Origin of the sequence: Variovorax sp. (genome assembly GCF_965279555.1) — a bacterium.
GTDB lineage: Bacteria > Pseudomonadota > Gammaproteobacteria > Burkholderiales > Burkholderiaceae_C > Variovorax.
On record NZ_OZ257247.1, the window covers coordinates 4,995,001 to 5,216,348 of the forward strand.

Here is a 221,348-nt window from a genome sequence, read left to right on the forward strand (position 1 = left end):
AAGCGCATCGGTCACCACCAGCACGGCGGCGGCGATGGCAACGATCAACAGCGCGATGAGCGGACGGGCGCCGTTGGCGCCGGCGCGTGCGGCCTGGATCTGGCCGAAAAGAACCTCGGCGCGACGCACGCCGGGATGGACAGTGGGTTGGTCAACGTGAACGAAGCTGGTCATGATCTCCTCCTGGGACGTTGGTAATCAGTGGTGGCGAACAAGGCCTATGCCGTGATATTAGGGCTTACCCTAGTACGATTCCACTTTATATTTCTGATGTTTATCATTCACAAGGCTGATGGACGTCAACTTTCGCACGCTCGACCTCAACCTGCTCCGCGTCTTCGACGAGGTAATGGCAGAGCGCAACCTCACGCGCGCTGCCCGCAATCTGTCGATCACCCAGCCCGCGGTGAGCAATGCGCTACGGCGCCTGCGCGATGTACTGGGAGACGAACTGGTGCGCCGCTCCGGTGCCGGCGTCGAGCCCACGCCCCGGGCGCTGGCGCTCTGGCCGACGGTGCGCGACGCGCTACGCCAGCTGCAACACACGCTGGCGCCCGGCGAGTTCGATGCCGCCACGGCCGACACAACCTTCCTGCTGGCCATGGCCGACGCAACGGCAGCCGAGCTCATTCCAGGCCTCGTGCAGATCGCCGAAAAAGAAGCGCCCGCCATCTCGCTGCGCGTGCTGCCGCTGACCACGCGCGACCCGCGTCGCATGCTCGAGCTCGAAGAAGTCGACATGGCCGTCGGCTACTTTCCGGCCGTGATCGCCAGCCTCGCGGCGCGAGGCCAGTCGGGCGTGGGCGTTGCGTTCGAGACCCAGCGGCTCTACCTGGGCCAATACGTATGCGTGATGCGCCGTGGCCATCCGCTGGCGGATGCGCCCCTCACGCTAGACGACTACTGCGCGGCGCGGCACCTGCTCGTGAGTTTTTCAGGGCGGCCTTACGGCTTCATCGACCAGACACTGGGAGCCATGGGGCGCGAGCGGCGCATCGTGGTGACGGTGAACCAGTTCTTCACCGCGGGCCGGGTGGTGGCCAATTCAGACCTGTTGACCGTGCTGCCGCGTCACTTCGTGACAGTCACCGGCATCGACGATCAACTGGTGCTGCGCGACCTGCCCTTCGACCAGCCGCCGGTGCACGTGGATGCCATCTGGCACCGGCGCGCCCAGCATGGGCATTCGCACGAGTGGCTGCGCACGGCGCTGTTGCGCTCGGCAGCCGCGGCTTTCGCCGGATCGGTCCTCGGGCAGAGGGTGCCCGACTGACCTGCTAACTCGTCGGCCGCTCAGCGGACGACGCTGAGCCAGGCCGAGGCGGCGGCGCGCAGTTCCTGCGCGTGGTGAGCTCCGCGACCGGCGCGCATGTCGGCGCTTTCCATCAGTGCTGCGGCGTGGCTGGCCGGGGCGTTGACAGTCGAGGAACGGAAGAAACGTGCCACTTGGGCGATGAGGCTGAACATGGTGTTGCGCGGCTTGTGGCCGTGCTCTGAGTGGTTGATGTACCAAGAATAAGGGTTATCCCTAACACTACAACCTCAACCTTATGCGCTTCATGCATGGGTCAATTCCCCTAGACTGGTCCGACGATGAAGTTGCAACTGCTGTCCGACCTTCACCTGGAGTCCCACCCCCGCTTCCATGCCGAACCCGTGCCGGGCGCCGACATGCTGATCCTGGCGGGCGACATCGGCTCCTACCAGCAAGGCTCCCGCCTGACCGGCACCGACTTCGGCCTGGGCCGCTTCTCTCCCCGTAACGGCTGGCCGACGCCCGTGATCTACGTGCCGGGCAACCACGAGTACGACAACGTCGACTTCGACGAAACCCACGACCGCCTGCGCACCCTGTGCGACGAGCTCGGCATCCTCTGGCTAGAACGCGAAACCCGCGTCATCGACGGCATCCGCTTCATCGGCACCACGCTCTGGGCCGACTTCGACGCGCTGGCCACTCCCACAGACAGCCTCGCCGAAGCACTCAAGAAACGGGGCAAGGCGATGCGCGCGGCCGATTTCTACCTTGAAAAAGCAGCCACCATGCGTAACGGCCAGCTGTTCCTCGCCGCCCAGTTGCGGGAGCAGGCGCTCGCCTGCCAGGCCTGGCTCGAGCAGGCCCTGGCCGAGCCCTTCGAGGGCACCACGGTCGCCATCACGCATTTCGCGCCCAGCCTCGACAGCGGCGATCCGCGCTACGGACTGACTCCCGGCACGGCTGGTTTCTGCAATGCGCTCGACGCGCTGCTCCCCCACGCCAGGCTGTGGCTGCACGGCCATCTGCACTGCCCGTCCGATTACGTGAAGAACGGCTGCCGCGTCGTAGCCAACCCGCTGGGCTACGCACGCAACGGCGAACAGGAAGGCTTCAAGCCCCACCTGCTGATCGACATCCGCTGAAAAGGCGCACGGCACGTCCGCGTGCGCTGTAACGGCCGGCAACGCACTGGCCGTGCCCGCTGTGTAGACTGCAAGAGGCCCACCCATCCACCCGGAGGAGAGCGCCATGACGCAACAGCAACAACAACGTCGGACTTTCCTCCAACAGTCGGCCGGCCTCGCAGCCGCCACCGGCATGCTCTCCTTCTGGCCCAAGGCATCGGCCCAGGCGCCCGAGACGGGCGCCAAGGCGATGGGCCAGTCGTCGATCACCGAGTTGTCGCGCCGCCTCGCAACCGGCTCTGCCAGCAGCAGCCAGCTGGTGGAAGAAGCACTCTCAGCCATCCAGAATCCTGCCGGCGAAGGCGCGCGCGCCTTCATCCGCGTGCACGCCGATTCGGCTCGTGCCGCCGCAGCCCGGCTCGACGCCGACCGCAAGGCGGGCCGCCCCGCGGCTTCGCAGGTCTCCGGCATCCCGATCTCGCTCAAGGATCTGTTCGACGAAGCCGGCGTCACCACGCTCGGCGGCTCGACCGTGCTGGCCGGCCAGCCACCGGCAGCGCGCGACGCCATCGTGGTCGAGCGGCTGCGGCGCGCCGGCGCGATCATCATCGGGCGCACCAACACGGTCGAGTTCGCCTACACCGGCCTCGGCATCAATCCGCACTACGGCACGCCGAAGAACGTCTACGACCGCGCGACCGGCCGCATCCCGGGCGGCTCGACCTCGGGCGGCGCGATCTCGGTGGCCGACGGCATGGCAGCCGGCGCCATCGGCACCGACACCGGCGGCTCGCTGCGCATTCCTTCGGCGCTCAACGGGCTCGTGGGCTTCAAGCCGACGCAGCGGCGCATTCCGCTCGATGGCGTGCTGCCGCTGTCGACCTCCTTCGATTCGGCCGGGCCGATCGCGTGGACGGTGGAAGACTGCGCCCTGCTCGACGCCGTGATGGCCGGCGAACTGCCGCGCCCGATCCGCGTGCCGCCGCTGCGAGGCCTGCGCTTCGCGGTGCCCAGGACCTTCTTCCAGGATGACCTGTCGCCGGCCGTGGCCGCGGCGTTCGCGGCGGCGCTGTCGAAGCTCTCCGCCGCCGGCGCCACGGTCACCGAACTGCCGATGGCCGAGTTCGCGAAGGCGCCCACCATCAATCCGCGCGGCATGATCACCGCCGCCGAGGCCTTCACCTGGCATCGCGAATTCATCAAGACCGGCGCCGCCAAGTACGACCCGCGCGTGCTGGCACGCATCAAGACCGGCGAGACCATCACCGCGCCCGACTACCTGCAGCTGCAGGCGCTGCGGCGCCAGTTCATCCGCTCGATCAACACCGCGGCCGCCGGCTACGACGCGATGCTGATGCCGACCACGCCCGATACCGCACCGACCATTGCCGAGGTGCTGAAGGACGACGACACCTACTACCGCATCAACGGCCGGATGCTGCGCAACCCGTCGGTGGTGAACCTGTTCGACGGCTGCGCGCTTTCCGTGCCTTGCCACGAGGCGGGCAGCGCGCCGGTCGGGCTGATGATCGCCGGCATCGGCAACACGGACCACCGGTTGCTGGCGGTCGGCTGGGCCGTCGAGGCCGCGGTGACGCCGCGGCGCGTGCTCAGCAGCTGAGCCGGGCCTTCAGCGGGAAGCCAGGCCCTCGAAGCAGGTCGCGAGCACCAGTTCGACGATCTGCTCGTCGGTCTGCAGCCCGCCGGCCTTGAGGAAGCCCAGCACCGGATCGCAGGCACGCGCGAACAGCGTGTAGAGCACGGCAATGGCCGGCAGCTTAGGGTTCAGCGAACCGTCGGCCTGCGCTGCCTGGATCCAGCCGCCGAGCTGATCGCTGATCGTCACCAGGCGGTCGAGGTAGGCGCGGTTGTTCATCAGCGCGGCGCGCAGGGTCGAGTTCTGGTGCGGCAGCGACGGCATCTCGCCGGCCAGCTGCACCTGCATCGACCACCGCACCACTGCGCGCAGCTTGGCGATCGGCTGGTCTTCGGGCGGCACGGTGGCCAGGAACTCGAGGGTGCGCTGCATGATGCGCACCATGGCCGCGGCGGCCAGATCTTCCTTGCTGGGAAAGTGCTTGTAGAGACTGGCCTTGGCGATGCCGACCGCGGCAGCCACCTCGTCGACCGTCATCGATTCGAAGCCTTTTTCGGCCAGCAGCCGGTTCGCGGTCTGCACGATGGCCTCCTCGCGGGCCTGCAGCATCTGTTCCTTGAACGAGGTCTTGGCGGGGGAAACGGCATTCATGCCGGAAATTCTAGTCTCGCGCGTCGCCAACCAGACGACGTGCCCGCCGAAATACTGATCAGTCTTTTACAGACCCATCAGTACGTTCAAGTGTTGCGGCCCTTGGAGACAAGGCGGATGCCCGGCATCAGCTCGGCCGCGAGTTCGGGCCGTTCCAGGGCGTAGTCGAGGTTCATGCGCGCGATCTCGACATGCTCCTCGCCCAGCGCCTGGGCGCGCGAGCCCTGTCCGCGCTCGATGGCCTGCACCATCGCGTGGTGCGTGCGGTGCGCCTGGCGCATCCACTGCTGGCCCTCTTCCATCGACGACTGCATCGGCAGCATCGCGCTGGGCGCGGCGAAGGGCTGGCCGCCGAGCATGTCCATCACCCGCTTGAGCGCGAGGTTGCCGCAGCCTTCAAGGATCAGCTTGTGGAAGCGGTCGTTCATCTCGACGTAGGCCGCGTAGTCGTCCAGATCCATGCTGGGCTTGTTGACAGCGCGGTCGCCGGCGTCCAGGCAATCCTTCAGGTCGCGCAGCAGCTGGCGCGGCGCGCCGTCCTCGGCCAGCAGGCGGGCGGCAAAGCCTTCGATCACGCCGCGCACGCGAATGGCATCGGCCACTTCCTGCGAGGTGAAGCGGCGCATCTGGTAGCCGCCGGAGGGCGATTGCTCGATCAGCCCTTCGTGCTCCAGGCTGGCCAGCGCCAGCCGCACCGGGGTGCGCGAAGCCTCGAGCTTCTCGGCCAGCGGGATCTCGGCCAGCCGCTCTCCGGGCACGAATTCGCCCTTGAGAATCATGTCGCGCAGCTGCACGAGCACGCGGGATTGTTGGGAGTCCATCGACGAATTCTAGGAGACGCGCCCCGCACTGCACGCAGCATATTTGCGCTGGCTCGGTTGTTGCATGCACTCCATGTAAACAAGTGTCAAAAACCGACGTTACGCTCAGCGTTAACCCTGATTTTTGGCGTTTCATGCCCCATTCGAGGGCAAAACCGCAGATACAAGTTTGACCGGAATCAGAGATCACCAAGACAATGCATACAGTTGCATGCAATGCCTGCAGATCCCTTTCCACAGACCCAAAGATGGAGCCCGCACGATGATCAGCGCCGAGCAGAACGTTTTTCTCACCCGCGTCGGACCCGGCGCGCCCGCCGGCAAGCTGCTGCGCCGCTACTGGCAGCCGGTGGCCTTGGCCGACGAGCTCGCCGGCCCGCGCCCGGTCAAGCCGGTGAAGCTCATGGGGCAGGACTTCGTCCTGTTCCGTGACGAGAGCGGCCAACTCGGCATGCTGGACCGCGACTGCCCGCACCGCGGCGCCGACCTCGCCTTCGGCCGGCTAGAAAACGGCGGCATCCGCTGCGCCTTCCACGGCTGGCTCTTCGATGCCAAGGGCAACTGCCTCGAGACCCCGGCCGAGCCCGCCACCAGCAAGCTGTGCAGCCGCATCAAACAGTCGGCCTATCCGGTGGTCGAGAAGGCCGGGACGATCTTCGCGTACATCGGCGAGGGCGAGCCCCCGGCGTTCCCCGACTTCGACTGTTTCGTCGCGCCCGACAGCCACACCTTCGCGTTCAAGGGCCTGTTCGAGTGCAACTGGCTGCAGGCGCTCGAAGTGGGCATCGACCCCGCGCACGCCTCTTACCTGCACCGCTTCTTCGAGGACGAAGACACCTCCGGGAGCTACGGCAAGCAGTTCCGCGGCGCCTCGGCCGACTCCGACATGCCCATCACCAAGGTGCTGCGCGAGTACGACCGCCCCGACATCAGCGTCGAATCGACCGACTACGGCTTCCGCCTGAAAGCGCTGCGCAAGCTGTCGGAAGACACCACCCACGTGCGCGTGACCAACGTGGTGTTCCCGCAGGCCTTCGTGATCCCGATGAGCGCCGAGATGACCATCTCGCAATGGCATGTGCCCGTGGACGACACGCACTGCTACTGGTACGCCATCTTCACCAGCTTCACCGGCCCGGTCGACAAGCAGCAGATGCGCGACCAGCGCCTGAAGCTCTACGAGCTGCCCGACTACACCTCGCGCAAGAACAAGCGCAACAACTACGGCTACAGCATCGAAGAGCAGCTCACCGAAACCTACACCGGCATGGGCGACGACATCAACGTGCATGACCAATGGGCGGTGGAGTCGCAAGGCGCCATCCAGGACCGCACGCGCGAGCACCTGGGCAGCACCGACAAGGGCATCGTCGCCTACCGCCGCCTTCTGGTGAAGGCCATCGAGGCCACGCTGGCCGGCGAAAGCGCACCGATGCTCATCGACGCCGCGCAGGCCAGCGCCATGACCGGCCCGCCCTCCATCGACGGCATCGGCCGCAACGTCAGCGACGAAGCCGCCACCGAGGCCTACTGGCAGGAAGCCGACCGCGCACGCCGGCTGAAGTCCGACTGGGCCTCGGCACGGCTCGCCGCCTGAAGCCCACGCCATGAGCAGCAGCAACAAATTCGTCGACCGCTTCGGTCTGTGGTCCGACGACCAGCACGCGCAGGCCAGGGAACTGGTGCGCCGCATCGACAGCGGCGAGGTCGACCTCGTGCGCTTCGCCTGGCCCGACCAGCACGGCATTCTGCGCGGCAAGACGCTGGTCGCCAGCGAGGCGCGCTCGGCCCTGTGGGAAGGCGTGAACCTCACTTCCACCCTGCTGGCCAAGGACACCTCGCACAAGACCGTGTTCCCGGTGTTCACCCAGGGCGGCGGCTTCGCCATCGAGGGCCTGCAGGGCGGCGCCGACTTCACCATCGTGGCCGACCCCGCCACGTTCAAGGTGCTGCCGTGGTCGCCGCGCACCGGCTGGGTGATGTGCGACGCCTACATGGCCGACGGCAAGCCCTGCCCCTTTGCCACGCGGCAGATCCTGCAGCGCGCGGTGCGCCAGCTCGACGAGCTGGGGCTGGACTTCATCGCCGGCCTCGAAGTGGAGTTCCACGTCTTCAAGCTCGACGACGCGCGCATGGGCCTGGCCGACTCGGGCCAGCCCGGCGAACCGCCGCGCGTGTCGCTGCTGTCGCACGGCCACCAGTACCTGACCGAGCTGCGCTACGACCGCGTCGACACGCTGATGGAGCTGCTGCGCTCTCAGCTCATGGCGCTCGGCCTGCCGCTGCGCTCGCTCGAGATCGAATTCGGCCCGAGCCAGTTCGAGCTGACTTTCGGCCCCACCGCCGGCGTGATGCCCGCCGACACCATGGTGCTGCTTCGCAGCGCCATCAAGCAGATCTGCCAGCGCAACGGCCTGCACGCCACCTTCATGTGCCGCCCGAAGATCCCGAACGTGATGTCCAGCGGCTGGCACCTGCACCAGTCGCTGCGCCGCAAGAGCGACGGCGTGAATGCGTTCATGCCGGAGACCGAGGGCCAGACCCTCAGCGAGATCGGCATGCACTACCTCGGCGGCCTCAAGGCGCACGCCTGCGGCGCGGCCGCGCTCGCGAGCCCCACCATCAACGGCTACCGGCGCTACCGCCCCTTCTCGCTGGCACCCGACCGCGCGATCTGGGCAAGAGACAACCGCGGCGCGATGCTGCGCGTGCTCGGCGGCGTGGGCCAGAGTGCCTCGCGCATCGAGAACCGCGTGGGCGAGCCGACGGCCAACCCGTACCTGTACCTGGCGTCGCAGCTCTTCTCGGGACTGGATGGCATCCGCCACAAGACCGACCCCGGGCCCTCGGCCGATGCGCCGTACGAAACGCCGGCGGAACAACTGCCGCGTTCGCTGGGCGACGCCCTCGCCTGCCTGCGCCGCGACGAGATGCTCAACGCGCAGATGGGCAAGACCTTCGTCGACTACCTCTGCCACATCAAGGAAGCGGAAATCGCCCGCTTCAATCTCGAAGTCAGCGAGTGGGAACACCGCGAGTATTTCGACATGTTCTAGAACCATGAGCCCCCCGGCTTTTCACTCCGCTTCGCTGCGTGTAACTCCACCCCCCAAGGGGGAGGCGCGGCCCGCCTTGGGGCGGCCCGGCGGCGGCCGCCATTTCTGTTGAGAACCCATGCCCACGATCCACTACATCCTCAAGGACGGCACCACGCGCGACGTCGACGCCAAGGTCGGCGCCAGCGTGATGGAAACCGCCATTCGCGGCAACGTGCGCGGCATCGATGCCGAATGCGGCGGCTGCTGCTCCTGCGCCACCTGCCACGTCTACGTGGACGACGCCTTCATCGACCTGCTGCCGCCGCCCGACGACATGGAAAGCGCACTGCTCGACGCCGTCGCATCGGAGCGCAGGCCCGGCTCGCGCCTGAGCTGTCAGCTCAGCATCACCGCGGCCTTCGATGGCCTCACGGTGCGCGTGCCCGATACCCAGGTCTGACGCTCCACTCGGGCATCATCGCCCGCTTTGCACATCCGGTTACACGACAGCGGCGCCCGAGGGGCGCATCCATTCCACCTGAAAGGCCTTTTCAAATGACGGCAATGACGATGACCAAGAGAACCCTCCTCTCGACCCTGCTGCTGGCGAGCTTCGGCGTGCTGGGCACGACCGCCGCGCAGGCGGCCGACGAGCCCCTGCGCATCGGCCTGATCGCGACCTACTCCGGCCCCTACGCCGACTACGGGCGCCAGTTCGACGCCGGCATCGCGCTCTACCTGAAGGAGCATGGCGGCAAGGTGGGCGGCCGCACGGTCGAGATCATCAAGAAGGACACCGCAGGCCCCGCGCCTGACGCCGCCAAGCGCATCGCGCAGGAACTGATCGTGCGCGACAAGGTGAGCGTGCTCACCGGCCTGGACTTCAGCCCCAACGCCTACGCCGTGGGCGCAATCGCCACGCAGGCCAAGATCCCGACCATCGTGATGAACGCCGCCTCCTCGGCCATCACCACCAGCTCGCCCTACGTGGCGCGCCTGTCGTTCACCGTGCAGCAGGTCACCGACCCGATGGCGCGCTACATGCTCAAGGAAGGCATCAAGGACGCCTACACCGTGGTCGCCGACTACGCCTCGGGCGTCGATGCGGAAACCGCCTTCAAGAAGACCTTCACCGCCGGCGGCGGCAAGGTGTCGGGCGAAGTGCGCACGCCGATGAACAACCCCGACTTCTCGGCCTACGTGCAGCGCATCAAGGACGCCAAGCCGCAGGCCGTGTTCTTCTTCTTCCCCTCGGGCGTGATGCCCCCGGCCTTCCTGAAGGTCTGGAAGGAACGCGGCATGGAGCAGGCCGGCATCAAGCTCTTCGCCACTGGCGAGGCCACCGACGACAGCTACCTCGACGCCACCGGCGACGTGGCGCTGGGCCTGGTCACCAGCCATCACTACTCGTTCGCGCATCCCTCGCCCAAGAACCAGAAGTTCGTGAAGGACTTTGCCGCCGACAACGGCACCAAGCTGCGCCCCAGCTACTTCGCCGTGACCGCCTACGACGCGATGGCCGCCATCGACCTCGCGCTCGCCAAGACCAAGGGCGACACCGGCGGCGACAAGTTCATGGAGGCGCTGAAGGGCCTGAGCTTCGAGAGCCCGCGCGGCCCGATCGAGATCGACCCGGCCACGCGCGACATCGTGCAGACCGTCTACATCCGCAAGACCGAGCGCGTGAACGGCCAGCTGGTGAACGTCGAGTTCGACAAGTTCGACCGCGTGAAGGACCCGGCGAAGGAAGCCGCGGCCAAGTAAGCGCAAAGAACAGAAGCCAGCAGTCAGCCAGCGAGCGGGAAATTCATGGGCATCGTGATCTTCGATGGAGTGGCCTACGGCATGCTCCTGTTCCTCATCGGCGTGGGCCTGTCCATCACGATGGGGCTCATGAATTTCGTCAACCTCGCGCACGGCAGCTTCGCGATGGTCGGCGGCTACGTGGCCGCCGTGCTGATGAACCACTTCGGGCTCGGCTTCGGCCTCTCGCTGGCGGCGGCCTTCGTGGCGGCGGCGCTGGTGGGCGCTGTGCTGGAGTTCGTGTTCTACCGCCGGCTGTACCGCGCGCATCCGCTCGACCAGGTACTGCTGTCGATCGGCGTGGTGTTCGTGTCGATCGCCGCCTTCACCTATTTCTTCGGCCCGACGATGCAGCCCTTCACGCTGCCGCCGGCGCTCGACGGGCAGGTGTCGCTGCTGGGCCTGGAAGTGGGCCGCTACCGGCTGTTCCTGATCGTCTGCGGCGTGGCCGTGCTGGCCGCGCTGCTGCTGGGCCTGGGCAAGACCCGCTACGGCGCGATGGTGCGCGCGGCGGTGGACAACCAGCGCGTGGCCGGCGGCACCGGCATCCACGTGCAGCGCCTGTTCTTCCTGACCTTCTCGCTGGGCTGCGGCCTCGCCGGCCTGGGCGGCGCGCTGAGCCTGGGCATGCTGGGGCTGGAGCCGTCGTTCCCGCTCAAGTACCTCGTGTACTTCCTGATGGTGGTGTGCGTGGGCGGTGCGGGCACCGTCACCGGGCCGTTCGTCGCGGCGCTGCTTGTCGGCATCGTCGACGTGGCGGGCAAGTACTACCTGCCCGAAGCCGGCGCCTTTCTCATCTACGTCTTCATGATCGTCATGCTGCTGGTGCGGCCCAACGGCATCGTCGCCAAGAAGGGGCTTGCATGAAAGCCCTCACCGTCTCTCCCGCGCAGCTGCGCGCCGCGGAAGCCGTCTTCTGGATCGCGCTTGCGTCGAGCTTCTTCCTGCTGCCCGACAAGCTCACGCTGATGAGCCAGATCATGATCTTCGGCCTGTTCGCGGTGTCGCTCGACATGGCGCTGGGCTACGCGGGCATCCTCACCGTCGGCCATGCCGCGTTCTTCGGCGCCGGCGCCTACGCGGCCGGGCTGCTCGCCAAGTACGGCTGGAGCGAGCCCTTCACTGGCCTCGCGTTCGCGCTGGTCGTCAGCGGCCTGCTGGGCTACGCACTGAGCTACCTCGTGGTGCGCGGGGCCGACCTCACGCGGCTGATGATCACCATCGGCGTGTGCGTGCTGCTGTTCGAGGTGGCCAACCGGCTCTCGGGCATCACCGGCGGCACCGACGGGCTGCAGGGCGTGGTCATCGCGCCGGTGCTCGGCCTGTTCGACTTCGACCTCTACGGCAAGACCGCCTTCTGCTATGCCTTCGGCGTGGTGCTCGCGATGTTCCTGCTGGTGCGGCTGGTGCTGCGCTCGCCCTTCGGGCTGGCGCTGCGCGGCATCCACGACAGCCGCAAGCGCATGCTGGCCATCGGCTCGCCGGTGGAAGCGCGGCTGCGCATGGCCTACGCCTTCTCGGCCGCGGTGGCCGGCGTGGCGGGCGCGCTGCTGGCGCAGACCACGCAGTTCGTCGGCATCGAGTCGATCGGCTTCAACCGCTCGGCCGAGGTGCTCATCATCCTGGTGCTGGGCGGCACCGGCCGGCTGTACGGCGGCATGATCGGCGCCATCGTCTACATGCTGGTGCACGACTGGTTCGCGGACATGAATCCGCAGTACTGGATGTTCTGGCTCGGCATCTTCCTGATCGCGGCGGTCATGCTGGGGCGCGGCGGCATCATGGGCGCGCTGTCGCGCTTCGTTCGCACGGGGAAGGCGCGATGAGTTCCACCACAACGCACACCCTGCGCACCCAGGGCCTGGGCATCCGCTTCGGCGCGTTCCAGGCGGTGAGCGACGTGAATCTTTCGCTCGAGCCCGGCGCGCGCCAGGCGCTTATAGGTCCCAACGGCGCGGGCAAGACCACGCTCATCAACCTGCTCACCGGCGTGTTCAAGCCCACCAGCGGATCGATCCACATGGGCGACCGCGACCTCACCCGCCTGTCCGCCGACAAGCGCGCGCGCATGGGCCTGGCGCGCACCTTCCAGATCAACACGCTGTTCCCCAGCCTCACGCCGCTGCTGTCGGTGGTGCTGGCGATCAGCGAGCGCGAAGGGCTGGGCGCCACATGGTGGCGGCCGCTGAAGGGCTGCACCGCCGTGTTCGACGAGGCGCATGCGCTGCTGGGCACGCTCAGGCTCGACAGCCTGGCCGACGTGCCCGTGTCCGAGCTGGCCTACGGCAAGCAGCGGCTGCTCGAGATCGCGCTGGCGCTGGCCGCCAAACCCCGCATCCTGCTGCTCGACGAGCCCGCCGCCGGCGTGCCGCAGGACGAGAGCGGCGAGCTGTTCGAGGTCATCGCGGCACTGCCGCAAGACATCAGCGTGCTGTTCATCGAGCACGACATGAAGCTCGTCTTCCGCTTCTCGCGCCGCATCTCGGTGCTGGTCGGCGGACGCATCCTCACAGAGGGAACGCCCTCGGAAATCAGCGCCGACCCGCGCGTTCGCGAGGTCTACCTGGGAACATCGCATCACCATGCCTGAAGCACTCGCCTTCGACCGCGTCACCGCCGGCTACGGCAATGCGGTCGTGCTCGACCGACTCGACTTTTCGCTGCAGCAGGGCGAAAGCCTCGCCATCCTCGGGCGCAACGGCGTGGGCAAGACAACGCTGCTCGAAACGCTGATGGGCAACACCCGCGTGATGCAGGGCGCGATCCGCTGGCAGGGCGCGGACATCACGCGCTGGCCGTCGCACCAGCGCGTGCGCGCCGGGCTGGGCTGGGTGCCGCAGGAGCGCGAGGTGTTCCCCTCGCTCACGGTGGAAGAAAACCTCACGGTGATCTCGCGGCTCGGCGGCTGGAACCTGAAGCGCGTCTACGACTTCTTCCCGCGCCTGCGCGAGCGGCGCGGCAACTACGGCAACCAGCTCTCGGGCGGCGAACAGCAGATGCTCGCCATCGGCCGCGCACTGATGACCAACCCCAGGCTGCTGCTGCTCGACGAGCCGATGGAAGGCCTCGCGCCGATCATCGTGGAAGAGCTGGCGGCCGCCATCCGCCGGCTGTGCGAGGCCGAAGGGCTGGCCTCGATCGTGGTCGAGCAGCACCCGGTGCTGGCGCTGGAGATGACGCACAAGGCCATCGTGCTGGAGCGCGGCACCGTGGTGCATGCCGGGCTCAGCAGCGAGCTGGCGGCAGACCAGGAACTGCTCGAGGGCTTGTTGGGCGTGGGGGTCTGATCGGGGAGATCAGCTGAGCATCTGGCCGCGGCTGCCGATCACCGCAACATCGACGAACTGGCCGCCTTCGCGGTTGCTGCGGCCGTAGTTGATCTTCACCCCGCCCAGGTCGAAGCTCTCGATGCTGGCCAGCCCCGACATCACCGACGCGCGCGTCAGCGAACCACCGGCGCGGCGCATGCCCTCGGCCAGCACGGCGGCGTTGATGTAGCCCTCGAGGCTGGTGAGCGAGAACTCCTTGATGCCGCTGGCCACCATGTCGGCCTGGTAGCGGCGCACGATCTCGAACTTGGTCGAATACGGCGAAGGCACCACGATCACGAAGCCCAGGCCCCTGGCCAGGTCGCCCATGGCCGACAGCGCACTGGCCGTGATCGAAAGGCCGTAGGCCGAGCTGCTGTTGCCCGCCTCGCGCAGCGCCTTCAGGAACACCGGCGCGGTACCGGCCAGCCCGACCACCACCACCTGCGGCTTGGCCTTGGCGATGGCTTCGGCGGCGGGCCCCACTTCCATGCTGGTGGTGTTGGGCGTGGTCGCGATTACCGCCGGCTCCAGCTTGGCCTTGGCCAGCGCAGCCTTGAAGGCCGCCAGCACCGACTGCCCCAGCGGATCGTTCGAATGCACGAGGCCGATGCGGCTCTGGCCCAGCACGGCGGCGGTGCTCACGAGCTTGTCGACTTCCTGGTCGTAGTTGGCACGCACCCAGAAGGTGTTGGGCGAGTTCTTCTTGCGCAGCGCGATGGTGCCGGTGATGGGGCCCACCACGGCCATGCCGGGCACCGCGTCCATCACCTCGGCGGTCTGGCGCGTGCCCAACGGGTGCACCAGCGCGAGCACGGAGCTGTCTTTCTCGAAGGCCAGCGCGTTGGCCTTGGCCACTTCAGGCTTGAAGGTGTCGTCGGCCATCACGAGTTCGACCTTGGTGCCGTTGATGCCCCCTGCCTTGTTCAGCGCCGCGAAGAAAGCGCTCGAACCCTGGTAGAGCCCCTGGCCGTTGGCCTTCTCGACACTGCTGTTGTCGAAGGTGGTCCCGACGCGAACCGGCCTGTTTTGCGCCAGCGCCGGAAATCCCAGCCCTGCGGCGGCGGTTGCTGCCAGTCCGGTCAGCGCACGCCGACGGCTGGTGGAAAGCGGCGCAATCGACTCGCGCGGCACGGGAACGGTCATGATCGAAGTCTCCAGATGGGGATGTTTTGGTGACAAAAACTCACATTCTTTCAAGGAATGTAACGCACCTTCCCTCCACCTGGAATGACAACCACGGCTGCTTCGCTACAGCAGTTCCTCGCCCACGATGGGCAGCAGCAGCCAGTTCTTGAAGCGCAGCCAGAGGAATTCGCCGGGCTCGTCCTCGTGCACGATGTCGCCGCCGGCGTCGTCGTACTCCAGCCACTGCACGCGCCGGCCGTCGGGCCCCAGGCGCAGCCGGTAGCCGAGGTTGACGCGCTCGCCGCCCATGAGCCTGTCGTAGTCCTTCACCAGCTCGGGACTGTCGATGACCAGCCCCATCTCGGTGTTGACCGCGGCCGAGCGGTGGTCGAGGTTCATCGAGCCGACGAAGAAGCGCTCGTCGTCCACCACCGCGAGCTTGGCATGCAGCCGGCTGATCGACTTGCCGAAGTCGCCGAAGCGCCCCGAACGCCCGGTGAGCGTGGGCGCGATCTCGTAGATGGTGACGCCGATCTTGAGCATGTCGGCGCGGTAGCGTTCGTAGCCGGCGTAGGCCAGCGGTTCGTCGGTGGCGCCCAGCGAGTTCGTGACCACCGTGATGCGCCCGCCGCGCTCGATGGCCGCCTTCATCATCGCCATGCCGTGCGCGCCCGGAATGAAATACGGCGAGCCGATCTTCACCTCGCGCTTCGCCGAATTGATGACGCCCAGCGCGCCCTCGGTCACGCTGCCGGCGTAGGCGGCGTCGGGCTTGCGCGTGATCTTCTCGGGGTCGTCCACGAACAACGTGGACGGCGCCCAGTAGCGCTCCACATTGCCGGCAATCAGCTGCTGCCCCACCGGCGACTTGTCGAGCACGTCGCGCTGGTGCATGGCCACGTCGGGCACCGCCGTGCGCGCGATGGCGTCGAAGCGCTTCTGCGCCTCTTCCACCGGCATGCGCAGCGGCGCGATCTGCTCGATGGGGCGTACGTGCTCGCTGTTCCAGTAGCGGTCGAAGCCGGCGGACATCTGGCGCACCACCGGGCCGCTGGACAGCACGTCCATGTCGATGAAATTGGCGGCCGTGCTGCGCATGAAGTACTCGTTGGCGATGTTGCGGCCGCCCGACACCGCGAAGCTGTTGTCGGCCACCAGCAGCTTGTTGTGCATGCGGTGGTTGATGCGGCCGAAGTCGGTCAGCGAGAACAGCAGCCGCGTGGCCAGCGAATCGGCGCGCGATGGCAGCGGGTTGAACAGCCGCACCTCGATGTTCGGGAACGCCGACAGCGTGCTGAACACCTCGTCCTCGCCCGCCGTGTAGAGGTCGTCCACCAGCAGGCGCACGCGCACGCCGCGCGCGGCGGCCTCGCGCAGCTCCTTGAGGAAAAGCAGGCCGACGTCGTCTTTCTGGATCAGGTAGTACTGCACGTCGAGCGACTTCTCGGCGTGCCGCGCGAGCGAGATGCGCGCGTCGAACGCGAAGGCCGCCTCCGGCAGCAGCCGGAAGCCCGACAGCGACGTGGATCCGCCCGGCGTTCCCTGGGCCGCGAGTTGCGCCAGTTCGGTCTGCGACACGTCCGCGGCCGTGAAGGCGGTGGCCACGGGCATCGGCTTGCCCGGCGGCAGGCTCACGCAGCCGGAGAGCCAGAGGGAGGCCGCGCCCAGTGCCAGGGCGGCAAGTCGGCGGAGGTTGGCAGCACGCATGGGCCGAACTTTAGCTCGCCGCGGCCCGGCGCGTTCAGCGCCCTATGATCGGCCCGCACAAAAGGGAAAAGAAACGTGCTCAACGGCTTGTGGCTGGGTTTCTTCGGGGTGGCGGCGCTGGCCGCGCTGGGGCGTTGGCTCGTCGGCGGCGACCCGACGGTGTTCGCGGCGCTGGTCGAAAGCCTGTTCGCGATGGCGCGGCTCGCGGTCGAGGTGATGGTGCTGCTGTTCGGCACGCTCACGCTGTGGCTGGGCTTCCTGCGCATCGCCGAGGCGGCGGGGCTGGTCGGCTGGCTGGCGCGGCTTTTGGGGCCGCTTTTCCGGCGCCTGATGCCGGGCGTGCCGCCCGGGCACCCGGCGCTCGGCCTCATCACCATGAACTTCGCCGCCAACGCGCTCGGGCTGGACAACGCCGCCACGCCCATCGGCCTGAAGGCCATGCGCGAACTGCAGCGGCTCAACCCCGACCCGGTGACGGCCACCAACGCGCAGATCCTGTTCCTGGTGCTGAACGCCTCGTCGCTCACGCTGCTGCCCGTGACCATCTTCATGTACCGCGCGCAGCAGGGCGCCGGCGACCCGACGCTGGTGTTCCTGCCGATATTGCTGGCCACCAGCGCCTCGACGCTGGTCGGGCTGCTCACGGTGGCGGTGGCGCAGCGCCTGCGCCTGTGGGACCCGGTGGTGCTGGCCTACCTGTTGCCCGGCGCGCTGCTGCTGGGCGGCTTCATGGCGCTGCTGGGCACGCTGTCGGCGGCGGCCATCGCGTCGCTGTCGTCGCTGCTGGGCAATCTCACGCTGTTCGGCGTGATCGTGGTGTTCCTGCTGGCCGGGGCCATCAGGCGCATCAAGGTGTACGAGTGCTTCATCGAAGGCGCCAAGGAAGGCTTCGACATCGCGAAGAACCTGCTGCCGTACCTGGTCGCGATGCTGTGCGCGGTCGGCGTGCTGCGCGCCTCGGGTGCGCTCGACTTCGCGTTGAACGGCCTGCGCTGGCTGGTGACCGCGGGCGGCTTCGACGCCCGCTTCGTCGACGCCATGCCCACGGCGCTGGTCAAGCCCTTCTCGGGCAGCGCGGCGCGAGCGATGCTGATCGAGACCATGAAGAGCCAGGGCGTCGACAGCTTCCCGGCGCTGGTGGCCGCCACCCTCCAGGGCAGCACCGAGACCACTTTCTACGTGCTGGCGGTGTACTTCGGTGCGGTCGGCATTCAGCGCACGCGGCATGCGGTGTCTTGCGCGTTGCTTGCCGAGCTGGCCGGGGTGGTTGCTGCGGTCGCAGTCTGCTACTGGTTCTTCGGCTGAGCCCTCGGCTCCACCACAGGAAACATCGGCTCGAAGGTATCGAGCATCGACATCAGCTCGGCCAGCTTGGACCGGTCCCCTTCAATCTTCACCTTCCCGGTCAGCACTGCAGCCGGAAAGCTCGTCTCCTTCAGCGTCACCGCATCGAGCGTGGCCCGGCTCAACGTCACCGTCGCGTCCGCCCCCGACTGTTGGCCTGCTATGTGCGTCAAGGCAGAGTTTTCCAGCGTCAACACGAACTGCTGGTTCGAATCGGTGAAGTTCCAGTTGATGACCAGCTTCTTGCCCTCCGCCTTGGCCGCGTCGAGCCGCACGCCCAGGAAGTCGAAGAACAGGTCGTTGCTCACCGCCTTGAGCGTGTCAGCGTTCGCGCTGCTGCCTCCCGGAATCTTCGGCACGCCGTTGCGCAGCTCCATCGCGCCCACCAAATAGGCGCTGCGCCATGTGCCGGCCTCCGACTGATAGCCCAGCTGCTCCAGCGCATCGGCGCCCAGCTCGCGGGCCGCGCGGTTCGACGGGTCGGCGTACACCACCTGGTTCATCGCGCTGGCCACCCAGCGGAACTCGCCCTTCCTGAAATCCTCGCGCGCACGGGCAATCACCGCGTCGGCGCCGCCCATGTACTCGACCGTCTTCTTCGCATACGCCACCGGCGGCAAAGGGTCCAGGTTGGCGGGGTTGGCGTCATACCAGCCCAGGTACTTCTGGTAGACCGCCTTGGCGTTGTGGCGCAGCGTGCCGTAGTAGCCGCGCGCCGACCACTCCTGCGACAGGCTCGCGGGCATGTGCAGCGTCTCGGCGATGTCGGCCGCGGTGTAGCCCTGGTTCAGCAGGCGCAGCGACTGGTCGTTGATGAACTTGTACATGTCGCGCTGCTTCTTCAGCAGGTCGACGATGCGGTCCTGCCCGAAGGTGGGCCAGTGGTGCTGCGCGATCAGCACGTCGGCCTTGCCGCCGAAGGCCACGCGCGCCTCGTCGATGTACTTCGACCACAGGTTGCCGTCGCGCACCTCGGCGCCGCGGATCGTGTACAGGTTGTGCATGTTGTGCGTCACGTCTTCCGCCATGTTCAGCACGCGGAACTGCGGCAGGTACATGAGCATTTCGGACGGCGCCTCGGAGCCCGGCACCAGGTGGAACACGAACTGCACGCCGTCGATGGTGCGCGCCTCGGTCGGCTTGTCGATGCTGGCGGTGGGCGCGATCAGCGTGACCGTGCCGCGCGCCAGCGCCTTGCCCAGGCCCGTGTCGACCTGCCCGCGCACGCCCGGCGGCAGCAGCGAGCCGAACTGGTACTGCGAGCGCCGGCTCATCGCGTTGCCCGCGAGGATGTTCTCGGCCACCGCGGTTTCCATGAACCCGGCGGGCGCCAGCACCTGCACCTTGCCTGCGGCCACGTCGGCCTCGGTGGTCACGCCCTTCACGCCGCCGAAGTGGTCGGCATGGCCGTGCGAATAGATCACCGTGCCGACCGGCTTCCTCGGCCGGTGCTGGTAGTACAGGTCGAGCGCGGCGCGCGCGGTCTCGGCGGTGAGCAGCGGGTCGATGACGATCAGCGAGCTGTCGCCTTCGACGATGGTCATGTTCGCCAGGTCGAAGCCGCGCACCTGGTAGACCCGGTCCGTCACCTGGAACAGCCCGTGTATCGCGTTCAACTGCGCCTGCCGCCACAGGCTGGGGTTTACGGTGTCCGCAGGCGCGTCGGCCTTGAGGAAGTCGTAGGGCTTCATGCTCCACGCCGGGCGCGGGCCGGCGCCCGGCACCAGCGCGTCGGGCACGGTGGCGATGAAGCCGCGCATGGCGTCGTCGAAGTCGCCGCGGTCGGCGAAGGGCAGCGTCTTCGCCATGTCGGCGTTGGCCTGCAGCGTCGAAGGCTCGGGCGGCTTGGACGCCACCTGCGCCATGGCCGAAGCGGCGGCGAATGCACAGGCCAGTGCGACGAGTGCGCGGGGGAAGCGGGAGTGCGTCATGAGGTGTCTCGGTCTTCCGTGAAGGGTGCGGGCCGATTCTCGGAAGCCCCGGATGCATTGGCAAATGCAAAATATGCGCTTGCTTTTTAAGTGAAACGCAAAATGCAGCTACGCCAGCTCCAGCATCTCGTCGCCCTCGCGGACCAGGGCAGCTTCGGCCGTGCGGCCCAGGCCGTGCACCTGTCGCAGCCCGCGCTTTCGCGCAGCATCGACAACCTCGAAGAAGGCCTGCAGGCCCGCCTTATCGACCGCGCCTACGGCACCGTGCGCTTCACCCAGGCCGGCGAGCTGGTGCTGGCCCGCGCCCGCGAGCTGCTAGCCGACGCAGCGCAGATCGAGCGCGACGTGCTGCAGCTCGAAGGCCTGGCCATCGGCAGCCTCGCGGTGGGCCTCGGGCCCTTCGCGGCCGGCACGCTGGGGCGCATGGCCCTGTCGCTCATGGCCCAGCGCCATCCGCAACTGCTGATGCGCATGGAAGTGGCCGACACGGCCAGCCTGTGCGAGCGCCTGCACCGCCGCCAGCTCGACCTGTTCATCGCCGACACCCGCGACCTGAAGAAGCAGCCGGGCCTGAAGCTGACGCGGCTGCCCAATGTGCCGGTGTCGTTCTTCGTGCGGCCGAAGCACCCACTGCTCAGGCTGAAGCAGGTCACGCCCGAGAACCTCATGGGCTACCCCGTGGCAGGCCCGCAGTTGCCGGCCGAGGTGGCGGCGCAGTTCGACCGGCAGGCCAGGCGCGGCAAGGGCGTCAAGAACGGCAAGGACGCCGACCGCAGCCTGTTCAACGTGAGCTGCGACGACGCGGGCACGCTGCGGCACCTGGCGCTCACGGCCAACGCAGCCATCCTGGCGCCGCTGGCGCCCGCGCCGGGGCACGAAACCGGCGCGCTGGTGCCGCTGCCGGTGGCCGGCCTCACGGGCATGCAAACGCATTACAGCCTGGTGACGCTCGCAGGGCGTACCCTCTCGGCTGCGGCCACCGCCTATTCCCGGTTGGTGACCGAGTTGATGAGCCCTGCCAAGCAGCCCCCCGGTCGCTGAGCCAAAATGGCCTTCTGCCCTCCAAGCCCTTGCAGCCTTTTTCAGTGACCACTCTCCGCCGGGCCCAGCCGCCCTCCTTTTCGCCCGACGAGTTTCGTGAAGCGCTCGGCATGTTCGCCACCGGCGTCACCATCGTCACCGCGCGGGCGGCCGACGGCACGCTGGTCGGCCTCACGGCCAACTCCTTCAATTCCGTATCGCTCGCGCCGCCGCTGGTGCTTTGGAGCCTGGCGCGCGCGGCCGGCTCGATGCCCGCGCTCAGCGCCGGTTCGCACTACACCGTGAACATCCTGGCGGCCAGCCAGAAGGCGCTGGCCGAGCGCTTCGCCACCAAGAACATCGACCGCTGGGCCGACGTGGCCTTCACCGAAGGCCTGGGCGGCGCGCCCGTGCTGGCCGGCGCCGCCGCGAGTTTCGAGTGCTTCAACCGCAGCCGCTACGACGAAGGCGACCATGTGATCTTCGTGGGCGAAGTGGAGCGCTGCACGCACGACACCGGCGCCTCGCCGCTGCTGTTCCACGGCGGGCGCTTCTACACGGAACACCCCTTGTGACCCTCCGCCCTGCGCTCATCTGCGTCCTGCTGCTCGCAGCGCGGGCCGGCATGGCGCAGGAAGCGGGCGGGCCGCTCAAGCAGAACTGGTTCGACGACCCTTTCTTCCAGGTGTCGGCGGGCCAGCCGGCCTGCCCGATGCCGGAGGGCCCCTTCTATACCGCCGAGGAGCGCCGCGTGCAGACCCATTCGCGGCTGGAGCGCGGCACCAGCTGCTGGCTGGCCGGCAAGTGCACCGACAGCAACGCATACCGCTACGACAAGCCGCTGGCGCCCAAGGTGCGTGCCGCGCTGCTGGCGGTGCCCGGAGTGAACAAGGGCAGCGTGTGGGTGATGATCCAGCGGCGCTGGGTGTACCTGCAGGGCTGCGTGCCCAGCGCCGCGCTGGCAAAAAGGCTGGAGCGCACCGCCCGCGCCCTGCCCGACGTCGAGGCCGTGGTGCCCGACCTGATGGTGGGCACGCGGGGCAAGCCGCCTTACCCGCTGGCTGACCGCTAGGCCATCGAGATACCTGACCCGGACGGGTAGCCTGCTGATCAATGACCGTCACGGTGACCCCTAGAAAAAACGCTGGCCCGTAACACGGGCGCAGCGACTGATCTTCGATACGCCAGACTGACGCAACGGAACAGTTTTCCTTCGGGGCAGATCCCGATGCTCTTTCGCTTCTGGGGGTGTTCATGTCCCCGTACAGTCGAAGCAGCGCAATGGGCGAGACTTCCACCGCCCCCGCGAGGCGCAGCAGAGTCTGAACGGACGGATCACGCGTCGTGCCGTTTATCAGCTTGTAGAGGCAGGATCGCGCAAGGCCCGCTTCTACTGCTACGGTCTTGAGCGTCTTTCCAAGTTCGCGGGCTCTGCGTATCAAAAGCCCGCGCATCCTCGCCTCGGCTTGGGGTTTCATTGCGGCGCAGGCGTACTGCTTCGCATGCATCGAGCTAGTGCGTATCGAGGTTGAGTACCACAACTCCGATCACGATCATGACGACACCGAGCACACGCAAGAGCGTCATCGATTCACCAAACCAAGCGACGCCGAGCGCTGCCGTCAATGCGGTACCACTACCTGCCCACACCGCGTATGCCAGCCCCACTTCCAAGTGTCTGACCGAGATCGACATCAGCCAGATTGCCGCCGCATAGGAAGCGCCAACCACCAGCGACGGAACAAGGCGCGTGAATCCATCTGCATAGCGGAGGGCGATCGTCCCTGCAACTTCTGCGGCGACGCTGGCCGCGAGCAACAGCCAGGAGAACGTTTGCGGGCACATTCAATACCTCTGTGCTCTGCATCTATACCGGATGCAGAGTTGTGCAAGGGGAAGCGGTACCCGAAACGAATGACCGAATGCTAGCGGAAGCGGCGCGCAAGCCGGCGAGGAAACCTAGAGGCGTCCCAGCCTATCGCGCAGGAAGCCATGGAAGTGCTCCATGCCTGCTTCAAGTTTCGCCTGGTATGGGCCGTACTCCGACGCAGCCCGTCTGGTTGTCTTCGATGGCTGTTCGAGATACGCACTCGAGGTTCGCACCGCCTGGTGCCATGCTCTGTAGATCGCACTGTTCCCGGGCTGCTCCAGATAGAACTCCAGAAAGGTCTTCCAGTTGTACTTGCAGTCATGCACTTGCATATGCCCGAATTAGCAGGAATCGAATTCGAGCAGCGATTTGATGGAAAGCGGCACATCGTCCAATTCGGCAATGGCATTTGTTTCACCCATGAAATGAAGGCCATTCCACGCTCTGGTTGGAAACCGCTCGAGCTGCAGACATGGCAACTCCGAGAATTTCGGCGCCGTCACGAGGACGCCAGAACTGTCATATGTCCATCTGTGCATCGGGCACGAGAGCCGTTTCGAATTGCCCCTGCCTTGAAGGATCGTCGCTTGGCGATGGCGGCAGACATTGGACTCCAGTCTGGAATTGCGATTGCCCTCCGAATGACGGAGTGTCCACCGGAGAGGACACGGCGCTCAAATCAAACCGTCCGGATTCCAGGCGGCGCTCAGCTTCCCAATGCCGACTCGTGCCAGTGCCGCAGCAGCAGCCGGCCGATAGCGCTCACCGCCAGGAAGAACACGAAGCCCAGCAACGTCGCCGCGATCACCTCGGCGAACAGCAGCGCGGTGTACATGCGCCCCTGCGCGAACACGATCTGCACGCCCAGGCCGCCTTCGGCATTGCCCGAGCCGATGATGAACTCGCCCACGATGGCGCCGATCACCGACAGCCCCGCCGAGATGCGCAGCCCCGCGAAGATGTGCGGCAGCGCGCCCGGCAGCCGCAGTTTCCAGAACGACACCAGCCCGCCCGCGCGGTGCAGCGCGAACAGCTCCGCCAGGTTGCGCGAGGTCGAGCGCAGGCCCAGCATCGTGTTGTTGATGATCGGGAAGAGCGACATGATGAAGCTCACGATCACCACCGACAGTTCGTTGTAGCCAAACCAGAGCACGATCAGCGGCGCGATCGCCACCACCGGCACGGTCTGCAGCAGCACCGCGTACGGATACAGGCTGCGCTCCAGCAGCCGCGACTGCGCCAGCACGGCAGCCCCCGCGATGCCGAGCACGATGGCCATTGCGTAGCCCAGCAGCGCCTCCTTCAGCGTCGACAGCGTCGCGCCCAGCAGCACGCCCGCGTTCTCCGCCGTGGCGGCCGCCACTTCCTGCGGCGACGGCAGCAGGTAGCCCTTGCCCTGGTAGACGGTGGCGCTCAGCAGCCACCAGAGGCCGATGGCGAGCAGCGCGACCACCAGCACGGGGGCGGCGTTGCGCGCCACGGCCACGGCGGGGGAAGAAACGGATCTTCGTGTCATCGCCGCCTCCTCACGCCGCGGCCTGCGCGTGATGCTGCGCGCGCAGCACCGCCGTCACCTGCCCGGTCAGCGCGGCGAAGCCGGCGCTGGCCCGCAGCTCGGGGGCGCGGGGGAATTCGAAAGGCACGTCGATCACTTCGAGGATGCGCCCCGGCCGCGGCGACATCACCACCACCCGGTTAGACAGGTACACCGCCTCGTGCACGTTGTGGGTCACCAACACGCCGGTGAAGCCCGCCTGCCGCCACAGCGACGACAGCTCTTCCTGCAGCACGTCGCGCGTGAGTTCGTCGACCGCGGCCAGCGGCTCGTCGAGCAGCAGCAGCCCGGGCCGCAACGCCAGCGCGCGCGCCAGCGACAGCCGCATGCGCATGCCGCCCGAAAGCTGGTGCGGATACGACTTCTCGAAGCCGGCGAGCCCCACCAGCTTCAGCGCCTCGGCCGCGCGCGGGCGGTAGCTGGCCGGCGCATGGCCTTCGAGCTCCATCAGCAGTTGCGCGTTGCGCTCCACCGTGCGCCAGGGCAGCAGCGCGGCTTCTTGGAACACGAAGGCGGTCTCTATTCCTTCAGGCCGCGTGCAGCGCCCCGTGCTCGGCGCAACGAGCCCCGCCATGATGCGCAGCAGGGTCGACTTGCCGCAGCCCGAAGGCCCGACGATGGAGACGAACTCGCCCGGGCGCAGCGCGAAGTCGACCGTGTCCAGCGCCTGCAGCCCCTCGTCCCTGCCCGTGCCGAAGCGCTTGGAAACCCCGTCCAGCCCGACGGCGGCGCCCTTGCCGCTCATGGGGCGCAGCCCGGCACCAACGTGCGGTCGTAGCCCTGCCTGGCGTCGAAGTTCGCCGGCAGGAAATTGACGCTGCGCAGCTGGCCCGCCAGCTCGTTCCAGCGTGCGTCGCTCATGCAGCCGATGCGGCCCAGGTCGTGCGAGATCAGCGTCTCGATCATTTCCTTGTTGGCCGCGTCGTAGATCTCGGGGGTGATCTGCTTGTTCATGCCGGTGATCAGCGGCTTGAGCCCCTGCGGGTTGCGCACGTAGTTGGCCCAGCCCTTCTGCACCGCCGCGATGGTGGCCTTCACCAGCGCGGGGTTCTTGCGGATCATGTCGTCGGTGGTGAACAGCACGTCGTACGGCCGGTAGCCCAGCGACGCCAGCGTGATCTGCTGCACCTGCACGCCGGCCGCGGCCATGCGCGCGGGCAGGAACAGCGAGTAACCCTGCTGCACCATCTTCGGGTCGTTGCGGAACAGGCTGAGGTCGCCGCTCACCGGGATCTCGCGGGTGCCGGCGAGCTTGTACTGCTTCTTCGTCCACTCCCAGTAGGCGTTGCCTAGGTTCACCGCGAAGGTGCGGCCCTGCAGGTCGGTGATGGACTTCACCGCCGGGTCGGCGTGATAGACCAGCGTGTAGGGCACGTAGTCCAAATGCGCGAACACCGCGCGCACCGGCGCGCCGCGCAGGCGGGCCAGCAGCACGTCGTCGGCATTGCCGATGCCGAACTCGGCCTGGCCCGAGGCCACCTGCGGAATGGTCTGGATCTTCGGGCCGCCCTGCAGCACGCTGATCTCGATGCCGGCCTCCTTGCCGAGCTTGTCCTGCTGGGCCTGCCAGTAGCCGGCCTGGTCGGGCTGGGCGAACCAGTTGCTGAGGATGCGCACTGGCTTGGGCGCGTCGGCGGCCTGTGCGGAAAGAGGCAGCACCGCCGCCAGCGCCAGCGGGATTGCAATACGAAGGGCGGAAGAAATCATGATGCGGAAGCCTCGAGCCAGGGAAGTTGCGCCGCCGTGTAGCGGAAGGTCTGGAACACGCTGTTCTGCCGGCCGGGCACGTATTTGCGCGCGGCTTCGTCTGGGTATTCGGCGAACCAGGGAATCACGTACTCCCACACCACCTCGCCGGCCGGCGTGACCTCGAACAGGCGCCCGGTGGCCGACTCGGTGACGTGCGTGTTGCCGTTGGGCAGGCGCTGGGCGCTGCCCATGTAGGCGGTGTAGAACGCGTTGACCAGTTCGTCCGCGTACTGCCACACGACCTCGTTGGAGGCCGGGTCGATTTCGAGGACGCGAGAGAACGCCACATGCTTGCCGGTGCGGAAGTTGCCGTTGTCGAAAGCAAGAATGTTGCCGTTCTCCAGCGCGACCGGCGCATGCTGGTGCGACAGCACCGACGGCGGAATGTGTAGCTTCACGGCGCCCGTGGCGCGGTCCACGCCCACGATGCCCGAGGTGGTGCGCAGGCTCATGAGCACCAACCCCTCGCGCGTCACGTCCAGGCCGTTCACCAGCGGCCAGTGGGTGCGGCCGAAGCCGGGGTGGATGGGGAAGTCTTCCGGGTCCAGGTGCTCCCAGGCCTTCCATTCCCACACCAGCTTGCCGTCGCGGTCGACCTCGCGGATCACGTCTGCGTACATCGTCTCGTCGGGGCCGTGCGCCGTGCCGCCGGGCACGCGTTCGGCAAAGCCGGGCGGCACCGGCGCGCAGCCGGCGTACAGCAGGTGGCCGTTGGCCAGCCAGCGGGCGTCGTGGTGGTGCGTCGGGTCCTGGTAGCGCCAGACGATCTCGCCCGCGGGCGTTGCCTCGTAGAAATCGCCGCCGTGCCACAGCGACCAGGCGCCGTAGATCTCGGGCGAATCGGCGTGGTTGCCGTTGTAGCCGAGGTTGCCGTTGGGCAGGATCACGGCCGCGCGGCCGGGGCGCACCGGCATCTTCCACCGGTGCGCGACGCGGCCCTCGATGTCGATCAGGTAGACGTTGCCGTCGTCGGTCTGCGGCGCGATCAGGGTGTAGCCGCCGGCGCTGAGCGCCGGGTCATGGGCGATCAGGCCGACGCCGCGGCGGCGCTGGGTGATCTGGTCTACGGTGGTGGTGGGCACGGAACGAACCTCGGGGAGATTGAAGAATGGCGCGAATGTAGGCCGCATCGCCCGTCAGGAAAATCTGTTTGTTTTGTACGGTGCGTATAGAAATTCCATACACTCCCCGGCCATGCGCGCCATCTCCCAGACCTTCCGCTGTTTCGACGAAGTGGCCCGCCGCGGCTCGGTGCGCAAGGCCGCCGAGGCGCTGCACCTCACGGCGGCCGCCGTGCACCAGCAGGTGCTCAACCTCGAGGAACAGGTAGGCACGCCGCTGTTCGACCGGCTGCCGCGCGGCATGCAGCTCACCACGGCCGGCGAGATCATGGTGGCCGCCGTGCGGCGCGGCCAGCGCGACTTCGACAACGCCCTGGCCCAGGTCGAAGACCTGCGCTCGCTGCGGCGCGGGCACATCAACCTGGCGGTGTCGCATTCGTCGGCCGAGCAGCTGGTGCCCGAGGTCATCGAGGCGGCCATGAAGCACTACCCCGGCGTGACCTACAGCGTGCGCTCCGGCAGCGGCGAGAACATCCTGAAATGGGTGGCAAACGGCGAATCGGACATCGGCTTCTGCCTGCGCCGCAAGCCGCCGCCCGGCGTGGAAGAGATCCGCGCCTTTCCCCAGCACCTGGGCCTGGTCACGCCGCCGGGCCATCCGCTCACGGCGGCCAGCAAGCTGCCGCGCCTGCGCGACTGCCTGGACCACCCGCTGATCCTCATGACGCCCGACACCGAGCTGCGCGCCATGGTCGACCAGATCGACCACCGTGAGCACCGCAAGGTGCGCCCGCTGGTGGAGACCAGCTCGGTCGCGATGGTGCGGCGCCTGGTGGCCGGCGGCACCGGCATCGGCTTTCTCATTCCCGAGAACGTGGCCGAGGACGTGGAGCGCGGCACGCTGGTGTGGACTGGCCTGGCCGACGCGGGCGCGCGCTCGTTCAGCTGCCTCTACCAGCGCGCCGGCCAGACCACGGCGGTGGCCATGGGCATGTTCCTGCAGTTCCTGGAAGCCGCGCTGCTGGCCATCGAGAAGCGCTTCGAGCGGCAGGCGCCGCTGCCGTCGCTGAACGCCTTCGCGCAATAAACGCGCCGGCGCGATACGATCATCGGATGAATTACGCGGCTTTTTTCCGCCACGACCGACTGACCGACAGCAGCGAATGATCCAGCGCAAGACCCACCTCGACTCCCTCGCCATCGGCCTCCTGATCGCCTGCTGCGCGTTCTGGGGGCTCCAGCAGATCCTCATCAAGACCACCGTGGCCGAGGTGCCGCCGATGTGGCAGGCCTCGATCCGCATGGTGGGCGCCACCGCGCTGCTGTGGCTTTGGTGCGTTTGGCGGCGGGTGCCGCTGTTCGAGCGCGACGGCACGCTGTGGCCGGGGCTCCTGGCCGGGCTGCTGTTCTCGGGCGAGTTCGCGGGCATCTACCTGGGGCTGCAGAACACCAGCGCGTCGCGGCTCACGGTGTTCCTCTACACCGCGCCCTTCTGGGTGTCGCTATTGCTGCCGCGCTGGGTGCCGGCCGAGCGGCTGCGCGGCTTCCAGTGGCTGGGCCTCTTCATCGCGTTTTCGGGCGTGGTGCTGGCCTTCAGCGAAGGCTTCGGCCACATGAGTTCGTCTCAGCTGGTGGGCGACGCCATGGGCCTGGCGGCCGGCGCGCTGTGGGGCCTGACCACGCTCACGCTGCGCACCACCAGGCTGGCCACGGCCAGCGCCGAGAAAACGCTGTTCTACCAAGTGGCGGTCACCGCGGCGATGTGCCCGCTGCTGTCGCTGGCGCTCGGCGAGCATTGGGGCTTCGCCTATTCAGCCGGGGCCTGGACCTCCATCGGGCTGCAGACCGTGATCGGCGCCTTCGCGAGCTACCTCACCTGGATGTGGCTGCTGCGGCACTACCCGGCCACGCAGATGTCGTCCTTCACCTTCCTCACGCCGCTGTTCGCGCTGGTGTTCGGCGTGGTGGTGCTCAAGGAGCCGCTCACGGCGCAGCTGATCGTGGCGCTGATCGGCGTGGCGCTGGGCATCGTGCTGGTGAACCGGCGGCCTGCGGTACAACGCAACGCATGAACGGCAAGACCATGAACTTCCAGCCGGTGCTCGACGAGATCGTCGCCACCCTGCGCCCGCAGATCGACCAGGGCTGCCCCGGCGGCACCGTGGCCAGCTACATCCCGGCGCTGGCGCGCATCGACGCGCGGCAGTTCGGCATCGCGCTGCGCACCTGCGACGGCACGGAAGCCGGCGCGGGCGACTTCGAGACGCCCTTCTCCATCCAGAGCGTGTCCAAGCTCTTCACGCTCACGCTGGCCATGCAGCGCATGGGCGACGCGCTGTGGGAGCGCATCGGCCGCGAGCCCTCGGGCAATCCGTTCAACTCGCTGGTGCAGCTGGAAAACGAACAGGGCAAGCCGCGCAACCCGTTCATCAATGCCGGCGCCATCGCGGTGGCCGACCGGCTGGTGAGCCAGGCCAAAGCCAAGGGCGGCAGCGCCAAGGCCGACATCCTCGCGCTCATGGCCAGCCTGTGCGGCGAGCCCATCGCCTTCGACGACGAGGTGGCGCAGTCGGAAGCCGACACGGGCTTTCGCAACATCGCGCTGGCCAATTTCATGAAGAGCTTCGGCAAGATCGACAACGACGTCGCCACCGTGCTCGACACCTACTTCCACCAGTGCGCGCTGCGCATGAGCTGCCGCCAGCTGGCGCGCGCCGCCGCTTTCCTGTGCCGCGACGGCGCGCACCCGGTCGACGGCCAGCCCGAGATCACCGGCGAGCGGCAGACCCGCCGCATCAACTCGCTGATGCTCACCTGCGGCACCTACGACGCGGCCGGCGACGTGGCCTTCTCGATCGGCCTGCCCTGCAAGAGCGGCGTGGGCGGCGGCATCGTGGCCGTGGTGCCCGACAAGCTCACGCTGTGCGTCTGGTCGCCGGCGCTCGATGCCACCGGCAACTCGCTGCTGGGCATGAAGGCGCTCGAATTGTTCGTGGCGCGCACGGGTCTGTCGGTGTTCTGAGCGACGTTGCGCCTCAGGCCGCGGCCGCCACCGGCGCCGTGGCCAGGCAGCCCATGCCTTCGAGCGATGCCTCGACCGCCTCGTCGAGCGGCGTGTGCGGCTCGCGGCCCAGCAAGGCCACCAGCTTGGCGTTGTCCATGCCCACGGGCGTCTGCCACAGGTAGCGCATCTCGCGCATTTCACGGAAGGTCGCGACGAAGGGCGAGGCCAGCGTCAGCAGCCACCACGGGAAGGCAGACACCCGCGCCTCGGCGCCGGTGCGGCGCGTCACCGCCTTGCGGATGGCGCCGCTCATGCGCGTGCCGTCGGCATCCCAATGGCCGGCCATGTGAAAGCGCGCGAAGGGCTCGAGCCGGTCGCGCCGGGCCAGCAGTTCGACCATGGTGCGCGCCACGTCCGGCAGGTACGACCACTGGTGGCCGATGCCGGCGCGGCCGGGGTAGCTCACCGCCTTGACCGGCTGCCCCGCCTTCACCAGCCCCTGCGAGAACCAGTTGTTGCCCGCCCTGGGACCGAAGAAGTCGCCGGCGCGCACGATCAGCACGCGGGCACCTTCGCGGCTCGCGTCCTCGAGGCGCTTTTCCATCTCGACGCGGATCGCGCCCTTGCGGGTGACCGGATGCTGCGGCGACGTTTCGGCCAGCAGCGGAAAGGCGTCGGGGCCGAAGTTGTAGACCGTGCCGGGCAGCACGATGGTCGCGCCCTCGGCCTTGGCGGCGGCGACGGTGTTGTCGAGCATCGGCAGCACCAGCCGCGACCAGTTGCGGTAGCCCGGCGGGTTGACCGCATGCACGATGACCGCACAGCCCCTGGCGGCCTGCCGCACGGCTTGGGCGTCCATCGCGTCGCCGGCCAGCCAGGTGATGCCATCGCGCTTTCCTTCGGTCGCGCCGCGCTTCAGTGCGCGCACCTCCCAGCCCGCGTCGCGCAGCTGTCGGGCCACCTCGCCGCCGATGCCGCCCGTTGCGCCAAGAACCAGAACCGTGTTGTCGTTGCCGTGTGCCATGAATGCTCCAGAACAGTTGTCGATGGATGAATTCTGGAACCGGGATGGTTCAATTGGAATTGCCTAACATGAGTCACCAGCTATACATTTATGTATGACTTCGAACATCGGCTGGGAGCTCTATCGCTCCTTCCTAGGCGTGCTGCGCGAGGGCTCTCTCTCGGGCGCGGCGCGCGCGCTGGGCATCACCCAACCCACGGCCGGGCGCCACGTGGCGGCGCTTGAAGAAGCGCTGGGCGTGGTGCTCTTCACCCGCTCGCAGGTCGGGCTGCTGCCCACCGAGGTGGCGCTGGCGCTGCGCACGCACGCCGAGGCCATGGAAAGCACCGCCGCATCGCTTCAGCGCGCCGCCAGCAGCCAGGGCGAAGGCGTGCGCGGCGTGGTGCGGGTGTCGGCCAGCGAGGTGATCGGCGTCGAGGTGCTGCCGCCCATCGTGGCGCGGCTGCGCGAGGAGCACCCGGCGCTGAAGGTCGAGCTGGTGCTGACCAACCGCTTACAAGACCTGCTGCGGCGCGAGGCCGACATCGCCGTGCGAATGGTGCGCCCCCGCCAGGAACAGCTGGTGGCGCGCCGCATCGGGAACATCGAGCTTGGCTTTCATGCGCATCGCGACTACCTCGCGCGCCACGGCACGCCGCGCCGGCTCGATGAACTGGCCGGCCACGCGGTGATCGGCTACGACCAGCCCTCGGCCTTCGTGCGCAACGCGGGCAAGTCGCTGCCGGGCTACAGCCGCGACAGCTTCTCGCTGCGCACCGACAGCGACCTGGGACAGATGGCGCTCATTCGCGCCGGCGCGGGCATCGGCGTGTGCCAGGTCGGCCTGGCCCGGCGCACCGAGGCGCTGGTGCGGCTGATGCCGCGCGCCCTGGCGCTCAAGCTCGACACCTGGGTCACCATGCACGAAGACCTGCGCAACAGCCCGCGCTGCCGCGCCGCCTTCGACGCATTGGCCGAGGGACTGCAACAGTACGTTGACGGCCAGGAAGACGCCGGCGCGCGGGGGACAATGGCCCGCGCAAGCAAACAGGCCTCCGAATGACAGAACCGAACGAATCCGACACCCTCCCCCTGCAGGAAGCCCGCCTCTGGCGCGACGACACCTGGACCGCCCGCGTCATCAAGAACGAGGAAGACGACGGCTGGGCCGTCGAGATGACCCGCCACGGCGACCCCGAACCGGCCCTGGTCGGCCCCTGGACCATGGGCCGCGACAAGAAGAACCCCAAGCCGCTGGACGGCCCCGCCTTCTCCACGCTGGTGAAGACCGCCGCCGAGGTGATCCGCCGCCACGAGCAGCAACTGCACGCCACGCTCAACAAGAGCGTGACCGTCACCGCGCGCAACGACCAGCGCGTGCGCGTGGCGCTGGCCATCGTGCCCGACGAGGACAACCCCTCGGCCACGCTCAGCGCCTACGACGATGCCGACGACTCCGAGCTCGCCAGCGTGAGCGTGTCGCCCGCCTTCAGGCTCACGGCCGCAAGCGCCAGCGCATGGATCGAATCGGGCTACGCGCGCCCGCGCTGAGCGCGGATAACACATGAAACGCGATCTCGCCAATTAGCGAAACAGCGTATGTTCATGCCGGGGTGAGTTGAGAAGAATCCGCCCCAACGAGCAATCGTTACCAGTCATACGACACCCGCTGCCAGTGCTGCCAGCGAGGCGTCGGGCAATAAAGCCCGAATCGGTTTCACCACCGGTTCGGGCTTTTTTGTTTTCTCGGCCGCAAGGAAGCTTTTTCGAAACGGATGCGCGTCATCCGGTGGCGAAGCCTTGCCCGGAGAAAACGCACTGGCAGCCGAACGCCCGTTTGCAGGGCCGCGCCGCGGGAGGAGACACCCAACGCGCGGTTCCGAAGGTCGGATCTTCCTGATGACTCGCACAAACACAAAGGAATTTGACATGACGAACGCTTTCAACCGCCGCCAGATCGTGAAGACCGGCGGCTCGATGATCGTGCTGGGCGCCGCGGGCGGCGTGGCCGGCATCGCGTCGGCGCAGGACGGCGGCACCGTGAAACTCGGCCTGCTGCATTCGCTCTCGGGCACCATCGCCATTGCCGAGGCCTCGCTGGTCGATGCCGAGAAGCTCGCCATCGAGGAGATCAACGCGGCCGGCGGCGTGATGGGCAAGAAGATCGAGGCCGTGGTGGAGGACGGCGCGAGCGAGAACCCGGTGTTCGCCGAGAAGGCGCGCAAGCTGCTCGAGCGCGACAAGGTGGCGGCCATCATCGGCTGCTACACATCGGCCTCGCGCAAGGCGCTGCTGCCGGTGCTCGCCCAGGCCAAGGGCCTGCTGTTCTACCCGACCTACTACGAAGGCCAGGAGCAGGACAAGCGCGTGTTCTATCCCTCGCAGGAAGCCACGCAATCGGTGATCGCGGCAGTGGAGTGGATGGCGCGCGAGAAGGGCAAGAGCTTCTTCCTGGTGGGCTCCGACTACATCTACCCGCGCACCTGCAACAAGATCGCCAAGCCCGCCATCGCCAAGGCCGGCGGCAAGGTGCTGGGCGAAGAGTACGCGCCGCTGGGCCACACCGAGTTCTCGTCGATCATCAACAAGATCAAGGCCGCCAAGCCCGACTGCATCTACAGCACCGTGGTGGGCGGCTCCAACGTGGCCTTCTACAAGCAACTGCGCGCGGCGGGCCTGGACGGCGCCAGGCAGGTGCTGCTGTCCACCGTGGTGTCGGAAAACGAGATCGACGGCATCGGCAAGGACAACGCCGCCGGCTACTACGCCTGCATGGGCTACTTCCAGAGCATCAAGTCGCCGGCCAACGAGAAGTTCGTGAAGGCCTTCAAGGCCAGGTACGGGCAGGACCGCGTGATCGGCGACCCGATGGAGGTGGCCTACAACAGCGTGTACCTGTGGAAGCTGGCGGTGGAGAAAGCCAAGTCCTTCGACGTCGACAAGGTCACGGCGGCAGCGGCGGGCGTGGAAATAGAAGCGCCCGAAGGCACGGTGCGCGTGCACGCCACCAACCACCATGTGTGGAAGAAGGTGCGCGTGGGCCGCGCCCGGCCCGACGGGCAGTTCGACATCGTGTGGGAATCGCCCCAGCTCGTCGAGCCCAACCCCTTCCCGAAGGTCTGAACGCGATGAACTTCGACATCGCGGTGATGCAGGTGTTCAACGGCGTGAGCCTGTTCACCATCCTGCTGCTGATGGCGATCGGGCTGGCCATCGTGTTCGGCCTGATGGGCGTCATCAACATGGCGCACGGCGAGCTGATGGCCCTGGGCGCCTACATGACCTACCTGGCCGCGCGCTTCTTCGAGCACTTCGCGCCGGGCTTCATGGACCTGTACCTGTTCGCCGCGATTCCGTTCGCGTTTGCCGTGACCTTCGCGTTCGGCTATGTGCTGGAGCGCGGCTTCATCCGCTTCTTCTACGACCGGCCGCTGGACACCCTGCTCGCGACCTGGGGCCTGAGCCTGATGCTGCAGCAGGCCTACCGCTCGATCTTCGGCGCGCAGGAGGTGAGCGTGCCGCTGGCCTCGTGGCTCGCGGGGGCGTGGGAGCCGACGCCGGGCATCCAGCTGCCGCTCACGCGAATCTTCATCGTGGGGCTCACGGCCCTGGTCGCGACAGGCGTGTACCTGCTGCTGTACCGCACGCCGTGGGGGCTGAAGGTGCGCGCGGTGACGCAGAACCGCGCCATCGCCGGCGCGGTGGGCATCGACACGCACCGGGTGGACGCCATGACCTTCGCGCTGGGCTCGGGCCTGGCGGGCATCGCGGGCGCGGTGTTCACCATGATCGGCTCGACCAACCCGGGCACGGGGCAGCTCTACATCGTCGACTCGTTCATCGTGGTGGTGTTCGGCGGCGTGCAGAGCCTGGTGGGCACCGCCCTCTCGGGCTTCTCCATCGCGCAGTCGCAGACCTGGCTGGAGTACCTGATGAGCGGCTCCATGGCCAAGGCGACCATCCTGCTGCTGGTGATCGTGGTGCTGTACTTCCGGCCCAACGGGCTGTTCGCCACGCGGTCGAGGAGCTGACGGCATGTTGTGGAAACTCTCCCCCCAACGCAGGCGCGACATCGGCGCGATGGCCGCGGTGCTCCTGCTGCTGGCCGTGGTGCTGCCGGCCACGCTCGATCCGTTCCGGCTCAACCTGGTGAGCAAGTACCTGGCCTTCGCCTTCGTCGCGGTCGGCGTGGTGCTCACCTGGGGCTACGGCGGCGTGCTGAGCCTGGGCCAGGGCATGTTCTTCGGCCTGGGCGGCTACATGATGGCGATGTTCCTCAAGCTCGAAGCCTCGGCGCCGGAGCTGCCGGACTTCATGGTGTGGAGCAGCGTGGACCAGCTGCCTTCGTGGTGGATTCCCTTCCACTCGCTGGGCTGGACCATCGTGGGCATCCTCGCCGTTCCCGCGGTGCTGGCGTATGTGTTCTCCTACGCCATCTTCAAGCGGCGGGTGAGCGGCGTGTACTTCGCGATCGTCACGCTCTCGCTGGCGCTCACGCTCACCGTGGTGGTCGTCGGCCAGCAGGGCGACACCGGCGGCGCCAACGGCATCACCGATTTCCGCACGCTGCTGGGCCTGGACATCGCGGGCGACGACGCCAAGCGCACGATGTATTTCGTCGAGGTGCTGGCGATCGCGCTGGTGATGGCGGTGTCGCTCGTCATCGTGCGCAGCCGCTTCGGCAAGATCCTCATCGCCATCCGCGACCGGGAAGACCGCGTGCGCTTCAGCGGCTACAACACGGCGCACATGAAGGCCTTCGTGTTCGCGGTGGCCGCGGTGCTGTCTTCCATCGGCGGGGCGTTCTACAGCCTGCAGGTGGGGCTGATCGCGCCGGGCGTGATCGGCGTGGTGGCCTCGGTGGAGATGGTGATCTATGCGGCGGTCGGCGGCCGGCTGTCGATTCCGGGTGCTGTCGTCGGCGCGCTGCTGATCGGCTTTCTCAAGTCGTACCTGTCGGAGACCTTTCCCGAAGGCTGGCTGTACTTCCTGGGTGCCGTGTTCATCCTCGTGGTGTGGGCCATGCCCGACGGACTCGCGGGCCTGGGCGCGAGGCTGCTGCGCCGGCGCGGCGCGGAGGCTGCGCCATGAACGCGACCATGACCATGCCCAACGGGGGCCTGCCGCGGGCCGCCTCGGCCGTGCCGCCCTCTAACGAGCAGATCCTGCGCGTCGAAGACCTCACCGTGTCCTTCGACGGCTTCAAGGCGGTGGACGGCCTGAGCCTTGCGGTCGAGCGCAACGAGCTGCGCGTGATCATCGGCCCGAACGGCGCGGGCAAGACCACGCTGCTGGACATGATCTGCGGCAAGACCCGTCCGAGCGCGGGCCGCGTGCTGTTCAACGGCCAGGACCTCGGCCGACTGAACGAGTACGAGATCGTGCGCGCCGGCGTGGGCCGCAAGTTCCAGACGCCCTCGGTCTACGAAGACCTGACGGTGCTGGAGAACTTCGAGATCTCGCTGCCGCGCATGCACGGCCTGCTGCAGTCGCTGGCCTTTCGGCGCACGGCGGCGCTGCGCGAGCGCATCGACGCGATGGCGGCCGACGTGTTCCTGCTCGACCAGCTCGAGCGCCGCGCGGGCCAGCTCAGCCACGGCCAGAAGCAGTGGCTGGAGATCGGCATGCTGCTGATGCAGGAGCCCGAGTTGCTGCTGCTCGACGAGCCCGTGGCCGGCATGAGCCCGCGCGAGCGCGAGCAGACCGGCGACCTGCTGCGGCGCATCTCGGTGGGCAAGTCGGTGGTGGTGATCGAGCACGACATGGACTTCGTCAAGCGCATCGCCCACCGCGTGACCGTGCTGCACCAGGGCCGGCTGCTGAGCGAGGGGACGGCCGCCGAAGTGCAGTCCGACCCGCGCGTGATCGACGTCTACCTCGGCCATTGAGCACAAGGAGAAGCACAAATGCTCGAAGTCTCCGAACTCGACGTCGCCTATGGCGAGTCGCACGTCATCCGCGATGTGTCCCTTCGCGTCGCACCCGACGAGGCGGTGGCCATCATGGGCCGCAACGGCATGGGCAAGACCACGCTGCTGAAATCGCTCATCGGCCTCCTGCCCGCGCGCGGCGGCAGCATCCGCCTGGGCGGCGCCGACATCACGAAGCTGCCGAGCTACCAGCGCGTGGCGCAGGGCCTGGCCTTCGTGCCGCAGGGGCGCATGGTGTTCCCGTTCCTCACGGTGGAGCAGAACATCCTCTCGGGCGCCGCGAAGTCCGGCCACCGCACGGTGCCCGACTACCTCTACCGCTTCTTCCCCGTGCTGAAGGACATGAAGCAGCGCAAGGCCGGCAACCTATCGGGCGGCCAGCAGCAGATGCTGGCGATTGCGCGCGCGCTCATCTCCGAGCCGAAGCTGCTGATCCTCGACGAACCGACCGAAGGCATCCAGCCTTCGATCATCAAGGAGATCGCCCAGACGCTGAACGTGCTGCGCGCCGAGCGCGGCTTCGCCATCGTGGTGTCGGAGCAGGTGCTGAGCTTCGCGCTCGACCTGGCCGACCGCTTTCTCGTCATCGACCGCGGGCGCCTCGTGCACGACGAGGCGCGCGCGACGCTCGACCAGGACAAGGTCAGGTCCTTCCTGACCGTGTGAGAGCACTTCCCTTCTTTCTTCAACCCCTCTTTCAGGAGCAGCGTCATGAGACATGGTGATATTTCGAGCAGCAACGATTGCGTGGGCGTCGCGGTCGTCAACTACAAGATGCCCCGCCTTCATACCAAGGCCGAGGTGCTGGACAACGCCCGCAAGATCGGCGAGATGCTGGTCGGCATGAAGAAGGGCCTGCCGGGCATGGACCTGGTGGTGTTCCCCGAATACTCCACGCACGGGATCATGTACGACGCCAAGGAGATGTACGACACCGCCGCCACCGTGCCCGGCGAGGAAACCGCCATCTTCGCGGACGCCTGCCGCCGCGCCAACGTGTGGGGTGTGTTCTCGCTGACCGGCGAGCGCCACGAGGAGCATCCGAACAAGGCGCCCTACAACACGCTGATCCTCATGAACAACAAGGGCGAGATCGTCCAGAAGTACCGCAAGATCATGCCTTGGGTGCCCATCGAGGGCTGGTATCCGGGCGACTGCACCTACGTGAGCGAAGGCCCCAAGGGCATGAAGATCAGCCTGATCATCTGCGACGACGGCAACTACCCCGAAATCTGGCGCGACTGCGCGATGCGCGGCGCCGAACTCATCATCCGCTGCCAGGGCTACATGTATCCGGCCAAGGAGCAGCAGATCCTGGTGTCGAAGGCCATGGCCTTCATGAACAACACCTACGTGGCGGTGGCCAACGCAGCGGGCTTCGACGGCGTGTACTCGTACTTCGGCCACTCCGCGCTCATCGGCTTCGACGGCCGCACGCTCGGCGAATGCGGCGAGGAAGAGATGGGCATCAACTACGCCGAACTCTCCATGAGCCTGATCCGCGACGCGCGCAAGAACGGCCAGTCGCAGAACCACCTGTTCAAGCTGGTGCACCGCGGCTACACCGGCACCATCAACTCCGGCGACGGCGACAAGGGCGTGGCGGCCTGCCCGTACAACTTCTACACCCAGTGGATCAACGACCCCGAGGGCACGCGCGAGATGGTGGAGTCGTTCACCCGCAGCACGGTGGGCACGCCCGAATGCCCGATCGAGGGCATTCCGAACGAACCGGCCAAGCACCGCTGACGCGCCGCGCCATGGACTGCGAAATCTTCGAACTCGGCGACGTCGTGCTGCAGCGGGGCGCCACCCTGCGCGGCGCGAAGCTCGCCTACAAGACCTACGGCACGCTCAATGCAGACAAGAGCAACGCCATCGTCTACCCGACCTGGTACTCGGGGCAGCACCACGACAACGAGTGGCTCATCGGCCAGGGCATGGCGCTCGACCCGGCGAAGTACTTCATCATCGTGCCCAACATGCTGGGCAACGGGCTGTCGTCCTCCCCCAGCAACACGCCCGAGCCCTACGACCTCTCGCGCTTTCCGAACGTCACGCTCTACGACAACGTGACGCTGCAGCACCGGCTGGTGACCGAGAAGTTCGGCATCCGGCAGGTGGCGCTGGTGGTGGGCTGGTCGATGGGCGCGCAGCAGACCAACCAGTGGGGCTGCCTCTACCCCGACATGGTGAAGCGCATCGCGCCCTTCTGCGGCTCGGCGAAGACCGCTCCCCACAACATCGTTTTCCTCGAAGGCGTGAAGGCCGCGCTCACGGCCGACGCGGCATGGAACGGCGGCTGGTACACCACGCCGCCGGGCAAGGGGCTGCGCGCGGTGGGCCGCGTGTACGCGGGCTGGGGCCTGTCGCAGCCCTTCTACATGCAGGAACTGTGGCGCGAGCTGGGCTTCAGCTCGCTCGAAGACTTCCTGGTCGGCTACTGGGAAGGCTTCTTCCTGAAGAAGGACGCGAACAACCTGCTCGCCATGCTGTGGTCGTGGCAGCACGGCGACATCAGCGACAACCCGGTGTTCAAGGGCGACTTCAAGAAAGCGCTGGGCGCCATCAAGGCCCGCGCCATCGTGATGCCCGCCGAGCGCGACCTGTACTTTCCCGTGGCCGACAACCAGTGGGAGGTGTCGCACATGCCGAACGCCGAGTGCCGCCCGATCCCCGGCGTGTGGGGCCACTTCGCGGGTGGCGGCAGCAGCCCCGCCGACACCCGCTTCATCGACGACGCCCTCAAGGAACTGCTCGCCACGCCATGAACGCACCCGTCCACGATCCGCTGGCCGCCTACCGCATCGAGGCCGAGCCCTTCTACCGCCCCGCCGGCAACGAGGTGGCGCTCTACCGGCAGGCGTACCGCCACCGCATGCCGCTGATCCTGAAAGGCCCGACTGGCTGCGGCAAGACGCGCTTCGTGGAGCACATGGCGTGGTCGCTCGGACGGCCGCTTGTGACGCTGGCCTGCAACGAGGACATGACGGCGTCGGACCTCGTGGGGCGCTACCTGCTCGACGCCAACGGCACCGCCTGGCACGACGGGCCGCTGACGCTGGCGGTGCGGCACGGGGGCATCTGCTATCTCGACGAAGTGGTGGAGGCGCGGCAGGACACGACCGTGGTGATCCACCCGCTGACGGATGCGCGGCGCATATTGCCGCTCGACAAGAAAGGCGAGCTGGTGCACGCGCACCCCGACTTCCAGCTGGTGGTGTCGTACAACCCCGGCTACCAGAGCAGCGCGAAGGACATGAAGCCCTCGACGCGCCAGCGCTTCGCGGCGCTGGAGTTCGACTACCCCGGCAGCTCGCTGGAGGCGGAGATCGTCGCGCACGAGGCCGGCGTCGACCCCGGGCTTGCAGCGAAGCTGGTGGCCATCGCGCGCTGCTCGCGCGAGCTGAAGCACCACGGGCTCGACGAGGGCGTGTCGACGCGCATGCTGATCTACGCGGGCGTGCTGATCCGCGACGGCGTGACGCCGCGCGAAAGCTGCGAGATGACGATGACCCGCGCGCTGACCGACGACCCCGACATGGCGAGCGCGCTGCTGGGCTTCGTCGAGGCGCAGTTCGGATGAACGACGGGCACGGCGGCCTCGGTGCGCTGTCGCTGCTGGCGCGCGGCCTGGCGGGCGTCGATGTGGAAGTGCAGGCGCTGGCAGGCACGGGCACGCGCGCGGTGCTCTCGGGCCGCAAGCTGCTGCTGCCCGAAGGCACCGGCGAGCCGAACCTGCGCCGCGCGATGGTCGCGCATGCGGTCGCGCACCTGCGGCACTCGCGGCCCGCGCGCCCGGCGCATGGGCTCAAGCCGATGGGCATCGCCGTGGTCTCGGCCATCGAGGACGCGCGCGTCGAGCGCCTGCTGTGGCGCGACTTCCCCGGCCTTCACGGCTGGTTCGCCGCATCGCTCCCGCCCGTGCCCGACCCGCTCGACCTGCGCTTCGCAGCGCTCATCGCGCGCGTGGACCGCCTGCTGCTGCTACCCGATGCGATCGACGACAACCACTGGGTGAACAAGGCGCGCCGCCTGTTCGAGGAGACCGCCGCCGGCACGGGCCTGGAGGACTACGACGCCTTCCGCGCCATCGCCTCGATCCTCGCCAACGACCTGGGCCAGATGCGCGTGCGCTTCGAGCCTCAGGACTACGCCGTGCCCGCGCCCTGGCGCGACGACAACAGCTACCTGTGGGAATTCGCCGAGACGGAGACCGCGCCTGACGAAGCCATCGCGCTGCAGCAGGCGGGCGCGCGGCCGCCACCGCCTGCCGATGCGCCGGGCGAAGACGGCGGCCCGCCCCCCGCCGATGCCGCGGGCGACATCGAACTCGGCCGCTACACGTATCCCGAATGGGACCGCAAGCTCGAGCGCCTGCGCCCCGACTGGTGCACGGTGATCGAGAAGCTGCCGGCGTGGCAGGGCCTGCTGCCGGGGCGTGAGCAGGCCGCGCCCGGCAACGAGCGCATCGCCCCGCTCGCCCTGCCCCGCGCGCGTCACCTCGACCGCACGCACCGCCTGCGCCGCCAGTGGGAGGGCGACGACATCGACCTGAACGCCGCCATCGAGGTGCTGGTCGACCGGCGCCTGCGGCTGCGGCCCGACGCGCGCCTGTTCATGCGGCCGGGCAAGGGCCCGCGCCCGTCGAGCGTGCTGGTGCTGCTCGACCTGTCGGCGTCGGCGAACGATCCCGGCCCGCATGCCGCCTCGCTGCTCGACATAGAAAAGCAGGCCGCGCTGCTGCTGGCCGCTTCGAACGCGCGCGGCGTCGACCGGCTCGCCATCCACGGCTTCTCTTCGAACACGCGCGCCGAGGTCTACTACTACCGCCTGCTCGAAGCAGGCCGGCCGCTGGAGGCGCCCTCGCGCGCCATGATCGGTGCGCTGCGCGGGCGCTATTCGACCCGCATGGGCGCCGCGCTGCGCCACGCCGCCGCGCTGATGCAAGCCGAGCCGCCCGGCCAGCGCGCGGTGCTGCTGGTGACCGACGGCGCGCCTTCCGACATCGACGTGCACGATCCGCAATACCTGATCGAGGACGCCCGCCAGGCCGTCGCCGAGGCCCGCGACGCCGGCGTGCGCGCCGCCTGCATCGCCGTGGACGGCACGGCCGACGCCTATGTGCGGCGCATCTTCGGCTGGCGCAACTATTGCATCGCCGACGACGCGCGCAGCCTGCCGGTGCGGCTCGCGCGCATGAGCGCACGGCTTGCCGCGGCCCACTGACTGAAGACTATGATGATTCGACACCCCAGGAGACTTCAGCGTGGCTGACAAGGACCCCATACGCGTCGGCATCCTCTATTCGGAAACCGGCGTCACATCGACCATCGGACTCTCGCAGCTGCAGGGCGCGTTGCTCGGCATCGAGGAGATCAACGCGGCAGGCGGCGTGGACGGCCGCGAGATCGTGGCGGTGCGCTACGACCCGCAGTCCAACCCCGCGCGCTACGCCCAGCTTGCCGAGAAGCTGATCGTGCAGGACCGCGTGAACGTGATCTTCGGCTGCTACATGTCGAGCAGCCGCAAGGCGGTGATACCGGTCATAGAGAAGTGGAACAAGCTGCTGTTCTACCCGACGCTCTACGAGGGCTTCGAGTATTCGGGCAACGTGATCTACACCGGCGCGGCGCCCAACCAGAACAGCGTGCAACTGGCCGAGTTCATGACCACGAACTTCGGCGCGCGGGTGTACCTGATCGGCTCCGACTACATCTACCCCTACGAGTCGAACCGCATCATGGGCGAGCTGGTGATGCAGCGCCCCGGCAGCGAGAAGCTGGGCGAACGCTACGTGGCGCTGGATGCCGGCGAGCGCGACTACCGGGCCATCATGGACGACATCCGCGACAAGCGGCCCGACTTCATCTTCTCGACGGTGGTGGGTGACTCCACCGCGAGCCTGTACCGCGCGTATGCCGAGGCGGGCTTCGACCCGAAGACGATGCCGATCGCCAGCCTCACGACCTCGGAGGCCGAGATTTCGCAGATGGGCCATGGGGTGGCAACGGGGCATTTCACGGCGGCGCCGTATTTCCAGTCGATCGACTCGGCCGCGAACCGGCGCTGCCTCGCGATGCTGCGCGCGCGCTTCGGTGACGGCTGCGTGCCCAACCTGTGCTGGGAGGCTTCGTATTTCCAGATGCACATTTTTGCGAATGCCTACCGGCAGGCGGGGAGCGACGGCATCGCGGAGATTCTTCCGCACATCCTGGGCAGCGAGTTCGATGCGCCGCAGGGGTTGGTGAAAATCGATCCGGCCAACCATCACACATGCCTGTACCCACGCATCGGCCGGGTCGACGCGCACGGGCAGTTCACCATCGTCCGGCAGGCGACGCGGGCGGTGTACCCGGACCCTTACCTTGTCACCCACTCGCTGGGCGACTGGACGGCCAAGCTGGATACGCTGGAGATCTAGGATGAACTTCCGTTCTTCCATTTGTCGCTCCAGGAGGCATTCGGGGCACGATCACGCCGATGGGGTACCTTGCTCCGCGAATGTCCCCCGGCCTTCGGCCTCCTCCTTTATTTCGCTGCGCAAGGCACCCCATCGACGTGATCGTTGGACAGAGCGCTGGTTGATCGGCTGCAGACCGGCAGCGTGCCTCGTGCACAGGGCGTCGGGTGCTCCCCGCAGCGAAATAAAGGAGGAGGGGCGCAGCCCCGGGGGACATTCGCGGAGGGGAGTACCCGGCGGCCTGTGCACTCGCCCCGAACAACAGCGCCAAGAAAACAAGAAGGCCTGAAAGTGGAAGGCACAGCCCCAAAACGGCACACCCTGCGCGTCACGCCGCCGCAGCTGAAAGAGCTGCGACTGCTGAAGATCGCCGTGATCCACCCCGACGACAGCGACGGCCGCCAACTTACACAACAGTTGCAACGCATCGGCTGCCAGGTGCAGGCCTTCTGGCCACCCGTGCAAGTCCTGCCCGAAGGCATCGACGTGGCCTTCATGGCGGTGCAGCCCGACTTCATCAACCTGCGCTTCGAATGGACCAAGAGCGAAGACGCGCCGGCCATCATCGCGGTCGTGACCTACGAGAACCCGACCATCATCGAAGCCGTGCTGGAAATCGGCGCCAAGGCGGTGCTGCCTTCGCCGGTGCGCTCGTTCGGGCTGTTCTCGGCATTGGTGGTGGCGCGCGAGGCGCACAAGGAGGCACGCTCGCTCGCCAAGCGGCTGCGCAAGGTCGAGGCCAAGCTGCTGGGGCAACGCCGCATCGCCGAAGCCAAGGCCATTCTCATGAAGACGCACGACGTGTCCGAAGGCCAGGCCTACGACCTGATCCGCGACCAGGCCATGAGCAAGCGCACCACCACCGAAGAAATAGCCACCGCCATCGTCAACGCCAACGAGATCCTCTCGCTCGGCATGCGCAAGCCCGACGCGGGCTGATCTACCGGGTTCCGCTCAGGTCTGGCGGAACGCCGTCAGCACCTTCAGCACGCTCAGCGTGGCGCCGTCGAGCGCCGCGTGCTGCCGGTGCGCAATGCCCACGCGCCGCGTGAGTCTGGGGCTCACCGGCAGGATCTGCATGCGGTCGCCGCGCACGTTGTCGGTGCTCTGCTGCAGCGGCAGCAACGCCGCGCCGTAGCCGGCCGCCACCAGGCTGCGGATGGCGGCGTCGTAGTTGAGTTCTATGCGCGCACGCGGCGCGAAGCCCGCCTCGGCAAACCACTCCATCGTGAGCCGGTACATGTGCGTGGTGGCTTCGTTGAAGATCAGCGGCTGCGCCGCCAGCCACGCCGGCGTTACGCGCTTCGGCGCCTTCCAGCGCGGGGGCACGAAGGCCATCATGGGTTGTTCGCACCACGGCGTGACGACGATGCCGCGCACCGGTGGTTGCGGAATCGCGACCAGCCCGATGTCGAGCGTGCCCGCCGCCAGCCGCTCCATGGCCTCGTAGGAGCCGCGGATGCTCACCTCCACGTCGATGCCCGAATGCTCCGCGCCCAGCGCCTCCAGCACCTGCGGCAGCAGGTCGACCAGCACGCCGGTGGACGTGCCCAGCCGCACCCGGCCGGTGCGGCCCTCGGCCTGGCGCTTGACGGCCTCTACCGCGTCGTCGGTGTCGCGCAGCAGCTTGCGCCCGCGCTCGACCAATGCCGCGCCGGCGGCGGTCGGCGTGATGCGGCGGTTGCCGCGCACCACCAGCGGCGCCTCCAGCCGCGACTCGAGTTCGCTGATGTGCAGGCTCACCGTCGGCTGCGCCAGATGCAGCGCCTTGGCCGCGGCCGAGAAGGTGCCGAGGTCGACGATGGCGATGAGGGTGCGCAGTTGGTCGAGGTTGAGTTGTCGCATCGGGCCGCCGTGTTGGGGTGAAAGATCGTGCCATCAGCAAAGCTGATTGCAAGCCTCAGGATTCTCAACTTCCACAATAGCACGCGCCGCCGGAAGATGAGCGCTCCCAACCAAGGAGCCCATAGTGACCGCGCCGAATCCATCGACTTTTCATCAACGCCTGATCCATGCCCTGCGCGGCTGGCGCCGCCGCGTGGTGAATCGCCGCCGCGCGCGCACCGACACGCAGCACCTGGCCGGCATGAGCGAGCACGAGCTGCGCGACCTGGGCATCGGTCGCAGCGAAGTGCCCGAGCTGCTGGACAGCCACCGCTACTGAGCCGGCTCGGCACTTTTCTTCAGGTATCGCGCCGGTTTTGAGGTTCAATTCGGGGCGTGTCCAAGCCCGCTCTTCTCTCCATCGAACTCACTTCGCCGCAGTCGGTCAACGGCCGGCGCGCGGCCTTCCAGTCGCTCTGGCTTCTTGTGCGCATGCAGCACGCCCACGAGTCCGGCACCGGCGTCGTGCGGCTGGCCGACCTGCGCGGCGAAGTGTCCGACGCCAGCACGCTGCGCATGGTCGTGAGCCGTGCGTTCCGCGACTTCAAGGCCTGGAACATAGAGGTCGGCTGGGGCGAAGACACGCTGCGCGAGCCGCGCTTCCTCAATGCCGAGCGGCGCAGCCAGGGCCCGTTCTGGCTGTCGGCCGCCGAAGCCAGGCGCGTGCGCGTGCTGGTGGAGGGCCGCGCGGCCACGGCCGCCGAGGTGGCGTCGTTCCTCGGCTTGCGCGCGCGCAAGTCGCAGGCAGCAGCCGGCTCGCCGCCGCCAGACGCGGTGCACCTGCAGGACGCCGCGTTCTGGAAGCAGCTGGTCGCCTCCCAGCAGGCGGCGCGGCAGGGCCGGCTGATGGCGCCGGTGGCGGGCATGAGCGCCGGTGACGCGAGTGCCAGCGGCCAGCCGGCCAGCGCGCTCGAATCGATACGCCTGGCCGGCACGCTGGCCGCCACCGACTTCCAGCGCGCGCTGGTAACGCTCAACGAGGCCATGCTGTGGCGCCGGCTCGGCGACAACGAGCAGGCGCGGCGCCGGCTGCAGGCGCTGAAGAAGCAGCGGCTCGCGCATCACGTGGCGGGCAACGACTACCTTGGCGCGATGGAATGCATCGTCTCCGCATGGTGCGCCTACACCGCGCGCGACCTGCCGCTGGCGCAGTCGCTGCTGGGCGGCATGGCCGACGACGCGGCGCGCGGGCTGGTGCTGCGGCACCACCCCGACGTGCGCTTCGAGTGGTGCAACCTGTGGGCGCTGGTGTGCCGCTCGCGCGCACTCGGCCTTTCTGCCGACGACAAGCCGGCCGCAGCCGCGCTCGCCGAAGAATCGCTGCGCCGCTTCGGCGAAGCGCTGGCGGCAGCGTTCGAGTCGCACTCCTTCGACGCGGCGCAGCACGTGGCCGCCAACATGGGCATGGCCGCGTGGCTGTTCGACCGCGTGGGTTTGTCCGACCTGCCCGCGCTGGCGCAGGACGGCAACGCCGACACCACGCGCCGCGCGGTGCAGTGGATCGCCTTCAGCGAGTGGCTGTGCGGCCATACCGACGGCCAGGGCCGCTCGGCGTGGAACGCGATCTACCTGATGCGCATCGCGCGCGGCCACTGCCGGCCCGAGAAGCAACCGACGCTCGCGCAGTTTCGCGCGCAGAAGCCGCTGGACCCGGCCTCCATCTCGAAGCTGGCCGGACCGCTCGCCGATGCTTTCGACGCGACGAACTGGCCCGCGCGCTGGGTGCAGGTGGCGCAGGCGCGGCTGGCCGACCATCAGGCCGGCCGCCGCCGCTACCCGGGCCTGCAGCATTGCAGCCTGTTGTTCGAGCACGCCTGGTACGCCGCGCACGCCGGCGAACTGAAGGCGGCGGAGCAATCGCTCGCCCTGCTTCGCGAGGCGCTGCCGCAGCTGGTGCCGAGCGACCGCGCCTACTTCACCGAATCGTGGAACGACACGCTGCCGGCCGAACTGGTGCTGGAGGCAAAGCCGCCGCGCCGGCCGCCTGCGCGAAAGAAAAACGCGTCCTAGACTTCGGGGTCCGACCATGCCCGACAACTCCCACGAACCCATCGACCTGGCAGCGCACCGCGAGCGCCGCGCCCGTCAGCAGCAACAGCGTGCCGCGGAGCAAGCCGCGCGCGACGCGGCCTCGTCGTCCGCGTCAGAGCCGGGCCCCGGCGAAGTGCCCTGCATCCGCTGCGGCGAGCCGATCTTCGGCTACGTGCTGCGCTGCCCCTACTGCGGCGTGCATTTCAGCGGCCGTGCCGAAGACTTCGCACCCAGGGAAGGAATGTCGCGGCGCGCGAAGGCGCTGGTGGTGCTGGTTGCCGTGGCGCTGCTGCTGGCGGGCCTGAGCGACGACATCGCCGCCCTGTGGTGGCGCATGAAGTAAGGCGCCTCGCCGATCGTCAGCGCGGCGCGGCGGTCGACTGGCGCACCACCAGCTCCGGGCGCAGCACCACGGTCGAGGCCGACATGGAGCGGCCGTCGATCTCGTCGAACAGCATCTCCGCCGCGCGCCAGCCCAGTTCTCGGTGCGGCAGGCGGATGGTGGTGAGCGGCGGGTCGACCATGTCGACCAGCGGCATGTCGTTGTGGCCGGTGATGGAAATGTCCTGCGGCACGCGCAGCCCGGCCGCGCGCAGCGCGTCATAGGCGCCCAGCGCGACGAGGTCGTTGCAGCACACCACCGCCTGCGGGGCCGCGCCGGCATCGAGCATCTGCTTCATCGCCAGCGCGCCGGCCTCGCGGCTGTAGCTCGCGCACTCGACCACGCGGAAGGCCTTCATGCGGTGGTCGCGCAGGGCCTGCTCCACGCCCAGCCGCCGGCCCACGCCGGTCGGAATGGTCTGCGGCCCCGCCAGGTGTGCGATGCGCTTGTGGCCGAGCGCCACCAGGTGATCGACCGCGAGCTTCATCGCGAGCCGGTCGTCGCTGACCACGGCCGGCAGGCGGCCGGTTTCGTCGGCGCGGTTGACCAGCACGGCCGTCATGCCGGCCTTGGCGAGGAAGTCGACCAGCGGATCGTCGCGCGTGGCGGTGGCCATGACCACGCCGTCGACGCGCTGCGCGAGCATGCGCTCCAGCACCGGCCGCGCCAGCGCCGGGTCGGCCACGTTGGTGACGAACACGAAGTAACCGCGCGCCGCCGCGCTGGCCTCGATGCCCTGCAGGATCGGCGGGAACACCGCGTTGGTGATGTCGGGCACCAGCACGCCGATGGTGTGGGTGCGGCCCGTGCGCAATGCCGAGGCCGCGCGGTTGGGCCGGTAGCCCAGGCGCTGCGCCGCTTCCTCGACCACGCGCAACACCTCGTCGCTGATGAGCGACCGCTTCTCGGGGCTGAGCGCACGCGAGACGGTGGACACATGCACGCCGGCCGCACGCGCGACGTCGCGGATGGTGACGGTGCCGGAAGACGGGGAAGAAGGCGGGCTGGTGCTCATTGGTGCAAACGATTGTCGCGCAGGCGGCAGGCGGCGTGTGCCAATGCTTGCCTCAGGGTCTGCCGGAAACCTCCATTTTACTTTTCGGCAAATCTGGCTAATATCGTGCAAACGATTGCAAAGATCCACCATGAACATCGCCACCTCCCCCGACTCGGTGCTGGGCCATGTGCTCGACGCCATGAAGCACACGCCCGACCCACGGCTGCGCACCGTGATGGAAGCGGTCACGCGCCACCTGCACGCCCTGGTGCAGGAAGTGAAGCTGACGGAAGAAGAGTTCGAGCAGGCGCTCGAATTCATCGTCGCCATCGGGCATGCCACCGGCGAGACCAAGAACGAGGTGGTGCTGGCTGCGGACATCCTGGGCGTGTCGACCGTGGTCGCGCTGCAGAACAACCAGGATCCGCACGGCGAATCGCCGGCCGCGCTGCTCGGGCCGTTCTGGCGTGCGAATGCGCCGGCCTGCCGGCTGGGCGACAACATCGCGCGCTCGGGCACGCCGGGCATTCCGCTCGAAGTGACGGGCACGGTGAACGACCACCAGGGCCGCCCGGTGGCCGGCGCCACGGTCGACGTGTGGCAGGCCTCGCCCATCGGCCTCTATGAAAACCAGGACCCGTCGCAGGAAGACATGAACCTGCGCGGCCGCTTCACCACCGACGCCGAGGGGCGCTTCCGTTTCCGCAGCGTGCGCCCGGCCGGCTACCCGGTGCCGACCGACGGGCCCTGCGGCGTGCTGCTGCGCGCGCAGCAGCGCCACCCCAACCGGCCCGCGCACCTGCATTTCATGGTGAGCAAGCCCGGCCACAAGGTGCTGATCACGCAGGTCTTCGCGGACGACGACCAGAACCTGGAGAGCGATCCGACCTTCGGCGTGACGCGCAGGCTGATCGGGCGCTTCGCGCTGGCGCCCGATGGCAAGAGCGCGTCCATGCACCACGACTTCGAACTCGAACCCGGCGAGATGAAGTTCCCCCGCCCTCCCATTCCCTGAACCGAACCCACCCCATCCACTGATATGAGCTTCGATCCTGTCTCCAGACTCGACGGCAAGGTTGCCGTCATCACCGGCGGCCTGGGCGCCATCGGCTATGCCACGGCCACGCGCCTGGCCGCGCTCGGCGCGACCTGCGTGCTGCTGCACCGCAAGGGCGACGACGCCGCGGCGCGCGCGGCCGCCCTGCCCTCGGCCAACGGCCAGCGCCATGCGGCGATCCGTGCCGACATCGTTGACTCGGCGAGCCTCGTGGCCGCCGCGGCCGAGGTGAAGGCCACGCACGGGCGCTGCGACATCCTCGTCAACAGCGCGGGCCACACGCAGCCCGTGCCGGCCGCCGACCTCGATGCGCTGACCGACGATCTCATCGACGACATCGTGCGCGCCAACTTCCGCGGCGTGTTCGCCACCATCCGCGCCTTCGCGCCGATGCTCAAGGCCAGCGGCGACGGACTGGTGGCCAACATCTCGTCCATCGCCGGCTTCACGGGCGTGGGCAGCAACCTGGCCTACGTGGCGGCCAAGGCGGGGCTCGACGTGGTCGGCGACGCGCTGGCCAAGGCGCTGGCGCCTGCCGTGCGCGTGGTGTCGGTGTCGCCGGGCGCGGTGGAGTCGGGCTTCGTGCCCGGGCGCGGCGCGGAGTTCGCCAGCAAGATGGCCAGCACCACGCCGCTGGGCCGCATCGGCAAGCCCGACGACGTGGCGGCCACGGTCGAGGCGCTGGCCACCACCATGCGCTTCGTCACGGGCACGCGCATCGTGGTCGACGGAGGGCGCCACCTGTGAGCGCCGCCAAGACACTCATCACCTGCGCCGTCACGGGCAACCTCGTGAAGCCGGAGCAGACGCCGCACCTGCCGATCACGCCTGTGCAGATCGCCGACGAATGCCTGGCCGCTGCCGAGGCCGGCGCGGCCCAGGTGCACATCCACGTGCGCCATCCGGAAACGGGCAAGCCGTCGATGGAGGTGGAGCTGTACCGCGAGGTGGTGGACCGCATCCGCCGCGGGAACCGCGAGCTGATCGTGAACCTCACGACCGGCCCGGGCGGGCGCTTCATTCCGAGCGAGGACGACCCGAAGGTCGCCGCGCCCGGCACCACGCTGCTGCCGCCGGAGAAGCGCGTGGAGCACATCGCGCTCATCAGGCCCGATGTGTGTTCGCTCGACCTGAACACCATGAACTCCGGCCCCGACGTGGTCATCAACACGCCGAGGAATGTGCGACGCATGGCGAAGGTGATGCGCGAGGCGGGCGTGAAGCCGGAGCTGGAAATTTTCGATTCGGGCGACATCAACCTGGCGCTGGACCTGATCGCCGACGGCACGCTCGATGGCCCTGCCATGTGGACCTTCGTGCTCGGCGTGAAGTACGGCTTTGCGCCCACGCCCGAGACGCTGCTCTACGCACGCAACATGCTGCCGCGCGGCGCGTTCTGGAGCGCCTTCGGCATCGGCCGCATGGAGTTCCCGATCGTCGCGCAGTCGTGGCTGCTGGGCGGCCATGTGCGCGTGGGGATGGAAGACAACATCTACCTCGAGAAAGGCGTTCTCGCCGAGAGCAACGCCCAGTTGGTGGCGAAGGCGCGCGACATCCTCGTGAGCCTGGGGGGCGAAGTAGCCAACCCGCGTGAGGCGCGCGCGATGCTGGGGCTGTCGAATGTTTGAGGCGTGTCGTTCGGGGCGCGATCCCGCCGACGGGGTACCTTGCTCCGCGAATGTCCTCCGGCCTGCGGCCTCCCCCTTTATTTCGCTGCGCAAGGCACCCCGCCGTCGTGACCGTTCAAAGCACTGGTCGATCAGCCACGAACCGGCAGCGTGCCCTGTGCACAGGGCGCCGGGTGCTCCCCGCAGCGAAATAAAGGAGGAGGGGCGAAGCCCCGGGGGACATTCGCGGAGGGGAGTACCCGGTGGCCTGTGCACTCGCCCCGAACAAGAACACCAAAGACAAGACAACAAACACCAGCAAGCAGGAAACCAGAGATGAACGTCGCTGCCATGCATACGACCCACACCTCCCGCGCATTGCGCGTGAACGAGAAAGCGGCCAACCTCGATGCGCTGCAACTGCACGCCGCGCCGCAAACCGAACCCGCCCCGCCCCCGGGCCACGCCGTCGTGCGCATCGCCGCCGCCGCGGTGAACCCCAGCGACGTCAAGGCAACGCTCGGCATCATGCCGCAGGCCGTGTGGCCCAGAACCCCCGGCCGCGACTTCGCGGGCACCGTCGTCAGCGGCCCTTCCGAATGGATCGGCCGCGAAGTCTACGGCTCCGGCGGCGACATCGGCATCACCCGCGACGGCTCCCACGGGCGCTATCTCGTGCTGCCCGAACAGGCGCTGCGCGCCAAGCCCCGGGGCATCTCGATGGACGAGGCCGGCGCGGTGGGCGTGCCCTTCGTCACCGCATATGAAGGCTTTCGGCGCAGCGGCATGCCGCAGGCCGGGCAGACCGTGCTGGTGCTCGGCGCCAACGGCAAGGTCGGGCAGGCGGCAGTGCAACTGGCCTCGCAAGCCGGCGCGCGGGTGATCGCGGTGCAGCGCCATGCCGGGCCCTATGCGGGCTTCGCGAACGGGCCGGTGGACCTGATCGATGCGCGCCACCACACCGACGTGGCCGCGCGGGTGCGAGAGCTGACCGACGGGCGCGGCGCGCACATCGTCTACAACACCGTGGGCAGCGCCTATTTCGAGGCCGCCAACAAGGCGATGGCCAAGGGTGCGACGCAGATCTTCATTGCCACGCACGACCGCGCCGTGGCCTTCGACATCTTCGCGTTCTACCGCGGCATGCACACCTTCGTGGGCATCGACTCGCTGGCGATGGACTGCATCGCCAGCACCGCGCAGCTCGACGCCATGCGCGAAGGCTTCGAGCGCGGCACGCTGAAGCCCTTTCCCGTCGCGCGCCACTTCACGCTCGACGAAGCCATGGAAGCCTACCGCCTGGTGCTGTCGGGCAGCACCGACCGCGTCGTGCTGCGGCCCTGAAGAACCCCTCCTGGAGCACATCCCATGCACGTGACACGTTTCAGCGAGGCGCCGCACTACGAGGCGCCCAACCATTTCGACATGCGCTGCCTGCGCCTGCAGGGCAAGGAAGCCGGCCCCTCCACGCAGATGTGGATGGGCATGAGCCAGATCCTGCCCGGCGGCCACACCGGGCTCGACGGCTCGCCGATGGAAAAGCTCTACCTCGTGCTCGAAGGCCAGCTCCACGTGGTCGGCGAGACCGACGGCGCGCACCAGGAAGACGTGCTCGAGCAATACGACAGCTGCCGCTTCGCCCCCGGTGAAAAGCGCCAGCTGGAAAACCGCACCAACCGGCCGGTGCTGGTCGCGCTGGTGATGCCCAACGCGCCGCCGCCGTAGCAGCTCTTTCGTCGGTCGGTCAGTCATTCATCGCTCAACCAAATAAATCAACGGAGACAAGACGCATGAACAAGACACTCAACTGGAGCCGCCGGCGCACGCTGGCCGTGGCGGCTACTCTCGCGGCCTGCGCGCTCGGCGGCGCCCATGCGCAGGGCCCGTGGCCCGGCACGCAGGCGGTCAGGCTGGTCGTGCCGTTCACGGCGGGCAGCGGCACCGACATCGTCGCGCGCCTGGTGGCCGAGAAGCTGGGGCCCGCCCTGGGCACCAGCGTGATCGTGGACAACAAGCCCGGCGCGGGCGGCACGCTCGGCGCGGCCATCACGGCCAAGTCGCCGGCCGACGGCTACACGCTGCTGGTGCATTCGGCCGGCCACCTCGTGAACCCGTGGATCTACAAGGGCCTGTCTTACGACACGCTCAAAGACTTCACCGGCATCACGCCGATGGCCAGCCTGCCCAACGTGCTGGTGACGGCGCCATCGCACTTCACCGACGTGAAAGACCTGGTGGCCAAGGTCAAGGCCAAGCCGGGCGGCTTCAACTACGGCTCCGCCGGCAACGGCTCGGCCACGCACATGAATGCCGAGGTGTTCCGCCTTGCGGCCGGCATCGACGCGCAGCACGTGCCCTTCCGCGGCACGCCAGAGGCCATGACCGAGGTGATGGCCGGGCGCGTCGACTGGTTCTTCGCGCCGATGGTGTCGGCACTGCCGCTCATCAAGACCGGCAAGCTGCAGGCATTGGCCGTGGGCACGGGCAAGCGCTCGTCGGCGCTGCCCGATGCGCCGACGACGGTGGAAGCCGGCGTGCCCGGCTCCGAATACCTGTTCTGGGTCGGGCTGTTCGCGCCAGCGAAGACGCCGCAGCCGGTGGTCGACCGCCTGCAGGCCGAGGTCGCGAAGATCATGGTTTCGCCCGAGCTGAAGGAGCGGCTGGAGAAGCTGGGCGCCGAGCCCTTCACGATGTCGTCGGTGCAATTCAACAAGTTCATCGTCGACGAGACCGCCAAGGCCCAGCAGGTCGTGAAAGCCGCAAGCATCAAGGTCGACTGACATGACACCACGCACACTCTTCACGGCAGCCGCCCTCGCCGCCAGCCTGCTGCTGCCCGTCGCCGCGCAGGCGCAACCGGCAGACCTCGTCGTCACCAACGCAAAGATCGTCACGCTCGACAAAGCCGGCACCACCGCGCAGGCGCTCGCTGTGCGCGACGGGCGCATCGTGGCCGTTGGCAACGCCGCGCAGGTGCGACCGCTCTCGGGCCCCGCCACGCGCACCGTGGACGCTGGCGGACGCACCGTCATTCCCGGCCTCATCGACTCGCACATGCACGCGGTGCGCGCCGCGCTGAGTTATTCGACCGAGGTCAACTGGATCGGCGCCGGCAGCATCGCCGAGGCCATGGCACGCATTCGCACCGCCGCGGCCAGCGCGCGCCCCGGCGGCTGGCTGATCGTGGCCGGCGGCTGGACCGAGCAGCAGTTCGCCGAGCGCCGCAGGCCGACGCTGGCCGAGCTGCAGGAGGCCGCGCCGAACAATCCGGTGTACGTGCAGCTCTTCTACGAAGCGGTGGTGATGACGCCCAAGGCGCTCGAGGCGCTGGGCGTTCCCGCCGGCACGCTGCCCGCGGGCATGAAGCCCTCGCCCGACGGCGCGCCGGGCTGGATGACCGGCGACATCGTCGGCATATCGGCGCTGTTCGACAAGCTGCCCAAGCCGACCTACGACGACAACGTGGCCGGCACGCGCGCCTTCTTCACCGAGCTGAACCGGCTCGGCATCACCGGCCTGGTGGACCCGGGCGGCTTCAGCATCGCGCCCTCGCAGTACGCGGCGCTGTTCGAGCTATGGCGCGAGAAGGCGCTGACGCTGCGCGTGGCCTACAGCGTGTTCGCGCAGAAGCCCGGCGCCGAGCTGCAGGAGTTTCGCGACCTCACGCAGATGCTGCCGATGGGCTTCGGCGACGACATGCTCAAGTTCAACGGCCTGGGCGAGCGCGTGACGCTCGCGATGTACAACAACAACTTCCCCGACGAGGCGGTGAAGGCCAAGTTCTACGAGCTCATCAAGTGGGCGGCGCAGCGCAAGCTGGCGGTCACCATCCACTGGCAGGAGAACGGCTCGGTCGAGCATCTGCTCGGGCTGTACGAGAAGCTGAACGCCGAGGTGCCGATCAGGGAGCTGCGCTGGTCCATCGCGCATCTGGACGACGCCTCGCCCGAGACGCTCGCGCGCATGAAGGCGCTGGGCATCGGCTGGACCATGCAGGACGCGATGTACTTCCAGGGCGACCGCGCGCTCGCCGTGCGCGGCGACACGGCACGGCGCATGCCGCCCATCGGCACCGCCTTGCGTGCCGGCGTGAACGTGGGCGCGGGCACCGACGCGCACCGCGTGGCCTCGTACAACCCCTTCGTCGCGCTGCAATGGATGCTCGACGGCAAGACGGTGAGCGGCAAGGCCATGCGCGGCCCCGACGAAACGCCCACGCGCGAAGAAGCGCTGCGCCTGTACACGGCAGGCAGCGCGTGGTTCAGCTTCGACGAGAACCGGCGCGGCACGCTGGAGGTCGGCAAGCTCGCGGACTTCGCGGTGCTCGACCAGGACTTTCTTGCCGTGCCGCTGGAGCGCATCGGCAAGACCACATCGCTGATGACGGTGGTGGGCGGGCGCGTGGTGTACGCGGTGCGGCCGTTCGATGCGGCGGCGGCCCCGGTGGCGTCGGCGCGCTGACTTCAGGTGCCGAGTGCCAGGCGCACCCGCTCGCGAAGCGCGGGCAGCACGTCGCTCTCGAACCACGGGTGGTGCTTGAACCAGCCCGTGTTGCGCGGCGACGGATGCGGCAGCGGAATGAAGCGCGGCGCGTAGTCGGCGAAGGCCTCGACCGTGCCGGTCACGTTGCCGCGCGCGGTCTTGCCGAGGAAGTGGCGCTGTGCATATTGGCCGATGAGCAGCGTCAGCTCGATGTGCGGCATCTGCGCGAGCAGCTTGTCGTGCCACAGCGCGGCGCACTCGCGGCGCGGCGGCAGGTCGCCGCTGGTTCCGCGGCCGGGGTAGCAGTAGCCCATGGGCATGAGCGCGATGCGCGCGGGGTCATAGAAGACGGCACGGCCCACGCCGAGCCAGCGCCGCAACTGCTCGCCGCTCCGGTCGTCCCACGGCACGCCGGTCTTGTGCACCGTGAGGCTGGGCGCCTGCCCTACCAGCAGCAGCCGCGCGCTCGCGCCGGCCTGCACCACGGGACGCGGCCCGAGCGGCAGGTGCACCGCGCATGCACGGCAGGCACGCACCTCGGCGAGCAGCGCATCCACCGCGTCAGCCGGCGAACGGGCGGAAGAAGGCGTCGAGTTCGCTGCCCGCCGCGGCGTCCGCGAAGCCGTCGAAGCGGCCTTCGTCGGCGAGCGTGCGCGCGGCGCGCATGAAGCCGCCCCAGGCAGCGCGCGCCATGCCGCCGCCCACGCTGACGCGGCGCACGCCGAGCTCGGAGATGTCCACCATGCTCAGTTCGCTGGTTCCGCCGACCAGCAGGTTGACCGGCTTGGGCGCCACGGCCGCGACCACCGCGGCGATCTGCTCGCGGGTCTTGATGCCGGGCGCGTAGAGGCAGTCGGCGCCCGCGTCCGCATACGCCTTGAGCCGCGCGATGGCGTCGTCCAAGTCGGGCCGTCCGGCGAAGAAGTTCTCCGCGCGGCCGATCAGCAGCACGTCAGCGCCCGAGGCGTCGATGGCCTGGCGCGCGGCGCGCATGCGCTCTGCCGCCAAGTGAATGGGAAAGAGCGGGTCGGCCGCGTTGCCAGTCGAGTCCTCGATCGACAGGCCCGCCACGCCGGTCTCGATGGCCAGGCGCACGCTTTCAGCGACGCCTTGCGCGTCGGGGGCGAAGCCGTTCTCGAAGTCGGCGTTCACCGGCAGGTCGGTGGCGGCCACCAGTTCGCGCAGGTGCGCGAGGATGTATTCGCGCGACAAGGCGCCATCGGCATAGCCCTGCGACCACGCGAAGCCGGAGCTGGTGGTGGCCAGCGCCTTGAAGCCCAGGCCTTCGAGGTAACGCGCGCTGCCCGTGTCCCAGGGGTTCGGAATGACGAAGCAGCCTTTTTCGTGGAGGGCGCGGAAGTCGGCGCGCTTTTCGGCGACGGAGCGGGTCATGGGGCCTCGGCTTTCTGCATTGCACAGTGAGCCGGCCATTCTGACGCAGGCTCGGTCAGCACTCCACCACGTTCACCGCAAGCCCCCCCAGCGAAGTCTCCTTGTAGGTCGACTTCATGTCCTCGCCGGTCTGCTTCATGGTGCGGATCACCGCGTCGAGCGACACGTAGTGGCTGCCGTCGCCGCGCAGCGCCATGCGCGCCGCGTTGATGGCCTTGACCGCGCCCATCGCATTGCGCTCCACGCAGGGGATCTGCACCATGCCACCGACCGGGTCGCAGGTCAGGCCCAGGTTGTGTTCCATGCCGATCTCGGCGGCGTTCTCGACCTGCGCCGGCGTGGCGCCGAGCACCGCGGCCAGCGCGCCGGCCGCCATCGAGCAGGCCACGCCCACCTCGCCCTGGCAGCCGACCTCGGCGCCCGAAATGGAGGCGTTGGCCTTGTAGAGCATGCCGATGGCCGCGGCGGTGAGCAGGAAGTCGACGATGCCGTCGTCGCTCGCCTGCGGCACGAAGCGCTGGTAGTAGTGCATCACGGCCGGCACCACGCCGGCCGCGCCATTGGTGGGCGCGGTGACGACACGGCCGCCGGCGGCGTTTTCCTCGTTCACCGCCATCGCGAAGGCATTGACCCAGTCCATCACCGCGAGCGGATCGGCGGCGCCGGCCTGCGCCAGCAGCTCGCGGTTCAACTCCGGCGCGCGGCGGCGCATGCGCAGCGGACCGGGCAGCGCCTCTGCGGCGAGCGGGTTGTCGATGCCGAAGCCGCGCTGCACGCACTGCTGCATCACGCCCCAGATGCGCAGCAGCCCGGCGCGCACTTCGGCCTCGGGCCGCCAGGCGCATTCGTTGCGCATGACCAGCGCAGCCACCGACAGGCCGTTGGCGCGGCATTGCGCCATGAGTTCGTCGCCTGTGGAGAAAGGATGCGGCACGGCGGACGCGGCGGCCACCGTCTGGGCCACGGCCTTCCCGCCCTCGACGACGAAGCCGCCGCCGACCGAGAAGTACGTGCCCTCGGCCAGCACGGCGCCTTCGGCCGAGAACGCGGTGAAGCGCATGGCGTTGGGATGCTCCGGCAGCGACTCTTCGCCGCGAAAGGCGATGTCGCGCACGCGGTCGAAGGCGATGGATTTGCAGCCCAGCAGGTCGAGCAGCCCGGTGCGGCGCAGCGCCTCCAGCCGGGGCTGCACGGTCTCGGGCGGCACGGTGTCGGGGGCATCGCCGAAGAGCCCGAGGATCACGCCCTGGTCGGTGGCGTGCCCGTGCCCGGTGGCGCCGAGCGAGCCGAACAGGTCGGCATGCAGCCGCGCGACCCGCGCGAGCAGGCCGCGTGCTTCGAGCGAGCGCGCGAACATGAGCGCGGCGCGCATCGGCCCCACGGTGTGGGAGCTCGACGGGCCGATGCCGATCTTGAAGATGTCGAAGGCGGAGAGCATCAGCGCATCATGCCCTCATCCCTTGATGCAGGAAGCTGCTGCTTGACCAGCGCCACCCAGTACGCCGCGCCCAGGGGCAGGATGTTGTCGTTGAAGTCGTAGTACGGGTTGTGCACGTTCGGGTCGTTCGGGCCTTCCCCGGCGCCGATGCCGATGTAGGCGCCCGGGCGCTTCTGCAGCATGAAGGCGAAGTCTTCCGAGCCCATGGCCGGCGGGATGTCGGTCTTGACCTGTGCGCGCTCGACCAGGCTGGCGGCGGCGGCCACGGCGGCATCGGTCTCGGCGGGCGTGTTGACCACGCCGGGGTAGCCGCGGCGGTAGTCGAGCGCCACCTTCGCGCCGTGCGTGGCGGCCACGCCGTCGCAGATCTGCTGCATGGCGGCCTGGGTCTTGTCCTGGATGGCGGCGTCGAGCGTGCGCACGGTGCCGCGCAGCACCACGGTTTCGGGAATCACGTTCCAGGTGTCGCCGCCGTGGATCTGCGTGACGCTGACCACGGCCGAGTCGGTCGCGCCGGTGCGGCGGCTCACGATGGTCTGCAATGCATTGACGAGCTGGGCCGAGACCACCACCGAATCGATGCCGGTCTCCGGCATCGCGCCGTGGCTGCCCTTGCCGGTGACGACGATCTCGAAGGTGTCCAGGAAGGCCGTCATCGTGCCCTTGCGGATCGCGAACTGCCCGCGCGGCAGGCCCGGGAAGTTGTGCATGCCGTAGACGGCGTCGGCCGGGAACTGGTCGAACAGGCCCTCCTCCACCATCACGCGGCCGCCGCCTTCGTTCTCTTCGGCGGGCTGGAACACGAAGTGCACCGTGCCCTTGAAGGGCTTGTGGCGCGACAGGTGCTCGGCGGCGCCCAGCAGCATGGCGGTGTGCCCGTCGTGGCCGCAGGCGTGCATCTTGCCGGCGCACCTGGAGGCATGCGCCTGCGTGCCCAGTTCCTGCATGTTGAGCGCGTCGAGGTCGGCGCGCAGCGCGATGCTCGGGCCCTCGCCGTTCTTCAGCGTGCCGACCACGCCGGTGCCGGCCAGGCCGCGGTGCACCGGCAGGCCCATCAGCATCAGCGCATTGGCGACGACGTTGGCGGTGCGGTGTTCCTCGAAGGCGGTCTCGGGGTTGGCGTGGATGTCGCGGCGCCAGCTCAGCATGCGGGCGCGGGTGTCTTCGGCGATTTCGGGGTCGCGGTACATAGGAATGATCTCGGTTGACGAGTGGGGACTGGAAGGACTTTTCGGGGAATACCGCGGAACCGGCTTTGCCGGGCCGCAGGTGTTGCCCCCGGTAGGGGGAAGGCGTGCGCGACACGAAGTGCGCGCAGCCTGGGGGCGAGCCTTTTTCGTCAGTGGAAGAATTCGGCGATGAGGGTCGCACCGAGGAAGGTGCCGGCCGTGGCGGTGAGCGACACCACCACGATGCGCCAGCCCAGCTGGCGGAACACCGGCAGGTCCTTCGCGACCGAGAAGCCGGCCAGCGCCAGCACCGGCGTGGTGAAGGCCAGGAAGTTGAGCTTGGCGGTGACGGCGATCAGCGCGTCGGAAAACGGAAACAGCCCCGGAATGCCCGCCAGCGTGGCCACCACCGACAGCACCAGCACCATCGGCAGGCGCGGCACCAGCCGCTTGATGCCCTCGACCACCAGCGCGATCAGCACCACCGCCGCCATGCCTTCGAGCGACACCAGCACCGGCACCTTGTAGGTCAGCGAATTGCCGATGAGCACGCCGCCGCCCACCACCGTCCAGGCGATGAGCGTGTCGCGCAGCGACGTGGCGCCGCCGTGCGGCACGCTGACTTGCGACACAGCACCGGTGCCCGCCGCGTCCTGCGCGCCGCGTTTGGAGAATCGGCCCAGCACCGGCTCCAGCTTGCCGTAGAGCCACGAGCAAAGCGGCAGCGACAGGAACAGCGTGAAGTAGAAGCCGGCCACGGTGGTCAGCAGGTTCGACGCGGCCGCAATGGCGGTGAGCTGCGGCAGCATCTCGGCCGGCTGCTGCGCGGCGATGGCGCCCAGCGCGGCGGCCATCAGGCTGCCCGAGCCCACGCCGGCGCCCATGGCCAGCGAACGCGGATCGAAGATGTGCAGGCTGGCGATGAAGCCCGCCAGCACCGCGATGAAGAGCGCGCCCAGCACCGTGCCGGTGATGTATTCGGCCAGCACGCCGCGGCCTTCGGGCGAGGCCATGCCGTATTTCTCGCCGATGATCACCAGGTTGCCCTCGCGGCCCACCGAGAAGGTCGCGCCCACGGCCTCGCGCTTGATGCCCAGCAGCAGCGCCAGCGGCAGGCCCAGCGCCAGGGTGCCGAGCGCATGGCCGAACTCCTGGAACAGCAGCGCCCAGCCGGCCTGCTTGACCTGCGGCAGCGCGGCGCCCACCGTCAGGCCCAGCTTCACCACGAACAGCAGCAGGCCCGCGTTCAGCAGGCCGCCGGCCAGCGACTGCTCGGCCGTCGCCACGCGCACCGCGCCCGGCAGGCGGCGTTGCGCAATGCCCCACACGGCCGCGATCAGCAGCGCCCACAACATCGGCAGCAGCGCCACCTTGCCGGGGCCGACGCTGAACTGCACCGGGCCGATGAGCTCGGCCCCGGCCACGATGGCCAGCGTGACGAGCACGAGCTTGAGTTTTCCGGAGGCGCTGGAGGGCACGGCTGTGGAAAGAACGGAGGCGGCAGAGGTCATGGGTGGGGCTTCTTCTGGCGGAATGCCGGCGAGTTTCCGCGTCCGGCTCTATTGCATCAATGACCGTAAATCGGGATATTCGATGCATCGAATGCAACACTCGCCACGAACTTCAGGAGACCGGGCCATGGACGACAAGCTCGACACGCGCCGCGTGCGCTACTTCATGCAGGTGCTCGACAGCGGCTCGGTGCGCGGCGCCGCCGACGTGCTGGACATGGACCCCTCGGCCGTCAGCCGCGCCATCGGCATCCTCGAGCAGGAGTGCGGCGTGCCGCTGCTGGAGCGCCACGGACGCGGCGTGGTGGCCACCGACGCGGGCGAGATGCTGGCCGGCTACGTCCGGCGCCAGAACAGCCAGAAGCAGCACCTCATGGCGCAGATGGACAGCATCCGCAAGATCGAGCGCGGGCACATCGACATCGTGGCGGGCGAGGGTTACGTCGACTGGCTCATGCGCCACAGCCTGCGCGACTTCATGACCACGCACCCGAAGATCACCATCGAGCTGGACGTGGCCAGCACCGACGAGATCGTGCGCCGCGTGGTCGAGGAGCGCGCCCACATCGGCATGCTGTTCCAGCCACCCAAGGACGACCGGCTCACTTCGCACCAGTCGCACCCGCAGCCCATCCAGGCGATGGTGCTGCGCTCGCATCCGCTCGCGCAGCTGGGCCGGCCGCTCAAGCTGGCCGACCTGCTGCCCTACCCCGGCGCCACGCTGCACCGCCACTTCGGCGTGCGCCAGCACATCGAGGCGGCGGAAGTGAGCGAGGGCGTGCGGCTGCCCGCGCTGCTGACCACCACCTCGTTCAGCGCGCTCGGCCACTTCGTGTCGGCCGGCCTGGGCTACACGCTGGGCACGCGCATCTCGCTCACGCCCAACGCCAACAGCCCCGAACTGGTGGAGCTGCCGATGAAGAACCCGCTGCTGTCGCAGGGACGCTCGCACATCGTGTCCCGGCACGGGCGCATGCTGTCGCCGGCCGCGGCCGAGCTGCTGCGCCGGGTGGTGGCCGACATGCGGCTTTATGCCGACGACACGCCCGGCAAGGAAAAGCGCACGGCCGCGCGGGCCAGAAGCACCCCGGCCTGAAAGGGATGTTCGGCCGCATTGCGCGCACCGCCGCTTCGGTGTTCTGATCGGACCCCATGTCCTACGTCATTGCGCTTTTCATCCACCTGCTGTGCGCCGCCTTCTGGGTCGGCGGCATGGCGACCATGCACTTCGCTGTGCGCCCATCGGCCGTCGCCACGCTGGAGCCGCCGCTGCGGCTGCGCATGATGGCCGCGACGCTGCGGCGCTTCTTCGTCGGGGTGGATGCGTCGGTCACGCTGCTGTTCGTGACCGGCGTGACGATGATCCTTGCGACAGGCGGCTTTCGCGGCCTGCACTGGCGCATCGAGGCGATGATGAGCATCGCGATCGTGATGGCCGCGATCTACGTCTACATCCGCGCATCGGTGTTCAAGGCGCTGCGGCGTGCGGTGGAAGAAAGCGCGTGGCCGGCGGCTGCCGCGCGGCTGAACACCGTGCGCAAGCTGGTGACGCTGAACCTGGCGCTGGGCGTGGTGGTGTTCGCCGTGGCGACCGTCGGGCGCGCGGGCTGACAAAGGGCGTCAGGCGATGCAGCCGCAGGCGCCGGAAGGCGCACCGGGCTCGCCGTGCCTGCGCCGTTTTTCAGACCACGCCGGCCGAACGCAGGGCGTCGAAGCGGGCGTCGTCGATGCCCATCTCTGCCAGCACCTCTCGCGTGTGCTGGCCCAGCGCCGGCGGCGCGTGGCGCAGCACCGGCGGCGTGGCCGACAGGCGCAGCGGGCTCGCCACGCCGGTGATGCTGGCAATGCCGTCGCCCGCGTCGCGCGGCAGCGTAACCGCAAGGCCGCGCGCCTTGACCTGTGCATCGTCGAAGGCTTGGGCAATGTCGTTGATCGGGCCGCAGGGCACGGCCTTGTCCTCGAGCAGCGTGACCCACGCGGCCGTGGTGCGGGTGCGCGTGAGTTCTTCCATCATCGGGATCAGCACGCCGCGGTGCTTCACGCGCAGGGTGTTCGTGGCAAAGCGCGCGTCGCTCGCCCATTCCGGATGGCCAGCCGCCTCGCAGAAGCGCGCGAACTGGCCGTTGTTGCCGATGGCCAGCAGCATCGCGCCGTCCTGCGTCGGAAAGTCTTGATAAGGCGCGAGGCTCGGGTGCGTATTGCCCTGGCGCTGCGGCGCATGGCCGGTGTTGAGGAAGGCGCTGGCCTGGTTGGCCAGGATGGCCATGCCCACGTCGAGCAGCGCCATGTCGATGTGCTGGCCTTCGCCGGTGCGGTCGCGCACCTGCAGCGCCGCGAGGATGGCGGTACTGGCGTAGACGCCGGTGAACAGGTCGGTCAGCGCAACACCCACGCGCAGCGGGCCGCCGCCGGGTACGTCGTCGGGGCGGCCGGTGATGCTCATCATGCCGGTCATGGCCTGGATCATCAGGTCGTAGCCGGCGCGCTCCGCATAGGGGCCGTCGTGGCCGAAGCCGGTCACGCTGCAGTAGATGAGGCGCGGGTTGGCCGCGCGCAGGCTCTCGTGGTCGAGGCCGTATTGCTTCAGGCCGCCGGTCTTGAAGTTCTCCACCACGATGTCGGCCTGCGCCGCCATCTGCCTGAGCAGCGCCTGCCCGTCGGGCGTGGCCATGTCGACCGTGACCGAACGCTTGTTGCGGTTGCAGGCGGTGAAATAGCTGGCCTGGTCGGAGTCGTTGCCGTTCGCGTCCTTGATGAAGGGCGGGCCCCAGGTGCGCGTGTCGTCGCCGACGCCGGGGCGTTCGATCTTGACGACGTCGGCGCCCAGGTCCGCCAGGATCTGCGTGCACCACGGGCCCGCGAGCACGCGGGACAGATCGAGGACCTTGATGCCGTCGAGTGCTGCGGGCTTGTTGCTCATGCGTTCGATCAGTTCGCGAACGCCGCGATGCCGGTGATGGCGCGGCCCAGGATGAGCGCGTGGATGTCGTGCGTGCCTTCGTAGGTGTTGACCACTTCCAGGTTCACCAGGTGGCGTGCCACGCCGAATTCGTCGCTGATGCCGTTGCCGCCCATCATGTCGCGCGCCATGCGGGCGATGTCCAGCGACTTGCCGCAGTTGTTGCGCTTCATGATCGAGGTGATTTCGACCGCGGCAATGCCCTCGTCCTTCATGCGGCCCAGGCGCAGGCTGCCTTGCAGGCCCAGCGTGATTTCGGTCTGCATGTCGGCCAGCTTCTTCTGGATGAGCTGGTTGGCTGCGAGCGGGCGGCCGAACTGCTTGCGGTCCAGCGTGTACTGGCGGGCGCGGTGCCAGCAGTCTTCGGCGGCGCCCAGGGCACCCCACGAGATGCCGTATCGGGCGCTGTTCAGGCAGGTGAAGGGGCCCTTCAGGCCTTGCACTTCGGGGAAGGCGTTTTCTTCGGGGCAGAACACGCCGTCCATCACGATTTCGCCGGTGATGCTGGCGCGCAGGCCGACCTTGCCGTGGATGGCCGGAGCGCTCAGGCCCTTCATGCCCTTCTCGAGCACGAAGCCGCGAATGGGGCCGACCGTGCCGCTTTCGCTGACTTCCTTGGCCCACACCACGAACACGTCGGCGATGGGCGAGTTGCTGATCCACATCTTCGAGCCGCTGAGCGAGTAGCCGCCCGGCACCTTCTTGGCGCGCGTGGCCATGCTGCCGGGGTCGGAGCCGTGGTCGGGTTCGGTCAGGCCGAAGCAGCCGATCCATTCGCCGGTGGCGAGCTTGGGCAGGAACTTCTGCTTCTGCGCTTCGGTGCCGAATTCGAAGATAGGCACCATCACCAGCGAGCTCTGCACACTGGCCATCGAGCGGTAGCCCGAATCGACGCGCTCGACTTCGCGGGCGATCAGGCCGTAGGCCACGTAGTTGAGGCCGGGGCCGCCGTACTGTTCGGGGATGGTCGGGCCGAGCAGGCCGAGCGCGCCCATCTCGCGGAAGATGGCCGGGTCGGTCTCGCCGGTGCGGAAGCCTTCGATGACGCGGGGCGCCAGGCGCTCCTGGCAGTAGGCATTGGCCGCGTCGCGGATCATGCGTTCTTCGTCGGTCAGTTGCTGGTCGAGAAGAAGGGGGTCGTCCCAGTGGAATTGCGCTTTGGCGGCCATGTGGCTGTCTCCGGAGAAGGGGGAAGAAAACAAAAAGAGGGGGATCGGTCGATCCTAGCCACGCGGGAGCCATGACGCAAACGAGGATTCCTCACCCAGATATGCGTTTGTAGAATGTCTTGCAAGATGTCCGGGCAGCGTCTTCATTGGAAAGCGCTGCGTTCCATTCATACTTTCCAGGCATACATGCGCCGCAAGATCCCGCCCCTGCAGACCCTGGTGTGCTTCGACGCCGCCGCGCGCCACGAGAGCTACACGCGCGCCGCGCAGGAGCTTGCCCTCACCCAGAGCGCGGTGTCGCGCCAGATCAGCACGCTCGAAGCCTTCCTGGGCGTGGCGCTGTTCCGCCGCACGCGGCACGGCGTGGCGCTCACCGCCAGCGGCGCGGCCTATGCGCGGCAGACGGCCAAGCGGCTCGAGGCCATGGAGCGCGACACGCTCGACGCAATGGCGCACCAGGGCGAGGGCGGCTCGCTCTCGCTGGCGGCAGTGCCCACCTTCGCCACCCGCTGGCTCATGCCGCGCCTGAAGGGTTTTGCGGCGCTGCAGCCCGACGTGGTGGTGCACATCGAAACGCGCACCCGCCCCTTCCTGTTCGCGGATGCCGAGTTCGACGCCGCGCTCTATGCCGGCACGCCCGCGCAGGTCGAGAACTGGGCCGGCACGCATGCGCTGCTGTTGATGCACGAAGACGTGGTGCCGGTGTGCAGCCCCGCCCTGCTGCCGCGCGGCAAGGCCGTGACCCCGGCAGCCATCGCGAAGATGCCGCTGCTGCAGCAGAGCACCAGGCCCGACGGCTGGCGCCAGTGGTTCGACGCGCAGCAGATCGATGCGCCCAACGCACGCGGCGGGCCGCGCTACGAACTGTTCTCCATCCTCGCGGCCGCCGCGTCCCATGGCCTTGGCGTGGCGCTGATGCCGACGATGCTGGTGGCCGACGAACTGGCGCGCGGCGAGCTAGTGGTGGCATGCGCGCGGCCCCTGTCGGGCGAGCGCAACTACTACCTCGTCACGCCGGAGCGCGCGGACCAGCGCCCGCTTTTGAAGTTCTTCAGCGACTGGCTGCTCGGGCAGGCGCGGCAAGGCTGAACGGGCATGCCGCGCGACCACCGCTCCGAGTACGAATGGCGCATGCACAAGGTGCTGACGCACATCGACGACCACCTCGACGAGCCGCTCGAACTGGCGGCGCTGGCCGACGTGGCGCATTTCTCCGCGTATCACTTTCACCGGCTGTTCGCGGCATGGGCCGGCGAGACGCTGGGCGACTACATCCGCCGGCGCCGGGTGGAGGTAGCGTCGCTGCGGCTGGCGACGCAGCCGCGCGTGACGGTGCTCGACGCCGCGCTGTCGGTGGGCTTCGGCTCGGGCGAGGCGTTTTCGCGGGCCTTCCGTGCGCGCTTCGGCAGTTCGCCGACCGCATGGCGCACAACGCACCGCTGGACGCTGGCCGACGCGGAAAGCAATCCTGATCAGATCGCTTTGCATGGCTTCACGAAGAATGGGCCTTCGCCGCGCGACATCGCGCCAACGGAGGCAACGCCCATGAACGTCGAACTCATCACCCGCCCGCCCGTCACCATTGCCTACCTGCGCTACGTGGGCCCGTTCGGCGCGCCGGTGGGCGCCTTCTGGAGCACGAAGGTGGCGCCGTGGATCACCGCGCACGACCTGTGGTCGCATCCGCGCTACGGCATCAGCCACGACGACCCGAGCATCACCGCGCCGGAGCATTCGCGCTACGACGCAGGCGTGGAAGTGCCGGAAGACTTCGTGCCCGACGGCGGCTTCCAGAAGACGGTGCTGCCCGGCGGGCGCTATGCGGCACTGAAGTTCTACGGCGTGCCGCCGGAGATCAACGCCGCCTGGACCCGCCTGCTGCGCGACTGGCTGCCGGCCAGCGGCTTCCAGTTCGACGGCCGGCCGGCGTTCGAGCTTTATTCGCCGTGCGGCGCATTCGACGAGAAGACCGGCGCATTCGAATGCGACATCTGCATTCCCATCGCGCCGCTTTGAATGACGGCGGGAACTGCTGCTAACGCAGCGCGATGCCGAGCGAATCGAAGGGCGCGTCGAACTCGGCGCGCCAGGACTGCCCAGGTTCCAGCGGCCAGGCATCGGTCCACGTGCCGGTGGTGACCACGTCGCCGGGCATCAACGCCGGCGCGCCGGGGCAGCGCTGCAGTTCCTGGTTGAAGTGGTGCAAGGCATGCAGCGGGCCGTCGAGCACGTTGACGCCCTTGCCTTCTTCGACGAGTGCATCGCCACGGTAGAGCCTCACGCGGGTGCGGCCGAGCAGGCCGTCCAGCGCCTGGGCGCTGCTGGCGAAATGGCCGACCGGCGTCTCACGCCCGACCAGCAGGCGCGCATGCAGGCCGCCGTCGGCCACGGTGTCGGCGGCGGTGAACTTCCAGCCGGGCAGGTGCGACTGCACGATCTCGAAACCCGGTGCGAGCCACGCAATGCAGCCGAAGAGTTCTTCCAGCGTGGCACCCTGCGGCGGTGTCGCGGCCATGCCGAACACGATTTCCGGCTCCAGGCGCGGCTGGCAGAGTTTGTCCAGGCTCAGCTCGGCGGTGCCACCGCTGCTGCGTGTGAGCGTCGTGTGCCACACGGTGCCCCAGATGGGCGCATAGACCTCGTAGCGGGGCCAGATCGTGCGGTTGGTGAAGCCGATCTTGTAGCCGACGGGCCGCTCTCCGCGAGCGGTGCGAAGCGCGCGCAAGGCCAGCGCCTGCTGGTAGGCGGCGTCGACGCTGGCAGCTATGGGGAGTGCGCGATCGGCGGGCCACGGCAGCCCATGGTCGTAGTGCTCGAGAACGGCTTGCGGGGTCATGGCATCAGTTCTTTGCGGGCCGGGCACCTTCCAGGGCGTAGGCCTCGATCAGCGCCGGAAAGGCATCCATTGCGGGCAAGGCACCGAAGCTGTGCTTCGCGGGCGTCGTGGCCCAGGGCAGCTTCTCGTCGGTCCAGGTTTCGACAAAGGGCTCGACCCAGCCGTGCCGGTCGAGCATCGACGGGCGAAGGTTGACGAAGTAGTCGAGGCCCTCGGTGCGCGTGAACATCCAGCTCTTGCAATGCGGGCAGAAGAAGTGGTGCGAATCGGCACCGTGCAGTCCGCCGACGACCGGCTCGCCCGACACCACCTCGAAGCCCTGCGCGGGAATGGCGAGCGAGAGCGAGAAGGCGCTCGCGCTCATGGCCTGGCAGCCGGTGCAATGGCATGCCATCGACAGCAGCGGCGGCGCGCTGATGCGCAGGCGCACCTGGCCGCAGCGGCAGCCGCCGGCCCAGGGGAGTTGCCAGTCGTCGCCGGCTTGGTCGGGGGATGGATTCGAGGTGGTGCTCATGGGGTACTGCGGCCCTGTGGTTGTTGCGGTGGAATTTTCTTCTTCGCCGGCGAAACGCGCCGCGGCTTGAAAGGCCCGGTCACCTTCTCCAGCCACGGATCGCACACGGCACGGAGTTGAGGATCGACCTTGAACTGCGGATCGCGCGCGTCGAAGAGAACCGACTTCTTCGCCTGCGCCCGCACCAGCGCGAAAGCGTCTTTCTCGGAGCGGCTGTTGTCGAACATGAGCGTCATGTTCGCAATCTGCGCCGCATGGCCGACCGCTGCCTGCGTGCGGGGAAAGCGCTCGACCAGCTTTCTGCGGTCCACGTCGTGGCCGCCCTGCTGCTTGCGGGTGCTCACGCGAAAGACGGACATGTCCACCGACACCAGGCCGACGAAGAGCAGCACGACGAAGTAGCCCGCCTGCTGCATCGCGCGGATGTCGTCCGCCTTGGACTCATGGCCGCCGCCCGGCAGCGGCTTCCAGTGGGAGAAGACCGTCTCGAACGCGAACGGCATGCGCTGGTCCATCACCAGGCTCTTGAAGGCGCGCACGCCTTCCTGCGACAGGATCTGCCACTTCTGGTCGTCGTCGCGCAGCTGCTGGGCCCAGAGCGGGATGTGCCCCGTCCTGGGGTCGGCATCCGGCAGGATCGACATCATCATGCGGTCGGCGTTGATGAGCGGCAGCCGCAGCGACGCGGCCAGCCGCGAGTACCACAGCGTGGACTTGCCGGAGCCGTTGTGGCCGGCAAGCACGAACGCCACCGGGCGCGGGCCCTGCGTCTGCTCGAGCAGCTTCTCGAGGCTGGGCGGGCGGCGGCTCACGCCTTGCTCGCGCGGAACCTGCCGTCGACCAGCCGGCCGATCACCTGGGTGCCGTCGGCGGACTCGCGGATGACCTTGCTCGGGTCCTGCGGGTAGGCGTAGTAGGCGAATATCCTGGCGGCGTTGGGTCCGCGAAAGACCACCGACCTGTCGATGCCGGGCTTGTTGAGCGCACGGGCCGCCTTCTTCAGCAGCACCGTCGTGTTGTCTTCGGGGCGCACCACAGGCCGCGATGCCTTGCCGACCTTCACCAGCGCCATGCCGCGCCCCAGCGTCGCAACCGAGCGGCCCTGCACCAGTTGCCCCGTGGCGCTTGCACGCGCGCTCGTCGTCTTTTCTCTTGCCATGGCCGGATGATCGCTCAAAAAGAGCGGCGCGGTGCATGCCGCGGACCCGTGTCCGGAAACGGCGAGCGCCGGCACTGCCGGAGCCGGACACTGCGCGCATGACAACCCCCGCCTCTCTTGTCGAAGCGCTCGACTGGCCCCGCATCGAAACCGAACTCGCCACCCGCGGCTGCGCCACCACCGGCGTGCTGTTCACGCCGAAGGAGTGCGCCGCGCTCGCGGCGATGTACGACCGCCCCGCCCACTTCCGCAGCCGCGTCGTCATGCAGCGCCACGGCTTCGGCCAGGGCGAGTACCAGTACTTCGCGAACCCGCTGCCGGCCAAGCTGGCCGCGTGGCGCGGCGCGCTGTACGAACGCCTCGCGCCGCTGGCCAATGCCTGGGCCGCCGCGATGGGCCAGCCCGCCGACTACCCGCCGGACCACGCCAGCTATCTCGCACGCTGCCATGCCGCGGGCCAGCTGCGCCCCACCCCGCTGCTGCTGCGCTACCAGGAAGGCGACTACAACTGCCTGCACCAGGACCTCTACGGCGACCTGCAGTTTCCGCTGCAGCTCACTGCGCTGCTGAGCCAGCCGGGCGAAGACTTCACCGGCGGCGAGTTCGTGCTGACCGAGCAGCGCCCGCGCATGCAGTCGCGCGCCGAAGTCGTCTCGCTCGCGCTGGGCGAGGCGGTGATCTTCGCGGTCGACCAGCGGCCCGTGCCGGGCACGCGCGGCAGCTACCGCGTGACGATGCGCCACGGCGTGAGCCGCCTGCGCTCGGGTCGAAGGCACACGCTGGGCATCATCTTCCACGACGCGCGCTGAACGAGGGCTTTCCCGAACGGTCGTTCTACTTGTGCGAAACGGCCGCAACCACAGCCAAGACCGGCGAAAATCGCCACCGCATCAGGCACCCGCCAGGATCCCCGACACCAACGATCGGGGCCGTGGACTCGCCGGATGCCGATCCGCGCCTTTAGTGGCGCGGGTGTGTTCGAGTGGTCGTCAGGGAGCTGTATGAACAAGAACTCGTCCGGGAATCCGGGTGTGGCGGGAAAGCCGCCTTTCGAATCCGCCGCGGCACAACCATCGAGGCGCTCGCGGCACTTCAGGGTGGACGTGGGCACCATCGTCAGTGCGGTGGCGCTCACGCAGTCGCTGCTGCTGGTGTCGCTGGGCTACTGGGGGTCACAGCGGCTGGTTTCGCGCATCGGCACTTCCGCACACAAGGCCAACCACGACCGCACCGAGGACAAGGTGCTGGCCTTCCTGCAGAAGGCCGAGTCGGTGATCGACGCGGCGGGCAGCGCCCCCAGCCTGCGGCCCGCGGGCGAGCAGTCCGAGAGAACGTCGGAACTGTTGTGGACGCTGCTGGCGCAATCGCCCGAGCTCGACAGCATCTACGTGGCCAACGAAGCCGGCCAGATGCTGATGGCCCTGCGCTACCCCACGCCCGCCATGCGCCATATAGAGCGCGGCCCGCAGTTCACCTCCGAGACCTGGCACTACAAGCCGCCGCCCTCGGCCGAAGCCGACGCGCAAGACCGCTACGCCACGCAGCGCGTCGAGACCCTGCGCAGCAGCTACGACCCGACGCAGCGCAGCTGGTACGTGCAGGCCCGCAAGGCGCAGGGGCCGGTCTGGACGCAGCCTTATGTATTTGCCGCCGCGCAGGAACTGGGCGTGACCTACGCGCTGCCCGGCAAGCGGCGCTATGCCGAGGGCGGCACGCAGGCGCTGGTAGTGGCGGGAGACGTGTCGCTGGGACGCCTGTCGGGGTTCGTGCAGCAGTTCAGCAGCAGCATCGGCCACGGCGACAGCGCCCTTCTGAGCGCCGACTTCCGCGTGCTGGCGCGCAGCGACCATCCGGGCGTGCTTCACAAGCTGGAAGCACCGTCGGGCGTGCTCGGCGCGCTGCATGCCCACATGCTGGCCGACGGCACCGCGGGCAGCAGCCACGACACCGCGTTTTCCTTCACCCACGAAGGGCGCAGCTACCTGGTGCAGACCTCGTTCATTCCCAGCACGGGCTGGCAGCTGGTGAGCTGGGTGCCCGAAGACGTCCTGCTGGGCGACCTGCGGCAAGCGGTGCTGCTGAGCGTGCTGCTCGCGCTGGCCTTCCTGGCGGTCGCGCTGTTCATGTCGCTCAAGCTGTCGAAGCTGGTGACATCGCCGGTGGAGAACCTCTCGCACATCGCGCGGCGCATCGGCCTGCTGGAGCTGGACAACCTGCCGCGCGAGCCCAGCCGCGTGCTCGAGATCCAGCACCTGGACCAGGCGCTGGACGACTCCGCGCGCAGCCTCAAGGCCTTCAGCAAGTTCGTGCCGGTGGATGTCATCAACCAGCTGGTCGCCGACGGCCATGCGCTGGCGCCCAACGGCTCGCCGCGCCGGGTGACGGTGACTTTCACCGACGTGGAGGGCTTCACCTCCATTTCGGAGTCGCTCGACACCGACGTGCTGGTGGGCATGCTGACCGAGTACTTCAACCTCGCGACGGCGGTGTTCGCGCGGCACGGCGGGGTGATCGACAAGTTCATGGGCGACGGCATCATGGTGCTTTGGGGCGCGCCCGCCGATCTGCCCGACGCGGAGTACAAGGCCTGCCTGGCGGCCCTCGAGCTGCACGTGGAAATGGACGAACTCAACCGCCGGTGGCAAGAGCAGGGCCTGCCGGAGTTCCGCACGCGCGTGGGCATTCACACGGGCATGGTGATCGCGGGGGTGCTGGGCTCGAACGACCGGCTGTCTTACACCGCGTTCGGCGACGCGATCAACGTGGCGAGCCGCATCGAGGGCATCAACAAGCAACTGGGCACGCAGGTGCTGATGTCGGAGGTGACGTTCGCGGGCCTGCGGGGCCGGCTGCACACGCGCCGCATCGAGGAGCTCGTGGAGTTGCGCGGCCGGCAGACGCGCATGGTGCTCTACGAGCTGATGACTTCGTAGCGACCCGCTCTAACGCGGCGCCTGGGTGACGCGCACCAGCACCAGGTTGGCGCTGGTGCCGCTGCCCTGCGTGAGCACCGAGTACTGCGTGTCGTTGATGAACAGCAGCTGGTCGCCGCGCGAGATGCGCGCCGACACGGCATAGCGCATGCGCGGATCGATGCGGGCCGCGTCCACCTTCAGCTCGTAGGCGAACGGCGGCTGCCTGCCGTCGGCCTTGAAGCGCTGCTCGGCCAGCACGGTCGATGGCGCGTCCATTCGCGACACGTCGAGCAGCTGCACCACGATCTCGGCCGCGGGGTCGAGCGCGATGCGCTCGCGGTAGGCGACGGTGCCGGTCACACGCAACTGCGAGGCGCCAGCGGCCGCGCCGGACGACGAGGGCGCCGCGCAGGCACCCAGCAAAGAAGCGCCTGCCACGGCGGAAAACATGAGGAGGCTGGTACGTCTTTTCATCCGCCCATTATGCGGAGGCACGCTCCGCGGCGAAGGCCACATACCACTCGAGGCTTCCGGGGTTTGCCATCGCCTCGCGGTTGACCACCTTCTCCAGCGGCTGCCCCAGCAGCAGTTTCTTGATCGGCAGTTCCTGCTTCTTGCCGGAGAGCGTGCGCGGGATCTCGGCCACCTGGAAGATGTCGTTGGGCACGAAGCGCGGCGACAGCGAAGTCTTGATGGCGTTGTTCAGCCGCGTGCGCATGGCATCGTCGAGCGCCACGCCCGGGCGCAGCACCACGAACAGCGGCATGTAGCTGTCGCGGCCCAGGTACTCGAGGTCGACCACCATCGAATCGAGCACCTCGGGCAGGCCCTCGACCGCGCTGTAGATCTCGCTGGTGCCCATGCGCAGGCCCTGGCGGTTGATGGTGGCGTCGCTGCGGCCGTAGATGACGCAGCCGCCGTCGATGCCTATCTTGATCCAGTCGCCGTGGCGCCAGACGCCGGGGTAGGTGTCGAAGTAGCTCGACAGGTAGCGCGCATTGCCCTCGTCGCCCCAGAAGTACAGCGGCATCGACGGAATAGGCTGGGTACACACAAGTTCGCCCACCTCGCCGATGACGGGCTGGCCGTCGTCGTTCCAGGCCTCCACGGCATGGCCGAGCTCGCGGCACTGCATCTGGCCCGGCACCTCGGGCAGGTCGCGGTTGCCGCCGACGAAGGCGCCGCAGAAGTCGGTGCCGCCGGAGATGTTGCACCACCACACGTCGGGGGAGCCCGCGTCGAGGATCTGCCGCGAGCCCCACCGCTGCACTTCCTCCGGCAGCGGCGAGCCGGTGCTGCCGAGCGCGCGCACGGCCGACAGGTCGCCGCAGTCTTTCGCGACGAGGCCGGCCTTCATGCAGTTGGTGAAGTAGGCCGCGCCCGCGCCGAAGAAGGTGACCTTGTGCCGAGCGACGAAGCGCCACAGCACGCTCCAGTCGGGCTTCTCCTTGCTGCCCGCCGGGTTGCCGTCGTAGATGCAGATGGTGGCGCCGAAAGCCATGCCCGAGAGCTGCGAGTTCCACATGACCCAGCCGGTGGAGCTGTACCAGTGGTAGCGCTCGCCGAGGTTGTTGGCGCCGTAGCTCGCGCCCACGTCGTTGTGCAGGCCGCAGGCGTGCATGGTGAGGATGATGCCGCCCTGCCCGTGCACGATGGGCTTGGGCAGGCCGGTGGTGCCGCTGGAGTAGACGATCCAGATCGGATGGTCGAAGGGCAGCCATTCGGGTTCGAAGGCGTTGACCTCGTCGTCGTAGCGGCCGATGGCGCGCGACCAGTCGATGTCGTGCGGCACCGCGTTGGCGGCGAAGGGCGACTTCACCAGCACCAGCTTCTTCACGCTGGGCAGCTGGCCGCGCAGCTCCTGGAGCACCGCGCTGCGATCGAGCGGCTTGCCGCCGTAGTGCACGCCGTCCACCGCGATCAGCACCTTGGGCTCGATCTGGCGGAAGCGGTCGGCCACGGCGGCGGTGCCCATGTCGGACGCGCACACGCTCCAGATCGCGCCGATGCTGGAGCACGCGAGGAAGGCGACCATGGTCTCGGGCACGTTGGGCAGGTAGGCCGCGACGCGATCGCCGCGACGCACGCCCAGCGCCTTGAGCGTGAGCGCGACCGACGCCACCTGGCGGCGCATTTCGGGCCACGACAGTTCGCGCACGTCACCGCGCTCGTTGTCGCTCACGATCGCGGGCATGCCGGCCGCATGGGCCGCATCGACGTGGCGCAGCACCTCGCGCGCGTAGTTGACCTGGGCGCCGGGGAACCAGCTCGCGCCGGGCATGCGGCGCTCGGCCAGCACGGTGGCGCCGGGCGCGAGCGGCGTGGGCGACTGGATGGCGGCGTAGTCCCAGATGCTGCGCCAGAAGGCGTCGAGCTCGGTGACGGACCAGCGCCACAGCGCGTCGTAGCTGTCGAAGGAGAGGCCGCGCTTCTCGCGCAGCCAGTTCTGGTAGAGGCGGATCTGGGGAATGTTGGGGGCGGGCATCCTGCAAGCGTAGCGCCGCGCACGACCGCTCTCAATCGGGGTTGACCTCAGGGTTTGTACGCGTGTTCAAGTTTTTTGTACAAGCGTTCAATACGCCCCGATGAGCACCCGCACACCGACCACCAGGCGTGGCGCCTTGCGCGCCGCGGCACCTGCAGCCGCCGAGACTGTCCGCCCCGACCGCAAGCACGCCATCCTGCTGGCGGCCGAGAAGCTTTTTGCGCGGCACGGCTACCACGTGGTCACGATCCGCCAGATCGCCGAGGAAGCCGGCGTGCCGCTGGCGCTGGTGGGCTACTACTACGGCCAGAAGCACGAGCTGTTTCACGCCATCTTCGAACACTGGGGCCACACCATCGAGGAGCGGCTCGCCGGCCTGGCCGCCCTGACCCTCGACCCCGAGGACGTGCGCACCCTGCCGCGCATCATCGAAGCCTTCACCGCGCCGGTGCTGGCGCTGCGCGCGAGCGCCGAGGGCGAGTACTACGCGCTGCTGGTGGCGCGCGAGCTGTACCACGCGACCGAAGAAGCCGACCGCGTGCTGCGCGGCTACTTCGACCCGCTGGCCGAGGCCTACATCGACGCGCTGCACATCGCGCTGCCGCACGCCACGCGCAGCCAGGTCGCCTGGGGCTACCAGTTCGCGCTGGGCTCGCTGCTGCACCACCTGAACGACAGCCGCATCGAGCGGCTCTCGCGCGGCGAGAACAAGCGCGCCGACCCGGCCGTGGCGCCGATGCTCGTGAGCTTCATCGTCGGCGGCCTGCGCGCCGCGCTGCCTCGCCCGAAGGCGGCCAGGACCCCAACCACGAAAACCACCCCACGGAGACAGAAGACATGATGACGAAGACCCCGGTGAAACGGCGCACCCTGCTGCTGTCGGCGCTCGCTGCCGCATCGGCCGCCGCCACGCTGCCCGCGTTCGCTCAGTCCGCCACGAAAATCGTATTCGGCTACACGGCCGTGACCGATTTCGCATCGGTGTTCGTGGCGGCCGAAGAGGGCTGCTTCAAGAAGCGCAGCCTCGATGTCGAACTCAAGTTCATTCCGCTGAACTCGACCATCCCGGCGGCGCTGCAGTCCGACTCGCTGCAGATCGGCGGGCCCACGCCCTCTGTGTTCCTGCAGGCGGTGGACGGCGGCCTCGACCTGGTGCTGGTGGCCGGCGGCGGGCTTACCTCGAAGAACATCACCGGCTTCGGCCTGGTGGCGCGCGCGGGTTCGGGCATCAAGAGTCCGCAGGACTGCGTGGGCAAGAAGATCGGCGTGCCGGGCCTGGGCGCCTTCCTGCACGTGACCTTCCGCGCATGGCTGAAGGACAGCGGCGTGGACTACCGCAAGGTCAACTTCGTGGAGGCCGCATTCCCGCAGCATGCCGACCTGCTGCGCGGCGGCTCGGTCGACGCGGTGGTGTCGGCCGACCCGTTCATGAGCCGCATCACCGAGAGCGGCGCGGGCTACGTGGCCTCGTACTACTCCACTTTCCTGCCCGAGAACAACCAGACCATCGTGCATGCGGCCAAGCGCGAGTGGGTGGCGAAGAACCCGGTGGCGGCGCGTGCGTTCCGCGAGGCGCTGGTGGAAGCGGCCGCGTTCATGCAGCAGCCGAAGAACGACGCGAAGGTGCGCGCGGCCATCGGCAAATACATCAAGCTGCCGCCCGAGGTGCTGGCCAAGGTGCAGGTTTCGCCGCCCGGCCCCTTGGTGACCGAGAAGCAGCTCGCCTACTGGACCGGGCTCATGAAGGAGCAGGACATGCTCAAGACGAACATCGACGTGGCGAAGCTGGTGGCCAAGTGATCTCCGCGCCCGCCCCTGTCACCGCGCGCGCCGCGCTGTCGGCCGGCGCATTCAAATCGCCAGCCGGCCCCGCGATGCAAGCCACTCCCTTCCTGCGCTTCGACGGCGTGACCATCCGCCTCGGCGGCCGAGAGATCCTGTCGCCCACCTCGTTCGACGTGGCGCGCGGCGAATTCGTCTGCATCGTCGGCCCCAGCGGCTGCGGCAAGACCACGCTGCTGCGCGCAGCCAGCGGGCTCGTCACTGCCAGCGCGGGCGAGGTGCGGCGCAACGGCGTGAAGATGACCGAGCCCTCGCGCGAAGTGGCCTTCGTGTTCCAGGACTACGGCCGCGCGCTGCTGCCCTGGCGCACGGTGGAAGGCAACGTAAGCCTGGCGCTGGAAGCCGCCGGCGTGCCGTCGGCCGAACGCGCGCCGCGCATTGCCGATGTGCTGGGCAAGGTCGGCCTCGCCAGGCATGCGCACAAGTTCCCGATGCAGCTGTCGGGCGGCATGCAGCAGCGCGCGCAGATTGCCCGCTGCCTCGCGCAGAGGCCCGAGCTGATGATGATGGACGAGCCCTTCGGCGCGCTGGATGCGCTCACACGGCAGAGCCTGCAGGACGAACTGGCGCGGCTCGTGCGCGACGACGGTCTCACGGTGCTGTTCGTCACGCACGACCTGGAAGAAGCCATCTACCTCGGCGACCGCGTGATCGCGCTGCAGGCCAACCCCGGCCCGGGCCGGCCCAGCCTCGCGCGGATGATCGACGTGAAGATCCCGAGGCCGCGCGACCAGCTCACCACCAAGGAGCATCCGGAATACCTGCGCCTGCGGCGCGAGCTGTTCGCCTTCATCGAGCAGGGCCATGACTGAGCGCGGCTTCTTCCGCTGGCTGCGGCCGTGGGTGTTTCCTGCGTTGCTGATCGGCCTCTTCGAGTGGTATGCGCGCCGCGCGGCTGCCCTGGGCAGCGACTCGCTCGCGCCGCCGAGCGCCGCGGCCAAGGCTTTCGCCGGCGCCGCGATGGACGGCTCGCTCTGGCAGGCCACCGGCTTCACGCTGGGCACCGCCGCGCTGGGCCTGCTGCTGGGCGCGGTGCTCGGCATTGCGTTGGGCCTGGTGCTCGGGCTCTCGCGCCGTGCGGCGCAGCTCGGATCGATGTCCATCGAGGTGCTGCGCCCGGTGCCTTCGGTCGCGCTGATTCCGCTCGCGATGCTGGGCTTCGGTTTCGGCGTGCGCATGGAGCTGGCGATCGTCGCCTTTGCCACCTTCTGGCCGCTGCTGGTGCTGGTGCAGGCGGCCGTGCAGCAGGTCGAGCCCCGGCTGCTCGAGGTGAGCCGCGTGCTGGGGCTGTCGGCGCGCGAGCGGGCCTTCAAGATCGTGCTGCCGGCCATCGTGCCGCGCCTGTTCGTCGCGCTGCGGCTGGGGGTGGCGGTGGCGCTGGTGGTGGCCGTGACGGTGGAGATCGCGGCCAACCCCAACGGCATGGGCTACGCGATGATGATCGCGCAGCAGAGCTTCGACCCCGCACTGATGCTCGCCTGGCTGGGCTGGATCGGCGTGGTGGGCTTCGCAATCAACGCCGGCATGCTGCTGTTGCAGCGCGTGGTGGCGCGGCGCATGGGGGTGCAGGCATGAACGGCCGCGACAAACCCTCGCACCTGAACTGGCTCGGCTCGCTCGGCGTGCTGCTGGCGCTGGTCGCGCTATGGTGGGTGGCAAGCAATGCCGGCTGGGTCAGCCGCGTGTTCCTGCCCACGCCGCAGGCCACGTTCGCAAGCCTGCTCGAAGGGCTGAATCTCTCGGGCACCGGCGGCAACGGCGAACTGCTCGGCTTCACGCAGGCCACGGTGGGCCGGATGATCGAAGGCTGGCTGCTGGCCTCGCTGTTCGGCGTGCTGCTGGGCGCGGCCATCGGCGTTTCGCCCTCGGTGCGCGCGTGGGTGCAGCCGACGCTGGAGTTCATCCGCCCCCTGCCAGCTTCCGCGCTGCTGCCGCTGGCGGTTTCGATCTTCGGCCTGAACCCCGGCATGGTGCTCTTCGTGGTCGCTTTCGGCGCGATGTGGCCGGTGCTGCTGGCCACGGTGCACGGCTTCGCGGCGGTGGAGCCGCGCCTGTCGGAAGTGGCGCGCTGCCTGCAGATGTCGCGCGCGGCGTACATCTGGAAGATGGGCCTGCCCAACGCCATGCCCGACATCCTGGCCGGCATGCGGCTGGCGCTGACCATTGCGCTCATCGTCGCGGTGGTAGGCGAAATGATCGCCTCGCAAAGCGGCCTGGGCCAGGCCGTCCTGCTGGCGGCGCGCGCCTTCCGCGCCAGCGACCTGTTCGCGGGCATCGTGCTGCTGGGGCTCATCGGCTTCGCGAGCAATGCGCTGCTGGCCTTTGCGGAGCAACGCCTGCTGCGCTGGCAGCACCCCTGATTCCTTCGTCTTCCAACACCAACATCAACACCCCACAAGGAGTTCTCATGCCACGCAAATTCGTCGACCTGTCGATCTTCCTGGAGAACGACGTGCTGTCCGATCCGCCGGCCTTCGCGCCCAAGATCCAGTACTTCACGCACGAGCAGACCTACGAGCAGATCGAGCCTTTCTTTCCGGGCCTGAAGAAGGAAGACCTGCCCGACGGCGAGGGCTGGGCCGTGGAGCTGGTGCAGCTGTCCACGCACAACGGCACGCACCTCGATGCGCCCTATCACTTCCACTCGACCATGGACAAGGCGCTGGGCGAGAAGAAGCCCGCCATCGCCATCCATGACGTGCCGCTCGAGTGGTGCTTCCAGCCCGGCGTGAAGCTCGACTTCCGGCATTTCGCCGACGGCTACGTGGTGACCGCCGCGGACGTCGAGGCCGAGCTCAAGCGCATCGGCCACACGCTGAGCCCGCTGGAGATCGTGGTGGTCAACACGCGCGCCGGTTCGCGCTATGGCAACCCCGACTACGTGTCGGCCGGCGCCGGCATGGGCTACGAAGCGACGATGTACCTTCTGGAGCGCGGCGTGCGCCTCACGGGCACCGACGCATGGAGCTGGGACGCCCCCTTCGTGCACACCGCCAAGAAATACGGCGAGACGCAAGATGCATCGCTGATCTGGGAAGGCCACAAGGCCGGGCGCGACATCGGCTACTGCCACATCGAGAAGCTGCACAACCTGGAGGCGCTGCCGCCCACCGGCTTCTTCATCAGCTGCTTTCCGCACAAGATCCGCGGTGCGTCGGCGGGCTGGACACGCGCGGTTGCCATCTTCGACGACGCACTGATGGCTTCGGTGTGAGGGTCTGTTCATGAGCATTGCACTCAACCACACGCACGACGTTCATGCGCGCAGCTGGGTCGAATCCGCCAATGCGGCGGGCAGCGACTTTCCGATCCAGAACCTGCCGCATGCGGTGTTCCGCCGCGCGGGAAGCAGCGAGGCGTTTCGCGGCGGCGTCGCCATCGGCAACCAGGTGCTTGACCTCGCGGCGCTGGCCACTCGCGAGCAGCTCGAGGACCTCGCGCTGCATGCGGCACGCGCGGCCGCGCAGCCTGCGCTGAACGACTTCTTCGCGCTCGGCGCCGCCGCGTGGAAGGCGCTGCGCCATGCGCTCTTCGACCTGATGAAGAACGATGCGCCAGTCGCCACGGTGCAGGCGGTGCGCGAATGCCTCGTGCCGCAGGCCGATGCCGAATACACCGTGCCCGCGCGCATCGGCGACTACACGGACTTCTACACCTCCATCGATCACGCGCTGAACATCAGCCGCCTGATGAACCCCGACGGCGACGTGACACCCAACTTCCGCTGGATCCCAACGGCGTACCACGGGCGCGTGTCGACCATCGGCGTGAGCGGCCAGCGCTTTCACCGGCCGATGGGGCAGTCGATGGCGCCCGGCGCGAAGGCGCCCACGTACCAGGCCTGCGCGCGGCTCGACTACGAGCTGGAGCTTGGCGTGTGGATCGGCACCGGCAATGCGCAGGGCGAGCCCATAGCGCTGGAGCGCGCGGAGGAGCACATCTTCGGCATCTGCCTGCTCAACGACTGGTCGGCGCGCGACATCCAGTTCTGGGAGATGGCGCCGCTCGGGCCGTTCCTCGCGAAGAATTTCGCGACCACGATTTCGCCGTGGATCGTGACGATGGAAGCGCTCGCGCCCTACCGGCAAGCATGGACCCGGCCGGCCGACGAGCCCCAGCCGCTTGCCTATCTGGAGAACGCGGCGAACCGCGAGAGCGGCGCGCTCGACATCCGCCTGGAGGTCTGGCTCGAAAGTGAGAAGGCACGCAAGGAAAAGACCGGGCCGTCGCGCCTGTCGTCCACCAGCTTCAAGCACCAGTACTGGAGCGTGGCGCAGATGGTGACGCACCACACCATGGGCGGCTGCAGCCTGAACCCCGGCGACCTGTTCGGCAGCGGCACGATCTCGGGGCCGGGCCCCGGCGAGGCCGGCGCGATCATCGAGCTGACGCGCGCGGCGCAGAACCCGGTGACGCTGGCCAACGGCGAGCAGCGCGGCTTTCTCGAAGACGGCGACGCAGTGCTGCTGCGCGGCTGGTGCGAGAAGCCGGGGCATGCGCGCATCGGGTTCGGCGAGAGCCGCGGCACGGTGTTGCCGGCCAGAGGTTGACGCTCAAGTAAATACTCTTTACAGTCCGCCTCCTTCGAAACGTACACCTTCACCGGGAGCTTCATCGTGAACGCCGCATCGGTCAACGCCAACATCTGCCGCATCTTCTGCCCCGCATCGGGCGGCACATTCGCGTACGGCATCGACCATGCAACGAACCTGCATCAGGCAGGCGAACACACGCCACCGGGCGGAGGCAGCGCATAGCGCGCACCTCTTCGACACTCTTTCACAAGAGGCCCGGACACCGAATGGTTCCGGGCCTTTTTCTTTTTTGCGTCACCGTCAGTTCATCATCAATCAACCACAGGGAGAAAAAACCATGCGCAAGCTTGTCACCGTTCGCACTGTCGATGCCGTCCGCCCCATTCCCGGGGCCGACGCGATCGAATGCGCCGTCGTCGAAGGCTGGACCGTCGTCACCAAGAAGGGGGAGTTCGCTGCCGGCGACCGGGGCGTCTTCTTCGAGATCGACGCGTTCCTGCCGCTCGACGATCCGCGATTCGCCTTTCTCGAGAAGTCGGCCATCACCTGGAACGGGCAGCGCGGCGTGCGGCTGCGCACGATGAAGCTGCGCGGGCAGATCTCGCAAGGGCTGATCCTGCCGCTGTCGCAATTCGCCGAGATCGACGCACTCGCGCTGGCCGATCCGGCGCTTCGCCAACGTGACTGGGCCGAGTTGTTCGGCGTCGGCAAGTGGGAGCCGGTGATCCCGGCGTGCCTGTCGGGCGAGGTGGAAGGCGCGTTTCCCGCATTCATCGTCAAGACCGACCAGGAGCGCATCCAGAACCTGCCCGAAGTGCTCGCGGCCGATGACGGGCAGTCGTTCGAAGTCACGGTCAAGCTCGACGGTTCGAGCATGACCGTGTTCCACAACGCAGGCGCGCTCGGTGTGTGCGGACGCAACTGGCAGCTTCGCGAGACCCCCGGCAACAGCCTGTGGCGCATGGCGCGGCAAGACCGGCTGCTCGAAGCGCTGGCCACGCTGGGCCGCAACCTCGCGCTGCAGGGCGAGATCGTCGGCGAGGGCATCCAGGGCAACCCGGAGAAGCTGCGCGGGCAAGCGTTCCACGTGTTCGACGTGTTCGACATCGACCGGGGCACCTACTGCGGCATGGAAGAGCGCAACGCCGTCATCGACGTGCTTCGCGTACTGGGGGCGACGGTTCGCACCGTGCCGCTGCTCGAAGTGACCACGCTCGAGCGCTTCGGCGGATCGACCACCGAGGTGCTGGCCTATGCCGAGGGGCCGTCGCTGAACCCGGACACCTCGCGCGAGGGTGTGGTGTTCAAGCGGCTGGACGGCGGGCTGTCGTTCAAGGCGATCTCGAACAGCTACTTGCTGAAGCACTCGGACCGTTGAGCAGGAGGGCAAGCCACAGGAAAGGCTTGCCGCAACGAAAAAAGGCCACCCGGATGGGTGGCCTTTTTCGGCAATGTTGGAGCGGGAGAAGAGTCTCGAACTCTCGACCTCAACCTTGGCAAGGTTGCGCTCTACCAACTGAGCTACTCCCGCGTCGAGCCTCAGATTATAGGGTTCTTTTTGACGGGTTTTTCCGAATCCGAGAAAAAAGTTCTTTCAGACTCCGAACACCAGCGACCGGTGCATCGACACCCCTGCCATCAACCCGTCCGCAGACGCCAGCGTGGCGTTGGAAAACGCCATCGCAAGATCGCCCGCCGCGTAGACGCCGGGCACCGTCGACATCTTCATGGCATCGACGCGCAGCACCCGGCCCATCGGGCCGTCGTCGAAGACGCAACCGAGCTGTTCGGCCAGCGGACTGGAAGGCCGCGTGTGCGGCGCCACGAACAGCGCCTCGACCGGCACGAGCCTGCCGTCTTCGAGGCGCACGCCGGCCAGGTCCGTGGCCGCGCCTTCCAGGCTGGCGATGCGCCCCGGCTCGACAGTCACGCCGCGCGATTGCAGCCTGGCGCGAACCTCCGCATCGGGGCCCTTGCTGCCGTTCAGGAAGAGCGTGGTCGGGCCCCACTCGGCGATCAGCAATGCATGGTCCGGCGGGCCGCCGGCGTGGAACAGCAGACCCAGCCGGCGGTCGCCGAACTCGTAGCCGTGGCAATAAGGACAGTGCAGCACGCTCTTGCCCCAACGCTGGCCAATGCCGGAAATGTCGGGCAGGCCGTCCTGCACGCCGAACGACAGCAGCAGCTTGCGGGTCGACAGCTGCGCGCCGTTGTCCAGCGTCACCGTGAAACCTCCCGCTTCGCCGGCATCGTCGGCCTGCGCTGCCGTCACGCTGCCCTGGATGAAATCGACCGACGGATACGCGAGCAACTTCGCGCGCGCATCGGCGACCATCTCCAGCGGCGGCGTGCCGTCCTGCCCGAAGAAGCCGTGCGAGGCGGCGGCGAAGCGGTTGCGTGGCGCGCCCGCGTCGACCACGCACACCTTCCTGCGTGCGCGGGCCAGTTGCATCGCGGCTGAAAGGCCGGCAAAGCTGCCGCCCACCACCAGAACGTCATAGCGCATGTTCAATGTCCTTTGAAGTGAAGCCGCCGCCTGTCATGCGGCGATGAAAGTCCTTGGAAAGATCGGCCAGCGTGATGCTGTTGAAACGCCTAAGCAGCAGCGCCTCGGCCTCTTCGCACACGCCGTCGAGCGCGGCGTTCACCGCCTGCTCGACGATGCAGCCCGGGCTTTGGGTGCGGTTGCCCATGGCCAGCAGCGCGGGCGCGCCGACGGCGTTGTGCACGTCGCCCAGCGTGACCGCCGACAGCGAGCAAGACAGCACCCACCCGCCGCCGTGCCCCTTGGCCGAACTCACGAAACCCGCCTGCCGCAGGCCGGCCATGAGCCGGCGGATGACGACCGGGTTGGTGTGCATCGCGACCGCGAGCAATTCGGAAGTGACGGGGCCGTCCATTTCGGCCATGTGCAAGAGCACGTGGAGAACGCCTGAAAGCTTGCTGTCTCGTTTCATGCAACATTATTAGTTGCATGTGTTTGACATGATGGATCCTGGGGTCTTGGGGCGCCGCGCAAACGTTCGAGCCCCCGATCCCGCCGACAGCCATGTCCCACACGCGTGGGCGACTGTGCCGCACATGGCGACAGACGGCGGCCCGGCCATGGTTGCACCCGGATCGATCGAACCCCGGTCGCTCCTTGATACGTGACCATGCTACGAAAGGAACAGTCACCCATGAAGCAACAACAACACAACCGCATCCTGATCGGCGCCGTGCTCGCAGGCCTGCTGGCCATCGGCGGAACAGCCCAGGCGCAAGGCGTCGGGGTCGGCGCGGGCGTCAATGCCGACGTGAACGCATCCGGTTCAGGCACAGGTGGCAAGGCGGGCACAGCGGCCGGCGCCAATGCAGGAGCCAAGGCCAATACCGGGAGCACGGCAGGCGGCGCGGGCAATGCCGTGGGTGGCGTGCTCGGCGGTGCCACGAATGCAGCAGGCGGCGTGACCAATACCGTGGGCGGCACGCTCAACGGCGCGACCGGAGCTGTCGGCTCGGCCGGCAGTGCGGTGAAGGCGCCCGCCGCGGGCGTGAAGGCGAACGGCAAGGCCCAGGGCTCGGGCGCGGTCGACCTCCAGAAGTAAGCTAAACCAACGTCAAAGGCCCGCGGCGCTTGATTGCGCGGCGGGCCTTTTTGTTCGTCAGGAGAAAGCCTCAGTCGACGGGCTTCAGCTTGAACAGGCTGGTGACCTCGACATCGAGCACCAGCATCTCGCGCTGGTTGAACAGCCGCCAGCGCCAGCGCAGGATGCCGAGCGTGGGCCGCTTCTCGGAGCGCCGCACCTCGATCACGTCGGCCACCAGGCGAAGCGCATCGCCGGGCCGCACCGGGTTGGGCCAGCGCACGTGCTTCAGCCCTGGAGACGCGAAAGACTCCGAGCCCGCCAGCACCGCGTCGACCACCAGCCGCATCGCGATGGAGCAGGTGTGCCACCCGCTCGCGATCAGCCCGCCGAAAGAGCTTTCTGCCGCGGCTTCGGCGTCTGTGTGAAACCACTGCGGATCGTAGGCCCGCGCGAACTGCACGAGTTCGGCTTCTGTGAGTACGTAAGGCCCGGCCTCGATGACCTGGCCCGCATGGAAGTCGGCGAACTGCATCCGCCGCAGCTTAGTACGTTTCGAGGTGCAGGCGGCCTTCGCGCTTCAAGGCGGCGCCGACGGTGTCCCAGTCGAGCCCCGCTTCCTTTGCCACGTCGCGCAGTGCGAGCACCACGCCCTCTTCCATGCTCTTGAGGCCGCACACGTAGAAGTGGCTGGCACCGTCCTTCAGCAGCGCGGCCAGGTCGGCGGCGCGCTCGCGCATCAGGTCCTGCACGTAGCGCTTGGGTTGGCCCGGCGTGCGCGAGAACGCCAGGTTGATGTCGATGAAGTCCTTGGGCAGCGACTGCAGCGGGCCGAAGTACGGCAGTTCCTGCTGCGTGCGCGCGCCGAAGAACAGCATCAGCTTGCCGCCCTCGAACTTGCCGCTCTTGCGCAGCCGGCGGCGCCACTCGGTCATGGCGCGCATCGGCGCGCTGCCGGTGCCGGTGCAGATCATCACGATGTGCGACTTGGGGTGGTTCGGCATCAGGAAGGACGAGCCGAAGGGCCCGACCACCTGCACCGTGTCGCCCACCTTCAGGTCGCACACGTAGTTGGAGCAAACGCCGAGCACCGGTTCGCCTTCGTGGTCTTCGGTCACGCGCTTCACGGTGAGCGACACGTTGTTGTAGCCGGGCCGCTCGCCGTTGCGCGGGCTGGCCACCGAATACTGGCGCGCATGGTGGCGCTTGCCGATGGCGTCGATGCCCGGCGGCACGATGCCGATCGACTGGCCCTCGAGCACCGGGAACGGCACCACGCCGAAGTCCAGCACGATGTGGTGGGTCTCGCTGTCGAAGCCGGCTTCGGTGCAATTGAAATTGCCGACCACGGTGGCGGTCGTCGGGGTCTTCGGAGGGAACAGGTTGGTGTACGCATGCGCGGCCGACCACGGCGGCACGCTGGCGCCGTACTGCGCCGAATTGAATACCGGCTCCACCGATTCGGCGGCCGCCTGGGCCTGCGTCTGTGCGGGCAAGGCGGCCGCGGGGTCGCCCGCGGCGTCGGCGGACACGCCGGCGGCTTCCAATTCCTCAGGTGAGAGTTCGTCGGGCAGCGACTCCCAGGTGAACTGTTCCTCGATCGAATACGCGCGCACCACCGGCATGGTGCGCCAGTTGTCGATCGAGCCCGTCGGGCACGGCGAGATGCAGGCCATGCAGCCGTTGCAGGTGTCCGCGCGCACGACGTAGTTGTTGTCGTCGTGCGTGATCGCGTTCACGGGGCAGATGGCCTCGCAGGTGTTGCAGCGGATGCAGATCTCGGGGTCGATCAGGTGCTGCTTGATGACTCCGGCTTCAACGGCCATGTCCATGTCTTTTTCTCCTGGAGCCCTCCCACTCTGGGGGAGGGTTGGGTGGAGGCAGGCGGCGCTTGTCGTGGTCGCGCCGCTCGCCCCCATCCCAGCCTTCCCCCAGAGGGGGAAGGAGCAATACCCAAATACCAATCAACCGAAACGCACGTACTCGAAATCGACCGGCTGCCGGTTGATGCCCATCACCGGCGGCGAGATCCAGCCTGCGAACTTGCCCGGCTCCACCACGCGGCCCATCAACGATGCCACGAAAGCGAAGTCTTCGGAACTCGGCAGCCATTCGTCGCGCTTGGCGGCCCATTCGATCTCGTTCACCACGCGGCCGTCCGGCGACATCTTGATGCCGGCGAGCGCGCCGATCTGGCGGTTGAAGGCCTTGTGCGGCACGCTCAGGCGGGTCGGGATGCCGGCCTTCTCGAGCACCTTGTTCCAGCGGTTCACGCCGGCCACGGAATCCTTGATGAAGTCGTCGCGCAGCACTTCGTTCAGCGCGTTGAGCATCGGCACGTCCTTCTCGACGAGCTGGCCGTCCTTCACTTCCAGCACCTTGTAGGTCTGGCCCTTGAGCACGTGGTCGTCCTCGCGCTTGCCTTCTTCATAGCGGCCCTTCAGGCCCGAGCTGTAGAAGATGGCGGCGTTGCTCGACTGGTCGGCGCCGAACAGGTCGATGGTCACGCTGTAGTGGAAGTTCAGGTAGCGCTGGATGGTGCCCAGGTCGATGGCGCCGGCCGCGCGCACCTTCTGCGCGTCGTCGGTCTTCAGCTCGTTCATGACCTGCGCGGTGCGCGCGATGACGCGCGACACGCCGCTCTCGCCCACGAACATGTGGTGCGCCTCTTCGGTCAGCATGAACTTCGTGGTGCGCGCGAGCGGGTCGAACGCGCTCTCGGCCAGCGCGGCCAGCTGGAACTTGCCGTCGCGGTCGGTGAAGTAGGTGAACATGAAGAACGCGAGCCAGTCGGGCGTCTTCTCGTTGAAGGCGCCGAGGATGCGCGGGTTGTTGGCATCGCCCGATGTGCGCTGCAGCAGCGCGTCGGCCTCTTCGCGGCCGTCGCGGCCGAAGTGCTTTTGCAGCAAGTAGACCATGGCCCACAGGTGGCGGCCTTCTTCCACGTTGATCTGGAACAGGTTGCGCAGGTCGTACATGCTGGGCGCGGTCAGGCCCAGGTGGCGCTGCTGCTCGACCGAGGCGGGCTCGGTGTCGCCCTGCGTCACGATGATGCGGCGCAGGTTGGCGCGGTGCTCGCCGGGCACGTCCTGCCAGGCCTTCTCGCCCTTGTGGTCGCCGAAGTGGATCTCGCGGTTGGCATCGCCCGGGTTCAGGAAGATGCCCCAGCGGTAGTCGCGCATCTTCACGTGGCCGAACTGGGCCCAGCCCTGCGGATCGACGCTCACGGCCGTGCGCAGGTACACCTCGTGGTTGGTCGAGCCCTCGGGGCCCACGTCGTCCCACCAGTTGATGAAGTTGGGCTGCCAGCCTTCGAGCGCGCGCTGCAGCGTGCGGTCTTCGCCGAGGTTGACGTTGTTGGGGATCTTCTCGCTGTAGTTGATCGTGCTCATGGCGAAACCTTTATCGAGTGGTTGCTGGAGAGATGTCTGTTCAAGAAACGCTGCGGAACCGGCTTTGCCGGGCCGCTGGCGTTGCCCCCTGGAAGGGGGTTGGCGAAGCGACACGAAGTGCGCGAAGCCTGGGGGTCATACCCGATTCATGTCGAAGCCGGCCTTCTGGCCGGTGCCGTAGACCTTCAGCGCGCCCTTTTCGCCGACGGCGTTGGGGCGGTTGAAGATCCAGTTCTGCCAGGCGGTGAGCCGGCCGAAGATGCGGGTGGCCATGTTCTCCTTGCTCGCGAAGCGCAGGTTGGCTTCGAGGCCGGTGAGTGCGTCGGGCGACATGGCGGCGCGCTCCTCGATGGCGATGCGGATCTCGTCGTCCCAGTCGATGTCGTCGGGCGCGGCGGTCACCAGGCCGAGCTTCAGCGCCTCGTCGGCGTCGAGCGGCTTGCCGGCTGCGGCACGCGCGGCTTCGAGCGGTGCGGCCTCTTCATAGAAGCGGCGCTGCAGGCGGCTCTGGTCGTTCACCATCGGGAAGAAGCCGAAGTTGAATTCGCCCAGCGTGAGCCTGGGCGCGCGGTCGGCGTCGTCGGGCAACGCGAGCATGTAGGTGCGATCGGCGGCAAAGGCCAGTTCGGCCAGCGTGCCGGCGAAGCACGAGCCGGCTTCGACCAGCGCGAACAGGCTGCGCGACGACACGTCCAGCCGTGCCAGCGTGCGGCGCAGCGCGCCGATGGTTTCGCGCACCAGCCAATGGTCCTTGTTGGCGAACATCACGGCGTCCGACGCGAGCACCGCGGCGGCGTCGCCTTCGGTCTTGAGCAGCCAGGTGCCGATGTCGAGTTCGTTGGTGCGCAGGTTGAGGATCGCGTCGTCGAGTTCGCGGCACATCGCCAACGGCCACCAGGCGGCGCCCGCGGCCTCGATGGCGGCGATGTCGGCCGGCTGCGTGCCGGTGGGCGCCTTCACCGTGATGGTGGCGGTGCGCTTGCTGCGGTCGATCTGCACGCTGACGTGCGAATAGGCAATGCCGTCGGCGCTGTCGGTGCGCTCGAGGCGGGTCAGGGCCACGCCCTTGCCGCCGGCGGGGCGGTCGCTGCCGGCCGCGAGCTGCGAAGCACGTTCCTGCACCGCGGCGGCGAACTGCGCGGGCTTGGCCACGGCATCGACCAGGCGCCAGTCGACCGCGCGCTGGCCGCGCACGCCTTCGACGCTGGTGCAGAAGATGTCGGCGAGGTCATGGCGCACGTGGCGCTTGTCGGTCACGCGGGTCAGGCCGCCGGTGCCGGGCAGCACGCCTAGCAGCGGCACTTCGGGCAGCGAGACTGCGGAGGAGCGGTCGTCCACCAGCAGGATTTCGTCGCAGGCCAGCGCCAGTTCGTAGCCGCCGCCGGCGCAGGCGCCGTTCACGGCCGCGAGGAACTTCAGGCCCGAGTGCTTCGACGAGTCTTCGATGCCGTTGCGCGTTTCATTGGTGAACTTGCAGAAGTTGACCTTCCAGGCATGGCCCGAGACGCCGAGCATGAAGATGTTGGCGCCGGAGCAGAAGATGCGGTCCTTGCCGCTGGTGACGATGACGCTGCGCACTTCGGGGTGCTCGAAGCGCACGCGGTTGAGCGCGTCGTTCAATTCGATGTCCACGCCCAGGTCGTAGCTGTTGAGCTTGAGCTTGTAGCCGGGGCGGATGCCGCCGTCTTCGGCGATGTCGAGCACGAGGCGCGCGATGGCGCCGTCGAAGCTCAGGGACCAGTGGCGGTATTGGCCGGGCTCGGTGCGGTAGTCGACGCGCGGGGGCGCCTGGAGCGTGGTGGTGTCGGTCATGCGGAAGTCTCCTGTGGGGCAGTGTTCGGAAACCGTGAACAGGAAAGATAATGCACTTTACTGCTCCGATGACATGCATCATGCTGCATGCATGCAGGCAAGTCAATGCCTGGTGCATTTTTTTTCAGATTTCAGGCTGGTTGCGGTTCGGGGTGCGTGCGCAGGGCGGAGGAGATTCGCGGAGCAAGGCACCCCGTCGGCGTGAGCGCGCCCCGAACAAGAACCCGAAGGCTCAGCCGCCCAGCCCCATCGACTGCCGAGCCACCGCCCGCAGCGCCTGGAAACTCTGCGACAAAGTCCTGCCGCTGGTATCCACCGACAGGTCGGCCTTTGAATAGAAGGCGGCGCGGCCGTTCAGGATGCGGCGCAGGTCTTCCATCGCCTCCTTGCTCGCCGCCATCGGGCGGGTGTCGCCCTGCGCGGCCACACGGCCCATGTGCTCCTCGGGCGCGGCCTGCAGCCATACGGTGGTGCAGTGCGCGAGCAGCTCGTTGAAAGTGGCCGGGTCGGAGACGATGCCGCCGGGCGTGGCGATCACCACCTCGCTGTAGATCTGCACCGCTTCTTCGAGCGCGCGGCGCTCGTAGCGGCGATAGGCGTTGGTGCCGTACAGGTCGTGGATCTCGCGCACGCTGCAGCCTGCGAGCTTCTCGATCTCGCGGCTCAGTTCGATGAAGGGAATCTCCAGGTCTTCGGCCAGCATCTGGCCCAGCGTCGACTTGCCCGCGCCGCGCAGGCCCACCAGCGCGATGCGACGGTGCCGCGCCGGGTCGACGGAAGCGGTGCCCAGCAACTCGCCGAGCGCCACGCGCACGCGGCGCAGGTCGGCTTCGCTGCGGTTCTCGAGCAGTTCGCGGATCAGCAGCCACTCGGGCGAGCTGGTCGTGACGTCGCCGACCAGTTCGGCCAGCGAGCAGTGCAGCGCGCCGGCCACCTGCTGCAGCACCAGGATCGACGCGTTGCCGATGCCGTACTCCAGGTTGGCCAGGTGCCGCTCCGACACGTCGGCCGACAGCGCCACCGCCTTGCGCGTGAGGCCGCGTTGCGCGCGCAGATTGCGCACACGGTCGCCCAATGCCGCCAGCAACGGATTCTTGGCCTCCCCGGCCGGCGCCGCGCCGTTGCCGCCGGCGGCGCTTTCGGGCGCGGTGGCCAGCACCGCGTCTACATGCTCGTTCATGCAATTCCTCGTTCTTCGCCGGGATTGTGCGCGCTCAGGGTAAACACCATAGATGCACTATATTGCTTGACACTCATTGTCTCGATGCTTATTGTTCGGCCACAAGCAAGATACTGCACGCGCAGCATTCATGCAAGGTAGTTCATAAGTTCGAGGCCCCACGATGTCCGACCGCAACACACCCGTCACCGGCAAGGAAGCATTTCACCAGCTGATTGCCGGCCTGACCGCCGAAATCGCCGGCAAGCCGCTCGACAGCGCGCTCGACCGGTGGCTCAACGCCCACCACGGCGCGGGCAGCGCCAGCTTCGAGGCGCTGCGCCAGGCCTGCATCGGCGGCGTGGCCGAAGGCTGGCTCTGCGAGCGCGAAGGCGGCGGCATCAAGTACGGCCGCGTCTTCAAGGCCGAAGACGCGCTGCACCGCTTCTCGGTCGACGTGGTCGACATGCAGGACATCGCCGGCCCGCACCACACGCATCCCAACGGCGAGATCGACCTGATCATGCCGCTCGACAACCACCCCGCCACCTTCGACGGGCGGCCCGCGGGCTGGTGCGTCTACGGCCCGGGCACCGCGCATCGCCCGACCGTGGCCCAGGGCCGCGCACTCGTCCTGTATCTCCTGCCCGAAGGGCAGATCAAGTTCACCGTATGAAGTACTCCCCCAGGCTTGCCCACTTCATGTGGCCGCCAACCCCCTCGCCGGGGGCAACACCAGCGGCCCGGCAAAGCCGGTTCCGCGGTGTTCCCCGAATCTGCCCACGTTGAGACCCATCGAATGACCGAGCTTCTTTCCAACTACGTCGCCGGCCGCTGGCAAAGCGGCTCGGGCGCCGGCACGCCGCTGTTCGACCCGGTGCTCGGCACCGAGCTTGCGCGCGTCGACGCCACCGGCCTCGACCTGCCCGCCGCTTTTGCCTTTGCACGCGAACAGGGTGGCAATGCGCTGCGCGCCCTCACCTACCGCCAGCGCGCGGGGCTGCTCGCGGCCATCGTGAAGGTGCTGCAAGCCAACCGCGACGCTTACTACGAGATCGCCGCCGCCAACTCCGGAACCGTGAAGAACGATTCGGCGGTCGACATCGACGGCGCGATCTTCACGCTCGGCCAGTACGCGAAGTGGGGCGATGCGCTCGGCGACGTGCGTGCGCTGCGCGACGGCGAGGCCGTCAAGCTGGGCAAGGAGCCGGTGTTCCAGTCGCAGCACCTGCAGGTGCCCACGCATGGCGTGGCGCTGTTCATCAACGCCTTCAACTTCCCCTCGTGGGGCCTGTGGGAAAAGGCCGCGCCCGCGCTGCTGTCGGGCGTGCCGGTGATCGTGAAGCCCGCCACGGCCACCGCCTGGCTCACGCAGCGCATGGTGCGCGACGTGGTCGATGCGGGCGTGCTGCCCGCCGGTGCGCTGTCCATCGTCTGCGGCAGCTCTGCCGGCTTGATGGATGCGCTGCAGCCCTTCGACGTGGCCTCGTTCACCGGCTCGGCCGAGACGGCGGCGGTCATCCGTTCGCACCCCGCCGTGGCCGAACGCTCTGTGCGCGTGAACATCGAGGCCGACAGCCTCAACAGCGCCCTGCTGCTGCCCGGCGCCGCGCCCGGCAGCGAAGCCTTCAACCTGCTCGTGCGCGAAGTGGTGCGCGAGATGACGGTCAAGTCGGGCCAGAAGTGCACCGCCATCCGCCGCATCCTGGTGCCGGCCGAGTTGTACGACGCGGCGGCCGAAGCCATCGGCGCCAAGCTCGCGGGCATCACGGTCGGCAATCCGCGCAACGAGGGCGTGCGCATGGGCTCGCTGGTGAGCCGCGCGCAGCTCAACGCGGTGCGCGAAGGGCTCGACGCACTGGCCGCGCAAACCACGTTTCTGCACGACGGCCGCAACAAGCCGCTGGTCGACGCCGACCCAAGCATCGCCGCCTGCATTGGCCCCGTGCTGCTCGGCGCTCGCGATGCAGACGCGGCGCAGCGCGTGCATGACGTGGAAGTATTCGGCCCCGTCGCCACGCTGCTGCCGTACCGCGACCTCGCCCACGGCATTGCGCTGGCGCACCGCGGCCAGGGCTCGCTCGTCACCTCTCTATATGGCAGCGACGACACGGCCCTGGCGCAGGCTGCGCTCGAGGTGGCGCCGAGCCACGGCCGCGTGCACGTCATCACGCCCGAAGTGGCGCAGGCCCACACCGGCCACGGCAACGTGATGCCGATGTCGCTGCACGGCGGCCCCGGCCGCGCGGGCGGTGGTGCCGAACTGGGCGGGCTGCGCGCGCTCGATTTCTATCACCGCCGCAGCGCGGTGCAGGCGAGCCCCGGCGTCATCGCCGCGCTCGGCCTCTAGAACAAGAACACACGGCCGAAGGAGACAAGACATGACCCTGCCCACACGATTCAACTTCGCCGAGCACCTGTTCGCACTCAACCGCGGCCGCGCCGGGCGCACCGCCTACATCGACGACCGCGGCGCGCTGAGCTACGGCCAGCTCGAAGACCGCGCGCGCCGGCTGGCCGCCGCGCTGAAGGCTGCCGGCATCCGGCGCGAAGAGCGCGTGCTGCTGTTGATGCTCGACGGCAACGACTGGCCGGTGAGCTTTCTCGGCTGCCTGTATGCCGGCATCGTGCCGGTCGCCGTCAACACGCTGCTCACTCCGGACGACTACGCCTACATGCTCGACCACAGCCGCGCGCAGGCGGTGCTGGTGTCGGGCGCGCTGCTGCCGACGCTGCAGGAAGCGATGGCGCGCGGCGGCCATGAAGTGCAGGCGATGTTCGTGTCGCAGCCGACCGGCCCGCTGCCGGACAACGCGCAGGAGTTCGATGCCGCGCTCGCCGCCGCAGAGCCGCTGCCATCGCCCGTGACCACGGCCTCCGACGACCCGGGCTTCTGGCTGTATTCATCCGGCTCCACCGGCAAGCCCAAGGGCACGGTGCACACGCATGCCAACCTGTGGTGGACGGCGCAGCTGTACGGCAAGCCGGTGCTCGCGCTCACCGAAGACGACGTGTGCTTCTCGGCCGCCAAGATGTACTTCGCCTACGGCCTGGGCAATGCGCTGACCTTCCCGCTGTCGGTGGGCGCCACAGTGGTGCTGATGGCCGAGCGGCCCACGCCCGACGCCACCTTCCGCCGCTGGGTGGAACACAAGCCCACCGTCTTCTTCGGCGCGCCCACGGGCTTTGCCGGCATGCTCGCATCGCCCAGGCTGCCGGCGCGCGAGGCGGTGGCGCTGCGCATGTGCTCGTCGGCCGGCGAAGCGCTGCCCGGCGAGATCGCGCAGCGCTTCAAGGCGCAATTCGGCTGCGAGATCATCGACGGTATCGGCTCGACCGAGATGCTGCACATCTTCATCTCCAACCGGCCCGGCGACATCCGCTACGGCACCACCGGCAAGCCGGTGGACGGCTACGAAGTCGAGCTGCGCGGCGAGGACGGCCGCCCGGTGCCCGACGGCGAGGTGGGCGACCTCTACATCCGCGGCCCCAGTTCCGCGCTGATGTACTGGACCAACCGCGAAAAGTCGCGCGAGACCTTCCAGGGCGGCTGGACCAAGAGCGGCGACAAGTACACACGCGACGCCGACGGCTACTTCACCTATGCCGGGCGCAGCGACGACATGCTGAAAGTCAGCGGCATCTATGTGTCGCCCTTCGAGGTCGAGGCGACGCTGATGCAGCACCCCTCGGTGCTCGAGGCCGCCGTCATCGGCAAGGAAGACGCCGAAGGGCTGACGAAGACCAAGGCCTTCGTGGTGCTGAAGGACGGCGCCGCGGCCAGCGAGGAAGAGCTGAAGGCTTTCGTGAAGGAACGCCTTGCGCCGTACAAGTACCCGCGCTTCCTGGAGTTCGTGAGCGAGTTGCCGAAGACGGCGACGGGCAAGATTCAGCGGTTCAGGTTGCGCGAGAAGGAAAAGCAGGCGTGAGCCGCGCCTCTTTTTCTTTCTCCCTCCCCCGCTGGGGGAGGGTCGGGGTGGGGGCATCGGCCTTCGCAAGCGCACAGCCTTTGCGAGTGCCGCTTGCCCCCATCCCTGCCTTCCCCCAAAGGGGGAAGGAGCAACAGCCATGAACACCCCCCACTTCGCCACCATCGACTGGCGCGGCCGCACCGTGCAGATCGAGTGCGCCTGGATCGCCCCCGAAAAAACCGACGCCCCGCTCATCGTCTTCCTCCACGAAGGCCTCGGCTCCGTCGCCATGTGGAAGGACTTCCCCGCGCAAGTCTGCGAAGCCGCCAACGCGCGGGGCCTGGTGTTCTCGCGGCCCGGCTATGGACGCTCCACCCCGCGCGCCGACGACGAAACCTGGGACGTCGACTTCATGCACCGACAGGCGCACGAAGTTCTGCCCGCGCTCTTCACGGCGCTGAAGCTCGAAGACGAGAAGCCCTGGCTCTTCGGCCACAGCGACGGCGGTTCGATCTCGCTGCTGTATGCCTCGCGCTTTCCGGACAAGGTCGAAGGCCTGGTGGTGCTTGCGCCGCACATCTTCGTGGAAGACAAGACCGTCGCGAACATCGAGATCGCGCGCACTTCCTACCTGGGCACAGACCTGCCGAAGAAGCTCGGCCGCTACCACGACAGCGCCGACTCGGCCTTCTGGGGCTGGAACCGCATCTGGCTGCATCCGCCATTCCGCGACTGGAACATCGAGGCCGAACTCGACGCCATCCGCTGCCCCGTGCTCGCCGTGCAGGGCATCGACGACGAGTACGGCACCCTGGCGCAGATCCGCGGCATCGCGGCGCGCGCCGGTGGTAGTTGCGAGCTGCTCGAAATCCCTGAATGCGGGCATTCCCCGCATCGCGATCAACCGGATCGTGTCATCGTCGCCACCGCTTCTTTCATCACCAAAAACAGGAGACAAACACCATGACCACCATTCGCACCGCGCGCCTCGCGCTGACGGCCCTCGCTTTCGCAGCCGCCCTCTGCGGCACCGCCGGCGCCCAGGGCACGGGCAAGCTCAAGGTCGGCCTGATGCTGCCCTACAGCGGCACCTACACCGCGCTGGGCGTGGCCATCGAGAACGGCTTCAAGCTGTACGTGGACGAGCAAGGCGGCAAGCTCGCGGGCCGCGAGATCGAGTATTTCAAGGTCGACGACGAGTCCGACCCCGCCAAGGCCACCGACAACGTCAACAAGCTCATCAAGCGCGACAACGTCGACGTGATCGTCGGCACCGTGCACTCCGGCGTGGCCATGGCCATGGCCAAGGCCGCGAAGGAAAGCGGCACCGTGCTGATCGTGCCGAACGCCGGCGCCGACGCCGTGACCGGCCCGATGTGCGCGCCCAACATCTTCCGCAGCTCGTTCAGCAACTGGCAGCCGGCCTATGCGATGGGCGAAGTGGCGGCCAGGCAGCAGGGCAAGAAGAAGATCATGACGATCACCTGGAAGTACGCGGCCGGCGAAGAGTCGGTCAACGGCTTCAAGGAAGGCTTCGAGAAGAACGGCGGCAAGGTCGACAAGCAGCTCACGCTGCCCTTCCCCAACGTGGAGTTCCAGGCGCTGCTGACCGAGATCGCGGCGGCCAAGCCCGATGCGGTGTACGCCTTCTTCGCCGGCGGCGGCGCGGTGAAGTTCGTCAAGGACTACCAGGCCGCGGGCCTGAACAAGACCATTCCGCTGTACGGCCCCGGCTTCCTGACCGACGGCACGCTCGACGCGCAGGGCGAATCGGCACAAGGCATGCTGACCACGCTGCACTACGCCGACGGCCTGAACACCCCGCGCGACAACGCCTTTCGCACCGCCTATGCCAAGTCGTTCAAGCTGCAGCCCGACGTGTATGCGGTCCAAGGCTACGACGCCGCGCAGATGCTGGGCGTGGGCCTGAACGCCACCAAGGGCGACATCTCGAAGAAGGCCGAATTCGCGGCCGCGGTGGAGAAGGCGAAGATCGACAGCCCGCGCGGCGCGTTCACCGTGAGCAAGTCGCACAACCCGGTGCAGGACATCTACCTGCGCAAGGTGGACGGCAAGGAGAACAAGCTGGTGAGCACCGCGATCAAGGGCCTGGCAGACCCGGCACGCGGCTGCAGGATGTAAATAGGCTCACCCCCAGGCTTCGCGCACTTCGTGTCGCTACGCCTTCCCCCTTGCAGGGGGCGACACCTGCGGCCCGGCTAAGCCGGTTCCGCGGTGTCCCGCGCACTGCATACCCCTTAACGACTCCGCACTGAGAGAACCTCCATCGTGGATTTCGGAACCTTCCTGGTCCAGTGCCTGAACTCCGTTCAGTACGGGCTGCTGCTCTTCCTCGTGGCCTCGGGGCTGACGCTGATCTTCGGGATCATGGGCGTCATCAACCTCGCCCACGGCAGCTTCTACATGATCGGCGCGTACATGGCGTTCTCGCTCGCGCCGGTGTTCGGTGACCAGTTCCTGCTGATGCTGGTGGCCGGCGTGGTGCTGGCGGCCATCTTCGGCTACCTGCTCGAGTGGGCCTTCTTCAGCTACCTCTACCAGCGTGACCACCTGCAGCAGGTGCTGATGACCTACGGGCTCATCCTGGTGTTCGAGGAGCTTCGCTCAATCTTCGTGGGCAACGACGTGCACGGCGTGAAGGTGCCCGCCTGGCTCGACGGCAGCTTCGCGCTGGGCAGCGTCATGAGCTACCCGTGGTATCGCCTGTTCGCATCGGCCGCCTGCATCGTGCTGGCCGTGGGCCTGTACTTCGTGGTCAACCGCACGCGCCTGGGCATGATGATCCGCGCCGGCGCGAGCAACCGCGACATGGTGCGCGGCCTCGGCATCGACGTGAAGCGCTTGTACCGCATCGTGTTCGCGGCCGGCGTGGCGCTGGCCGCGCTGGCCGGAATGATCGCGGCGCCGATGTCCTCGGTGTATCCGAACATGGGCGCGAGCGTGCTCATCATCTGCTTCGTGCTGGTGGTGATCGGCGGCATCGGCTCCATCACCGGCGCACTGGTGGCTTCGCTGCTGGTGGGCTTCGTCGACACCTTCGGCAAGGTGTTCTTCGCGGACCTGAGCGGCATCGGCATCTACCTGCTGATGGCCATCGTGCTGATCTGGAAGCCCGAGGGGCTGATGGGGAGGCGGCCATGACAGCCATGAAGAAGAGCGCCTTCCTGCTGCCCGTGGCCTGCGCGATTGCCATCGGCATCGCAGGCCCGTTCATGGGCAACTATGCGTCGGACTTCGTCGTGAAGATCATGATCCTGTCGATCTTCGCGCTCAGCCTGGAGCTGCTGGTCGGCATGACCGGCCTGGTGAGCCTGGGCCATGCGGCGTTCTACGGCATCGGCGCATACGTCACCGTGCTGGCATCCGGCAGCGAGGGCGGCAACTTCGCGCTGCTGCTGCCGCTGGCCATGGGCGCGGCGGCGCTGTATGCGCTGTTCGTCGGCGCGCTGAGCCTGCGCACGCGCGGGGTGTACTTCATCATGGTGACGCTGGCCTTCGCGCAGATGGCCTTCTTCGTGTTCCACGACACCAAGGTCGGCGGCGGCAGCGACGGCATCTACATGTACGTGCGGCCCGCCATCGGCGCGCTCGACTTGGAAAACCGCATGGTTCTGTTCTACGTGGTGCTGGCCTCTCTGGTGTTCACCTACGGGCTGCTGGCGCTCATTCGGCGCTCGCGCTTAGGCGCGGCGCTGGCAGGCATCCGCGTGAACGAGCAGCGCATGCGCGCGGCCGGGTTCTCGGTGTACGGCTACAAGCTCGCGGCCTTCGTGCTGGCGGGCGCGCTGGCCGGACTCGCCGGCTTCCTGCTGGCCTCGCGCGATGGCGTAGTCAACCCGGAGCTCATGGCCTGGCACAACTCGGGCGAAGTGCTGCTGATGGTGATTCTTGGCGGCCTCGGCCATCTGCGCGGCGCGGTGATCGGCGCCATCGCGTTCACGCTGCTGAAAGAGATTTTCTCGACGCATGCCGTGATGGGCCCGCTGGCCGACCACTGGCAGCTGACGCTGGGGCTGACGATCATCGTGTTCGTGGCGCTGCTGCCGAAGGGGCTGATCGGCCTGGTGCAACGACTGTCGCCGAAGGGGGCCGCATGACCCCGCGTTTATCCCTCCCCTCCCGGGGGAGGGCCGGGGTGGGGGCACGCGGCCTCCAACGCCGCGCAGCATCAAAGGCCGCATGCCCCCATCCCAACCTTCCCCCGGAAGGGGAAGGAGCAAGACCATGAACGCACTGCTCTCCGTCGAAAAACTCACCCGCCGCTTCGGCGGCCTCACAGCCGTCAACGCCGTCACGCTCGACCTTCACGTCGGCGAAGTCCATGCCGTGATCGGCACCAACGGCGCCGGCAAGTCGACGCTCATCAACATGCTCTCCGGCGAGATCGAAGCCTCCGAAGGCCGCATCGCGCTAGACGGCGTGGACATCACCGGCCGTGCCCAGTCGAAGCGCGCGCGCGACGGCGTGGGCCGCAGCTACCAGCGCACGACCATCTTCCCGGAGTTCAGCGTGCACGAGAACTGCCGGCTCGCCGCGCAGGCCGCCACGCCGAAGCCATGGGCGTTCTGGCAATCGTCGCAAAGCTGCGCCGCCAGCACCGCATCGGCCGACGCCGCACTGGAAGCGGCGGGCCTGGCCCACGAGGCGCACCGCATTGCCGGCACCATGAGCCACGGCGCGCAGCGCCAGCTCGAAGTGGCCATGTGCCTGGCCACCAAGCCGCGCGTGCTGCTGCTCGACGAACCGCTCGCCGGCATGGGCGCAGAGGAAACCGACCGCATGCTCACGCTGCTGGCGCGGCTGAAGGCCACGCATGCCATCCTGCTGGTGGAGCACGACATGGACGCGGTGTTCCGCATTGCCGACCGCATCACGGTGATGGTGAACGGCACGGTCATCGCCACGGGCAACCCCAAGGAGATCCGCGAGAACCCCGAGGTGCGCACCGCCTATCTCGGCGAGGAACAACACTGATGCTGATCGTCCGCGACCTCAACACCTGCTACGGCAACAGCCACATCCTGCGCGGCGTGCACGCCGGCATTCCGGCAGCCACCTCGGTCGGCCTGCTCGGGCGCAACGGCATGGGCAAGACCACGCTGATCCGCACGATGATGGGTTACGTGCGCCCCGCTTCGGGCGAAGTGCAGGTCGACGGCCGCACCGTCACCGGCCTGCCGCCCGAGAAGATGGCGCGCTTGGGGCTAGGCTACGTGCCCGAAGGGCGCGGCATTTTCCCCAACCTGTCGGTGCGCGAGAACCTCGTGATGAGCGAGCGCGCCGGCATCGACGGCCGCCGCGAATGGACCTTCGACCGCGTCATGGCGACCTTCCCGCGCCTGTCGGAGCGGCTGTCGCACGGCGGCCAGCAGCTGTCGGGCGGCGAGCAGCAGATGCTGTCGATCGGCCGCGCGCTCATGACCAATCCGCGCCTGCTGATCCTCGACGAAGCCACCGAAGGCCTCGCGCCGCTGATCGTGGCGGAGATCTGGCGCGTGATCGGCGAGATCCGCGCCACCGGCATCGCCACGCTGATCGTCGACCGCGACTACCGCAAGGTGCTGGCCCACACCGACTTGGCCGTCGTGATGGAGAAGGGGCAGATCGTGCGGCACGGGGCGTCGGCGGATCTGCTGGCGCAGCCGCATGCGCTGGAGGAACTGCTGGGGGTGTGAAGCCCGGCCCCGATCCCTTGCGTTGTGAGAGGGAGTAACACGTCCGTTCCACCGGGTTTCACCTCTCTACTGCGACAGTGCGACAGCCGAATGATGTGCGGCTGCCCACCCAGGCACAGCGAGGTTGAGCATGGCTTCCCTGCAATCGCGTCACATCGACAACGTCTACTCCATCGCCACCGGCGCGGCGCTGGCCGATCCGGCGCAGAGCCTGGTCCACAAGTCGTGGGCGCGCTGCGTGCGCGACCATGGGCTCGATCCGTCGAAGCCGAGCCCCGCGCGCATCCTTCCCGCACAGGAGGTGCGTGCGCACCAGCAGCAGCTCGAACACTTCCTGCGCGCCGCCCGCGCGGGCATGGAAGACATCTACCGCCGCGTGGCCGACCTCGGCTACATGGTGCTGCTGACGGACGCCGAGGGCATCACCGTCGACTACATCGGCCACCCCGCCTGGGACGACCAGCTGCGCAAGGCCGGCCTGTACCTGGGCGCCGACTGGAACGAGGCCCACGCCGGCACCTGCGGCGTGGGCACCTGCCTGGTCGAGCGCCAGCCGATGACCTGCCACCAGACCGAGCACTTCGACGCCACGCACATCGCGCTCACCTGCACCACCGCGCCGCTGTTCGACCACAGCGGCAAGCTCACGGCCATCCTCGACGTGTCGGCGCTGCGTTCCCCAGAGGCGCGCGAGAGCCAGCATCTGGTTCGCCACCTGGTGTCGATGTACGCGCGGATGATCGAGGACGCCGATTTCCTGCGCCACTTCCGCGGCCACTGGATCCTGCGGCTGGGCAGCGCCTACGGGCTGGTCGACGTGGCGGGCGAGGTGATGCTGGCCTTCGACGATGCCGGCACGCTGGCGGGTGCCAACGGCGGTGCGCGGCAGGCCTTTGCGGGGCAAGCGCTGAGCGGCGCGGTGTCGGAACTGCTGCACATGCCGATGGATGCGATCTGGCGCATCGGCAACGGCGGTGCGGCGTCGGCACTGATGCCCTTCGCGCACACGGTGCTGCTGCCGGGCGGGGGCGAATATCACGCGTCGCTGATCGCGCCGCGCGTGCGCAAGGTGTCGGCACCGGCAACCGCCGCGCCAGGCGGGCGACCGTCCGACCGCCTGCCGCCGCTGGAGCGCATCGCGGGCGACGACCCCGCGATGCAGAAGCTGCTCGCCCAGGCGCGCCGGCTGGTGGACCGCGGCATCCATGTACTGGTCGAAGGCGAGACCGGCAGCGGCAAGGAAGTGCTTGCGCGTGCGCTTCACGGCGCGAGCAGCCGCGCGGCGATGCCCTTCGTGGCGGTGAACTGCGCGGCCATTCCCGATTCGCTGATCGAGAGCGAGTTGTTCGGCTACACGCCCGGCAGCTTCACGGGCGGCCGCGCCAAGGGCATGAAGGGACTGATCGCGCAGGCCGACAGGGGCACGCTGTTCCTCGACGAAATCGGCGACATGCCGATGGCGCTGCAGACGCGGCTGTTGCGCGTGCTGTCCGAAGGCGAGGTACTGCCGCTGGGGGCCGAATCGCCGCAGCGGGTCGACATTGCGGTGGTCGCGGCCACGCACCGGCATCTGCCTGACCTGGTGGCGTCGGGGCGGTTCCGCGAAGACTTGTATTACCGGCTTTGCGGCGCGGTGCTGAAGCTGCCGCCGCTGCGCGAGCGCGGCGACATGCGCTACCTGATCGAGGGGATGTTCAATGAGGAAGCCGCGGCGATGTCTTCGCCGGCGCGGCTGTCGGAAGAGGCGATGCGGCAGCTGCTCGCGCATGACTGGCCGGGGAATCTGCGGGAGTTGCGCAATGTGTTGCGGCTGGCGCTGGCCTTGTGCATCGAGGGGAAGGTTGGTGTGGACGATCTTCAGCTACCTGCGCGCAACGCAAGCGCTGGGACTGCGGCCACGCACACAGCCGGAGCCAGCGAGGTTGCCAGCGCAGACCACCTGCTCGACCTGCTGAAACGCCATCGCTGGCATGTGTCACTTGCCGCGGACGAACTGGGCGTCTGCCGGGCGACGGTCTACCGGCACATGAAACGCCACGGCATCACGCCGCCGCGGCGCCTGTAGCAGCCGCGACGACTGTCGCGCGATGCGTGCGACAGATGCGACAAAACCGCCCGCAACCCATTGATTTGTCGTCGTGCCGCCCAAGGCACGAAAGCTGCGCAATGAACACCGCGCCTCGCAGCGCATTCATTCATCAACGACGCTCCGGAGACATTCAATGACAGACCCGACCCTCAGCTCGAGCGGCCCCACCCGGGCCGCTTCCCAATGGCTCGCCGACTTCGCCGCCGCGCTTGCGCAGGGCGACATCGACACAGCCGTCGCGCTCTTCGAGCCCGACAGCTTCTGGCGCGACCTCGTCGCCTTCACCTGGAACATCCGCACGCAGGAAGGGCCGGCCGCCATCCGCGCAATGCTGCAGGCGCGGCTGGCCGACACGCAGCCCACGGCCTTCGCCTTGGAGGGCGAAGCGACCGAGGCCGACGGCGTGGTCGATGCGTGGTTCACCTTCGAGACGCGCGTGGCGCGCGGCCGTGGCCACTTGCGGCTTCGCAACGGCAAGGCCTGGACGCTGCTCACCACCATGACCGAGCTGAAGGGCTTCGAGGAAAAGACGGGGGACAACCGCGTCAAGGGCGCGGAGCACGGCGTGCACAAGGGCCGCAAGAACTGGCTCGAGAAGCGCCGCGACGAAGAGGCTGCGCTGGGCTACACCGAGCAGCCCGAGGTGGTGATCATCGGCGGCGGCCAGGGCGGCATCGCGCTCGGGGCGCGGCTGCGCCGGCTGGGCGTGCCGACCATCATCGTGGAGCGCAACGCGAAGGCTGGCGACTCCTGGCGCAAGCGCTACAAGTCGCTGTGCCTGCATGACCCGGTCTGGTACGACCACCTGCCCTACATGCCCTTCCCCGACGACTGGCCGGTGTTCGCGCCCAAGGACAAGATCGGCGACTGGCTGGAGATGTACACCAAGATCATGGAGCTGAACTACTGGAGCTCCACCACCGCGAAGAAGGCGCGCTACGACGAGGCCACGCAGCGCTGGGAAGTGACTGTGGAGCGCGAAGGCAAGCCGGTGGTGCTGCGGCCGAAGCAGCTGGTGTTCGCACTCGGCGTGTCGGGTTATCCGAACGTGCCGAAGGTGGCGGGCGCGGAGAACTTCAAGGGCGACCAGCATCACTCCAGCCAGCATCCGGGGCCCGAGGCCTACGCGGGCAAGAAGTGCGTGGTGCTGGGCTCGAACAATTCGGCGCACGACATCTGCGCGGCGCTGTGGGAGCACGGCGCCGACGTGACGATGATCCAGCGCTCGTCCACGCACATCGCGCCTTCACAGTCGCTGATGGAACTGGCGCTGGGCGGGCTCTACTCCGAGCAGGCGGTGAAGAACGGCATCGACCACCACAAGGGCGACCTGATCTTCGCGTCGGTGCCCTACAGGATCATGCACACCTTCCACATCCCGGTGTACGAGGAGATGAAGAAGCGCGACGCCGGCCTGTACGCGCGCCTGGAGAAGGCGGGCTTCCTGCTGGACTTCGGTGTCGACGGCTCGGGCCTGTTCATGAAGTACCTGCGGCGCGGCTCGGGCTACTACATCGACGTGGGCGCCTCGGAGCTGGTGGCCAACGGCAGCATCCACCTGAAGAGCGGCGTGAACATCGAGCGGGTGAACGAACACTCGGTGACGCTGACCGATGGCACCGAGCTGCCGGCCGACCTGCTGGTGTACGCCACCGGCTACGGCTCGATGAACGGCTGGCTCGCCGACCTGATTTCGCCGGAGATCGCCGACAAGGTCGGCAAATGCTGGGGCCTGGGCTCCGATACGCCCAAGGATCCGGGCCCATGGGAAGGCGAGCTGCGCAACATGTGGAAGCCGACGCAGGTCGACAACCTGTGGTTCCACGGCGGCAACCTGCACCAGTCGCGGCACTACTCGCAGTTCCTGGCGCTGCAGCTGAAGGCGCGCATGGAAGGGATCGACACGCCGGTGTACGAGCGGGCGCCGTCGTACCACACGCGCTGAGTTGGTGTTGTCCCCTCTCCCGCTTGCGGGCGAGAGAGCCAAGCCATCATTCGCTGATGAACCGCCGCAGCCCTTCAAGATCGGTCACGGTAATGCCGCCGTACTCGATGCGAAGAAAGCCCGCCTCCTTCAGCCGGTTCAGCGCCGCGTTGCAGCGCTGGCGCGACACGCCCGACAGGTTCGCAATCTCCTCCTGCGAGGTCTGCAGGTGAGGCTCGCTGCCCGGGTGCAGCCACGGGTGGAACAGCCCGGCCAGCGCGCGCGCCACCTGGCTGTCGGCATCGAGCAGCCGGTGCGCCGCATAGCTGCCCATGAACCAGTGCAGCCGTTCGTTGATCTGCTGCAGCAGGAAATGGTCGAAGCCGCGCTGCGTGCGGTGCAGCCACTCGAAGGTCTCCAGCGGCAGCTGCGCCACGCGGCTGGGCCGCAGCGCAATGATGTCGGCCGAACGCGGCAGCGCGCGCAGCAGCGTGCCCTCGCCGAACCAGCTGCCCACCGACAGCCCGCCCAGCGTCACCGAGCGCCCGTCGCTCGAGGTGATCGACCACTTGAGCAGCCCTTCGAGCGTGCCGTACCAGTGCGCCGGCGTGTCGCCGCGCCGGCACAGCGCGGCACCGGGCGCCACCTCGACCTCGCGCATCTCGTCGAGCACACGCTCGCCCGCGGCCACGTCGAGCAGCGGGAACCAGGCCGAGCCTTGCAGCAGCTGGGGGATGGTCAGCGATGCCGCCTTGATGGCCGGCTTCGTGGTGGGCATGAAATGAAAGCTCCTGCGCGGACGGACCGCGCCTCGTAAACCCTGATCCCAAATGTCATCGCAATGACTGCCCGGGCGACGGCAGCCAAAAATAATAGCGCGCTTCCCACAGGAGAAATCGCATGTCGAAGCGCAAAGTGATCGTGACCATCGCCCCCACCGGCGGCATGGCGCACAAGTCGCAGAACCCCCACCTCCCCACCCAGCCCGCGGAGATTGCCGCCGACGTGCTGCGCTGCTGGAACGCCGGCGCCAGCGTGGTGGCCATCCACGCCCGCCGCCCCGACGACGGCGCCACATGCAATGCCGACGTGTACCGCGACATCAACAGCCGCATCCGCGCGGGCGGCAGCGACATCGTCATCAACAACTCCACCGGCGGCGGCGTGCACGGCGACATGGTGAAGCCGCTGGCCGGCGACCGCTGGGAGATTGCCTGGGAAGAACGCATCAAGGGCATGGATGCCGGCGCCGAGATGTGCACGCTCGACGCGACCACGCTCAACCTGAGCTTCGAAGGCAAGCAGATCCTGATGGACACGCCCATCACCCGGGGCCGCGAGCTGGCCGCCGGCATGAAGGCGCGCGGCATCAAGCCCGAGTGGGAGGTGTTCAGCCCCACGCACATCCTGCAGGACACGACCACGCTTATCAACGAAGGCCACGACGACGAGCCCTACTTCATCAACCTGGTGATGAACGTGCACCGCAACTTCCAGAACGCGATGCCGTACTCGCCGCGCTTCCTGCAGATGATGGTCGACACCCTGCCCAAGGGCAGCATCTTCTGCGTGAGCGGCATCGGCCCCTCGCAGCTCGAAGCCAACGTGGCGGCGCTGCTGCTGGGCGGCCATGCGCGCGTGGGCCTGGAAGACAACCTCTACTTCCGCCAGGGCGAGCTGGCCACCAACGTGCAGCTCACCGAACGCATCGTGCGGGTGATCCGCGAGCTCGACATGGAAGTGGCCACTCCGGCAGAGGCACGCCAGATGATGGGCCTGCCGCGCACAGGCACGCCGCGGCCCGAGTTCGCATTGGGCTGAACCGGCACTCACAAGAACAACGAACGGAGACAAGAGCACATGAACACATCCCGCACAGCACTGGCCCTGGCGCTCGGCACCGCGTTCGCCGCGAGCGCCTCGGCCCAGGTGTCCGACGACGTGATCCGCATCGGCTTCATCAGCGACATGTCGGGCATCTACCGCGACTACGACGGTCCGGCCGGCGCCGAGGCCATCCGCATGGCCATCGCGGACATGGGAGGCGCCATCGGCGGCAAGAAGATCGAGCTGGTCACGGCCGACCACCAGAACAAGCCCGACATCGCCGCCGCCAAGGCACGCGAATGGTTCGACGTGCAGAAGGTCGACATGCTGATCGGCGGCGTCAACTCGGGTGCGGCCATTGCCATGGCCGGCGTGGCGGCGGACAAGAAGAAGCCGTACTTCGTGGTGGGCTCGGGTGCGTCGAGCCTCACCAACGAGTACTGCTCGCCCTACACGGTGCACTACGCCTACGACACGGTGGCCATGGCCCGCGGCACGGCAAGCGCGGTGGTCAAGGCCGGCGGCAAGAGCTGGTACTTCGTGGCGGCCGACTACGCTTTCGGCGCGGCGCTGCAGAACGACGCGACCAAGACCGTGCTGGCCAGCGGCGGCACGGTGGCGGGTTCGGTCAAGCACCCGCTGGGCGCGAGCGATTTCTCGTCCTTCATGCTGCAGGCACAGAACTCGAAGGCGCAGGTGCTGGCTCTCGCCAACGCGGGCGGCGACACGGTGAACGCCATCAAATCGGCGGCGGAGTTCGGCCTTGGCAAGAACATGTTGCTGGCGGGCATGATCATCACCATCAACGACGTGCATGCGCTGGGCCTGAAGACATCGCAGGGCATGTACCTCACCGACAGCTGGTACTGGAACCAGAGCCCCGAGTCGCGCGAGTGGTCGCGCCGCTTCTTCGACAAGCACAAGCGCATGCCCTCCTCTTTCCATGCCGGTGACTACTCTGCCGCGCTGCAGTACCTGCAGGCGGTGAAGGCCGCGGGCAGCGACGATGCCGACAAGGTGATGGCGCAACTGCGCAAGACGAAGTTCAACGACATGTTCGTCAAGGGCGGCTGGCTGCGCGACGACGGGCTGATGGTGCACGACATGCACCTGATGCAGGTGAAGACACCGGCCGAGTCGAAGGAGCCGTGGGACTATTACAAGGTGGTCGAGCCGATCCGCGGCGAGGCCGCATGGACGACCAAGGCGGAGAGCCGCTGCACGCGGTGGAAATCGACATGAGCACATTCCTGGACGTGAAGCGCGCGGCGGTGGTCGGCACCGGCGTGATCGGTGCAAGCTGGGCCGCGTACTTTCTGGCGCATGGCCTGGACGTGAACGCGACCGATCCGTCGCCCGGTGCCGAAGAGCGGCTGCGCGCGGCGGTGGCGCAGCACTGGCCCACGCTGGAGCGCTTCGGCCTGGCGCCGGGTGCTTCGGTCGACCGGCTGCGCTTTCACGACAGCCTGGAAGACGCCGTGTCGGTGGCCGACTTCGTGCAGGAGAACGGCCCCGAGCGCATGGATTTCAAGATCGACCTGTTCCGCCGCATGGACGCAGCGGCGCCGCCGGAGACCATCCTTGCGTCGAGTTCATCGGGCCTGGCGATCAGCGGCGTGCAGTCGGGCTGCGCGCATCCGCAGCGCGTGGTGCTGGGGCATCCGTTCAACCCGCCACACCTGATTCCGCTGGTGGAGGTGATCGGCGGCGAGCAAACTTCGGCCGAGGCCATCGAACGCACGATGGCGTTCTATGCGGCCATCGGCAAGCGGCCGATCCACGTGAAGCGCGAGGTCAAGGGCCACATCGCGAACCGGTTGCAGGCTGCGTTGTGGCGTGAGGCCTTTCACCTGGTCAATGAAGGCGTGGCGAGCGTGGCCGACATCGACACGGCCATTGCGCACGGCCCCGGCTTGCGCTGGGCGGTGATGGGACCGTTCATGAACCTGCACCTGTCGGGTGGCGCGGGCGGCATCGAGCATGTGCTGGCGCATCTGGGCGGCCCGATCGAGGACTGGTGGAAGGACCTGGGCGCGCCGTCGATGACGGCGGAGCTGAAGCAGAAGGTGAAGGAAGGTGTGGACGAGGAGCTGGGCCAGCGCCGCACGGCGGACCTCGAAGCGGCGCGCGACACCCTGCTGTTGAACCTGATTCGCGCGAAGGCCGATAGCGGCAAGCTTGAATAGGTCGAGGCCTTGCTTGGCTCTTGTCGTGCTGTGAGCGGCTTGTTCGGGGCGCGCTCACGCCGACGGGGGACATTCGCGGAGGGGAGTACCCGGTGCCCTGTGCACGCACCCCGAACAAAACCCGGAACAAAAAAATGACCGACTTCCTCAACGACGAAAACCTGATCGCCCCACCCCGCACGGTACGCATCGACTTCGACGACGGCTCGTTCGCGCTGCGCTCGCCGGTGGCGCTGAAGCCCTATGCGCGCTGTATCGGTGAATGGATAGAACGCTGGGCGCGCGAGACACCCGACGCGCTGGCGCTTGCAGAGCGCGACGAAACCGGCGAAGGCTGGCGCAAGCTCGACTACCGTGCATTGCGACAGGCCGTGGGCTCCGTCGCGCAGGCGCTGCTCGACATGAAGCTGCCGGCAACCCAACCGGTCGTGATCCTCTCGGACAACGCCATCGACCATGCGGTGCTGATGCTCGCGGCCATGCACGTGGGCCGCACCGCTTGCTCGCTCTCCAGCGCCTACTCGCGCATGGCCAAAGAACCGTCGCGGCTGCACGGCATGCTGCAGGCGCTGAAGCCGGCACTCATCTATGCATCGGACGCCAGGGTCTATGGCGGCTCGCTCGCTGGCTGCGGCTTGGATGCGGTCACGGTGTTCAGCCGCAATGCCGATGCGCATCCGGGCTCGATCGCGTTCGAACAGTTGCTCGCGGTGCAGGAAACACCCGCCGTCATGCAGGCCTTCGCCAATGTGCTGCCCGACACGCACGCCAAGTACCTGCTGACCTCCGGCTCCACCGGCAAGCCCAAGGTGGTCATCAACACGCACCGCATGCTGTGCGCCAACCAGCAGATGATGGCGCAGACCTGGCGCTTCCTCGCGCAAGAGACGCCGGTGCTGGTCGACTGGCTGCCCTGGAGCCACACCTTCGGCGGCAACCACAACCTGCACATGGTGCTGTGCCACGGCGGCGCGCTCCATATCGACGAGGGCCGGCCCGCGCCGGGCCTGATCGATAAGACCTTGCACAACCTGCGCGAGGTGAAGCCCACGCTGCTTTTCAACGTGCCGCGCGGCTTCGACATGCTGCTGCCTTTTCTCGAAGCCGACGACGCGCTGGCGGCCGAGGTTTTCTCGCGGCTGCGGCTCGCGTTCTACGCGGCGGCGGCGCTCGCGCCTTCCACATGGCAGCGGCTCGAAGCCGTGGCGAAGCGCGTGCGGCCCACGCGGCCGTTGTGGCTCACCACCTCGTGGGGCGCGACGGAGACTTCGCCCGCCATCACCTCCGCACACTGGAAGCTCGACGGGGCCGGCTGCATCGGCGCGCCGCTGCCTGGGCTGGAGCTGAAGTTCGTGCCCAACGGCGAGAAGCTGGAGATGCGCGTCAAGGGTGTCTCGGTGTTCCCCGGCTATCGCGACGCGCCGCGTGAAACCGCCGATGCCTTCGACGCAGAAGGCTACTACCGCATCGGCGACGCCGGCTATCTCGCGAACCCGGCGCAGCCCGCGCACGGCGTGATCTTCAACGGCCGCGTGGCGGAAGACTTCAAGCTCTCCAGCGGCACTTGGGTGTCGGTGGGCACGCTGCGCGTGAAGCTGGTGTCGATGCTCGCGCCGCATGCGCAGGACGTGGTGCTCACAGGCCACGACCGCGACGAGATCGGCATGCTGGTATTCGCGAGCCCGCAAGGCGCCGCGCTGCCGCCGGAGGCCATGGGCGAGCGCATCGCCGGCGTACTGCGTTCGCTGCGCGACGAGGGCGCGGGCTCCTCGCAGTGCCCGGCCTGCGCGCTGGTGCTGGCGGAGCCGCCGAGCCTCGATGCGGGCGAGATCACCGACAAGGGCTACATCAACCAGCGCGCGGTGCTGACGCGGCGCGCGGCCGAGGTGGAACGGCTGCACGCTCGCGTACCTGCGGGCGATACGCAGGTGGTACGGCTCGACGCCTGATTGCCCGGCGAGGGCCGGCAAATGCTCAGGCCTGCTCGAACAGCTCCAGCAGCGTGTTCTTCAGCCAGCGGTGCAGCCCCGAGGTCTCGTTGCGCTGGTGCCAGAACAGCTCGATGATGCGCGGCGGCGCCTCCAGCGGCACGGGCAGCTTGCGCAAGCCGGTCAGGCGCGGAGGCTCGAACTTCTCGGACCATGGCAGCACCGCGATCAGGTCGGAGCGGCGCACCACTTCGTATGCCGCGCCGTAGTGGTTCACCGTTGCGACCAGGTTGCGCTGCAGTCCCCGGCTGCGCAGGAACAGGTCGTAGGTCGGCGTGGTCTTGCCGACCAGGCTCACATCCACATGGCGTGCGGCAAGAAACTTCTTCAGCGGAATCCTTTCGGCGCGCGCCAACGGATGGCCGGCACGCATGATGCAGACGAAATCGGGCGACCACAGCGCCCGTGACTTGAGGAACGCCGGCCGCCGCACTTCCTCGTTGTAGACGCTGATCGCGAAATCGGCCTTGTTGTCGGCCAGCACCGGGCCGAAGTCGACCAGCGTGTTCGGAATGGCATGGACCTGCATCGAAGGTGCGACCTTGCCCAGCCTTTGCGCCAGCCGCGGCACCACGATGGAGGCCACGTAGTCGGACATGGCGATGCTCACGCTCGCGGTGCTGCGCAGCGCGTCGAACTGCTCGACATCCATCGTCGCGCGGATCGCGTGCAGCGACTGAGACAGCGGCTCCCACAGGTCGATGGCGCGCCGCGTCGGGTTGACGCCCACGCCGCTGCGCACGAAGAGCGGATCGTCGAAGGTGTCGCGCAGCCGGCGCAGCGCGTTGCTGACCGCGGGCTGCGTCAATGACAGCTTGCTGGCCGCGCGCGTGACGTTGCCCTCGGTCATGAGGGCCTCGAACACCTTCAGCAGGTTGAGGTCGGCATTGCGGTAGTTCATCGCGCGTCCTCTCCATCCATTCATTCACTGGATCAATAAACACAATCACGCATATAAATTTGTCGTGATATCCCTCCCGATCCTACGATCTGCCGCTTCTCTGCACCACCGAAGTCGAGGGATTCACATGACCATGCTGTCGGCCCGCATCGAGCGCCTGCCGTTCTCCGGTTTCCATCGGCGCCTGCTCCTCATGGGAGGACTGGGCTACACCTTCGACGCAATGGACGCCGCGGTGATCGCCTTCGTGCTGCCGGTGCTGCGCACCGAATGGGGGCTCAGCAGCGTGCAGATCGGCGTGCTGGCCAGCGCGAACTTCATCGGCTTCTTCTTCGGTGCGCTCGCATCCGGCACCTGCGGCGACCTGTTCGGGCGGCGCGTGGTGATGATGTCGGCGCTGGCGATCTACTGCGTGGCGTCGCTCTTCAGCGGCATGGTCGACAGCTGGACGGTGTTCCTCGGGCTGCGCATCGTGGCCGGCTTCGGCGCCGGCGCCGAAAGCGCGATCATCGCGCCCTATCTGTCGGAGTTCGTGGCGCGCCGCTACCGGGGCACCTTCACCGGCGCGCTGGCGGGCTTCTTCTCGTTCGGCTTCGTGGCGGCGGCGCTGCTGGGCTACTTCATCGTGCCGGCGCACCCGCAAGGATGGCGCATCGTCATCTTCATCACCGCGATGCCGGTGCTGCTGCTGCTGTGGTGGCGCCGCGCGCTTCCCGAGTCGCCGCGCTGGCTGGAAAGCCAGGGGCGGCAGGCCGAGGCCGGGACCATCGTGGACGCCATGGAGGCCGACGCCGCGCAGCGCGGCCTTGCGCTGCCCGCGCTCAACGCGGAAGACGTGGCCGCGCCGCCGCCCAGCAACAGCCGCGGCAGCCTGCTGAAGAACTACGCCACGCTGGTCTCCGCCAAGCTCATCCGCATCAGCACCATGACCTGGCTGATGTGGCTGGCGATCACCTTCAGCTACTACTCGTTCTTCACCTGGATTCCGAGCCTGTTGATCCAGAACGGCATGACCATCACCAAGAGCTTCGGCTACTCGCTGGTGATCTACCTCGCGCAGATTCCGGGCTACTTCTCGGCCGCGTGGCTCAACGAGAAGATCGGCCGGCAGGCCACCATCGTGAGCTACATGCTGCTGGGCGGGCTCTCCGCGCTGGGCCTGGCCTTCACGCACAGCGACGGGCAGATCATGGCGGCGGGCGTGCTGCTGTCCTTCTTCATGAACGGCACCTATGCGGGCGTCTACGCCTACACGCCGGAGGTTTTTCCGACGCAGGTGCGCGCGACCGGCTCCGGCCTGGCGTCGGCCATCGGGCGCATCGGCGGCATCACGGCGCCGATCCTGGTCGGCTTCATCTATCCGGCGCTGGGCTTCGCGGGTGTGTTCGGCATGACGACGGCGGTGCTGCTGCTGGGCGCGGCGGCCGTCACCTTCATGGGCATCCCGACGCGCGGCCGGTCGCTGGAAGACATTGCGGCAGCCGAACTTTCCTGACTCGGAGCCTCCATGCAACCCAAGCTTCTCGATGAATCGCTGTCGGCCGTCGCGCGCGCGCACGCCGACACGCAACAACCCCAGGCCACCTTCGACGCACTCGAGAAGGCGGTGGCCGCGACCATCGGCCACAGGCTCTTCACCATCCTGGTGCACCACCGCGAGGCGCGCGAGTCGGAACGCATCTACACCAACATGCGCGAGGCCTACCCGGTGGGCGGGCGCAAGCCGATCACCGATTCGCCGTGGATGCAGCAGGTGATGCAGCGCGGCCTGCCCTACATCGGCCGCAATGCCGACGACCTGCGCGACGTGTTCTACGACCACGAACTCATCGTTTCGCTGGGCTGCCGCAGCGTGCTGAACATTCCGCTGCGCTGGCGCGGCGAGACGCTGGGCACTCTCAACATGCTGCACGAGGAAAACTGGTACGACACCGGGCACGTCGAACTCGCGCGCGTGTTCGCGCAACTGGCGCTGCCGGCCGTGATGGCGCAACAGACCAAGGAGTCCATGGCATGACGAACACTGTGCTTTTCAGGAACGCCAACCTGCTCGACCCGCAGCGCCCCGAATTGCTGGAAGACCACCACGTCCTGGTCGAAGACGGCGTGGTCCGCGAGGTCTCCGACAAGCCGATCAGCAGCAGCGCCTCGGCGCGCACGATCGACGTGAAGGGCAAGACGGTGATGCCCGGCCTCATCGACCTGCACGTGCATGTGATCGCGGTGGAGCTCAATCTTTCTCGCCAGGTGCATATGCCCAACGTGCTCATCACGCTGCGCAGCGTGCCCATGCTGCGCGGCATGCTGCGCCGTGGCTTCACCACGGTGCGCGACGCGGGCGGCGCGGGCTTCGCGTTCAAGCAGGCGGTGGAATCGGGGCTGGCCCAAGGGCCTCGCCTGTTCGTCTCCGGCCGCGCGCTGAGCCAGACCGGCGGGCACGGCGACATGCGCGCGCGCTCCGACTACCTGATGAGCAACGACGGAGCGTGTGCCACCTGCGTGCGCGTCGGTGCGCTGGCGCGCGTGGTCGACGGCGTGGACGCGGTGCGCCGTGCCGTCCGCGAAGAGCTGCAGATGGGCGCGGACCAGATCAAGATCATGGCCTCCGGCGGCGTGGCCTCGCCGACCGACCCGGTGGGCGCCTTCGGCTACAGCGAGGACGAGATCCGCGCCATCGTCGAAGAGGCTCGCGGGCGCGGCACCTATGTGATGGCGCATGCCTACACCGCCGAAGCCATCGCGCGGGCCGTGCGCTGCGGCGTGCGCACCATCGAGCATGGCAACCTTGTCGACGCCCCCACGGCCGAACTAATGGCGCAGCTCGGTGCCTACGTAGTGCCAACGCTCGTCACCTATGACGCACTGGCCAACGAGGGCGAGAGCTTCGGGCTGCCGACGGAAAGCGTGGCCAAGGTGGCCAGCGTGCGCGAGGCCGGCCTGCGCTCGCTGGAAATCTACAAGGCGGCCGGCGTGAAGATGGGCTACGGCTCCGACCTGCTGGGCGAATCGCAGCGCCTGCAGAGCGACGAGTTCCGCCTGCGCGCCGAGGTGCTGTCGCCGGCCGAAGCCATTGCCAGCGCAACGACGGTCGCGGCCGAGGTGCTGGGCATGAGCGACCGCCTTGGCCGGTTGGTGCCGGGCGCGCTGGCCGACATCCTGGTGGTGGACGGCAACCCGCTGCGCGACGTCGGCTGCCTGCTGGGCCAGGGCGAGCGCATTCCGCTGGTCATGAAGGAAGGCGTGGTGCAGTTCGACGAACTGGGCACCGTCCACTGAAGGGCTACGGCAGCGCCAGCCACTTGCGCCAGAGGACCAGTGCCTTGTCCTGGTAGCGGCGGGTGGCGGCGAGCAGCTCGGCGCGCGGCTCGGGCGACATGAGTTCGGCCGGCAGCAGCGGATCGCGGATGAGGTGCGCGATCACGGCGCGCCCCAGCAGCAGCGACTCGCGCGTCGCCACTTCGAGCCTCTGGGTGCGCAGCCGCTTCTCGCTGCGTTCCAGGCCCGTCTGCAGGCGGCGGCAATCGGCCGTCAGGACGCGCACGTTCCACAGCTTGCGCGCGGCGGCCTGCGCGGCATCGTCCAGGTCGGCCAGCCGGAACACCAGCGCGCTGGACGAGAGCCCCAGGGCCGCAAGCTGCACACGCTCGCCCTCCAGCCCGCCCGCGAGGTTGTCGGGGCGGATGTGCAGCCCCGGCCGCAGCGCCGCAAAGCCGCGCAGCGACAGCGCCAGGGCGTGGTGGCGCCAGGCCGTCTTGTCGGCGCGCGGCACGCCGGCGTCATGCACGGCGAGCCAGTCACCGTGCCATGCGACGGTCTGCGCCTGCTTGTGCCGCCAGTCATCGACTGCGCGCGACAGCGCAGGGCCCTTGCGGTTGATCGCGTAGCTGCCTCGCTCGCCGCGCGCGATCTTGCCCTCGGCCGCGAGCCGCGTGAGGCCCACGCGCAGCGTCGACTCGCCGATGCCCATGAGCTCGCCCGCGCGGCACAGCGCCTGCGAACTCAGCGTGCCGCCGTCGGCCACCAGCAGGTCGAGGATCAGCTCCGGCGCGCTGGGGATGGCCACCGGCACATTACATACTTTGTCCATAATTGCGAAAGAGAGAAATATTTCCTAGGATGCAGCCGAGCGATCGCTAATGTAATTTAGCCCGAAAGGATGCACACATGGCCATGCAGTACGTGACGTACGACGTGGACCGCACGGTCTGCACCATCACGCTGAACCGCCCGGAAAAGCGCAACGCGGTCGACGGTGTCGTGGCCGCCGAACTGCACCAGGCCTTCGAGCGCTTCGAGGCCGACGACGCGCTGCGCGTCGCGGTGCTGACCGGCGCGGGCGGCAACTTCTGCGCAGGCGCCGACCTCTCGGCCGTGGGCGACCCGGCCCGGCGCAACGAGCTCGACCCCGAAGGCGGCGGCAGCGGGCCGATGGGGCCGACGCGCATGGCGCTGTCGAAGCCGCTCATCGCGGCGGTGAACGGCTATGCGGTGGCGGGCGGCCTCGAACTCGCGCTGCTGGCCGATCTGCGCGTGGCCGACGACGACGCGGTGTTCGGCGTGTTCTGCCGCCGCTGGGGCGTGCCGCTGATCGACGGCGGCACGGTTCGGCTGCCGCGCATCGTGGGCATGGGGCGGGCGCTCGACATGATTCTTTCGGGCCGTCCGGTGGGCGCGGCCGAGGCGCTGGCGATGGGCCTGGTCAACCGCGTGACGCCGCCCGGCGGCGCGCTGGCCGCCGCGCAGGAACTGGCCCACCAGCTCGCCGCCTTTCCGCAGCAATGCATGCTGGCCGACCGCCGCTCCGCCTACGGGCAGTGGGACATGCCGCTGGCCGAAGCGCTGCGCCGCGAAGGCGCCCAAGGCGTGCCGATGGTCTTTGCCGAGGGCGAAACCGGCGCCGCGCGTTTTGCCGGCGGCGCGGGCCGCCACGGCGAGTTCGGGCGCTGAAGCCCTCAGCGCCTGGGTGCGGGCTTGTTCGGCTTCGGCTTGCTCCCGCCGAACATCTTCTCCACCTGCTGCCCCACCCGCGCCCCGATGGCCGTGCCCACGCCCGGCAGCACCGCGCTGCCGATGGCCGCGCCGGTGAGCGCGGCGCCGGTCAGCGAGAGCTCGGGGTCGCTCACGGTGCCGCCTATCTTGAGCGGCACGCCGACCACGCCGTCGACCAGGTCCACCGCGATCTCGCCGTCGAGCTTGCGGTTGAACAGCTTCAGGCTGCCGCTCGCGGTGAGCACGCCCGACCTGGCCTTGAGGTTGGAGTACTGCAGCACCACGCCGTTATCGGTGCCCTGGGTGTCGAGCGTGCCCGTGAGCTCGTCCAGCGGCGTGCGTCCGCCACGGCTGATGCCGGCGGTGCTCACTGCCTTGGCCACGTCCAGCTTGGTGAGCGTGGCGGGCTGCACGGAGAAGGTGGTGCGGGTGTGCAGGTTGCGGACCAGCGCGCTGACCTCTTCGGCGCTGCCCGCCTCGGCCACCAGCGTCGAGTGGCCGGAGACCTTGCCGGCCACCGAGGTGCGGCGATCGAAGGCCTGCACCAGGCTTTCGATGTCGACCTGGCGCGGGTCGAGCTCGGCCGACACGCGCAGCTTGCCGTTGGCCAGGGTCTCGAAGCGCGCGACGCCGTTCAAGGTGCCGCCGCCCACGTCGATGCGTGTGCGCCAGCGGTCCTGCCCCGCTTCACGGTCCAGCCGCAGGCGCGCAGGTGGCAAGGGCGATGCCAGGCCGGCGCGCTCCACGCGGGCCTGGCGCGGGCGCCACTGGGGGTCGAAGACGATGTCGCCGTCGTAGGCCAGCGCAATGTCGCGCCGGTCGATCCAGCTCAGGTCGCGCCAGCGCACCCGTTCCACGGGCACCGGTGCCAGGGTCCAGGGTGCCGGCAGTGCCACGGGCGCCGCGCCCTCGACGGGCTTGGGGCCCTTGCCGCGAAAGGCCCGCACCGACGCGCTGGGCAGCACCAGGCTTTCGATCTCGACGTCGTCCAGCGCAATGACGCGGTGCAGCAGCGGTGCCAGCTTGAGCCGCAGCGTGACCTGCCGCAGGGTGATGGGCCGAGGCTGCCCGGTGGCGACGTCGGACAACACCAGCATGGGCATCGGCAACAGCGACCAACGGGCGCTGCCGACCTTCAGCGGCACGCCGAAGCGCTGCTCGAAGCCCTCGGCGATCTTCGCGGCCACCTCTTCGTCGGTGGGGAGCTTCGAGCGCACCACCAGCACCAGGGCGCCCACGCCGATCACCAGGACGGCGGCAATGCCGAGGAGCCAGCGGCGGACAGGGTGCTTCATCGATCCAAGTTAACACGCAAAGGCGACTGCCGATGTCAGCCGCCGTCGCTATAGTTTTAGCCACCTATTTCAGGAAAGAAGAACCGAATGCGTATCTGGAAAAAAGAGATCTCCGTCGAGGAGCTGACCCGCAACCACGTCGGGACTGCCGTCTCCACGCTGGGCATGGAGTTCCTGGAGGTGGGCGACGATTTCATCCGCGCCCGCTGCCCGGTCGACGAGCGCACCCGCCAGCCCTACGGCATCCTGCACGGCGGCGTGTCGGTGGTGCTGGCCGAGACGCTGGGCTCCTGCGGCGCCCACTATTCCGCCCCCGAAGGCGACCGCGCGGTGGGGCTGGACATCAACGCGAACCACATCCGCTCCGTCACCAGCGGCTGGGTGATCGGCACGGCGCGGCCGGTGCACCGGGGCCGCACCACGCAGGTCTGGCAGATCGACCTGACCAACGAGGCGGGCGAACTGACCTGCGTCTCGCGCATCACGATGGCGGTGCTGCAGCCGCGCTGAGGACGGCGGTTTTCTTTCTCCGGCGCAGGGTGCGTGCCGGTGTTCAGGCGGGGGTTCATCACCCACAATCACGCCCCGGGAAAGCCGGGACGTACCGGCCACCGAGCACCACACCCAACAAGAGGAGATAGAAGAATGTTCAACTGGACTGAACGGCCCGCGTCCGCACTGGCCAACGGCGCGGTCATCGCGCCCGACGAGCGGCTGCCCTGGCTGCAGACCGGCGCAATGGGCGTGCAGCACGTCATCGCCATGTTCGGCGCCACGGTGCTGGCGCCGATCCTGATGGGCTTCAGCCCCAACATCGCGATCCTGATGAGCGGCATCGGCACGCTCATCTTCTATTTCGTGACCGGCGGCAAGGTGCCCAGCTACCTGGGCTCCAGCTTCGCCTTCATCGGCGTGGTGATCGCGGCCAGCGGCTACGCGGGCAAGGGGCCCAACGCCAACATCGCGGTGGCGCTGGGGGGCATCGTGGCCTGCGGGGTGGTCTACATCCTGATCGGGGCGCTGGTGCAGGCCATCGGCACGGGCTGGATCGAGCGCTTCATGCCGCCGGTGGTGACCGGTGCGGTGGTGGCGGTGATCGGGCTTAACCTGGCGAGCGTGCCGATCAAGAACATGGCGGCCAGCAACTTCGATTCGTGGATGCAGGCCGTGACCTTCCTGTGCGTCGGGCTGGTGGCGGTGTTCACGCGCGGCATGCTGCAGCGCCTGCTGATCCTGGTCGGGCTGATCCTGGCCACGCTGGTCTACGCCGTGTTGACCAACGGCATGGGGCTGGGCAAGCCGGTGGACCTGAGCGGCATCGCCAACGCGGCCTGGGTCGGACTGCCGACCTTCACCGCGCCGGTGTTCACGGCCAACGCGATGCTGCTGATCGCCCCGGTGGCGATCATCCTGGTGGCGGAAAACCTCGGCCACCTGAAGGCGGTGACGGCCATGACCGGCCGCAACCTGGACGCCTACATGGGCCGCGCCTTCATCGGCGACGGCATCGCCACGGTGGTGAGCGGCAGCGCCGGCGGCACTGGCGTCACCACTTACGCCGAGAACATCGGCGTGATGGCCGCCACGCGCATCTACTCCACCGCGGTGTTCGTGGTGGCGGCGCTCATTGCGTTGGTGCTGGGCTTCAGCCCCAAGTTCGGCGCGCTGATCCAGGCGATTCCGCTGCCGGTGATGGGCGGCGTGAGCATCGTGGTGTTCGGCCTGATCGCCATTGCCGGCGCCAAGATCTGGGTCGACAACAAGGTCGACTTCTCGCAGAACAAGAACCTGATCGTGGCGGCCATCACGCTGATCATCGGCACCGGCGACTTCACGCTGAAGTTCGGCGACTTCGCCCTGGGCGGCATCGGGACCGCCACCTTCGGCGCGATCATCCTGTACGCCCTGCTGGGCCGCACGAAGAACTGAGCGGACGAAGCGTGGACCGGGGGCCGGGTGTAACGCCCGGTCACCCGGGTTTGGCCGGCGCCCGTTAGACTCCAACGCTTTTCGCACCGACGTTTTCCAATGGCCGATGTCTCCGCCGCGCGCACCAAGGCGGTTTTCGAATTCAAGAGCGCCACGCTGCCGCTGATCGCAGTGATCCTCAAGACGTCCGACCTGGACGTGCTGGCCGAGGCGCTCGACGCCCAGTTGGCGGATTCGCCCGATTTCTTCGAGCAGGAGCCGGTGGTGATCGACCTCTCGCTGCTGCAGGAAGCACAGGGCGAGAGCGGCGAGGCCGCCGGCGACATCGACTTTGCCGCCCTGCGCAGCCTGCTGGCGCGCCACCAGACCCAGCCCATCGCGGTGCGCGGCGGCAATGCCGCCCAGCACGCCGCGGCGCGCGCCGCCGGCCTGTCGGTGGCGGCCATGCCTGCTGCTCCGGCGCCGCGCGCTCCCGCCCCGCCGGCGGAGCCACCCGCGTCCGAAGCCCCGCAGATCGTGCGCGAGGTGCCGGTGCCGGCCAACGGCACGCTCCTGATCGACAAGCCGCTGCGTTCTGGCCAGCAGGTCTACGCCCGTGGCGGCGACGTGGTGGTGACGGCGGTGGTGAGCTTCGGCGCCGAGGTCATCGCCGACGGCAACGTGCACGTGTACGCGCCGCTGCGCGGCAAGGCCATTGCCGGCGCGCGCGGTAACACCGAGGCCCGGATCTTCTCGACCTGCATGGAAGCCCAGTTGGTGGCCATCGCCGGCATCTACCGGACCAACGAAGTGGCGCTGCCCGACTCGGTGCTGGGAAAATCGGCCCAGGTTCGCCTGGACGGCAAAAAAATAGCGATCGACCCCATCTGATGCGCCCCCCGGCTTTGCACTCCGCTTCGCTGCGTGTCGTTCGCCACCCCCCGAGGGGGAGGCGCGGCTCGCCTTGGGGCGGCCCGGCGGCGGCCGCATCTCGCACAACCAACAACTGAATCGAAACAAGAAGGAATGGCCATGGCCAAAATTGTGGTGGTGACTTCGGGCAAGGGCGGCGTCGGCAAGACGACCACGAGCGCCAGCTTCGCATCGGGCCTGGCGCTCGCGGGCAAGAAGACGGCGGTGATCGACTTCGACGTGGGCCTGCGCAATCTGGACCTGATCATGGGCTGCGAACGCCGCGTGGTGTACGACCTGATCAACGTCATCCAGGGCGAAGCCAACCTGAGCCAGGCACTCATCAAGGACAAGCAGTGCGACAACCTGTTCGTGCTGGCCGCCTCGCAGACGCGCGACAAGGAAGCGCTCACGCAGGAGGGCGTCGAGAAGGTGCTGACCGACCTCGCCGCGATGGACTTCGAGTACATCGTCTGCGACTCGCCCGCGGGCATCGAGACCGGCGCCATGATGGCGATGCACTTCGCCGACGAGGCGCTGGTCGTCACCAACCCCGAGGTGTCCTCGGTGCGCGACTCGGACCGCATCCTGGGCATGCTCAGCAGCAAGACCAAGCGCGCCAAGGACGGCGGCGACCCCATCAAGGAACACCTGCTGATCACCCGCTACAACCCGAACCGGGTGGCGGGCGGGCAGATGCTGTCGCTGGAAGACATCCAGGACATCCTGCGCATCAAGCTGATCGGCGTGATCCCCGAGTCGGAGAGCGTGCTGCACGCCTCCAACCAGGGCGTGCCGGCGATCCACGACAAGGAAACCGACGTGGCGCAGGCCTACAGCGACGTGGTGGCGCGCTTCCTGGGCGAAGAGAAGCCGATGCGCTTCGTCGACGCCGAGAAGCCGGGCTTCTTCAAGCGGATTTTCGGAGGCAAGTAGGCCATGTCCTTTCTCTCGTTCCTGCTGGGCGAAAAGAAGAAGACTGCCAGCGTCGCGAAAGAGCGGCTGCAGATCATCCTCGCGCACGAGCGGTCCAGCCTAAGCGGCAAGAAGCGGCCCGACTATCTGCCCGAACTCCAGCGCGAGCTGGTGGCGGTGATTTCCAAGTACGTGTCGATCAACGCGGAAGACATCAAGGTGCACCTGGAGACCCAGGACAACCTCGAAGTGCTCGACATCAAGATCGAGCTGCCCGACCCTGCGCCGGCGCCCGCGCGCTGAGCGGGCCCACGGATCCGGACCGGCACCGCCGGCCTCAGTCCCCCGGAGCGGCCTCGGGCAGCGCCTGCAGGCGCTGCGCCCATTCGGCCGCCTTGTGCGCGTCGAACAGCGGGCTCTCGCGGTCGCCATAGAGCACATGCGCCAGGTCCTCGACACAGGCGCGCTGGCTTTCCAGGTTCTGCTCGCAATCGCCGAGCGCGGCGCCGGCCAGCAGCCGGCGTTCGGCCTCGGCGGCGTCCGGCGGCGCGCCATGCCCGTGAAAGCGCAGCATGCCCAGCTCGTAGCAACCCCAGCCCTGCAGGCGGCTGTCGTCGTCTTCAGCCAGCTTCTGGAACGCGTAGGCCGCTTCGGCATGGAGCACCTTCGCCCGCGCCGCATCGGCTGCCTCGCCGCCATCTTTCTCGCCCGCCTCCGCGGCCTGCCTGCACAGGGTGATGCCGAGTTGCAGCGTGCCGTCTTGGTCGCCAGCTTCGTCGCTACGGCGGAAGTAGCCCGCGGCGCGCGCCATGTCGGGCGCTACCTGCTCGCCGGCCCGCAACGCCAGCCCCAGGTTGAACAGCGCCATGGGGTTGTCGCGTTCGGCGGCCGCTTCATAGTGCCGCACGCCGGCCTCCGGGTCGCGTTCGCCGCCCAGCCCTTCGAAGAGCATGTAGCCCAGCTGGGCCTGGGTTTCCGCGTCGTCTGCGCCGCCGTGCGCAACGGCGTGGACGAGCCATGCGCGCGCGCCGGCCGGGTCGGCGCCCCTGCCCGCCGCGTCCGCGCGCAGCATCAGCGCCAGCTCGCGCATGGCTTCGGGCAAGCCGCCGGGTGACGCGCTGGCAGGCGCATCGCCCGGCGCACGCACGCCGGCGGCACGCGCCATCCATTGCAGGGCCTGCATTGCGTCGGCCGGAACGCCCTCGCCATCGCGCAGATGGCAGGCCAGCTCGTAGGCCGCCCGCAGGTCGCCCGCCGCATGGCGCGCGGCCATGTGCGCGGCGTGGTCCTGCTCGCTACCGTCGGCATGCAGCCAGACGTACACGTCGCGGTCGTTGCGCGCGGCCTTCACTGGCTCGCCCGCGCTCCAGCGTTTGCGCAGCTCGGAGCGGACCAGCACGGCGTACCAGCCCTCGCTGACGGAGACCGGCGACGCGATCCAGGGATAGGCCTGCGGATGCAGCATGGACCCGTCGGCGCGGAGCACGCCCACGGCCAGCTGCCCCTTGGCGGTCTTGTCGGTCTTTTCAGCGCGCGGCAGCGGGTCGGCCACCAGCCAGCCGATGTCCTGCGTGCCCCACGTCAGCGGCTGCACCGTGCGATGCCTGCAGGGCACCAGCTCGCGGCCGGCGCCGATGTCGTAGATGCCGCGCAACCATGGCGCGTTCTTCGCCGTGCGGCCGCCCTTGGACGCCACGCGCACCAGGTCGCGCTGCACCATCGCGTGAGCGCGCTCCTCGCCGGTCAGCGGCTCCAGCGATTCGAACAGGCCGTAGTCGAAAGGCACCAGCACCTGGCCCCGCGCGTCGATCAGCCCGCACCGGCCCGCTTCGCGCTGCACGGCGAAGCGCTTCGGCCGGGCCACGGGCGGGGCATGGCTCGACGCCGCGTCGGAGGCCTCCAGCATCTCGACGGGATATTCCTCGAGCAGCTCCAGCACCTCGTACACCGGCTCGACCGCCACGCGGCCCTGCGCATCGATGAGCCCGGCCTTGCCGCCGCGCGTGGCTTCGAAGGCGTCCCAGTCGTGGTGCCACTCGAGGGTGTCGAAACCCGGCGGCACGGCCCATGCGCCGTCGGTGCGCACCAGGCCCCAGCCGGCGTCGGTGTGCGCGGGTGCGAGGCCGCAGGGCGCGAAGTCTTCGGCCTCGTCGAATTGCGGCGCAATGGCCCATCGGCCCTGCGCATCGACGTAGCCTTGGCGCTCGCCCACGCGGGCGCGCGCCACGCCGCCGGCAAAGCTCCAGATCTCGTCGACCGAAGGCGCCATGAGCCAGCTGCCGTCCATGCGCAGCAGCCCGATGTGGTCGCCCACCAGCACGGTGGCGATGTCGTCCTCGAAGTCCCACGCCTCGTCGAGCTGCGGTTCGAGCAGCACGCGCGGTGCATCGGCGTCCGCAAGCAGCAGACCGGTGTGCTCGCCGCGCGACACCCACAGCAGGCGCGCGTCGCTCGCGCCGCTGGCGCGGATGTCGTCCCACGCGGGCTCGGCCACGGTGCGCCGGTCGCCGTCTTCCGAGAAGCGCACGCCCCACAGGCCGTTGGCCTCGAAGCGCCAGAGCGGGCCGTCCAGGTGGTTGTCCCAGTCGCGGTCTTCTCCAGCTTCCCCGTCTTGCTCGTCGCCGTCGCCTTCATTCGCCATGAAGTCTTCGAAGCGCTCGTCGCGCGGCGGCTCGTAGCCGTTGAAGTACGCATGCGAAACACCGCCCAGGCCGAACTGCCAGGCCCAGCCCTCCCAGTCGGCGAAGCGCTTGATGCCGAGTTCGGCGTCGAAGCCGGGGTGGTTGCCGCTGTCGATGCAACGCTGCACGCGCGCCCACCGCGCATTGCATTCGTTGCGGCTGCGCTCGATGAAGCCGCCCTGCTGCGCATCGCCGTCCATCCACGACAGCTCGTCCAGGTCGGCGGACAGGCACGGCCGGGTGCCTTCGGGCGCCTCGTCGATCAGCGCGGCCAGATGCAGCGCCAGCGCCTCGAACTGGAGCGCGACCTGCGGCAGCGTGTGCAGCATCGGATGCCGCTCCACGAAGGCCTGCATGCGCCGGACGCGGCCCAGCGCGGTGTGCGCGTCGCTGGCGAGGTTGCGGGTGCCGGCATCGCCGAAGACGCGCTGGTGGTCGATGGCCGCGCCCGCCGCGCCGTCCGCCAGCAGGATCTGCCAGAGCACGGGAAAGTTGTTGTTCGCCGCGCCGAATTCGGTGGAGGCGGCCTCTTCGTCATCGGCTGCGGTGCGGTGTTCGAGATAGAGCCAGGAGCGATTACCCATGTGCGGTCGGTGCGTGTGTGGTCCCTGGCGAAGGCCAGGGTTGACGGGCAGTTTAGGGGCGCGCCACGAGGCGCCGAGCGACCCGCGCGCTCACCCCCACGCCCTCCTCGAAGTGGCGGCAAAAGCCTTAAAGATGTTTTGCTCATGTGAAACCAACAAACGCATCGTTCACCGAATAAGCAGTTCTGCCGAGAATCTCCGGTCGGCCTCAACCGGGGCCCCGACTCTCTTGCGCGCCAGATGAACTTCCAACAACTGCGCTCGGTACGCGAGGCCGTTCGTTGCGGCTTCAACCTGACCGAAGTCGCCCACACCCTTCACACTTCCCAGCCCGGCGTGAGCCGGCAGATCCGCGAGCTCGAGGAAGAGCTCGGCATCGAGCTGTTCGTGCGCGCCGGCAAGCGGCTCACGGGCCTCACCGAGCCCGGCGGGCATGTGCTGCCGATCATCGAGCGCATGCTGATGGAGAGCAGCAACCTCAAGCACGCGGGCCAGGAATTCATCGCGCAGCAAAGCGGGCTGCTGTCGGTGGCGGCCACGCACTCGCAGGCGCGCTATGCGATGCCGGTGGCGGTGCAGGAATTCCGTGCGCAGTTCCCGAACGTGAAGCTGCACCTGCACCAGGGCTCGCCCAAGCAGATCGCGCAGATGCTGCTCGACGGCGAAGCCGACGTGGGCATCGCCACCGAGGCGCTGGGCGACTATCCGCAGCTGGTCGCCCTGCCCTGCTACCGCTGGACGCATTCGGTGATCGTGCCGCCGGGGCATCCGCTGCTCGACGCACCGCTGACGCTCGATGCGCTCACGCGCTATCCGCTCATCACCTACGACACCGGCTTCACCGGCCGCTCGCGCATCGACGAGGCCTTCGAGCAGCGCGGACTGCAGCCCAACATCGTGCTGGCCGCGATGGACGCCGACGTCATCAAGACCTACGTGCAGCTGGGCCTGGGCGTGGGCATCGTGGCCGGCGTGGCCTACGAAGCCGAGCGCGACACCCAGTTGCGCGCGCTCGATGCGGGGCGGCTTTTCGGCATCAACCTCACCAAGCTCGCGGTACGGCGGGGCACCTACCTGCGCAAGTACGTCTATGCCTTCATCGAATCGTTCGCGCCCACGCTGACGCGGGCGGTGGTCGAAAAGGCCCTGGGAGACGAGGCCAAAGCCTCGCACTACGAAATCTAGAGCCTGTCCAGTGGCGTTTGGGGGGTGTGTACCGGGGACGACAGAAAGGTTAAAAAAGAAGAATGCAGCTTCACACAGGCGGCGTACATTCGGGTTAATTCCCTGGCTTCCTGGAAACGGATCAGCAATGGCATCGACCCCGCAGCAGCAGCAACAGCAAACAAGGGCCGCCCTCAAGGCCGCCGATGCCGCGGAGCGGCGCGAACGGCTGAGACGGGCGCTGCCCGCCACCGTCGAACTGCTGCAGAGCCGCCAGGCCGACCGCATCGACGATGCCGACATCGATGCATACGTGAGCCTCAACTGGCTCGAATGGCACGGCGGCGGGCTGCGCCTGACCATCACCGGCCGCAACGTCTGCGCCCAATCGGCGCCCACCGCACTGGTCTGAAAAAAACGCCGCAAGCCTCGCGGCCTGCGGCGTCGTTTCTGCAGTGCTGTTTCGCGCAATGGCCGAAACAGCGTCTGTTTACTGGCCTGCGATGATGTTCGCGATCACGCCGGTGGCAATGGCCGCGAGCACGAAGTCTCCGCCCACGCCCACCCATTGGTACCCACGCGGCGGCTGCTGCAGCCGGTAGGCACGCCAGTCCTGTACCACGTAGTTGCGGCCACGGTACTCCGGCGGCACGCGGCCACCACGGCGCCATTCGGCGTGCGGTTGCGGGAAGCCGCGGCGATCGAACTGGCGGCCGTCACGGAAGTCCTGGTTGCCACGGTAGCCCGGAGGGCCACGGTGATCGAAGTTGGGGCCGCGCTGTTCGAAGCGTCCGTCGCCCGGGCCGGGACGGCCGTCGAAACGACGATCCTGAGCAACGGCGCTGCCGGCGGCCATGCACATTGCCAGTGCCGCTGCGGCAACGGCCATGCTCTTTGACTTGATGTTCATCTGGAATCCTCCATGCGTTGATGAGACGAGTCCATTGTGTGCCCCGCATGTGTCCGCAACGGCCGTTTCAGGTCGCGGTCAGGTGAAATCAGGTAAGCGCTGGTATCCGTGCGGGGCCTTGTCCTGCAAACGGTCCGGCGGCGGCCGGTCGAGTTCGATCAACGCGCCGTGGGTGCGTGCAAGGTCGAAGGTGCCGGTAGATTGCGGCCGGCCCGTGTGCAGCACCAGCGCATAGGGCCCTTCTCCGCGCGCGGCGATGCGCTGTGTGAGCGTGTCGCTGCCCTCCCCCGCGTGGGCCGCGTTCTCGCGCGGCGACGACAGCACGAGCACGCTGCTCCCCAACGCGACGACCGCCACGCGCAGATGGCTGCCGGGCACCGCCACTGGCTCGCCGATGTGGGTTTCGGCATCCTCGGGCACCGTGCCCAGCAATGCGCGGTAGCGCGCGAGCGTCGCATCGAGGTCGCGCACGGCGATGGCCAGGCTCGCCACGCCGAGCGCGCCGTTGGCATGCACGCGCGCGTCGCCTTCGGGCACGCGCAGCGCGCGCGGCGTGAGGTCGCCGCACAGGAAGGGCAAGTCGGCCGAGGGCGCGCGCGCCGTCTGCCAGCGACCGTGGCCGCGGTGTCGCGCGGAAGCAGCGCGAAGTCGACGATGCCCTCGCCGTGCTTCCGCAGCAGTTGCCACCAGCGTTCGGCGGGCGACGCTTCGCGCCATGCGATCAGCTCGAAGTAGCTGCCGTCGCCGAAAACCACCAGCGCGTTGTGCGTGGCGCGGCCCGGATGGTCGCCGCCGCGCAGCACGTGGAAGCCGAGCGCGCCGTAGTCGGCGATGGCGCGTTCGAGGTCGTGCACCGCAATGACGATGTGGTCGAGTTTCAATGGCATGAGTGGTTCTCTCTCTCCGTGGGCTTTCGCCGAATCAGGAAGCGGTGCGCGCCGCGCCGTCGCCGCCGAGGTAGGCATCGCGTATGCGCGCGTCCGCCAGCAGTTCGCGCGCCGGGCCCGACAGCACGATGCGCCCGGTCTGCAGCACGTAGCCGTGGTGCGCGATCTGCAGCGCGAGGCTCGCGTTCTGCTCGACCATGAACACCGACACGCCCTGTGCGTTGATGCGCGCGATGAGCTCCAGCACTTTGTCGACATACAGCGGCGACAGTCCCATGGTCGGTTCGTCCATGCAGATGAGCTGCGGACGGCCCATGAGCGCGCGTGCCATCGCCACCATCTGCTGCTCGCCGCCCGACAGCGTGCCGGCCTGGAACTCGATGCGCTCCGCCACGCGCGGGAACAGCTCGAGCATGCGTTCGAGGTCTTCGGCCACGGCCTTGCGGTCGCTGCGCGCATAGGCGCCCATCAGCAGGTTCTCGCGCACTGTCATGGCCGGGAACAGCCGGCGCGCCTCGGGCACCGAGCCGATGCCCTTGCGGATGATCTGCGGCGTGCTCAGGCCGAGCGTGGAAGCGCCGTTGAAATTGACTTCGCCCGAGCGCGGCTTGAGCAGGCCGAGCACGATCTTCATGGTGGTCGACTTGCCGCTGGCGTTGCCGCCGAGCAGGCTCACGATCTGGCCCTTGCGCACTTCGATGTCGAGGTCGAAGTGGGCCTGCACCGGACCATAGAAGCTGTTGACCTTCTTCAGCTGCAGCAGCGGCTTGTGCGATTCATTCGGAGCCGGCGCGGCAGTGCGCTCCGGCAGCCCCTCTTCGCCCCGGCTCTCTCCCCAGAGCGGCGACGGAGAAAGGCCTGTGCGTGCGACGGTGGCGATCATGCGGGCACCGCCTCTGCCGCACCCACATGGCGATGGCCGAGATACGCCTCGATCACCGCGGGGTCGTTGCGCACTTCATTGGGCAGCCCTTCGGCGATCTTGCGGCCATCGTCGAGCACGGCCACACGGTCGGAGAGCCGCATCACGAGGTCGAGCTTGTGCTCGATCAGCAGGATGGCCTGGCCGCGCGCCTTGAGGCTGCGAATGATCTCCAGCATCTCGGCGGTCTCGCTCTCGTTCATGCCGGCGGTGGGCTCGTCGAGCAGCAGCAGGCGCGGCCGAAGCGCGAGCGCGCGTGCGATCTCCACGCGGCGGCGGTTGGCATAGGAGAGGCTGTAGGCCGGATGGTCGATGCGCGGCGCCAGCCGTTCGCCGAAGAGCGCGATGATCTCGCGCGCTTCTTCGCGCAGTGCGTCTTCCTCGCGGCGCACGGCGGCGGGCTGCACCAGCGCCAGCGCAAGCTCGGCCAATGCGCCCAGGCCCGGCACGCCGCCCGCGCGTGGTTTCACGGCACGCAGCCGTGTGTGCGCACCGACCAGCACGTTGTCGAGCACAGAGAGATTCGCGAACACACGCCCATGCTGGAACGTGCGCGCCAGGCCGCGCTGCGCGAGCTGTTGCGCGGGCAGGCCGGTGATGTCTTCTCCGTCGAACAGCACCCGGCCTTCATCGGGCCTGTCGAGGCCGGTGACCAGGTTGAACAGCGTGGTCTTGCCCGCGCCGTTCGGGCCGATCACGCTCAGCAGCTCGCCCTCGCCTACATGCAGGTCGACGGCATCGACGGCGGTGAGGCCGCCGAAGCGGCGCACCAGGCCGCGTATCTCAAGCAGCGACGGCATCGGCGGCCTTCGCCTTCGAGTTCACGAGCTTCACGTCGGCGCGGATGGCCTGCGGATTGCGCAGCAGGTTCAGGATGGGGCAGTTGCGTTCGACCGCCTCGAACAGCGCGTCGATCTCTTCGCGGCTCGCGGGTGAATCGATGTGCACCGTGTAGCCGATCTCGTGCGGCCAGATGGGCGTCTTTTCATGGCCCGGCTTGCCGCCGCGCGGATCGATGATGCCGGTCACTTCCACTTCGAGGCTTTCGAGCGGCACCCGGCGCTCGGCCGCCTGGATCAGGAAGATGTGCGTGACGCAGGTGCCCAGCACGCCCAGTTGCAGCTCGGGCGAACTGGGGCCGAGGTTGTAGCCCGCGAAGTCGGGCGGGCTGTCGCTGATGACCTGGTGGTCGCGGATGCGCAGGCGGCGCACGCCGCTGCGGCCTTCGGCCTTCACGCTGGCCTTGAGCTGCACGGGCTGAGCCGTGCCGGCCTCGACGGCGGCATTGCGTGCGAGCACGGCGGCGCGTTTCTCGGCGAGGTAGTCGTTCAGGTGGCTCATGGTGTGGTGTTCTTTCAGACAGTGCCCAGCAAACCCTGCGGGCGGAAGCGGATCAAGAAAAGCAGCGCGACGCCGTAGATCAGCATGCGGTACTCGGCCGTCACGCGGAACAGCTCCGGCAGGCTCACGAGCGCGACCGCCCCCAGCAGCGCGCCGCTGATGTTCCCGAGGCCGCCGAGGATCACCATCGTCAGCGCGAGGATCGAGATCTGCGAGCCGAAGGTCTCGTGGTTGATGTACGAATACATGTGCGCGGTGAAAGCGCCGCTCACGCCGGCCGCGAAGCCGCCGAAGCCGAAGGCCAGCGCCTTGTAGCGGTCGGGGCTCACGCCGTAGGCGCGCGCCGCCACTTCGTCTTCGCGCACCGCGCGGAAGGTGCGGCCCAGGTGCGAACGCAAGAGACGCCACTGCAGCAGCGCAAGAAGCACCATCGCACCGAAGGAAGCCCAGTAGATGGCCTGGTTCGACGAAGCATCGCGCCCGAACAGCGACAGCGGCGGTATGCCCGACACGCCGATGGGCCCGTGCGTGAGGCTTTCCCAGTTGAGGATGGTGAGCGCCACGATCTCGCCGATGCCCAGCGTGGCGATCGACACGTAGTGGCCGCGCAGCCTGAAGGCCGGAAAGATGAGCGCGGTGCCGATCAGCGACGTGAGGATGCCCGCCAGCACGATGCCCGTGCCCACCGGCAGGTGCAGGTCGAGCACCAGCAGCGACGACGCATACGCACCGATGGCCAGCAGCCCCGCATGGCCGAGCGAGATCTGCCCGATGGTGCCGGCCACCAGCGTGAGGCTCAGCGCCAGCGCACCGTAGAGCCATGCGTTGGTGAGCGTCTGCAGCAGGTACGGCGACGGATCGAACAGCGGCAATGCCACAGCCACCGCGAACACCGCGGCGAGCACGCGGCGCGGTATGTCCCAGGGCTTGCTCGGCGCGATGAAGGTGCCGGTCAGCGGCTCGGGCGGCAGTGCGCGCTTGCGGTCGAACAGGCCGTTCGGCTTCCACACCAGGATGACCAGCAGCAGCGCGAAGGCAAAGAGGTTGCGGTACGGCGTGCCGAGAATGGCCACGCCGTAGCTTTCGATCAGCCCCAGCAACAGGCTGCCGACGATGGCGCCCGGCACGTTGCCCACGCCGCCGACCACCGTGGCCACCACGCCCTTGAGCGTGGCCTGGAAGCTCATCGCCGGGCTGATGTTGTTGTAGTACATGCCCACCAGCAAGCCAGAAAGGCCACCCAGCGCGGCGGCAATGGCGAACACGGTCTGGTTCACGCGGTCGACGTCCACGCCCATCTGCTGCGCCACGTCGCGGTCTTGCGCGGTGGCGCGCACGGCCCAGCCGAGCCTGGTGAAACGCAGGAAGAGAAACAGCACGGCCGCGCTCGCGAGGCCGATGCCCGCAATCAGGATGTCGAGCGCGCCGATGGTGCCGGTGCCGATCTGCAGCCGCCAGTCGGGCAGCTGCGTGGGCAGCGAGCGCGGGTCGGGGCTGAACACCAGCTGCACGAGGATGTCGAGCACGAAGCTGATGCCGATGGTGGCCAGCAGCGGCGCAATGCGAGCCGCGCCCTGCAGCGGCCGCAGGCCTACGCGCTCGATCAGCATGCCGAGCGCGCCGGAGCCCAGCACCACCAGCAGGATGGTCACGGGCAGCGGCACGTGCAGGTAGGTGATCGACGCCCAGCCGATGTACGCGCCCACCGTGTAAACCGAGCCGTGCGCGAAGTTGATGAGATGCGAGACACCGAAGATCAACGCGAGCCCGACCGCCAGCAACGCGTAGATGTTGCCGATGATCAGGCCGTTGACGGTGTAGTCGAAGAAGGAGGTGAAGCTCATCGGCTACCTGGCCGCAGCAAGCGCCGCCTTCTCGTCCAGCTGCGCCCACTTGCCATCCTTCACGACAAGATTCACGCTCTTCACGCCGATGATCCGCCGCGTCTGCGCATCGAAGCCGGCCTTGCCGAAGATCACGCTCGGCACGTCCTTGATCTTGTGGAACGCGTCGCGCACGGCCTTGCGATCGGCGTTCGCACCGGCCTGCCGCAGCGCGGCGGCGGCGTACACCACGGCGTCGTAGGCGTAGGCATTGAACGCGTCCGGCTCCTTGCCGTACTTCGCGCGGAAGCTCTTCACGAAGTCCTGCACCTCGGCGCGCGGCTCCTCCGGATAGAAAGCGGTGTTGGTGAAGATGCCGTTCACCGCCGCGCCGCCCAGCTCGATGAACTTCGGCGAATACACCGAGCCCACCGCGGCGATGGGCTGCCTGAGCCCCACGCTGCGCACCTGGCCCGCGATGAGCGCGCCGTCGGGGTAGTAGGAGATGAGCACCAGCCCGTCGGGGTTGGCGTCGCGCACGCGCACCAGCGTCGAGCGGAAGTCTTTCTCGTCGGGCTGGTAGCCCTCTGCAATCGCGACCTGCGCGCCGCGTTCCTGCGCGGCCTTCACGAGCACGTCCTTGCTGGTTCGGCCCCAGTCTGTGTTGAGGTAGAGCACCGCGATGCGCTTGAAGCCCAGCGTCTTCACCGCGAGCTCGGCCAGCAGCGGCTGTGCATCGGCCTGGCTGATGGAGGGGCTCCAGATGTAGTCGCCGCCCTTGGTGAAGTCGGGGTGGGAGTTGGTGAAGCCCAGTTGCACCAGGCCCGCGCGCTGGTAGATGGGCGATGCCGCCATCGAGGCCGGGCTGGAGAAGTCGCCGAGCTCGATGAGCACGCGCTTGTCGTTCACCAGCTTCTGCGCGATGGCCACCGACTGGCGCGGGTCGCTCTGGCTGTCCTCGAAGTTGTAGGCCAGCGGGCGGCCATGGATGCCGCCCTGGGCATTGATGTGCTCCAGCGCGAGGTCGAAGCCGGCCTTCCACTGCGCGCCGTACTGCGCGTTCTGCCCGGTGAGCGGACCGCTCACGCCGAACCATACGGGATCGCCCGTGGCCGGTGCGGCCAGGGCCGCGAGCGGCGCGGCCAACAGGGCAGCGGAAAGAACGGCCACATGGCGCAGGAAGCGGTGGCGGGAAAGCAGCGGCATGGTGTCGGGCCCCGGTCGGTGGTGATGAATGAAGATGCAGGGCCGCGATTCTTCGCCTGCCCCCTTCGCCGGGGAACGAACAAAAACGGGGAGGCTTATGCGCTTTCCGAGAAAAGGGGCAAGCGCCCGGGCAACTTGCGCCCGCGCTTAAGCTGCGCGCAGCATGAAGCGAAGACACCTCCTCCACCTGCTGGCCGGCGTGCCCGCCGCGGCAGCACTGGCTGCCTGCGGCAAGCGCAAGGCCTCCTCCAGCGCATTGAAGCCCGGCGCCCGCGTGCTGGCTCTCGGCGACAGCCTGACCTTCGGCTACGGCGCGCCGACCGACGCGTCATGGCCCGTGAAGCTGGGCGAAATCACGGGCTGGCAGATCGACAACGAGGGCGTCAACGGAGACACCTCGGCGGGCGCGCTGCAGCGGCTGCCAGGGCTGCTCAATGGCGCAAGCTACGACGCGATCCTGATCGGCATCGGCGGCAACGACATGCTGCGCGGCGTGTCTGCCGCGGCCACGCGCGACAACCTGGCGAAGCTGATCGACCTGGCACGCGCGCACACGCCGCACGTCGCGGTGCTGGCCACGCCGGCGCCCGACGCGATGCGCGCATTCGTCGGCTCGCTCAGCGACGCGCCGTTCTATGAAGAGGTGGCGAAGTCGGGGCAGGCTCTGCTTGTCGCCAATGTTTATTCGAGCGTGCTGTCGGATGCATCGCTGCGCTCCGACCGCATCCATGCCAATGCACGAGGCTATGAAAAGGTCGCGCAGTTGCTGGCGGACCAGCTGAAGGCCGCGGGCTGGCGCTGATCAGGCGGCGCTGTTCAGAAGATCGACGTAGGCGCCCTGCACCAGCTGGTCGGTGCCCACGCCCAGTCGCTCCATGAGTGCATGCGCCTCCACGATGCCGGCTTCGGCGGACTCGCCCTCTTCCAGCACCACTTCGAGCTCAAGGAATTCGCCCAGGCCTTCCACGTGGTCCAGGTGCACACGTGTGCGGCCCACGAGGAACAACCGGCGCTGCTTGCGAACGCGGCCTGCCTGGCCCCATGCGAGCGTGAGCGATTCGCGCAGCACGTCGGGTGTGCTGCAGGGCGTGATCAGGTAGAACGATTCCTTGGGGCCTGCGCTGTTGGCGCGGCGGTAGAAGATCAGCTCCGCGTGGTCGGGTGCGAAGGTACGCAGCTTGAGGCGGTCGGCGCTGTCGTTGCAGCGGAAGAAGGTGTCGTCCTGTGCGATCTCTGTGGGGCCCTCGTCGGCCAATGTCGCGGCGATGGTTGCCACGCGTTCGACGCTGTCGATGCGGGCCTTGATCTCTATGTTTCTTGCCATATCAGGTTCTCCCCCAGGCTTCGCGCACTTCGTGTCGCTTCGCCAACCCCCTTCCGGGGGCAACACCGGTGGCCCGGCAAAGCCGGTGCCACGGTGTTCCTGGATCGACGATCAAGGCGCGCTGCCCTGTGGGCCTACAGGCGGTGGCGCAGCGCGACCGCTGGAACCTGGCGCGAGCTTGCGGCCGAAAGCCTCGCCCACATTGCGCACCGGGCGGCTGGCTTTTTCAGATACGTTGTTGACGCCGCGCCGGGTGGCTGCGTCCGCGCGGCCGATGCCCCGGCCCGCCGCGTTGGTGCCGCGCTGCACGCTGCCCACCACCTTGCCGCCGCGCGACGGCTGCTTGAGTGTGTGGGCGCGCTGTGCCTTGGGTGGGTTGTCGGCGCTCTGGGCCTGCGCGGCGACCGGCAGCCAGATCGCGGCGGCCATCGCCAAGGCGAGCGATGCGCTGACGGTGTTCGGGAATTTCATGGGGCCTCCTTGTTGTCCTCGTCTTCTGCTGCTTCCGCTGCGGCAGCACGCGCCATGCGTTCGCTCTTCCAGTAGACGTCGTCACCGCCGTTCATGCGGTTGAGCACGCGCGCCAGCACGAACAGCAGATCACTCAGACGGTTGAGGTACTGGCGCAGCGCATCGTTGAGCTCGGCCGTGGCGCCCAGCGCGACCACCGCGCGTTCGGCCCTTCGCGCCACCGTGCGGCACACATGCGCGAGCGAGGCCGCGCGGGTGCCGGCCGGCAGGATGAATTCGGCCAGCCGCGGCAGCGCGGCGTTGTGCTCTGCCAGGGCGTTGTCCAGCTGCAGCAGCGCATCGGACTTCAGCAACGTGAAGCCCGGCATCGAGAGCTCACCGCCAAGGTTGAAGAGCTGGTGCTGCACATCGACCAGAAGCTCGCGCACGGGCTCCGGCATGGGCTCGCACAGCAGCACGCCGATGTTCGAGTTGAGTTCGTCCACGTCGCCCATCGCATGCACGCGCAGATGGTCCTTGGGCACGCGGGTGTTGTCGCCGAGGCCGGTGGTGCCATCGTCGCCGGTGCGGGTGGCGATCTGGGAAAGTCGGTTGCCCATGGGCGCTCCTGCTTTTATTGCGCGACGCTCGATGCGTCAATCTTGCCGGCCAGCCACTGCAGGCCTGCAAGATGCTGCTGGTCGTGGCTGCAGAGGTAATGAATGAGGCTGCGCATGGTCAGCGGGCCGTAGCCCTCGAATACGGCCGTGCGCTGCAGCTGCGCGTCGCTCAGGCTGGAGATGACCTCCATGGTCTGCACGCGCGCCAGGCGGAAGTCGGCCAGCACCTTTGCCGCATCGGCCGCGCCGTAGTTGCGCTCGACGGCCAGCGGCTCGCTGTCGATCGAGGCCAGGGTCGGGTGCGCCTCCTGCAGCGTGCGGCGAAAGCGCACGTGGTAGCCCTCGACTTCGATGTCGCGCACATGGCAGAGCTGTTCGATGGCGGTGAAGGCCTCGCTGGGCATGCCCTCCCACGAGGGCGGCGTCCAGTGCCTGAAGGCCGGGGGAATGGCCGCGTAGTGGGCCTCCAGTTGCGACGGGAAGGCCGCGAGTGCGCTGAGGGTGGTGGGGTTCATGTTTTTTCCGAAGCGCATTATGGTGCTCGCTCCGTAAAATGGCCGATCCCCCTCACCCCACGCAGGAGACGCCCCGATGAACGCCCCGACCCAAACCTCGCACCTGATGCCGGAGCTTCATCTGCGCGACGTTCCCGCCAGCCTGATCGACGGGCTGAAGGCCCGCTTCGGCGCCAACTGTTCCACGGCGCTGGCGGTGCGCACGCAGCACGGTCGCGACGAGTCTTCGTTCGACGCGCCGCCGCCCTCGGCCGTGGTGTTCGCCGAAAGCACGCAGGACGTGGCCGACGCGGTGAAGCTGGCCAGCGAGCACAGCGTGCCGGTCATCCCCTTCGGCGTGGGCTCCTCGCTCGAAGGCCACCTGCTGGCGGTGCAAGGCGGCATCAGCATCGACGTGTCGCGCATGAACCGCGTGCTGTCGGTCAACGCCGACGACCTCACGGTGACGGTGCAGCCGGGCGTCACACGCAAGCAGCTCAATGAAGAGATCAAGAGCACGGGCCTGTTCTTCCCCATCGACCCCGGCGCCGACGCCTCCATCGGCGGCATGACCGCCACGCGCGCCAGCGGCACGAACGCGGTGCGCTACGGCACCATGCGCGAGAACGTGCTGGCGCTGGAGGTGGTCACCGCCGCCGGCGAAGTCATTCGCACCGGCACGCGCGCGAAGAAGTCTTCCGCCGGCTACGACCTCACGCGCCTCATGGTGGGCAGCGAGGGCACGCTGGGCGTGGTCACCGAGATCACGCTGCGCATCTATCCGCTGCCCGAGGCGGTGTCCGCCGCGATCTGCTCGTTCCCGAGCATCGAGGCCGCGGTGCGCACGACCATCGAGACCATCCAGCTGGGCGTGCCGATCGCGCGTGTGGAGCTGATCGACGTCAACACGGTGCGCATGGTGAATGCCTATGCCAAGCTGAACCTGCGCGAAGAGCCGATGCTGCTGATGGAATTCCACGGCTCGCCCGCCGGCGTGAAGGAGCAGGCCGAGACGGTGCAGGAGCTGGCCAGCGGCCACGGCGGCAATGCCTTCGAATGGGCCAGCACGCCGGAAGAACGCACGCGCCTGTGGACCGCGCGGCACAACAGCTACTTCGCGGCGGTGCAGTCGCGCCCGGGCTGCCGCGTGATCTCGACCGACACCTGCGTGCCGATCTCGCGGCTGGCCGACTGCCTGCTCGACTCGGTGGCCGAGGCCGATGCCAGCGGCATCCCCTACTTCCTGGTCGGCCACGTGGGCGACGGCAATTTCCACTTCGGCTACCTGCTCGACCCGAACATCCCCGAAGAGCGCGTGAAGGCCGAAGAGCTGAACCATGCGCTCGTGAGCCGCGCGCTGGCGCTGGAAGGCACCTGCACCGGCGAGCACGGCGTGGGGCTGCACAAGATGGACTTCCTGGTCACTGAAGCAGGCGTGGGCGCGATCGACATGATGCGCACCATCAAGCGCGCGCTAGACCCGAAGAACATCATGAACCCCGGGAAGATCTTCAGCCTCTGACGGCCCGAGCGTCCGTTCCCGGACGTTCCATGAAAAAGCCCGGCGGCTCGCGAGAGCCCCGGGCTTTTTTTCCGATCGCGCGAGGCGAGCGATCGATCGATCAGTTGCTGCTGTTGCTGCGGCGGCGCGTGGGCGCCGGCTTCTCGGCCGGCACATAGGTCTGCGACGGCGCCGCGCCGCCGTCCACGCCCAGGCGGCCACCGCCGCCGAGGCCCTGGCCGCGCACCGTCTGCGCCTTGTAGTTGCGCAGCGAACGGACCATCTGGTTGAAGGCGTCCATGAAGGCGGCGGCAATCACCTTGCCCTGCGCCGTGTTGGTGTAGCCGCCGAGGTTGCCGCCCGCGCTGCGGCCGGCGAGCGCGCCGAAGGCGCCGAAATCGGTCTTGGAGGCGCTGCCTTCCGAAGCCGCGACCTGCACGCCGGAGCGGTTGTCGATGAGGGTCAGCAGCGCGCTGGCTTCCTTGGTCTGCATGCTGCCGCCGAGCTGCGCAAGTGCACGGCCACGGCCGCCACCCACCAGGCCGCCGAGCGCGCCACCGATGCCGCCGGCATCGCTGTTGCTGAACACGATCTCGGGCGACAGGCCGTAGTCGGAAGCGACCATCTGGCCACGGCCGAAGTTGCTGCCGCCGCGCATTTCGCCCGACTGCTGCAGCGCGCGTTCACGCGTCATCGCGTTCATGCCGGCCGCGCCGCGCTCGACGACGATGAAGCAGTTCGACTGTTGCACCAGCAGGCGCAGCAGGTTGGCCGTGGGCGGCAGGCGGTACTCGCCGGTAAGAATGGTGTACCAGCCGGCGCTCTGGTTCTCGATCAGCGAGACCGTGCCCAGAGGCGATTCGCAGCGCTCGAGCTGGCCGCTCGCGTTGTCGGTGGCGCCGCCGGCCGCGCTGCCGGTGGCCATGGTCTTGGCCGACTGGCTGCCCATCTGCATGTCGGTGGCTGCGCAGCCGGTGAGAAGAAGTGCGCCGACGGCCACGGCCGCGAGCGGGAACCTGGTGAACTGCATGGAGGACTCCCTCGGTTATCAAAGATTTGCGGGTTGGAAAAACCAGCGGTCGAGGATACGCGCAAAGGATTGCAGGAATCAATCAACCGAATGCAATCAAACGAATGCCCGAAGCCATATTCGCAACCTAGGCTGTTCGGCGGATGCGCTCGATCAGTCCGTTGAGTGCCTCGATGGAGCCGAAGTGGATGGCGAGCTCGCCGCTCTCCTCGATCCGGCCGCCGCGCTTGCTGCGCTTCTTGATGCGCACCTCGACTTCGGCGGTCAGCAGGTCGGCCAGTTCTTCTTCCACGCGCTGCAGGTCGCGCGACTTCTCGCCGTCGTTGCTGCGGCGCGAGGGTGTGAGCGTGAACTCGGCCGCAAGCTTCTTCACCAGCGCCTCGGCTTCGCGTACCGACATCTTCTTGGCAGCGATCTGGTTGGCGGCCGTGATCTGCGTGCCCCGGTCGAGCGACAGCAGCGCGCGGGCATGGCCCATGTCGATGTCGCCGGCCATCAGCATCTGCTGCGCGGGCTCGGCCAGGTTCAGCAGGCGCAGCAGGTTGCTGGCGGCGCTGCGCGAACGACCCACGGCCTGCGCGGCTTGCTCGTGCGTGAGGCCGAATTCTGTAACAAGACGTTGCAAACCTTGGGCTTCTTCCAGCGGATTGAGGTCCTCGCGCTGGATGTTCTCGATGAGCGACATTGCCGCAGCGGCCTCGTTGGGCACGTCGCGCACCAGCACCGGCACGCTGTCGAGACCCGCCAGCCTGGCGGCGCGGAAGCGGCGCTCGCCCGCGATTATTTCGTACTCGGCATTCTTGGCGGCTGCCGATTCGGGGTCGAGCCTGCGAACCAGGATCGGCTGCATGATGCCCTGCACCTTGATGCTCTCGGCCAGTTCGTACAACGCGCCTTCGTCCATGCGCGTGCGCGGCTGGTAGACGCCGGCGACCATCTGGTCGAGCATCAGCGTGTTCGGGTTCTGCGGCGCGCCACCCTCTTCCCGGCCGCCATTGCCGCCACCGATGCCGTTGTCGGCGGAAGGCGCAGCCGTCGGGCCGAGGAGCGCTTCGAGGCCGCGGCCGAGGCCCTTGGGTTTCTTGGTCGCCATCAGTTCTTTTCTTTCGAGATTTCGTTCAGGAGGTCCCGGCCTTCGGGCCAGTCGCCCAGGCCGGATTCGGCATTCAGGTGGCCGCGTGCGCCGGCGTCGACGAAGCGCGCGCCCCAGTCGCTGGCCATCTGGCGCGAGCGCGAGGCTTCGCAATACGGATCGTCGTTGGCGGCGATGAGCACCGCCGGAAACGGCAGCGGCTGCCGCACGATCGGCGCCCAGCCGGGAATCTGCTGGCGCAGGTCGTCGCGCTCCAGGTCCCCGGGTGCCACCAGCAGCGCGCCACGCACCTTGTGGGTGTTGCGCGAGTGCGAGGCCCAGGCGGCGACGAGGATGCAGCCGAGGCTGTGCGCGGCCAGGACCACGGGGCCGGGCGATGCCAGCACTTCTTCCTCGAGACGGATCGACCAGTCGCCGCGCAGCGGACGCATCCACTCGTGCTGCTCGACACGATGGTCGCCGTGGACGGATTCCCATCGGGTCTGCCAATGGCCGGGGCCGCTGTTCTGCCATCCGGGTAGCAGCAGGATGCGGGGTGCTGCAGTCATGTGCCGTGGCCCCGCGTCAGGCGTTGTTTTCGCTGGTGGAACCGGACTCCGGCGCGGTAGCCGGCGCCATTACGTCGGCCGGAATCGGCAGGTCCGGCGCGATGCGCTCCACCGGCACGATCGGCGGCGCCACCGCGCCCGAGGCGAATGCGCTGGCAGGCGGCATCTTCTCGACCAGCTCCTGGGCAAAAGCGATGAAGGCCTGGCTGCCCCGCGCGGCGGGGTCGAACACCACGCCAGGCAAACCGTAGCTCGGTGCCTCGGCCAAGCGCACATTGCGCGGAATGACCGTGTCGAACACCTTGTCGCCGAAGTGGGACTTCAGCTGCTCGCTCACCTGCTGCTGCAGCGTGATGCGCGGATCGAACATCACGCGCAGCAGGCCGATGATCTGCAGGTTCTTGTTGAGGTTGGCGTGCACCTGCTTGATGGTGTTGACCAGGTCGGTCAGCCCTTCGAGCGCGAAGTACTCGCACTGCATCGGCACGATCACGCCGTGGGCCGCGCACAGGCCGTTCAGTGTCAGCAGGCTCAGGCTCGGCGGGCAGTCGATCAGCACGAAGTCGTACTCCGCGCCGACGGCGGCCAAGGCGGTGCGCAGGCGCTTTTCGCGGCGGTCGAGCGCGACCATCTCGACTTCGGCACCCGCCAGCTCGCGGTTGGCACCCAGCACGTCGTAACTGCAACCGCCCTCCACCAGCTTGTCGGACTTGACCCGCGCTTCGGCCACCGAGGCCGATTCAAGCAGCACGTCGTACACCGTCAACTCCAGCTGCCGCTTGTCGATGCCCGAACCCATGGTGGCATTGCCCTGGGGGTCGAGGTCGATCATCAGCACCCGCTGGCCGACCTTGGCCAGGCCGGCGGCGAGATTGACGGTAGTGGTGGTCTTGCCGACGCCGCCCTTTTGGTTGGCAATGCAGAAAATCTTGGCCATGTCTGTACGAGGGAGTCGATCAGCGGGAAATCGCGAGCTTGATGCCGAAGGCGATCAGGAAGGTGCCGGCCAGCTTCTCGAGCGTGGTGGAAATGCGGGGATTGGCACGGATGCGCTCGGCCAGGAAGTGCGTGAGCAGCGTGGAAGTCAGGCCGTACAGGAAGGTCAGCGCGGCGATGGTGACAGCCATCGCGCCGAAGGTGATCAGGCCCTGGTGACGGGCCGGATCCACGAACAGCGGGAAGAAGGCCATGTAGAACACGATCGCCTTGGGATTCAGCAAGGTGATGGTGAAGGCCTGGCGCAGGAAGTGGTTCGGCTTGATGTTGAGGATGGGTGCCGAGCCCGGCTTGGCCAGCAGCATCTTGATGCCCAGCCAGGCAAGATAGCCGGCACCCAGCCACTGCACCGCCTTGAAAGCGGCCGGATAAGCAGCCAGCACCGCAGAGACGCCGGCGACGGCGGCCCACATCAGGCACTGGTCGCCCAAAATCACTCCGGCTGTTGCTGCCAGCCCGCCTCGGATTCCGCCCTTGCTGGTCGAAGTGATCAGCGCCAGGTTGCCCGGGCCAGGAATCAGGAGGAAAAGGACAATGGCGGCGACGAATGCGCCGTAGTCAGCGATGCCGAACATGGGTTTTGCCTCGAAAAAGCGAGCCGGAGAGAGACCAGAGGGGAGGCATCGAGTCTAAGCGAGCACGATGCCGTGAAGGCTGTTATGGCACCGGCTTTTGCCGGCGCCACTGCTTCTTTTGGTAATCGAGGTGCCTGCTCAGGCGGATTCTTTGCGCGCCCAGACGATGCAGCGCTCGGCGTCCAAGCCTGGAACCGCAAGTTGTTCCACGTGAAACACTGCAACGCCCTTCGGCAAGGTCGCGAGTTCGTCGGCCGGTACCTTGCCCTTCATGGCAAGCCACACCGCACCGGGCGCCAGCAGATGCACCGAGCCATTGAAAAAATCAGGCAGCGAGGCAAATGCGCGCGAGCTGATGATGTCGTAGCTTCCCGTGAGCGACTCGACGCGGGCGTGCAGGCCGCGCAGGTTCGGCAACTCCAGCTCGGCTGCCACCTGCTGAACGAAAGCAGCCTTCTTGGCCACGGCATCGAGGCAGCTGACGTCGATATCAGGCCGCATGATGGCGATCACGACGCCGGGCAATCCGCCGCCCGATCCTACGTCCAGCAACTTGCCCTTCCCTGCCCACTCGCGCTGCAACGGCGCGATGGCAGCCAAGCTGTCGAGTAGATGGTGCGTTAGCACGCTCGCCGGATCACGCAGCGCGGTCAGGTTGTAGACCTTGTTCCACTTGAGCATCAAGGTGCCGTAGGCCAGCAGCTGCTCGCCTTGCTGATCGGACAGGGTCACGCCCAATGCAGCCGCGCCAGCGCGCAGCGTATCGATCGGCGCCGTCATTCGGCGGCTGCTTCCGTGGCGGCTGCGTCGCGGGCGAAGGCCTTGTGACCACCCTTGCGCAGATGGATCATCAACAGCGAGATCGCTGCGGGCGTCACGCCGGAGATGCGCGACGCCAGGCCCAGCGTCTCCGGACGGTGCTTGTCCAGCTTCTGCCGCACCTCGAAGCTCAGCGCCTTGACTTGCCCGTAGTCGAAGTCAGCCGGCAGCTTCAGGTTCTCGAAGTGCGCGGCACGCTCTACCTCGTCGTGCTGGCGCTCGATGTAGCCAGAATATTTGGCAGAGATCTCGATCTGCTCGATCTCGGTTTCGCTGAGCATCGCTGGGGCGGCATATTTACCGCCGTCCAGGGACATAAGCGTTTCGTAGTTCACATCGGGCCGGCGCAGCAGGTCGGCCAGGTTGTATTCATGGTCGATGGCCTTGCCCAACACACGCTCCGACTCCGAAGCCGGCAGGTTTCGCGGATTCACCCAGATCGACTTGAGGCGCTCTGTTTCACGTGAAACAGCATCGCGCTTCCGGCTGAAAGCATCCCAACGCGCATCGTCCACCAGGCCCAACTTGCGGCCAGATTCGGTGAGGCGCATGTCTGCGTTGTCTTCACGCAGCTGCAGGCGGAACTCGGCGCGGCTGGTGAACATGCGGTAGGGCTCGGTCACGCCCTTCGTAATCAGGTCATCGACCAGCACGCCCAGATAGGCTTCATCGCGACGCGGCAGCCAAGCGTCTTCGCCACGGCATTGCAGCGCAGCGTTGATGCCGGCAAACAGGCCCTGAGCCGCCGCCTCTTCATAACCGGTCGTGCCGTTGATCTGCCCGGCAAAGAACAGTCCCTTGACCGAACGGGTCTCGAAGCTGCTCTTGAGCTCACGCGGATCGAAGTAGTCGTATTCGATGGCATAGCCCGGCCGCAGGATATGCGCGTTCTCCAGCCCAGGCATCGAGCGCACCAGCTGGTACTGGATGTCGAACGGCAGGCTGGTCGAGATCCCGTTCGGGTAATACTCGTTGGTCGTCAGGCCTTCGGGCTCCAGGAAGATCTGGTGGCTCTCCTTGTCGGCAAAGCGGTTGATCTTGTCTTCCACGCTCGGGCAGTAGCGCGGACCCACGCCGTCGATCTTGCCGGTGAACATCGGACTGCGGTCGAAGCCCGAACGGATGATGTCGTGCGTGCGCGCGTTGGTGTGGGTGATCCAGCAAGGCATCTGCCGCGGATGCATGTCCGTGCGGCCCATGAAGCTGAACACCGGCATCGGCCCTGCCCCGCCCGGCATGCCGTCACCCGGCTGCTCGGTGCATTTCGAGAAATCGATGCTGCGGCCGTCGAGCCGTGGCGGCGTGCCGGTCTTGAGGCGGCCCTGTGGCAGCTTCAGTTCCTTGAGCCGTGCCGACAAGCTCACAGCCGGCGGATCGCCTGCGCGGCCAGCCTGGTAGTTGTCCAGACCGACGTGGATGCGGCCATCGAGGAAAGTCCCCGCCGTCAGCACCACCGTACGCGCGCGGAAAGCAATGCCCACCTGGGTGACGGCGCCGACCACGCGGTCGCCCTCCACCATCAGGTCGTCGACCGCTTGCTGGAACAGGCTCAGGTTCGGCTGGTTCTCCAGGCGATGGCGAATGGCCGCCTTGTACAGCACGCGGTCGGCTTGGGCGCGCGTCGCACGCACTGCCGGGCCCTTGCTCGAATTGAGAATGCGGAACTGAATGCCGGCTTCGTCGGTGGCAATCGCCATCGCGCCACCGAGTGCGTCGACCTCTTTCACCAGGTGGCCCTTGCCGATGCCGCCGATCGACGGGTTGCAGCTCATCTGGCCCAGCGTCTCGATGTTGTGGGAGAGCAGCAGCGTCTTGGCGCCCATGCGCGCGGCGGCGAGCGCGGCTTCGGTGCCGGCATGGCCACCGCCGACGACGATCACGTCGAATTCTTCGGGGTACAGCATTTGGAATGGTGGCGCACAACTGACGCGTGCGCGGCGCAAAAAGGGGCACCGATTTTAATCGCCGGTGCGGTCTCGCGCCCATTGTGTGGACAAGCTAGAGGGCCATGCCAAATCGGCCCCGGATGCACACAACGATTGGAAAGTCTGCTATATATTTAATAGCAAACAAACCGCGTCAGCCGGTCACTTCTTCCACTTGGACCACCGGCACGGGCTTCTCTATGCCCACCAGCGCGCCCGAGGGTGGCGGTGGCTTCGGCGGTTCGAGGCTTTCGTCCTGCAGTTCGCGGATCACCAGCTTCTTGTCGGTCATGCGCACATTGCCGAAGATCGTGCAGAAGGCCACGTCCTTCGCGTCGCGCCCCGTACCCACGCGCACCAGCCGGTCGACAGGCGCCATGCGGGTGGGATCGAACAGCACCCACTGTCCGCCGAGCCAGGCTTCGAACACGGCATGGAAGTCCTGCGGCGGCTCGTCGAACCACACATAGCCCACCACCAGCCGCGCCGGAATATTGAGCGCGCGGCAGAAGGTGATGCCCAGGTGCGCAAAGTCGCGGCACACGCCGGCGCGTTCCACGAACACCTCGCGCGCGGTGGTGGTCGAGTCGCTGCTGCCCGGCTCGTAGGCGATGCTTTCGTGAATCCAGTCGACGATCGCCTGCACCCGGCCGATGCCCGGCGGCAGGTCACCGAACAACTGCTGTGCGCACCGCGACATCAGGTCCGACTCGCAGTAGCGCGTCGGCATCATGTAGTGCAGGACATCGTCAGGCACCTCGTTCACCGGCACTTCGCGAAGATCGGTCGGCACCGCCACATGGGCACGCTGCACCGTGGCCTTGTAGCTGATCTTCAGCGGCCCCGGCTTTGCATCGAAACGAATGAAGCGATTGCCGCTGCCCTCGTCGCAGAACACCTGCATCTCGGTCGGTGGCTCGATGCTCAGTTCTTCGTTGACGACCGCCTGCGCACCCGCACGGGCCGCCTCGATGTTGAGCAGCATGTGCGCCGGCGCGGCGACTTCGTAGTCGAGCTGCGCGTCGATGTGGGAGATGTGCATGGGTTTCTCTTCAGGTGCGTCGTCGACGCGAACGGTGTTCGGGCAATTGCCAATGAGCCTGCGTCACGAGCAGCACACGCAGTACGCGATGCGCCGGACTCTGCAGAAGCCAGCCCAGCGACCGCGCCTGCGGCCACCGGGGTTTGTCGCGCAGCATGGCTCAGTCCAACGCTTTCTTCACGGCACCCACCCCCAGGGCGGCCAGCACCACGAACAGCACCGCCAACACCAGGAACAGGCCGAACAGCAGCTTGGCAATGCCGGCCGCGCCGGCGGCCACGCCACCGAAGCCCAACAGGCCGGCCACCAGCGAGATGACGGCAAAGATGATCGCGTACTTCAACATTCAAGACTCCTTCGGCAGTGCCTTGCCCGCCGTGCGAAGGAGCTTAAAAACGGCCGCGGCGGCGCCCGATAGTCACCTCGCGCAAGCCGTCGTAGGACAAAAACGCGACGCCGCCAAACCCGCTAGCATCCGCCGTGGTCTCCCAGAACAATCACACCTCGCCAATCCATTGGAGTTATTTCGAATGAAGCTGTATTACTCGCCGGGCGCCTGCTCGCTGTCTCCCCACATCGCCATGCACGAAGCCGGACTCGCCTTCGAGCCCGTGCTGGCCAGCACCAAGAGCCACAAGCTGCAAGACGGCACCGACTACTACGGCATCAACCCGCTGGGCTACGTGCCGATGCTCGAACTCGACGACGGCACCCGCCTGCGCGAAGGCCCGGCCATCCTGCAGTACATCGCCGACCTGGTCCCCACAAAGAACCTCGCGCCGGCCTCCGGCACCATGCAGCGCTACCGCCTGCAGGAGTGGCTGACCTTCATCGGCACGGAAATCCACAAGGGCTTCAGCCCGCTGTTCAACCCGGCCATGCCGGAAGAAGCCAAGACCATCGCCAAAGAAAAGCTGGCTTCGCGCTTCAAGTGGCTCGACAGCGAGCTGGCCGGCAAGCAGTACCTGATGGGCGACACCTTCAGCGTGGCCGACGGCTACCTCTTCACCGTCACCAACTGGTCCAAGCCGACCGGCGTGGACATCTCCGGCTACCCCAACCTGCAATCCTGGCACGCGCGCGTCGGCGCCCGCCCCGCGGTGCAGGAAGCAATGAAGGCTGAAGGCCTGCTGAAGTAAGCCGAAGCAAGCAGAAGAAGCAACACGGCCGGGCAACCCTCAGGGAAAACCCGGCCTGCTTCAGCCACAAGCCGCATGCCGCGGCTTTTTTTTCGGGCCACTCTCAGGGCATCGCTTCAGAAGAAGACCGAAGCCCCGAAGAAGGAACCGCGCCATGCCCGAAACCCCTCCCCCCGTCGAACTGCGCGAAGAGATGCGCGGGCCCGTCATGTGGCTCACCATCGAGCGCGAAGAACGCCGCAACGCCATCAGCGGCGCCGTGCTCACCGGCCTGGGCGATGCACTTCGCCGCGCCAACGACGACAGCGCGGTGCGCGCCGTGGTCATCACCGGTGCCGGCACGCGCGCCTTCTGCGCGGGCGCCGACCTGCAGAGCGGCACCTCCTTCAAGTTCGACTACGCGGCGCCCTACCAGGGCTTCGCCAACCTGTTCCGCCAGGCCCGCCAATCCACCGTCCCGCTGATTGCGCGCGTCAACGGTGCCTGCATGGCGGGCGGCATGGGGCTCATGGCGATGTGCGACATGGCCGTGGCCGGCAGCCATGCCGTGTTCGGCCTGCCCGAGGTGAAGGTCGGCCTCTTCCCGGCACAGGTGCTCAGCGTGCTCGGCGGCCTGCTGCCGCGCCGCGTGCTGGCCGAGATGTGCATCACGGGCGAGCCCATCGACGCCAAGCAGGCGCTCGAACTCGGGCTCGTCAACCGCGTGAGCGAAGACGTCGACGAGAGCGTCGACTGGCTCCTCGGCCGCATGCTCGACAAATCGCCCGCCGCCATCCGGCGCGGCCTCTACACCATGAAGAAGATCGAGGCGATGGCCTTCGAGGAATCGATGGCCTTCACCGAAAGCCAGATCGGCCTGTTCGCACTGACCGAGGACGCGGCCGAAGGGCAACTCGCCTTCCGCGAGAAACGCAAGCCACAGTGGAGCGGCCGATGAACGACAACCAACGCATCGTCCGCATCGGCGGCGCCTCCGGCTTCTGGGGCGACAGCAGCGTCGGCGCGCCGCAGCTCGTGCGCAGCGGGCAGATCGACTACCTCGTGTTCGACTACCTGGCCGAACTCACCATGTCGATCCTCGCGGGCGCGCGCCTCAAGAAACCCGAGCTGGGCTATGCGACCGACTTCGTCTCGGTGGCGATGAAAGCGGTGCTGAAGGATGCCGTGAAACAAGGCATCCGGGTGGTGAGCAACGCAGGCGGCGTGAACCCGCAAGGCTGCGCCGACGCATTGGCGGCACTCGCCGCCGAACAAGGCATCGCGCTGAAGATTGCGGTGGTGAGCGGCGACGACGTGTCGCCCCTGCTGCCGCAGCTGCGCCAGTCGCAACCGCCAGTGCGCGAACTGCAGAGCGGCGCGGCGCTGCCGGAACGCGTGCTCACCGCCAATGCCTACCTCGGCGCACGCCCGATACAGGCCGCGCTCGATGCGGGCGCGCAGGTGGTCATCACCGGCCGCTGCGTCGACTCGGCCGTCACGCTCGGCGTGCTCATGCATGAATTCAAATGGCAGCCGCACGACTTCGACCTGCTCGCCGCCGGCAGCCTCGCCGGCCACATCATCGAATGCGGCTGCCAGGCCACCGGTGGCCTGCACACCGACTGGGACACCGTGCCGGACTGGCCGAACATCGGCTACCCCATCGTGGAATGCAGCGCCGACGGCAGCTTCGTCGTGACCAAGCGGCGGGCACCGGCGGCAAGCTCACGCCCGCCGTGGTGGGCGAGCAGATGCTCTACGAAATCGGCGACCCCGCCGCCTACCTGCTGCCCGACGTGGTGGCCGACTTCACGCAGGTGCGCATCGAGCAGGCCGGCGAGCACCGGGTGCGCGTGCAGGGCGCGCGCGGCCATGCACCGACCGCGAGCTACAAGGTCAGCGCCACCTACGTCGACGGCTTCAAGACGGCGGCGCAACTCACCATCGTGGGCTTCGACGCAGTGGCCAAGGCCCGGCGCACCGGCGAGGCGATCCTTGCGCGCACAGGCACGCTGTTCGCGCAGAACGGCTTTGGCCCCTACAGCGCGACGCATCTCGAGGTGCTGGGCGCGGAGTCATGCTACGGCCCGCATGCGCAGGCCCTGCAGACGCGCGAGGCAGTGCTGCGGCTCGCGGTGACGCATCCGCGCAAGGACGCGCTGGAGCTGTTCGCGCGCGAAGTGGCGCCTGCCGGTACCTCGTGGGCACCGGGCACCACGGGCGCGGGCGGCGGCCGCGCGTCGGTGTCGCCGTCGATAAGGCAGTACGCATTCCTGCTCGACAAGTCGATGGTCGAGACAAGCGTGACCATCGACGGCGAGCGCATCGATGTGCCCCGCACGGAAACTCCCGCTTCACCCACCGTACCCGTCCGACAGGCTGCCAGAGCCGAACAAACGACGACGACGCCGGCGGAAGACACCGTCGAAGTACCCCTGGTCCGCCTGGCCTGGGCCCGCAGCGGCGACAAGGGCGATACCTCGAACATCGGCGTCATCGCGCGCCACCCCGCCCTGCTCGGGCTGCTGCGCGAACAGCTCACCGAGGCGCGCGTGGCCGGGTGGCTCTCGCACCTCGTCAAGGGCCGCGTCACGCGCTACGACGTGCCGGGCATCGGCGCCTTCAACTTCGTCTGCGAACAGGCGCTGGGCGGCGGCGGCATGGCGTCGCTGCGCAACGATCCGCTCGGCAAGGGCATGGGGCAGATCCTGCTCGCCATGCCCCTGCGCGCGAGCCCGGCCTTGCTGGCGCTGCTTGCCTAGCATCAATCCGGACAACCGTACGGCAGCAGGGTTGAGGCCGGGCGCTTAGCCTTGCGCCTGTTTCAACTTTGCCTCTGACCCCACGATGTCCTCCCTCTTCGACCCCGTCCAGGCCGGCGACCTGAAGCTCGCCAACCGCATCGTGATGGCGCCGCTGACGCGCAATCGCTCGCCCAACGCCATTCCGCCCGACATCGCCACCACCTACTACGCCCAGCGCGCCAGTGCCGGCCTGCTGATTACCGAGGCCACCGCCATCAGCCACCAGGGACAGGGCTATTCCGACGTGCCCGGCCTCTACGGCACCGAGCAGCTCGACGCCTGGAAGCGCGTGACCGACGCCGTGCACGCCAAGGGCGGCAAGATCGTCGTGCAGCTGTGGCACGTGGGCCGCGTCTCGCACACCGAACTGCAACCCGGTGGCGGCAAGCCCGTGGCGCCCTCGGCCATCACCGCCAAGACCAAGACCGTGCTCATCAAGGACGGTGTACCGACCTTCGTAGAGACCTCCGAGCCGCGCGCGCTCGACGCCGGCGAGCTGCCAGGCATCGTGCATGCCTATGCGGTGGCCGCACGCAGCGCGGTCGAGACTGCCGGTTTCGACGGCGTCGAAATCCACGGCGCCAACGGCTACCTGCTCGACCAGTTCCTGAAGGACGGCAGCAACAAGCGCACCGACGACTACGGCGGCAGCATCGAGAACCGCGCCCGCCTGCTGCTGGAGACCACCCGCGCCGTGGTCGACGCGGTCGGCGGCGGCAAGACCGGCATCCGCCTGTCGCCCGTCACGCCCGCCAACGACGCGCACGACAGCGACCCGCAGCCGCTGTTCACCTACGTGGTGAAGCAGCTCGCGCAGCTCAACCTGGCCTACATCCACATCATCGAAGGCGCCACCGGCGGCCCGCGCGAAATCGAAGACCGCCCCTTCGACTACGAAGCCCTCAAGACCGCCTACCGCGAAGCCGGCGGCAAGGGCGCCTGGATGGTCAACAACGGCTACGACCGCCCGCTGGCCGAAGAGGCGGTGAAGGAAGGCGACGACCTCGTGGCCTTCGGCAAGCCCTTCATCTCGAACCCCGACCTGGTGCGCCGCCTGCGCGAGAACGCACCGCTGAACGAACTCGACAAGGCCACCATGTACGGCGGCGGCGCCAAGGGCTACACGGACTACCCGGCACTGGCCTGAGTCCGCCCGGTCGGTTTTTCCACGGCCCAGGCGCGCTGCCGGCGCGCATGGGCCGATTTGCCTGCGCGGCTGCGAGCCCGTACGCTCGGCACTCATCCAATACCGGGAGGAGATGCCGCATGGCAACGGACAACCACGAGGAAGAAGAGAGGTCGGAGCCGGGCGCACGCCCGGTGGTGTCGCGCGACCCCGAGGCCTACCACGGCGACATGGTCACCATCGCGCGCCGCTTCACCCCCACCGATGCACAGCTGCTCTGCGGCTGCCTCCAGGCGGCCGGCATTCCGGCCACCGTGGCCGATGCGGCGCTGGTGCAGACCAACATGCTGTGGAGCATCGCCCTGGGCGGTGCCAGCCTGCGCGTGCCGCAGGCTTTCGTGCAGGAAGCCAACGAGGTCATCGCCGCCTACGAACGCGGCGAGTTCTCGCTCGACGAAGACTTCGACCCCAACGTCTGAGCCTTTTCTTTCATTGCCGCGCTTTCATCCATGGCCCACATCGAACACAAGCTCGCCGCGCTCGGCCTCGTGCTGCCGCCCACCATCACACCGCCACCGGGTGTGGTACTGCCCTTTGCCTTCGTGCGCGTGCTCGGCCGGCGCGCCTTCATCTCGGGCCACGGGCCGCTCAATGCCGACGGCACCATCGCCACGCCGCTCGGCAAGCTGGGCCGCGAGCTCACGGTCGAACAGGGGTATGCGGCCGCACGGCTCACCGCGCTTGCGATGCTCGGCAGCCTTCAGCGTGCCATCGGCGATCTCGACCGCATCACCGCATGGACGCGGGTGTTCGGCATGGTGGCGTCGGCACCTGGCTTCGACAGGCAGCCGGCCGTGATCAACGGCTTCTCCGACCTGATCCTCGAGCTCTTCGGCCCCGGGATCGGCATGCATGCGCGCAGCGCCGTGGGCATGGCGGAGCTGCCGTTCAACATCCCGGTCGAGATCGAGGGCGAGGTGGAGTTCGAGCCGTGAATGACGCAAGCTGGACCCTGCGGCGCGCCGATGCGGCAGATGCCGCTTCCATCACCGAATGCGCTGTGGAAGCCTTTCGCCACTACATTCCACGCCTTGGCCTCACGCCATTGCCGATGACCAGGGACTACGAAGCTGCCATCGCAAATGCACAGGTCTGGATCGCGACACAACAGGCGCAGACCGTCGCCGCGCTGGTGCTCGACGTCACCGAAGAAGGCTTCCTGATCGACGTGATCGCGGTGCGCCCGCAGCACCAGGGCACGGGCGTCGGCCGCGCGCTGCTGGAGCTGGCGGAGCGCGAGGCATTGCGTCAGGGCCACGATTCGATCTACCTCTTCACCAACGAAAAGATGACCGAGAACCGCGCGCTCTACGAGCGCATCGGATATGTCGAATACAAGCGCCTCGCGCTCGAGCGACGCACTCGCGTGTTCCTGCGCAAGCCATTGGGGTGAGCCTTGCCATGCAGCTCGAACGCATCCATCACGCCGCCATCATCTGCGCCGACTACGCGGTGTCCAGGCACTTCTACACAAAGGTACTGGGCCTGCGCGTGGTGGCCGAAAACCATCGCGCCGCGCGCGATTCGTACAAGCTCGACCTGGCCTTGCCCGACGGCTCGCAGATCGAGCTCTTCTCGTTTCCCGGCGCACCCGCGCGCCTCACGCGGCCCGAGGCACAGGGCCTGCGGCACCTGTCCTTCGAGGTGCACGACGTACAGGCCGCCGCCGATGAACTCGCGGCTCAGGGCATTGCCGTGGAGCCGCTTCGCACCGACGAATACACCGGCCGCCGCTTCACCTTCTTCGCCGATCCCGACGGCCTGCCGCTGGAACTCTACGAAGCCGCGCCGGCCGAAGAGCTCGATGCGCTGCTGCTGAAGCTCGAAGACGCATTGCACCTGCGCGAGGTGCGCGCGAACGCCGCGCAGCTGAAGGAACTGCTCGACGACGGCTTCCATGAACTCGGCGTATCGGGCGAAATATGGACGCGGCCCGCGATCATCGAAGCACTCCGCGGCGAGACTTTCTCGCAACGCACGATGACGGACTTTCGCGTGCTGCGCATGGCACCCGACGTGGCGCTGGTCACCTACCGCGCACACCGTGAAGCGATTCCTGAAAGGCCCGCCGCGGATTCGTTGCGCAGTTCGCTGTGGCGGCGGCGGCATGGCCGCTGGCGCATGGCGTTCCACCAGGGTACGCCGCTCTCGCGCTGAGCGAACGCGCGGCGGAGCGGGCTCAGGCCACTTCGCCGAACGCCACGCTCACGCGCAGGCCGGTCGGCTCGGCGGCTTCGAGCCGCAGCTCGGCGCCCAGCAGCTCCGCATAGCGCGACACGATCGACAGCCCCAGCCCCGAGCCCTGTCCCAGCTTCTCGCCGGCCGGGCCCTGCGCCCAGCGCTGCATCAGGTCGCGCTGTGCTTCGATCGGAATGCCAGGCCCGTCGTCGATCACGCTCAGCGTGCGGCCCGCCAGCTCGACCGTGATGGTGCGCCCGCCATAGCGCAGTGCGTTGTCGATCAGGTTGTCGAGGATGCCTTCCACCAGCGCCTCGTTGGCATACACCACCACGCCGTCGTCGAGGCCGCGTGCGCCCAGGTCGACACCGCGCGCATCGGCGCGTGCGAGGTGGCGCAACACCGTCTGTTCGGCCAATACGTCCAACCGCACCGGCACGCGCTTGAGTTCGGTGCGCGCCTCCTCGGCCAGCGCCAGCGCGAGCAGCTGGTCGATCAGGTGGCTGGCTCGCGCCTGCCGTTCGGACACGCGCTCGAGCTGCTCGCGCCACACGTTGGTGTCGTGCTGCGCAAGGCCGTATTCGGCCAGCGCGCGAATGCCCGCCAGCGGCGTGCGCAACTCATGTGCCACGTTGCCCACGAACTCGCGCTGCGCCTGCACGCTTTGGCCCAGGCGTTCGAACAGCGAGTTGACCGCATTGCCCAAACGCTGAAGCTCGCGCGACGTCTGCGCCACCTGCACAGGCGACAGGTCATGCACGTCGCGCCGGTCGAGCGCACGTTGCAGGTCGGCCAGCGGCCGCAGGTCGCTGCGAATGCCGTACCAGAGCCAGACCGCGAGCAGCACCAGCAGCAGGATCTGCGGTGCCAGCGCATAGCCGAGCAGCTGCCGCACCAGCGCGGTCCGGCTCAGCGTGGTCTGCGCAATGATCACGCGGTAAGGCATGCTGAGGTCGGGCTCGGCGTCATGCTCGAGCACCACCGCGCGCAGTGCGCTGCCTTCGTAGTCGATGTCGGAGAAGCGGTAGCGCGAGCCGTCCACAGGCAGCGGCGCATTCAGGCCGGCCTGGCCCGAGATCAGCGTGCCGTCGAGCCGCTGCACGGCGAAGTACACCTTGTCGACCTGGTCGAACAGCACCGTGGCCACTTCGCGCGGCGTCAGCAGCAGCTCGATGCCGCGTTCGCCGGCTTGCACGTTGGCAGACAGCGCATAGGCGTCGTCGAGCATGCCGCGGTCGAAGGCCTGCTCCGAAAAATAGTTGGCGATGACCAGCGCGATGACGGCACCCACCATCCACGTGAGCGCCAGCGGCACCAGCACGTTGCGCAGCACGCGCCGCGTGAGCGAAGGCGCGCGCTGCGTGGCCTGCTGCTGTTCTGCGGTCTCGCCGGTCACGCGCGGATCACGCCTCGGCTTCTAGCAAGTAGCCGATGCCGCGCAGCGTGCGGATGCTCGCGCCGGTGCCCTGCAGCTTCTTGCGCAGGCGCGAGATGAAAGCTTCGAGTGCGTTGTCGCCGAGCGATTCGTCGAAGCTCGAGAGCTTGTCGGACAGCGCACGCTTGCTCACGGTGCGGCCGGGCGGGCTCATGAGTTCCCACAGCACTTCGAACTCGCGCGCCGGCAGGTCGAGCGGGCCGCTCGTGGTGGAGAAGCGGCGTGCCTTGCGGTCGAGCTTGAGCTGGCCCAGCAGCACGATGTCTTCGGTGCCCTTGGCGCGGCGCACCAGCGCACGCAGGCGGGCTTCGACTTCCGCCAGGTCGAAGGGCTTGCCGAGGTAGTCGTCGGCGCCGGCATCGAGGCCGGCGATGCGCTCTTCGGTGCGGCCGCGCGCGGTCAGCACCAGCACCGGCGTGCGGTCGCCGCGCGCGCGTGCCTGGCGCAACGCGGTGAGGCCGCTTGCCAGCCCGCTGGTGGGGCTGGCAGTGGCCGGCAGGTTGAGGTCGAGCAGCACCGCATCGAAGGGCTGAACGCGCCAGAGATGGTCGGCATCTTCGACGTTGGTCGAAACGTCGACCCGATGGCCCGCGTCCGCAAGGCTGCGTACCATGACATCGCGCAGAACGGCGTCATCTTCGACAAGCAGAATTCGCATGGTGTTTGAATGGTTGGGGTAATCTGCCCTTGCGAATGACGGGTCAGCAGCCGGTCAGTCGCTCCAGCGATAAACGCAACATGAGCATACGACAGCAATATGAACCACGGGCCATTTTCATGGCCGGCGCAACACGATGAGTGCGCGCGAACCCTCCGATCAGCTGAGCCTGGTGCCTCCCGAGGTGCAACGCACCGCCGTGGTCCTGCTGCATGGTCTGTGCAGCACGCCTGACGAGTTGCTGACCGTGCAATCGGCACTGCGCAGCCGCGGCTACTCGGTGCATCCGCTGTCGATAGAGGGTTACTCGTTCGATGCCGACGCGCCGCTGCAGCATGCAGCGCCGTTCGAACGCTGGATCGATGCCATACAGGCCGAGGTCAAGGCGCTGCGCACGCAGCACGACCGCGTGATGCTCATCGGCATTTCCGCCGGCTCCTCGCTCGCGCTGGGCGCGGCCATCCGCTGCGGCACGGACGTCGACGCGCTGGTGCTCATGTCGACCACGCTGCGCTTCGACGGCTGGGCCATTCCGCGCACGCAGTTCCTGCTGCCGCTGGCCTTCTACACGCCGCTGGGCCGGCTCTGGCAATACCGCGAGCGCCCGCCCTACGGCGTGAAGAACGAACGCGTGCGCGCCTGGATCGAGCGCGAGCTGCGCCACCGAAAGGTGTCGCGCGCGGGCAGCTCGGTCATCGGCGTGGGCCACCTGCGCGAGCACGACCGGCTCATCCGCCACGTGCGCCGCAACCTCAACAGCGTGCAATGCGACAACGTGCTCGCACTGCATGCCCAGCAGGACGAAGTGGCCAGCGTGGCCAACCTCGACATCCTCGCGCGCGGCCTGCGCTGCCGCGCATTCCGCACGGTGGTGGTCGCGAACAGCTACCACATGATCACAATCGACAACGACCGTCAACAGGTGGTGCGTGAAACAGTGTCTTTTGCAGACGCCGTGGCCCATGGCACGATGCCCGAGCATCCCCTGTACGCCTGATCTGCCTGCCCACGCCTGAAAGGAAAGCATCCCCATGTCTTCTTCCGACGCTTCTTCGCCCACCTTCAACAGCATCGCGACGATCCTCGAGACCGACTTCAAGGTCGAGCGCTCGGCCATCTCGCCCGCCACCGCCCTGTCCGACCTCGGCCTCGATTCGCTCGCGCTGATGGAGTTCGTCTTCGCCGTCGAAGACGCCTTCCACCTGCGCATTCCCGAGGACCGCCTCGACCCGCGCGAAGCCGGCATCACGCTGCAGCGCCTGTGCGAAGTGATCGACGCGGAAAGCAGCGGCGGCGCCGCTGCCAAGCCCGCGCAACCCGCCGAAGTCCCGGCATGAGCAGCGGAGCCGCCCACGCCGTGCTCGCCGCCTCGGCAGCGCGCGCCGCATCCGCTCCCGTGCGCGTGAGCGGCCTCGGTTTCATCACGCCCATCGGCCGCACCGTCGAAGACTTCGACGACGCCCTGTTCGCCGGCCGCTCGGCGGTTCGCGCGCAGAAGCTCGAGATCAAGGGCATGGACACGATGGAGCTTGCCGTCGCCGCCTGCGACTTCGAATCGAACGGCGTGCGCAGCACCTCCCGCCTGCCGCTGGACCGCGGCACGGCCATGGCATTGGCCGCCGCGCAGGACGCCGCCGCCGAAGCCAGGCTCGACCTGGAGACCATCGACCGCGACCGCCTCGGCATCTTCTGGGGCAGCGGCCTGGCCGGTGCCGGCACCTTCGACAACACCACCAGCGCGCTCTACGGCGAACAGCGCCGCATGCGCCCGACGACCGTGCTCACCGTGATGCCCAACGCCGCCGTGGCGGAGCTTGCGCTGCACTTCGGCGCGCGCGGCTCGGCCATTGCCTACGCCTGTGCCTGCGCCTCGTCGGCCGTGGCCATCGGCGAAGCCATGCGCGCCATCCGCGGCGGCTGGATCGACGTCGCCATCGTCGGCGGCCATGACGCCATGCTCACGCCGGGCGTGATGGCCAGCTGGCACGCGATGCGCGTGATGGCGCCGCCGCCGGCCGACGCGCCCTCCTCCGCCTGCCGCCCGTTCTCGGGCGACCGCGCGGGCTTTGCCATCGGCGAAGGCGCGGCCGCGCTGGTGCTCGAATCCGAAGCGCACGCCGCCGCCCGCGGCGCCGGTGCCGCACCCTTCGTGCTCGCCGGCTACGCCACCAACTGCGACGGCACGCACATCACCAACCCCGACACCGCCGGCCAGGTGCGCGCCATGCGCGCCGCGCTGCGCGACGCCGGCATCGAAGCCTCCGACGTGGGCCACATCAACGCCCACGGCACGGCCACTTCGGCCGGCGACGCCGCCGAGGCGGCATCGATCCGCGAAGTGTTCGGCAAGGCAACGCCTGTGAGCGCGACCAAGGCCATCCACGGCCACGTGCTCGGCGGCGGGGGCGCCATCGAACTCATCGCGGCGCTGCGCGCGCTGGCCCGGGAGGCGCTGCCACCCATCGCCAACCTGCAGACACCGGACGCCGCATTCGACCTGGATTTCGTCCAGGGCGAAGCGCGCGAGGCCAAGGGAATCCGCTACGCGCTGTCCAATTCCTTCGCCTTCGGCGGCACGAATGCGGTCATCGTGGCCGGTCGCGCGTCCGAACGCTGAAGATTCGCTGAGCACTTCCTGAAAAATCGAACGCGGTGCATCGGCTGGTTGTCTTCGTCGTGCCCGTGTTCGCGCTGCTCATGGCGTGCGAGTTCGCATGGGGCTGGCTCAAGCGCCGCAATACCTACCGTTTCAGCGACACGCTCGGCAGCCTGAGCCAGGGCCTGCTCAGCCAAGCCCTCGCGGTATGCACCCAGCTTTTCCAGATCGGCCTGTACGCGATGGTCTATCCGTTCGTCGCGATCTGGACCCGTCCGGACTTCTGGGACGGCGCCATCGGCTGGATCCTGGCCGTGGTGCTGTTCGACTTCTTCGACTACTGGCTGCACCGCGCGGGCCATGAGTCGGCCGTGTTCTGGGCCGCGCACTCTGTGCACCACCAGAGCCAGCAGTTCAACTTCTCCACCGCGCTGCGGCAGGAAAGCACCGTGGCCTTCCTGGGCTGGGCCTTCTACCTGCCGATGGCGGTGGTCGGCGTGCCGCCCGAGCAGTTCGGCCTCGCGGGGCTGATCGTGCTGGTCTACCAGTTCTGGATCCACACCGAGCACATCGGCAAGCTCGGCTGGTTCGACAGGGTGTTCTCTTCGCCGTCCAACCACCGCGTGCACCACGCGGTGAACGACGGCTACGTCGACCGCAACTACGGCGGCATGCTGGTGATATGGGACCGAATGTTCGGTACCTTCGCCGAAGAAACCGAACGCTGCGTGTACGGCACGCGCAAGGCGCTCGCGAGCTTCGATCCGCTGCGCGCCATCGTCGGGCCCTATGCGCCTCTGCTGCGCGACGCCTGGCACACGCGGCGCTGGCAGGACAAGATCGCCGTGTGGTTCAAGCCGCCGGGCTGGCGGCCGGCCGACGTGGCGGCACGCTTTCCGGAAGCACCTTTTTCGCTCGAAGAAGCCATGCGCATCCACGATCCCCAATTGACGCGTCCGCAGGTCGCTTCGGCCGCACTCCACTTCGCATGCTGGGTCGGCGTGACGCTGGCCTTCCTGTGGCGCGCCGACGACCTGGCCTTCCAGACCGGGCTGACGCTGCTCGCGCTGGCGGTCGGCGGCTTCTGGTCCATCGGCGCGGTGCTCGATTCGAAGCTGCGGCTGCGCTGGGCCTGGTGCGCGCAGGCCGCGCTGCTGGCGGTTTCGGCGGTACTGCTCACCAGCTGAAGAGCGCATCACCTTCGCTCGCTATGCTCGGCGCTTCCATCGCTTCGAAGCAGGCAAAACACCATGCGCAGGCTCGCCACCCCTGAAGACATCGACACCGTCTTCGCCCTCTACATGCATGAAAAGGTCGTGCCCTACCTGGGCTACGACCCGATGCCGCTGGAAGACTTCCGCGCGATCTACCGGCAGCTGCTCGATGGCCGCGACTTCTTCGTCTACGAGCGCGACGGACGCATCGCGGGCTTCTATCGCGCCGCCCGCTACCCCGGGCGTGTGCGGCACGTCGCCAGCCTCGGCACGCTCGCGGTCGATCCGGCGCTGCGCTTCTACGAAAAGCTCGGCTTCGAGCGCGAAGGCACGCTGCGCAAGTTCTACAAGCGCGCCGGTGATGCAGAGGCCATCGACGACCACGTCATGGCGCTGCTGGTCGATTGAAAAGGCTGCGTCAGGGCTTCCAGCGCCGCAGCAGCAGCGCATTGGCCATCACGCTCACGCTGGACAGCGCCATCGCCGCGCCGGCCACCACCGGGCTCAGCAGGCCGAAGGCCGCGAGCGGAATGCCGGCCACGTTGTAGGCAAAGGCCCAGAACAGGTTCTGCCGGATCTTCGAGACCGTGCGGCCCGAGAGTTCGAAGGCCTGCGCCACCAGCGCGAGGTCGCCGCGCATCAGCGTGATGCCCGCCGCTTCCATTGCCACGTCGGTACCGCCGCCCGAAGGCGCCATCGCGATGCCGACATCGGCCGCCGCCAGCGCAGGCGCGTCGTTGGCACCGTCGCCGACCATGGCCACCACGTGCCCGTTCTTTCTCAGGGCAGCAACCTGCGCGGCCTTGTCGGCCGGCAGCACGTCGGCGCGCACGTCTTCCGCGTCGATGCCCAGCCGCGCCGCCATTGCCTGCGCGGCGCGCTGGTTGTCGCCCGAGATCATCACCACCCGAAGGCCGCGCGCACGCAGTGTGCGAATGGCTTCGGCGGCCTGCGGCTTGGGTTCGTCGGCAAAGGCCAGCAGCGCCTGCACATGCGCCGCGCCGGCCTCGTCGAAACGCAGCAGCGCGGACACCGTCGCGCCCTTGGCCTGCAGGCGATCGACATCGGCCGCATCGGGCATCGCATTGAGTTCACGGCACCAACGCAGGCTGGCGATGGCCCAGGTCGCGCCGCCGACATTGCCGCGCACGCCGCGGCCCGGCATGGCCTGCATCGCACTCAACGCAGGAGCCTGCAGGTTGCGCTGTGCGGCAGCGGCCAGCACCGCCTTCGCGAGCGGATGCTCGCTGCCGCCTTGCAGGCTGGCAGCGACCGCCAGCAACTTGTCTTCTGCCGCAATGGCGCCCGCCAGCGGCAGCAGTTCCGTCAGCACGGGCCGGCCCAGCGTCAGCGTGCCGGTCTTGTCGAAGGCCACCGTGTCGACGCGGTGCGCAATTTCAAGCGCACGCGCATCCTTGATGAGAATGCCGTGCTTCGCCGCCACACCGGTGCCGGCCATCACCGCCACCGGCGTCGCAAGGCCCAGGGCACAGGGGCAAGCGATGACGAGCACCGCCACCGCGTGGATGAGTGCCGTCTCGATGCCCGCGCCCGCAAGCAGCCAGCCAGCCAGCGTGACGAGTGCGATCACCAGCACCACCGGCACGAACACGGCCGCGACCTTGTCCACCAGCCGCTGGATCGGCGCCTTCGCGGCCTGCGCATCTTCGACCAGCCGGATGATGCGCGCGAGCACGCTCTCTGCACCCACCGCGCTCACCTCGATCACCATGCGGCCGTCGCCGTTCACGGCGCCGCCCGTCAATGCATCGCCAGGCCCCTTCGGCACGGGCAGCGGCTCGCCGGTGAGCATCGACTCGTCGACCTCGGACTGCCCTTCGATCACTCGCGCATCGGCCGGCACCCGTTCGCCGGGCCGCACCACCAGGTGGTCGCCGACCATCACTTCGGCCAGCGGCACATCGCTTTCCTTGCCGCGCGCACCGACCAGGTGGGCCACCTCGGGGCGCAACTGCTGCAGTGCACGGATGGCCGACGTGGCCTGGCGCTTGGCGCGCGCCTCGAGCCACTTGCCGAGCATCACCAGCGTGATCACCACGGCTGAAGCTTCGAAATAGAGGTGCGGCATTTCTCCATGGCCGGCATGCTCGCCGGTGGCCGCGCGCCACCACAGCCAGAGCGACAACCCGAACGCCGCACTGGTGCCCAGCGCCACCAGCAGGTCCATGTTGCCGGTGCGCGCCTTCGCGGCATGCCAGCCCGCGCGGTAGAAGCGCGCGCCAAGCCAGAACTGCACAGGCGCCGCGAGCAGCAGCTGCACCCAGGGCGGCAGCATCCAGTCTTGCCCGAACGGGCTGCCGACCATCGGCGCCATCAGCGGAATCGACAGCAGCAGGCCGACGGCAACCGGGCCGAAGCCGTGCCACGGCGACAGCGCCGCGGCTTCGTCGGCCGCGCTTGCCGCCGCGCGCGGTTCGTAGCCCGCGGCACGCACCGCACGGCGCACGCGCAGGTCGATGTCGTCGCCCGGCGCCGCCACGATGCGCGCCGATTCGGTCGCAAGGTTCACGCTGACGTCCTGCACGCCGGGCACGTTCTTGAGTGCGCGCTCGACACGCATCACGCATGAAGCGCAGGTCATGCCGCCGACCGAAAGGTCGAACGTGGTCCGGGGTTGCTGCAGAATATTTTCCATGTACCGAGGCTAAAGCCTCACACCGTGGCAAGGTCAAGCGGAAATTTTCAGAGCCCCTTCGCTGGACATTGACATCGTGAGAGGGTTCAGACTTGCATCCTCTTCCCCCACTCACTTCAACAGGAGCAAAGACGATGAGCCAGAAATTCCAGGTCACGGGCATGAGCTGCGGCCACTGCGTGAACGCGGTACAGAACGCCGTACAGACGGTCGACCCCGAAGCGCAAGTGACGGTGGATCTCCCCACCGGCCACGTCGACGTGCTGAGCGACCAGCCGCGCAAGGACATAGTCGCCGCGATCGAGAACGCGGGCTACACCGTCCAATGACAGGCCACGTCACCATCGGCGAAGCGGCGCAGCGCTCCGGCGTGTCGGCCCGCATGGTCCGGCACTACGAAGGGCTCGGCCTGCTGCCGGCAGTGGCACGCACCGAGAGCGGCTACCGCCAGTACGACGACGCCGACATCCACACGCTGCGCTTCATCAAGCGCTCGCGCGACCTCGGCTTCTCGATGGAGGAAATCTCGGAACTGGTGGGGCTGTGGCACAACCGCCGGCGCGCCAGTTCGAGCGTGAAGCGCATCGCCGAAAAGCACCTCGGCGAACTGGAACAGCGCATTGCCGACATGCAGTCGATGCGCAACACGCTCGCCCACCTGGTCCATTGCTGCCACGGGGACGCGAGGCCGGATTGCCCCATCCTCGACGACTTGGGCAAGGTCTAGAAATCGCTCTCTTCCAGAAACACCGCGGAACCGGCTCTGCCGGGCCGCGGGTGTTGCCCCCCAGTCAGGCCCCGCGCACCAGCGACAGCACCTTGCCCGCATCCAGCGTGCGGGCCTTCTCCTGGATGGCCGGCAGGTACTGCGTCTGCAGGCTCTGCCCTTCCTTCACCACGCCGGAGAACGCGTCCTTCAGCATCTGCGCCGAGAGGGTGCGGCCGCCGGCGTAGTAGCGCTTGGCCACATGGCCCAGCGCATAGGTCGAGGCGAAGCTCATTCCCGAACTCACGGCCTGGTTGCCCAGCCCGCGCAACAGGCCGCCGCCCACCTTGCCGAGCAAGCCGCCGAGCAGCTTGCGCCCGGCCTGTTCCAGGTACTGCGAAGTCAGGCCCACGCCGACCGTGGCCAGGAAATCCTTGATGTGGCCGCTGTCCAGCTGGTAGCCGTGCGCCTGGCCGATGCGGTAGACCAGTTTCATCTGCAGTGGAATGATCGCCATCGTCGACAGCGTCTCGGGCAGCAGCTCGAGCGCGCCGTTGAGGATGGCGGCGTTCAGGATGGACCTGTCGAGTTCGGCGCCGTCGGGTGAACCCGGCGCGGTGGCCATCGCCGTGCCGGCCGCCGCGGCAGTGGCCGCCGTTGCCGCCACCGGCACCGCTGCGATTTCTTCCGCCTGCTGCGAGAAACCGGCGGCCGACGCATCCAGCCCCAGCGAGGTGCGCACGTCCGCCAGGAACATGCGCTCGGAGTCCGACTGCACGCCGTCGGCATCGCACACGCACACCGCCATTTCGTAGGCGAGCTGCCGCGACTCGGTGCTTTTCAGCTCACCCGCCACCGACGCCAGCGACACCCGCTTCATCAGCACGTCCTGGTAGAGCGTTGGCAGGTTCAGGCCGTCGGCCTGGGACAGGCCCTCCGCGATCCGCTTGATCTCGGCGCGTTCGCGTTCGTGCTTTTCGCCGTCGACGAAGGCCGCCAGCAGGCTGAGGGTCACGATGGCCTGTGTTTCAGAGGGTGTCATTTTCGATATTTCGTAATTTGCAATGCGAAGAAGGGCTGTGTTTTTCTTGCCGGCAACGGCGCGGCCTCCTTGGACACGTTCTCCCCACAAAACTTGAGCAACTCTGTGGATAACGTCGGAGCTTCTGTGTAGGGCCGTTGCAAGTTATTGATTTTCAAAGGGAATCTACAGACTGCCTTATTTTTGCGCAATGGATTTCCCTGCCCGAAAAACGTCTTTCGCAGAGTTCCGCAGGGGTGTCAAAGGACAACTCTGGGGACAGTTCTGGCACAAGCCATCGGTTATCCACAGCGCGGTCGGGTTACCCAAAGTTGTTCATTTGCCGGGTACATCCCGAAAGCGCGGCTGCGCACAGTGACACGGGCATGACAAGTCGTTGTCGCATAACGAAAAAAGCGGCATGTCCACAGAGGGTGCCAACCCTTATCTACTACTACTAATTTGAATAAGAAGAATAAGAAGATGGGAAAGGGACAGGCCTCGCCCGAAAAAAAAGGCCGCGAAAGGCCTCGCCGGCCCCGGCGCCTCGATCGAAATCCGGTCCTCCCGGCGCGGTCCCCCGTCGGTAACATCCGCGGGATGAGCTTCAAACCCCGGATCCTGATCGCCGAAGACGAATCGGGCATCGCCGACACGCTGCAATACGTCCTGAAAAGCGACGGTTTCACGCCCATCTGGTGCGCCACGGCCGAGGAAGCGATCGCGCAGTTCGCCCAGGAACCGCCCGCGCTGGCCATCCTGGACATCGGATTGCCCGATCTCAACGGCTTCGAACTCTTCAAACGCCTCCAGGCGCTGAATCAGTCGATGGGCGGACCGGAGGTGCCGATGGTCTTCTTGACCGCCCGCAGCGACGAGATAGACCGCGTGGTGGGCCTCGAACTGGGTGCCGACGACTACATCGCCAAGCCGTTCTCTCCGCGTGAACTGGTCGCTCGCGTACGGACCATCCTGCGACGCAGCGCCCGAAACGCGCCAGGAAGCCCGGGAACGGCTCCGGTGCCGAACCATGGGGTACCCCATCAAATCGGCGCCCGGGCGCCTCATGCCGCCCCTCAACCCCCTGCAATGCCGTTTTCGCTGGACATCGAGCGAATGCAGATCCGGTATTACGGACGCCTGCTCGAACTCTCGCGCTACGAATACGGACTTCTGAAATTGCTGGTGCAGCGCCCGGGGCGCGTTTTCACGCGGGACGAACTGCTCGAGCTGGTCTGGGACGACTCGAGCGACAGCTTCGACCGCACGGTCGACGCGCACATCAAGACCCTGCGCGCCAAGCTCAAGGCAGTCGCGCCGGATGTCGAGCCGATCCGCACCTTGCGCGGCACCGGCTATGCACTGAACGAAGAATTGCCCTCGAAGGCATGAATCCGAGCTTGGGATGCCTTTTCGCGGAAGACCGCGGAACCGGCTTTGCCGGGCCGCCGGTATTGCCCCCGGCGAGGGGGGTGGCGGCCACACGAAGTGGGCAAGCCTGGGGGAGTCCCAAGTCGTGACAAGGCGCACGCGGATATTCATTGGCATCCTGCTGATCTACACGGCAGGCATCGCTTTCCTGCTGTACCGCGTGGTCTCGGACATCGACCCGCGCTACCGCGAGTCGGCCGAGGAATCGCTGGTCGAGACCTCGCAGCTGCTGGCCAGCCTGGTCGAGCAGGACGTGATCGCCGGCGCCATCAACACCGCGCGCCTCGAGCCGCTGTTCCGTACCGCCTATGCGCGCGAGTTCTCAGCGCAGATCTACAACCTGCACAAGAGCCAGGTCGAGCTGCGCGTGTACGTGACCGACCGCAACGGCCGCGTGATGTTCGATTCGCTCGGCAGGCATCTCGGCGCCGACTATTCGCAATGGATGGACGTGAGCCGCACGCTGGCCGGGCTTTACGGTGCGCGCACTTCGCGCGACGTCGACGGCGACCCTCGCACTTCGGTCATGTACGTGGGCGCGCCGATCCGCTGGAACAACGAGATCGTCGGCATGGTCAGCGTGGGCAAGCCGGTGCAGAGCTTCGGCCAGTTCGTGGAAGACGCGCGGGCGCGCACGCTGTGGGTCGGCGTGGGCTCAGGGCTCGCGCTTTTGCTGCTGGCGCTGATCGTGTCGGTGTGGCTGGTGCGGCCCTTCGGGCTGATCCGCGACTACTGGACATGGGTGCGCGCGCAGCGCACCCTGAGCCTGTCGCGCATGGTGCGCCGGGCCATCGACGGCGTGCGCAGTGGCTTCAGCGAAATGCGCGACGCATTGACGGGGCGCAACTACGTGGCCGATTACGTGCAGACCTTCACCCACGAAGTGAAAAGCCCGCTCTCGGCCATTCGCGGCGCGGCCGAACTGCTGCAGGAACCGTCGATGCCGCATGCGGAGCGCGAACGCTTCCTGGTGAACATCGAGCGAGAGACCCAGCGCATCCAGGAAATCGTCGACCGCATGATGGAACTCACCGCGCTGGAGACGCGTCGCGCGCTAGACCGCACCGAGCCGGTCGCGCTGGCTTCGCTGATCGACGACATCGCCATCAGCGCCCAGCCCGCGGCGGCCAAGCGCAACATCAAGCTGCTGGTGAACATCCGCAGTGAAGCCAGCACGGAAGGCGACCCCTTTTTGCTGCGCCGCGCGATCAGCAACCTGCTGGACAACGCAATCGATTTTTCACCGCGCGACAGCGAGGTGCTGCTCACGCTGGAGACCACCTCGAGGCTGGCGCGCGTGAGCGTGCGCGACCACGGACCGGGTATTCCGGAATACGCGCAGGAAAAGGTTTTCCAGAAGTTCTATTCGCTGGCCAGGCCGCACAGCAAGAAGAAAAGCACGGGCCTGGGACTGGCGTTCGTGAAGGAGATCGCGACCTTGCACCGCGGGCGCATCGAGCTGGGCAATGCATCGCGCGGCGGCGCGGTCGCGACGCTCACGCTGCCGCTCCTGTCACATGCCGGGCGGAATCACTGAGCGGTCATTGGCCGGTGAGCGCACCGTAGGCACTGCGCGTCTCCGGGCTCACCGCATCGAGCAGCTGCTCATAAGAGGTCTGGTGCCGCGCAAGCATGCGCGCCGACGCCACGGTCTTCGACTTGCAGTACCAGTGGCAGGTGTGCTGCATCAGGAACAGCTCGGCCGACATGGTGAAGGCCTTGGACTTGGGCGTGCGGTTCGACTCGTTGCGCATCACGCCGGCAATGCCGCGCGCGTGGATCAGCAGGGCCTGGCGGAAATCGAAGCTCGCGGCCGGGAAGATGGTGGTGGCCATCGGGATTCCCACCGGCAGCTTGCTCACGCGCGTGAGCTGCTCGGGCAGGCGCGAGAACTCGGCGGCGAAGCTGTCGAACTGGCCCGCGAGCTTTTCCTCGGTGGAGTCGAGCAGGCTCCAGATCTGCTGGCGGCGCTCGGCGTCGTCCTCGCCGAGGCAGCGCAGGTAGCCCGACGTGAGGCTCTCCATCAGCTTTTCGATCTGGTAGCGGCCGAGGTGGCTGCCCAGCAGTGCGATGCGTTGTCGCTGGTCTCTGGACTTGAGGATGTAGAAGCCGGCGGCGATGAGTGCCACCAGAGTAAGAATTTCCATGGATGCGGGGGAATAAAAGAAAAAGGCGGGAAGCAGTACCGAGTGTAGGCACCGCCATCCCGCCTTGTTCTTCGCGGCAATGCGCTAGCGGAAGAAATCGAGGATCTTGTTGCGTTCTTCAGGCGGCGGCGGTGCGCCGATGGGCGCGCTCGTGAGTTCCTCCACCGGCGGCGGCGCCTCGGTGCTGTCCAGGCCCAGGCTTGCCACGTTGTGGCCCGGCGTGAAGTCGTCGAAGTACAGCTCGCCGTCGACACGCACCACGCCCGGCGGTTCGGCCGGCTGCGTCACGGGCACGCCCTGCAGCGCGGTCTGCATGTAGCCGGTCCAGATCGGCAGGCTCAGGCTGCCGCCGGTTTCGCCGCGCACGCCGAGCTGCCGCGGCGTGTCGTAGCCGACCCAGGCCACGCCGACCATGGTCGGCTGGAAGCCGGCGAACCAGGTGTCGAAGGAATCGTTGGTGGTACCGGTCTTGCCGTAGAGGTCGTCGCGCTTGAGCGTCTGGTAGGCCTTGAAGCCGGTGCCGTTGCGCACCACGCTCTGCAGCAGCGAACTCATGAGGAAGGCGTTGCGCTGCGGAATGGCACGGCGCGATTCGTCGAGCACCGGCGGCTCGGTTTCCATCAAGACCTTGCCTTTCATGTCGGTCACCTTCGTCACAAGGTAAGGGTTGACGCGGTAGCCGCCGTTGGCGAATACCGAATAGCCCACCGCCATCTGCATCGGCGTGACCGAGCCGGCGCCCAGGCCCATCGGCAGGTTGGCGGGTTGCTTGTCCTTGTCGAAGCCGAACTTGGTGACCCAGTCCTGCGCGTAGGGCGCGCCGATGGACTGCAGCACGCGCAGCGTCACCAGGTTCTTCGATTTCATGAGCGCGGTGCGCAGCGGCATCGGGCCTTCGTAGGTGCCTTCGAAGTTCTTCGGCTCCCACGGCTGGCCGCCGTTGGCGCTGGCATCGAAGTACAGCGGTGCGTCGTTCACCACGGTCGCGGGCGTGAAGCCCTTTTCGAGCGCGGCCGAGTAGATGAAGGGCTTGAAGCTCGAGCCCGGCTGGCGCCAGGCCTGCGTCACGTGGTTGAACTTGTTCTTGCCGAAATCGAAGCCACCCACCAATGCCTTGATGGCACCGGAGCGCGGGTCCATGCCGATGAAGGCCGCCTCGACCTCGGGCAGCTGCGTGATCTCCCAGGTGTTCTTGGGCGTCTTCGCGACGCGGATCACCGCGCCGCGGCGGATCTTGATGTTGGGTGGCGCCTTGGCCGCGAGGCCCGACTGCGCGGGCTTCAGGCCTTCGCCGGTGATCTGGATGGTTTCGCCGTTGGCGCGCACGGCGCTGATTTCCTTCGGATTGGCATCGAGCACCACGGCCGCGATCACGTCGCCGTTGTCGGGGTGTTCGGCCAGCGCGTCGTCCACGGCCTCGTCGATTTCCTTCTGCTCGGTCGGCAGGTCGACGAACTTCTCGGGACCGCGATAGGCCTGGCGGCGCTCATAGTCCATGATGCCCTTGCGCAGCGACTTGTAGGCTGCGGCCTGGTCGACCGCGACCAGCGAGGTGTAGACCTTCAGGCCGCTGGTGTAGATGCTGTCGCCGTACTGCGCGTACATCATCTGGCGCACGGTTTCGGCCACGTACTCGGCATGCAGGCGGTTCGGGTCGGCGGCATCGCGCAGGTGCAGTTCTTCTTTCTTCGCGGCGGCCGCCTGCTCGGCTGTGATGAAGCCGGTTTCCTGCATGCGGTCGATCACGTAGAGCTGGCGTGCCCGCGCGCGGCGCGGGTTGGCCACGGGGTTGTTGGCGCCGGGCGCCTTGGGCAGGCCCGCCAGCATGGCGGCCTCGGCGACGGTCACGTCCTGCAGCGGCTTGCCGAAGTAGGTCTCGGCGGCGGCGGCGAAACCGTAGGCACGGTTGCCCAGGTAGATCTGGTTCAGGTAGATCTCGAGGATCTGGTCCTTGGTGAGCTGCTGCTCGAGCCGCATCGCCAGCAATATCTCGTAGGTCTTGCGGCTCATGGTCCGCTCGGAGCTCAGGTACACGTTGCGCGCGACCTGCATCGTGATGGTGGAGGCGCCCTGCTTGCGTCCGCCCTTCAGGCTGGCGACAGCCGCACGCAGGAAGCCCTTGTAGTCGACGCCGCCGTGGTCGTAGAAGCGCGCGTCTTCCACGGCCAGCACCGCGTCTTTCATGACCTTCGGAATGTTCGCGAAAGGCGTGAGGTTGCGGCGCTCTTCGCCGAACTCGCCGATCAACTGGCCTTCGGTCGAGTACACGCGCAACGGCAGCTTGGGGCGGTAGTCGGACAGCTCCGAGACATCGGGCAGCTTCGGATAGATGGCCACCACGGCCACGATGGCGGCGACCAGCACCACCAGAGCGCCGGAACCCACCACCACGGCCCCCCATCCGGCAATGCGTTTCCAGCGGCGGTTCGGATCGGCCGGCGCGGAACCGTCGTCGTCGGGAGGGGTGGAGCTTGAGCGTTTGAACATAGGAATTACTGGCTGGCTAGCGAGAAGATTGGAGCCGCCGCGCGTCGGCGCGTTCCGGCAACAGGAGATCGGGTGCGCCGCGCTGCGCGGCCTGCAGCGCGCAGTGCATGGCGTCGAAGTACTTGTCGTGGTCGTAGGCGATCAGCAGCAGATCCACCCCGGCGCCGAGGGCGCGGACGGTGGCGTCGCAAAGACCGCGGTTGTAGGCCGCGCCCATCGTGAGGTCGTCTGTGACGAGCAGGCCCTGATAGCCCCACTCGCCCCGAATCACCTGCCGCACGATTCTGCGCGAGAAAGAGACTGGATGTTCCGCGTCGAGTTCCGGAAGGATCACATGACCCAGCATGATCGCTGCGTCAGATTGTTTCGATACTTCTTGAAATGGTTTCCAGTCATGTGTTGCAAGCCGGGCCGCCGGCGTGTGCAGCACGGCGGCGAAATGGTGCGTGTCCTCGGTCACTCCGGCCAGGCCGGGAAAGTGCTTGAGCGTGCCGCGAACGCCAGCAGATTCAAGGCCTTGCTCGTAAGCGAGCGCCACCTGCGCGGTGATGGCCGGGTCGGCCGAAATGGCACGTTCGTCGATGCGGGTGTGAAGGTCCCAGCGGCCCGGCGCGCGGCCTGGGCGCAGGTCGACCACCGGGCTGAAATTGAGTGTGATGCCTAAAGCAGCGAGCGCCTTGCCCTGCTTTGCGCCGTAGGCGTGGGCGCGTTGCGCGAGTTCCTCGTCGGAGACGTCGGCGTCCAGCAGTGTGGCCAGCGCGGGTTGCGGTTCGACCAGCGGGGAGAGCCGAGAGACGGCGCCGCCCTCCTGGTCGGTCGCGACCACCAGCGGCGGAAGTCCGGCTTCTAGGCGCAGCGCCTGCAGGCTCGCGATTTCGTCGCGCAATTCGGTGGCGGTGCGGCCTTTCACATTACGGCCGGTCACGAAAATTCCGCCGATCAGGCCCTTGCGCACGCGGTCGCGCAACTGCGCCGCGTCGTCGTAGCCGACGATGAAGCGTGCACCGAGCGCCCGAGCGACAGGGCCCGATGCGGCTTCGACCTCGGCCCGGTGCTGGCGCGACGCGGCCTCGTTGGCCAGCGCAGTGAGCAAGGCCGCGAAGGCCAGGCCCAATGCCACGGAACGCAGCCTGCCCCGCGCAAACCGCCAGGCGACGGCGATACCCACGGCGAGCGCTCCCAGCAGCAGACCCAGCTCCCACGCACGCATGAATCGCAGATGCGGGTCTTTCAGGTGCCATGCCCAGAACCACATCACGGCCAGGGCAAGCCAGCCCAGCGCTCCGGCGATGATCCGCAGCGCTCTCATGGCATGTTGTCGGCACGGCGCGAGAGCGCATACCAGTCGACCTTGCGCGTGACGAGCATCAGCACGGCCAGCATGCCGAAGATCAGCAATGCGCCGAGCAGCAGTGCGTTGCTTTCCGATGCGAGCAGCCCGTAGAGCGCGCCGTACAGCAACGCCACGAAAGCGCCGAAAGACAACCCGCGCCGCCAGCCCTCCAGCACCGCGCTGAAATAGACCGCCAGCAGGACGACGCTGGCCGCAGCGGCACCGGCGTAGGCCATCCAGAACGCGAACTTCTCCGACAACGCGAGCAGCAGCAGGAAGAACAACGCAATCGACAGGCCCACCAGGCCGTACTGGATCGGATGCAGCCGCAGCTTGCGGAACAGCTCGAACATGAAGGCCGCCATCAGCACCAGGCCGATGAAGAGTGCGCCGTACTTGCCGGCGCGCGTGCTCATCGAATAGACGTTGACAGGCTGCGCGAGCGACACGTCGAAGGTCTGCAGCGGACCGATATTGCGGCGCGGCATGTTCATGTTGGCGACCGTGGTGTTAGCGCTGGCCACGTCCGCCGTGTTGCCGTCGGCGGGGCCGCCACGGCCTGAAAGACCGGAACGCACCTGCTCGCGCGCCGAGGTGACGAGCGACGACATGCGCCAGTGCGCGTCGAATCCTTGCGGCGTCACGCTGCGCTCGGCCGCGAGAAAGCGGCCGCCGAAGCTCGGATGGGCCCAGGGCGAGGTGAGATGCGCGGTCGTTTCCTCGGCAATGGGCGCAATGGCAAGGGTGTCCTGCCCGACCAGGCCGATCTTCATTTCGAAGGCGACCGGGGTGCCGGCCTGCCATGCGGCGAGCGCGGCACCGGTGACAGGTGCGTGGATGCCGTCGGCAAACCAGGCATCATCGGCCAGGCCGGGCACGCGCTGCCTGAAGCGGAGCGCCTCGCCGCCCATCGCCACCGTGGGCGAGCCGTCGAGGCCACGCAGGTCGCTCACGTTGAAGGCAACGAACGGGGCCTTGAACTCGATCTTCGAATCGGCCTCGCTGTGCGAGACGGTCTTAGGGTCGAAGGCCGCGAAGCCGCCACCGAGCGTGGCGTTCAGCGTATAGAACGGAATCCTGAAGATGCCGCGGTAGCGCTCCTGCGGCGCCATCGTGCCTTCGATGTGCAGCTTGTCGGGGAACACCACGTGGGCCATTTCCTTGCTGCGCGGCTCCTGGCCGATCACCTTGCCTTGCGCGTTGCGCAGCGGCTCCATCCAGCGTTCGACATACGGCACCAGCAGCAAGGGGCCGATCACCGTCTGGCGGCCGGCATAGGTGGCGGCAAGCTCGTGGCCCGCTTCGCGCTGGCTTTCGCCGCGCTCGCGGTTGATCGAATCGATTTCCGCGAGCGGAATGCACAGCAGCAACAGCAGGAAGAACAGGCCGGCCACCTTGACCAGCATCGAACTCTGCAAGGCCTTCAACAACTGAAGCATGTTTTTCTCTCCTCGTCGGTATCGGTGAAGCTGCGATGCTCTTCGCGCGACCCGAAGGCTGTGTGAAGCACCCTGCGCGCTTGCCTTCACACAGACTTCACACAGCGGGGAACCGGCTTGTTCGACTTCAAGGAGCCTTCCAACTGGCTTCTCGCGCGGTGCCGACAGTCATGTCCGTGCAAGTTCGCACGAGCAAGGACACCGCCATGAACGACGCCCCCACCACTCCACGCCCCGGCCGCTGGCTCTGGCTCGCCACCGTGAGCCTGGCGACCGTGGCCTTCGTCGCATTGAGCGTGCGCCCGCTGCATGCGCAGGAAGCGCCTGCCGGCCCGCGCCTGAAGACAGAGAGCCCGTATTTCTTCGTCAAGAGCGACGACCCCTCGGTCGACCGCCTGCCCCTGAAGGGCACGGAGGTGGCCGTGAAGATCTCTGGCGTGATCGCCGACGTGACGGTCACGCAGACCTATCGCAACGAAGGCCGGCGCGCCATCGAGGCCAAGTATGTTTTCCCCGGATCGACCAAGGCCGCGGTGAGCGGCCTCAACGTGCGGCTGGCCGACCGGCTCATCACCGCGCAGATCCGCGAGAAGCAGCAGGCGCAGATCGAATACGACACCGCCAAGAAAGAGGGCAAGACCGCCGCACTGCTGGAGCAGCACCTGCCCAACGTGTTCCAGATGAACGTCGCCAACATCATGCCGGGCGACGACGTGAAGGTGGAGCTGCGCTACACCGAACTGCTGGTGCCGCAGTCGGGCAACTACGAGTTCGTGTTTCCGACCGTGGTGGGCCCGCGCTACAACAGCCCGCAGTCGGCCAACGCACAGGCCAAGTGGGTGGCGCAGCCCACGCTCGCCGAAGGCGTGGCGAGCGGCACCAGCTTCAAGCTCAAGGCCAGCATCGACACGCCGATGGGCCTGAAGGAAATCCGCTCGACCACGCACGCCATCGACGTGAAGAAGAGCGACGAAGACAAGCACGCCGACGTCGTGCTCACCGCCGACGGCCGCCCCGCGGACAACCGCGACTTCGTGCTCGACTACCGCCTGGCCGGCGAGAAGATCGAATCGGGCCTGATGCTCTACAAGGGCCAGGGAGAGAACGCCGAGAACTTCTTCCTCGCGATGGTCGAGCCGCCCAAGGCCGTGGCCGCCAGCGCCATTTCGCCGCGCGACTACATCTTCGTGGTCGACATCTCGGGCTCGATGCACGGCTTTCCGCTCGACACCGCGAAGACGGTGCTCGAGCGCCTGATCGGCGGCCTGCGCCCGAGCGACACCTTCAACGTGCTGCTGTTTTCGGGCAGCAACAAGATGCTCTCGCCCAAGTCGGTGCCGGCCACGCGCGCCAACATCGAGCAGGCGCTGGCCACCATCCAGAACTACAGCGGCAGCGGCAGCACCGAGCTGATCCCGGCGCTCAAGCGCGTGTATGCCGAGCCGAAGGAAGACAAGGTGTCGCGCACCGTGGTGGTCGTGACCGATGGCTACGTGACGGTCGAGCGCGAAGCCTTCGATCTGGTGCGCAAGAACCTGTCGAAGGCCAACGTGTTCGCCTTCGGCATCGGATCGTCGGTGAACCGCAGCCTGATGGAAGGCATTGCGCGCGCCGGCATGGGCGAGCCGTTCATCATCACCGACCCGATCCAGGCGCCCGAGCAGGCGGCGCGTTTTCGTCGCATGGTCGAGTCGCCGGTGCTCACGAACGTGAAGGCCACCTTCGGCGGACTCGACGTGTACGACGTGGAACCGCAGGCCCTGCCTGACGTGCTCGGCGAACGCCCGGTGATCGTGTTCGGCAAGTGGCGCGCGGATTCGAGCGGACAGGCAAAGGGCCGCGTGATCATCGAAGGCCAGGGCGCAAGCGGCCCCTATCGCCAGGAAGTGCGCATCGACGAGCGCACCCGTCAGGACACGGCGGCGCTGCGCACGCTGTGGGCCCGCCACCGCATCCAGAGCCTGAGCGACCAGGAAACGCTGGAAGGCGGTACGGCCTTCAAGGACCGCATCACCGAGCTGGGCCTGAAGTACAGCCTGCTCACCCAGTACACGAGCTTCATTGCCGTCGACAAGGTGGTGCGCAACGTGGCGCCGCAGAACAGCGTGGACGTGAACCAGCCCTTGCCCCTTCCGCAAGGCGTGAGCGAGCTGGCGCTCGGCGCCGAGGTGCCGAGCACGCCCGAGCCCGAGACGCTGGGCGCCATCGCCGTCGTGCTGTCGATGCTCGCCATGCTGCGCCGCCGGGCCCGCCGCAACGACGCGCGCCGCTTCACTGCCTGAACGCCTGCATCACAAAGAAAGAAAAGAATGTCTCTGGCAGCACTTGCCCATCGCCACCCGCGCATCGTCGACTGGGGCATCTTCATCGACCGCGCGCCGGCCGCCGGCTGGCTCGGCCTGCAGTTCCTGGCGCTGATGCCGACCTGGGCCTGGATGGTCCAGCGCATGCGCGACGGCTCCGACGATCCGCTGGGCCTGCTGGCGCTGGTCGCACTGGCCGCGCTGACCTGGAACCGCCGGCGCGAGTTGCGTGCCTCGCCGCGGCTGGGCTGGCTCGTACTGGCGGGCGCGGGCACCGTGCTCGCGACCTTGCTGCGCACCGGACTCGGCGTGCTGCCCGCGCTGCCGCCGCTGGCCGCCGGGCTCGTGGCGGTGCTGGCGCTGGCCTGCGGGCTGCTGGCTTTCCTGCCGCGCAACGTGGGCAGGTTGCCGGTGGCGGGGCTCGCGGTGCTGGCGCTGCCTCTGCTGTCGTCGCTCCAGTTCTATGCGGGCTATCCGCTGCGGGTGGTCACTGCCGAGGCGAGCCGCTGGCTGCTTGCGCCGGGCTTCGACGTGATGCGCGAAGGCACCAGCCTGATGGTCGACGGCCGCCTCGTGATCGTCGACGCGCCCTGCTCCGGCGTGCAGATGGTCTGGCTCGGCTATTTCACCGCCTTTGCTGTCGCGCTGTGGGCGCGCCGCGGCGACCAGACCTTCCTGCGCCGCCTGCCGATGGTCGGGCTGCTGGTGCTGGCGGGGAACATCGTGCGCAACAGCGTGCTGATCGCTTTCGAAGGCGCCGGCCATCCGCTGGCGCCCTGGGCTCACAACACGCTGGGCCTGGCGGTGCTTGCCGTCGTGTGCGCCGCCATCGCCCGCCTGATGGTGCCGGAGCGCCATGTGCCCGAACTCGCCGAACAACCCATCCCGGGCCTGATCACCACCCAAGGAGGCCGCCATGTCGACACCGTTCTTTGAGCGCTGGCTCGCCAACCATTTCATCAACCGCATCGGCCACAAGTCGGCCTTCGCGCTGGCGATGCTGCTGTGCATGCTGTGGTCGGCCGGCGCGGCAATGCGTGCGCCGGCCGAGCCGGTGGCCCTGGCCGCGTCGCACGAATGGCCCAGCCAGTGGGACGGCGTGCCGCTGCGCCCGCTGGCGCTGAGTGACGTGGAACAGCGCTTCGTCGACAGCTTTCCGGGCGCCATCGGCCGCATGACCGACGGCACGCAGACCCTGGTGATGCGCGAGGTGAAGCAGCCCACGCGCATGCTGCACCCGGCGGCCGACTGTTACCGCGCGCTGGGCTATCGCATCGAGCAGGCCCGGCTGGAACGCGATGCGCAGGAGCGCTTGTGGCGCTGTTTTGTTGCGCAACGGCACGGCGCGCAAAAAATCCGTGTTTGCGAGCGCATCGTCGACGCCCGGGGCACGGCTTTCACAGACACTTCAAGCTGGTACTGGGCAGCGGCCAGCGGCCAATCGCATGGACCGTGGCAAGCTGTCACCGTGGCCAGACCGATCTGAGAAACGAGCCTGTGAAGAAGACCCTGCGAATTGTGCTTTTCAGCCTGATGGCCCTTGTCATCACGGCGTGTGTTGCTATCTTTTTGATAGTGAAGCTGGCGCTTGCGCCGGCCGCCGGCGAATGGAGCACCACGGTGAAGGCCGGTCCGCTGAATTTCGAGATCGGCGTGCCCACCGCAGTGCGCGTGGCCACGTCGCCGTGGTTCGCGCCCTACCTGGACGGGCGCTCGCTAGACACCCGCGCCGGCGCCGTGCGCTTCGCCTGGAAGCCCGCAGGCGAACTGCTCGAAATGCAATGCGCGCCCTGCAGCGCCGAGGTGCCGGCACTCGGCACCCAGCCGATCAAGGTCGAGCGGCTGGTGGCCACCGTCAAGCGCGACGGCAACACCCTCAACGGCACCTTCGAGGCCACGCCCGAGAGCACCGACACGACCCGGCTCCACGGCCGCTGGGAAGGCAAGCTCTCGCCAAAGAACCTGCAGCTCAGCGCCAACGTCGAAGATGCCCCCATCGCCCGCTGGTATGCGGTGCTGGTGCCCACGCTACCGGAGCTGCGCAGCGCGCGCATCGGCGGCACGCTGGCGCTGCACGGGCAACTGTTGCTGCCCGAGGCCACGTTCGCGGTGCAGCCGACCATCAGCCAGTTCACGGTCGAGGGGCTGGGCACCGAGGCCATGCTCAACGCGCGCACCAGTTGCGGCCCGTCGGCCAGGCTGGCCAACGACAGCTGGCTGGCGCGCGCGGTGGTCGCGGCCGAGGACCAGCGCTTCTTCACCCATGCCGGCTACGACCTGACCGAGATCCTCGCGTCGATCGACAACAACCAGAAGCCGGGCCAGGCCAAGCGCGGCGGCAGCACGCTCACGCAGCAGCTGGCCAAGCTGCTGGTGACGGGCAGCGACCGCACCGCCGAACGCAAGCTGCGCGAGATGCTCTACGCGGTCGAGATGGAGCAGACGCTGGGCAAGGCCCGCATCCTGCAGCTGTACCTCGACAACGCCCCGTGGGGCGGCAGCATCTGCGGCGCCGAGGCGGCGGCGCGGCGCTACTTCAAGCGCAGCGCGCGCACGCTGGAGCCGGCGCAGGCCGTGTGGCTCGCGGCCATGCTGCACAAGCCGCAGGCCGTGCTCGAGCAATGGCGGCGCGACGGCCACATCGACGCCGACCGCACCAAGTGGGTCGCCGAAAGCATCCGCGGCATCAGCCGGAACCAGCGCGAGGCCCTGCTCAAGGGCGTGACCGCGGCTAAGTTCACGGCGCCCGAGGCCGTCTCGCAATGAACCTCATGAATCCGATTTCAGAAGCCGACATCGAAGCCATCGAACGCGCCACCGTCTCGGCGGTGGCGCCCGACCTGACCGAAGAGCTCGACGGCTGGCTGCTGCCCTTTGCCGAGGGCACGGTCAATCGCGCCAAGTCCGCCGTGCCGCTGCACCGGGGCGCGGTCGATGCAGCCACCCTCGACCGCATAGAAGACCGCTTTGACAACCGACAGGCCGTGCCGCTGCTGCGCCTGGCCGACGCGGATTGTTTCGACGGCCTGCGCGCCGAACTGGAGCGGCGCCACTACGCCAGCGACAACCCGACGCTGGTGCAGCTCGGCTCGACCCCGCGGATGCTGCAGGTGGCCGAGGGCCGCGGTGCACCGGCCGATGTCGACACGACACCCGACGACGCCTGGGCGGCGCTGTTCCTCGGCGAAGGCTTCGATCCGGTGGATGGAGCGCATCGCGTGCGCACCCTCTCGCGCGCCAAGGGCACGCTGTTTGCCAGCGTGCGCGAAGGCGGCCGCACCCTGGCTGCCGGCGCAATGGCGTTCGGCCACGGCTGGTGCGGCGTGCACGGCATGCGCACCGACCAGGCGCAGCGCGGCCGGGGACTCGCGGGACGCGTGCTGGCCGGCCTGGCGCAGGCGGCCATGTCGCGCGGCTTCGAGCGGGTGTTCCTGCAGGTCGATGCGGCGAACCCGCCGGCGCTGGCGCTGTACAGGCGCGCGGGTTTCGAAACCCGCTGGCAGTACCGCTACTGGCGTGGCCACGATCCGCGCGCCGGATTTCAAGCCGCCGGCTGACAGCGCACGGGTGGCGCCACGGGCCCGTTAGTGCCACCATGGACGCATGAAGAACGCCAACCACCACGCCAACCACCCCACCGATCCCGTCGCCACGCCGCGCGGCATCGACCACATCGTGGCCGGTGTTTCCACCAGCGATGGCGACGGCGTGAAGCTCACCCGCGTGCTGCAGCAGCCGCTGCAGAAGCGGCTCGACCCCTACCTCATGCTCGACGCCTTCGGCAGCGACAACCCGGGCGACTACATCGGCGGCTTTCCCAACCATCCGCACCGCGGCTTCGAGACCGTGACGTACATGATCGCGGGCCGCATGCGCCACCGCGACAGCGCCGGCCACGAAGGCCTGCTCGAGAACGGCGGCGTGCAATGGATGACCGCCGGCCGCGGCCTCGTGCACAGCGAACTGCCCGAGCAGGAAGAAGGCCTGATGGAAGGCTTCCAGCTGTGGCTCAACCTGCCCGCCAAGGACAAGATGCGCGAGCCCTGGTATCGCGACATCCAGAATGAAGAGATTCCCGAATTCACCACCGCCGGCGGCGCACATGTGCGGGTGATCGCCGGTGCGAGCCACGGCATCGAAGGCGCGGTGCGCCGCGAGCACACCGAGCCGCTGTACCTCGACATCACGCTGCCGCCCGGCGCCGAATTCGCGCAGCCGCTGCCGGACGATCACAACGCACTGGTCTACGTGTTCCGCGAATCGCTGTGGATCGCCGGCAGCGAGATACCGACGCGCCGCATGGCCATCCTGGCGAACGACGCGGGCAGCGACGGCGTGGCGCTGCGCGCGGGCGCGACCAACCACAGCCCCGCGCGCGCCTTGCTGATTGCAGGGAAGCCGCTGCACGAGCCCATCGCGCAGTACGGCCCCTTCGTGATGAATACGCAGGAGCAGATCAAGCAGGCGGTGCACGACTTCCAGAACGGCAAGCTCGGCTGACCGGCGCCGGGCTGTGGTCGCCCACCCACCGAAAGACGGCATCCGGCGCGGGTGCTCTCCGGGCCGTGTTCACCATTCTTTACGCAAGCTCACGCCGGGCTAACGGTCGCGATACAGAGGTCTTCCACACTTCTTCTCACCTGCTGCCCATCGGTGGCGGGCTTCTTGAAAGGAAGCACTTCTCATGATTTCTCTTCGCCAACGCATCGTCTGGGCCAGCCTGCTGGGTTCGGCAGCCCTCGCCTCTTCGGGCGCCTTCGCTCAAGCGCCGGCCGCCCCCACCGCACCCAGTGCCGCGGTGGCCCAGGCCGACACCGCCGCAGCGCCCAAGGCGCAGCACAAGCGCATGGACCCCGCACAGCGCATGGAGCGCATGCAGGAGCGCCGTGCCAAGCGCCTCGCTGCCCTGAAGGAAAAGCTCAAGCTGAGCTCGGCCCAGGAAGGCGCATGGAGCGCGTTCACCACCGCGACGCAGCCGCCCGCCGGCCCGCGTCCGCACATGGACCGTGCCGAGTTCGCCAAGCTGACCACGCCGCAGCGCCTGGAGCGCATGCAGGCCCGCCAGGCCGAACGCAGCGCCATGTTCGCCAAGCGTGCCGACGCCACGAAGACCTTCTACGCCACGCTCTCGCCGGAGCAGCAGAAGACCTTCGACACCGAGACGGCGCACTTCGGCGGCCATCGCGGGCACCACGGCGGCCCTGACGGCCAACGCGGCCAGGCGCCCGCCAAGGGCTGATCCCGGCTTCATGGCGCCGTTGCCGGCGCCATCGACAAAAAGCCCGCGGCGCGAAAGCGCTGCGGGCTTTTTCATTGCACTGGCCCGAAGGCGGCCGTTACCTAGGTTACTTGGGCGTGCCGGTCTTGTCCGTCGGATTGGTCACGACATCCGGGCGCTCGCCCTTCTGGCCGAACTGCGGCTTGACCTTGCGGCCGGTCTGGCTGACCTCGGCGCGCGACATCTCGCCGGTCGGCTGCGGCATGGCGTTGGGCTGGTGGTTGACCGTGGTGCTCGCCTCACCCTTGGGCACCATGCTGTTGGCGTTGTTGCGGTTCTGCGCGCGGGCCTCGGCCTTCACCGATTCGCGCGAGGCAGGTATCGAGTTGTCAGGCCGCTGCGGCGGATTGGCTACGCCCGCCGGCGTCATGGTGCTGGCCTCGCCGCCGACCGAGGGGTTGGGCTGCGCGGGAATGGACGTGGCCTGCGCCTGGACCATGCTGGCGGCGCCCAGCAGGGCTGCGAGAACGGTGGCGTGGAAGATGGCTTGCTTCATGGTGTGTGCTCCTTGTGGCTTGTCTGTCTCTGTATCGGTGGATGAAACGAAGGGCCGTTGCCTCGAGCCCTGAAACCCACCGTAGGAGCCACCGGATTGGTGTTTTGTGGGGGTGCGGCAGGCGTGGCTGTAGGAGCCCGCCGCCCACGCGCGAAGGGGTCGCAAGAAGGTGGCGCGTTCCTACAGTCGGCGCGCGCGGGGCAACGTACAACCCGGTCAACGATGTCTTCTTCTCCCACCGAATCCGCGCCTGCCTCGCTGAAGGTCATGACCGTGAACACCCATAAGGGCTTCACGGCGCTCAACCGCAAGTTCATCCTGCCCGAGCTGCGCGATGCGGTGCGCACCGTGGGCGCGGACGTGGTGTTCCTGCAGGAAGTGCTGGGCACGCATTCGCGCCACTCGCGCAAGGTGAGCAACTGGCCCGAGGCGCCGCACTACGAATTCCTCGCCGACACCATGTGGCCGCAGTTCGCTTACGGGCGCAACGCGGTGTATCCCAAGGGGCACCACGGCAACGCGGTGCTCTCGAAATTTCCCATCGTGCATTTCCGCAACCACGACGTGTCGGTGAGCGGTCCCGAGAAGCGCGGCCTGCTGCATTGCGTGCTGCGCCTGCCGGCCCGCGTGGTCGACGTGCATGTGATCTGCGCGCATCTCGGCCTGGCCGAGGCGCACCGCCAGCAGCAGCTCGAGCTGCTTTGCCACATCGTGCGCGACGAGGTGCCTGCCGACGCGCCGCTGATCGTGGCAGGCGACTTCAACGACTGGCGCAGCCGCGCGCACGCCGTGCTCGAAAAAGGCGCTTCGCTGCGCGAGGTGTTCGTGCATGCGCACGGCCGCGCGGCGCGGACCTTTCCGGCGCGTTTTCCGATACTGCCGCTGGACCGCATCTACGTGCGCAACGCCGGCGTGCATGCGCCCGTGGTGCTGCCGCGCCGGCCCTGGTCGCACCTGTCGGACCATGCCCCGCTGGTGGCGGACATCGACCTTTGAGCACTACTGCCATGAACAACAACAACCATTGGACCGGCGGCAACCGCGTGGAGCTGCTCGAGAACGGCGAGGAATTCTTTCCGCGCGTGTTCGAGGCCATCCGGCAGGCGAAGCGCGAAGCCATCGTCGAGACCTTCATCCTGTTCGAGGACAAGGTCGGCCTGCAGCTGCACGCCGCCATGCGCGAGGCCGCGCTGCGCGGCGTGAAGGTCGACCTGATGATCGACGGCTTCGGCTCGCCCGACCTGACGCGCGAGTTCATCGAAGGCCTCACGTCGGCCGGCGTGAAGGTGCGCGTGTTCGACCCCGGACAGCGTTTCCTCGGCAAGCGGCTCAACGTGTTCCGCCGCATGCACCGCAAGATCGTGGTGATCGACGGCGAGCGCGCCTTCGTCGGCGGCATCAACTACTCGGCGGACCACCTGCTCGACTTCGGCCCCAAGGCCAAGCAGGACTACGCGGTCGAGCTGCACGGGCCGATCGTGGCGGAGATTCACCAGTTCGTGCTGCGCGCCATCGCGCTCGGCGGCAAGGGCGCGGGCTGGTTCCGCCGCCGGCTGCGGCAGGCGCCGGCTGCTGCTGCGCACGCGCGGGCCGGCGAGGCCGACGCGATGTTCGTCACGCGCGACAACCGCCGCCACACCAACGACATCGAGCAGCAGTACCGCGCCGCCATCCGTGCGGCGCGCGAGCGCATCGTGATCGCCAACGCGTATTTCTTTCCGGGCTACCGGCTCATCAAGGAACTGCGGCGCGCGGCGCGGCGCGGTGTAGACGTGCGGCTGATCTTGCAGGGCGAGCCCGACATGCCGATCGTCAAGACCGCCGCGAGCATGCTGTACCACCACCTGCTGCATGCGGGCGTGCGCATCTACGAGTACTGCGACCGCCCGCTGCACGGCAAGGTCGCGCTGATGGACGACAAGTGGAGCACCGTGGGTTCGAGCAACCTCGACCCGCTGAGCCTGTCGCTCAACCTCGAGTCGAACGTGATCGTGCGCGACCAGGCCTTCAACGGCGTGCTGTGGGAACGGCTGGACCATCTCATGCAGCACAGCTGCAAGAAGATCGACACTGCCGACCTCGCAAGCGAATGGAGCGGCTGGCGGCTGGTGCGAAGCTTCTTCGTCTTCCACATCCTGCGCTGGTATCCGGCGCTGCTGGGCAGGCTGCCGCGCCACGTGCCGCGCCTGACGCCGGCCGAAGCCATCGAGCTCGCCAGCCGCCGCGACACCGGCACCAGCCAGCCGACCGGCGGCGCGACGCAGACGGAAGCCGCCTGAGCCGCGGCCCGATACGCACATGAGCACCTTGGCCCTGTCCCGCCAGTCCTGGTGGCCCCGGGTCCGCCGCGTTGCGGCGTGGGGCTTCTTCGCGCTGATCGCATGGCTGCTGGTGAGGCAGGCGCGCACCATTGACTGGGACGACGTGCTCGACGCGATCCGCGCGCTGCCCGCCACCACGCTGCTCGCGGCCGGCGCGCTGGCGGCCTGCAGCTTCCTGCTCTACAGCACCTACGACCTGCTGGGCCGGCACCTCACGCGGCATCGGCTCGGCACCGGCACGGTGATGGGCGTGACCTTCATCAGCTACGCCTTCAATCTCAACCTGGGCTCGCTGGTGGGCGGCGTGGCATTCCGCTACCGGCTCTATTCGAGGCTGGGGCTGGGCAACGAGACCATCACGCGCGTGCTGGGCTTCAGCATGCTGACCAACTGGATCGGCTACCTGCTGGTGGCCGGCGTGGCCTTCTGCTTCTGGCCACTGGCGTTGCCGCCCGGCTGGAAGATCGGCAACGACGGGCTGCGCATGCTCGGCGCGGTGCTGCTGATGCTGGCGCTGTCCTACGTGCTGCTCTGCGCCTTTGCCAAGGGGCGTGTGTGGCGCGTGCGCGGGCATGCGTTCAGGACGCCTGGGCTCGCGATGGCGCTGCTGCAGCTGGCGATGTCGTGCGCCAACTGGTCGCTGATCGGCGGCGTGATCTGGTTCCTGCTGCAGGGCGCGGTCGGCTATCCGCATGTGCTGGCGGTGCTGCTGGTGGCGGCGGTGGCCGGCGTGGTCACGCATGTGCCGGCGGGGCTCGGCGTGCTCGAGGCGGTGTTCGTGGCGCTGCTGGCACACCAGGTGCCGGAGGCCACGTTGCTCGGCGCATTACTGGCCTACCGAGGCCTGTATTACCTGCTGCCGCTGACGGCGGCGACGCTGGCTTACCTGGCCACGGAGGTGCGTGCCAGGCGGCTGCGCGCGATGTCGCGCAAGACTGAGTTCTCTGGAAACGGAATATGAAAACCGTGTGCTTAATTTGCACATCGAAAAGCGGGACTTGATCGACAAAAATTACCGATCTGTATTTGTTGCACTGCAGCAATTTCTGCCCGTGAGGCCTATAGTGGCCTGACCTCCTCCAAGCGTCCTCTCGCGCACACCCCACCATGTCGTCGTCTCTCACCTCCGCTCCCGGTCTGGTTCATCCGCTCATGCAGTGGTTCGACCTGGCGTTCAAGACCAACGAGATGCTGCTGTCCTCCGGCTCCGTGATCCGCATGCGTACCGAACGCATCGCCAAGGCGGGGCTTGCGCCCAGCGCGGCCGATCTCGCGGAATTTCAGCTCATGGGCCATGAAAAGCTCGCCGCCGCGAGCGAGTCTGGCATCGCGATGGTGAAGCAGTGGCACAGCAGCCATCTCTCGCTGGCCAACCGTGTGCTGCAGCAGTGGGTGCAGAGCACCACCGCGTTCTTCTCGCTGGCCGGCAGCGTCACGCCGGCACAGGCGGCGGCGCACGGCGATGCGCTGGTGCAGTCGGCCGCCGGCACGGTGAGCGCGGCGAGCCAGCTGTCCGACATGGCGGTGCACATCGCACGCGAAGGCCTGGAGCCGATTCGCGCGGCCGCCACGTCGAACGCCCGGCGCCTGGCCGAGCTCGAATCCAGCCCCGATTGATCGAAGCCGCTCAGGCGGCCGCAGGCACCAGCGTCAGCAGCGTGATCTCGGAGGGCGCGCCAAAGCGCTTCGGCGGGCCCCAGTAGCCGGTGCCCCGGCTCACATAGACCCACATGTCGTGCAGGCGGTGCAGGCCCGCCGTAAAAGGCTGCTGCATCGGCACGAAAAAATTCCACGGAAAGAACTGCCCGCCGTGCGTGTGGCCCGACAGCTGCAGCTGGTAGCCGGCCGCTGCAGCCAGCGGCGCACTGCGCGGCTGGTGCGCCAGCAGCACACGGGTGTGCACCAGCGGCGGCGCGTCGTGCAGCGCCAGGTGCGGGTCGCTGGCATGGGCCGCGTCGAAATGCCCGGCGGTGAAGTCGGTCACGCCGGCCAGCACCAGCGCGCTTTCGAACAGCTCTTCATCGGTCTGGGCGCCGCGCACATTGCGCGTTTGCAGCACCACATGCTCGTTCAGCAGCACCTTCAGGCCCAGGCGGCGCAGCTCGGCGATCCAGGCATGCGCGCCCGCGTAGTACTCGTGGTTGCCCGTGACCACGAAAGTGCCGTGCCGCGCACGCAGCCCGGCCAGCGGCGCGATGTGCTCGCGCAGTTCCGGCACGCTGCCGTCCACCAGGTCGCCGGTGATGGCGATGGTGTCGGCGCCCAGCCGGTTCACCGCGTCGACGATGCGCTGGATGTACCCGCTCTTGATCGTCGGCCCGACATGGATGTCGCTGAGCTGCGCGATCGTGAAGCCCTCGAGCGCCTGCGGCAGCCCGCGGATCGGCACGTCGACACGCTTCACGCTGGCCGTGCGCCGCGCATTCAGAAAACCGACCGCCGACGTGGCCGTGGCCACGGCGAGCACCGCCAGCGCGGTCCATGGGCGCAGCGTGTTCCATTGCACCTGCACGCCGCCCAATGCGCCGGCCAGCCACGTGAGCAGCAGGCCCGCGTCGCGCGCCAGCGTCAGCACGAACATCGAGGAGAACCAGCCCATGCTGATCAGCCCGATCCACTTGATCGCCTCGCCCATCGACGCGTTGCGCTCGATGCGGCGCGACAGGAAAGGCAGCGGAATCGTGACCGCCGAGACCACCAGCGCAAGCAGCGCCAGCGGCCATGCGGGCGTGAGCACGGCGAGCGCGGGCAGCAGGCGCAGCGCGATGTAGGCATGGAGCAGCGCGGTCAGCGCGCTCAGGGGACGGATCGGCATCGGGGCAATGGGGTCGGGCATTGCCCGGGATACACCACCTGCAAGGCGCATGCCGCGCATTCAAGTCGCCCAAGGGCGCCGCAAACGCTATTTTTCTATAGCGAGAGGCGCCCGGATAGCGGGCGTTGTGACCCAACCGGAGCCAGGAAACCTGCGCCGGCGGCATGCGGTGCCGGCGCCCGTTTTCACCCGTTATTGCACCGTGCGCGTGCCGGCCGAAGCCATGTCGGTGCCCGCCGGCCAGACGAAGGTGGCCTTGGCGGACGCACCCTGCGGCACGCGCAGCTGCTGCTTCAGGACCTGGCTGCCGATGCGGGCCTCGACTTCGTAGTTGCCCGGGTCGAGCCGGGCCACCATGAACGGGCCGCCCGACACCACGTCGTCCAGCAGGGCCACGCCGCTGCTGTCGCGCACGGTAACGTGCACGTTGGCGGCGAACTCGGCGCCCTTGTGGTCCTTGATCGCGAACTCGAAACTGGCGGGCCAGCGCGGCAGCACGGTTTCCATCAACTGCGCTTCGTCACTGCCGATGCCGCCGCTCATGTACTCGATGCCGTGCGTCATGTAGATCGGCGGGTTCACCGCGGCCTGCGCCGACGAGAACGCGCCGAGCAGAACGGCGCCGCACAGCATCGCGGCCGCCACGGGCCGCATGCGCGATGAAAAGCGGGAGGTCATGGTCTGGATCCTTTCCTGTTCGTAGTGGCGAGAAACCACAGCGCCACTGTGCGGGGCGCGACTTAGGAAAGGCTGACCGAAGCGCGCGCCGTCATGCGGCGCGCATCTTTTCTCAGCGGGTCGCCGAGGCGGTCTGCGCCAGCGCCTGCGGCAGCGGCGGCGCGACCGAGGCCATGTCGAAGTTCGACGGCCACACGAACGACGCACGCGCCGGCACGCCGGCAATCACCACCAGCGACTGTGTCAGCGTCAGGCCGCCCAGCGTCACGTTCACGTCATAGGCGCCGGGATTCAGGCGCGCGAGCATGTACGGCGCCTGGGAATCCACGGTCATCACCGCCTGGCCGGTGTACTTCTGGCGCACTTCGACATGTGCCTTGGCAGGGAAGCCGGGCTGCTGCGCACCCTTGCCGTCGCTCACGCCGAACGCGATGGTCGCGGCCCAGCGGGGCGACACCATTTCCATGAAGGCCGCCTCATCCCGGGCGGCGCCGCCGCTCATGTATTCGATGCCCTGCGCCACCTGGATGGGTGGGTTCGAGAACGCGTGGGCCGTAGTGAAGGCCCCGAGGAATGCTGCTGTGCCGCCCAAAACCAGCGCGGCCAGTGGCCGGCGGAGACGCGTAGGGTTCATTGCTGTGTGGTCCTCGATCTTGCGTGACGTGAAATCCGACGAGGATTTTGCTTAGCAAGAGTCGGGCTAGATATAGCGTTTACGAGGAACGATCCTCGGATTGAATGTGAATGCTATTGTTTTCATAGCTGGTGACGCCCGTGTGACGGCCATGTAAGCCACATTTGCTGACAGACCTCACGCAAACCCTGATGCGGCCGTTTCCGGGATGCTTTGCCGCCGAAGTCCCCCAGGGTGCATGGGGCAGGTCTACGGCGGTGCGTCGAGGCCGGAGATACTGCGGTCCCATGAAGCCCGACGACGACTACGACCTGATGCGCGAACGCCGCGAGGCGATGACCGCGTGGGAGCAGGGCCTGCGACCGAAGCCGGAGCGTCATTGGGCGCTGTGGCTGGCGTTGGCCGTGGTGGCGGTGTATCTGTTCTATATGGGTGCGGAGTGGCTGCTGGCGCAGCAACGGGCGCCGAAGCAATCCGCCGGGCCGATGGCGGCACCGCCCAGCATCGCGCCGCCCGCGCAGGAGGTCCGGCGCGCGCCCTCCCCGCCCGTGGACTCCCCTGGAGCGAGCGGCCCCGACAGCTTCGAGGTGACCAAGTGCCTGACCCCGTCAGGCAAGGCCGCCTACTCCGACGGCCCGTGTCCCGAAGGCTCGCGCGCCACGACGGTCCGCCTGCGGCGCGACGTGAACATCGCCGACGGCATGAGCCCGGAAGCGCGCGAGGCTTCGATCCGCGACAACGCGGCCGTCGCCGCGAAACAGCATCAATACGAAAGGCAAGTCGCGCAGAACGTGGCGAACGAAATGGCCGAATGCAGCGGCCTTGCCGAACACATCAACTGGATCGATGCGATTGCTCGGCAGCCGCAAGGCGCGTACTCGCAGGATTGGCTGCGGGACGAGCGCAAGCGCACGCGGGACCGGCAGTTCAGGCTGGGGTGTCCCCAGCAGCGCTGAGGTTCAGCAAAACGCGGCGCGATAGCTCACCGGATCGAGTTGACAGTGTTGTTCCAGGTTGCCGACCAGATCGAACATCTTCGGCGCCTTGCGGAATTCGAAGAGCCGATAGAGATGGAACTGGGTTCTCTCGTGCTTGGAGAGCGCCAACTCGCGCTGGGAGACGAAAAACGGCGTATCGCTGCCGAAGCTCGTTGTCTTGACCTCGATATACCGTTCGCGGCCGTCGGTGTCGAAAGACAGCACGTCGTACCCCAGGCCGTCGCCCTTGGAACTGGAGACGCGATCGATACGTTCCGCAAGTTGCTTCTGTCCGAATTGCGACAGACGCCAAGCTTACACGTCGATATTCGCCGCCCGCAGCGCGTTCTGCTCGATGAACTCCCGGCGTGGCTCCACTTCGTCGCCCATCAGCATCGTGAACACGCGGTCGGCCTCGATCGCGTCGTCGATCTGCACGCGCAGCAGGCGGCGCACGGCGGGGTCCATGGTGGTTTCCCACAGCTGCTCGGGGTTCATCTCGCCCAGGCCCTTGTAGCGCTGGCGCGAGGTGGCGCGTTCGGCTTCGCTGATCAGCCACTTCATGGCCTGGCGGAAGTCGTCGACCTTTTCTTCCTTGGCGCGCTCGCCCTCGCCGCGCTTCACCAGCGCGCCTTCGGGGCTCAGCAGGCCGCGGAAGGTGTTGGCGGCTTCGGCCAGCGCGGCGTAGTCGGCGCCGTGCACGAAGTCCTGCGTGATCACGCTGCTCTTGATGTTGCCGTGGTGGCGGCGGCTGATGCGCAGCAGTGGCTTGTCGGTGCGGGCGTCGAACTCGTTGCTCACCTCGGCCGGCACGCCGGTCGTGTTGAGCTCGCGCAGCTTGGCCTGCAGCGCCACGGCCGATGCCTCGGCGGCGGGCGTGGTGTCGAGGTCGAGCGCCACGCCGTCGGCGATGGCGCGCAACGCCTCGGCGTCCATGAAGTTGCGCAGGCGCGCGATGACGGCCTCGGCCACCTGGTGCTTGCGCGCCAGTTCGGCCAGGGTGTCGCCGCTGAGCGTGGTCGAGCTGGCACCGCCGGTCTCGATGCGCGCGTCTTTCAGCGCCACCTTGAGCAGGAAGGCGTCGAGCGCGGGGCCGTCCTTCAGGTACTGCTCTTCCTTGCCGACCTTGACCTTGTACAGCGGCGGCTGCGCGATGTAGATGTGGCCGCGCTCGACCAGCTCGGGCATCTGCCGGTAGAAGAACGTGAGCAGCAGCGTGCGGATGTGGGCGCCGTCGACGTCGGCGTCGGTCATGATGATGATGCGGTGGTAGCGCAGCTTGGCGACGTTGAAGTCGTCCGCGCCGCCGCCCGCCGTGGTCGCGCCGGCGCGGCCGATGCCGGTGCCCAGCGCGGTGATCATCGTGAGAATTTCGTTGCTGGTGAGCAGCTTCTCGTAGCGTGCCTTCTCGACGTTCAGGATCTTGCCGCGCAGCGGCAGGATGGCCTGGAACTTCCGGTCGCGGCCCTGCTTGGCGGAGCCGCCGGCGGAGTCACCCTCCACCAGGTAGACCTCGCACAGCGCCGGATCCTTTTCCTGGCAGTCGGCCAGCTTGCCGGGCAGGCCCATGCCGTCGAGCACGCCCTTGCGGCGCGTCATTTCGCGGGCCTTGCGGGCGGCTTCGCGGGCGCGGGCGGCCTCGACGATCTTGCCGCAGATGATCTTGGCGTCGTTCGGGCGTTCCTGCAGGTAGTCGGTCAGCAGCTTGCCGACGATGTCTTCCACCGGCGCGCGCACTTCGCTGGACACCAGCTTGTCCTTGGTCTGGCTCGAGAACTTGGGCTCTGGCACCTTCACGCTCAGCACGCAGCACAGGCCTTCGCGCATGTCGTCGCCGGTGACTTCGACCTTCGCCTTCTTGGCGAACTCGTTCTCTTCGATGTATTTGTTGATGACGCGGGTCATCGCGGCGCGCAGGCCGGTCAGGTGGGTGCCGCCGTCACGCTGCGGGATGTTGTTGGTGAAGCAGAGAACCTGCTCGTTGTAGCCGCTGTTCCACTGCATCGCCACTTCGACGCCGATGTGCGTGCCGGGAATGCCGCCGTAGGTGTCGGCCGGGCGCTCGCCTTCGGCGTAGAACGAGTTCGGGTGCAGGACGGTCTTGCCTTTGTTGATGAACTCCACGAAGCCGCGCACGCCGCCGGCGCCGGAGAAGTCGTCTTCCTTGCCGGTGCGCTCGTCCTTCAGGCGGATGCGCACGCCGTTGTTCAGGAAGCTCAGTTCGCGCAGGCGCTTGGAGAGGATTTCATAGTGGAAATCGTTGTTCTCCTTGAAGATCTGCGTGTCGGGCAGGAAGTGCACCTCGGTGCCGCGCTTGTCGGTGTCGCCGATGATCTTCATGGGCGAGACTTCGACGCCGTTCACCGTCTCGAGCAGGCGGTTCTGCACGAAGCCGCGGCTGAATTCGAGCTCGTGGATCTTGCCTTCGCGGCGCACGACCAGGCGCAGCATCACGCTCAGCGCGTTCACGCAGCTCACGCCCACGCCGTGCAGGCCGCCCGACACCTTGTAGCTGTTCTGGTTGAACTTGCCGCCGGCGTGCAACTCGGTCAGCGCGATTTCGGCGGCCGAGCGCTTGGGCTCGTGCTTGTCGTCCATCTTCACGCCGGTCGGAATGCCGCGGCCGTTGTCGGTAACGGAGATCGAGTTGTCGGAATGGATGGTCACGACGATGTCGTCGCAGTGGCCGGCCAGTGCTTCGTCGATGGAGTTGTCCACCACTTCGAACACCAGGTGATGCAGGCCGGTGCCGTCGGAGGTGTCGCCGATGTACATGCCGGGGCGCTTGCGCACGGCCTCGAGCCCTTCGAGGATCGTGATCGAGCCTTCACCGTAGCTGGTGTCGGCGGGGATGTCCTCCGGCGGCACGACCTGGACTTCAGGGGTGTAGACGGGCTCGGTGTGCGGCACTTCGGGCTTGTTTTCTTCAGCACTCATTCGGATATTCCTCTGTCTCTCACGGCATTCACGTGATTTTTCGGGCTCTCAAAAGCTCAATTCGCCGCCTCTTGAAAGCGCAAACCCGCGGGGGGCCGCGGGCTGTGTGCGCAAGGCGCTTCGGGGTCTGTCTGCTAGATACGCATCGGCATCACGACGTATTTGAAGGATGCGTTCTCGGGGATGGTCAGCAAGGCCGAACTGTTGGAGTCGGCCAGGTCCAGCTTGACCATGTCCTGGTCCATGTTCGACAGCGCGTCGATCAGGTAGGTCACGTTGAAGCCGATTTCGATGGTGTCGCCACCGTAGTCGATGTCGAGTTCGTCCTGGGCTTCTTCCTGCTCGGCATTGTTCGATGCGATGCGCAGGGTACCGGGCTCGATGTTCAGGCGCACGCCCTTGAACTTCTCGCTGGTCAGGATGGCGGTGCGCTGCAGGCTGGCCAGGAGCGGCGCGCGGCCCAGGGTGACGGTGTTCTTGTGGTTCTTGGGAATCACGCGGTTGTAGTCGGGGAACTTGCCCTCGACCAGCTTGGTGACGAACTCCATGCCGCCGAAGCTGAACTTGGCCTGGTTGTTCGCGAACTGCATCTCGATGGCGCCTTCGGCGTCGGACAGCAGACGCTGCATTTCCAGCACGGTCTTGCGCGGAAGAATGACTTCCTGGCGCGGCACTTCGACGTCGAGCGTGGCCGACGAGAACGCCAGGCGGTGGCCGTCGGTGGCTACCAGGCTCAGCTGCTTGCCTTCGGCGACGAACAGGATGCCGTTGAGGTAATAGCGGATGTCGTGCACGGCCATCGCGAACGAGACCTGCGAGAGCAGGTCCTTCAGCGTCTTCTGCGGCACGCTGAACACGGGGCCGAAATTGGCTGCTTCCTGCACCAGCGGGAAGTCTTCGGCGGGCAGCGACTGCAGCGTGAAGCGGCTCTTGCCGCCCTTGAGCACCAGCTTGCTCGCGCTCGATTCGAGGCTCACGGTCTGGTCGGCAGGCATGGTACGCAGGATGTCGATCAGCTTGCGCGCGCCGATGGTGGTGGTGAAGTTGCCTTCGTCGCCGCCGAGCTCGGCGGTGGTGCGGATCTGGATTTCGAGGTCGCTGGTGGTCAGCTGCAGCTGGCCGCCGGTCTTGCGGATCAGCACGTTCGCCAGGATCGGCAAGGTGTGACGCCGTTCGACGATGCCCGCCACCGACTGCAGCGCGGCGAGGACTTTGTCTTGGTTTGCCTTCAAAACGATCATGTCTTCTTCCTCTTCTCTATCTCTTTGAATCAGCTTGTAAGACGCCATTCTCCGCTGTCGCGAGGGGCATCCTGGATGACATCCGGCTTCAGCCCTTGAGCGTCTGCTCGAGCACGTGGAGCTGCTGGTTGAGTTCGGTGAGCTGCTGGCGCTCGCCCGAAATCTTGCGCACCGCGTGCAGCACCGTCGTGTGATCGCGCCCGCCGAACAGCTCGCCGATTTCCGGCAGGCTCTTCTGCGTGAGCTCCTTGGCCAGGTACATCGCGATCTGCCGTGGCCGTGCAATGCTGGCCGGGCGTTTCTTGCTGTACATGTCGGCGACCTTGATCTTGTAGTAGTCGGCCACCGTTTTCTGGATATTCTCGACGGAGATCTGCCGATTCTGGATCGACAGCAAGTCACGCAGCGCCTCGCGCGCCAGGGCGATCGAGATCTCCTTCTGGTTGAAGCGCGAATAAGCCAGGATCTTGCGCAGCGCGCCTTCAAGCTCGCGCACGTTGGAGCGCACGTTCTTGGCGACGAAGAAGGCCACTTCTTCGGGCATTTCAGCCGATTCGGCGCGCGCCTTGTTGATCAGGATGGCCACGCGCATTTCGAGCTCGGGCGGCTCGATGGCGACCGTGAGGCCTGAATCGAAGCGCGAAACCAGGCGCTCGTGGATGTCGGCCAGCCCCTTCGGATAGGTGTCGCTGGTCATCACGATGTGCGACTTCTTGGCGAGCAGGGCCTCGAACGCGTTGAAGAATTCTTCCTGCGTCCGGTCCTTGTTGGCGAAGAACTGCACATCGTCGATCAGCAACAGGTCGAGCGAGTGGTAGCGCTCCTTGAACTCATCGAAAGTCTTGCGCTGATAGGCTTTGACCACATCCGACACGAATTGCTCGGCGTGGATGTAGAGAACTTTGGAATCCGGCCGGTCGGCCAGCAGCCGGTTACCCACGGCGTGCATCAGGTGGGTCTTGCCCAGGCCGACGCCGCCGTAGATGAAAAGCGGGTTGTAGAGATGGCCTGGCATGCCCGCCACGTGCATGGCCGCGGCGCGCGCCATGCGGTTGGCCGTGCCTTCGACGAGGGTGTCGAAAGTGAGGCCGGAATTGAGGCGGTTCTTGAAGCCGGCGGCGGCGGGTTCCTCGCCCGGGCCGGCCACGTCGCGCGGCACGTCGGTTTCGGTCATGACCGCTACGGGTGCAGAACGCACGGGCGTTTCACGAGGAGCAAGCGCTAACTCGATGGCAACAGGCTGGCCGTACATCTTCTCGGCCATGGCCGCGATCTTGCCGGCGTACTGGGCCCGGATCCAGTCGAGCTTGAACCGGTTGGCGACGAACACGGTCATGCGGGACAGGTCGTCGGCAACCTGTGCCGTCAGGGGTTTGATCCAGGTGTTGAACTGCTGCTCGGACAGTTCCTGCGCGAGCTGGTCGACGCAGGCCTGCCAGAGGCTTTCGCCGATGCCGTCAGTCGACATGGGCGGGGGAAAAAGTGATGGAACCCTCGGGCATTTCTTGGTATAGGTATTGTGGATATTCTCTGCTGGAAGGCGCTTGGCATTCTAACTTGTCAAAACCTTATCCACACGCTGTCCCGGATGCCGAAAGGCCCGCAAATCCAGTCGAAGATTGTTCGGGCGGCCAATGTTTGCGATAATTGCGGGTTTCCCTGAAAACCTCTTTGCGTTCTTCACCGGCGCCAGGAGTAGGAGTTCAGGGGTATCCCTGGGTCATCCCAATACGCTCCCCCGGCGCCCCGCTGGCTTTTCATGCTTTTTCAGGCAGAGAGCCCGCGCGAACAGGGAATTAGGAAATCATCATGAAACGCACTTATCAAGCTTCCAAAGTCCGCCGCGCCCGTACCCACGGCTTCCTGGTCCGCATGAAGACCCGCGGCGGCCGTGCCGTCATCAACGCACGCCGCGCCAAGGGCCGCAAGCGCCTGGCCGTCTGACGGCAGCACACCTGCCGTTGCCAGCAGCCGACACGTCAGCGCCAGCTCCCGCGGCCGGTGCGTCCGGCCAGACCGGTAACGACGTGCGCGGCCAGGCTTCCATGCAGCGGCTCAAGACCCGCGCGCAGTTCCAGGCCGTCCTCGCAGGTGCCACCGTGGCGCGCACTGCTCATTTCGCATTGCATCGCTGTGCGCTCGATTCCGCATCGGGCGCACCGCCGTTGTTCGCGTCCGACGACGTCTGGCTGGGTGCCATGGTGCCCAAGCGCTGGGCGCGCCGCGCGGTCACGCGCAACGCCATCAAGCGCCAGATCTACGCCGTGAGCGCCGCTCAGGGTGTCGCCTTGCCACGTGCCGCGCACGTGGTGCGGCTGCGCGCGGGCTTCGACCGCAAGGAATTCGTGAGCGCCACCTCGGACAAGCTCAAGAGCGCCGTCCGCGCCGAGCTCCAGCAGCTGCTGGAGCGCGCCGCGCGTGCGCCTTCGCCTTCTTCGCCTGCCCCATCCTCATCATGAAACGCCTGCTGATCGGCTTCGTGAAGGCCTACCGACTGCTGCTGAGCCCCTGGCTCGGCCAGTCGTGCCGCTTCACGCCGACCTGCTCGGTGTATTCGATCGAGGCGCTCGAGGTGCACGGCGCGCTCAAGGGCAGCTACCTGACTCTGCACCGCATCGCGCGCTGCCAGCCCTGGTGCCAGGGCGGGCACGATCCGGTTCCACCGAAATCACAGCGTCGCACTGACAAGTCAGGATCGCTGTTTTCGTCTCTTCTCTCCTCCGACAAGAAGTCTTCGTCATGAACGATATCCGCCGCACGATACTGTGGGTGATTTTTGGGTTCTCGCTGGTGCTGCTGTGGGACCAATGGCAGGTCTTCAACGGCAACAAGCCGACCTTCCTGCCGTCCAGCAAGCCGGCCGTCACGGCCCCGGCCGCCGGCACGCCTGTCACCACCAACGGCGTGCCCTCCGCGTCCGCCGCCCCTGGTAGCGCGGGCGCCGTGCCGACGTCGGCCACGCCGGCGGCGCCGCGCGAGAAGGTCAACGTCACCACCGACCTGTTCAAGGCCACGATCGACAGCGAAGGCGCCACGGTCAACTACCTCGAGCTGCTGAAGTACGACGAGGCCGACCGCACCAAGCACGTCGTGCTGTTCGAAGACGGCTCGCCCGCCACGCGCTACGTCGCGCAGACCGGCCTGGTGAACCCGGTGGCCGGCGACGCCTTCCCCAACCACCTGACGCAGATGACGCCGAAGGCCGGCCCGCGCGAGATGGCCGACGGCCAGAACACGCTCGAGGTGAGCTTCGAAAGCGCCCCCGTCGGCGGCCTGAAGTACGTCAAGACCTACGTGTTCCACCGCGGCGACTACGCCATCGGCGTGCGCCACGAAGTCGTCAACGTGAGCGACCAGCCGCGCGACGCCCTGCTCTACATGCAACTGCTGCGTCACGGCACCGTGGCCGCCGGCACCATGTTCGGCACCAACACCTTCACCGGTCCGGCCGCGTACACCAACGAGAAGAAGTTCCACAAGCTCGACTTCAAGGACATCGCCAAGGGCAAGATCGAACCGCCGCCGCCGGCCAACGACGGCTGGATCGCGATGGTGCAGCACTACTTCGCCTCGGCCTGGCTGCTCAAGGGCGACCCGGCCAGCGAGCAACTGCGCCGCGAATTCCGCGTGAGGGACCTGGGCGACAACCTGTTCACCGTGTCGATGGTGGCCACGCTGCCGAAGATCGCCCCGGGCGCCACGCAGGTCGTGAACAGCGTGTTGTTCGCCGGTCCCGAAGAAGAAAAGAAGCTCGAAAGCATCGCCCCCGGCCTGGACCTGGTGAAGGACTACGGCATCTTCGCGATCATCTCGAAGCCGTTGTACTGGCTGCTCACCCAGCTGCACGGCATCCTGGGCAACTGGGGCTGGTCGATCGTGGCGCTGGTGGTGCTGCTGAAGGCGGCCTTCTACTGGCTCAACGCCAAGGCCTACGCCAGCATGGCCAAGATGAAGGCCATCAACCCGAAGATCATGGAAATGCGCGAGCGGCTGAAGGACAAGCCGCAAGAGATGCAGCAAGAGATGATGCGGATCTACAAGACCGAAAAGGTCAATCCGATGGGCGGCTGCTTCCCCATCGTGATCCAGATCCCGGTGTTCATCGCGCTGTACTGGGTGCTGCTGTCGTCGGTTGAAATGCGCCATGCACCGTGGATCGGCTGGATCACCGACCTGTCGGCACCCGACCCCTGGTACATCCTGCCGGTCGTCATGACGGCCACCTCGCTGTTCCAGACCTGGCTCAACCCGACGCCGCCCGATCCGATGCAGGCCAAGCTGATGTGGATCATGCCGCTCGCGTTCAGCGTGATGTTCATCTTCTTCCCGGCCGGCCTGGTGCTGTACTGGATCACGAACAACGTGCTGTCGATCGCGCAGCAGTGGTTCATCAACAAGCGCCTGGGCGTGCTCGGCGCCAAGTAACGACAGCCGCACGGCAACCAAGCCATCCCACGAAGGGCCGCGTAAGCGGCCCTTTTTGCTGAAAGAATCCGCACCATGCTCGCCCGTACCACCGATCCCATCGTCGCCATCGCCACCGCCTCGGGGCGCGGGGCGGTCGGCATCGTGCGGGTGTCGGGCGCCAGGCTGGCGCCGCTGATCGACGCCATCTGCGCTCGCGCGCTCAAGCCGCGCGAGGCCACCTACCTGCCGTTTCGCGACGCGGGCGGCGAGCCGGTCGACCACGGCCTGGCCATTCACTTTCCTTCGCCGAATTCCTTCACCGGCGAAGACGTGCTCGAACTGCAGGCGCACGGCGGCGCGGTCGTGCTGCAACTGCTGCTGGCGCGCTGCCTGGAGGCGGCGGCCGAGCCCGACCCTGTCACCGGCCGCCCGCGCCTGCCCGGCCTGCGCGTGGCCGAACCCGGCGAGTTCAGCCAGCGGGCGTTCCTCAACGGCAAGATCGACCTGGCACAGGCCGAGGCCATTGCCGACCTGATCGACGCCAGCACCGAAGCGGCCGCGCGCAGTGCGGGGCGTTCGCTGTCTGGGGAGTTCTCGCGCGAGATACACACGCTGCGCGATGCGCTGATCCACCTGCGCATGCTGGTCGAAGCCACGCTCGACTTTCCGGAAGAAGAGATCGACTTCCTGCAGAAGGCCGACGCGGCCGGGCAGCTGGCGAAGCTGCAGTCGCAGCTGGCCGCCGTGCAGCAGCGTGCGCGCCAAGGCGCCTTGCTGCGCGAAGGCATCAAGGTGGTGATCGCGGGGCAGCCCAACGCGGGCAAGAGTTCGCTGCTCAATGCACTGGCCGGCGCCGAGCTGGCCATCGTGAGCGCGGTGGCGGGCACCACGCGCGACGTGGTCTCGCAGACCATCCAGATCCACGGCGTGCCGCTGCACGTGGCAGACACCGCCGGCCTGCGCGAGAGCAGCGACGAGGTCGAGCAGATCGGCGTCGCGCGCGCCTGGGGCCAGATCGAAAGCGCGGACGCCGTGCTGTTCCTGCACGACCTGACCCGGGTCGCGTTGCCTGACTACGCGGCCGCCGACGCGGAAATCCTCGCGGGCCTGAGGCTCAAGCTGCCTGCGAGCGTGCCGGTGCTGGACGTCTGGAACAAGCAGGACGCGGCGCCGTCGGCACAGCCCGCCGAAGGCATCGCGCTGTCCGCCAAGACCGGCCTGGGCATCGAGGCCCTGCGCGAGCAACTGCTGGCCATGGCCGGCTGGCAGGCCGTGCCCGAAGGCGTGTACCTGGCGCGCGCGCGCCACGTGCAGGCGCTGGCCCAGGTCGAGGCGCATCTGGCGCTGGCGGCCAGCCACCTCGCGGCGCAGGCCCAACTGCTCGATCTGCTGGCCGAGGAACTGCGGCTGGCGCAGAACGCGCTGAACGAGATCACGGGGGAGTTCGGCGCCGATGACCTGCTGGGGGTCATCTTTTCGCGCTTTTGCATTGGGAAATAGCGACAGGCGCTGCAAAAACGTAAACACCTGTAGCCCAATCTCGCGGCCATCGCGGATACTTCGGAACCGATGCGGGGGTTGAGAAAAACATGTCTATCCAGAACCTGAGCCGCGCCATCGCGGAGAACATGAGCACCGACGCTTTTGCGTTGACGTTCAGCGTCCAGCAATGGGAAACGCTGGCCGGCTACCTGCAGCCCATCGAGACCGCCGTCGGCGACGTGCTGATCGAACAGGGCACGCCGGACCGTTCGGTGTTCTTCATCGAGAGCGGCGCCATCAGCGTGCACCGCGTCAGCAGCAAGGAGCAGATGCGGCTTGCCGTGCTCACGCCGGGGTCCGTGGTGGGCGAAGGCTCCTTCTTCTCGCGCCTGCCGCACTCCGCCAACGTGGTGGTCACCGGCGCGGGCCGCGTATGGCGGCTCAACGCGATCCGCTTTGCGGAGATGTCGAACCGCCAGCCCAACCTGGCGCTGGAAATCGCGATGGCGCTGGGCGCGGTGATCGCCAAGCGCATGGCGCACCGCTCCAAGCGCGTCGCCGTGACCTGAGGCCCCGGCGGCCTCTTCGCCAGACCTCCCAGATGCGGGCATGCCCGCCAACAGCCCTTTTCGTTCCGGTTTCCGAGAGTAGTCAGTAGTAAGCCATGGCCTTGATCTGTCCGGTCTGCAGCACGGAAAACCGTGACGGCGCGAATTTCTGCCGGAGCTGCGGCGCCACGCTGTCCGGCAAGGCAACCAGGATTCCCCCGCCGCCGAGCCCCGAGCGCGAGTGGGCGACCACCGCTCCCGCCCAGCTGCGCGCACCGACCATTCCCGCGCCGCTCTTCGACCCGCGCGAGGCCGAGCCCGGGCGTTCGTTCTTCGGAAGATCGTCGGCCCCACCCCCGTCGGACGACCAGGAGACGGTGGTCATGGTCTACGACGATCCTCCACCGCCGCCGCCTGCGCCATCGTCGGGCTTCGAGACGGCGCGGCAGGATAAGGCCGAGCGCAAGCGCACCCGGGTCAAGGTCCGGCGGCCGGTCGAGCGGCCGCCCCGCAAGCGGGTGATGCTGCTGTGGTTCGGCCTGCTGGTGCTGGCGGTGCTGATGATGGTCGCGGGCTGGTACGGCTACGGAACCCGCAAGGCGCCTGCGGCGGTCACCGACACCGAACCGGCGGTATCGGCACCGGCCGCCGAGCCCGCACCGCCTCCGGCAGAGCCGGCACCGCCCCCGGCGCAGGCGGCGCCGGAGCCTCCGGCGGCCGAGGCGCCTCCCGTCGTTGAAGCCGCACCTCTTGCGGCAAGCACCAAGCCCGCCGCCCGGCCACGCAAGCAGGCTGCCGTTGCAGCCCCCGCGCCCCGCGCCCCTGAAACTCCGGCACCAGCCGTCGCGGCAGCCCCGCCGCCACCGGCAACCGCCCCTCCTCCCCCCGAACCCCTGGCCCAGTGCGGCGATCGCAACTTCATCGCAAGGGCACAGTGCATGGCCGCGCAGTGCCTCAAGGCCGAGTACAAGGCCCACGCGCAATGCGAGGCGGTGCGCCGCCAGCAGCGCATCGACGAAGAAAAACGCAACCCGACGCTGATCAATTGAGCTGAGCGGCCCCGGCCACTCAGCCCTTCTGCAGCCGCTCGATCGCCACGGCCAGCGCGGTCGGCTTGCCGGACAGCACCAGCGTGTCGCCGTCGGTCAGCACCGTGTCGCCGGCCGGCGTGCGCGGCTGGCCGTCATGGCGGCGAACGCTCGCGACGCGCACGCCCAGCGTCGGCAACGCCAGCTGCTCCAGCGTCTGGCCGACGGCGCGGGCGCCGGCGTTCAGGGTGAAGCTGTTGAGCCGTTCGTGGTCTATTTCGTCGGCCTTGTCGTCGTCGGCGCCGTGGAAGTAGCCGCGCAGCAGGTTGTAGCGCGCGTCGCGCTGGTCCTGCACCACGCGGATCACGCGCCGCATCGGCACGCCGACCAGCGCCAGCGCATGGCTCGCAAGCATCAGCGAACCCTCGATGGCTTCGGGCACCACCTCGGTGGCGCCGGCGGCCTGCAGCTTCTCGAGGTCGTGGTCGTCCTGCGTGCGCACGATCACCGGCACGTGGGCGGCGTGGGCGCGCGTGTTGGCCAGAACCTTCATGGCGCCCGGCACGTCGAGGTAGGTGACCACCACCGCGCTGGCGCGTGCCAGGCCGGCGGCCATCAGGGCCTGCAGCCGCGCCGCGTCGCCGAACACCACCGAGTCGCCGGCGGCGGCGGCCTGCCGCACGCGGTCGGGGTCGAGGTCGAGCGCCATGTACGGGATGCCTTCGCGCTCCAGGATGCGCGCCAGGTTCTGGCCGCAGCGCCCGTAGCCGCAGATGATCACGTGCTGCGCCGTGTTGATGGTCTTGCGCGCGATGCTCGTCATCTGCAGCGACTGTTGCAGCCAGTCGCTGGCCACCAGCTTTCGCACGATGGCGTTGCTGTACATGATGATGAAAGGTGTCGCCAGCATCGACAGCACCATCGACGCCAGCACCGGATTGGCCAGCCACGGCGGCAGCAGGCTGCGTTCCTGCGCCAGCGTCAGCAGCACGAAGCCGAATTCGCCTGCCTGCGCGAGGTACAGGCCGGTGCGCAGCGACACGCCCGAGGTGGCCCCGAGCACCTTTGCAAGCACCGTCACCAGCCCGAGCTTGAAGCCCAGCGGCACCAGCAGCAGCACGCCCACCAGCATCCAGCGCTCGACCACGATGTGCCAGTCGAGCGACATGCCCACGGTGATGAAGAACAGCCCCAGCAGCACGTCGTGGAAGGGACGGATGTCGGTCTCGACCTGGTGCTTGTATTCGGTCTCCGACACCAGCATGCCCGCGATGAACGCGCCCAGCGCCAGGCTCAGGCCGGCCAGCTCGGTGAGCCATGCCAGCCCCAGCGTCACCAGCAGCACGTTCAGGATGAACAGTTCCTCGCTGCGCCGCCGCGCCACCAGCGTGAGCCACCAGCGCATGACGCGCGGGCCGCCATAAAGCAACACGCCGATCAGGAAGGTGGCCTTCAGCAGCGCGAGGCCGAGCGCCTTGGCCAGCGCCTCGGGCGGCGCGCCCAGCGCGGGGATCAGCACCAGCAGCGGCACCACCGCCAGGTCCTGGAACAGCAGCACGCCCATCACCCGCTTGCCGTGCTCGCTCTCGAGCTCCAGCCGCTCGGCCATCAGCTTGACGACGATGGCGGTGCTGCTCATGGTGAGTGCGCCCGACAGCGCCAGCGCGGTCTGCCAGCCGAGCTGCCATGACGGCGGCAGCAGCCGCGCGATCAGCAGCGCGCCGACCGTGGCGATGGCCATCGTCAGCAGCACCTGCAGCAGGCCGAGCCCGAACACGTGCTTTCGCATCGCGCGCAGCTTGGGCAGGCTGAACTCCAGCCCGATCACGAACATCAGGAACACGACGCCGAATTCGCCCAGGTGCCGGATGCCCTCGGAGTTCTGCGCCAGCGCGAACGCATGCGGGCCGATCAGCACGCCGGCCGACAGGTAGCCGAGCATGGGCGGCAGCTTCAGGGAGCGGCAGGCCACCACGCCGATCACCGCGGCCAGCAAGTACAACAGCGTGAGATCGAACGAAGACATAGGCGCCGATGCTAGAGCAATGTCCGTGCCCCGGGCTTCGCCGGGTCGCGTATATCCCCGGACTGGCCGCCCCGTAAAATCGGCCGATGAGCTCCCGTCCCGCCCCGGCCCCCGTGGTCGACCCCGAAGCGATCCTCTCCCGGGCACGCATCACTTTCGACATCGAAGCCGAAGCCGTCTCCGGCCTGAAGGCCCGCGTCGGGCCGAGCTTCGTCGACGCCGTGCGCAAGATCCTCGAAGTGCGCGGCCGCGTGGTCGTCATGGGCATGGGCAAGAGCGGCCACGTCGGCCGCAAGATCGCCGCCACCCTCGCTTCCACCGGCACGCCCGCGATGTTCGTGCACCCGGCCGAGGCCAGCCACGGCGACCTCGGAATGATCAAGTCGGTCGACCTGGTGCTGGCCATCTCCAACAGCGGCGAGGTCGACGAGCTCACCGTCATCCTGCCGGTCGTCAAGCGCCAGGGCGTGCCCCTGATCGCCATGACCGGCCGTCCCGAATCCACCCTCGCGCGCCATGCCGACATCGTGATCGACGCCGGCGTGTCCAAGGAAGCCTGCCCGCTCAACCTCGCCCCCACCGCGAGCACCACCGCCCAGATGGCGATGGGCGACGCGCTGGCCGTGGCGCTGCTCGACGCGCGCGGCTTCGGCTCGGAAGACTTCGCGCGCTCGCATCCGGGCGGCGCGCTCGGGCGCAAGCTGCTCACCCACGTGAGCGACGTCATGCGCTCCGGCGACGAGGTGCCGCGCGTGCCGCCGTCGGCCACCATCAGCGAGCTGATGCGCGCGATGAGCATCAAGGGCTTCGGTGCCGCCGCAGTGGTCGAGCCCGACGGCCGCGCCTCGGGCATATTCACCGACGGCGACCTGCGCCGCCTGATCGAAGCCGGCGCCGACCTGCGCAGCCCCAAGGCGGCCGACGTGATGCATCACAACCCCCGCACCATCCGCGTCGACGCGCTGGCCGTGGAAGCCGCCGAGCTGATGGAGCAGTGCGGCATCACCCGGCTGTTCGTGATCGACGGCGCGAGCGTGGTCGTGGGTGCGATCAACACCAACGACCTCATGCGCGCGAAGGTCATCTGATGGCGCTCGAGTTCCAGGCCGAGACCTTGCTCGCCGCGCAGGACGTGCGCATCGTTTTCTTCGACATCGACGGCGTGCTGACCGATGGCGGCGTGTACTTCACCGAACACGGCGAAACGCTCAAGCGCTTCAGCATCCTCGACGGCTACGGCCTCAAGCTGCTGCGCAAGGCGGGCATCGTGCCGGCAGTGATCACCGGGCGCGACTCCAAGCCGCTGCGCGTGCGGCTGGAGGCGCTGGGTATCGAGCATGTGCGCTACGGCACCGAAGACAAGCTGCCCGCCGCGCAGGCCATGCTCGACCAGCTGGGCTTCACATGGGCGCAGGCTGCGGCCATCGGCGACGACTGGCCCGACCTGCCGGTGCTCACGCGCGTCGGCTTCGCGGCGGCGCCGGCCAACGCGCATGCCGAGGTGCGCGGCATTGCCCGCTACGTCACACAGGCGCGCGGCGGCGAAGGCGCGGCGCGCGAATTCTGCGACCTGCTTCTCACGGCCTGCGGCCAGTACCGCGCCATGCTCGACGCTGCCCGGGGCCCGAACACATGAACAACGTGAAACGCGCATGGGGCATGGTGCGCGACGTCCTCGACCGCGCCACGATCTACCTGCCGATCATCCTGACGGCGGCTCTCGCGCTCGGCACCTACTGGCTGGTGCGCAATGCGCCCAAGCTGCTGGAACCCACCGCCAAGGCCGCGCCCACGCATGAGCCCGACTACTTCATGCGCGACTTCGTCATCAAGAACTTCCTGCCGAACGGCGACCTGCGCAGCGAACTGTATGGCGTCGAAGGCCGGCACTACCCCGACACCGACACCATCGAGGTCGACAAGGTGCGCATGCGCTCCGTCTCGCCCGAGGGGTTGGTGACGCGCTCCACCGCCAACCGCGGGCTGTCGAATTCGGACGGCAGCGAGCTGCAGCTGTTCGGCAACGCGATCGTCATCCGCGATCCGTCGGTGGGTCCCGACGGCAAGCCCACGCCGCGCCTGGAGTTCCGCGGCGAGTTCCTGCACGCCTTCGTCGACACCGAGCGCGTCACGTCGAACCAGCCGGTCACGCTGATCCGCGACAAGGACCAGTTCACCGGTGACACGCTCGACTACGACAACCTGAGCGGCGTCGCCAACCTCAAGGGACGGGTGCGCGGCGTGCTGATTCCGTCGGCAGCCGCCGCCGCTCCCGCGCCTGCCAAGAAGCGCTGACAACAAGAAGACCCCGAAAGATCACGCATGACCACCTCGGCCCCGCTCGTCTTCATTACCGGCGCGTCGAGCGGTATCGGCCAGGCCCTGGCCGCGAGCTTCTACGAAGCGGGGTATCGGCTGGCGCTGGTGGCCCGGCGCACGGCGGAGATCGAAGCCTGGGCGAAGTCGCGCGGGCTGAGCGCGGACCGCTACCGCGTCTACAACGCCGACGTGGCGCAGACCGACAGCATCGTGGCCGCCGGCAATGACTGCATCGCGCAGCAGGGGCTGCCCGACGTGGTGATCGCCAATGCGGGCATCAGCATCGGCATCGACACGGCGGAGCGCTCCGACCTCGACGTGCTCTCGCAGACCTTCGCCACCAACAACGTCGGGCTGGCTGCAACCTTCCATCCATTCGTGCGGGCGATGGTGCAACGCGGCAGCGGGCGGCTGGTCGGCATCGGCAGCGTCGCATCCATCCGCGGCCTGCCGGGCCACGGGGCGTACTGCGCGAGCAAGGCCGGAGTGGTCGCGTACTGCGAGAGCCTGCGTGGCGAGCTGCACGACAGCGGTGTGAAGGTGGTCACGCTCTGCCCCGGCTACATCGACACGCCGCTGACGCAGGGCAACCGCTATGGCATGCCCTTCCTCATGAAGGCCGAGGACTTTGCCGCCCAGGCGCTGCGTGCCATCGAGTCCGGCACGAGCTACCGCGTGATTCCGTGGCAGATGGGCGTGGTCGCCAAGATCATGCGCATGCTGCCGAATGCCGTACTCGACCGCGCGGTGCAGGGGCGCGGGCGCAAGAAGCGAAGCGGCGAGGCCTGAGCGGGCGCGAAGAAAAGCGAGCGGCCAAAGAAAAAGGCTCCGGAAGGAGCCTTTGTCTTTTCTGTGCGTCGAGGTGCAGGGCTCAGTAGCCGCTGTTGCCGCCGCCACCGTAGCCACCGCCACCACCGCCGCTGCGACCACCGCCGCCACCGCCACGGGGACCGGCGCCGTAGGGGCTGCGGAAACCGCCGTCGCCACCACCGCCGCCGCCGCCACTGCGGCCACCGCCGCCGTAGCCGCCGCCACCGCCGGAGCGGCCACCGCCGCCGCCGCCACCGCCACCGTAGCCGCCACCACCGCCGCCGCCGTAGCCACCGCCACCACCGCCGCCATAACCACCGCCGCCGCCGCCGTAGCCGCCGCCACCGCTACGCGGGGGACGAGCTTCCATGGGGCGTGCTTCGTTGACGACGACGCTGCGGCCGCCCAGGGGCTGGCCGTTCATGCCGTTGATGGCGGCCTGTGCTTCCGCGTCACTGCCCATCTCGACGAAGCCGAAGCCCTTCGAGCGGCCGGTGTCGCGCTCCATCATGACCTTGGCGCTGGTCACTGCGCCGAACTGGCCGAAGGCCTGTTCGAGATCACCGTCGCGCACCGAGTAAGGCAGGTTGCCGACGTACAGTTTGTTGCCCATCAAGGGACTCCTATAAACACATCAAGAAAAGCGATGGAGTCCCGAAAGCATCACTCAAACGAGAGCGTCGAGTCGCGCGAAACTGACCGATCACCGAACTGCCTCCCCACCAAAATGAAGTGGGAGGCTCGTGCATTATGGGTGAAATATTTGAAAAGCAAGCAGGAATTTGCTTCTTGAGGTAGCGCCTGTGAAAACAATCAAAAGCTAGCGCCCGCTTACAAGATCAGGTGAGGCCGTTGGCGCTACAGGTAGAATCTCGCCCGTCATTGGGGAGTAGCCGCCTTCCGATTTGCGAGAGGGGCCCGCGTCAACAGACTTGTCCTGCCCCACAGGACATGGCGCGTGCAGTGAGAAAACACCTGGCGAGACCTTTGACCGTGCAACTTCGGGAATATGGCCGAAGGTGTTGCACGGTCAATTGCGTCCTTCGGCCAAGAAACCCCACGTTCAAAAAATGGAAGCTTTTCTCGTTGCAACCGGCGTAGTTGCGCTCGCCGAAATGGGCGACAAGACCCAACTCCTGGCCCTCCTGCTCGCAGCCCGCTTCAGGAAACCCTGGCCCATCGTCCTCGGCATCTTCGCCGCCACCATCATCAACCACGCCCTGGCGGGTGCCGTGGGCAACTACATCACGCGCTGGCTCGGGCCCGAGGTGCTGCGCTGGATTCTTGGCGGCTCGTTCATCGCGATGGCCGTCTGGATGCTGATTCCAGACAAGCTCGACGACGACGATGCCCCGGGCGTGTCGAAGTTCGGCGTCTTCGGCACTACCGTGATCGCGTTCTTCCTCGCCGAGATGGGCGACAAGACCCAGATCGCCACCGTCATGCTGGCCGCCCGCTTCACGCACGACTATTTCTGGGTGGTCGCGGGCACCACGCTGGGCATGATGCTGGCCAACGCGCCGGTGGTGTGGCTCGGCGAGAAGATCGTGCGCCGCGTGCCGATCAAGCTCGTGCACGGCATCTCCGCCGCGATCTTCCTGGTGCTGGGCGTGATCATGATCATCGGCTGGTAAAAAAGCAGAGCCCCTTCCAGAAACACCGCGGAACCGGCTTCGCCGGGCCGCAGGTGTTGCCCCCGAAGGGGGTTGGCGAAGCGTCACGCAGTGCGCGCAGCCTGGGGGATATACTCGTGTTGCGCCGATTTGCTTCAGCTTGCGGGCGCTTTATAAATCCAGCTAAAGACAGGCGCGGCAGACCCGGCTCGTTTTTGGCGAGGCCGGGTTTTTCATTCATGTCGTCGTCACCTCCATTGGTCGTCACTTCGCAGTCGATGCAGTTCGCGGGCCCGCTGGCCCTGCGCAGCGGCGCATCGATCAGCGACTACACGCTCGCCTACGAAACCTACGGCACCCTGAACGCCGATCGCAGCAATGCGGTGCTGGTGTGCCATGCGCTCAACGCCTCGCACCACGTGGCGGGCGTCTACCAGGGCCAGGCCCGCTCCGAGGGCTGGTGGGACAACATGGTGGGCCCGGGCAAGCCGGTGGACACCGACCGCTTCTTCGTGATCGGCGTCAACAACCTCGGCTCCTGCTTCGGCTCGACCGGCCCGATGCACGTCAACCCCGCCACGGGCCGCGTCTACGGCGCCGACTTCCCGGTGGTCACGGTGGAAGACTGGGTCGACGCCCAGGCCGCCCTGCTCGACGCGCTCGGCATCGAGACACTCGCCGCCGTCATGGGCGGCAGCCTCGGCGGAATGCAAGCGCTGTCGTGGACCTTGCAGTACCCCGATCGCGTGCGCCACGCCGTGGTGGTGGCCAGCGCGCCCAACCTCACGGCCGAGAACATCGCCTTCAACGAGGTTGCGCGCCGCGCCATCGTCACCGACCCCGACTTCCACGGCGGCCACTTCTACGAGCACGGCGTGGTGCCCAAGCGCGGCCTGCGCATCGCGCGGATGATCGGCCACATCACCTACCTCAGCGACGACGTGATGAACGCGAAGTTCGGCCGCATCCTGCGCAGCGCCGTCGAAGGCGAGGCCGCGGGGCTCGACTACCGCTACTCCACGCAAGACGTCGAGTTCCAGATCGAAAGCTACCTGCGCTACCAGGGCGACAAGTTCAGCGAGTACTTCGACGCCAACACTTACTTGCTCATCACTCGCGCGCTCGACTACTTCGACCCCGCGCGCAGCCACGGCGGCAAGCTCAGCACCGCGTTCGCGAATGCCAAGGCCAAGTTCCTGCTCGTGAGCTTCAAGACCGACTGGCGCTTCTCGCCCGCGCGCAGCCGCGAACTCGTGAAGGCGCTGCTCGACAACCGCCGCAACGTGAGCTACGCCGAAATCGACGCGCCGCACGGCCACGACGCCTTCCTGCTCGACGACGTGCGCTACATGGGCGTGGTGCGCTCTTACTTCGAGCGCGTCGCCAAGGAGACGAGCGCCGCCGGGCCGCCCCAAGGCGCGGGCCCCCTGAAGGGGGTTGGCGCAGCACGCGAAGCGGCAAGCCTGGGGGGGAGTACTACTGCATGAGCGACCTCGAACACCAAAGATTGATCGCCGAACTCGTGCCGCAAGGCTCGCGCGTGCTCGACCTCGGCTGCGGCGACGGCGCCCTGCTCGACCTGCTGCAGCGCGAGCGCGGTTGCACTGGCTACGGCGTGGAAATTGCCGACGGCAACGTGCTGCAGTGCGTGCGCCGCGGCGTCGACGTGATCCAGCTCAACCTCGACGAAGGCCTGTCGATGTTCGACGACGCCTCGTTCGACGTGGTGCTGCAGATCGACACGCTGCAGCACCTGCGCAATGCCGAGGTGATGCTGCGCGAGACTGCGCGCGTGGGGCGCATCGGCATCGTCGCCTTTCCCAACTTCGCGCACTGGCCCAACCGCCTGAGCGTGGCGCGCGGCCGCATGCCGGTGACGCGCCGCCTGCCCTACCAGTGGTACGACACGCCCAACATCCGCGTCGGCACCTTCAAGGACTTCGAAGTGCTGGCCGGCAAGAACAATCTGCGCGTGCTCGACGCCTTCGGCCTGCAGGACGGCCGCGACGTGCGCTGGCTGCCCAATGCGCGCGCCGGCACCGCGGTCTTCAAGTTCGAGCGCGGCGGCGGCTGAGCCCTGATGCACGTGATGGACGTGGACCGCAACGCATGAGCTTCACGCTGGCGCAGCCGGTTCACAGCGAACTGCTCATCAAGAAAAGCCGCTTCATCGGCTGCGTGCAGCCGGTGGCCGACCGCGCGGCCGCACTGGCCGTGGTCGCCTCGTTGCGCGCAGAACATCCCGCCGCCGCGCACGTGTGCTGGGCCTTGATGGCCGGTGGCCAGTCGGCCGCGAACGACGACGGCGAGCCCGGTGGCACCGCGGGACGGCCGATGCTGGAGGTGCTGCGCCACCAGCAGGTCGAGGGCGCGCTCGCGACCGTGGTGCGCTACTTCGGGGGCGTGAAGCTCGGTGCCGGCGGCCTCGTGCGGGCCTACACCGACGCGGTGGCGCAGGCCCTGCTCGGCGCCACGCTCGTGCCGCTGCTGCGCCAGCGCAGCCTTCGATGCATCGTGCCCTATGCGCTCGAAGGGCTGGTGCGGCGCGAACTCGCCTCGGCCGGCGCGGTGCTCGAGAGCGTGCAGCACGGCGACGACGTGCGCTTCGTCTTCACGCTCCCCGAGCCCGATGCCGATGCCTTCATCGCCCGCCTCGGCGATGCTGCGCAAGGGCGCGTCGCCTGGCCGACGGAGTAACCCGCTTCGCCGGCACCGCGGGCGCGGACGCAGGCTCGGGCGCCGTCATCGCAAGAACACCGCGTTGCGCCACAGGCACGGGCACGGCTTCGTCGTTCGGCCCGCGCCGCGCCATCTCTGCCGTCACGATGCCCGTAGGCACCGCCAGCACACCCCAGCCCAGCAGCATCATCACCGAGGCGATCGCGCGGCCCAGGTCGGTCTTGGGCACGAGGTCGCCGAAGCCCACGGTGGCCATCGTCGAGATGGCCCAGTAGATGGCCACCGGAATACTCGTGAAGCCGTGCTCGGGCCCTTCGACCACGTACATCAGCGTGCCCATCACCAGCACCACCAGCATCACGAAGCCGACGAACACGGTGATCTTGCGCCGGCTCGACGCCACGGCCATCACCAGCGCGCGGTACTCCAGCGAGTAGCGCGACAGCTTGAAGATGCGGAACACGCGCAAGAGGCGCAGGATGCGCACGTCGATCAGGTAGGCCAGCTCGGGCGCGAGGGCCACCAGGAAGGTCGGCAGCAGCGCGAGCAGGTCGATCACGCCGTAGAAGCTCAGCGCATAGCGCAGCGGCTTGTTCACGCAGCACAGCCGCGCGATGTACTCCAGCGTGAACAGGATGGTGAACACCCATTCGAGCGCGTTGAACACCGGGCGCCAGTGCTCGCGGATCGACTGCACGCTGTCCAGGATCACCACCAGCACGCTGGTGACGATGACCGCGATCAGCGCAAGGTCGAACCACAGCCCCGCGCGCGTGTCGGCCTCGAAGATCACCGTGAACAGCGTGCGCCGCCAGCCGTGCGAGGGCTTGTCGAACCGCGAGTCGGTGGCGGCGGGCGTGGAGAGGGCTTCGAGATTCGGGCGGGTCATGCGGGCCATTGTCGTGTCGGTGACGACTTATTCAGTTACGCTTCTTGCGCAATGAAGTGCCGCATGCCGTGAGTGCGTTCTTACGATAGTCCCCTTTCTTGAGGAGCTCCCCATTGGCTACACAGTCCCCCTTCTTCGGCAAGCGTGACCGAGACAACGACTCGCTGACTTCCCGCCCCGCTCCGCTCGTCGGCGCAGCCACCAACCTCTCCGGTTCCCCCGTCAATCCCTCGTCGCTGACCGCCCAGCAAGGCGGCCTCAATGCAGCGGCGGCAGCCCCCGTCGCCAAGGAAGGCGGAAGCAAGCTCACCGTCGGCCCCAACATCAAGCTCAAGGGCGTCGAGATCACCGATTGCGACACGCTCGTGGTCGAAGGCCTGGTCGAGGCCACCATGGATTCGCGCCTGATGCAGATCGCCGAACAGGGCGAGTTCAAGGGCTCGGCAGAAATAGACATCGCCGAAATCCGCGGCGTGTTCGACGGCAACCTCACCGTGCGCGAGAAGCTCGTCATCCACTCCACCGGCAAGGTCACCGGCAAGATCCGCTACGGCAAGATCGTGATCGAAGAAGGCGGCCAGCTGTCGGGCGAGATCAGCTTCGGCGCCAAGGGCTGACGCAGTCTCTGGTTCATCCCGCGCCGCCCGGCTTCATTCAGGCCGCGGGCGGCTCCCATCCCAGGCGCTCCAGCAGGGCACCGGCCGCGGCCGGTGCCCTTTCCTTCGCGCCGTTGATGAAGTAGACGAACACGTCGCGCTTCTTCGGTGATTCGGCCCAGCCCTGCGCGCGCTCGGCCCAGGTGTCCAGCGCCTTCGGCGCATAGCCGGCCTTGAGCTTGGCGTCGGCCATCATGAGCCGCGCATAGGCGAAGTCGCCCTCGGGCTCCTCGAACGACGGAAACTTCTCGGCGTCGGTGAACACCGTCGACACCTTGTGCTTCTTCGCGAGCGCCTTGTACGCGGGCACCATGAAGCTCTCGTGCCGCACGTCCATCACGTGGCGCAGCACGCGGCTGCCTTCCTTCTTCGGCAGCAATGAGAGGAAGGCCTCGAAGTCTTCCGCGTCGAACTGCTTGGTCGGCATGAACTGCCACACGATCGGGCCCAGTTTGTCGCCCAGCTCGGCCACGCCGCTGTCGATGAAGCGCTTGATCGAGTCGCCCGCGCCGGACAGCAGCTTGCGGTTGGTCGCGAAGCGCGAGGCCTTGAGCGAGAACATGAAGTCGGCCGGCGTGTCGTCGTGCCACTTCCGGAAGGTCTCGGGCTTGAAGGTGCTGTAGTAGGTGCCGTTGATCTCGATGGAGCTGACCTTGCGGCTCGCGTAGTTCAACTCTTTCGCGTGCGCGAGCCCCTTGGGGTAGAAGTTGTCGCGCCAGGGTTCGTAGGTCCAGCCGCCAATACCCACCTTGATATCTACCTTGATCCGAGTCGATGCTGACTTGCTCACATGGCCTCCGGTTTGAGATCGCCCGCACTCTACGCGCGCTCGCCTCAAGGCGCAAAATGCGTCTTTTCGTCCACCCGCGGAGAACCCACCGATGAACGCCCCCCTGCACCGCGAAATGCCCGCCGGCACGCTCGACGCCGAGCGTGCCCTGTCCGACGTCACCGCCCGATGGGACGGCGACATCGTCAAGCAACTCACCGACTACATCGCCATTCCCTCCAAGTCGCCCGGCTTCGACAAGGACTGGGCCGCCAACGGCTACCTCGAGACCGTGCTGCGCAACGCCGCCGCCTGGGTCGAGGCGCAGAAGGTCGAGGGCCTGAAGCTCGAGATCGTGCGGCTCGAGGGCCGCACCCCGGTGCTGTTCTTCGAAGTGCCGGCCACGGGCACCGACATGGACGAGACCGTGCTCATGTACGGCCACCTCGACAAGCAGCCCGAGTTCACCGGCTGGCGCAACGACCTCGGCCCCTGGACGCCCAAGTACGAGAACGGCCTGCTCTACGGCCGCGGCGGCGCCGACGACGGCTATGCGGTGTACGCCAGCGTCGCCGCGCTGCAGGCGCTCAAGGCCCAGGGCGTGGCGCATCCGCGCATCGTCGGCCTGATCGAGACCTGCGAGGAAAGCGGCTCCTACGATCTGCTGCCCTACGTCGACGCGCTGCGTCCGCGCCTGGGCAACGTCGAACTGGTGATCTGCCTGGATTCCGGCGCCGGCAACTACGACCAGCTCTGGCTCACCACCTCGCTGCGCGGCATGGCCAGCGGCACGCTCAAGGTCGAGGTGCTGACCGAAGGCATCCACTCGGGCGACGCCTCGGGCCTCGTGCCCTCGAGCTTCCGCATCATGCGGCAGGTGCTCGACCGCCTCGAGGACAGCGCCACCGGCCGCCTGCTGCCCGCGAGCTTCCATTGCGAAGTGCCGCCCGACCGGCTGGCGCAGGCCAAGGCCACCGCCGCCATCCTCGGCGACGAGGTCTACAAGCGCTTCCCGTGGGCGCACTACGACTGCGGCGGCTCGACCATGTTCGCGCTGCCCACCACCACCGACCCGGTCGAGGCCCTGCTCAACCGCACCTGGAAGCCCACGCTGTCGGTCACCGGCGCCGAAGGCTTCCCGGCGCTGAAGGACGCGGGCAACGTGCTGCGCCCCTACACCGCCTTCAAGCTCTCGCTGCGCCTGCCGCCGCTGGTGGATGCGGCCGAGACGGTGCAGACGCTCAAGGCCCTGCTCGAGGACAACGCGCCCTACCAGGCCCGCGTGACCTTCGAGAGCGGCGGCGGCGCCACCGGCTGGAACGCCCCGACCATCACGCCGTGGTTCGAGGATGCGCTCAACAAGGCCTCGCGCGCGCACTTCGGCGCATCGTGCGGCTACATCGGCCAGGGCGGCACTATTCCGCTGATGAACATGCTCAGCGCCGGCTTCCCGAAGGCGCAGATGATGGTCTGCGGCGTGCTCGGCCCCAAGAGCAACGCACACGGCCCGAACGAGTTCCTGCACGTGCCGTATGCGAAGAAGCTCACGGCCGCCGTGGCCGAAGTGATTGCGGCACTCCCGGCCGCGCACCGCGCCGCCGCATCGGAGCCGGTGGCGGCTTGAACGACCCGGCGCTGCCTCTGCCGCAGCGCGTGTCGCTGTCCACGCCGGACGGCGAGACGCTCGCTCTGCGCCGCCTGCCGGCGCCAGGGCCGGCGCGTGCCGTGATCGTCGTGGTCCACGGGCTCGGCGAGCATGCGGGCCGTTACCACGCGCTGGCGGAATGCCTGCACGAATGGGGCTTCGCGGTGTGGGCGCATGACCACCACGGGCACGGCGAGTCCACCGGTGCGCGCGGCGGCCTGCCGAGCGAACTGCGGCTGGTCGACGACCTCGCGCTGGTGATCGACGATGCGCGCCGCCTGAACCCCGGGCTGCCGCTGGTGCTGCTGGGGCACAGCCTGGGCGGGCTGGTCGCGGCGAGCCTGGTGGCGCGCGGGGTGCGGCCGGTCGACGGGCTGGTGCTGTCCTCGCCGGGGCTCGACCCCGGCCTGAGCGGCTTCCAGAAGGCGCTGCTCGCGGTGCTGCCGCGCATTGCGCCGAACCTGCGCGTGGGCAACGGCCTGGACGACAACTACCTCTCGCACGACACGGCCGTGGTGCAGGCCTACCGCGACGATCCGCTCACGCACGACCGCATCGGCGGCCGGCTCGCGCGCTTCCTGGCGTACGAGGGCGCGACGGTGCAGCAGCGCGCCGCCAACTGGCCCGTGCCGACGTTGCTGCTCTACGCGGGCGACGACCGCCTCGTGAGGCCGTCGGCCAGCCGGGCCTTCGCCGCGGCTGCGGCGGGCGGCAGGGTCGAGGCGCATTGCTTCGACACGCTGTACCACGAGATCTTCAACGAGCTCGAAGCCGAACCGGTCTTCGCGGCCCTGCAGCGCTGGCTCAACCAGCGCTTTCCGCCGCGGGCCTGACGGCACGCTGCAGGTCGCGTTCGACCTCGCTGAAATCGACCGGCGACAAGTCGCCCAGCATGCTGCCGTCGGCGCCGTCGAGCGCCACGGACTGCACGGTCTGCAGCTCGGCGCCGTCGGGGCTGTCCTGCACGAACCAGCCGACGGCCAGGCGCAGGCGGATGCGACGCCCGCCGGGCACTGGCTTGCCGAAGCTGCCGACCATGCCGCCTTCGCCCACCTCGCGCAGCCAGCCGCGCTGTTCCAGGCCCAGGAGCGCACCGTTCGACACCTGGCGGCCGGCCCAGTGCGGGATGTCGCGGCGCGCGCGCAGCGATTCGTCGCGCGCGAAGGTCTGGCGCGCCAGTTGCTCGAAGGGCTGCGCGATTCCGTGGCCGGCCAGCACGCCGGCCCAGGCGGTGGCCAGCGCCGGGTCGAGCCCTGCGATCTCCAGCGGATGCGGGATGCCGATGCGCGCGTTGACGGCCAGCACGACCGTGGCGCCGCGCAGATCCGTCAGCTCGCCCTCGGCGCCGACACGGAAGGTGCCGGCCAGCCGGTTCGACGCATCGAACAAGCCCCACACCAGCGACCGGCTGAAGACGCGCAGCACCGGATGGTTGGCGAAGAAGGGCAGGAATTCGGCGGGCGCCCAGCGGCGCCGCGCGCACATCGAGGCTTCGAGGCGGCGCACCTGCGCTGTGGCCACGGCCTTGGCGAGCTTGCGCAGGTCTTTGAGCTGATTGGCCGCAGCGGCGGCCTTGCCCGCGTCGTCGTTCGCGCCGGGCTTGGGCAGGGTCTTGAGCATCTTGCCGGTGCGGTTGTGCACCACCGGCTCGAAGTTGTGGTCCATGCGGATCTCGAAGCTGCGCGGGCCGAAGTCGAGCGTGAGCCGCGCGCGGCTGTCCAGGCCCAGGTCGGGCACGGTGCGGTCGGCCAGCTGGTCGAGGCTCAGGCCGCGCTGCTCGGCCACCTCGCCCAGCATGCGGTCGGCGCGGGTGCGCAGGTCGTCGTGGCGGGTCTGGCGCGAGAGTTCGGCCAGGTGCATGAGGGCGGCGTCGCTGCCGATCTCGCCGAGCATCGCCATCGCGTCGTAGGCGCGCACGCGGTCGAGCGCGGCGCGCCACTGGCGCAGCAGGCCGTAGAGCTGGCGCGCGGTCTCGCCGTCGCCCAGGCGGCCCTGCAGCGCGAACATCCAGCGCTCCTTGGCGGGGCGGCCATTGCCGATCCACCAGGCCAGCAACGCGCGGCCGAAACGCGCGAGCGAGTCGGGCGTGAGCGCCTCCAGCAGGCCGGCCAGCCCCGGATAGGGCATGTCGGGCTTGCCGAGCATCATCGCCATCAGCACGTCGGGCACGGCGGCCTGGGGCAATGCCTGGCCGCCCTGCCGGAGGATCAGCCGGGGCAGCGCGGCCAGCGGCAGGGTCTTCGGCAGCACGGGCAGGCTGTCGGGCAGCAGGTCTTCGGGGGCGATGGCCAGCAGCTGTGCCACGGCATCGGCGGCCTCGGGGCCGTAGGCGGCGGCCTGGTTGCGTACCGCGTCGGCATGGCCGGCGCCGTGGAGCCAGCGCAGCGCGGCCTGCGCGGCTTCATGCGCGGCGCCGGGCTCGCCCAGCGCAATGGGCACGAGGCCGCGCGCGGCCGCCTCCGGGTAGCGCGCCAGCCACTCGCTCGCCTCGTGGCGGACCCAGCGGTTGGTATGGAAACCCCTGGCGATCCAGCCCGCGAGCGGGTCCCATTCGATGACGGCGGCCAGCTCGAACATCGCGCGCGAGCCCTGCTTGAGCACGCGCTGCAGCCCCGGCAGCGCGGCGGCGCCGAACGCATGCAGGATGGGCCGCACGCGCGAGACGTCGTCCATGTAGTGGGTGGGCGCGGGTCCGTGCGTGAACACCGCGACGGCCAGCGGCTGCGGCAGCAGCCAGAGGTATTCGGCGGCGCCCCAGCGGGCGTCGGGCAGCGGGCCGAAGTCTTCCGGCGCGACCTCCCTGCCGTTCACCACGCCGTCGATCAGCTCGGGGCGCAGGCCCAGCATCCACAGGGCCTTGTGCGCGTTGCTGCCTTCGCGCACATGTGCCGGCGCGTCGGGCTGGTGGCGGGGGAACTCGCCGGCCCATTCGTCGGCGCGCTCGCGTGAGACGCGGACCTCGCGCGCCAGCCAGTCGGACACGTCGCCCGTGGCCTGCAGGTATTGCGGCGGCTGCAGGTGTTGCCAGTGCAGCGACGCGGCCGGCGGCAGGGGCTGCAGCGCCAGGGTAGGGATGACGGGCAGCGCCTGGCGGTTCTTCCAGGGCGGGCGCCTCAGCAGCGCGGGCCAGGCGGCCGGCGGCGCTTCTGCCACGCCGCCGGAGCCGTCTTCCTGCAGGCGCGCGAGTGTGTTGCGCTGGCCCTCGTCGCAGGCGGCTTCGAGCGGGGCTTGCCAGTCGGGGTTGGCGGCCAGCAGTTCCAGGATCAGCGCGGCACCGGCCTGGTGGCGCGCGGGGTTCGCCGACAGCAGCTCGCGCAGCACGAACAGCGGCCAGCGCGCCGCCTGCTTGATCAGGGCGTTCTTGCAATCGATCTGCTTGACCTGCGCCACGAAGAAGCGGACCACGGCCTCGTCCTGGATGGCCAGCAGGTCGGCCACTTCTTCCTTGTGCGGGGACGGCTCGAAGAACAGCTCGGCCGCTCCGGCGCCGTGCATCTCGAGCATGCGCAGCCGGGCCGCGCGCGGCGGGTAGAAGCTGGAACGGTGGCGGCGGAAGAAATCGAGGCTGTCGGCCAGGCTGCGCTCATCAGACAGCAGGCCGCCGCAATGGCCGCAGGGCCGGTCGTTGAACTGCGCGAGCGCCTCGCGCATGCTCTTGGACCACCGGACGGTGCCATCGGGTCGTGCCTGCGAACTCTCTACCTTCGATTTGCCACCGCCCGCCATGCCGTCTTACCTCGAATTGATGCGAGCGGCATTGTCGGCCAAGGCCGCTGGAGGCGAAAAAAGGCGAAAAAAAGCGCCCTTGCGGGCGCCGAGTCTGGAGACGGCAGTCTCTCAGGACTGCTTGCCTTGCAACAGGCCGCTGAGCGAGCCCAGCAGGTCTTCGTGGTTGCCGAGCCCCTGCTCCGGCACCTTGCCGTGCGGCGTGAGCTGGTCGATCAGGGCCGGCAGCATGGTCGCGAGCATCGGCAGCAGCGTTTGCGCGTTGACGCCCAGCTTGGAGGCGATGTTCGCGATGGTGTCGCTGCCCAGCGCGTTCTGCAGCTGGTCGCCCGTGACCGGCTGGTTCTCTCCCTTGCCGATCCATGAGCCGATGACGTTGCCGAGGCCGGCCTGCTCGAACTTAGAGACCAGCCCGCCGATGCCGCCCTGCTCTCCGTTGTTGGCGAGCAGGCCGCCCAGCGCACCGGCAAGCCCGCCGAGATCGCCCAGCCCTCCGAGGCCGCCGCCTTGTTGCGGCTGCTGCTGAGCAGCGCCCCCTAGCACCTGACCGAGTACCGAATCGAGCAATCCCATGGCCGTTTCCTTGGTGTGTGACAGAACCGTGAGCATTGTTAAATGCCGCGGACCCTAAGCTGAAAGTTGCACTTCCACTTTCGAACTGGCAGCGTGACAAATTACTTGGTACGCACCGCCCGTTTGGGCAGCAGCGGGGCGCTGACACCCTGCACGCCCACCAGCCCGAGCACGGCGGCGAGCGAATTCTGCGCGCCTTTCCATGCATCTGTCATGTCAATGGACTCGCTCAGCGAATGGAATCCCGACGCCCTGCCGCCCCCGCCGACGATGATGGCCGGGATGCCCAGCGAGATCGGCACGTTGGCGTCGGTGCTGCCGCCGCGCAGCAGCGTCTTGTGGCCGAAGGCCGCGTTCGAGCGCACCGCGGCCTCGACGATGACCGAGTCGGGCGGCGTGCGGCCGCCGGGGCGATCGCCGATGAGCTTGACGCTTGCGCTCAGCGTGCTCACGTTCCAGCGCCGGTTTTCTTCCACCACGGCTTCGTCGACAGCCGCGAGGATCTTCTTCTCGGTCTCCAGCAATGAGGCCATGTCGTCCGAGCGGATGTCGATGGCCATGCGCGCGTCGGGCGCGATGGTGTTCACCGAGGTGCCGCCGCCGACCGTGCCGACCGTGAAGGTGGTCTTGGGGAAGCTCGGCGTGCGCACGTCGGCGATCTTGGCGATGGCGCGCCCCATGCCGTGGATGGCGCTCGGCACCATGCCGAACGCGCCGAAGCTGTGGCCGCCCGGGCCCTGGAACGTGACTTCCCAGCGGTGGCTCGCGGTGCCCAGTATCAGCACGCTGCCCGGCCCCGAAGGCTCCAGCCCCACCATGCCGTCGATGTCGAGGTGGTCGCGGAAGATCGCCTTCATGCCGCGCAGGTTGCCCAGTTCCTCCTCGCCGACGTTGGCGACGAACATGAGGTCGCCAACGGTCTGGATCCTGTTGTCGTTCAGTACCTTGAGCCACGACAGAAGCACGGCCAGGCCGCGCGTGTCGTCCGCGATGCCGGGGGCGTGGAGGCGGCCCTCATGTTCTTTCACCTTCACGTCGGTGTCGGCGGGGAACACGGTGTCGAGGTGGGCCGAAATCAGCAGCTTCGGCCCGTTGCCCGTGCCCTTGCGCAGGCCGACCACGTTGCCTTCGGCGTCGATCCTTGCCTGGGTCAGGCCCAGCGCCTTCATGCGGGCCAGGAAGGCTTCGGCGCGCTTCTGCTCCTTGAAGGGCGGGGCCTCGATTTCGGTGAGTGCCTTCAGGTCCTCGATCGAGCGCTCATGGTCGGCCTTCACCGACTCCATCAGCTTCTGGATGCGGGGCGAGGCCATCAGCTGCGCATAGGCCTTGTCGACCTCGGGACCGACGACCACCTGCGCCTGCACAGCGGGCGGATTCTGGGCCTGGGCGCCCTGCGCCGTATACAGGGCGGCAAGCACTGGAAAGGTGAAAAGCAGCGCGCGGGACGGGCGAGGCATGGAAGCAAATGTCCTTCTTTTGTCTTAAAGAAGTAACGATTGTTTCCCAAGTGCTCCGCGTTCGCCTCGCGGAAAACACCGCTTCAACCGACCTGAAGTCAGGCGAGCGACACCAATGCGGCGAGCGCCGCCGTCTCGGCGCGCAGCACGCGCGAACCGAGGGTGATGGGCGCGAAGCCCCGGGCGATGGCCTCCTGCTCTTCGGCACCGCTCAGGCCGCCTTCGGGGCCGCTGAGCACCAGGACGCCCCGGCCGGTGTCGGCCTGCAGGGAGGCGATTCCGCGAGTGCCTTCGGCGAGGCTCAGCACGAGGCGCTCGGCGGTATCGGCGTCCTGCTGCTGTTGCGCGCCGATCCAGGCTGAAAAGCTCTGCACCGGATGGATCACCGGCACGCGGTTGCGGCCGCACTGCTCGCAGGCGGCGACGGCGATGGCCTCCCAGTGCGCGCGCTTCTTTTCGGCGCGCTCGCCCGACAGGCGCAGCACGCCGTGGGCCGTGGCCAGCGGCTGGATGCTCGACACGCCCAGCTCGGTGGCCTTCTCGACCAGCCAGTCCATGCGCTCGTTGGCCGGCATGCCGACCGCGAGGTGCACGGCGCGCGATGCTTCCCGCTCCACCGGCTGGTGGGCGCCGACCGTCACCGCGACGTCGCTGCGGCCCATGCGCTCGACGATGGCCGCGTACTCGCCGCCCGCGCCGTCGAACAGCGTGAGCGCGTCGCCGGGCTGCATCCGCAGCACCTGAACATGGCGCGCGGCGCCCGCCGGCAGCGTCAGGTTGGCGCCGGCGGTCAGCGGCACGGAACAGTGAAAACGCGGCATGCTATGAAATCGATAGCTGCGAACGACCGTTGTACGGGCGTCACAGGGTGGTGCTTTTTCAGTTTTCCTTCAGACACGGCCGTAGGCGAAGCCGGTGATGGCCGAAGTGCCCTCGATTTCGTCGATCACCCGCACCAGCGGCGTCAGTTCCATGTAGCGGCCGGCGGTGGCGCGGATGTAGGCGATGAAGCGCGGCGTGTCCGCCAGGTAGCGGGGCTTGCCGTCGCGCAGCGTGATGCGCGCGAAGATGCCGGCCACCTTCAGGTGGCGCTGCAGCCCCATCCATTCGACGGCCCGGTAGAAGGCGCCGAAGTCTTCGTCGACCGGCAGGCCGGCCTTGCGCGCGGCGACCCAGTAGCGGATGGTGATGTCGAGCACGAACTCCTCGTCCCAGCTCAGGAAGGCATCGCGCATCAGGCTGGCGATGTCGTAGGTGATGGGGCCGTAGACGGCGTCCTGGAAGTCGAGCACGCCGAGCGCCCCCTCGGTGGGCAGCGAGGACACGCCGGTGCCGAGCGTGGGGGCCACATTCACCATGAGGTTGCGCGGCATGAAGTCGCGGTGCACGTAGACGCTGGGCGACGCGAGATTGCTGTCGACGATCAGCCTGAAGCTGCGCTCCAGGCGCTCCTTGAGCTTGCCCTCGACGGCGATGCCGCGGTGGCGGCCGATGTACCACTCGGGGAACAGGGCGAGTTCGCGCTCCAGCAGCGCCCGGTCATAGGGCGGCAGCACGCCGGGTTTCGAGGCCAGCTGCCAGCGGATGAGGGCGTCGATCGCCTCGTCGTAGAGAGGGCGGCTCGCGTCGGGGCGGGCGGGGTCGAGCACGTCCAGCATGGTCTGGCGGCCCAGGTCGTCGAGCAGCAGGAAGCCGTGGGGCCGGTCCCATTCGAGCACCGTGGGGGCCAGCACGCCGGCCTCTGCCATCAACTGCGCCACCTGCACGAAGGGGGCGCTGTTTTCCTTGTCCGGCGGGGCATCCATCACGATGCGCGTGGGCGCGGCCGGATCGGTGGTGTCGATGCGGAAGTAGCGGCGAAAGCTCGCGTCCACCGAGGCCAGCCGGACCGTGTCCGGCAACAGGCGGTGGGCGGGGGCGATGCCGTGCAGCCAGCCCTGGAATACTTCGGCCCGTTTCGGATCCGTCCAGAGAATGGGCTCGGCGGGACTTGGGGCCAATGGGGCCGGGGGCAAGGGTGCTGTCATGGATAATCGATTCTACAAATCCGCCTGGCGCGGCAATCCCGCTTGGCCGGCTTCCGGCCGATACGGGTTGCTGCCGGCCCCTGCAACCCGCCGGCCTGCCGCGCCGTCTCCCCCGACGATTCTTCGTTCCGAACCGATGCCTACGACCCAAAGCCCTCACGCTTGGCACCTTGTGCGCTCGCTGCCCTCCCCCGGAGAGTCGCGGGCTTTCCTCGGAACGGCCGGGCGGGAGGCGTGATGCGCCGACGCACTACCCTGCCGCGCCCGCGGCGCGCCAGCCCGCCGCTGCCGCTGGCCGTGCTGTCCCTGGCGCTGTTCCAGGCGCAGGGCGCTTCCGCCCAGCAGGCCCCCAACCTCGACGGGCCGCTCACGCTGAAGCGTACGCCGTTGCTGACGGAAGTCATCCCGCCCACCGAGCGCGGCCAGCTGCCCAGCCTGGTCACCGGCGACCGCATTTCCGGCCGCCCCGAC

The 221,348-nt window shown here is 67.9% G+C and carries 217 protein-coding genes, 1 tRNA gene, 4 pseudogenes and 1 riboswitch (2 of these 223 only partly in view); of the genes and pseudogenes, 134 read left to right on the forward strand and 88 right to left on the reverse strand.

What is annotated here, in order from left to right:
• Positions 1-174: the start of a hypothetical protein gene (locus ACQY8B_RS23320; RefSeq protein ID WP_422088882.1), read on the reverse strand. The gene continues 369 nt to the left of window position 1, outside the view; 174 of the gene's 543 nt are visible here — the first part of the coding sequence; the start codon lies at positions 172-174; its stop codon lies beyond the left edge, outside the window.
• 118 nt (positions 175-292) lie between these two features.
• On the opposite strand from ACQY8B_RS23320, the gene ACQY8B_RS23325 reads away from it, so the two are divergent.
• Positions 293-1,273, forward strand: coding sequence for a LysR family transcriptional regulator (locus ACQY8B_RS23325; RefSeq protein ID WP_081267392.1), 981 nt, complete (start codon positions 293-295; stop codon positions 1,271-1,273).
• A 20-nt stretch (positions 1,274-1,293) separates the two neighbouring features.
• On the opposite strand, the gene ACQY8B_RS23330 is transcribed toward ACQY8B_RS23325, so the two are convergent.
• Complete coding sequence (locus tag ACQY8B_RS23330) at positions 1,294-1,467, reverse strand: hypothetical protein (RefSeq protein WP_237677699.1); 174 nt, start codon at positions 1,465-1,467, stop codon at positions 1,294-1,296.
• Positions 1,468-1,593: 126 nt separating this feature from the next.
• On the opposite strand from ACQY8B_RS23330, the gene ACQY8B_RS23335 reads away from it, so the two are divergent.
• Together ACQY8B_RS23335 and ACQY8B_RS23340 are read left to right on the forward strand one after the other, a co-directional pair.
• Positions 1,594-2,400 carry a metallophosphoesterase gene (locus tag ACQY8B_RS23335; protein WP_422088883.1) on the forward strand — a complete coding sequence of 269 codons (807 nt, stop codon included), beginning with the start codon at positions 1,594-1,596 and terminating at the stop codon, positions 2,398-2,400.
• Between the two features lie 106 nt (positions 2,401-2,506).
• A complete protein-coding gene (locus ACQY8B_RS23340) occupies positions 2,507-4,003 on the forward strand; it encodes an amidase (protein WP_422088884.1) in 1,497 nt (498 codons plus the stop codon).
• A 9-nt stretch (positions 4,004-4,012) separates the two neighbouring features.
• Here the strand turns inward: ACQY8B_RS23340 and ACQY8B_RS23345 are convergent, their stop codons facing one another.
• A complete protein-coding gene (locus ACQY8B_RS23345) occupies positions 4,013-4,630 on the reverse strand; it encodes a TetR/AcrR family transcriptional regulator (protein ID WP_422088885.1) in 618 nt (205 codons plus the stop codon).
• An 86-nt stretch (positions 4,631-4,716) separates the two neighbouring features.
• Positions 4,717-5,451, reverse strand: a complete 735-nt coding sequence (locus ACQY8B_RS23350) for a GntR family transcriptional regulator (RefSeq protein WP_081267388.1) — start codon at positions 5,449-5,451, stop codon at positions 4,717-4,719.
• A gap of 262 nt (positions 5,452-5,713) precedes the next feature.
• Between ACQY8B_RS23350 and ACQY8B_RS23355 the strand changes: the two genes are divergently transcribed.
• From ACQY8B_RS23355 to ACQY8B_RS23390, 8 genes are all read left to right on the forward strand, one after another.
• Entirely contained in the window at positions 5,714-7,048 is a 1,335-nt protein-coding gene (locus ACQY8B_RS23355) for a Rieske 2Fe-2S domain-containing protein (RefSeq protein WP_422088886.1), read from the forward strand.
• A 10-nt stretch (positions 7,049-7,058) separates the two neighbouring features.
• Positions 7,059-8,507 (forward strand): glutamine synthetase family protein, encoded by a 1,449-nt coding sequence (locus ACQY8B_RS23360; protein WP_422088887.1) that lies wholly within the window; start codon positions 7,059-7,061, stop codon positions 8,505-8,507.
• Positions 8,508-8,625: 118 nt separating this feature from the next.
• Complete coding sequence (locus ACQY8B_RS23365; RefSeq protein ID WP_237677692.1) at positions 8,626-8,949, forward strand: 2Fe-2S iron-sulfur cluster-binding protein; 324 nt, start codon at positions 8,626-8,628, stop codon at positions 8,947-8,949.
• 104 nt (positions 8,950-9,053) lie between these two features.
• Positions 9,054-10,253 carry an ABC transporter substrate-binding protein gene (locus ACQY8B_RS23370; protein WP_422088888.1) on the forward strand — a complete coding sequence of 400 codons (1,200 nt, stop codon included), beginning with the start codon at positions 9,054-9,056 and terminating at the stop codon, positions 10,251-10,253.
• Between the two features lie 45 nt (positions 10,254-10,298).
• Positions 10,299-11,159, forward strand: coding sequence for a branched-chain amino acid ABC transporter permease (locus ACQY8B_RS23375; protein ID WP_422088889.1), 861 nt, complete (start codon positions 10,299-10,301; stop codon positions 11,157-11,159).
• A complete protein-coding gene (locus tag ACQY8B_RS23380) occupies positions 11,156-12,118 on the forward strand; it encodes a branched-chain amino acid ABC transporter permease (RefSeq protein ID WP_422088890.1) in 963 nt (320 codons plus the stop codon). The genes ACQY8B_RS23375 and ACQY8B_RS23380 overlap by 4 nt, the downstream gene beginning before the upstream one ends.
• Entirely contained in the window at positions 12,115-12,882 is a 768-nt protein-coding gene (locus ACQY8B_RS23385) for an ABC transporter ATP-binding protein (protein ID WP_422088891.1), read from the forward strand. The genes ACQY8B_RS23380 and ACQY8B_RS23385 overlap by 4 nt, the downstream gene beginning before the upstream one ends.
• On the forward strand, positions 12,875-13,579 hold the full coding sequence (locus ACQY8B_RS23390; protein ID WP_422088892.1) for an ABC transporter ATP-binding protein: 705 nt from the start codon (positions 12,875-12,877) through the stop codon (positions 13,577-13,579). Before ACQY8B_RS23385 ends, ACQY8B_RS23390 begins: the two co-directional genes overlap by 8 nt.
• 9 nt (positions 13,580-13,588) lie before the next feature.
• Here ACQY8B_RS23390 and ACQY8B_RS23395 read toward each other — a convergent pair whose 3' ends face one another.
• The gene (locus ACQY8B_RS23395; RefSeq protein ID WP_422088893.1) at positions 13,589-14,746 is read right to left on the reverse strand and encodes an ABC transporter substrate-binding protein; all 1,158 of its coding nucleotides are present in this window, start codon (positions 14,744-14,746) and stop codon (positions 13,589-13,591) included.
• Between the two features lie 105 nt (positions 14,747-14,851).
• Entirely contained in the window at positions 14,852-16,435 is a 1,584-nt protein-coding gene (locus tag ACQY8B_RS23400; RefSeq protein ID WP_422088894.1) for a phospholipase D family protein, read from the reverse strand.
• A gap of 75 nt (positions 16,436-16,510) precedes the next feature.
• Here ACQY8B_RS23400 and ACQY8B_RS23405 point away from each other — a divergent pair, with 75 nt between their 5' ends.
• Positions 16,511-17,740, forward strand: a complete 1,230-nt coding sequence (locus ACQY8B_RS23405) for a nucleoside recognition domain-containing protein (protein WP_422088895.1) — start codon at positions 16,511-16,513, stop codon at positions 17,738-17,740.
• On the opposite strand, the gene ACQY8B_RS23410 is transcribed toward ACQY8B_RS23405, so the two are convergent.
• The gene (locus ACQY8B_RS23410; RefSeq protein WP_422088896.1) at positions 17,722-19,710 is read right to left on the reverse strand and encodes an alkyl/aryl-sulfatase; all 1,989 of its coding nucleotides are present in this window, start codon (positions 19,708-19,710) and stop codon (positions 17,722-17,724) included. The two genes, ACQY8B_RS23405 and ACQY8B_RS23410, sit on opposite strands and share 19 nt — an antisense overlap.
• Before the next feature lie 102 nt (positions 19,711-19,812).
• Here ACQY8B_RS23410 and ACQY8B_RS23415 point away from each other — a divergent pair, with 102 nt between their 5' ends.
• The 3 genes from ACQY8B_RS23415 to ACQY8B_RS23425 are packed head-to-tail and all read left to right on the forward strand — an operon-like array spanning position 19,813 to position 21,802.
• Positions 19,813-20,751 (forward strand): LysR family transcriptional regulator, encoded by a 939-nt coding sequence (locus ACQY8B_RS23415; RefSeq protein WP_422088897.1) that lies wholly within the window; start codon positions 19,813-19,815, stop codon positions 20,749-20,751.
• A gap of 44 nt (positions 20,752-20,795) precedes the next feature.
• Positions 20,796-21,305, forward strand: coding sequence for a flavin reductase family protein (locus ACQY8B_RS23420; RefSeq protein ID WP_422088898.1), 510 nt, complete (start codon positions 20,796-20,798; stop codon positions 21,303-21,305).
• Positions 21,302-21,802 (forward strand): BON domain-containing protein, encoded by a 501-nt coding sequence (locus ACQY8B_RS23425; protein ID WP_422088899.1) that lies wholly within the window; start codon positions 21,302-21,304, stop codon positions 21,800-21,802. Before ACQY8B_RS23420 ends, ACQY8B_RS23425 begins: the two co-directional genes overlap by 4 nt.
• A 271-nt stretch (positions 21,803-22,073) precedes the next feature.
• Here ACQY8B_RS23425 and ACQY8B_RS23430 read toward each other — a convergent pair.
• The 7 genes and pseudogenes from ACQY8B_RS23430 to ACQY8B_RS23460 form a co-directional block, all read right to left on the reverse strand.
• Positions 22,074-22,238 (reverse strand): annotated as a pseudogene (locus ACQY8B_RS23430) (hypothetical protein); the annotation flags it as partial.
• A gap of 4 nt (positions 22,239-22,242) precedes the next feature.
• A complete protein-coding gene (locus tag ACQY8B_RS23435; RefSeq protein WP_422088900.1) occupies positions 22,243-22,575 on the reverse strand; it encodes a DMT family transporter in 333 nt (110 codons plus the stop codon).
• 366 nt (positions 22,576-22,941) lie between these two features.
• Positions 22,942-23,217, reverse strand: a complete 276-nt coding sequence (locus ACQY8B_RS23440) for a Rieske 2Fe-2S domain-containing protein (RefSeq protein WP_422089100.1) — start codon at positions 23,215-23,217, stop codon at positions 22,942-22,944.
• A gap of 89 nt (positions 23,218-23,306) precedes the next feature.
• Positions 23,307-24,116, reverse strand: coding sequence for an ABC transporter permease (locus tag ACQY8B_RS23445; protein ID WP_422088901.1), 810 nt, complete (start codon positions 24,114-24,116; stop codon positions 23,307-23,309).
• Positions 24,117-24,126: 10 nt separating this feature from the next.
• Positions 24,127-24,900, reverse strand: coding sequence for an ABC transporter ATP-binding protein (locus ACQY8B_RS23450; RefSeq protein WP_422088902.1), 774 nt, complete (start codon positions 24,898-24,900; stop codon positions 24,127-24,129).
• Complete coding sequence (locus ACQY8B_RS23455; protein ID WP_422088903.1) at positions 24,897-25,862, reverse strand: ABC transporter substrate-binding protein; 966 nt, start codon at positions 25,860-25,862, stop codon at positions 24,897-24,899. The genes ACQY8B_RS23450 and ACQY8B_RS23455 overlap by 4 nt, the downstream gene beginning before the upstream one ends.
• Positions 25,859-26,986, reverse strand: coding sequence for an aryl-sulfate sulfotransferase (locus tag ACQY8B_RS23460; RefSeq protein WP_422088904.1), 1,128 nt, complete (start codon positions 26,984-26,986; stop codon positions 25,859-25,861). The genes ACQY8B_RS23455 and ACQY8B_RS23460 overlap by 4 nt, the downstream gene beginning before the upstream one ends.
• Positions 26,987-27,098: 112 nt before the next feature.
• Here ACQY8B_RS23460 and ACQY8B_RS23465 point away from each other — a divergent pair, with 112 nt between their 5' ends.
• The 3 genes from ACQY8B_RS23465 (at position 27,099) to ACQY8B_RS23475 (ending at position 29,987) form a co-directional block, all read left to right on the forward strand.
• Positions 27,099-28,052 (forward strand): LysR family transcriptional regulator, encoded by a 954-nt coding sequence (locus ACQY8B_RS23465; RefSeq protein WP_422088905.1) that lies wholly within the window; start codon positions 27,099-27,101, stop codon positions 28,050-28,052.
• A 76-nt stretch (positions 28,053-28,128) separates the two neighbouring features.
• On the forward strand, positions 28,129-29,037 hold the full coding sequence (locus ACQY8B_RS23470; RefSeq protein WP_422088906.1) for a DMT family transporter: 909 nt from the start codon (positions 28,129-28,131) through the stop codon (positions 29,035-29,037).
• On the forward strand, positions 29,034-29,987 hold the full coding sequence (locus ACQY8B_RS23475; protein WP_422088907.1) for a glutaminase: 954 nt from the start codon (positions 29,034-29,036) through the stop codon (positions 29,985-29,987). Before ACQY8B_RS23470 ends, ACQY8B_RS23475 begins: the two co-directional genes overlap by 4 nt.
• 13 nt (positions 29,988-30,000) lie before the next feature.
• Here the strand turns inward: ACQY8B_RS23475 and ACQY8B_RS23480 are convergent, their stop codons facing one another.
• Positions 30,001-30,993, reverse strand: coding sequence for an SDR family oxidoreductase (locus tag ACQY8B_RS23480; protein ID WP_422088908.1), 993 nt, complete (start codon positions 30,991-30,993; stop codon positions 30,001-30,003).
• Positions 30,994-31,087: 94 nt separating this feature from the next.
• Here ACQY8B_RS23480 and ACQY8B_RS23485 point away from each other — a divergent pair, with 94 nt between their 5' ends.
• The 13 genes from ACQY8B_RS23485 (at position 31,088) to ACQY8B_RS23545 (ending at position 44,304) form a co-directional block, all read left to right on the forward strand.
• Positions 31,088-32,035, forward strand: coding sequence for a LysR family transcriptional regulator (locus ACQY8B_RS23485; RefSeq protein WP_422088909.1), 948 nt, complete (start codon positions 31,088-31,090; stop codon positions 32,033-32,035).
• Entirely contained in the window at positions 32,032-32,523 is a 492-nt protein-coding gene (locus tag ACQY8B_RS23490; protein ID WP_422088910.1) for a hypothetical protein, read from the forward strand. Before ACQY8B_RS23485 ends, ACQY8B_RS23490 begins: the two co-directional genes overlap by 4 nt.
• A gap of 378 nt (positions 32,524-32,901) precedes the next feature.
• The gene (urtA, locus tag ACQY8B_RS23495; protein WP_422088911.1) at positions 32,902-34,095 is read left to right on the forward strand and encodes an urea ABC transporter substrate-binding protein; all 1,194 of its coding nucleotides are present in this window, start codon (positions 32,902-32,904) and stop codon (positions 34,093-34,095) included.
• Positions 34,096-34,100: 5 nt separating this feature from the next.
• Complete coding sequence (urtB, locus tag ACQY8B_RS23500; protein WP_106936193.1) at positions 34,101-35,003, forward strand: urea ABC transporter permease subunit UrtB; 903 nt, start codon at positions 34,101-34,103, stop codon at positions 35,001-35,003.
• 4 nt (positions 35,004-35,007) lie between these two features.
• The gene (urtC, locus tag ACQY8B_RS23505) at positions 35,008-36,063 is read left to right on the forward strand and encodes an urea ABC transporter permease subunit UrtC (protein WP_422088912.1); all 1,056 of its coding nucleotides are present in this window, start codon (positions 35,008-35,010) and stop codon (positions 36,061-36,063) included.
• Between the two features lie 14 nt (positions 36,064-36,077).
• Complete coding sequence (gene urtD / locus ACQY8B_RS23510) at positions 36,078-36,860, forward strand: urea ABC transporter ATP-binding protein UrtD (RefSeq protein WP_301505015.1); 783 nt, start codon at positions 36,078-36,080, stop codon at positions 36,858-36,860.
• A gap of 18 nt (positions 36,861-36,878) precedes the next feature.
• Entirely contained in the window at positions 36,879-37,568 is a 690-nt protein-coding gene (gene urtE, locus ACQY8B_RS23515; RefSeq protein WP_422088913.1) for an urea ABC transporter ATP-binding subunit UrtE, read from the forward strand.
• A gap of 45 nt (positions 37,569-37,613) precedes the next feature.
• Positions 37,614-38,651, forward strand: a complete 1,038-nt coding sequence (locus tag ACQY8B_RS23520; RefSeq protein WP_422088914.1) for an aliphatic amidase — start codon at positions 37,614-37,616, stop codon at positions 38,649-38,651.
• Between the two features lie 11 nt (positions 38,652-38,662).
• Positions 38,663-39,673, forward strand: a complete 1,011-nt coding sequence (locus ACQY8B_RS23525; protein WP_422088915.1) for an alpha/beta fold hydrolase — start codon at positions 38,663-38,665, stop codon at positions 39,671-39,673.
• A complete protein-coding gene (locus ACQY8B_RS23530; RefSeq protein WP_422088916.1) occupies positions 39,670-40,488 on the forward strand; it encodes a CbbQ/NirQ/NorQ/GpvN family protein in 819 nt (272 codons plus the stop codon). The genes ACQY8B_RS23525 and ACQY8B_RS23530 overlap by 4 nt, the downstream gene beginning before the upstream one ends.
• Complete coding sequence (locus tag ACQY8B_RS23535) at positions 40,485-42,131, forward strand: nitric oxide reductase activation protein NorD (protein ID WP_422088917.1); 1,647 nt, start codon at positions 40,485-40,487, stop codon at positions 42,129-42,131. The genes ACQY8B_RS23530 and ACQY8B_RS23535 overlap by 4 nt, the downstream gene beginning before the upstream one ends.
• A gap of 40 nt (positions 42,132-42,171) precedes the next feature.
• Positions 42,172-43,326, forward strand: coding sequence for a transporter substrate-binding domain-containing protein (locus ACQY8B_RS23540; RefSeq protein WP_422088918.1), 1,155 nt, complete (start codon positions 42,172-42,174; stop codon positions 43,324-43,326).
• Between the two features lie 330 nt (positions 43,327-43,656).
• Complete coding sequence (locus ACQY8B_RS23545) at positions 43,657-44,304, forward strand: ANTAR domain-containing response regulator (protein ID WP_422088919.1); 648 nt, start codon at positions 43,657-43,659, stop codon at positions 44,302-44,304.
• Positions 44,305-44,319: 15 nt separating this feature from the next.
• Here the strand turns inward: ACQY8B_RS23545 and ACQY8B_RS23550 are convergent, their stop codons facing one another.
• Entirely contained in the window at positions 44,320-45,210 is an 891-nt protein-coding gene (locus tag ACQY8B_RS23550) for a LysR family transcriptional regulator (protein WP_422088920.1), read from the reverse strand.
• A gap of 124 nt (positions 45,211-45,334) precedes the next feature.
• Here ACQY8B_RS23550 and ACQY8B_RS23555 point away from each other — a divergent pair, with 124 nt between their 5' ends.
• Genes ACQY8B_RS23555 through ACQY8B_RS23565 form a run of 3 tightly spaced genes read left to right on the forward strand, consistent with a single transcriptional unit; the run spans position 45,335 to position 47,623 of the window.
• On the forward strand, positions 45,335-45,529 hold the full coding sequence (locus ACQY8B_RS23555; protein ID WP_422088921.1) for a DUF1127 domain-containing protein: 195 nt from the start codon (positions 45,335-45,337) through the stop codon (positions 45,527-45,529).
• Between the two features lie 56 nt (positions 45,530-45,585).
• A complete protein-coding gene (locus ACQY8B_RS23560) occupies positions 45,586-47,259 on the forward strand; it encodes a hypothetical protein (RefSeq protein WP_422088922.1) in 1,674 nt (557 codons plus the stop codon).
• Between the two features lie 16 nt (positions 47,260-47,275).
• A complete protein-coding gene (locus ACQY8B_RS23565; RefSeq protein WP_422088923.1) occupies positions 47,276-47,623 on the forward strand; it encodes a hypothetical protein in 348 nt (115 codons plus the stop codon).
• A 16-nt stretch (positions 47,624-47,639) separates the two neighbouring features.
• On the opposite strand, the gene ACQY8B_RS23570 is transcribed toward ACQY8B_RS23565, so the two are convergent.
• Positions 47,640-48,677, reverse strand: coding sequence for a LacI family DNA-binding transcriptional regulator (locus ACQY8B_RS23570; RefSeq protein WP_422088924.1), 1,038 nt, complete (start codon positions 48,675-48,677; stop codon positions 47,640-47,642).
• 130 nt (positions 48,678-48,807) lie between these two features.
• Between ACQY8B_RS23570 and ACQY8B_RS23575 the strand changes: the two genes are divergently transcribed.
• From ACQY8B_RS23575 to ACQY8B_RS23605, 7 genes are all read left to right on the forward strand, one after another.
• A complete protein-coding gene (locus tag ACQY8B_RS23575; RefSeq protein WP_422088925.1) occupies positions 48,808-49,674 on the forward strand; it encodes a dioxygenase in 867 nt (288 codons plus the stop codon).
• Between the two features lie 24 nt (positions 49,675-49,698).
• Positions 49,699-50,463 (forward strand): SDR family NAD(P)-dependent oxidoreductase, encoded by a 765-nt coding sequence (locus tag ACQY8B_RS23580; protein WP_422088926.1) that lies wholly within the window; start codon positions 49,699-49,701, stop codon positions 50,461-50,463.
• Positions 50,460-51,344 carry a 3-keto-5-aminohexanoate cleavage protein gene (locus ACQY8B_RS23585; RefSeq protein ID WP_422088927.1) on the forward strand — a complete coding sequence of 295 codons (885 nt, stop codon included), beginning with the start codon at positions 50,460-50,462 and terminating at the stop codon, positions 51,342-51,344. The genes ACQY8B_RS23580 and ACQY8B_RS23585 overlap by 4 nt, the downstream gene beginning before the upstream one ends.
• A gap of 315 nt (positions 51,345-51,659) precedes the next feature.
• Entirely contained in the window at positions 51,660-52,667 is a 1,008-nt protein-coding gene (locus tag ACQY8B_RS23590) for a quinone oxidoreductase family protein (protein ID WP_422088928.1), read from the forward strand.
• 24 nt (positions 52,668-52,691) lie between these two features.
• A complete protein-coding gene (locus tag ACQY8B_RS23595; protein WP_422088929.1) occupies positions 52,692-53,048 on the forward strand; it encodes a cupin domain-containing protein in 357 nt (118 codons plus the stop codon).
• 65 nt (positions 53,049-53,113) lie between these two features.
• Positions 53,114-54,103 (forward strand): Bug family tripartite tricarboxylate transporter substrate binding protein, encoded by a 990-nt coding sequence (locus ACQY8B_RS23600; protein WP_422088930.1) that lies wholly within the window; start codon positions 53,114-53,116, stop codon positions 54,101-54,103.
• A 1-nt stretch (position 54,104) separates the two neighbouring features.
• Entirely contained in the window at positions 54,105-55,784 is a 1,680-nt protein-coding gene (locus ACQY8B_RS23605) for an amidohydrolase (protein WP_422088931.1), read from the forward strand.
• A 2-nt stretch (positions 55,785-55,786) separates the two neighbouring features.
• On the opposite strand, the gene ACQY8B_RS23610 is transcribed toward ACQY8B_RS23605, so the two are convergent.
• The 5 genes from ACQY8B_RS23610 to ACQY8B_RS23630 form a co-directional block, all read right to left on the reverse strand.
• Positions 55,787-56,362 carry a uracil-DNA glycosylase family protein gene (locus ACQY8B_RS23610; RefSeq protein ID WP_422088932.1) on the reverse strand — a complete coding sequence of 192 codons (576 nt, stop codon included), beginning with the start codon at positions 56,360-56,362 and terminating at the stop codon, positions 55,787-55,789.
• Between the two features lie 4 nt (positions 56,363-56,366).
• Positions 56,367-57,197, reverse strand: coding sequence for an isocitrate lyase/PEP mutase family protein (locus tag ACQY8B_RS23615; protein ID WP_422088933.1), 831 nt, complete (start codon positions 57,195-57,197; stop codon positions 56,367-56,369).
• Positions 57,198-57,252: 55 nt separating this feature from the next.
• Positions 57,253-58,638 (reverse strand): L-serine ammonia-lyase, encoded by a 1,386-nt coding sequence (locus ACQY8B_RS23620; protein WP_422089101.1) that lies wholly within the window; start codon positions 58,636-58,638, stop codon positions 57,253-57,255.
• Entirely contained in the window at positions 58,635-59,825 is a 1,191-nt protein-coding gene (locus tag ACQY8B_RS23625) for a M20 aminoacylase family protein (protein WP_422088934.1), read from the reverse strand. Before ACQY8B_RS23625 ends, ACQY8B_RS23620 begins: the two co-directional genes overlap by 4 nt.
• Before the next feature lie 149 nt (positions 59,826-59,974).
• Positions 59,975-61,315 carry a DUF3100 domain-containing protein gene (locus ACQY8B_RS23630; protein ID WP_422088935.1) on the reverse strand — a complete coding sequence of 447 codons (1,341 nt, stop codon included), beginning with the start codon at positions 61,313-61,315 and terminating at the stop codon, positions 59,975-59,977.
• 127 nt (positions 61,316-61,442) lie between these two features.
• On the opposite strand from ACQY8B_RS23630, the gene ACQY8B_RS23635 reads away from it, so the two are divergent.
• Positions 61,443-62,411 (forward strand): LysR family transcriptional regulator, encoded by a 969-nt coding sequence (locus ACQY8B_RS23635; protein WP_422088936.1) that lies wholly within the window; start codon positions 61,443-61,445, stop codon positions 62,409-62,411.
• 56 nt (positions 62,412-62,467) lie between these two features.
• Positions 62,468-62,926, forward strand: coding sequence for a CopD family protein (locus ACQY8B_RS23640; RefSeq protein WP_422088937.1), 459 nt, complete (start codon positions 62,468-62,470; stop codon positions 62,924-62,926).
• Between the two features lie 70 nt (positions 62,927-62,996).
• Here ACQY8B_RS23640 and ACQY8B_RS23645 read toward each other — a convergent pair whose 3' ends face one another.
• Entirely contained in the window at positions 62,997-64,235 is a 1,239-nt protein-coding gene (locus ACQY8B_RS23645; RefSeq protein WP_422088938.1) for a CaiB/BaiF CoA transferase family protein, read from the reverse strand.
• Positions 64,236-64,243: 8 nt separating this feature from the next.
• On the reverse strand, positions 64,244-65,443 hold the full coding sequence (locus tag ACQY8B_RS23650; RefSeq protein WP_258351965.1) for an acyl-CoA dehydrogenase: 1,200 nt from the start codon (positions 65,441-65,443) through the stop codon (positions 64,244-64,246).
• Between the two features lie 186 nt (positions 65,444-65,629).
• Between ACQY8B_RS23650 and ACQY8B_RS23655 the strand changes: the two genes are divergently transcribed.
• Entirely contained in the window at positions 65,630-66,532 is a 903-nt protein-coding gene (locus ACQY8B_RS23655; protein ID WP_422088939.1) for a LysR substrate-binding domain-containing protein, read from the forward strand.
• Between the two features lie 6 nt (positions 66,533-66,538).
• Positions 66,539-67,459, forward strand: a complete 921-nt coding sequence (locus ACQY8B_RS23660; RefSeq protein WP_422088940.1) for an AraC family transcriptional regulator — start codon at positions 66,539-66,541, stop codon at positions 67,457-67,459.
• Between the two features lie 19 nt (positions 67,460-67,478).
• On the opposite strand, the gene ACQY8B_RS23665 is transcribed toward ACQY8B_RS23660, so the two are convergent.
• Genes ACQY8B_RS23665 through ACQY8B_RS23680 form a run of 4 tightly spaced genes read right to left on the reverse strand, consistent with a single transcriptional unit; the run spans position 67,479 to position 69,952 of the window.
• A complete protein-coding gene (locus tag ACQY8B_RS23665; RefSeq protein WP_422088941.1) occupies positions 67,479-68,279 on the reverse strand; it encodes a 2-keto-4-pentenoate hydratase in 801 nt (266 codons plus the stop codon).
• Between the two features lie 4 nt (positions 68,280-68,283).
• Positions 68,284-68,793, reverse strand: a complete 510-nt coding sequence (locus tag ACQY8B_RS23670; RefSeq protein ID WP_422088942.1) for a GFA family protein — start codon at positions 68,791-68,793, stop codon at positions 68,284-68,286.
• Positions 68,790-69,605 carry a zeta toxin family protein gene (locus ACQY8B_RS23675; RefSeq protein ID WP_422088943.1) on the reverse strand — a complete coding sequence of 272 codons (816 nt, stop codon included), beginning with the start codon at positions 69,603-69,605 and terminating at the stop codon, positions 68,790-68,792. Before ACQY8B_RS23675 ends, ACQY8B_RS23670 begins: the two co-directional genes overlap by 4 nt.
• The gene (locus tag ACQY8B_RS23680) at positions 69,602-69,952 is read right to left on the reverse strand and encodes a hypothetical protein (protein ID WP_422088944.1); all 351 of its coding nucleotides are present in this window, start codon (positions 69,950-69,952) and stop codon (positions 69,602-69,604) included. The genes ACQY8B_RS23675 and ACQY8B_RS23680 overlap by 4 nt, the downstream gene beginning before the upstream one ends.
• A gap of 98 nt (positions 69,953-70,050) precedes the next feature.
• Here ACQY8B_RS23680 and ACQY8B_RS23685 point away from each other — a divergent pair, with 98 nt between their 5' ends.
• Together ACQY8B_RS23685 and ACQY8B_RS23690 are read left to right on the forward strand one after the other, a co-directional pair.
• Positions 70,051-70,761 (forward strand): 2OG-Fe(II) oxygenase, encoded by a 711-nt coding sequence (locus tag ACQY8B_RS23685; protein ID WP_422088945.1) that lies wholly within the window; start codon positions 70,051-70,053, stop codon positions 70,759-70,761.
• Between the two features lie 192 nt (positions 70,762-70,953).
• The gene (locus ACQY8B_RS23690) at positions 70,954-72,885 is read left to right on the forward strand and encodes an adenylate/guanylate cyclase domain-containing protein (protein ID WP_422088946.1); all 1,932 of its coding nucleotides are present in this window, start codon (positions 70,954-70,956) and stop codon (positions 72,883-72,885) included.
• A 9-nt stretch (positions 72,886-72,894) separates the two neighbouring features.
• Here the strand turns inward: ACQY8B_RS23690 and ACQY8B_RS23695 are convergent, their stop codons facing one another.
• Both ACQY8B_RS23695 and ACQY8B_RS23700 read right to left on the reverse strand, forming a co-directional pair.
• The gene (locus tag ACQY8B_RS23695) at positions 72,895-73,317 is read right to left on the reverse strand and encodes a YbaY family lipoprotein (protein ID WP_422088947.1); all 423 of its coding nucleotides are present in this window, start codon (positions 73,315-73,317) and stop codon (positions 72,895-72,897) included.
• A gap of 31 nt (positions 73,318-73,348) precedes the next feature.
• Positions 73,349-75,352 carry an acetoacetate--CoA ligase gene (locus tag ACQY8B_RS23700; protein WP_422088948.1) on the reverse strand — a complete coding sequence of 668 codons (2,004 nt, stop codon included), beginning with the start codon at positions 75,350-75,352 and terminating at the stop codon, positions 73,349-73,351.
• A gap of 100 nt (positions 75,353-75,452) precedes the next feature.
• On the opposite strand from ACQY8B_RS23700, the gene ACQY8B_RS23705 reads away from it, so the two are divergent.
• The 9 genes from ACQY8B_RS23705 to ACQY8B_RS23745 all read left to right on the forward strand — a co-directional run bounded on the left by ACQY8B_RS23705 (position 75,453) and on the right by ACQY8B_RS23745 (position 83,107).
• Entirely contained in the window at positions 75,453-76,193 is a 741-nt protein-coding gene (locus tag ACQY8B_RS23705) for a TetR family transcriptional regulator (RefSeq protein WP_422088949.1), read from the forward strand.
• On the forward strand, positions 76,190-77,152 hold the full coding sequence (locus tag ACQY8B_RS23710) for an ABC transporter substrate-binding protein (protein ID WP_422088950.1): 963 nt from the start codon (positions 76,190-76,192) through the stop codon (positions 77,150-77,152). The genes ACQY8B_RS23705 and ACQY8B_RS23710 overlap by 4 nt, the downstream gene beginning before the upstream one ends.
• Complete coding sequence (locus ACQY8B_RS23715) at positions 77,149-78,006, forward strand: ABC transporter ATP-binding protein (RefSeq protein ID WP_422088951.1); 858 nt, start codon at positions 77,149-77,151, stop codon at positions 78,004-78,006. The genes ACQY8B_RS23710 and ACQY8B_RS23715 overlap by 4 nt, the downstream gene beginning before the upstream one ends.
• Complete coding sequence (locus ACQY8B_RS23720) at positions 77,999-78,769, forward strand: ABC transporter permease (RefSeq protein ID WP_422088952.1); 771 nt, start codon at positions 77,999-78,001, stop codon at positions 78,767-78,769. The genes ACQY8B_RS23715 and ACQY8B_RS23720 overlap by 8 nt, the downstream gene beginning before the upstream one ends.
• Positions 78,766-79,554 (forward strand): ABC transporter permease, encoded by a 789-nt coding sequence (locus ACQY8B_RS23725; RefSeq protein ID WP_422088953.1) that lies wholly within the window; start codon positions 78,766-78,768, stop codon positions 79,552-79,554. Before ACQY8B_RS23720 ends, ACQY8B_RS23725 begins: the two co-directional genes overlap by 4 nt.
• A 47-nt stretch (positions 79,555-79,601) precedes the next feature.
• Complete coding sequence (locus ACQY8B_RS23730) at positions 79,602-80,408, forward strand: cyclase family protein (protein ID WP_081267321.1); 807 nt, start codon at positions 79,602-79,604, stop codon at positions 80,406-80,408.
• 10 nt (positions 80,409-80,418) lie between these two features.
• Positions 80,419-81,744, forward strand: a complete 1,326-nt coding sequence (gene fahA, locus ACQY8B_RS23735; protein WP_422088954.1) for a fumarylacetoacetase — start codon at positions 80,419-80,421, stop codon at positions 81,742-81,744.
• Positions 81,745-81,810: 66 nt separating this feature from the next.
• A complete protein-coding gene (locus tag ACQY8B_RS23740) occupies positions 81,811-81,951 on the forward strand; it encodes a hypothetical protein (protein WP_422088955.1) in 141 nt (46 codons plus the stop codon).
• A 115-nt stretch (positions 81,952-82,066) separates the two neighbouring features.
• The gene (locus ACQY8B_RS23745) at positions 82,067-83,107 is read left to right on the forward strand and encodes an RNA ligase (ATP) (protein WP_422088956.1); all 1,041 of its coding nucleotides are present in this window, start codon (positions 82,067-82,069) and stop codon (positions 83,105-83,107) included.
• 77 nt (positions 83,108-83,184) lie between these two features.
• Here ACQY8B_RS23745 and ACQY8B_RS23750 read toward each other — a convergent pair.
• The 3 genes from ACQY8B_RS23750 to ACQY8B_RS23760 all read right to left on the reverse strand — a co-directional run bounded on the left by ACQY8B_RS23750 (position 83,185) and on the right by ACQY8B_RS23760 (position 84,686).
• A tRNA-Gly gene (locus ACQY8B_RS23750) sits at positions 83,185-83,260 on the reverse strand.
• A gap of 63 nt (positions 83,261-83,323) precedes the next feature.
• Entirely contained in the window at positions 83,324-84,235 is a 912-nt protein-coding gene (locus ACQY8B_RS23755) for an NAD(P)/FAD-dependent oxidoreductase (protein WP_422088957.1), read from the reverse strand.
• Positions 84,225-84,686, reverse strand: a complete 462-nt coding sequence (locus ACQY8B_RS23760) for an RrF2 family transcriptional regulator (protein ID WP_422088958.1) — start codon at positions 84,684-84,686, stop codon at positions 84,225-84,227. The genes ACQY8B_RS23755 and ACQY8B_RS23760 overlap by 11 nt, the downstream gene beginning before the upstream one ends.
• 222 nt (positions 84,687-84,908) lie before the next feature.
• Here ACQY8B_RS23760 and ACQY8B_RS23765 point away from each other — a divergent pair, with 222 nt between their 5' ends.
• Entirely contained in the window at positions 84,909-85,316 is a 408-nt protein-coding gene (locus ACQY8B_RS23765) for an adhesin (protein WP_422088959.1), read from the forward strand.
• 70 nt (positions 85,317-85,386) lie between these two features.
• Here ACQY8B_RS23765 and ACQY8B_RS23770 read toward each other — a convergent pair whose 3' ends face one another.
• From ACQY8B_RS23770 to ACQY8B_RS23790, 5 genes are all read right to left on the reverse strand, one after another.
• A complete protein-coding gene (locus ACQY8B_RS23770; protein ID WP_422088960.1) occupies positions 85,387-85,830 on the reverse strand; it encodes a MaoC family dehydratase in 444 nt (147 codons plus the stop codon).
• A gap of 10 nt (positions 85,831-85,840) precedes the next feature.
• Entirely contained in the window at positions 85,841-87,127 is a 1,287-nt protein-coding gene (boxA, locus tag ACQY8B_RS23775) for a benzoyl-CoA 2,3-epoxidase subunit BoxA (RefSeq protein WP_422088961.1), read from the reverse strand.
• Between the two features lie 132 nt (positions 87,128-87,259).
• Complete coding sequence (gene boxB / locus ACQY8B_RS23780) at positions 87,260-88,687, reverse strand: benzoyl-CoA 2,3-epoxidase subunit BoxB (protein ID WP_422088962.1); 1,428 nt, start codon at positions 88,685-88,687, stop codon at positions 87,260-87,262.
• A 135-nt stretch (positions 88,688-88,822) separates the two neighbouring features.
• Positions 88,823-90,499, reverse strand: coding sequence for a 2,3-epoxybenzoyl-CoA dihydrolase (boxC, locus tag ACQY8B_RS23785; RefSeq protein ID WP_422088963.1), 1,677 nt, complete (start codon positions 90,497-90,499; stop codon positions 88,823-88,825).
• A 232-nt stretch (positions 90,500-90,731) separates the two neighbouring features.
• Complete coding sequence (locus tag ACQY8B_RS23790) at positions 90,732-91,679, reverse strand: helix-turn-helix transcriptional regulator (RefSeq protein WP_422088964.1); 948 nt, start codon at positions 91,677-91,679, stop codon at positions 90,732-90,734.
• Positions 91,680-91,842: 163 nt separating this feature from the next.
• Between ACQY8B_RS23790 and ACQY8B_RS23795 the strand changes: the two genes are divergently transcribed.
• The 11 genes from ACQY8B_RS23795 (at position 91,843) to ACQY8B_RS23845 (ending at position 105,299) form a co-directional block, all read left to right on the forward strand.
• Positions 91,843-92,334: a DUF4863 family protein gene (locus tag ACQY8B_RS23795; RefSeq protein ID WP_422088965.1), complete on the forward strand. Its 492-nt coding sequence runs from the start codon at positions 91,843-91,845 to the stop codon at positions 92,332-92,334.
• 123 nt (positions 92,335-92,457) lie between these two features.
• On the forward strand, positions 92,458-94,008 hold the full coding sequence (locus tag ACQY8B_RS23800) for a 3,4-dehydroadipyl-CoA semialdehyde dehydrogenase (RefSeq protein ID WP_422088966.1): 1,551 nt from the start codon (positions 92,458-92,460) through the stop codon (positions 94,006-94,008).
• Between the two features lie 31 nt (positions 94,009-94,039).
• Positions 94,040-95,587: a benzoate-CoA ligase family protein gene (locus tag ACQY8B_RS23805; protein ID WP_422088967.1), complete on the forward strand. Its 1,548-nt coding sequence runs from the start codon at positions 94,040-94,042 to the stop codon at positions 95,585-95,587.
• A 139-nt stretch (positions 95,588-95,726) separates the two neighbouring features.
• Positions 95,727-96,536 carry an alpha/beta fold hydrolase gene (locus ACQY8B_RS23810; protein ID WP_422088968.1) on the forward strand — a complete coding sequence of 270 codons (810 nt, stop codon included), beginning with the start codon at positions 95,727-95,729 and terminating at the stop codon, positions 96,534-96,536.
• Entirely contained in the window at positions 96,533-97,711 is a 1,179-nt protein-coding gene (locus tag ACQY8B_RS23815) for an ABC transporter substrate-binding protein (RefSeq protein ID WP_422088969.1), read from the forward strand. Before ACQY8B_RS23810 ends, ACQY8B_RS23815 begins: the two co-directional genes overlap by 4 nt.
• A gap of 147 nt (positions 97,712-97,858) precedes the next feature.
• On the forward strand, positions 97,859-98,731 hold the full coding sequence (locus tag ACQY8B_RS23820) for a branched-chain amino acid ABC transporter permease (protein ID WP_422088970.1): 873 nt from the start codon (positions 97,859-97,861) through the stop codon (positions 98,729-98,731).
• On the forward strand, positions 98,728-99,687 hold the full coding sequence (locus tag ACQY8B_RS23825) for a branched-chain amino acid ABC transporter permease (protein ID WP_422088971.1): 960 nt from the start codon (positions 98,728-98,730) through the stop codon (positions 99,685-99,687). The genes ACQY8B_RS23820 and ACQY8B_RS23825 overlap by 4 nt, the downstream gene beginning before the upstream one ends.
• 127 nt (positions 99,688-99,814) lie before the next feature.
• Complete coding sequence (locus tag ACQY8B_RS23830; RefSeq protein ID WP_422088972.1) at positions 99,815-100,564, forward strand: ABC transporter ATP-binding protein; 750 nt, start codon at positions 99,815-99,817, stop codon at positions 100,562-100,564.
• Positions 100,564-101,265, forward strand: coding sequence for an ABC transporter ATP-binding protein (locus ACQY8B_RS23835; RefSeq protein WP_422088973.1), 702 nt, complete (start codon positions 100,564-100,566; stop codon positions 101,263-101,265). Before ACQY8B_RS23830 ends, ACQY8B_RS23835 begins: the two co-directional genes overlap by 1 nt.
• Before the next feature lie 130 nt (positions 101,266-101,395).
• The gene (locus tag ACQY8B_RS23840) at positions 101,396-103,330 is read left to right on the forward strand and encodes a sigma-54-dependent Fis family transcriptional regulator (RefSeq protein WP_422088974.1); all 1,935 of its coding nucleotides are present in this window, start codon (positions 101,396-101,398) and stop codon (positions 103,328-103,330) included.
• A 157-nt stretch (positions 103,331-103,487) separates the two neighbouring features.
• Positions 103,488-105,299 carry an NAD(P)/FAD-dependent oxidoreductase gene (locus tag ACQY8B_RS23845; protein WP_422088975.1) on the forward strand — a complete coding sequence of 604 codons (1,812 nt, stop codon included), beginning with the start codon at positions 103,488-103,490 and terminating at the stop codon, positions 105,297-105,299.
• A gap of 46 nt (positions 105,300-105,345) precedes the next feature.
• Here ACQY8B_RS23845 and ACQY8B_RS23850 read toward each other — a convergent pair whose 3' ends face one another.
• Entirely contained in the window at positions 105,346-106,056 is a 711-nt protein-coding gene (locus tag ACQY8B_RS23850; RefSeq protein ID WP_422088976.1) for a Crp/Fnr family transcriptional regulator, read from the reverse strand.
• A gap of 122 nt (positions 106,057-106,178) precedes the next feature.
• Here ACQY8B_RS23850 and ACQY8B_RS23855 point away from each other — a divergent pair, with 122 nt between their 5' ends.
• From ACQY8B_RS23855 to ACQY8B_RS23870, 4 genes are all read left to right on the forward strand, one after another.
• Entirely contained in the window at positions 106,179-107,099 is a 921-nt protein-coding gene (locus ACQY8B_RS23855) for a 3-keto-5-aminohexanoate cleavage protein (RefSeq protein WP_422088977.1), read from the forward strand.
• Between the two features lie 39 nt (positions 107,100-107,138).
• Positions 107,139-108,347 (forward strand): ABC transporter substrate-binding protein, encoded by a 1,209-nt coding sequence (locus ACQY8B_RS23860; RefSeq protein WP_422088978.1) that lies wholly within the window; start codon positions 107,139-107,141, stop codon positions 108,345-108,347.
• Complete coding sequence (locus ACQY8B_RS23865) at positions 108,344-109,291, forward strand: 3-hydroxyacyl-CoA dehydrogenase NAD-binding domain-containing protein (RefSeq protein WP_422088979.1); 948 nt, start codon at positions 108,344-108,346, stop codon at positions 109,289-109,291. The genes ACQY8B_RS23860 and ACQY8B_RS23865 overlap by 4 nt, the downstream gene beginning before the upstream one ends.
• A 134-nt stretch (positions 109,292-109,425) precedes the next feature.
• Entirely contained in the window at positions 109,426-111,240 is a 1,815-nt protein-coding gene (locus ACQY8B_RS23870; protein WP_422088980.1) for a feruloyl-CoA synthase, read from the forward strand.
• A gap of 25 nt (positions 111,241-111,265) precedes the next feature.
• Here ACQY8B_RS23870 and ACQY8B_RS23875 read toward each other — a convergent pair whose 3' ends face one another.
• Positions 111,266-112,180: a LysR substrate-binding domain-containing protein gene (locus ACQY8B_RS23875; RefSeq protein ID WP_422088981.1), complete on the reverse strand. Its 915-nt coding sequence runs from the start codon at positions 112,178-112,180 to the stop codon at positions 111,266-111,268.
• Between the two features lie 127 nt (positions 112,181-112,307).
• Here ACQY8B_RS23875 and ACQY8B_RS23880 point away from each other — a divergent pair, with 127 nt between their 5' ends.
• From ACQY8B_RS23880 to ACQY8B_RS23890, 3 genes are read left to right on the forward strand one after another with little or no spacing between them, the layout of a single operon-like run.
• Positions 112,308-113,675 (forward strand): MFS transporter, encoded by a 1,368-nt coding sequence (locus ACQY8B_RS23880; RefSeq protein WP_422088982.1) that lies wholly within the window; start codon positions 112,308-112,310, stop codon positions 113,673-113,675.
• Between the two features lie 12 nt (positions 113,676-113,687).
• Positions 113,688-114,197 carry a GAF domain-containing protein gene (locus tag ACQY8B_RS23885; RefSeq protein WP_093057076.1) on the forward strand — a complete coding sequence of 170 codons (510 nt, stop codon included), beginning with the start codon at positions 113,688-113,690 and terminating at the stop codon, positions 114,195-114,197.
• Positions 114,194-115,456, forward strand: coding sequence for an amidohydrolase family protein (locus tag ACQY8B_RS23890; protein ID WP_422088983.1), 1,263 nt, complete (start codon positions 114,194-114,196; stop codon positions 115,454-115,456). Before ACQY8B_RS23885 ends, ACQY8B_RS23890 begins: the two co-directional genes overlap by 4 nt.
• 4 nt (positions 115,457-115,460) lie before the next feature.
• Here ACQY8B_RS23890 and ACQY8B_RS23895 read toward each other — a convergent pair whose 3' ends face one another.
• Positions 115,461-116,243, reverse strand: a complete 783-nt coding sequence (locus ACQY8B_RS23895; protein ID WP_422088984.1) for a PaaX family transcriptional regulator — start codon at positions 116,241-116,243, stop codon at positions 115,461-115,463.
• 101 nt (positions 116,244-116,344) lie between these two features.
• On the opposite strand from ACQY8B_RS23895, the gene ACQY8B_RS23900 reads away from it, so the two are divergent.
• Positions 116,345-117,127: a crotonase/enoyl-CoA hydratase family protein gene (locus ACQY8B_RS23900; RefSeq protein ID WP_422088985.1), complete on the forward strand. Its 783-nt coding sequence runs from the start codon at positions 116,345-116,347 to the stop codon at positions 117,125-117,127.
• 5 nt (positions 117,128-117,132) lie between these two features.
• Here the strand turns inward: ACQY8B_RS23900 and ACQY8B_RS23905 are convergent, their stop codons facing one another.
• Positions 117,133-118,464: a hypothetical protein gene (locus ACQY8B_RS23905; RefSeq protein WP_422088986.1), complete on the reverse strand. Its 1,332-nt coding sequence runs from the start codon at positions 118,462-118,464 to the stop codon at positions 117,133-117,135.
• A gap of 87 nt (positions 118,465-118,551) precedes the next feature.
• Between ACQY8B_RS23905 and ACQY8B_RS23910 the strand changes: the two genes are divergently transcribed.
• From ACQY8B_RS23910 to minE, 5 genes are all read left to right on the forward strand, one after another.
• A complete protein-coding gene (locus ACQY8B_RS23910) occupies positions 118,552-118,974 on the forward strand; it encodes a hotdog fold thioesterase (RefSeq protein WP_081267295.1) in 423 nt (140 codons plus the stop codon).
• Positions 118,975-119,109: 135 nt separating this feature from the next.
• The gene (locus tag ACQY8B_RS23915) at positions 119,110-120,393 is read left to right on the forward strand and encodes a solute carrier family 23 protein (RefSeq protein WP_422088987.1); all 1,284 of its coding nucleotides are present in this window, start codon (positions 119,110-119,112) and stop codon (positions 120,391-120,393) included.
• A 99-nt stretch (positions 120,394-120,492) separates the two neighbouring features.
• Positions 120,493-121,263, forward strand: coding sequence for a septum site-determining protein MinC (gene minC, locus ACQY8B_RS23920; protein WP_422088988.1), 771 nt, complete (start codon positions 120,493-120,495; stop codon positions 121,261-121,263).
• Positions 121,264-121,404: 141 nt separating this feature from the next.
• Positions 121,405-122,220 carry a septum site-determining protein MinD gene (gene minD, locus ACQY8B_RS23925; protein WP_422088989.1) on the forward strand — a complete coding sequence of 272 codons (816 nt, stop codon included), beginning with the start codon at positions 121,405-121,407 and terminating at the stop codon, positions 122,218-122,220.
• A 3-nt stretch (positions 122,221-122,223) separates the two neighbouring features.
• A complete protein-coding gene (gene minE, locus ACQY8B_RS23930) occupies positions 122,224-122,502 on the forward strand; it encodes a cell division topological specificity factor MinE (protein WP_081269713.1) in 279 nt (92 codons plus the stop codon).
• Between the two features lie 34 nt (positions 122,503-122,536).
• Here the strand turns inward: minE and ACQY8B_RS23935 are convergent, their stop codons facing one another.
• Positions 122,537-125,464: an SEL1-like repeat protein gene (locus ACQY8B_RS23935; protein WP_422088990.1), complete on the reverse strand. Its 2,928-nt coding sequence runs from the start codon at positions 125,462-125,464 to the stop codon at positions 122,537-122,539.
• 240 nt (positions 125,465-125,704) lie between these two features.
• Here ACQY8B_RS23935 and ACQY8B_RS23940 point away from each other — a divergent pair, with 240 nt between their 5' ends.
• A complete protein-coding gene (locus ACQY8B_RS23940; RefSeq protein WP_422088991.1) occupies positions 125,705-126,649 on the forward strand; it encodes a CysB family HTH-type transcriptional regulator in 945 nt (314 codons plus the stop codon).
• 127 nt (positions 126,650-126,776) lie between these two features.
• Positions 126,777-127,040: a hypothetical protein gene (locus ACQY8B_RS23945; protein ID WP_081269719.1), complete on the forward strand. Its 264-nt coding sequence runs from the start codon at positions 126,777-126,779 to the stop codon at positions 127,038-127,040.
• Between the two features lie 78 nt (positions 127,041-127,118).
• Here the strand turns inward: ACQY8B_RS23945 and ACQY8B_RS23950 are convergent, their stop codons facing one another.
• The 7 genes and pseudogenes from ACQY8B_RS23950 to ACQY8B_RS23980 all read right to left on the reverse strand — a co-directional run bounded on the left by ACQY8B_RS23950 (position 127,119) and on the right by ACQY8B_RS23980 (position 133,717).
• A complete protein-coding gene (locus ACQY8B_RS23950) occupies positions 127,119-127,538 on the reverse strand; it encodes an RcnB family protein (protein ID WP_422088992.1) in 420 nt (139 codons plus the stop codon).
• A gap of 78 nt (positions 127,539-127,616) precedes the next feature.
• Positions 127,617-128,425 (reverse strand): annotated as a pseudogene (locus ACQY8B_RS23955) (VOC family protein).
• Positions 128,426-128,459: 34 nt separating this feature from the next.
• Positions 128,460-129,308 carry an ABC transporter ATP-binding protein gene (locus ACQY8B_RS23960; protein ID WP_422088993.1) on the reverse strand — a complete coding sequence of 283 codons (849 nt, stop codon included), beginning with the start codon at positions 129,306-129,308 and terminating at the stop codon, positions 128,460-128,462.
• Positions 129,305-130,147 (reverse strand): ABC transporter ATP-binding protein, encoded by an 843-nt coding sequence (locus tag ACQY8B_RS23965; protein WP_422088994.1) that lies wholly within the window; start codon positions 130,145-130,147, stop codon positions 129,305-129,307. Before ACQY8B_RS23965 ends, ACQY8B_RS23960 begins: the two co-directional genes overlap by 4 nt.
• Positions 130,131-130,688, reverse strand: a complete 558-nt coding sequence (locus ACQY8B_RS23970) for an OsmC family protein (RefSeq protein WP_422088995.1) — start codon at positions 130,686-130,688, stop codon at positions 130,131-130,133. Before ACQY8B_RS23970 ends, ACQY8B_RS23965 begins: the two co-directional genes overlap by 17 nt.
• Positions 130,689-130,702: 14 nt before the next feature.
• Positions 130,703-132,532 (reverse strand): ABC transporter permease, encoded by a 1,830-nt coding sequence (locus ACQY8B_RS23975; protein ID WP_422088996.1) that lies wholly within the window; start codon positions 132,530-132,532, stop codon positions 130,703-130,705.
• A gap of 3 nt (positions 132,533-132,535) precedes the next feature.
• Entirely contained in the window at positions 132,536-133,717 is a 1,182-nt protein-coding gene (locus tag ACQY8B_RS23980) for an ABC transporter substrate-binding protein (protein ID WP_422088997.1), read from the reverse strand.
• Positions 133,718-133,880: 163 nt separating this feature from the next.
• Here ACQY8B_RS23980 and ACQY8B_RS23985 point away from each other — a divergent pair, with 163 nt between their 5' ends.
• Positions 133,881-134,519, forward strand: a complete 639-nt coding sequence (locus ACQY8B_RS23985) for a GDSL-type esterase/lipase family protein (protein ID WP_422088998.1) — start codon at positions 133,881-133,883, stop codon at positions 134,517-134,519.
• On the opposite strand, the gene ACQY8B_RS23990 is transcribed toward ACQY8B_RS23985, so the two are convergent.
• The 4 genes from ACQY8B_RS23990 to ACQY8B_RS24005 all read right to left on the reverse strand — a co-directional run bounded on the left by ACQY8B_RS23990 (position 134,520) and on the right by ACQY8B_RS24005 (position 136,626).
• Positions 134,520-135,041, reverse strand: a complete 522-nt coding sequence (locus ACQY8B_RS23990; protein WP_422088999.1) for a class IV adenylate cyclase — start codon at positions 135,039-135,041, stop codon at positions 134,520-134,522.
• 111 nt (positions 135,042-135,152) lie between these two features.
• Complete coding sequence (locus ACQY8B_RS23995; RefSeq protein WP_422089000.1) at positions 135,153-135,512, reverse strand: hypothetical protein; 360 nt, start codon at positions 135,510-135,512, stop codon at positions 135,153-135,155.
• Positions 135,509-136,111: a cob(I)yrinic acid a,c-diamide adenosyltransferase gene (locus ACQY8B_RS24000; protein ID WP_422089001.1), complete on the reverse strand. Its 603-nt coding sequence runs from the start codon at positions 136,109-136,111 to the stop codon at positions 135,509-135,511. The genes ACQY8B_RS23995 and ACQY8B_RS24000 overlap by 4 nt, the downstream gene beginning before the upstream one ends.
• 14 nt (positions 136,112-136,125) lie before the next feature.
• A complete protein-coding gene (locus ACQY8B_RS24005; protein WP_422089002.1) occupies positions 136,126-136,626 on the reverse strand; it encodes a DinB family protein in 501 nt (166 codons plus the stop codon).
• A 76-nt stretch (positions 136,627-136,702) separates the two neighbouring features.
• On the opposite strand from ACQY8B_RS24005, the gene ACQY8B_RS24010 reads away from it, so the two are divergent.
• The gene (locus ACQY8B_RS24010) at positions 136,703-138,127 is read left to right on the forward strand and encodes an FAD-binding oxidoreductase (RefSeq protein WP_422089003.1); all 1,425 of its coding nucleotides are present in this window, start codon (positions 136,703-136,705) and stop codon (positions 138,125-138,127) included.
• A gap of 100 nt (positions 138,128-138,227) precedes the next feature.
• Here the strand turns inward: ACQY8B_RS24010 and ACQY8B_RS24015 are convergent, their stop codons facing one another.
• The 9 genes from ACQY8B_RS24015 to ACQY8B_RS24055 all read right to left on the reverse strand — a co-directional run bounded on the left by ACQY8B_RS24015 (position 138,228) and on the right by ACQY8B_RS24055 (position 146,480).
• Positions 138,228-139,136 (reverse strand): CsgG/HfaB family protein, encoded by a 909-nt coding sequence (locus ACQY8B_RS24015; RefSeq protein WP_422089004.1) that lies wholly within the window; start codon positions 139,134-139,136, stop codon positions 138,228-138,230.
• Between the two features lie 127 nt (positions 139,137-139,263).
• The gene (locus ACQY8B_RS24020; RefSeq protein ID WP_422089005.1) at positions 139,264-140,229 is read right to left on the reverse strand and encodes a ParB/RepB/Spo0J family partition protein; all 966 of its coding nucleotides are present in this window, start codon (positions 140,227-140,229) and stop codon (positions 139,264-139,266) included.
• Positions 140,229-140,777, reverse strand: a complete 549-nt coding sequence (locus ACQY8B_RS24025) for an RBBP9/YdeN family alpha/beta hydrolase (RefSeq protein WP_422089006.1) — start codon at positions 140,775-140,777, stop codon at positions 140,229-140,231. Before ACQY8B_RS24025 ends, ACQY8B_RS24020 begins: the two co-directional genes overlap by 1 nt.
• A gap of 16 nt (positions 140,778-140,793) precedes the next feature.
• Positions 140,794-141,714 (reverse strand): ParA family protein, encoded by a 921-nt coding sequence (locus ACQY8B_RS24030; RefSeq protein ID WP_422089007.1) that lies wholly within the window; start codon positions 141,712-141,714, stop codon positions 140,794-140,796.
• Between the two features lie 19 nt (positions 141,715-141,733).
• On the reverse strand, positions 141,734-142,348 hold the full coding sequence (locus ACQY8B_RS24035; RefSeq protein ID WP_422089008.1) for a LysE family transporter: 615 nt from the start codon (positions 142,346-142,348) through the stop codon (positions 141,734-141,736).
• Between the two features lie 138 nt (positions 142,349-142,486).
• Positions 142,487-143,128, reverse strand: coding sequence for a 16S rRNA (guanine(527)-N(7))-methyltransferase RsmG (rsmG, locus tag ACQY8B_RS24040; RefSeq protein ID WP_422089009.1), 642 nt, complete (start codon positions 143,126-143,128; stop codon positions 142,487-142,489).
• Positions 143,125-145,071: a tRNA uridine-5-carboxymethylaminomethyl(34) synthesis enzyme MnmG gene (gene mnmG / locus ACQY8B_RS24045; protein WP_422089010.1), complete on the reverse strand. Its 1,947-nt coding sequence runs from the start codon at positions 145,069-145,071 to the stop codon at positions 143,125-143,127. Before mnmG ends, rsmG begins: the two co-directional genes overlap by 4 nt.
• Before the next feature lie 175 nt (positions 145,072-145,246).
• Complete coding sequence (locus tag ACQY8B_RS24050) at positions 145,247-146,134, reverse strand: transglutaminase-like domain-containing protein (protein WP_422089011.1); 888 nt, start codon at positions 146,132-146,134, stop codon at positions 145,247-145,249.
• Between the two features lie 160 nt (positions 146,135-146,294).
• Positions 146,295-146,480, reverse strand: a complete 186-nt coding sequence (locus tag ACQY8B_RS24055) for a DUF1328 family protein (protein WP_013538518.1) — start codon at positions 146,478-146,480, stop codon at positions 146,295-146,297.
• Positions 146,481-146,664: 184 nt separating this feature from the next.
• Between ACQY8B_RS24055 and gstA the strand changes: the two genes are divergently transcribed.
• The 8 genes and pseudogenes from gstA to gloA2 all read left to right on the forward strand — a co-directional run bounded on the left by gstA (position 146,665) and on the right by gloA2 (position 153,399).
• Positions 146,665-147,273: a glutathione transferase GstA gene (gene gstA, locus ACQY8B_RS24060; RefSeq protein WP_422089012.1), complete on the forward strand. Its 609-nt coding sequence runs from the start codon at positions 146,665-146,667 to the stop codon at positions 147,271-147,273.
• A gap of 154 nt (positions 147,274-147,427) precedes the next feature.
• On the forward strand, positions 147,428-148,210 hold the full coding sequence (locus ACQY8B_RS24065; RefSeq protein ID WP_422089013.1) for an enoyl-CoA hydratase/isomerase family protein: 783 nt from the start codon (positions 147,428-147,430) through the stop codon (positions 148,208-148,210).
• Positions 148,207-150,014: pseudogene (locus tag ACQY8B_RS24070) on the forward strand (acyclic terpene utilization AtuA family protein). Before ACQY8B_RS24065 ends, ACQY8B_RS24070 begins: the two are co-directional and overlap by 4 nt.
• Before the next feature lie 85 nt (positions 150,015-150,099).
• Positions 150,100-151,203, forward strand: a complete 1,104-nt coding sequence (locus ACQY8B_RS24075) for an alkene reductase (protein WP_422089015.1) — start codon at positions 150,100-150,102, stop codon at positions 151,201-151,203.
• Positions 151,204-151,322: 119 nt separating this feature from the next.
• On the forward strand, positions 151,323-151,661 hold the full coding sequence (locus ACQY8B_RS24080; RefSeq protein WP_422089016.1) for a hypothetical protein: 339 nt from the start codon (positions 151,323-151,325) through the stop codon (positions 151,659-151,661).
• A 30-nt stretch (positions 151,662-151,691) separates the two neighbouring features.
• A complete protein-coding gene (locus ACQY8B_RS24085; RefSeq protein ID WP_422089017.1) occupies positions 151,692-152,177 on the forward strand; it encodes a RidA family protein in 486 nt (161 codons plus the stop codon).
• Complete coding sequence (locus tag ACQY8B_RS24090) at positions 152,174-152,635, forward strand: GNAT family N-acetyltransferase (RefSeq protein WP_422089018.1); 462 nt, start codon at positions 152,174-152,176, stop codon at positions 152,633-152,635. The genes ACQY8B_RS24085 and ACQY8B_RS24090 overlap by 4 nt, the downstream gene beginning before the upstream one ends.
• 8 nt (positions 152,636-152,643) lie before the next feature.
• On the forward strand, positions 152,644-153,399 hold the full coding sequence (gloA2, locus tag ACQY8B_RS24095; RefSeq protein ID WP_422089019.1) for an SMU1112c/YaeR family gloxylase I-like metalloprotein: 756 nt from the start codon (positions 152,644-152,646) through the stop codon (positions 153,397-153,399).
• A 22-nt stretch (positions 153,400-153,421) separates the two neighbouring features.
• Here the strand turns inward: gloA2 and ACQY8B_RS24100 are convergent, their stop codons facing one another.
• Together ACQY8B_RS24100 and ACQY8B_RS24105 are read right to left on the reverse strand one after the other, a co-directional pair.
• Positions 153,422-154,816, reverse strand: a complete 1,395-nt coding sequence (locus ACQY8B_RS24100; RefSeq protein WP_422089020.1) for a sensor histidine kinase — start codon at positions 154,814-154,816, stop codon at positions 153,422-153,424.
• Positions 154,817-154,823: 7 nt separating this feature from the next.
• A complete protein-coding gene (locus ACQY8B_RS24105) occupies positions 154,824-155,513 on the reverse strand; it encodes a response regulator transcription factor (RefSeq protein ID WP_237677548.1) in 690 nt (229 codons plus the stop codon).
• Positions 155,514-155,649: 136 nt separating this feature from the next.
• Between ACQY8B_RS24105 and ACQY8B_RS24110 the strand changes: the two genes are divergently transcribed.
• From ACQY8B_RS24110 to ACQY8B_RS24130, 5 genes are all read left to right on the forward strand, one after another.
• Complete coding sequence (locus ACQY8B_RS24110) at positions 155,650-156,510, forward strand: alpha/beta hydrolase (protein ID WP_422089021.1); 861 nt, start codon at positions 155,650-155,652, stop codon at positions 156,508-156,510.
• Positions 156,511-156,544: 34 nt separating this feature from the next.
• Entirely contained in the window at positions 156,545-156,850 is a 306-nt protein-coding gene (locus tag ACQY8B_RS24115) for a phosphopantetheine-binding protein (RefSeq protein ID WP_422089022.1), read from the forward strand.
• A complete protein-coding gene (locus ACQY8B_RS24120) occupies positions 156,847-158,130 on the forward strand; it encodes a beta-ketoacyl-[acyl-carrier-protein] synthase family protein (RefSeq protein ID WP_422089023.1) in 1,284 nt (427 codons plus the stop codon). Before ACQY8B_RS24115 ends, ACQY8B_RS24120 begins: the two co-directional genes overlap by 4 nt.
• Positions 158,131-158,165: 35 nt before the next feature.
• Positions 158,166-159,296, forward strand: a complete 1,131-nt coding sequence (locus ACQY8B_RS24125) for a sterol desaturase family protein (protein WP_422089024.1) — start codon at positions 158,166-158,168, stop codon at positions 159,294-159,296.
• 63 nt (positions 159,297-159,359) lie between these two features.
• Positions 159,360-159,731 carry a GNAT family N-acetyltransferase gene (locus ACQY8B_RS24130; protein WP_422089025.1) on the forward strand — a complete coding sequence of 124 codons (372 nt, stop codon included), beginning with the start codon at positions 159,360-159,362 and terminating at the stop codon, positions 159,729-159,731.
• Positions 159,732-159,741: 10 nt separating this feature from the next.
• Here the strand turns inward: ACQY8B_RS24130 and ACQY8B_RS24135 are convergent, their stop codons facing one another.
• Positions 159,742-161,979, reverse strand: coding sequence for a heavy metal translocating P-type ATPase (locus tag ACQY8B_RS24135; protein WP_422089026.1), 2,238 nt, complete (start codon positions 161,977-161,979; stop codon positions 159,742-159,744).
• A gap of 134 nt (positions 161,980-162,113) precedes the next feature.
• Here ACQY8B_RS24135 and ACQY8B_RS24140 point away from each other — a divergent pair, with 134 nt between their 5' ends.
• Both ACQY8B_RS24140 and cueR read left to right on the forward strand, forming a co-directional pair.
• Positions 162,114-162,308 carry a heavy-metal-associated domain-containing protein gene (locus ACQY8B_RS24140; RefSeq protein ID WP_422089027.1) on the forward strand — a complete coding sequence of 65 codons (195 nt, stop codon included), beginning with the start codon at positions 162,114-162,116 and terminating at the stop codon, positions 162,306-162,308.
• Entirely contained in the window at positions 162,305-162,706 is a 402-nt protein-coding gene (cueR, locus tag ACQY8B_RS24145; protein WP_422089028.1) for a Cu(I)-responsive transcriptional regulator, read from the forward strand. Before ACQY8B_RS24140 ends, cueR begins: the two co-directional genes overlap by 4 nt.
• Positions 162,707-162,770: 64 nt before the next feature.
• Here cueR and ACQY8B_RS24150 read toward each other — a convergent pair whose 3' ends face one another.
• The gene (locus ACQY8B_RS24150) at positions 162,771-163,727 is read right to left on the reverse strand and encodes a YcjF family protein (RefSeq protein WP_422089029.1); all 957 of its coding nucleotides are present in this window, start codon (positions 163,725-163,727) and stop codon (positions 162,771-162,773) included.
• A 579-nt stretch (positions 163,728-164,306) separates the two neighbouring features.
• Here ACQY8B_RS24150 and creB point away from each other — a divergent pair.
• Entirely contained in the window at positions 164,307-165,098 is a 792-nt protein-coding gene (gene creB / locus ACQY8B_RS24155; protein ID WP_422089030.1) for a two-component system response regulator CreB, read from the forward strand.
• Positions 165,099-165,222: 124 nt separating this feature from the next.
• Positions 165,223-166,674: a two-component system sensor histidine kinase CreC gene (creC, locus tag ACQY8B_RS24160; RefSeq protein ID WP_422089031.1), complete on the forward strand. Its 1,452-nt coding sequence runs from the start codon at positions 165,223-165,225 to the stop codon at positions 166,672-166,674.
• Between the two features lie 4 nt (positions 166,675-166,678).
• Here creC and ACQY8B_RS24165 read toward each other — a convergent pair whose 3' ends face one another.
• From ACQY8B_RS24165 to creD, 4 genes are all read right to left on the reverse strand, one after another.
• Complete coding sequence (locus ACQY8B_RS24165; RefSeq protein WP_422089032.1) at positions 166,679-167,284, reverse strand: hypothetical protein; 606 nt, start codon at positions 167,282-167,284, stop codon at positions 166,679-166,681.
• An 84-nt stretch (positions 167,285-167,368) separates the two neighbouring features.
• On the reverse strand, positions 167,369-169,771 hold the full coding sequence (locus ACQY8B_RS24170; protein ID WP_422089033.1) for a penicillin-binding protein 1A: 2,403 nt from the start codon (positions 169,769-169,771) through the stop codon (positions 167,369-167,371).
• Positions 169,772-169,787: 16 nt separating this feature from the next.
• Positions 169,788-171,080, reverse strand: a complete 1,293-nt coding sequence (locus ACQY8B_RS24175) for a glycoside hydrolase family 3 N-terminal domain-containing protein (RefSeq protein WP_422089034.1) — start codon at positions 171,078-171,080, stop codon at positions 169,788-169,790.
• The gene (gene creD / locus ACQY8B_RS24180; protein WP_422089035.1) at positions 171,077-172,543 is read right to left on the reverse strand and encodes a cell envelope integrity protein CreD; all 1,467 of its coding nucleotides are present in this window, start codon (positions 172,541-172,543) and stop codon (positions 171,077-171,079) included. The genes ACQY8B_RS24175 and creD overlap by 4 nt, the downstream gene beginning before the upstream one ends.
• Positions 172,544-172,749: 206 nt before the next feature.
• Between creD and ACQY8B_RS24185 the strand changes: the two genes are divergently transcribed.
• The 7 genes from ACQY8B_RS24185 to ACQY8B_RS24215 all read left to right on the forward strand — a co-directional run bounded on the left by ACQY8B_RS24185 (position 172,750) and on the right by ACQY8B_RS24215 (position 180,085).
• Complete coding sequence (locus ACQY8B_RS24185; protein WP_422089036.1) at positions 172,750-174,825, forward strand: VIT and vWA domain-containing protein; 2,076 nt, start codon at positions 172,750-172,752, stop codon at positions 174,823-174,825.
• A gap of 27 nt (positions 174,826-174,852) precedes the next feature.
• Entirely contained in the window at positions 174,853-175,782 is a 930-nt protein-coding gene (gene xrtQ, locus ACQY8B_RS24190) for an exosortase Q (protein WP_422089037.1), read from the forward strand.
• Positions 175,763-176,332 (forward strand): hypothetical protein, encoded by a 570-nt coding sequence (locus ACQY8B_RS24195; RefSeq protein ID WP_422089038.1) that lies wholly within the window; start codon positions 175,763-175,765, stop codon positions 176,330-176,332. Before xrtQ ends, ACQY8B_RS24195 begins: the two co-directional genes overlap by 20 nt.
• Positions 176,333-176,421: 89 nt before the next feature.
• The gene (locus ACQY8B_RS24200; RefSeq protein ID WP_422089039.1) at positions 176,422-177,612 is read left to right on the forward strand and encodes a biosynthetic peptidoglycan transglycosylase; all 1,191 of its coding nucleotides are present in this window, start codon (positions 176,422-176,424) and stop codon (positions 177,610-177,612) included.
• Between the two features lie 5 nt (positions 177,613-177,617).
• The gene (locus ACQY8B_RS24205; RefSeq protein WP_422089040.1) at positions 177,618-178,403 is read left to right on the forward strand and encodes a GNAT family N-acetyltransferase; all 786 of its coding nucleotides are present in this window, start codon (positions 177,618-177,620) and stop codon (positions 178,401-178,403) included.
• Between the two features lie 46 nt (positions 178,404-178,449).
• Complete coding sequence (locus tag ACQY8B_RS24210; protein WP_422089041.1) at positions 178,450-179,346, forward strand: pirin family protein; 897 nt, start codon at positions 178,450-178,452, stop codon at positions 179,344-179,346.
• Between the two features lie 184 nt (positions 179,347-179,530).
• The gene (locus ACQY8B_RS24215; protein ID WP_422089042.1) at positions 179,531-180,085 is read left to right on the forward strand and encodes a Spy/CpxP family protein refolding chaperone; all 555 of its coding nucleotides are present in this window, start codon (positions 179,531-179,533) and stop codon (positions 180,083-180,085) included.
• A gap of 106 nt (positions 180,086-180,191) precedes the next feature.
• On the opposite strand, the gene ACQY8B_RS24220 is transcribed toward ACQY8B_RS24215, so the two are convergent.
• The gene (locus ACQY8B_RS24220; protein ID WP_422089043.1) at positions 180,192-180,620 is read right to left on the reverse strand and encodes a serine/threonine protein kinase; all 429 of its coding nucleotides are present in this window, start codon (positions 180,618-180,620) and stop codon (positions 180,192-180,194) included.
• 222 nt (positions 180,621-180,842) lie between these two features.
• Between ACQY8B_RS24220 and ACQY8B_RS24225 the strand changes: the two genes are divergently transcribed.
• From ACQY8B_RS24225 to ACQY8B_RS24240, 4 genes are all read left to right on the forward strand, one after another.
• Positions 180,843-181,616, forward strand: coding sequence for an endonuclease/exonuclease/phosphatase family protein (locus ACQY8B_RS24225; RefSeq protein WP_422084259.1), 774 nt, complete (start codon positions 180,843-180,845; stop codon positions 181,614-181,616).
• An 11-nt stretch (positions 181,617-181,627) separates the two neighbouring features.
• Positions 181,628-182,899: a cardiolipin synthase ClsB gene (gene clsB, locus ACQY8B_RS24230; protein WP_422084260.1), complete on the forward strand. Its 1,272-nt coding sequence runs from the start codon at positions 181,628-181,630 to the stop codon at positions 182,897-182,899.
• Positions 182,900-182,918: 19 nt separating this feature from the next.
• Entirely contained in the window at positions 182,919-183,902 is a 984-nt protein-coding gene (locus tag ACQY8B_RS24235) for a lysylphosphatidylglycerol synthase domain-containing protein (protein ID WP_422084261.1), read from the forward strand.
• Positions 183,903-184,048: 146 nt separating this feature from the next.
• Entirely contained in the window at positions 184,049-184,558 is a 510-nt protein-coding gene (locus ACQY8B_RS24240; protein ID WP_422084262.1) for a polyhydroxyalkanoate granule-associated phasin, read from the forward strand.
• A gap of 10 nt (positions 184,559-184,568) precedes the next feature.
• Here the strand turns inward: ACQY8B_RS24240 and ACQY8B_RS24245 are convergent, their stop codons facing one another.
• The 3 genes from ACQY8B_RS24245 to ACQY8B_RS24255 form a co-directional block, all read right to left on the reverse strand.
• Complete coding sequence (locus tag ACQY8B_RS24245) at positions 184,569-185,816, reverse strand: metallophosphoesterase (RefSeq protein ID WP_422084263.1); 1,248 nt, start codon at positions 185,814-185,816, stop codon at positions 184,569-184,571.
• Between the two features lie 132 nt (positions 185,817-185,948).
• On the reverse strand, positions 185,949-186,434 hold the full coding sequence (locus ACQY8B_RS24250) for a hypothetical protein (RefSeq protein WP_422084264.1): 486 nt from the start codon (positions 186,432-186,434) through the stop codon (positions 185,949-185,951).
• 112 nt (positions 186,435-186,546) lie between these two features.
• On the reverse strand, positions 186,547-187,068 hold the full coding sequence (locus ACQY8B_RS24255; protein ID WP_422084265.1) for a hypothetical protein: 522 nt from the start codon (positions 187,066-187,068) through the stop codon (positions 186,547-186,549).
• 287 nt (positions 187,069-187,355) lie between these two features.
• On the opposite strand from ACQY8B_RS24255, the gene ACQY8B_RS24260 reads away from it, so the two are divergent.
• Positions 187,356-188,024 carry a hypothetical protein gene (locus tag ACQY8B_RS24260; RefSeq protein ID WP_422084266.1) on the forward strand — a complete coding sequence of 223 codons (669 nt, stop codon included), beginning with the start codon at positions 187,356-187,358 and terminating at the stop codon, positions 188,022-188,024.
• A 3-nt stretch (positions 188,025-188,027) separates the two neighbouring features.
• Here ACQY8B_RS24260 and ACQY8B_RS24265 read toward each other — a convergent pair whose 3' ends face one another.
• The 4 genes from ACQY8B_RS24265 to dnaA form a co-directional block, all read right to left on the reverse strand.
• Positions 188,028-188,270: a DUF3883 domain-containing protein gene (locus ACQY8B_RS24265; RefSeq protein ID WP_422084267.1), complete on the reverse strand. Its 243-nt coding sequence runs from the start codon at positions 188,268-188,270 to the stop codon at positions 188,028-188,030.
• A 90-nt stretch (positions 188,271-188,360) separates the two neighbouring features.
• Positions 188,361-190,982: a DNA topoisomerase (ATP-hydrolyzing) subunit B gene (gene gyrB / locus ACQY8B_RS24270; protein ID WP_106936289.1), complete on the reverse strand. Its 2,622-nt coding sequence runs from the start codon at positions 190,980-190,982 to the stop codon at positions 188,361-188,363.
• Positions 190,983-191,116: 134 nt separating this feature from the next.
• Positions 191,117-192,223: a DNA polymerase III subunit beta gene (dnaN, locus tag ACQY8B_RS24275; protein WP_081269781.1), complete on the reverse strand. Its 1,107-nt coding sequence runs from the start codon at positions 192,221-192,223 to the stop codon at positions 191,117-191,119.
• 88 nt (positions 192,224-192,311) lie between these two features.
• On the reverse strand, positions 192,312-193,691 hold the full coding sequence (gene dnaA / locus ACQY8B_RS24280; protein ID WP_081269782.1) for a chromosomal replication initiator protein DnaA: 1,380 nt from the start codon (positions 193,689-193,691) through the stop codon (positions 192,312-192,314).
• A gap of 341 nt (positions 193,692-194,032) precedes the next feature.
• On the opposite strand from dnaA, the gene rpmH reads away from it, so the two are divergent.
• The 8 genes and pseudogenes from rpmH to ACQY8B_RS24320 all read left to right on the forward strand — a co-directional run bounded on the left by rpmH (position 194,033) and on the right by ACQY8B_RS24320 (position 199,709).
• Positions 194,033-194,167, forward strand: a complete 135-nt coding sequence (gene rpmH, locus ACQY8B_RS24285) for a 50S ribosomal protein L34 (RefSeq protein ID WP_007834827.1) — start codon at positions 194,033-194,035, stop codon at positions 194,165-194,167.
• A 101-nt stretch (positions 194,168-194,268) separates the two neighbouring features.
• Positions 194,269-194,682 (forward strand): ribonuclease P protein component, encoded by a 414-nt coding sequence (locus ACQY8B_RS24290; protein ID WP_422089102.1) that lies wholly within the window; start codon positions 194,269-194,271, stop codon positions 194,680-194,682.
• Positions 194,679-194,966: a membrane protein insertion efficiency factor YidD gene (gene yidD, locus ACQY8B_RS24295; RefSeq protein WP_106936290.1), complete on the forward strand. Its 288-nt coding sequence runs from the start codon at positions 194,679-194,681 to the stop codon at positions 194,964-194,966. The genes ACQY8B_RS24290 and yidD overlap by 4 nt, the downstream gene beginning before the upstream one ends.
• Positions 194,963-196,648, forward strand: coding sequence for a membrane protein insertase YidC (gene yidC, locus ACQY8B_RS24300; protein ID WP_422084268.1), 1,686 nt, complete (start codon positions 194,963-194,965; stop codon positions 196,646-196,648). The genes yidD and yidC overlap by 4 nt, the downstream gene beginning before the upstream one ends.
• A 75-nt stretch (positions 196,649-196,723) precedes the next feature.
• Positions 196,724-198,130, forward strand: coding sequence for a tRNA uridine-5-carboxymethylaminomethyl(34) synthesis GTPase MnmE (mnmE, locus tag ACQY8B_RS24305; protein WP_422084269.1), 1,407 nt, complete (start codon positions 196,724-196,726; stop codon positions 198,128-198,130).
• 89 nt (positions 198,131-198,219) lie between these two features.
• Positions 198,220-198,681: a Crp/Fnr family transcriptional regulator gene (locus ACQY8B_RS24310; RefSeq protein ID WP_081269786.1), complete on the forward strand. Its 462-nt coding sequence runs from the start codon at positions 198,220-198,222 to the stop codon at positions 198,679-198,681.
• Between the two features lie 95 nt (positions 198,682-198,776).
• Positions 198,777-198,824 (forward strand): annotated as a pseudogene (locus tag ACQY8B_RS24315) (hypothetical protein); the annotation flags it as partial.
• A gap of 219 nt (positions 198,825-199,043) precedes the next feature.
• Positions 199,044-199,709 carry a hypothetical protein gene (locus ACQY8B_RS24320; protein WP_422089193.1) on the forward strand — a complete coding sequence of 222 codons (666 nt, stop codon included), beginning with the start codon at positions 199,044-199,046 and terminating at the stop codon, positions 199,707-199,709.
• A gap of 19 nt (positions 199,710-199,728) precedes the next feature.
• On the opposite strand, the gene ACQY8B_RS24325 is transcribed toward ACQY8B_RS24320, so the two are convergent.
• Positions 199,729-201,714, reverse strand: a complete 1,986-nt coding sequence (locus ACQY8B_RS24325; protein ID WP_422084270.1) for a monovalent cation:proton antiporter-2 (CPA2) family protein — start codon at positions 201,712-201,714, stop codon at positions 199,729-199,731.
• Positions 201,715-201,800: 86 nt separating this feature from the next.
• Between ACQY8B_RS24325 and ACQY8B_RS24330 the strand changes: the two genes are divergently transcribed.
• From ACQY8B_RS24330 to ACQY8B_RS24345, 4 genes are read left to right on the forward strand one after another with little or no spacing between them, the layout of a single operon-like run.
• Entirely contained in the window at positions 201,801-202,802 is a 1,002-nt protein-coding gene (locus tag ACQY8B_RS24330; protein WP_422084271.1) for a KpsF/GutQ family sugar-phosphate isomerase, read from the forward strand.
• Complete coding sequence (locus ACQY8B_RS24335) at positions 202,802-203,350, forward strand: KdsC family phosphatase (protein ID WP_422084272.1); 549 nt, start codon at positions 202,802-202,804, stop codon at positions 203,348-203,350. The genes ACQY8B_RS24330 and ACQY8B_RS24335 overlap by 1 nt, the downstream gene beginning before the upstream one ends.
• Positions 203,347-204,009: an LPS export ABC transporter periplasmic protein LptC gene (gene lptC / locus ACQY8B_RS24340; protein WP_422084273.1), complete on the forward strand. Its 663-nt coding sequence runs from the start codon at positions 203,347-203,349 to the stop codon at positions 204,007-204,009. The genes ACQY8B_RS24335 and lptC overlap by 4 nt, the downstream gene beginning before the upstream one ends.
• Before the next feature lie 27 nt (positions 204,010-204,036).
• Entirely contained in the window at positions 204,037-204,822 is a 786-nt protein-coding gene (locus ACQY8B_RS24345) for an SDR family oxidoreductase (protein ID WP_422084274.1), read from the forward strand.
• Between the two features lie 82 nt (positions 204,823-204,904).
• Here the strand turns inward: ACQY8B_RS24345 and ACQY8B_RS24350 are convergent, their stop codons facing one another.
• The gene (locus ACQY8B_RS24350) at positions 204,905-205,456 is read right to left on the reverse strand and encodes an RNA recognition motif domain-containing protein (RefSeq protein ID WP_422084275.1); all 552 of its coding nucleotides are present in this window, start codon (positions 205,454-205,456) and stop codon (positions 204,905-204,907) included.
• 259 nt (positions 205,457-205,715) lie between these two features.
• Positions 205,716-205,894, forward strand: a riboswitch (yybP-ykoY riboswitch).
• A 19-nt stretch (positions 205,895-205,913) separates the two neighbouring features.
• Here ACQY8B_RS24350 and ACQY8B_RS24355 point away from each other — a divergent pair.
• From ACQY8B_RS24355 to ACQY8B_RS24370, 4 genes are all read left to right on the forward strand, one after another.
• Positions 205,914-206,477 carry a TMEM165/GDT1 family protein gene (locus tag ACQY8B_RS24355; protein WP_422084276.1) on the forward strand — a complete coding sequence of 188 codons (564 nt, stop codon included), beginning with the start codon at positions 205,914-205,916 and terminating at the stop codon, positions 206,475-206,477.
• A gap of 218 nt (positions 206,478-206,695) precedes the next feature.
• Positions 206,696-207,943 (forward strand): homoserine O-succinyltransferase MetX, encoded by a 1,248-nt coding sequence (metX, locus tag ACQY8B_RS24360; RefSeq protein WP_422084277.1) that lies wholly within the window; start codon positions 206,696-206,698, stop codon positions 207,941-207,943.
• The gene (metW, locus tag ACQY8B_RS24365; RefSeq protein ID WP_422084278.1) at positions 207,940-208,530 is read left to right on the forward strand and encodes a methionine biosynthesis protein MetW; all 591 of its coding nucleotides are present in this window, start codon (positions 207,940-207,942) and stop codon (positions 208,528-208,530) included. The genes metX and metW overlap by 4 nt, the downstream gene beginning before the upstream one ends.
• A 35-nt stretch (positions 208,531-208,565) precedes the next feature.
• The gene (locus ACQY8B_RS24370) at positions 208,566-209,153 is read left to right on the forward strand and encodes an IMPACT family protein (RefSeq protein ID WP_422084279.1); all 588 of its coding nucleotides are present in this window, start codon (positions 208,566-208,568) and stop codon (positions 209,151-209,153) included.
• On the opposite strand, the gene ACQY8B_RS24375 is transcribed toward ACQY8B_RS24370, so the two are convergent.
• Complete coding sequence (locus ACQY8B_RS24375; protein WP_422084280.1) at positions 209,098-210,024, reverse strand: ion transporter; 927 nt, start codon at positions 210,022-210,024, stop codon at positions 209,098-209,100. The genes ACQY8B_RS24370 and ACQY8B_RS24375 overlap by 56 nt on opposite strands.
• A 113-nt stretch (positions 210,025-210,137) precedes the next feature.
• Between ACQY8B_RS24375 and ACQY8B_RS24380 the strand changes: the two genes are divergently transcribed.
• Entirely contained in the window at positions 210,138-210,641 is a 504-nt protein-coding gene (locus ACQY8B_RS24380) for a bactofilin family protein (RefSeq protein ID WP_422084281.1), read from the forward strand.
• A 37-nt stretch (positions 210,642-210,678) separates the two neighbouring features.
• On the opposite strand, the gene ACQY8B_RS24385 is transcribed toward ACQY8B_RS24380, so the two are convergent.
• Positions 210,679-211,470, reverse strand: a complete 792-nt coding sequence (locus tag ACQY8B_RS24385; RefSeq protein ID WP_422084282.1) for a DUF72 domain-containing protein — start codon at positions 211,468-211,470, stop codon at positions 210,679-210,681.
• Between the two features lie 91 nt (positions 211,471-211,561).
• On the opposite strand from ACQY8B_RS24385, the gene ACQY8B_RS24390 reads away from it, so the two are divergent.
• Both ACQY8B_RS24390 and ACQY8B_RS24395 read left to right on the forward strand, forming a co-directional pair.
• Entirely contained in the window at positions 211,562-213,073 is a 1,512-nt protein-coding gene (locus ACQY8B_RS24390; protein ID WP_422084283.1) for a M20 family metallopeptidase, read from the forward strand.
• Positions 213,070-213,927 (forward strand): alpha/beta hydrolase, encoded by an 858-nt coding sequence (locus ACQY8B_RS24395; RefSeq protein WP_422084284.1) that lies wholly within the window; start codon positions 213,070-213,072, stop codon positions 213,925-213,927. Before ACQY8B_RS24390 ends, ACQY8B_RS24395 begins: the two co-directional genes overlap by 4 nt.
• Here ACQY8B_RS24395 and ACQY8B_RS24400 read toward each other — a convergent pair.
• The 5 genes from ACQY8B_RS24400 to ACQY8B_RS24420 form a co-directional block, all read right to left on the reverse strand.
• On the reverse strand, positions 213,899-216,745 hold the full coding sequence (locus ACQY8B_RS24400; RefSeq protein ID WP_422084285.1) for a DUF4132 domain-containing protein: 2,847 nt from the start codon (positions 216,743-216,745) through the stop codon (positions 213,899-213,901). The two genes, ACQY8B_RS24395 and ACQY8B_RS24400, sit on opposite strands and share 29 nt — an antisense overlap.
• Positions 216,746-216,931: 186 nt before the next feature.
• Positions 216,932-217,393 (reverse strand): YidB family protein, encoded by a 462-nt coding sequence (locus tag ACQY8B_RS24405; RefSeq protein WP_422084286.1) that lies wholly within the window; start codon positions 217,391-217,393, stop codon positions 216,932-216,934.
• A 101-nt stretch (positions 217,394-217,494) separates the two neighbouring features.
• Positions 217,495-218,850: a M20/M25/M40 family metallo-hydrolase gene (locus ACQY8B_RS24410; protein WP_422084287.1), complete on the reverse strand. Its 1,356-nt coding sequence runs from the start codon at positions 218,848-218,850 to the stop codon at positions 217,495-217,497.
• 98 nt (positions 218,851-218,948) lie between these two features.
• Entirely contained in the window at positions 218,949-219,671 is a 723-nt protein-coding gene (locus tag ACQY8B_RS24415) for a 16S rRNA (uracil(1498)-N(3))-methyltransferase (RefSeq protein WP_422084288.1), read from the reverse strand.
• Positions 219,672-219,740: 69 nt separating this feature from the next.
• Positions 219,741-220,877 (reverse strand): aminoglycoside phosphotransferase family protein, encoded by a 1,137-nt coding sequence (locus ACQY8B_RS24420; protein WP_422084289.1) that lies wholly within the window; start codon positions 220,875-220,877, stop codon positions 219,741-219,743.
• Between the two features lie 237 nt (positions 220,878-221,114).
• On the opposite strand from ACQY8B_RS24420, the gene ACQY8B_RS24425 reads away from it, so the two are divergent.
• On the forward strand, positions 221,115-221,348 hold the 5' end (the start) of the coding sequence (locus ACQY8B_RS24425; RefSeq protein WP_422084290.1) for an LPS-assembly protein LptD. The gene runs 2,361 nt beyond the window's last position; only the first 234 of its 2,595 coding nucleotides appear in the window; its start codon is at positions 221,115-221,117; the stop codon falls past the right edge of the window.

What these genes read in the sequence shown, in the direction of transcription:
- ACQY8B_RS24105 (WP_237677548.1), bottom strand. Translation starts at nt 155,513, where the DNA reads ATGCGAATTCTGCTTGTCGAAGATGACGCCGTTCTGCGCGATGTCATG.
- ACQY8B_RS23340 (WP_422088884.1), top strand. Translation starts at nt 2,507, where the DNA reads ATGACGCAACAGCAACAACAACGTCGGACTTTCCTCCAACAGTCGGCC.
- ACQY8B_RS23455 (WP_422088903.1), bottom strand. Translation starts at nt 25,862, where the DNA reads ATGATTTCTTCCGCCCTTCGTATTGCAATCCCGCTGGCGCTGGCGGCG.
- ACQY8B_RS23380 (WP_422088890.1), top strand. Translation starts at nt 11,156, where the DNA reads ATGAAAGCCCTCACCGTCTCTCCCGCGCAGCTGCGCGCCGCGGAAGCC.
- ACQY8B_RS23365 (WP_237677692.1), top strand. Translation starts at nt 8,626, where the DNA reads ATGCCCACGATCCACTACATCCTCAAGGACGGCACCACGCGCGACGTC.
- ACQY8B_RS23415 (WP_422088897.1), top strand. Translation starts at nt 19,813, where the DNA reads ATGCAGCTACGCCAGCTCCAGCATCTCGTCGCCCTCGCGGACCAGGGC.
- ACQY8B_RS23680 (WP_422088944.1), bottom strand. Translation starts at nt 69,952, where the DNA reads ATGGCAAGAGAAAAGACGACGAGCGCGCGTGCAAGCGCCACGGGGCAA.
- ACQY8B_RS23885 (WP_093057076.1), top strand. Translation starts at nt 113,688, where the DNA reads ATGCAACCCAAGCTTCTCGATGAATCGCTGTCGGCCGTCGCGCGCGCG.
- yidC (WP_422084268.1), top strand. Translation starts at nt 194,963, where the DNA reads ATGAACGATATCCGCCGCACGATACTGTGGGTGATTTTTGGGTTCTCG.
- ACQY8B_RS24350 (WP_422084275.1), bottom strand. Translation starts at nt 205,456, where the DNA reads ATGGGCAACAAACTGTACGTCGGCAACCTGCCTTACTCGGTGCGCGAC.
- ACQY8B_RS24235 (WP_422084261.1), top strand. Translation starts at nt 182,919, where the DNA reads ATGAGCACCTTGGCCCTGTCCCGCCAGTCCTGGTGGCCCCGGGTCCGC.
- ACQY8B_RS24050 (WP_422089011.1), bottom strand. Translation starts at nt 146,134, where the DNA reads ATGCACATCTCCCACATCGACGCGCAGCTCGACTACGAAGTCGCCGCG.
- ACQY8B_RS24325 (WP_422084270.1), bottom strand. Translation starts at nt 201,714, where the DNA reads ATGTCTTCGTTCGATCTCACGCTGTTGTACTTGCTGGCCGCGGTGATC.
- ACQY8B_RS23730 (WP_081267321.1), top strand. Translation starts at nt 79,602, where the DNA reads ATGCCACGCAAATTCGTCGACCTGTCGATCTTCCTGGAGAACGACGTG.
- clsB (WP_422084260.1), top strand. Translation starts at nt 181,628, where the DNA reads ATGAACAACAACAACCATTGGACCGGCGGCAACCGCGTGGAGCTGCTC.
- ACQY8B_RS23400 (WP_422088894.1), bottom strand. Translation starts at nt 16,435, where the DNA reads ATGCGTGCTGCCAACCTCCGCCGACTTGCCGCCCTGGCACTGGGCGCG.
- ACQY8B_RS23565 (WP_422088923.1), top strand. Translation starts at nt 47,276, where the DNA reads ATGCCCGACAACTCCCACGAACCCATCGACCTGGCAGCGCACCGCGAG.
- ACQY8B_RS24310 (WP_081269786.1), top strand. Translation starts at nt 198,220, where the DNA reads ATGTCTATCCAGAACCTGAGCCGCGCCATCGCGGAGAACATGAGCACC.
- ACQY8B_RS24335 (WP_422084272.1), top strand. Translation starts at nt 202,802, where the DNA reads ATGGCGCTCGAGTTCCAGGCCGAGACCTTGCTCGCCGCGCAGGACGTG.
- urtC (WP_422088912.1), top strand. Translation starts at nt 35,008, where the DNA reads ATGTTGTGGAAACTCTCCCCCCAACGCAGGCGCGACATCGGCGCGATG.
- ACQY8B_RS24210 (WP_422089041.1), top strand. Translation starts at nt 178,450, where the DNA reads ATGAAGAACGCCAACCACCACGCCAACCACCCCACCGATCCCGTCGCC.
- ACQY8B_RS23975 (WP_422088996.1), bottom strand. Translation starts at nt 132,532, where the DNA reads ATGAGCTTCACCTCCTTCTTCGACTACACCGTCAACGGCCTGATCATC.
- xrtQ (WP_422089037.1), top strand. Translation starts at nt 174,853, where the DNA reads ATGTCTCTGGCAGCACTTGCCCATCGCCACCCGCGCATCGTCGACTGG.
- ACQY8B_RS23805 (WP_422088967.1), top strand. Translation starts at nt 94,040, where the DNA reads ATGACCCTGCCCACACGATTCAACTTCGCCGAGCACCTGTTCGCACTC.
- cueR (WP_422089028.1), top strand. Translation starts at nt 162,305, where the DNA reads ATGACAGGCCACGTCACCATCGGCGAAGCGGCGCAGCGCTCCGGCGTG.
- ACQY8B_RS24010 (WP_422089003.1), top strand. Translation starts at nt 136,703, where the DNA reads ATGAACGCCCCGACCCAAACCTCGCACCTGATGCCGGAGCTTCATCTG.
- ACQY8B_RS24120 (WP_422089023.1), top strand. Translation starts at nt 156,847, where the DNA reads ATGAGCAGCGGAGCCGCCCACGCCGTGCTCGCCGCCTCGGCAGCGCGC.
- ACQY8B_RS24135 (WP_422089026.1), bottom strand. Translation starts at nt 161,979, where the DNA reads ATGGAAAATATTCTGCAGCAACCCCGGACCACGTTCGACCTTTCGGTC.
- rsmG (WP_422089009.1), bottom strand. Translation starts at nt 143,128, where the DNA reads ATGACGGCGCCGATCGATACGCTGCGCGCTGGCGCGGCTGCATTGGGC.
- ACQY8B_RS23905 (WP_422088986.1), bottom strand. Translation starts at nt 118,464, where the DNA reads ATGAAGCACCCTGTCCGCCGCTGGCTCCTCGGCATTGCCGCCGTCCTG.
- ACQY8B_RS23720 (WP_422088952.1), top strand. Translation starts at nt 77,999, where the DNA reads ATGACTGAGCGCGGCTTCTTCCGCTGGCTGCGGCCGTGGGTGTTTCCT.
- ACQY8B_RS23800 (WP_422088966.1), top strand. Translation starts at nt 92,458, where the DNA reads ATGACCGAGCTTCTTTCCAACTACGTCGCCGGCCGCTGGCAAAGCGGC.
- ACQY8B_RS24170 (WP_422089033.1), bottom strand. Translation starts at nt 169,771, where the DNA reads ATGTTCAAACGCTCAAGCTCCACCCCTCCCGACGACGACGGTTCCGCG.
- ACQY8B_RS24205 (WP_422089040.1), top strand. Translation starts at nt 177,618, where the DNA reads ATGAATCCGATTTCAGAAGCCGACATCGAAGCCATCGAACGCGCCACC.
- ACQY8B_RS24330 (WP_422084271.1), top strand. Translation starts at nt 201,801, where the DNA reads ATGAGCTCCCGTCCCGCCCCGGCCCCCGTGGTCGACCCCGAAGCGATC.
- ACQY8B_RS24065 (WP_422089013.1), top strand. Translation starts at nt 147,428, where the DNA reads ATGCCCGAAACCCCTCCCCCCGTCGAACTGCGCGAAGAGATGCGCGGG.
- ACQY8B_RS23435 (WP_422088900.1), bottom strand. Translation starts at nt 22,575, where the DNA reads ATGTGCCCGCAAACGTTCTCCTGGCTGTTGCTCGCGGCCAGCGTCGCC.
- ACQY8B_RS23445 (WP_422088901.1), bottom strand. Translation starts at nt 24,116, where the DNA reads ATGACACGAAGATCCGTTTCTTCCCCCGCCGTGGCCGTGGCGCGCAAC.
- ACQY8B_RS23470 (WP_422088906.1), top strand. Translation starts at nt 28,129, where the DNA reads ATGATCCAGCGCAAGACCCACCTCGACTCCCTCGCCATCGGCCTCCTG.
- ACQY8B_RS23980 (WP_422088997.1), bottom strand. Translation starts at nt 133,717, where the DNA reads ATGCCGCTGCTTTCCCGCCACCGCTTCCTGCGCCATGTGGCCGTTCTT.
- ACQY8B_RS24185 (WP_422089036.1), top strand. Translation starts at nt 172,750, where the DNA reads ATGAACGACGCCCCCACCACTCCACGCCCCGGCCGCTGGCTCTGGCTC.
- ACQY8B_RS23995 (WP_422089000.1), bottom strand. Translation starts at nt 135,512, where the DNA reads ATGAAATTCCCGAACACCGTCAGCGCATCGCTCGCCTTGGCGATGGCC.
- metW (WP_422084278.1), top strand. Translation starts at nt 207,940, where the DNA reads ATGAGCGACCTCGAACACCAAAGATTGATCGCCGAACTCGTGCCGCAA.
- ACQY8B_RS24030 (WP_422089007.1), bottom strand. Translation starts at nt 141,714, where the DNA reads ATGGCCAAGATTTTCTGCATTGCCAACCAAAAGGGCGGCGTCGGCAAG.
- ACQY8B_RS23910 (WP_081267295.1), top strand. Translation starts at nt 118,552, where the DNA reads ATGCGTATCTGGAAAAAAGAGATCTCCGTCGAGGAGCTGACCCGCAAC.
- ACQY8B_RS23850 (WP_422088976.1), bottom strand. Translation starts at nt 106,056, where the DNA reads ATGCCCACCACGAAGCCGGCCATCAAGGCGGCATCGCTGACCATCCCC.
- ACQY8B_RS24005 (WP_422089002.1), bottom strand. Translation starts at nt 136,626, where the DNA reads ATGAACCCCACCACCCTCAGCGCACTCGCGGCCTTCCCGTCGCAACTG.
- ACQY8B_RS23900 (WP_422088985.1), top strand. Translation starts at nt 116,345, where the DNA reads ATGGCCATGCAGTACGTGACGTACGACGTGGACCGCACGGTCTGCACC.
- ACQY8B_RS23855 (WP_422088977.1), top strand. Translation starts at nt 106,179, where the DNA reads ATGTCGAAGCGCAAAGTGATCGTGACCATCGCCCCCACCGGCGGCATG.
- ACQY8B_RS24015 (WP_422089004.1), bottom strand. Translation starts at nt 139,136, where the DNA reads ATGCAGTTCACCAGGTTCCCGCTCGCGGCCGTGGCCGTCGGCGCACTT.
- fahA (WP_422088954.1), top strand. Translation starts at nt 80,419, where the DNA reads ATGAGCATTGCACTCAACCACACGCACGACGTTCATGCGCGCAGCTGG.
- ACQY8B_RS23745 (WP_422088956.1), top strand. Translation starts at nt 82,067, where the DNA reads ATGCGCAAGCTTGTCACCGTTCGCACTGTCGATGCCGTCCGCCCCATT.
- ACQY8B_RS24410 (WP_422084287.1), bottom strand. Translation starts at nt 218,850, where the DNA reads ATGCCTCGCCCGTCCCGCGCGCTGCTTTTCACCTTTCCAGTGCTTGCC.
- ACQY8B_RS23580 (WP_422088926.1), top strand. Translation starts at nt 49,699, where the DNA reads ATGAGCTTCGATCCTGTCTCCAGACTCGACGGCAAGGTTGCCGTCATC.
- urtB (WP_106936193.1), top strand. Translation starts at nt 34,101, where the DNA reads ATGAACTTCGACATCGCGGTGATGCAGGTGTTCAACGGCGTGAGCCTG.
- ACQY8B_RS23345 (WP_422088885.1), bottom strand. Translation starts at nt 4,630, where the DNA reads ATGAATGCCGTTTCCCCCGCCAAGACCTCGTTCAAGGAACAGATGCTG.
- ACQY8B_RS24055 (WP_013538518.1), bottom strand. Translation starts at nt 146,480, where the DNA reads ATGTTGAAGTACGCGATCATCTTTGCCGTCATCTCGCTGGTGGCCGGC.
- ACQY8B_RS23525 (WP_422088915.1), top strand. Translation starts at nt 38,663, where the DNA reads ATGGACTGCGAAATCTTCGAACTCGGCGACGTCGTGCTGCAGCGGGGC.
- boxC (WP_422088963.1), bottom strand. Translation starts at nt 90,499, where the DNA reads ATGACCGACACCACCACGCTCCAGGCGCCCCCGCGCGTCGACTACCGC.
- ACQY8B_RS24255 (WP_422084265.1), bottom strand. Translation starts at nt 187,068, where the DNA reads ATGAACCCTACGCGTCTCCGCCGGCCACTGGCCGCGCTGGTTTTGGGC.
- ACQY8B_RS23875 (WP_422088981.1), bottom strand. Translation starts at nt 112,180, where the DNA reads ATGAACTACCGCAATGCCGACCTCAACCTGCTGAAGGTGTTCGAGGCC.
- ACQY8B_RS23465 (WP_422088905.1), top strand. Translation starts at nt 27,099, where the DNA reads ATGCGCGCCATCTCCCAGACCTTCCGCTGTTTCGACGAAGTGGCCCGC.
- ACQY8B_RS23595 (WP_422088929.1), top strand. Translation starts at nt 52,692, where the DNA reads ATGCACGTGACACGTTTCAGCGAGGCGCCGCACTACGAGGCGCCCAAC.
- ACQY8B_RS23705 (WP_422088949.1), top strand. Translation starts at nt 75,453, where the DNA reads ATGAGCACCCGCACACCGACCACCAGGCGTGGCGCCTTGCGCGCCGCG.
- ACQY8B_RS23990 (WP_422088999.1), bottom strand. Translation starts at nt 135,041, where the DNA reads ATGGCAAGAAACATAGAGATCAAGGCCCGCATCGACAGCGTCGAACGC.
- ACQY8B_RS23590 (WP_422088928.1), top strand. Translation starts at nt 51,660, where the DNA reads ATGAACGTCGCTGCCATGCATACGACCCACACCTCCCGCGCATTGCGC.
- ACQY8B_RS23725 (WP_422088953.1), top strand. Translation starts at nt 78,766, where the DNA reads ATGAACGGCCGCGACAAACCCTCGCACCTGAACTGGCTCGGCTCGCTC.
- ACQY8B_RS23475 (WP_422088907.1), top strand. Translation starts at nt 29,034, where the DNA reads ATGAACGGCAAGACCATGAACTTCCAGCCGGTGCTCGACGAGATCGTC.
- lptC (WP_422084273.1), top strand. Translation starts at nt 203,347, where the DNA reads ATGAACAACGTGAAACGCGCATGGGGCATGGTGCGCGACGTCCTCGAC.
- ACQY8B_RS23915 (WP_422088987.1), top strand. Translation starts at nt 119,110, where the DNA reads ATGTTCAACTGGACTGAACGGCCCGCGTCCGCACTGGCCAACGGCGCG.
- ACQY8B_RS23835 (WP_422088973.1), top strand. Translation starts at nt 100,564, where the DNA reads ATGCTGATCGTCCGCGACCTCAACACCTGCTACGGCAACAGCCACATC.
- ACQY8B_RS24195 (WP_422089038.1), top strand. Translation starts at nt 175,763, where the DNA reads ATGTCGACACCGTTCTTTGAGCGCTGGCTCGCCAACCATTTCATCAAC.
- ACQY8B_RS24260 (WP_422084266.1), top strand. Translation starts at nt 187,356, where the DNA reads ATGAAGCCCGACGACGACTACGACCTGATGCGCGAACGCCGCGAGGCG.
- ACQY8B_RS23575 (WP_422088925.1), top strand. Translation starts at nt 48,808, where the DNA reads ATGAACATCGCCACCTCCCCCGACTCGGTGCTGGGCCATGTGCTCGAC.
- ACQY8B_RS24085 (WP_422089017.1), top strand. Translation starts at nt 151,692, where the DNA reads ATGGCCCACATCGAACACAAGCTCGCCGCGCTCGGCCTCGTGCTGCCG.
- ACQY8B_RS23355 (WP_422088886.1), top strand. Translation starts at nt 5,714, where the DNA reads ATGATCAGCGCCGAGCAGAACGTTTTTCTCACCCGCGTCGGACCCGGC.
- mnmG (WP_422089010.1), bottom strand. Translation starts at nt 145,071, where the DNA reads ATGCTGTACCCCGAAGAATTCGACGTGATCGTCGTCGGCGGTGGCCAT.
- ACQY8B_RS23605 (WP_422088931.1), top strand. Translation starts at nt 54,105, where the DNA reads ATGACACCACGCACACTCTTCACGGCAGCCGCCCTCGCCGCCAGCCTG.
- metX (WP_422084277.1), top strand. Translation starts at nt 206,696, where the DNA reads ATGTCGTCGTCACCTCCATTGGTCGTCACTTCGCAGTCGATGCAGTTC.
- ACQY8B_RS23660 (WP_422088940.1), top strand. Translation starts at nt 66,539, where the DNA reads ATGCCGCGCGACCACCGCTCCGAGTACGAATGGCGCATGCACAAGGTG.
- ACQY8B_RS23330 (WP_237677699.1), bottom strand. Translation starts at nt 1,467, where the DNA reads ATGTTCAGCCTCATCGCCCAAGTGGCACGTTTCTTCCGTTCCTCGACT.
- urtE (WP_422088913.1), top strand. Translation starts at nt 36,879, where the DNA reads ATGCTCGAAGTCTCCGAACTCGACGTCGCCTATGGCGAGTCGCACGTC.
- ACQY8B_RS24035 (WP_422089008.1), bottom strand. Translation starts at nt 142,348, where the DNA reads ATGTTCGGCATCGCTGACTACGGCGCATTCGTCGCCGCCATTGTCCTT.
- ACQY8B_RS23480 (WP_422088908.1), bottom strand. Translation starts at nt 30,993, where the DNA reads ATGGCACACGGCAACGACAACACGGTTCTGGTTCTTGGCGCAACGGGC.
- minD (WP_422088989.1), top strand. Translation starts at nt 121,405, where the DNA reads ATGGCCAAAATTGTGGTGGTGACTTCGGGCAAGGGCGGCGTCGGCAAG.
- ACQY8B_RS23635 (WP_422088936.1), top strand. Translation starts at nt 61,443, where the DNA reads ATGGACGACAAGCTCGACACGCGCCGCGTGCGCTACTTCATGCAGGTG.
- ACQY8B_RS23640 (WP_422088937.1), top strand. Translation starts at nt 62,468, where the DNA reads ATGTCCTACGTCATTGCGCTTTTCATCCACCTGCTGTGCGCCGCCTTC.
- ACQY8B_RS23625 (WP_422088934.1), bottom strand. Translation starts at nt 59,825, where the DNA reads ATGTACCGCGACCCCGAAATCGCCGAAGACACCCGCGCCCGCATGCTG.
- ACQY8B_RS23815 (WP_422088969.1), top strand. Translation starts at nt 96,533, where the DNA reads ATGACCACCATTCGCACCGCGCGCCTCGCGCTGACGGCCCTCGCTTTC.
- ACQY8B_RS23960 (WP_422088993.1), bottom strand. Translation starts at nt 129,308, where the DNA reads ATGATCGCCACCGTCGCACGCACAGGCCTTTCTCCGTCGCCGCTCTGG.
- urtA (WP_422088911.1), top strand. Translation starts at nt 32,902, where the DNA reads ATGACGAACGCTTTCAACCGCCGCCAGATCGTGAAGACCGGCGGCTCG.
- ACQY8B_RS23845 (WP_422088975.1), top strand. Translation starts at nt 103,488, where the DNA reads ATGACAGACCCGACCCTCAGCTCGAGCGGCCCCACCCGGGCCGCTTCC.
- ACQY8B_RS23700 (WP_422088948.1), bottom strand. Translation starts at nt 75,352, where the DNA reads ATGCCCGCCCCCAACATTCCCCAGATCCGCCTCTACCAGAACTGGCTG.
- ACQY8B_RS23940 (WP_422088991.1), top strand. Translation starts at nt 125,705, where the DNA reads ATGAACTTCCAACAACTGCGCTCGGTACGCGAGGCCGTTCGTTGCGGC.
- ACQY8B_RS24375 (WP_422084280.1), bottom strand. Translation starts at nt 210,024, where the DNA reads ATGACCCGCCCGAATCTCGAAGCCCTCTCCACGCCCGCCGCCACCGAC.
- ACQY8B_RS24130 (WP_422089025.1), top strand. Translation starts at nt 159,360, where the DNA reads ATGCGCAGGCTCGCCACCCCTGAAGACATCGACACCGTCTTCGCCCTC.
- ACQY8B_RS23370 (WP_422088888.1), top strand. Translation starts at nt 9,054, where the DNA reads ATGACGATGACCAAGAGAACCCTCCTCTCGACCCTGCTGCTGGCGAGC.
- ACQY8B_RS23790 (WP_422088964.1), bottom strand. Translation starts at nt 91,679, where the DNA reads ATGAACGAGCATGTAGACGCGGTGCTGGCCACCGCGCCCGAAAGCGCC.
- ACQY8B_RS24165 (WP_422089032.1), bottom strand. Translation starts at nt 167,284, where the DNA reads ATGGAAATTCTTACTCTGGTGGCACTCATCGCCGCCGGCTTCTACATC.
- ACQY8B_RS23450 (WP_422088902.1), bottom strand. Translation starts at nt 24,900, where the DNA reads ATGAGCGGCAAGGGCGCCGCCGTCGGGCTGGACGGGGTTTCCAAGCGC.
- ACQY8B_RS23870 (WP_422088980.1), top strand. Translation starts at nt 109,426, where the DNA reads ATGACCGACTTCCTCAACGACGAAAACCTGATCGCCCCACCCCGCACG.
- ACQY8B_RS24115 (WP_422089022.1), top strand. Translation starts at nt 156,545, where the DNA reads ATGTCTTCTTCCGACGCTTCTTCGCCCACCTTCAACAGCATCGCGACG.
- ACQY8B_RS24080 (WP_422089016.1), top strand. Translation starts at nt 151,323, where the DNA reads ATGGCAACGGACAACCACGAGGAAGAAGAGAGGTCGGAGCCGGGCGCA.
- ACQY8B_RS24355 (WP_422084276.1), top strand. Translation starts at nt 205,914, where the DNA reads ATGGAAGCTTTTCTCGTTGCAACCGGCGTAGTTGCGCTCGCCGAAATG.
- yidD (WP_106936290.1), top strand. Translation starts at nt 194,679, where the DNA reads ATGAAACGCCTGCTGATCGGCTTCGTGAAGGCCTACCGACTGCTGCTG.
- ACQY8B_RS23550 (WP_422088920.1), bottom strand. Translation starts at nt 45,210, where the DNA reads ATGCGACAACTCAACCTCGACCAACTGCGCACCCTCATCGCCATCGTC.
- ACQY8B_RS24225 (WP_422084259.1), top strand. Translation starts at nt 180,843, where the DNA reads ATGTCTTCTTCTCCCACCGAATCCGCGCCTGCCTCGCTGAAGGTCATG.
- ACQY8B_RS23710 (WP_422088950.1), top strand. Translation starts at nt 76,190, where the DNA reads ATGATGACGAAGACCCCGGTGAAACGGCGCACCCTGCTGCTGTCGGCG.
- ACQY8B_RS23535 (WP_422088917.1), top strand. Translation starts at nt 40,485, where the DNA reads ATGAACGACGGGCACGGCGGCCTCGGTGCGCTGTCGCTGCTGGCGCGC.
- rpmH (WP_007834827.1), top strand. Translation starts at nt 194,033, where the DNA reads ATGAAACGCACTTATCAAGCTTCCAAAGTCCGCCGCGCCCGTACCCAC.
- ACQY8B_RS23655 (WP_422088939.1), top strand. Translation starts at nt 65,630, where the DNA reads ATGCGCCGCAAGATCCCGCCCCTGCAGACCCTGGTGTGCTTCGACGCC.
- ACQY8B_RS23530 (WP_422088916.1), top strand. Translation starts at nt 39,670, where the DNA reads ATGAACGCACCCGTCCACGATCCGCTGGCCGCCTACCGCATCGAGGCC.
- ACQY8B_RS24075 (WP_422089015.1), top strand. Translation starts at nt 150,100, where the DNA reads ATGTCCTCCCTCTTCGACCCCGTCCAGGCCGGCGACCTGAAGCTCGCC.
- ACQY8B_RS23755 (WP_422088957.1), bottom strand. Translation starts at nt 84,235, where the DNA reads ATGCGCTATGACGTTCTGGTGGTGGGCGGCAGCTTTGCCGGCCTTTCA.
- ACQY8B_RS23350 (WP_081267388.1), bottom strand. Translation starts at nt 5,451, where the DNA reads ATGGACTCCCAACAATCCCGCGTGCTCGTGCAGCTGCGCGACATGATT.
- ACQY8B_RS24020 (WP_422089005.1), bottom strand. Translation starts at nt 140,229, where the DNA reads ATGGCGACCAAGAAACCCAAGGGCCTCGGCCGCGGCCTCGAAGCGCTC.
- ACQY8B_RS23860 (WP_422088978.1), top strand. Translation starts at nt 107,139, where the DNA reads ATGAACACATCCCGCACAGCACTGGCCCTGGCGCTCGGCACCGCGTTC.
- ACQY8B_RS23685 (WP_422088945.1), top strand. Translation starts at nt 70,051, where the DNA reads ATGACAACCCCCGCCTCTCTTGTCGAAGCGCTCGACTGGCCCCGCATC.
- gstA (WP_422089012.1), top strand. Translation starts at nt 146,665, where the DNA reads ATGAAGCTGTATTACTCGCCGGGCGCCTGCTCGCTGTCTCCCCACATC.
- ACQY8B_RS23970 (WP_422088995.1), bottom strand. Translation starts at nt 130,688, where the DNA reads ATGAGCCACCTGAACGACTACCTCGCCGAGAAACGCGCCGCCGTGCTC.
- boxB (WP_422088962.1), bottom strand. Translation starts at nt 88,687, where the DNA reads ATGAGCACGATCAACTACAGCGAGAAGATCCCCAACAACGTCAACCTC.
- ACQY8B_RS23670 (WP_422088942.1), bottom strand. Translation starts at nt 68,793, where the DNA reads ATGAGCACCACCTCGAATCCATCCCCCGACCAAGCCGGCGACGACTGG.
- ACQY8B_RS23810 (WP_422088968.1), top strand. Translation starts at nt 95,727, where the DNA reads ATGAACACCCCCCACTTCGCCACCATCGACTGGCGCGGCCGCACCGTG.
- ACQY8B_RS24420 (WP_422084289.1), bottom strand. Translation starts at nt 220,877, where the DNA reads ATGACAGCACCCTTGCCCCCGGCCCCATTGGCCCCAAGTCCCGCCGAG.
- ACQY8B_RS23830 (WP_422088972.1), top strand. Translation starts at nt 99,815, where the DNA reads ATGAACGCACTGCTCTCCGTCGAAAAACTCACCCGCCGCTTCGGCGGC.
- ACQY8B_RS23335 (WP_422088883.1), top strand. Translation starts at nt 1,594, where the DNA reads ATGAAGTTGCAACTGCTGTCCGACCTTCACCTGGAGTCCCACCCCCGC.
- ACQY8B_RS24140 (WP_422089027.1), top strand. Translation starts at nt 162,114, where the DNA reads ATGAGCCAGAAATTCCAGGTCACGGGCATGAGCTGCGGCCACTGCGTG.
- ACQY8B_RS24320 (WP_422089193.1), top strand. Translation starts at nt 199,044, where the DNA reads ATGGTCTACGACGATCCTCCACCGCCGCCGCCTGCGCCATCGTCGGGC.
- ACQY8B_RS24390 (WP_422084283.1), top strand. Translation starts at nt 211,562, where the DNA reads ATGAACGCCCCCCTGCACCGCGAAATGCCCGCCGGCACGCTCGACGCC.
- ACQY8B_RS24245 (WP_422084263.1), bottom strand. Translation starts at nt 185,816, where the DNA reads ATGCGCGGCATGCGCCTTGCAGGTGGTGTATCCCGGGCAATGCCCGAC.
- ACQY8B_RS23390 (WP_422088892.1), top strand. Translation starts at nt 12,875, where the DNA reads ATGCCTGAAGCACTCGCCTTCGACCGCGTCACCGCCGGCTACGGCAAT.
- ACQY8B_RS23840 (WP_422088974.1), top strand. Translation starts at nt 101,396, where the DNA reads ATGGCTTCCCTGCAATCGCGTCACATCGACAACGTCTACTCCATCGCC.
- ACQY8B_RS24250 (WP_422084264.1), bottom strand. Translation starts at nt 186,434, where the DNA reads ATGACCTCCCGCTTTTCATCGCGCATGCGGCCCGTGGCGGCCGCGATG.
- ACQY8B_RS23650 (WP_258351965.1), bottom strand. Translation starts at nt 65,443, where the DNA reads ATGGCCGCCAAAGCGCAATTCCACTGGGACGACCCCCTTCTTCTCGAC.
- ACQY8B_RS23795 (WP_422088965.1), top strand. Translation starts at nt 91,843, where the DNA reads ATGTCCGACCGCAACACACCCGTCACCGGCAAGGAAGCATTTCACCAG.
- ACQY8B_RS23965 (WP_422088994.1), bottom strand. Translation starts at nt 130,147, where the DNA reads ATGCCGTCGCTGCTTGAGATACGCGGCCTGGTGCGCCGCTTCGGCGGC.
- ACQY8B_RS23985 (WP_422088998.1), top strand. Translation starts at nt 133,881, where the DNA reads ATGAAGCGAAGACACCTCCTCCACCTGCTGGCCGGCGTGCCCGCCGCG.
- ACQY8B_RS24175 (WP_422089034.1), bottom strand. Translation starts at nt 171,080, where the DNA reads ATGAGAGCGCTGCGGATCATCGCCGGAGCGCTGGGCTGGCTTGCCCTG.
- dnaA (WP_081269782.1), bottom strand. Translation starts at nt 193,691, where the DNA reads ATGTCGACTGACGGCATCGGCGAAAGCCTCTGGCAGGCCTGCGTCGAC.
- ACQY8B_RS24240 (WP_422084262.1), top strand. Translation starts at nt 184,049, where the DNA reads ATGTCGTCGTCTCTCACCTCCGCTCCCGGTCTGGTTCATCCGCTCATG.
- ACQY8B_RS23695 (WP_422088947.1), bottom strand. Translation starts at nt 73,317, where the DNA reads ATGTTTTCCGCCGTGGCAGGCGCTTCTTTGCTGGGTGCCTGCGCGGCG.
- ACQY8B_RS23600 (WP_422088930.1), top strand. Translation starts at nt 53,114, where the DNA reads ATGAACAAGACACTCAACTGGAGCCGCCGGCGCACGCTGGCCGTGGCG.
- ACQY8B_RS23410 (WP_422088896.1), bottom strand. Translation starts at nt 19,710, where the DNA reads ATGACGCACTCCCGCTTCCCCCGCGCACTCGTCGCACTGGCCTGTGCA.
- ACQY8B_RS23645 (WP_422088938.1), bottom strand. Translation starts at nt 64,235, where the DNA reads ATGAGCAACAAGCCCGCAGCACTCGACGGCATCAAGGTCCTCGATCTG.
- minC (WP_422088988.1), top strand. Translation starts at nt 120,493, where the DNA reads ATGGCCGATGTCTCCGCCGCGCGCACCAAGGCGGTTTTCGAATTCAAG.
- ACQY8B_RS23935 (WP_422088990.1), bottom strand. Translation starts at nt 125,464, where the DNA reads ATGGGTAATCGCTCCTGGCTCTATCTCGAACACCGCACCGCAGCCGAT.
- ACQY8B_RS24110 (WP_422089021.1), top strand. Translation starts at nt 155,650, where the DNA reads ATGAGTGCGCGCGAACCCTCCGATCAGCTGAGCCTGGTGCCTCCCGAG.
- ACQY8B_RS23760 (WP_422088958.1), bottom strand. Translation starts at nt 84,686, where the DNA reads ATGAAACGAGACAGCAAGCTTTCAGGCGTTCTCCACGTGCTCTTGCAC.
- ACQY8B_RS23630 (WP_422088935.1), bottom strand. Translation starts at nt 61,315, where the DNA reads ATGACCTCTGCCGCCTCCGTTCTTTCCACAGCCGTGCCCTCCAGCGCC.
- ACQY8B_RS24220 (WP_422089043.1), bottom strand. Translation starts at nt 180,620, where the DNA reads ATGAAGCAAGCCATCTTCCACGCCACCGTTCTCGCAGCCCTGCTGGGC.
- dnaN (WP_081269781.1), bottom strand. Translation starts at nt 192,223, where the DNA reads ATGATCGTTTTGAAGGCAAACCAAGACAAAGTCCTCGCCGCGCTGCAG.
- ACQY8B_RS24415 (WP_422084288.1), bottom strand. Translation starts at nt 219,671, where the DNA reads ATGCCGCGTTTTCACTGTTCCGTGCCGCTGACCGCCGGCGCCAACCTG.
- ACQY8B_RS24405 (WP_422084286.1), bottom strand. Translation starts at nt 217,393, where the DNA reads ATGGGATTGCTCGATTCGGTACTCGGTCAGGTGCTAGGGGGCGCTGCT.
- ACQY8B_RS24025 (WP_422089006.1), bottom strand. Translation starts at nt 140,777, where the DNA reads ATGACTGCAGCACCCCGCATCCTGCTGCTACCCGGATGGCAGAACAGC.
- creB (WP_422089030.1), top strand. Translation starts at nt 164,307, where the DNA reads ATGAGCTTCAAACCCCGGATCCTGATCGCCGAAGACGAATCGGGCATC.
- boxA (WP_422088961.1), bottom strand. Translation starts at nt 87,127, where the DNA reads ATGGACATGGCCGTTGAAGCCGGAGTCATCAAGCAGCACCTGATCGAC.
- ACQY8B_RS24150 (WP_422089029.1), bottom strand. Translation starts at nt 163,727, where the DNA reads ATGACACCCTCTGAAACACAGGCCATCGTGACCCTCAGCCTGCTGGCG.
- ACQY8B_RS23825 (WP_422088971.1), top strand. Translation starts at nt 98,728, where the DNA reads ATGACAGCCATGAAGAAGAGCGCCTTCCTGCTGCCCGTGGCCTGCGCG.
- ACQY8B_RS24400 (WP_422084285.1), bottom strand. Translation starts at nt 216,745, where the DNA reads ATGCGCGAGGCGCTCGCGCAGTTCAACGACCGGCCCTGCGGCCATTGC.
- ACQY8B_RS23765 (WP_422088959.1), top strand. Translation starts at nt 84,909, where the DNA reads ATGAAGCAACAACAACACAACCGCATCCTGATCGGCGCCGTGCTCGCA.
- ACQY8B_RS23890 (WP_422088983.1), top strand. Translation starts at nt 114,194, where the DNA reads ATGACGAACACTGTGCTTTTCAGGAACGCCAACCTGCTCGACCCGCAG.
- ACQY8B_RS23690 (WP_422088946.1), top strand. Translation starts at nt 70,954, where the DNA reads ATGAACAAGAACTCGTCCGGGAATCCGGGTGTGGCGGGAAAGCCGCCT.
- ACQY8B_RS23385 (WP_422088891.1), top strand. Translation starts at nt 12,115, where the DNA reads ATGAGTTCCACCACAACGCACACCCTGCGCACCCAGGGCCTGGGCATC.
- ACQY8B_RS23950 (WP_422088992.1), bottom strand. Translation starts at nt 127,538, where the DNA reads ATGAACATCAAGTCAAAGAGCATGGCCGTTGCCGCAGCGGCACTGGCA.
- ACQY8B_RS24000 (WP_422089001.1), bottom strand. Translation starts at nt 136,111, where the DNA reads ATGGGCAACCGACTTTCCCAGATCGCCACCCGCACCGGCGACGATGGC.
- ACQY8B_RS23615 (WP_422088933.1), bottom strand. Translation starts at nt 57,197, where the DNA reads ATGACCCGCTCCGTCGCCGAAAAGCGCGCCGACTTCCGCGCCCTCCAC.
- ACQY8B_RS23325 (WP_081267392.1), top strand. Translation starts at nt 293, where the DNA reads ATGGACGTCAACTTTCGCACGCTCGACCTCAACCTGCTCCGCGTCTTC.
- gloA2 (WP_422089019.1), top strand. Translation starts at nt 152,644, where the DNA reads ATGCAGCTCGAACGCATCCATCACGCCGCCATCATCTGCGCCGACTAC.
- ACQY8B_RS23490 (WP_422088910.1), top strand. Translation starts at nt 32,032, where the DNA reads ATGACAGAACCGAACGAATCCGACACCCTCCCCCTGCAGGAAGCCCGC.
- ACQY8B_RS23945 (WP_081269719.1), top strand. Translation starts at nt 126,777, where the DNA reads ATGGCATCGACCCCGCAGCAGCAGCAACAGCAAACAAGGGCCGCCCTC.
- minE (WP_081269713.1), top strand. Translation starts at nt 122,224, where the DNA reads ATGTCCTTTCTCTCGTTCCTGCTGGGCGAAAAGAAGAAGACTGCCAGC.
- creD (WP_422089035.1), bottom strand. Translation starts at nt 172,543, where the DNA reads ATGCTTCAGTTGTTGAAGGCCTTGCAGAGTTCGATGCTGGTCAAGGTG.
- ACQY8B_RS24345 (WP_422084274.1), top strand. Translation starts at nt 204,037, where the DNA reads ATGACCACCTCGGCCCCGCTCGTCTTCATTACCGGCGCGTCGAGCGGT.
- ACQY8B_RS23570 (WP_422088924.1), bottom strand. Translation starts at nt 48,677, where the DNA reads ATGAGCACCAGCCCGCCTTCTTCCCCGTCTTCCGGCACCGTCACCATC.
- ACQY8B_RS23770 (WP_422088960.1), bottom strand. Translation starts at nt 85,830, where the DNA reads ATGCAGTTCGCCGACTTCCATGCGGGCCAGGTCATCGAGGCCGGGCCT.
- ACQY8B_RS23520 (WP_422088914.1), top strand. Translation starts at nt 37,614, where the DNA reads ATGAGACATGGTGATATTTCGAGCAGCAACGATTGCGTGGGCGTCGCG.
- ACQY8B_RS23865 (WP_422088979.1), top strand. Translation starts at nt 108,344, where the DNA reads ATGAGCACATTCCTGGACGTGAAGCGCGCGGCGGTGGTCGGCACCGGC.
- urtD (WP_301505015.1), top strand. Translation starts at nt 36,078, where the DNA reads ATGCCCAACGGGGGCCTGCCGCGGGCCGCCTCGGCCGTGCCGCCCTCT.
- ACQY8B_RS23665 (WP_422088941.1), bottom strand. Translation starts at nt 68,279, where the DNA reads ATGACCCCGCAAGCCGTTCTCGAGCACTACGACCATGGGCTGCCGTGG.
- ACQY8B_RS23375 (WP_422088889.1), top strand. Translation starts at nt 10,299, where the DNA reads ATGGGCATCGTGATCTTCGATGGAGTGGCCTACGGCATGCTCCTGTTC.
- ACQY8B_RS24290 (WP_422089102.1), top strand. Translation starts at nt 194,269, where the DNA reads ATGCAGCGGCTCAAGACCCGCGCGCAGTTCCAGGCCGTCCTCGCAGGT.
- ACQY8B_RS23880 (WP_422088982.1), top strand. Translation starts at nt 112,308, where the DNA reads ATGACCATGCTGTCGGCCCGCATCGAGCGCCTGCCGTTCTCCGGTTTC.
- ACQY8B_RS23485 (WP_422088909.1), top strand. Translation starts at nt 31,088, where the DNA reads ATGACTTCGAACATCGGCTGGGAGCTCTATCGCTCCTTCCTAGGCGTG.
- ACQY8B_RS23360 (WP_422088887.1), top strand. Translation starts at nt 7,059, where the DNA reads ATGAGCAGCAGCAACAAATTCGTCGACCGCTTCGGTCTGTGGTCCGAC.
- ACQY8B_RS23395 (WP_422088893.1), bottom strand. Translation starts at nt 14,746, where the DNA reads ATGACCGTTCCCGTGCCGCGCGAGTCGATTGCGCCGCTTTCCACCAGC.
- ACQY8B_RS24215 (WP_422089042.1), top strand. Translation starts at nt 179,531, where the DNA reads ATGATTTCTCTTCGCCAACGCATCGTCTGGGCCAGCCTGCTGGGTTCG.
- ACQY8B_RS24370 (WP_422084279.1), top strand. Translation starts at nt 208,566, where the DNA reads ATGAGCTTCACGCTGGCGCAGCCGGTTCACAGCGAACTGCTCATCAAG.
- mnmE (WP_422084269.1), top strand. Translation starts at nt 196,724, where the DNA reads ATGCTCGCCCGTACCACCGATCCCATCGTCGCCATCGCCACCGCCTCG.
- gyrB (WP_106936289.1), bottom strand. Translation starts at nt 190,982, where the DNA reads ATGAGTGCTGAAGAAAACAAGCCCGAAGTGCCGCACACCGAGCCCGTC.